A 196,182-nucleotide genomic window follows, 5' to 3' on the forward strand; every position below is an offset into this window, starting at 1 on the left:
GGTGAAACGCTTGCTCATCCTGACGCTCCTCGCCGTGTGGGTGCTGCCCGCGCCGGCGGCGCGTGCGCGCCAGTTCGACCCGATCCGGCCGGTGCACACCTCGGATGTGGGTCGCTACCTGGGGCGCTGGCATGTCCTCGCTGCCATCACGCCCCGTTTCGAGCGCGACAGCTACAACGCGGTGGAAACCTTCCGGCGCAACGAGGACGGCTCGCTCTGCATCTGGCTGCGCCAGCGCCACGGGGGGTTCGACGCGCCGGCAAGGCTGTTCAAGTCGACCGCGAGCGTGGTCGAGGGCAGCGGCCATGGCGAATGGCGCGTACGCTTCTTCGCCTTCCTGAGCGCCCGGTATCTGGTCGGCTGGCTGAAGGCCGACGGCACCCAGGCGATGGTGGTGCGCGATGCGCGCGACTATCTGTGGTTCCTTTCCCGTACGCCCACCGTGTCGGAGGCCGACTACGCCGCCATGCTCGATCGGGCGTCCGCCATGGGGTACGACCCGACCGCGATCCGCCGGGTGCCCCAGCGCTGGCCCGAGCTTGGCGCAGACCGCGATCGCTTTGCTGGAGAATGCCCGTGAAATACCTCGTCGTCTTTCTCGCCTGGGCGATGCCCGTCGTCGCCTGGCTGTCCAACACCGGCGCGTTCGGGCCGACCAACGGCGAGATCTCGGATCGCTATCCCACCTTGATCGTGGCCGCCGGCTACGCGTTCGCCATCTGGGGGCCGATCTTCGTGCTGGACGCGATCTTCGGCACGCGACAGCTGTTCGAGCGGGACGCCACGGCGGCGCTGCGCCGCATCCGGGGGTTGACGGCGGCCGGCTTCGCGCTGACCTCGGCATGGATGATCGTGTTCTCGCAGCAGTGGTTCTGGCTCGCACTGTTCGTCATCTGGGCCAGCCTGGCGTGCCTGCTCGCCGCCGCCTGGCAGGCATCGCACACCGCCGGCCACGCGCGCGGGCCGTGGTGGCAGTGGGTCCCGCTGTCGCTGCACGCCGGCTGGGTGTCGCTGGCGGTGTTCCTCAACCTGGCCCAGGTGATCGTGGCGTTCCGCCTGTTGCCGGTGGCGGACATGCTGGCGTGGACGCTGGTGCTGTTCGCGCTGGCGGCGGCGCTGGTACTGACCATGATCGTGCGCATGCGCGGCAACCCCTGGTATGCGCTCGCGGCGCTGTGGGGCCTGCTGGGGGTTTGCGTGAAACAGCGCAGCGCCGGCCTGGCCGGCGCGGATGCGGCCGCCAGCGTGGCCCTGCTGCTGGCCGTGGCGGTGCTCCTGGTGTCGCTGCTCTCGACGCTGCGCCAGCGCCGGGCGGCGACTTCGCCCACGGCGCGCTGACCCGGACGGCTGCGCACCGTGACCATGCTGCGCCTGCTGCTGGGAGACCAGCTCGACCCCGGACATTCCTGGTTCGCGGCCAGCGATCCCGACGTGCTCTACGTGCTGATGGAAGTCCGCCAGGAAACGGACTACGTCCTCCACCACGCGCAGAAGATCCTGGCGATCTTCGCCGCCATGCGCGACTTCGCCCGCGGGCTGGAGGCGAGCGGCCATCGCGTGCGCTACTTCGCGATCGACGACGTCGCCAACCGTCAGTCGATCACCGCCAACCTCGATCAGCTGATCCGGGAGTACCGCGTGCGCACGTTCGAGTACCAGGCACCGGACGAGTGGCGCCTGGACCGGCAGCTGGCGGAGTACGCGCAGCAGCTGCGCATCCCCGCCCGGCAGGTGGACAGCGAACACTTCCTGACCCGGCGCGACGAGGTGGCGACGTTCTTTGCCGGTCGACGGCGCTGGAAGATGGAGCTGTTCTACCGGCACATGCGCGCGAAGCACCAGGTGTTGCTGGACAGGCAAGGGCGACCGGTGGACGGCCAATGGAACTTCGATGCCGACAACCGCAAGCGCTGGCCGGGTACGCCGAGCGAACCGGCCGATGCCCGACCGTCGCACGACCACCGCGCGCTGTGGCGGCGCATCGTGGCGGCGGGCGTGCAAAGCTTCGGCACGCCCGCGGCCGGGATGTTCCGCTGGCCGCTCAACCGGGACGAGGCGCTGCTCCAGCTCGATGCCTTCCTGCGCCACGGGCTCGCCGGGTTCGGCGACTACCAGGACGCGATGAGCACGCAGGCGACGCGCCTGTTCCATTCGCTGATCTCGTTCGCGCTCAACGTCAAGATGCTTTCGCCAGGCGAGGTGATCGAACGCGCCGAAGCGTGCTGGCGCGAGGGTCGCGCGCCGCTGGCGGCGGTCGAGGGTTTCATCCGCCAGATCCTCGGCTGGCGCGAGTACGTGCGCGGCGTGTACTGGGCGCGCATGCCCGCATACGCCGAGGCCAACTTCTTCGGCCACCGGCGCGATCTGCCGGCCTGGTTCTGGACCGGCGAAACCGGCATGAACTGCCTGCACCAGGCCATCACGCAATCGCTGGAGCATGCCCACGCGCACCACATCCAGCGGTTGATGGTGATCGGCAACTTCGCGCTGCTGGCCGGCCTGGACCCCGGACAGGTGCACCGCTGGTATCTCGGCATCTACGTCGATGCCTTCGAGTGGGTGGAGTTGCCCAACACGCTGGGCATGAGCCAGTTCGCCGACGGCGGCCTGCTGGCCACCAAGCCCTACGTTTCGTCGGCGAACTACATCCACAGGATGAGCGATTACTGCGCCGGCTGCCGCTACCGGCACGATGAGCGCACCGGCGAACGCGCCTGTCCGTTCAACGCGTTGTACTGGGATTTCCTGGCACGCCATCGCCGCGCACTGGCATCCCATCCGCGCCTCGGCATGGCCCTGCGCCAGCTCGAGCGCATGCCGCCCGCACAACGCGCCGAAGTGCAGCGGCGGGCCGAGGTCGTGCTCGGCGATCTCGACGCCTTGTGACCGGCGACGCACCTCGCACCCGCTTCCTGCCTCCACCGGAAAACCATCGATGCCCGACCAAGCCCTGATCCTGGTGAACCTCGGCTCCACGCCCTCCACCGACGTCGCCGACGTGCGGCGCTATCTCGACCAGTTCCTGATGGATCGCCACGTCATCGACGTGCCGTGGCCGCTGCGCCGGCTGATCGTCTCGCTGGTGTTGCGCACGCGCCCGGCGGCATCGGCCGCGGCCTATCGCTCGATCTGGTGGGACGAAGGCTCGCCGCTGCTGGTGATCGGCCGGCGCCTGCAGGCGCGGGTGGCCGAACGCTGGCACGGCGCGCCGGTGGAACTGGCGATGCGCTACGGCGAACCCTCCATCGAGAAGGTGCTGTGCGACCTCGCCCGCCGCGGCATCCGGCGCGCGACCCTGCTGCCGCTGTATCCGCAGTTTGCCGACAGCACCGTCACCACGGTCCTGGAAGAGGCACGGCAAACCCTGCAGCGCCATCGCTTGCGGCTGCAGCTGGATGTGGTTGCGCCGTTCCATGACCGGCCGGAGTACCTGTCCGCGCTGGGCGCCAGCATGCGGCCCTATCTGGCGCAGCCGCACGACCATCTGCTGCTGAGCTATCACGGCTTGCCCGAGCGTCACATCCGCAAGGCGGACCCGACCGGCCGGCACTGCCTGTGCGGTCCGTCGTGTTGCCTAGAGCCTCCGGCAAACGTGCTGGAGCGCTGCTATCGCGCCCAATGCGTGCGCACCAGCGAGCGCCTGACCGCCGCACTCGGCATCCCGCACGAACGCTGGTCGCTGGCGTTCCAGTCGCGGCTGGGCCGCGCGAAGTGGATCGAACCGCATACCGACGTCGTGCTCAAGGAGCTGGCTGCGCAGGGCGTACGCCGATTGCTCGTGGCTTGCCCGGCGTTCGTGGCCGATTGCATCGAGACCCTGGAGGAGATCGGGATCCGCGGACGCGAAACCTTCCTCGCCGCCGGCGGCGAGGAGCTCACCCTGATCCCGTGCCTCAATGACCAGCCACAGTGGGCCGATGCCGTCGCGGCGCTGTGCCGACAGCCTTCGGGCCAGACCCTGGCCGCCTGAATCCGTCGATGGACGGCAAGCATGCATCCGGATGGCCCGGTGCTGCGTATGAGCTGATGGTGCATGCCGGGCATTCGGGTTCGACAGCGCACGACGCCATCCGCCGCTGCCAAAGGCCTGATCATGCAAACAGCACCCTCCGATGTGGCATCCATTCGCCATGCCGATGCCACCGCCATGTCGGACCGCATCCGCCACCGCCTGCGCGAGGCCGGCGCACGGTTCCACGCCAACGACAACCTGGCGGATTTCATCCGGCCCGGCGAGCTGGACGAACTGCAACGGGAGGTAGAGGACAAGGCGGACGCCCTGCTGCGCGCCCTGGTGATCGACGTCGAGCACGACCACAACACCCGCGAGACCGCCAGGCGGCTGGCCAAGATGTTCGTGCGCGAGGTGTTTGCGGGCCGCTATCAGGCCGCGCCCGAGGTCACCGAGTTTCCCAACGTGCAGCATCTGAACGAGCTGATGATCGTCGGGCCGATGCGCGTGCGCAGCGCCTGCTCGCACCACCTGTGCCCGATCATGGGGCGCGCGTGGGTGGGCGTGATGCCCCATGCCGCATCCAACCTGATCGGCTTGTCCAAGTACGCGCGACTGATCGACTGGGTGATGAGCCGGCCGCAGATCCAGGAGGAAGCGGTGGTGCAGATCGCCGACCTGCTCGAATCACGCCTGCGGCCCGACGGCCTCGCCGTGGTGCTGGAAGCCGATCATTACTGCATGCACTGGCGCGGCGTGAAGGACGATGGCGCCAGGATGGTGAACAGCGTGATGCGCGGATCCTTCCTCGCGGACACCTCGTTGCGGAAGGAATTCCTGAGCCTGTTGGCCGAGCGCAGGGCTTGAGCCTCGCCGTCGTGCATGGCCGCTCGGCTGCACGAAACTTGCCGGGCGCTCCGCGCTAACCACCTCGGGCCCGATCAGGGCGCGGCGAATGTGTTGATCTGCCTGTTCTCGACCACGACCATCCCGGTCCCTGAGGTCTCGGCCCTCGCCATGGCCAGCATGCACCTTCCCACGGCCGCGCTCGTGGTGAAGCTGCCGGGCATCAGGCGCACTGCCACGGACAGCACGGGACCGGCCAGCGCATAGAGTGCCCGCCGCGTGCGATGCGGAGACTGCTCGCCCTGCACGGGGCAGATGGCACCGGGCCGCAGTACCGTGGTGGCCAGCGCGAAGCGGCCGGGCACCTGCTCGGCCTCGCCCTTGATCCGCAACGGCATCCAGCGGCTGCGGATGTCGGCGCCGGCGCCGGAGACATAGATCATCCGTCCTCGCGGATTGGCGCGCGCAAAGGCCCGCGACACACACTCGAGGGTGGCCACCGTCGCCTCGCGATACGCCGCTTCCGAGAGAAGCAGGGGCAACGGCCCGGCGCAGTACAGGCAGGCATCGATGTCGCCAAGGTCGAGTCCTTCCAGTGCCTTGTCGCGGAGTTCCGGTACTTGCAGCACGCGCACTCCCTGCGGCACGTCTGGCGACCGGCGGCGGACCAGCAACGTCACCCCGGGCCGCGCGGCGTCCTGCAGCAGCACCTTGAGGACGCCTTGTCCGACCAGTCCGCTCGCTCCGACCAGCAGTATCTTCATGGGTGACCTCCCGGGCAGGCCCGCCATCGACAGCGCCTGGACCAGTATTCCACCCCGGCCGGCCCGCGTGCCCATCTTCCGCACCCGTGGACCCCGCGGCGAGGGTGCACGCCAGGCTTGCCAGGCAACTCGCGATTGCTGCGCATTGCGCTGCCTGCTCCGGTCACTTTCCGGCGATGGCCGCGCGCCCGCCATCCACGCCGATCACTTGCCCGGTCATCCAGCCGGAGCGTGGCCAGAGCAGGTGGGCAGCAAGTTGGGCGATGTCTTCGGGTTCTCCCAGGCGGCCCAGGGGATGGGCTGCGGCGAACGCCTCGCGAAGCTTCGGGTTGGCCACCATGCGTGCGGCCAGCGGCGTCCGGATGAGCGATGGCGCAATCGCGTTGACCCGCACCGCGGGTGCCAGTTCGGCGGCAAGCGACCGGGTCAGACCCTCTACCGCCGCCTTGGCCATGGCGATGGACGCATGCGACGGAAAGCCGCGCGATGCTGCTACGGAGGAAAACAGCACCACGGACGCACCGGTGGTGCTTTTGCGCAGCGACGGCAGGGCCGCCCGGACGGCCAGCGCGGCGCCGATCGCGTTCAGCCGGTAATCGTGGGCCAGGTCAGCTTCGGAGACGCGCGAGATCGGCTTCACCGCGATGTTGCCGACCGCATAGACCAGGCCATCGAGGCTCGCGGGCGCAGCCTCGGTCACCGCGGCAAAGGATGCTTCATCCAGTACGTCGGCCACCGTCCATGTCGCCCCCAGGGATTGCGCCAATGGTCGCAACGTCTCCTCATGGCGCGCTACCAGGTGCAACTGCGATCCCGTATCGGCGAGTAGCCGGGCCAGGCATGCGCCGACGCCGCCCGTGGCGCCGTAGATGAGTATGGATGAGGACATGGCCAGAGCCTGTGGGTGCCTGATTCCAGATACGGAGATCCGGTGCGAATGGATGCAAGGCTTTCGGCAGCGCCGGCGGAGAAGCACAAGGAACGATCAGCGTCGAGGACGTCCTTCATCGCCGGTGAATGCGCATCCGCCGGTGGACGCGCTCCGTATGGATGGATATGCCCTTCTGCGTGGCAACGTCTGCAGGCGAGCGTTGCCTTTCCCATCCGACCGGAGTGCCGACCCATGCTTCCTCCCTTCTTCTGGATCGTTGTTGCCGGGCTGCTCTGCGCGTGCTGCTCGGAGGCCTTCGCCGCCGGGGAGACGGCCTCGCGCCGGGTACAGCGAGGCTGGCAAGCCGGTGCCATCGCGCTGGTCAGCAACGGTGGCTATGCCGGTTCCTCCCGTCGCCAGCTGGTGGTTCCCGCGGCGGCTTACGAAGGCGAGCACGTCTTCCTGCGCGGCCTGCAACTCGGCTGACATGCCTGGCAACGCGACGACTGGCGGCTGGACCTGGTGGCGCAGGCGCGGCTCGACGGATTCGATGCCGACGACATTCCCCTGGATGGCCTACGGGACCGGCGCCGGAGCATGGATGTCGGCGCCGTGTTGACCCGTTCCGGCCGGCTGGGAAACCTGCAGCTGACCGTGCTGACCGATGCCTTGTCGCGAAGCCGCGGGCAGGAGCTCGCCCTGCAGTACGGCTACCCGCTGCAGTTCGGCAAATGGCGCGTCACGCCCGGCCTGGGTGTGCGCTGGTGGTCGCCCCGGCTCGCCGACTACTACTACGGCATCCGCCCCTCCGAGGCAGCCAACGGCGCACCGGGGCCCTATGCCGTTCCCGGCGTGCTGGTGCCGGAAGCCAGCTTCGGCACGGTGGCACCGATGGGCCGCCGCTGGACGTTCTGGAGTGCCCTGAAGTACCAGCGGCTGCCTCGCGCGATCACCGACAGTCCGCTGGTGGAGCGCTCCTCGGCAAGCACCGTGCTGGTGGGTTTCGTCTACGCCTTCTGAGGCCGAACAGATTCCGTTGCCGGCGGATGGCGGCACATGCACGACGGCATGGCGGTCGATGCCCCTCGGGTCGCCCGGCGAACGCCCGCGCTAATCGGCGAGCTCAAGCGCCGCACGTGGACGGATCAGCTCGCGCAACAGCGGATTGGGAAAACGCCGCTTCATGGTGACGGCAAAAAAGGTCTCGCTGAGCTGCGGCAACTGGTGAACCTCCACCAGGCGGCCGCTGCTCAATTCATCCTTGACCACGATCGGCGGAACCACCGCCAGGCCGATGTCCTCCCGGGCGATCAGTCGCAGCATCGCCATGTCGTCGATCTCCGCCGCCACCCGCACTTTCCAGCCCATGCGTTCGACCAGCGCGTCGAATCCGATGCGCACGCTGCTCTCCATCGTCGGCAGCACGAGGGGTTGCCTGGTCAGCAGTGTCTTCAGCGTGCCGCCCTTGCCGATGCGTTTCGGCGTTCCGATCAGGCTGACGGGTTGTTCGGCAATGGCGTGGGAAACCCAGGGAGTGGCCGCATCGCGGGCGGGCGCGACATTGACCAGCGCCACGTCCAGCCGGTGTGCTTCCAGGCTTTGCAGAAGGAAGGCGGTGGTGCCCGAGCGAACGATGACCTCGACATTCCGGCGTCCCAGCAATGGCCGCAGGAAACCGATCTGGAAATTGCGCGACAGCGTGGCCAATGCCCCGACCCTGAGAATCGAACGCCGGCCGCCGGAGCGCTGCTTGAGCGTGGCGAGCAGGTCGCCACCGGTGGCGAAGATCGATTCCGCGTGGTCGAAGGCGATGCGCCCGGCTTCGGTCAGCACGAGTTGCCGGCCGCTGCGTTCGAACAGGTCCTGCCCCAGTTGAGCCTCGAGCTTCTTGATCTGGATCGACAGCGCCGACTGCGAGACCAGCAGCTTCTCCGCGGCGCGGGTGAGGTTTCCCTCGCGGGCAACCGCCCAGAAGTAGCGCAGGTGGTTGTAGTTCAGTGCGGCCATGCAATCATTCTATTTTGTATATCGACAGGTTTCGTTAAATGAATTTTTTAGAATGATGCGCGAAGCGTAGGCTTGCCGCGGCTCACCTGACCGCGGAGTGATTGATGTTGCCTGCCCTTGCGACGCTGTTTCTGCTTGCCCCCGCCAGCCTGTTGCTGGCGACCCTGTTTCCTTCACGGCCGGGACCTCGTCGGCCGCACGCCATGCTTCTCGCAAGCCGCCTGGCGACGTGGTTTTGCCTGGTACTCGCGGTGCTGGCCTGCCTGCTGACCGCGTGGGAAGGCCCGGCCACCAGCGGGTTGCTGGGAGCCAACGGCATCGGCTTGTCGGTCAGGCTGGATGCCATCAGTTGCACCATGTTCCTGCTGGTCGCCTTCGTCGGCGTCATCGTGGTCCAGTACAGCCGCAACTACATGGACGGTGAGCCGCGCCAAGGCGCCTTCATGGCCGGCCTGTGCCGGACGCTGGCCGCCGTGACGCTGCTGGTCTTCGCGGGCAACCTCGTGCAGCTGGTGGTTGCGTGGGTGGCGATGAGCCTCTCCCTGCACCGCTTGCTGGTGTTCTACCCGGAGCGCCGACCCGCAAGGATCGCCGCCCGCAAGAAGTTCCTCGCCGCTCGCCTCGGTGATGCGTGCATGCTCGGTGCCGCCGCCCTGCTGGTGACCACCTTCGGCACCACCGACCTGGCTACCGTGCTGGCCCGGGCGCAGGCCATCGCCGCCGAGGCCGCGCCGCCCGCACTCTCGCTGGCGGCCTTGCTGCTGGGCGTCGCGGCGCTCATGAAGTCGGCGCAGTTCCCCACCCACGGCTGGCTGCCGGAGGTGATGGACACGCCGACGCCGGTGTCGGCCCTGTTGCATGCGGGCATCATCAATGCGGGCGGATTCCTGCTGATCCGCTTTGCCGACGTGATGGTGCTCTCGATGCCGACGCTGCACGGCGTTGCCATCGTGGGCGGCTTCACCGCCTTGTTCGGCGGCGTGGTGATGCTGACCCAGACCAGCGTGAAAGGATCGCTGGCTTTCTCGACCGTGGCGCAGATGGGTTTCATGACACTGCAATGCGGGCTCGGCGCGTTCGCGATCGCGCTGCTTCACCTGGTTGCCCACTCGCTGTACAAGGCCCACGCCTTCCTCTCGGCCGGGGGCGTGGTGGAAACCGAGACGCTGCCGCGTTTCGCCAGGCCCCGCCTGCGCCCCGTCCTGCTGAGCCTGTTGCTGGCGACTGCGATCTACGTGCTGTTTGCCTGGGTATTCGGAACCTTCGTGCGGGCGGAGCCCGCCGTGCTGACCCTGGGCGCGATCCTGGTGATGGGCGTCAGCATGCTGCTGGCATCGTCACTGCAAGGGGCCACCACTTCCCGCCTGGTTGTGCAGACCCTGCTCGGGGCCGCCGGAACCACGCTGGCCTATTTCATCCTGGAAACCGCCTTCACGCGGCTGACCGCCGGCAGCCTGCCGGCGATTCCCCGGCCAAGCGGCACGGGCCTGCTGATCATGGGACTGGCCATCGCATCGTTCACCGCGGTGACCGTGCTGCAAAGCCTGGTCGTGCTGTGGAACCAGCGGCCGCTCTGGCGGGCGGCACGCGTCCACCTGGCCAACGGCCTCTATGTCAACGCCATCTTCAATCGCCTGGTGGGCGCCTTGCGTCGGGAAGACGCGCGCCATCACGCCCGGACCATCGCCTGAGGAGCCGCCCATGAACGCCATCGCATTGAAGATCAGGGAACAAGCCGATCCCATCCCACCTTCCTCCGACATCGGGGCAGGGCGTGCATGCGAAGCCGCGCAGCGCGCGTGTGGACGCATCGCGCCACTGTGGCCGCTGAAGAACTTCGTGGCCGTCAATCCCTTCCTCGGCATGGCCGACCGCCGCTTCGGCGAGGTCGCGCGCGTCATGGCCGAGGTGGCAGGCGCCCGCATGACCATGCCGCGCGCGTTCTACCGCGATGCCATCGCCCAGGGCCGCATCACCGACCGGGATCTTGGCCAGGCCCTGCTGCGCAAGGGAAGTGCAGCCCCTCGCACCCTCGACGTCGCGGCGCTGCGCCGCCAACTGCAAACCGAGGATGTGGCAACGCATGCGCCGCTGCCGACCGTTGCCGACGTCGCGGGCAAGCTGACCGGGCGAGACTGGGCCAGCTTTGCCTGCGAGCGGATCTCGCTGTGGGCGGCCGGCTACTTCGACGCGGGGCAGGCGCTGTGGCCAGCGTCGACACGGCACCTGGGTCCCTATGCGGCCTGGCGTGAGGAGGCCGCCATCGATCGCACGCCCCAGGTCATGGGGCTTGCCGGATTCCACCGCAGCATCGGCGCGCTTCCCGCCACTGCCGAAGCGATGATCGCCCATGGGGCGGCCCGCCTGAAGATGGACGAAGCGGGCCTTGCCGATTATTTCCACCGGCTGCTGATGAGCGTCGGCGGCTGGGCCGGCTACGCCCGCTACCAGGTCTGGCAAAGCGGCCTGGCGGGGCGCCGCGACGACACCTTGCTCGAACTGCTGGCGATACGGCTGGCTTTCGAGGTGGCGCTGCTGGAAACGTGCCAGCCGGTCGCTGCACTGGCGGCCGGATGGGAGCAGGCCCGCGCCTGTTTCGCTGCATTGGCCCGCGAGAACGAGCCGGCCGCGCCGACGCTGGAAGAAATCCTGCAGGACGCCTACGAAATCGCCTGGCAGCGATCCTTCCTCGCCAAGCTCGCCGCACCGCGGCCATCCGTGATCGCCATGCGCCCGGCGGTGCAGGCCGTGTTCTGCATCGACGTGCGCTCCGAAACCTTCCGGCGTGCGCTGGAGAACGTGGCGCCCGGCGTGGAGACGCTGGGCATGGCCGGATTTTTCGGCATGCCGATGGAGTATGTGCCGCTCGCCCGGGGCCAGGGTGGTCCCCGCTGCCCGGTGCTGCTGGCACCCAGCCTGACGGTGCACGAGACCGCCAAGGGCGCGACGGCGCAGCAGCAGGCCGACATCGCCACGCGGCGGCGGCGCCGGCTTCGCGCCATCGGCCAATGGCGCTGGTTCAAGCTGGCCGCGGTGTCGTCGTTCACCTTCGTCGAAGCGATGGGATGGAAATTCGCCGGCAAGCTCATCGCCGACAGCCTGGGCTTCACCCGGCTCGAATCGCACCCGGCGGAGCGCGGTATCGACGACGCGGCACTCGCGCGCCTGGCGCCGGACATCACGCCCTCGACCGCGAACGACCGCGCCACCGGCATGCCACTGGAAACCAGGATCGCGCTGGCAGAGGGCGCCCTGCGCGCCATGTCGCTGCGGCAGCAGTTCGCGCGCGTGGTCCTGTTCGTCGGGCACGGCGCCAGCTCGGTCAACAACCCGCATGCCAGCGGCCTGGATTGCGGGGCCTGCGGTGGGCACGCGGGCGACGCCAATGCGCGGGTGGCGGCTGCGGTGCTGAATGACCGCCAGGTGCGCCAGGCCCTGGCACGACGCGGCACGGTGATTCCCGACGAGACGCATTTCCTCGGCGCGCTGCACGACACCACCACCGACCGGGTGACGATCTTCGACACCGACGGCTTGCCGGCGACGCATGCCGACGACCTGGCCCGACTGCAGGCCTCGCTGGCCGAGGCTGGCCGGGTGACCCGGCGGGAACGCGCTGCCATCCTCACCCTGCACGACCGGCGCCCGGTCGAGCGCCAGCTCCTGGCGCGCAGCAGGGATTGGAGCGAGGTGCGGCCGGAGTGGGGCCTGGCCGGCTGCGCGGCCTACATCATCGCCCCGCGCAGCCGCACCGCGGGCATCGACCTGGCGGGGCGTGCCTTCCTCAATTCCTACGACTGGCAGCGCGATGACGGCTTCAAGACCCTGGAATCCATCATGACCGCGCCGATGATCGTGGGCGCGTGGATCAGCCTGCAGTATTACGGCTCGACGGTGGACAACCGGGTCTTCGGAAGCGGCAACAAGGTGCTCCACAACGTGGTCGGCAAGCTGGGCGTGCTGGAGGGCAATGGCGGCGACCTGCGCACCGGCTTGCCATGGCAGTCGCTGCATGACGGCAAGCGCTACGTCCATGAGCCGCTGCGGCTGTCCGTCGTCATCGCCGCTCCGCTGGACGCCATCAACGCCATCGTCGCCAGGCATGAAGCCGTGCGGCACCTGTTCGACCACGGCTGGGCCCACCTGTTCGCCTTCGGCGACAAGCCGGGCTCCATGCATCGCTACACCGGCCATCTGACCTGGGAGGACGCGGCATGAACATCAAGGATCGGGAAGACATCGGGCTCTCCGGGAGTGCTGGCGTGCGCGACGCGGTGGATGCGCTGCGCCGCGGCGCCCTGATCGCCCTGCCGACCGAGACGGTCTACGGACTGGGCGCGGACGCCGGCAACCCCGCCGCGGTCGCGAAGATCTTCGCGGCCAAGCAGCGCCCGGCAGACCATCCGCTCATCGTGCACCTGCATCAGGCCGCGCAGTTGGCGCAGTGGGCACGGGACATTCCCGCGCTCGCCTGGAAGCTTGCCGAAGCCTTCTGGCCCGGGCCGCTCACGCTGGTGTTGCCCCGCGCCGCCACGGTGAGCGACGCCGTGACGGGTGGCCTGGATACGGTGGCGCTGCGCGTACCCGCGCACCCCCTGGCGCTGGACGTACTGGAAGCCTTCGGCGGGGGAATCGCCGCGCCCTCCGCCAACCGGCACAAGAAGATCAGTCCGACCACGGCCCGGCACGTCCGGGAAGAGCTTGGCGACGCGGTCGAGGTGCTGCTGGATGGCGGCCCTTGCCGTGTGGGCATCGAATCGACCATCGTCGATCTTTCCACCGGTCTGCCGCGGCTGCTCCGACCCGGTGCGATCACCGCGCAGGACCTGGAACGGGTGACCGGCAAACCGGTCGAGTCGCCCATCGACACGTCGATACGCAGCCCCGGCCGCATGAAGCTTCACTACGCCCCCAACGCCCGCGTGGTGCTGGCATCGATGGAACAGGTGCCCGAGCGCATCGCCGAATACGCCGCGCTCAGCGCTCGCGTGGGCGTGCTCTCCGCGCGGCGCGCCGAGAGCTGGCCGGCACAGGTGCCCTGGTTGTCCATGGGTCATTCCCCGGACCAGCAGGCGCAGCAGCTGTACCGGCGGCTGCGCGAAGCAGACGACATGGATCTCGCCGTACTGATCGTGGTGCCGCCGGATGGCCGCGGACTGAACCATGCCCTGCGCGACCGGCTGTGGCGGGCGGCGGGACTCGGCCATGCACTCGCGTGACGAGGATGCCTTCCCGGACACCAGCCATCTCGCGCACCTGGAGAACGAGGCCGTTTTCATCCTGCGCGAGGCCGTGGCGCAGGCACGCAAGCCGGTGCTTCTGTTTTCCGGAGGCAAGGACTCCACCGTGCTCGCCCATCTCGCGCTGCGCGCCTTCCACCCCGCGCCGCCACCCCTGCCGCTGCTCCACGTCGACTCCACCTGGGAGTTTCGCGAGGTGCTCGCATTCCGCGACAGCTTCGCGCGCAAGCATGGGTTCCAACTGCACGTACACGCCAATGAACAGGGCCGCGCCGCCGGCGTGAATCCCTTCGACCATGGCGATGCCTACACCACGGCCATGCGCACGGATGCGCTGAAGCAGGCGCTGGACAGCGGCGGGTACGACGTGGTCTTCGGCGGGGCGCGCCGCGACGAGGAAAAATCCCGGGCAAAGGAACGCGTGTTCTCGCTGCGCGAGCGTGGGCACACGTGGAACCCTCGCCGGCAGCGGCCGGAGTTGTGGAACCTCTACAACACCCGGTTGGCCGAGGGGCAGTCGTTGCGCGTCTATCCGTTGTCCAACTGGACGGAAGCGGACGTCTGGCATTACGCCATGCTGAGGAAGGTCGAGCTGGTGCCTCTGTATTTCGCGGCCTGGCGACCGGTGGTTCAACGCGATGGCGTGCTCATCGTGGTGGACGAACCCGAGCGCATGCGCTTCCTGGCCGGCGAGACGACGAGTCGCCGCCGCGTGCGTTTCCGTACCCTGGGTTGCTGGCCGGTGACCGGCGCCATCGAATCGACTGCGGCGGATCGTGGGGCGGTGTTGGCCGAGACCCTTGCTTCATCTGCATCCGAACGCCAGGGTCGGCTGGCTGGCCAGGATCCGGGTGCAAGCCTGGAAAGGCAGAAGCGCGAGGGTTACTTCTGATGCCGCCGGAACGCGTCGTGATCGCCACCATGCACGGCAAGGAGGCGGTGATTGCCCCTCTGTTGCAGCGGGTCCTGGGGCTGCAGCCACTCTTGCCGGCCGGATTCGATACGGACCGGTTCGGCACCTTCAGCCGAGACATTCCCCGCCTCGATTCCCCGCATGCAACGGCAAGGGCCAAGATCGCGGCAGCCCTGGAGTGCGTGCCCGAGGCGCATGCAGGTGTTGCCAGCGAGGGCAGCTTCGGCCCCCATCCACAAATCCCGTTCGTGCCGATCGACAGCGAGCTGGTGATGCTTGTGGATCGTCGCGATGGCGTCGAAATCGTCGGAACGCATGTCACGCCGCGCACCAATTACGCCCAGCGCGTGGTGGCGGATGCACGCCTGGCCGTCGCCTTCGCCGAAGGCATCGGCTTTCCCCGGCATGGGGTGATCGTGACGGCTGCGGTTGACGGCAAGTCCCACCCGTCGCTCTTGCTGCGCAAGGACAACCTGAGCCGGGCGCAATTGCTGGCCAATGTCGCCGATGCCATTGCCATCAGCGGCGCGGCCTGCGTGGAATCGGACATGCGCGCATGCCGCAACCCGACGCGGATGCGTGCGATCAAACGCGCGACCATCGATCTCGTGCGGCGCTACCGATCCTGTTGCCCGCAATGCGGACGACGCGGATTCGTGCCCACCGAACGCATCGCCGGCCTGCCGTGCGGGGCCTGTCACGCACCCACCGACATGATCCGTGGCGTGGTCGCGATCTGTGCGGTCTGTGGTCATCGCCGCGAGCAATCGTTCGAGGCGGCGTGGGCCGATCCCGGGCGCTGCGATTTCTGCAATCCGTGACCCGCCACCCGGAGGTCGATGATCCGGAACGTGGCCTCTGGTGATGGCTTCTCCCGCATCCGGCCTGCTCGTGCCGTGGCGGGGATCAGCGCAATTCCTTCCTGCATCGCCGCAGGCATCCCTGAGGACTGGGGTGAGTTCAGCCCCCTCACGACCACGCCGGCATGCCCACGCCCGGAGCGATCCGCTTTTCACGAGCATGTCGCGCGATCCACAGCGTGCACATCGGTTCCGCACAAATTCAATCCAAAACTCGCGGCCGACCGTATAGACACTCGCGTCGGGGCATTTCCCAGCGCGAAGCAGGACTCTCTGCTCGAGGGTCTCGAACCGGTTTGTCCCCCTATTGGAGATGCCAACATGAAAGTTTTCCCCCTGATCGTCGCCGCTTGCGCCTTGGCTGTTGCCGGTGCCGGCAGTGCCCGGGCCCAGGATTACAGCGCGCCAGGCTTCTACGGCGCGGTGGGTTACAGCGGTGTCGCACCCAAGAGCAACAACGGCGTGCTGGCGGGCGCCTTCCAGTCCAGCATCGGCGATGACTGGGAGCCGACCCTCACGCTGGGCTATCGCTTCGCGCCGAACTGGGGCGCCGAGCTGTGGCTGCCGCTCGTGAAGTTCGAGCACGACGTGAAGCTCGATGGCGCGAAGTCCGCCACCATCAAGCACATGCCGCTGCTGCTCACCGCCCAGTACCACTTCCTCGCCGACCAGGCGTGGCAGCCCTTCGTCGGCCTGGGCTATGGCTGGGTGAACGTGAGCGACGAGCGCACCACGGGCCCCATCGCGGGCACGAACCTGGACGTGAAGGACGGCAGCGGTGTCGTCGGGCAGCTGGGCCTGGATTTCCACGCCACGTCGAACGTGTTCGTGCGTGCCGATGCGAAGTACCTCGACTGGAGCAGCGACGTGAGGCTCAACGGGGCGGGCATCGGCAAGGCGAAGGTCGATCCCTGGATCTACGGCATAAGCGTCGGCTACAGCTTCTGACGGTTCCGCTGCACGAAACCGCTCGACCCTGCACGCGCGGTGCACGCGAACGCACGTGGGGCATGGCCCGCACGCCGACCATCTCGCCGGCCGACTCCGACGCGCTGGTCGTCCGCGTCGTGCCGGCGGGCCGTTCCGGCGCGTAAATCCGCAAGCTGCCGCCGTCGCGGCCCGACAGCGCACCCGCAACGCCAGGTCGTCGTCGGCGAATCGACGCCGACCTGGTGCGGGCCCGTCTTCACGGGATGCAGAGCCTCGCCGGCCGATGATGCAATTTTGCAACGCAGGAGAACTGTCGATGAACGTGAAATTGAGTCTGCTTGCGGCTGCCTGTGCGCTGGCGCTGGCCGCCTGCAGCGACAACTCGTCCTCGCCGAAGGCACCCGAATCGGCTCCGACGCCGTCCGCCACCACGGCCCCGGGCGAGGCACCGGTGACGATGGCGCCCGCGCCGGCGGCGACCGCCGGCATGGCCGCTGCGCCGGCCGTGTCCGCGATGGACACCAGCAAGGGCGCTGCGGTGGTCACCGATTGCGCCACCGAGATCGAGGGTTCGGATGCGATGCAGTACAACGTGTCGTCCATCGTGGTGCCGTCGTCGTGCAAGGACTTCAAGATCACCCTCAAGCACACTGGCACCATGCCGGTCACTGCGATGGGCCATGACGTGGTGATCGCCAGGCAGTCGGACCTGCAGGCCGTGGACGCCGACGGCGTGGCCGCGGGCGCAGCCGCCGGCTACGTCAAGGAAGGCGACTCGCGCGTGATCGCGCACACCAAGCTGATCGGCGGTGGCGAAACCACCTCGGTGAGTTTCCCGGTCAGCAAGATCCAGAGTGGCGGCCCGTACGTGTTCTTCTGCAGTTTCCCGGGTCACTCGGCGCTGATGAAGGGCACGATCAGCGTGCAGTGACGTGTCTGCGCCGGGTTCCGTGCGAACCCGGCGCGGTCAGCTCGCAGGGACTTGCCGCCCGTTAGCCATGGCGGCGTCCAGCGTCAGCGCGACCTCGCGTTCCGGCACCGCGCCGACGATCTCCGCGCGGCCGATGCCGCGCCACAGGATCAGGCGCAACCGGCCGGCCGTGTTCTTCTTGTCCAGCCGCATCCACTGCAGCAACTGCTCCGTATCCATGTCCGGCGGGATCGCCAGCGGCAGGCCGAGTGCGTGCAGCAGGCGTTGCAGTCGCGCGGTGTCGCGCGGCTCGCTCATGCCGGAACGTTCGGACAATTGCGCGGCCAGCAGCATGCCGATCGCCACCGCCTCGCCGTGCAGCAGGCTGGCGTAGTGGCCCGCGGTTTCCAGCGCGTGGCCGAAGGTGTGGCCGAAATTGAGCAGCGCGCGTTCGCCTTGTTCGGTCTCGTCGCGGGCCACCACGCCGGCCTTGTACTGCACCTTGCGCGCGATGGCCTCCAGCACGGTGTCGACGTCGCGTGCGGCCAGCGCGTCGGCGTGCTGCTCCAGCCACGCGAAGAACGCCTCGTCGCCGATCGCTGCGCCCTTGACCACCTCCGCGAGGCCGGCGCGGTACTCGCGCGCGGGCAGGGTGGCGAGCGTGTCGATGTCGGCGATCACCGCGCGCGGCTGGTGGAAGGCGCCGGCCAGGTTCTTGCCCACCGGCAGGTTCACCCCGGTCTTGCCGCCGACCGAGGAGTCGACCATCGCCAGCAAGGTGGTCGGCATCTGGATGAAGTCGATGCCGCGCATCCAGCAGGCGGCGCTGAAGCCGGCGAGGTCGCCGACCACGCCGCCGCCCAGTGCGATCACGCAGGCGTCGCGGGTGGCGCCGAGCTGGCCCAGCGCGTCCAGCACGCGGCCGACGTTGGCGAAGCTCTTGTGCACCTCGCCGTCGTCCAGCAGGAACGACGACCAGTGCAAACCCTCCAGCCCCGACTCGACCCGCGGCAGGTACAGCGGCGCCACCGTGGTATTGCTGACCACCAGCGCATGGCGCCCGCGCAGCAACGGGCGCCAGCGCGCGGGATCGTCGAGCAGCCCGCTGCCGATCCATACCGGGTAGCTGCGCAGGCCGAGCGAGACGTTGATGCTGTGCAGGGGCGGCTTGTTCATGCGTGGTGCGGGGGACAGGAAAGAGGGGCGCGTTGCCAGTGCGCATCGATCAGGGCAATGCAGCGCTCGCTGGCGGCGCCGACACTGCCATGGTGGCCGGGCACGGCGAGGTCGGCAAGTTCGCGGTAGATCGGCTCGCGCACGCTGGCCATCGCCTGCAGGCGCGCGAGGCGGTCGGGCACGGCCAGCAGCGGGCGACGATGGTCGCGTTCGAGGCGTTCGAGTTGCTGCTCCACGCTGGCCTGCAGCCACACCACGAAACCGCGCTGGCTCAGCCAGCGGCGGTTGTCGCTCGCCAGCACGGCACCCGCGCCGGTCGCGAGCAGCATGCCGCAGCGCTGGCTCAGCGCGTCGAGCTGCGCGCTCTCGCGCTGGCGGAAGCCGGTTTCGCCCTCGACCTCGAACACGGTGCTCACGTCCACGCCGCAATGCTGCTCGACCTCCTGGTCGAGATCGATGAACGAGAGCCCATAATGCACGGCGAGCCGCCTGCCGACCGAGGTCTTGCCGGCACCGGTCGGACCGACGATGAACAGGTTGCACGACGGATTCATGGCTTGATGCTAACAGGCGCCGGAGGAGGGCTGCGGTGAGCGAAAGGGTACTGCTGGCCGGTTGTGGCGATCTCGGTCTGCGCGTGGCGCAGCGGCTGCGCGGGCGCGGTGACGAGGTATGGGCATTGCGCCGGCACCCGCCTGTGGCAGGAGGCCCGGACATCCGCTGGCTGCAGGCGGACCTCACCCGGCCGGACAGCCTCGCCGCCTTGCCGCGCGCATTCACGCAGCTGGTTTACCTGCCCACGCCGGACCACCGCGACGCGGCAGCCTATCGCGCGACTTTCGTCGACGGGCTGCGCCATCTGCTGGCCGCGCTCGACGATGGCAGGTTGCAGCGTGTGCTGCTGGTTTCCTCCAGCGCGGTGTACGGCGCGCACGACGGCGACTGGGTGGACGAGGACACGCCGCCCGCCCCACCCGGTTTCAACGGCGCCACCTTGCTCGAGGCGGAGCGCTGGCTGGCCGCGCAACCGGTGTGCTCGGTGGTGCTGCGCCTGGCCGGGCTGTACGGGCCGGGGCGAACCCAGCTGTTCGAGCGCCTGCGCGCCGGCACGGTGCAGGTGCCGCGGGCCGCGCCGCACTGGGCCAATCGCATCCATGTGGACGATGCGGCCGCGGCGATCGCGCACCTGCTGGCGCTGCCCGATCCGCAGGCGTGCTATCTCGGCGTGGACGACACCCCGCTGCCGCTCGACGTGCTGCACGATCACCTGGCGCGACTGCTCGGCGTACCCCCGCCGGCCGCCGGCGCGCCGCCGCCGGGCATCGGCAGCAAGCGGCTGAGCAATGCGCGGCTGCGCGCCAGCGGCTTCGCGCCGCGCTGGCCGGATGCGCGCCTCGGCTACGCCGCGCTGCTCGACAGCTGATCTTCGTTCCACCCGCCATCCAGGAGAGCGCCATGACTGCATCCATCCCGCATCACCAGGTCAGCACCGGCAACGACATCCCCGGTTGCCGCATCGTGCGCTCGTTCGGCATCGTGCGCGGCATTACCGTGCGTTCGCGCAGCGTGGTCGGCAACCTCGGCGCCGCGTTGCAGACCATCGTCGGCGGCAATATCTCCATCTACACGGAACTGTGCGAGAAGGCGCGCGAGGAAGCCTTCGAACTGATGCTGCAGCATGCCGCCGCGATGGGCGCCAACGCCGTGGTGGCGATGCGCTACGACGCCAACGACGTGGCCCAGGGCGTCACCGAAGTGCTGGCCTATGGCACCGCCGTGCAGGTGCAGCCCGCCTGAGCGCATGACGCGGTGCGGCTTGTGCCGCGTCGTGCGTGCGGGCCAGACTCGGGCTTCGGGACAGGGAGCGCCGCGTGCCGCTTGCACGCCCGGACGGGAGGTTCACGCCATGTCAGTAGCCAAGGTCATCGAGATCAACGCGTCGTCGAAGCAGGGCATCGAGGATGCCGTGCAGCACGGGTTGCGCAAGGCCGGGGAATCGGTGAAGAAGATCAAGGGAGCCTGGATCAACGAGATCAAGGTGGTCACCGCCGACGACGGCAGCGTCACCGAGTGGCGCGTCAACATGAAGGTCAACTTCGTCGTCGACTGAGGGCGCGCGGCGTCAGGGCGGCGCCTCGACGCTGCCCTGTCAGCCGTGCGTGAGTCCGGTCACGTGGCGGTCGTCGTCGTACTCCACCACCGTGTCGGCCAGCGCCGGCAGCGTCGCCAATGCGTGGCGGCTGAGGCGTTCGAAGTGCATCAGGAAGCGGCCCATGCTGGCCGCGTCCATCGCCAGCGGGGCGTGGCGTGCGACCAGTTCCTCCTCCTGCTCGCCGCGCCAGCGGCGCACGATGTCCCAGTTCGGTGCCTGCAGCACGATCAGCGCGTCGAACTTGCGCCATAGCGGCTGGTAGCCGCGCAACTGCTTGTTGACCCAGCGCCGCCAGGCGCCGTCCGGGTCCTCGTCGCGTTCCAGTGCATTGATCGGCCGGGCCAGCGCCGTCAGCGGCTGCGGCCGGATGCCCAGCGCCCAACCCTCCACGATCACCAGCGCGGGTCGCTTGGTGATCCGCGGCCAGCGCGAGGGCGGCAGGCGCGTGTCGCGGCCCTTGTCGAAGCGCGGATGGGTCACCGCCAGCCGCGCGGAGGCGTGCGGCACCGCCGCCAGCACCGACAGCAGCAGCTCGATCTCGTGGGTGCCCGGCACGCCGCGCGAACGCAGCAGCGGGTGCACGTCGCGCGCCAGCGCCTCGCGCTCGCTGCGGGCGTAGTAGAAATCGTCCAGCGAGAGCACCTCGGTGTCCCAGCCGCGCGCCTTGGCCTGCGCCTTCATGACTCGCGCCAGGGTGCTCTTGCCGCTGCCCTGCAGGCCCGACAGGCCAAGGATGTAGGGCCTGCGCGAGCGCGCAATGCGCCCGGCGTACTGGTCCAGAAGGTGTCCGGCCAGCGCCTCGTTCTGCTGCTGCGCCAGCGACATCATCGGCGGCGACTCCCGGCCCGGCCCGGGCCGGCACGACGGCAGGCTGGCGCATGGCCATTGCCGCCATTTTCACCTTGCGTGGAGAAGCATCGCGCCGTTGCCGCCGGGGGCGGGATGCGGGGTGCGGGGATCATTGCACTATCATCGGACAGTTTCATTCGCTCCATGATGGCGCGCTTTGGCCACGACGCAAAAGGGAAGTTTCACACATCATGCTCAAACCTGAAATCCTGGACACTTTCATCCGGCTGCTGGACGAGGCCAAGGCCAGCGGCGACCCCGAACCCACGGCGATGAACCTGGCCACCGCGGAAAGCGCCGGCCGGGTTGCCTCGCGCATCGTGCTCCTGAAGGGCGTCGACGAGCGCGGCTTTCGCTTTTTCAGCAACTACCAGAGCGACAAGGGCGGTCAATTGGAGGCGCACGCGCAGGTCGCGCTGTGCTTCCACTGGAAACACGTGCGCCAGGGCGTGCAGGTGCGCGTCGAGGGAGTCGCGCGGAAACTGCAGGAGGAGGAGTCCGACGCCTACTTCGCCAGCCGCCCGCGCGGCAGCCAGATCGGCGCCTGGGCCTCGCTGCAGTCGCAGACCCTGCCCGACCGCGAGACCTTCGAGCGGCGCGTGCAGCACTACGAGGAGGAGTTCGCCGGGCGCAACGTCAGCCGGCCGCCGCACTGGGGCGGTTACCTGGTGGAGCCGGACATGATCGAGTTCTGGTATGGCGCCGAGTTCCGCCTGCACGAGCGCGTGCGCTGGAGCCGCCACGGGCAGACCTGGACGTCCCGGATGCTGTACCCGTGAGCGCGTCGGCGGTGGTGGTGGCGCAGCGCGAGTTCGTGGTCGACACCCGCGGCCGCGGCTTCCACGACATCACCGCCGAAGTCGCCGATGCGGTCGCGGCCAGCGCGGTGCGCATCGGCACCGCGCTGGTGTTCACGCCGCACACCAGTTGCTCGCTGCTGCTCGGCGAGAATGCCGACCCCGCCGTGCGCGCCGACCTCGAGCGCTGGTTCGCCCGCGCGGTGCCGGATGGCGACCCGCTCTTCCGGCATGACGCCGAAGGCCCCGACGACATGCCCGCGCACGTGCGCTCGATCCTCACCGGGGTCAGCCTCGGCGTGCCGGTGCGCAACGCCGCGCCGACGCTCGGCACCTGGCAGGGCATCTACCTGTGGGAACACCGCCACGCCGCGCACCGGCGCCGGGTGGTGGTGACCGTGACGGGCATGCCGACGGACTGATCTCGCTCAGAGCAGCCGCATCAGTTCCTTCATCAGCGGCAACCGGCGCACGCGCACGGCGCTGGCGCGGAACACGGCATTGGCCAGCGCGGGCGCGACGCTGGGCATCGCCAGGAAGCTCGCGCCACTGGGGTCGCGGTCGCCGGGCACGGTGATCACTTCCACCTCGCGCGGCAGCTCGGTCATGGTGGCCAGCGGGTAATCCTTGTAGCCGTGCTGCTGGACCTGGCCATCCTTGAAGGTGATCGCCGGGTGCAGCGCGAGCGACAAGGCGTCCAGCGTGGCGCCGGCGATCTGTCCTTCCAGGCCCAGCGGATTCACCACGCGACCCACGTCGACGGCGCACGCCACGCGGCGGACCACCAGCGTCTGGCCTTGCAGCGCGACCTCGATGGCGTGCGCCACGTAGGCGCCGTCGACGTGCCAGCAGGCGAGGCCCAGGCCGTTGATGCTGTGCAGCCAGTTCTTCCACACGATGCGGTCGGCGACCAGTTGCAGCACGTTGCGAAGGCGGCCGACGTCGAGCACGGCGTCGCCGCCCAACGGCAGCTGGCGCGGTTCGCCGAGGATGCGCAGCCGCGTCTTCAGCGGATCTTCGCGCAGCTGGTGGGCGATCTCGTCGATGAAGCTTTCCACCGCGAACGCGTTGCTGAGATGCGGCATGCCGCGGAACGGTCCCCGCGGCATCGCCGAGGCCTGCGCGTACCAGTCGCTGCGGTAGTTCGGCACCAGGCCGGCGGGCAACTGGTCGGCGCGCAGCTCGGAGCGCCACAGTCGATCTTCCGGCACGCCGCGCAGGCTCGCCGCCGAGGCGCTGACCATGCGCTGGTTCCAGCCGATCAGCCGGCGCTTGCGGTCGACGACGGCGTTTAGCTGGTGCACGCAGCCGGAGCGGTAGAAGTCGTGGCTGAAATCCTCGTCGCGGGTCCACAGCAGGCGTATCGGCTTGCCGACCGCCTGCGCCAGGATCACCGCCTCGGCGACGAAATCGTGATCCAGCCGGCGACCGTAACCGCCGCCCACGCGCGGCACGCGGATGTCGATCTGCGCCGGCTGCAGCCCGGTCAGGCGCTGCACCACCGCCCAGGCTTTCTGCGGCGCCTGGGTCGGCACCACCAGGCTGGCGCGATCCTTGTCCAGCCGCACCAGGCAGTTCATCGGCTCGGCGGTGGCGTGGGCCAGCCAGGGCTGCACGTAGGTGGCCTGCAGGCGGCGCGCGGCTTTCTTGCCGGCGGCGTCGACGTCGCCGTCGTCGCGCACGCGCGTGGTCGGCGCATCGGTGCCGGCGAGCGTGGCCAGCGCCTGTTGCTCCAGCCCGCTGCTGCTCTCCCCGCCGCCTGCGCCGGGCTTCCATTCGAGCTTGAGCTTGGCGCGGCCCCGCAGCGCCGCCCAGGTGTCGGTGGCCAGCACGGCGACGGCCGGGGCGATCACCGTCATGCCGCGCGGCTGGCCCGGCTCGGGCTTGAGCTGGATCACCTTGACCACGCCGGGCTGCGCCAGCGCGTCGCCGGTGTCGATGCGCGCCAGCGTGCCGTCCGGCCACGGGCAGTGCACCAGCACGGCGACCAGTGCATCGCCGAGATGCTCGTCGATCGCGTAGCGCGCCTGGCCGGTGACGATGGCATGCGCGTCCACGTCGCCGGCGGGCCGGCCGATCAGCTGGTAGCTGCTGGCGGCCTTCACCGGCGGCGCCTGCGTGGGCAGCGTGACCTGGCTGGCGTCGGCGGCGAGACTGCCGTAGGTGGCCCGGCGCCCGTCGGGCGCGATCACGGTGCCCGCATCGCAGCGCAGCCGGCTGGCGGAAACGCCGAGCCGTCGCGCCGCCGCCTGCAACAGCAGCCAGCGCGCCAGCGCGCCGACCTGGCGCAGGTCGCGCCACGCGGCCGGGATGGAATTGCCGGTACCGCCCACCTGGTGGCCGTAGGTCCACTTCGGCCGGCCGTTGTCGTTGCTGACGCCCAGCCCCAACGCAACCACGCGGACCCGCTCCCAGTCGGCGTCGAGTTCGTCGGCGATGATCCGCGGCAAGGCCGTGGCCACGCCGGTGCCGGTATCCGGGTCGCGCGCACCGATCAGCACCAGGCCGTCGGCGTCGATGCGCACATAGGCGCCGAGGTCGTGGAAGTCGTTGCCGAGCAGCGCTGGCGGCAACGGAGCGTCGGCGGCGTCGGCCAGGCGGATGCCGACCACCAGCGCACCGGCGGTGCCGGCCAGCACCTGCAGGAATCGACGGCGATCGAGGCGGATCGTGGAGTTGCCGCGCTCGCTGCTCACGACTGGCCCGCCTTGCCGGCCGCCGCCCGCTTGATCGCGCGGCGCACGCGGGTCTGGCAGCCGCAGCGGCACAGATTGGGCAACTGGTCGATGTCGTCGTCGCTCGGCTTGGGCTTGCGCCGCAGCAGCGCCACGCCGGCGATCAGCCAGCCCGGCGTGCAGTAGCCGCAGCCGATCGCGTCCTCGTCGATGAAGGCCTGCTGCAGCGGATGCAGGCTGTCGCCGCCGCCGGCCAGCCCCTCCACCGTGGTGATCGACTTGCCGGCCAGTGTCTGCATCGGCGCCGTGACCGCGGAAACCGCCGCGTCCGCCACCAGCACGAGGTCGGCGCCGTTCTCGCCGTGCGCGCCGCCGTACTTGGTGCCGGTCAGCCGCAACACGTCGCGCAGGTACCACAGCAGCGGCATCTGCGGGTCGCCGGTGTGCCGGTAATGCTCGCCGTTGATCTGCACATCGATGCCCTCGCGTGCCTTCTCCGGCACGATGGCGCTGGCCGGTTCGGCCGGCAGGATGTGGGATTGGAGCATCGGGACTTCTCCGCGGATCGTCTGCCTATTGTGGCATTGCCGTGTGGCCGCAGCAGCCCCGCAGCCACATGCCGTTCATCGTCGACGGCGGCGAGCGGTGCGCCGGGCCGGCGTCACGCGCCGCGGTGCTGCTTGCCCAGGCGGCGCCAGATGCCGTACACCGGGATGCCCGCGGCCATGATCAGCAGGCCCATGCCCGCGTTGCGCGGGTTGTCGAGCAGGGTGGCCACCACCACCGCGCCAACCGTCGCGATGAACAGCCACGGCAGCCACGGGAAGCCGGGCACGCGGAAGCCGGGGTTGGCCGGATCGTGCCGGCGATACCAGAACAGCGTGGCCACGCCCACCGCGCAGGCCAGCCAGTCGCCGAAGGTGGCGTAGTCCAGCAGCTGGCCGTAGCCGCCCGAAAGGGCCAGCACGATGGCCCAGCCGGTCAGCAGCAGCAGCGCGGTGTTCGGCGTGCGCCAGCGCGGATGCAGCCGCGCCACCGCGCGGAAGAACAGCCCGTCCTCGCCCATCACCTGCAGCACCCGCGCACCGGCGACCAAGGTGATGTTGCAGAAGCCGAGGGTGGAGATCGCCACGCCCAGCGCGATCACCTTCGCGCCGACCGGGCCGGCCACCTGCTGCATCACGTCCGCCGCCGGCGCACTGCTGGCGGCGAGCCCGGCGTGACCGAGCACGGCGAGGTAGGCCACGTTGACCAGCGCGTAGGCGCCGATCACCAGCAGCATGCCCAGGGTCAGCGCGCGCGGCAGCGTGCGCTGCGGGTCGCGCACTTCACCGGCGAGGTTGTTGAGGTAGGTGAAGCCGGAGTACGCGAACAGCACCGGCAGCGCCGCGCCCATGAAGCCGACGCCGCTGCGCGCCGGATCGGCGGCCAGCACCTGGCCGTGGCCGGCGCCGGCGAGGAACAGGCCGCACACCACCAGCACCGCCACCGCCAGCAGCTTGAGCAGGGCGAACAGGTTCTGGATCTGCGCGCCGAGGCGGATGCCGAACAGGTTGATGCCGCCGACGAAGACCAGCGCGCCGACGGTCAGCGGCAGCGCCCAGGCCGGCGGCAGCCCGAACAGCGAAGCGGCGTAGCTGGCGAAGATCGTCGCCACCGCCGCGCTGGAGCCGGAGTAGATCACCAGCAGCATGGTCCAGCCGAACAGGAAGCCGGCCAGCGGCCCGAACGCCTCGCGCAGGTAGACGTAGGTGCCGCCCGCGTGTGGCCGGCGCGCGCCGAGCTCGGCGTAGCACAGCGCGCCGATCAGGGTGAGCACGCCGGCGGCCACCCACATCAGCAGCAGCGCCAGCCCCGACTCGGTGCGCTGCGCCACGATGCCGGGGTTGAGGAAGATCCCGCCGCCGATGATGCCGCCGACCACGATCAGGGCGGCGTCCCATGGGCGCAGGCTGCGCAGGTAGCTGCCGGAGGGATGGGCTGAGGGCATCGGTCGGGTCATGTGGATGGCGGCGCGACAGCATGGCGGCGCGCCGCGCGTTCGGCAAGGCGGCGGTGATCAGTCCGCGGCCGGAAACAACAGCTCGCCGCGCACGCCGATGACGCAGGCTCCGCCGATGGTGACGGCGCCGGTGGCGGCGTCGCGCGCCACATCGACCAGGCCGTCGCGACCCACCTCGCGCCCCTGGCTGGCGCGATAGTTCAGGCCATGGCCGTCACGATCGCCGCGCGCGCCGAGCCACGCCATGATCGCCGCATTGGCGCTGCCGGTGACCGGGTCCTCCGGGATGCCGTCGGCGGGACAGAAGGCGCGCACCGCCATGGCCGCGACACCGGAACGTTCATGCCCGAACACACTGACGCCGACCGCGTCGTGCCGGAGGCACAGCGCCGCCAGCGCCGCCATGTCCGGCAGCAGCGCGCGCACCGGTGCCGCCTCGCCCAGGTTGCACAGGATCCAGTGCGGTCCGTTGTCGACCAGGACGACGTCGTCGCGCGCAAGTTCCACCCGCAATGCAGATGCGAGCTGCGCGCGCAGGGCATCATCGATCTCGCCCAACCGGGCCGGCGGCGCCTGCACGTGGATGATCCGTGTCGGGCCGTCGCCGACCACCTGCACCGGCAGCAGGCCGGCCTCGCACTGCTGGGTCAGTCTGCGCTTGCCGGCATCGACCAGCCCCGCCTCGATCGCTGCATACGCGCTGCCCACACTGGGGTGGCCGGCGAACGGCAACTCCTGGCGCGGCGTGAAGATGCGCACGCGGTAGTCCGCCTGCGGCTCGGTAGGCGGCAGCAGGAAACTGGTTTCGGAGAGGTTGGTCCAGCGCGCGATGCGCTGCATCGCTGCGCCATCCAGCCCCTCGGCGTCCACCACGACGGCCAGCGGGTTGCCGTTTAGCAGACGGTCGGCGAAAACGTCCAGTTGCAGGAAACGGCGTGCTGGCATGGCAGTTCCGGGGGAGGGAGTCGCCGGAAGATCGCATTGATGGCGTTCGCCGACAAGCCGGCGAACCGGCCCGCGCATTCGGCGCGGGCCGGGGCGTTCGCTCAGAAGCCCACGCGCAGGAACGTGTCGAAATTGGCCACGTCCAGGGTGCCGATGCCGGCGCCCGGGTTGTAACGGCCATTGCCGGCGTAGAACCAGTTGTCGCCGGCACTGATGCGGTTGAACGCCGACCACTTGCCGTAGCCGAAGAGGTTCTGCAGCAGGTACATGTGCGGGTTCCACAGGCCGATGCGATGGCCCGTGCTCTGCCGCAACAGCGCGGTGATGCCGTTCAACTGCGGTGCGACGAAGCTGGTGCCGCCGGAGCTGTACAAGCCGCCCTGGAACACCAGCAGGTAGCCGGTTTCCGGATCCGCGTTGAGCGAGATGTCCGGCAGGTTGCGACCCTTGAAGTTGCCGGGCAGCTTCAGGTAGGTGTACGGGCCGGTGGCCGGATCGTTGTAGGTCAGCTCCTGGTTTTTCTCGCTGCGCTCCATGCCGCTGGTGAAGAGCTGGTACATCGGCTGGCGCCAGTAGACGCTGACGCCACCGCCGCCGCCGACCGAGAACACATAGTCACGGCTGGGCACGAACGGCAGCAGGTAATCCCAGCCCCACACGCTCTCCTGGTCGATCGACAGCACCACCTGGCCGGAGGAGTTGACGAACTTCACCGGCACCGTGGTGCCGCCGGCAGCGGTGATGTACGGATCCGACGCCGGGGCATCGACGGTGAGCGGTGCGCTGAACTCGCCCGGTCCGTCGCCGGTGCCGAGGGCGCGTACCGTGTCGTAGGCGCCGGAGTCGCCGCTGGCGGCGAACATCGACTGCCCCTGCGCGGCTGCTTCCAGGAAAATCTGGTGATAGGCACGCAGGTCGCCGACGTCGGTGGTGTCGGTGTTGCGCGCGCCGTCCACGTTCAGCGCCGCGAAGTTGAAGATCTCGCCCAGACCCCAACTGGCCGAGATGCTGTCCGCCCGGTTGTCGGAGACCGCGCGGGCGAACGCGTCGACGAAGCCGGAGCCGGCGTTCGGCGCGTCGTAGACGATGATGTTGGCCTGCGGCGCCAGCCCGCCGGCCTGCTGCACGTCGAGCGTGGTCTCGTCCGCGCCGTTGGTGCCGCCGCCGCCATCGACATGCACCTGGGTGATGCGGTTCGGTTTGGTGTCGAGCCCGATCGCGGTCCAGTAATCCTCCGCGTCAGACGGGTCGAAGGTGGCCAGGGTGACGATGGCCAGGGTCGAACCCTTGCCGGTGATGCCGCGCCGGTACAGCGGGTTGATGTTGTACAGGTTGGCCACGTCGCCCACGGTGTACTGGCCAGGCACCCCGGTGGCGGTGGGATTGCCGGTCGCTGCCGCACGTGCCTGCGCCGACAGCGTGGTCGGCGGGTTGGCCAGCCGCAGGTTGGTCACGGGCAGCTTCGACGTGTGGTGCGGCACGTAATGCCACTCGTTGCTGAGGCCGCTGGCCAGGATCACGTTGTCGCCCAGGCCGACCGGCATCACCAGCGGACGCGCCGGGCGATGGAAGCGCTGGCCCGTCTTGCGCGACACGTAGTTGTGCACCGGCGTGCCGAACAGCTGGCTGAACTGGCCGATCGTGCCGCGCACACTGATTACCAGGTGGCTGTCCAGCAGCTCGCCCTGCAGCCCATGCTGGCTCAGGTAGCCCTGCACTTTGGCGATTTGCGCATCGGTGGCGCCGTAGCGTTCGGCGAACTGCGCCGTGGTGAGGAACGTCTGGAAGTTCGCGCTGCCGGGCGTGGCGGTCTGACGAACGTAGTTTTCAAGCTCGGCCTCGTGGCGCAATCGCAGCACGAGGCTGACGGTGACGCTCTGGTCGGTGGGTGCCAGGCCCTGGTCGGTGACGGCCTGCAAACCCGCGGCGGAGACCGAGGTGGCCACACCGGCCAGCATGGCCGCGAGGCTGATGGCGAGAACTTTCCTGCGCAATTTGAAGTGCATGAGTGCTTCTCCCTGGAGTGGACAGGGCTGGCTGGAAAGCGGATGCACTTTCGGCAGGCAACGAACGGAAGGTGGCGGCGCTTTGAAGCTCAGCCCTGCGTTTCACGTGCGAATTGCAACTTCCCCAGCGACGTCGTCAGTTCCCCCTGACGACCGGCGTTGCGCCGCTCGCGCGAGATTAGTACCAAGTGCCTGCCGAGATAAAGACGCCCGGGTGCCTTCGTCCGCAGGCCGGCCTGCACTGCGCCCGGCCGGGTTTTGCCGCCGGTGGCCGGTGCGGCACAATGGCGGTTTTCCCGGTCTGCCCACAGCGAATCCATGGCCTCCATCAAGCAAGAAGACCTGATCCAGTCCGTCGCCGACGCGCTGCAGTACATCAGCTACTACCACCCGGTCGACTACATCAAGAGCCTGGCCGCCGCGTACGAGCGCGAGGAATCACCCGCCGCCAAGGACGCGATGGCGCAGATCCTGATCAACTCGCGCATGGCCGCCGAGGGCCACCGGCCGCTGTGCCAGGACACCGGCATCGTCACCGTGTTCCTCAAGGTGGGCATGAACGTGCGCTGGGACGACGCCACCATGTCGCTGGAGGACATGGCCAACGAGGGCGTGCGCCGCGCGTACATGGACCCGGACAACAAGCTGCGCGCCAGCGTGCTGGCCGACCCGGCCGGCAAGCGCATCAACACGAAGGACAACACGCCGTCGGTGGTCAACATGTCGATCGTGCCCGGCGACACCGTCGAGGTGATCGTGGCGGCCAAGGGCGGCGGCTCCGAGGCGAAGTCGAAGTTCGCCATGCTCAACCCGTCCGACTCGATCGTCGACTGGGTGCTGAAGACCGTGCCCACGATGGGCGCCGGCTGGTGCCCGCCGGGGATGCTCGGCATCGGCATCGGCGGCACCGCCGAGAAGGCGATGCTGATGGCGAAGGAGGCGCTGATGGAGGAAATCGACATCCAGGAACTGATCGCGCGCGGCCCCGCCAATCGCGCCGAGGAGCTGCGCATCGAGCTGTTCGAGAAGGTCAACGCGCTGGGCATCGGCGCGCAGGGGCTGGGCGGCCTGACCACCGTGCTCGACGTCAAGGTGAAGGATTTCCCGACCCACGCGGCGAACCTGCCGGTGGCGATGATCCCCAACTGCGCCGCCACCCGCCACGCGCACTTCGTGCTGGACGGCAGCGGTCCGGTGATGCTCGATCCGCCGTCGCTGGAAGACTGGCCCAAGCTTACCTACGACGCCTCCAAGGGCCGTCGGGTGAACCTCGACACGGTGACCCGCGACGAGGTCGCCAGCTGGAAGCCGGGCGAGACCCTGCTGCTCAACGGCAAGCTGCTCACCGGCCGCGACGCCGCGCACAAGCGCATGGTCGAGATGCTCAACCGGGGCGAGCCGCTGCCGGTCGACTTCAACGGCCGCTTCATCTACTACGTCGGCCCGGTCGATCCGGTGCGCGAGGAAGTGGTCGGCCCCGCCGGCCCCACCACTGCCACCCGCATGGACAAGTTCACCGAGCAGGTGCTGGCGCAGACCGGCCTGCTCGGCATGGTCGGCAAGGCCGAGCGCGGCCCGGCCGCGATCGAGGCGATCAAGAAGCACCGCTCGGTGTACCTGATGGCGGTGGGCGGCGCGGCCTACCTCGTCTCCAAGGCGATCAAGGCCTCGCGCGTGGTCGGCTTCGCCGACCTCGGCATGGAGGCGATCTACGAATTCACCGTCGAGGACATGCCGGTCACCGTGGCGGTCGACTCGGGCGGCAGCTCGGTGCACCAGACCGGTCCGCGCGAGTGGCAGGCGAGGATCGGCAAGATCCCCGTCTTCATGCAGTAAAAGCAGTGCGCGAGCGCACGCGTTTGCCTCCTCCCCCTCCGGGGGAGGATTGAGGAGAGGGAGTTTCAGGATCACCTCAGCTCTCCATCGAAAACCCGAACACCCCGCAGGGCGGGCACTGCCCGCCGCCCCGCACAAGGCAAAGGAAGGGCCGGAGGGTACTGCCCGCATACGGCAAACAGCAGTCTAGACGTCCAAACGAGTCGTCCTCGAAAAACCATTTGCAATTCCAATGTCGCAGCGCAACACTGACCGAATAACCATCCCCTGACAGCGAACTCCTGTGACCTCGCCAACCTCCGCGCCGCTGCCCGCCGACGCTCCCTGGATCGTGATGAAGTTCGGCGGCACCAGCGTCGCCACGCTGCCGCGCTGGCAGAACATCCGTGAGCTGGTCGCCAGCCGCCGTGCCGAAGGCGCGCGCGTGCTGGTCGTCGTTTCCGCGCTGACCGGCATCACCGATGCGCTGAAACAACTGTGCGGCGAGGGCGGGCAGGACAAGCGCAAGGCGGCGGCCGGCGCGATCGCGCAACGCCACTACGACCTGCTGGAGCACATGCGGCTGGCCTTGCCGGACACGCTCGGCGAGCGGCTGGGCGAGCTGGCGCGGCTGGCCGAGGACGGCCCCGCGGCGCGCGGCGAGCTGGCCTGGCAGGCGCAGGTGCAGGCGCACGGCGAGCTGATGTCCAGCGCGCTCGGCGCGGCGTTCCTCAGCCACAGCGGCCTGCCCACGCAGTGGCTGGACGCGCGCGACTGCCTGGCGGCGGTGGCGCTGCCGAACCAGAACGAGCGCACCCGGCTGCTGTCGGCGATGGTCGAGGCGAAGCCCGACCCGGCGTTGAACGCGCGTCTGGCTGCGCTCGGCGAGGTGTTCATCACCCAGGGCTTCATCGCGCGCGAGACGCATGGCCGCACCGTGCTGCTCGGGCGCGGCGGTTCGGATACCTCGGCGGCGTACTTCGGCGCGCTGCTGAAGGCGGCGCGGGTGGAGATCTGGACCGACGTGGCCGGCATGTTCACCGCCAACCCGCGCCAGGTGCCCGGCGCGCGCCTGCTGCAGCGGCTGGATTACGAGGAGGCGCAGGAAATCGCCTCCACCGGCGCCAAGGTGCTGCACCCGCGCTGCCTGTCGCCGCTGCGCGAGCCGCGCGTGCCGCTGCTGATCAAGGACACCAACCGGCCCGAACTCGACGGCACCGTGATCGGCCCGGAAGTGCGCGCGCATGCACCCAGCGTCAAGGCGATCAGCGCGCGCAAGGGCATCACCCTGGTCTCGATGGAGTCGGTCGGCATGTGGCAACAGGTCGGCTTCCTCGCCGACGTGTTCGCGCATTTCAAGCAGCACGGCCTGTCGGTGGACCTGATCGGTTCGGCCGAGACCAACGTCACCGTGTCGCTCGATCCCACCGAGAACCTGCTCGACTCCGACGCGATCGCCGCGCTGGCCAGCGACCTGGCCAAGGTGTGCCGGGTCAAGGTGATCGCGCCGTGCGCGGCGATCACCCTGGTCGGCCGCGGCATGCGCTCGCTGCTGCACACCTTGTCCGGCGTGCTGGCCGAGTTCGGCCAGCTGCGCGTGCACATGATTTCGCAGTCGTCGAACAACCTGAATCTCACCTTCGTGGTCGATGAGGAAGTGGTCGATGCGTTGCTGCCGCATCTGCACGACTTGCTGATTGGCGCCGGCGCCCTGCGCACAGACGACAGCGCGCTGTTCGGTCCCAGTTGGCAGATGCTGTATGGCGGCGGCGAAGTGGTTCCCGCCGTGCCGGCATGGTGGCGCCAGGCGCAGCGTCCGCGCCTGCTGGAACTGGCCGCCGAAGCCACGCCGCGCTACGTCTACCACCTGCCCACGGTGCGCCAGCAGGCGCGCGAGCTGAAGTCGCTGGCGGCGGTGGACCGGCTGCACTACGCGGTGAAGGCGAACACCCATCCGGCGATCCTGCGCGCGCTGGCGGCGGAGGGCTTCGCGTTCGAGTGCGTGTCGCCGGGTGAATTGGACGCGGTCGCCGCGGTGGTGCCGGAATCGGTGCCGCTGCTGTTCACGCCGAACTTCGCGCCGCGCGAGGATTACGTCCATGCGCTGGGCACCCGCGCCAGCGTCACGCTGGACGCGCTGCATCCGCTGCAGCACTGGGGTGAGCTGTTCCGCGGCCGCGAGATCGTGCTGCGGGTGGATCTGGGCCGCGGCCTGGGCCATCACGAGAAGGTGCGCACCGGCGGCAGCGCCAGCAAGTTCGGCCTGCCGCTGGACCAGTTGCCGACATTCCTGCAGCTGGCCGATGCGCATGGCGTGGCCGTGCGCGGCCTGCACGCGCATCTTGGCTCGGGCGTGCTCGACGCCGCGCATTGGGGCGAGGTGTATGCGCAGTTGGCCAGCCTGGCCGAGCGCATCGCCAGCGTGGTGTTCCTCAACATCGGCGGCGGCCTCGGCGTGCCGGCGCATCCGGGCGAGGCGCCGCTGGACATCGCCGCACTCGACCGCGCGCTGCGCGAGGTCAAGGCGGTCTATCCGCAGTACCAGCTGTGGATGGAGCCGGGCCGCTACCTGGTCGCCGACGCCGGCGTGCTGCTGACCCGGGTGACCCAGCTGAAGGACAAGGGCGGCTTCCGCTACCTCGGCGTGGACACCGGCATGAACAGCCTGATCCGTCCTGCGCTGTACGACGCCTGGCACAAGATCGTCAACCTCAGCCGCCTCGGCGAGCCGGCCACCGCGCTGTACCAGGTGGTCGGCCCGATCTGCGAGTCCGGCGACGTGCTGGGCACCGACCGCCGATTGCAGGAGGCGGCCGAGGGCGACGTGATCCTGATCGCGCAGGCCGGTGCCTACGGCAAGGTGATGTCCTCGCATTACAACCTGCGCGACGAGGCCGACGAGGTGGTGATCGACGACTGATCCGGAGCGCGCCTGTCCCGCTCTTTGGCCGGCGAAAGCCATCGAACGGGCACCGCCTGAAGCTAGAATCAGCCTGTTCGCTCCCGACGATGCGGGCGATGGAGAAAGATGTGAGCAACACCATGCAACCGCGCCTCACCCGGGTATTCCGCTTCGTGCGTGCGAGCTACACCGACGGCGTGGCCGAGCTGGCGTATGCGTTCGACGACGGCGAGGAACTGGTCGAGACGATCCGCTTTCCGCAGGCGCCGGCGGTTCCCGCCGAGCGGCGCGCGGCGTTCGATGCGGCGCTGAAACTGCTGCACCTGGTCGCCGGCGTCAGCTACTACAAGGCCGGCGTGCCGCCGAAGATCGAGCTGGCCGATGGTCCGCTCGACGATGCCACCGCCGAACTGCTGGAACAGCTGTACCTGCACGGGCTGGCCGAGTTCGCCTATCGCAACGGGCTGGACCTGCGCGGGCGGATCAACTTCCCGCGTGGCGGCAGCACGCCCACGGTCGGCGCGCTGGAGTTGCCCAAACGCACCCTTGTGCCCATCGGCGGCGGCAAGGATTCGCTGGTGGCGGTGGAGGCGATCAAGTCCGTCGGCGGCGAGGCGACTGCGGCATGGGTCGGCAGCTCCGCGCTGATCGCCGGCTGCGCCGAGCGGACCGGCCTGCCCACCTTGAACATCCAGCGCGAACTGGCGCCGGGCCTGTTCGAGCTGAACCGGCTCGGCGCGTGGAACGGGCACATCCCGGTGACCGCGGTGAATTCGGCGATCCTCGCCGTCGCCGCGGTCCTGTACGGCTACGATTCGATCGCGTTCGCCAACGAGCGTTCCGCCTCGGCTGCCACCTTGGAATACGACGGCCAGCAGGTGAACCACCAGTGGAGCAAGAGCCTCGCGTTCGAGACGCTGCTGGGCGACTGGCTGCACACGCACGTGGCCAGCGACCTCGACTACTGCTCGCTGCTGCGGCCGTACTCTGAGCTGGCGATCACCCATGCGTTCGCGAAGCTGACGCCGTACTTCGACGTGTTCTCCAGCTGCAACCGCAACTTCAAGCTGCTCGGCCCGAAGCCGGTCGACCGCTGGTGCGGGCAGTGCCCGAAGTGCCACTTCGTGTTCCTCGCGCTGGCGCCGTTCCTGCCCAAGCCGCGGCTGCTGGCGATCTTCGGCCGCAACCTGCTGGATGACGAAAACCAGGCCGCCGGCTTCGACGCGCTGCTGGAATACCGGGACCACAAGCCGTTCGAGTGCGTGGGCGAGGGCGCCGAGGCGCGCGCGGCGATGCATGCGCTGAGCCAGCGGCCGGAGTGGCAGGAAGATGCGCTGGTCGAACGCTTCCGCAGCGAAATCCTGCCGCAGCTCGACGCAACGCAGCTGGCGCTGGAGCCGTGGCTGCAGCCGTCGCCCGAACACCGCGTGCCGGCACGCCTGCAGGCGGCGCTGGCGGCGATCGGTTGATGCGCTTCGACGAGCTTCGCGATCGCCGTGTGGCGATCTGGGGTTTCGGCCGCGAAGGTCACGCGGTGATCAAGGCCTTGCGCGCGCGCCTGCCGGAACAGGCACTGACCTTGTTCTGCAGCGCCGCCGAAGTCGAGGCGGCGCGTGCGTTCGACGCGGCGCTGGATATCGTCGTCGGCGAGCCGGATGCGGTGGCGCTGGCCCGCTTCGAGGTGGTGGTGAAGTCGCCCGGCATCTCCGCCTACAAGCCGGCGTTGCTGGCCGCGCAGGCGCAAGGCACGCGGTTCACTTCCGGTACCGCGCTTTGGTTTGGCGAGCATCCGGATGCGCGCGTGATCGCGGTCACCGGCACCAAGGGCAAGAGCACCACCAGCGCGCTGCTCGCGCACCTGGCGCGCGCACTCGGCGTGCGCACCGCGCTGGCCGGCAACATCGGCCTGCCGTTGCCGGAGCTGCTCGACCAGCACGCGGACCTGTGGGTGATCGAACTGTCCAGCTTCCAGACCGGTGAAGCCGGTCCGCTGGAACTGGGCGTGGTCACCAGCCTGTACGAGGAACACCTGGACTGGCACGGCTCGCGCGAGCGCTACGTGGCCGACAAACTGAAGCTGGCCGACGTGTCGCGCACGCTGCTGGTCAACGGCCTGCAGCCGAATCTGCTGCAGTACACCGCCGCGCATCCGCATCGCCTGGTGTTCGGCACGCCGGAAGGCTGGCACGTGCGCGATGGCATGGTCTGCCGCGGTGCGCAGCCGGTATTCGACAGCGTCGCGCTGGCGGCGCCCGGCCTGCACAACGCGCTCAACGCCTGCGCCGCGCTGGCCGCGCTGGAAACGATCGGCATGGACGCGCTCGCCGCCGCGCCGGCACTGGCCACCTTCCGCCCGCTGCCGCACCGGCTGCAGCCGCTGGGCGAACACGACGGCTGGCACTGGGTCAACGACTCGATCAGCACCACGCCGCTGGCCACGCTGGCTGCACTGGAAAGCCTGCATGGCCGCACAGTGACCGTGCTGGTCGGCGGCCACGACCGCGGCCTGGACTGGACGCCGTTCGTCGAGGCGATGCGCAGCGCGCCCGCGCACGCGATCGTCTGCATGGGCGCCAACGGCGCGCGCATCGAGGCGGCGCTGCGCGAGGCGGAAGTACGTTGTCCGATCCTGCCTGTCGACGACCTCGCCGGCGCCGTCGCCGAGGCGAAGACGCACACACCGCGCGGTGGCGTGATCCTGCTCTCTCCGGGCGCGCCGAGCTTCGACCAGTTCAAGGACTACGCCGAACGCGGCCGTCGCTTCAGCACGCTGGCCGGCTTTGATGCTGCCGGCATCGCCAGCATCGACGGACTTGGCATCGAAGAAGCCCGGCGCGATTGAACTTGCCTGTGCAGGCGTGTCCGTGGCGACGCCCGTGCGCGCGTCCTGACCGGCAAAAGCGGCCCGCCGCTCCCATTGCGCACTGTGTCGCAAGTCGCGCAATGCATCGCCTGCCGAAGGAAGTCGATGCCGGTTCGCGCTTGCAGGGGCATGGGTGTTTTGCTATTCAGATGCGGCGCAAGTTCATGGAAATGGCCGCGGGGGAAGCGATGGCGGTGTCGGGGAAGGGACGGGAGGCGCCGCGCGCGCGCGGGTTCCCGAAAACACGCTCTCGCTGGCGATTCTCCCGGGCCGGGCTGTGGCCCATGCTGCTGGCCTGCGTGCTGTTCTGGACAACTGCTGACGAGGCGAATGCCATGGGCAAGATGTGCCTGTTTTCGGCCGTGAAGGGCGTGGTGCTCGATCATGGCAAACCGGTCGAGGGCGCGACGATCGAGCGCAGCTACAAATGGATGTGGAATGACCGGACCGGCGCGGATGCGGCCACCACCGACGCGCAGGGTGCGTTTTCGCTGCCGGTGATCTGGGGGCATTCGTTTTTCGGCTCGCTCTTGCCGCACGAGCCTTACGTGCGCCAGACGATCCTGATCAGGCACGCCGGCAAGAGCTACGAGGCCTGGTTGCTCAACAAGCGGGGCTACGTGGAAAACGACGAGTTGAACGGGCGCCCAATTTCGCTGGTGTGCCGGCTGGAAGCGGAGCCGGCGCGTCATGGCGAGGTTTTCGGCATCTGCGAACCACAGTGACTTCGAGATCACCAAGGAGAGGTCGATGAGCACACTCACCCCCGAACAGGCCGCGGCAATCGCAAGCGGTGTCTACGCCCTGCGCGACCAGACGGTCACCCAGGCTGCGGAACGCCACGATGTGCTCGGCTGCGAGGGCATGTTCGACGTGGTCGATGACTCGCGCTTCAACGGCGTATCAGGTGGCTTGTATGTCTGCAAGGTGCTTGGCGGATTCGGTTACATCGCCGAGGGGATCGGCCGGCATGTGAGGGAAATTCTCGTCGCTACCCGCGGCACGGCGATCGCGGTGGACTGGTTGACCAACGCCAACATCGGCATCCAGCCCGGCCCCGGCGGCGAGCGGGTGCATGCGGGGTTCCACGAGACCTGGAAATCATTTTCCGCCGAGATCGCGCGGTTCCTGCGCGGACGCAATCCCACGGTGATCCACTGTGTCGGCCACAGCCTGGGCGGTGCGCTTGCCACGCTCAATGCCGATTACTTCTCCAGCATTCGAGCGGGCCAAGTCAAGCTCTATACCTTCGGCTCGCCGCGTGTCGGCGGTTCGGCGTTTGCCGGGAGTCTGGAGGATCGCGTCGGCACGCAGAACATCTTCCGCACTTTCCATTGTGCCGATCCGGTGCCGATGATTCCGCTGTTTCCGTTCTTCCATGTACCGGCAGCCGGCGCAGCGTACCAGTTGGGCAACGGAGCGCGGGGCATCTTCAGTTTCGGCGCGCACGGCATGGCGAAAAGCTATGTTCCCGGTGTTCTCGACCAGAGCTGGACGGCGTTGCGCAACCGTGACCTCGGCAACGATGGAAAGATGAAGGTGCAGCTCTGGCTGGAACAGGTCAGTGCCGGCAGCGGCGGCATCGTGAAGGGCAGCAGCTGGGCGCTGGCGATGATCTGCAAGGCCCTGACCTGGCTGCTGGAGAAGGCGGCCCTGATCGCCTTCACGGGCCTGGGCGCGGGCGTGAGTGCCGGCCTGACGGCGCTCGATTACCTGGCCATGATGCTGGCCAAGGGGGCGGAGCTGTCGGCCGAGATATCGGCCTATCTCAGGACCATCGTCGCGGCGATTTTCCGCTTCCTCGGCCGCACGGTGACGACGGGTGCATCGATGACCTTGAGCTTCATCCGCTGGGTGCTGGGTCTGCTGCACCATTCGCTTGCCATGGTCGCCCGCCGCGCGCTCGGCGTCCCTCGCTAGAAGCGGGATTCGTGAACACGGGGTCGGGGCCGAAGCGCACTGGCGCGGCCCGCACTCGCCGGTGACCTCGCGCTAACGTCCGTGCCATGCTCGGCGCTTCTTGCACCCGTTGGTTCGCGAAGGAGTCCCGTCATGCAATATCGTCGCCTCGGCCGATCCGGCCTGCAGTTGTCCGCGTTGTCGTTCGGCGCCTGGGTCACCTTCGGCAGGCAGGTCGGGCGCAGCGAGGCGCGCGACATGCTGGCGCTGGCGCACGATCGCGGGGTGAACTACTTCGACAACGCCGAGACCTACAACAACGGCGTGGCCGAGCAGGTGATGGGCGACGTGCTGGCCGATCTGCGCTTTCCACGCGACAGCTACTGCGTATCCAGCAAGGTGTTCTTCGGGGCCGTGGACGAGCCGCTGCCGACCCAGCGCGGCTTGTCGCGCAAACACGTGATGGAGGCCTGCCACCAGGCCATGCAGCGCCTGCGCGTGGACTATCTGGACCTGTATTTCTGCCATCGTCCCGATCCGGACACGCCGGTCGACGAAACCGTGGCGGCGATGGATACGCTGATTCGCCAGGGCAAGGTGCTGTACTGGGGCACCAGCGAATGGCCGGCCGAGGCGATCGAAGAGGCCCATCGGGTGGCGCGCGAGAATCATTTCTACGCGCCGGTGATGGAGCAGCCCCAGTACAACCTGCTGCACCGCGAGCGGGTGGAGCGCGAATATGCGCCGCTGTACGAGAAGTACGGCATGGGCACCACGATCTGGTCGCCGCTGGCTTCGGGCCTGCTGAGCGGCAAGTACGACGGGGGCATCCCCGCCGACTCGCGGCTCGCGCAGCCGGGCTACGAATGGTTGCGCAAGAGCGTGCTGGGCGAGGGCGACGAGCGCCTGGTGCAGGTGCGCGCGCTGCAGCCGATAGCCGACGAGCTGGGCACCAGCCTGGCGCAACTGGCGATCGCCTGGTGCCTGCTGAACCCGCACGTATCCACCGTGATGCTGGGTGCGAGCAAGCGCGAGCAGCTGGCGCAGAACCTGGACGCGCTGGAGCTGCTGCCGCGACTGGATGCGGCGCTCGCCGGGCGCATGCGGCAGGCGGTGGGTGGCTGACCCGTCGCGCGTGGAGTCCGCGAGGGTGGTTGACTCTCAAATGAGAATGATTATTATTTGAGTGTCCGCCACCGCAGGAACTCCGATGCCCGTCCTCTCCTTGCGTCCGTCCCCGTTTCCCCCTTCTGCCGTGCACCGCGGCGCGGCGCCGCGGCTCGCCACCACCACGCGCCGGGTCGCCAGCGATCTGCTGCTGGCCGGCGGGCGCGAGCTGGTGATCCAGCATCAGGGCAGCGAGTACCACCTGCGCCTGACCCGCAACGACAAACTGATCCTGACCAAATAGTCATGGGCATGCGGCTGGATCGTGCCGCCCTGTTGCTGCGGATGGCGGCGCAGTTCGCCACAGGCAGGCGAACCGGCATCTGCGGATCGGAGGAGGCCGCCGCCACGTGCAGGTCGTGGTTGTGCCTGTCCACCGCGCGATGGCTGGCTGGACTGCCGGCGCTGGGCAACGTGTTGTATGCGCCGAGTGTGATGCCCTGCATGTTGCGCGGCAGGCCGTTGCCGGGCTTGCTGGTCGAATCCGCCGATCTCGCGCCGTTGCTGCATACGCGCATCCTGGCGTTCGCCAGCGCAGTCACTGCCGATGGCCCGCGCGAGTGGATGGAATGCCGCGATGCGCACGAGTGCCTGCTCGCCCGGCTCTACCTGTTGCCGGATACCGACTATCTGGCCTGGGACGCCTTGTGCGCTGGTGCCGACATCGCGGCGGCCGGCGCTCGCGCGGACGCGTTCGCATCGCCGCCGGCCGCGGTGCGGGTGCTGCGTTTCCGATTGCGCCGCTTTGCCGCCGGCCTGAAATTGCTGGGCGCAGATGCCGTGGCGTCCGCCTCGCCGCTGGGGCGCGACGTGGCAGCGCGCATCGCCCGCGACGCGGCCACGCTCCGCTGAACCCGCCGGTCGTCGCCAGCGGCGGCGTCCGGCTGTCCGTGCACTGTCCGCGGACACTGCGCCACCGCCACGGGTGCGTCACAACACATTGAAAAAACGGTGTTTTCGCGGCATCGCCTCGATGGCATGCGGATTGCTCTGTCTCCTGCGTAGCCGCCCTGCACGCGGCCGGGAACGACACGATGATTCGCGACACATCGGCACAGGACAAACTGGTAGAGGTCAAACCCAATCGCAAGCGGCAGCTGATCCTCGCTGCCGTCGGCGTGCTCGTGATCGGCCTGCTGGCCTGGCTGGCGCCGGGGATCGGCCGGCTGTTCTCCGCCTCCGGTTCGGTGAGCGCCTCGCGGCTGTCGTTCGCGACCGTCGAGCGCGGCCCGTTCGTGCGCGACATCGCCGCCGAAGGCAAGGTGGTGGCCGCGGTCAGCCCCACCTTGTACGCGACCTCCGGCGGCGCGGTGACGCTGCAGGTGCACGCCGGCGACACGGTGAAGAAAGGCCGGGTGCTGGCCACCATCGACAGCCCCGAGCTGACCAACAAGCTGGCGCAGGAACAGAGCAACGCCGACGCGATGCAAGTCGACTACCTGCGTGCGCAGGTCGACGCGCGCAAGCAGCGCTCCGCCCTGCAGAAGGCGTACGACAACGCCAAGATCGACCTGCAGACCGCGCAGCGCGATCTCGCCCGCTACCAGAAGGCGTTCGCCCGCGGTGCCGTGCCCAGCATGGACGTCGACCGCGCCAAGGACACCCTGGACAAGGCCAACATCGCCCTGGAACACGCGCGCAGCGACCTGGGTATGGACAACGCCAGTCTCAACTTCGACATCCAGTCCAAGAAGCTGGCGCATGACCGCCAGCTGCTGCTGGTGGCCGACCTCAAGCGCCAGGTCGACGACCTCCACGTGAAGTCGCCGGTGGATGGCCAGGTCGGCCAGTTGTTCATCGCCGAAAAGGCCACCGTGGCCAAGGATGCGCAGCTGCTCAGCGTGGTCGACCTGTCCGCACTGCAGGTGGAGATGCAGGTGCCGGAGAGTTTCGCCCGCGACCTCGGCATCGGCATGACCGGCGAGATCAGCGGCAACGGCCACACCTGGAAGGGCATCGTCAGCGCGATCTCGCCCGAAGTGGTCAACGGCCAGGTCGCCGCGCGGCTGCGCTTCGACGGCACCACGCCGAACCAGCTGCGCCAGAACCAGCGCCTGTCGGTGCGCGTGCTGCTGGACAAGCGCGACAACGTGCTCACCGTGCAGCGCGGCTCCTTCGTCGACGAATCCGGCGGCAGCTACGCCTACCTGGTGCACGACGGCATCGCCACGAAGACCCCGATCCGCATCGGCGCCTCCAGCATCGACAAGGTGGAGATCCTCGAAGGCCTGAAGGAAGGCGACAAGATCGTGATCTCCGGCACCGACAGCTTCAAGGGCGCAGCCACCGTCGCGATAAGCAACTGACTATTTTCCTTCTCCCCCGGGAGACAAATCGGCAGGAGAGCCGATTTGCACGGCGAAAGCCGCCCGAAGGGTGAGGCACATGGATGTGCCGAATGAAGGTGCCCGAAGGGCGGATGAGGGTACGGGGCCTGCGCAGACTTTCTCGCGATAGCCGAACCCTCTCCCCAACCCCTCTCACCCGCAAGGGGACTCCCAAGGTCGCCGATGGGAGAGGGGCTCAAGATCACCACCACCGAGGAACCAGCATGCTCAAGATGACCCACCTGTCCAAGGTCTACCGCACCGAAGTGGTGGAGACCTATGCGCTGCGCGATTTCAACATCGACGTGAAGGAGGGCGAGTTCGTGGCCGTGACCGGGCCGTCCGGTTCGGGCAAGACCACCTTCCTGACCATCGCCGGCCTGCTGGAGACGTTCACCGGCGGCGAGTACCACCTCGACGGCGTGGAGGTCAGCAACCTCAACGACAACGCCCGCTCGAAGATCCGCAACGAGAAGATCGGCTTCATTTTCCAGGCGTTCAACCTGATCCCCGACCTCAACGTGTTCGACAACATCGAGGTGCCGCTGCGCTATCGCGGCATGAAGTCGGCCGAGCGCAAGCAGCGGATCATGGACTCGCTGGAACGCGTGGGCCTGGCCTCGCGCGCCAAGCACTACCCCGCCGAACTCTCCGGCGGCCAGCAGCAGCGCGTGGCGATCGCCCGCGCGCTGGCCGGCTCGCCGCGTCTGCTGCTGGCGGATGAGCCCACCGGCAACCTCGACACCCAGATGGCCCGCGGCGTGATGGAGCTGCTGGAGGAGATCCACCGCGACGGCGCCACCATCGTGATGGTCACGCATGATCCGGAGCTGGCCGCCCGCGCCCAGCGCAATGTGCACATCATCGACGGCCAGGTGGTGGATCTGGCCGAGGAGCCGCGCTTCCACGCGGTGAAGCAGGGGGCGGGAACCCGGGAATAGGGGAATCGGAAAGGCTCGCGTACCGCGTCGGCCTTGGCGAATCCCGCATCCGGCTCCAGGGAACCACATGTTCAGCTACTACCTCCAACTCGGACTGCGCAGCCTGCGCCGCAACCCCGCCCTCACCGCGCTGATGGTGATGGCGATCGGTTTCGGCGTGGCCGCGTCGATGATCACGTACTCCGTGTTCCGGGCCGTGTCCGGCAACCCGATACCTGGCAAGTCGGCGCAGCTGTTCACGCCGCAGGTGGACGGCTGGGGGCCGCAGCAGAACCTGAAGGGCGAGCCGGCCGAAGCACTGGCTTACATCGACGCGATGGCGCTGATGCGGGCGCACGAGGCGAAGCGCCAGACCCTGTTGTATCCGGTGCAACTCTCGGTGATGCCGGGCGGCAACCGCGACCTTCCCCTGAACGCCAACGGCTATGCCGTCACCGCCGACTTCTTCACCATGTTCGAGGTGCCGTTCCGCTTCGGCAGCGGCTGGAGTGCGCAGGACGACGACGCGCGAGCCAGCGCCGTCGTCATCAGCGGCGAACTCAACCGGAAGCTGTTCGGCGGCGCCAACAGCGTGGGGCGCACGTTCAACCTTGGCGGGCATGACTACCACGTGGTGGGCGTCACCAGCCACTGGAATCCGCGCCCGCGTTTCTACGACCTGTTCAGCACCAGCGGGTTTGCCGACGAGCCGGACATCTACATGGTGTTCAACCGTGCACTGGACTTGCAGATGCGCTCGGGCGGCCGCAACAGTTGCCGCGGTTCGATCACCTACACGAGCTGGCAGGGTTATCTGCAGAGCAACTGCGTGTGGATCACGCCGTGGGTGGAACTGGACAGCGCCGCCGAAGTCGCCGCCTATCGCCGTTTCCTCACCAACTATGCCGCCGACCAGCAGCGCGCCGGTCGCTTCGGCTGGGCCGCCAACGTGCGTCTGCGCGACGTGATGCAGTGGCTCGAATACGAACACGTGGTGCCGCCGGAAAGCCGCATCTCGCTGGCGGTGGCGCTGGGCTTTTTCCTGATCTGCCTGGTCAACACCATCGGCCTGCTGCTGGCGAAGTTCATGCGCCGCGCCGGCGAGATCGGCGTGCGCCGCGCCCTGGGCGCAACGCGGCGCGAGATCTACACCCAGTATCTGGTCGAGGCTGCCACGGTAGGCCTGGCCGGTGGCGTGCTGGGCTTGCTGCTCACGGCCGCGGGCGTGTCCGGCGTGGGCATCCTGTTCCAGCCGGAGATCGCCCGGCTGGCCCGGCTCGATCTCTCACTGGTGGGCCTGACGTTCGTCGTCGCCATCATCGCCACCGTGCTGGCGGCGTTCTACCCGGCGTGGCGCGCGGCACACGTGCAACCCGCCTGGCAACTGAAATCGAGCTGAGGAGAGCGCCATGAATTTTCAGGTCAGGCCCATCCTCACCGCGCTGCGCCAGCACAAGGCAGGCACCTTGCTGATCGCGCTGCAGATCGCGTTGACGCTGGCCATCGTGTGCAACGCGCTGTTCATCATCCACCAGCGACTGGGCAACCTCTCCGCGAGCAGCGGCGTGGACGAGGCCAACGTGTTCGTCATCACCAACATGTGGGCCGACATGGGCCAGTCGACGTCCCAGGTCGATGCGCAGGTGCGCGCGGACCTGATCGCGCTGCGGCAGTTGCCCGCCGTGCGCGACGCCACGCCGGCCAGCGGGTATCCGCTCAGGGGCGGCGGCTGGGACAACTTCGTCACCATGACGCCCGAGCAGGTCAAGCCGACCACGGATGCCGCGGTGTACACCGGCGACGAGCACTTCATCGACACGCTGGGCCTGAATCTCGTCGCGGGCCGCAACTTCCGCCCCGATGAGGTGATGGTGATGGGCACCCAGGAAGCCGTCACCCCGCCGACGGTGATCGTGAGCAAGGTGCTGGCCGATCGCCTGTTTCCCGACGGCGACGCGCTGGGCAAGAGTTTCTATGCGATGGGCGCCACGCCGACCACCATTGTCGGCATCGTCGATCCGCTGCACCGGCAGGGCGTGGACTCGTGGAGCAACGGCTATGCCGGCCAGGCGCTGATCTGGCCGTTGCGGGCGGATGATTCGCGCGGCGTGTTCTACATCGTGCGCGCCAGGCCCGGCCAGCTTGCCGACGCCATGCGCGAGGCGCCCAAGGCGCTGTACGCGCAGAATCGCCTGCGCATCATCGATTCGAAGGACGGCATCCAGGACTACGCCACCATCCGTCACAAGGTCTACGACCGCGACCGCGGCATGGCGATCCTGATGGGCATCATCAGCGTGGTGCTGCTGGCGATCACCGCGGCCGGCATCGTGGGCCTGACCAGCTTCTGGGTCGGCCAGCGCCGCAAGCAGATCGGCGTGCGCCGCGCCCTGGGTGCCCGGCAGCGCGACATCCTCGCCTATTTCCTCACCGAGAACTTCCTGATCAGCGTGTCGGGCACGGTGCTGGGCATCGTGCTGGGCTTCGCCTTCAACTTGTGGACGGTGACCCGCTTCGCGATGGACCGGATGTCGCTGGCCTACGTGGGCGCGGGCGTGCTGGTGCTGGTGCTGCTCGGCCAGGCCGCCACGCTGGCGCCGGCGCTGCGCGCCTCGCGCGTGTCGCCGGTGGAGGCGACGCGGAGCGTGTGATTTTTCCCTTCTCCCTCCGGGAGAGGGGGCCCTGAAGGGGTGGGTGAGAGTACGGGCGGAGCGAAGTGTTCTCGTTCACGCCGAACCTTCACCCCAACCCCTCTCCCGACGGGAGAGGGGCTCAAACGACGGAGAGACAGAATGTTTGCCTACTACCTCGAACTGGCGATGCGCAGCCTGAAACGCAGCCCTGGCCTCACCATACTGATGGTGCTGGCGATCGGCTTCGGCGTGGCTGCGTCGATGACCTCGTGGTCGGTGTTCCGTGCGGTGTCGGGCGACCCGATTCCGTGGAAGTCGTCCAAACTCTTCGTGCCGCAGATCGACATGTGGGGGCCGAACGGCCGCAGTCCCGACGGCGAGCCGCCGAACGCGATGGACTACACCGACGCGGTCGCCCTGATGCGCGATCACCGCGCCAAGCGGCAGTCGGCGATGTACCAGATTTCGCCCTCGATCGTGCCGACCGACGCCAGCAAACATCCGCTCAACGTCAGCGGGCATGCCGTGTATGGCGAGTTCTTTCCGATGCTGGACGTGCCGTTCCGGTATGGCCGCGGCTGGAGCGCCAGCGACGACAGCAACCGCGCGCAGGTCGTGGTGATCAGCAGCAAGCTCAACCAGAAGCTGTTCGGCGGTATCGACAGCGTCGGCCGCATCGTCAATGTCGAAGGCCGCGATTACCGGGTGGTTGGCGTGCTCGACCAGTGGAACCCGCAGCCGCGCTTCTACGACGTGGTCAACAGCGGTGGCTTCTCCACCACCGACGCCGACGTGTTCCTGCCGTTCCAGACCGCGATCCAGACGGGCATCACCAACGACGGCAATACCAACTGCAACGCGGTGCCGGACGAACCGGGCTTCGTCGGCCTGCAGCATTCGCCCTGCGCGTGGATCGCGTTCATGGCCGAACTGGACGATGCCGCGGCGGTGACGGCGTATCGCGCCTATCTCGACGGCTATGCCAAGGATCAGCAGTCCGCCGGGCGCTTCCGCTGGGCGCCGAACAACCGTCTGCGCGACGTGCCGGCGTGGCTGGAAAACCAGCACGTGGTGCCCAGCGACACCAGGGTGTCGTTGCTGGTGGCACTCGGCCTGCTGCTGGTGTGCCTGGTCAATACGGTGGGCCTGCTGCTGGCCAAGTTCCTGCGCCGCAGCAGCGAGATCGGCGTGCGTCGCGCGCTCGGCGCGCCGCGTGCGGCGATCTACACGCAGTTCCTGGTCGAGGCGGGCATCGTCGGTGCGGCCGGCGGCGTGCTCGGCTTGCTGCTGACCGGCGCCGGCGTGGCCAGCGTGGGCTGGGTGTTGCCGCGCGACATCGCCTCGCTGGCGCGGATCGACGTGTCGCTGCTGGTGCTGACCCTGCTGGTGGCGGTGGTCGCCACGATGCTGGCCGGCCTGTATCCCACCTATCGGGCTTCGCGGGTGCAGCCCGCCTGGCAACTGAAGAGCAACTGATGCGCTTTCCCTGCGCGAGAAAGCGGCCATCCATGGCCGCACTCCTCAAGAAAACCCGTTCCATTTGACGGTGCGACAAGGAACTACATCATGAAACTGCATCCCATCCTCGCCGCCCTGCGCAAGCACAAGGCCGGCACCGTGCTCATCTCGCTGCAGATCGCGCTGACCCTGGCGATCGTGTGCAATGCGATCTTCATCATCGGCCAGCGCATCGAGCGGGTGAACCGGCCCACCGGGCTGGATGAGAGCAACCTGTTCCTGGTCACCCAGCAATGGGTGGGCGCGCCCAGCGCCGACACCGCCGACGGCGTGGAGAAGCTCGACGCCATGCAGCGCGAGGATCTCGCCGCGTTGCGCAACCTGCCCGGCGTGACGTCGGTGGCGCCGATCAATTCGCTGCCGCTGCTCAACTCGTCGTGGACGGGCTCGATGTCGCACGATCCGGGCGCCAAGCTCGGCGGCAAGGACAACACCCGCACGGCGTACTACTTCACCGACGACCAGGCGCTGGATACGCTGGGCCTGAAGCTGGTGGCCGGCCGCGCGTTCACCGCCGGCGACGTGCAGCACCAGGGCTTCCGCGACCAGCCGCCGCGTCCCATCGCGATCATTACCAAGGCGCTGGCCGACAAGCTGTTCCCGAACGGCGGCGCGGTGGGCAAGGTGATCTACAGCGACGGCAGCAATGCGCCGACCACCATCATCGGCGTGGTCGAGCGCATGCAGACGCCCGCCAGCGGCAGCTGGGGCAACGATTTCGCGTGGTACTCGACGCTGATCCCGACCCGGCTCGACGCCAACTTTGCCCGCTACGCCGTGCGTACGCGGCCGGGCCAGCTCGACACGGTGATGCGCGCGGTGACGCCGCTGCTGTACAAGGTCAATCCGCTGCGCGTGCTCGATGACGACAGCGTCAGGCCCTTCAGCGAGATCCGCGCCAAGGCGTATCGCGCCGACGTGGGCATGGCGATCCTGATGGGGGTGATCTGCCTGATCCTGGTCGCGGTCACTGCCGCCGGCATCGTGGGTCTGACCAGCTTCTGGGTCGGCCAGCGTCATCGCCAGATCGGCGTGCGCCGCGCGCTGGGCGCACGCAAGATCGACATCCTGCATTACTTCCAGATCGAGAACCTGCTGATTGCCGGCATCGGCGTACTGCTCGGCATCGCGCTGGCGATAGCCCTGAACCTGTGGCTGATGACGCGCTACGAGATGACCCGCCTGCCGGTGTCCTACGTGCTCGTCGGCGTGCTGGCCATGCTGGTGATCGGCCAGGCCGCCGTGTTCGTGCCCGCGCGGCGCGCGTCCAACGTGCCGCCGGTGTCGGCGACGCGGGCGGCGTGATTTGGGCCGGGAATGGGGAACAGGGAACAGGGAATCGGCAAGAGCAACCACCGGGCGCCACGGCTTTTCCCATTCTCGACTCCCCATTTCCTGTTCCCTCCTCCGAAGGAGACACCGAAGGTGCTTGCCTACTACCTCGACCTGGCCCTGCGCAGCCTCAAGCGCAACAAGGCGCTCACCGCGCTGATGGTGCTGGCGATCGCGCTGGGTATCGGAGCGTCGATGACCACGCTCACGGTGCTGCACGTGCTGTCGGGCGACCCGCTGCCGGGGCGCAGCGGCACGCTGTACTACCCGCAGATCGACCCGCGCGACAACAGTGGCCAGCTGCCCGGGGTCGAGCCGCCGGAGCAGGTCACCCTGATCGATGGCCTGAACCTGCTGCACGCCGGGCGCGCCGATCGCCAGGCGCTGATGACCGGCGGCTCCGTGCCGATCCAGCCCGACTCCTCGGCCGTGGACCCGTTCTACGTGGAGTCGCGTTACACCACTGCCGACTTCTTCCCGATGTTCGGCACGCGGTTTCGCTACGGCCGCGGCTGGAACGCCGCCGACGACGAGGCCAAGGCGCGCGAGGTGGTGATCAACGGCGAGCTCAACGAGCGCCTGTTCGGCGGCGCCGACAGCGTGGGCCGCAACCTGCGCATCGCCGACGCCAGCTTCCGCATCGTCGGCGTGCTCGACGACTGGGAGCCCAACCCGCACTTCTACGATCTCAACACCGGCTCCTACGGCCGCGCCGAGCAGGTATTCGTGCCGTTGCAGACGGCGCTGGATCTGAAGATGGAGCACAACGGCTCCAACGACTGCTGGGGCAGGGGCGCCGGTGGCGTGGGCCGGATCTACCCCTCGGAAAGCTGCGTGTGGCTGCAGTTCTGGGTGCAGCTGGACAGCTCGTCCAAGGCGGCCGACTACCAGCAGTTCCTGGTGCATTACTCGCAGGAGCAGAAGGCGCTGGGGCGTTTCGCGAAGGCGCCGAACGTGCGCCTGCGCAACGTGATGCAGTGGCTGGCCCATGAACGGGTGGTGCCCGACGACGTGCGCCTGCAGACCGGTCTGGCGTTCGGCTTCCTGCTGGTGTGCCTGGTCAACACGGTCGGGCTGATGCTGGCCAAGTTCATGCGGCGCGCCGGCGACCTCGGCGTGCGGCGCGCGCTGGGCGCCTCCAAACGCTCGCTGTTCGGACAACTGCTGGTCGAGTCCGGCGTGATCGGCGTGGTGGGCGGCGTGGGCGGCCTGCTGCTGGCGGGACTGGGCCTGTGGGTGGTGCGCCAGCGTCCCTCCAGCTATGCCGCGTTGGCGCACCTGGACGGCACGATGCTGCTGACCACCTTCGCGCTGGCGCTGGGTTCGACCCTGCTGGCCGGCATGCTGCCGGCGTGGCGCGCCTGCCAGGTGCCGCCGGCCCTGCAGCTCAAGAGCAACTGAGGGTTACCGACATGGAACTGCGACCGATCCTCTCCACGCTGCGGCGGCACAAGACCACCGCCTGGCTGCTGATCCTGGAGATCGCGCTGACCTGCGCGATCGTGTGCAACGCGGTGTTCATGATCAACCACCGCCTGCAGCACATGGAGATGCCCACCGGCATCGACGAACATGCGCTGGTGCAGATCCAGCTGGCCGAGGTGACGCCATCGCCGGACATCTACGCGCGGGCAAGGGAGGATCTTGCCGTGATCCGGCAAGTGCCCGGCGTGCTGGACGTGGCGCTGGTCAACCAGTTGCCGCTGGGCGGCTCCTCGTCCAATGCCAGCATCAAGCTGGACCCGGAGCAACGCCAGCCGACCCTCAGCGCCGGCACCTATTTCGGCGGGAACCTGGCGCAGACGATGGGTCTGCGCCTGCTGGCGGGGCGCCACCTGCAGCCCGAAGAGGTGCTCGACGCCGACGTGGTGCTCAAGGCGCTGGCCACCGGCGACACCAAGGTCATCGCACCGGTCACGGTCATCACGCAGGCCATGGCGCAACGGCTGTGGCCGGGCGCCGACGCGCTCGGCAAGACGATCTACGTCGGCCCGGTCGGCGTGCGCGTGGTCGGCGTGGTCGCCGACCTGGCGCGCGCCAATGCCTACGATGACGCGACCGCGCACTACTCGATGATCCTGCCGATGTTCATGGGCGCCGGCAAGGACCAGAGCTACCTGATCCGCACGCGCCCGCAGGATCGCCAGGCCGTGCTGAAAGCCGCCGTGGCGGCGCTGAAGAAAGCCGACCCGCGGCGGGTGGTGACCGAGCAGCGCACCTACGACGAAGTGCGCGACAAGTTCTTCGAGAACGACCGCTCGATGGCCGGCATCCTGGTGGGCGCGATCGCCGCGCTGCTGATCGTCACCGCGCTGGGCATCGTCGGCCTGGCCAGTTTCTGGGTGGCGCAACGCCGGCGCACCATCGGCGTGCGCCGCGCGCTGGGCGCAACGCGCCGCAACATCCTCAACTATTTCCAGACCGAGAACCTGCTGCTGGCCACGATCGGCATCGTGCTCGGCATGGTGCTCGCCTACGCCATCAACCTGTTCCTGATGCTGCACTACGAGCTGCCGCGATTGCCGGCGATCTATTTCCCGGTGGGCGCGATCGCGCTGTGGCTGATCGGCCAGCTCGCCGTGCTCGGTCCGGCGCTGCGCGCCGCGGCGGTGCCGCCTGTCGTGGCAACGAGGTCGGTGTGACGCAGGAGCCCGCTCGCGGGCGATGCCCTTGATTTGATCTGCGTCGCGCATTTGAGCAGGAGCATCGCCCGCGAGCGTGCTCCTGCGAAAGAACGAGTCAACAGGAGTAATTCGGACGTGTTCACCTATTACCTCGATCTCGCCCTGCGCAGCCTCAAGCGCAACAAGGTGCTCACCGCGCTGATGGTCATCGCCATCGCGGTGGGCATCGGCGCCAGCATGACCACGTTGACGGTGATGCATCTGCTCTCCGGCGACCCGGTGCCCACGCGCAGCGGCACGCTGTTCTATCCGCAGGTGGACGGCAACCCGACGCCCGGCGATTTCAAGCAGCCGCTGGACGTGATGGATTACCAGTCGGCAGTGGACCTGTGGGGCGCGCATCGGGCCGATGCCCAGGCGCTGGTGGTGGACAGCCCGGTGCGGCTGAGCGCGCCGGGGGTCAACCTGCCGACCTTGATGCCGAGCATGCTGTCCACCACCAGCGACTTCTTCCCGATGTTCGACGTGCCGTTCCGCTACGGCAGCGGCTGGAGCGCGGATGACGATGCCCGGCACGCGCGGGTGGCGGTGATCTCCGACGATCTCAACCACAAGCTGTTCGGCGGCCGCGACAGTGTCGGCCAGGTGCTGCGCCTGCGCGACACGGACGTGCGCATCGTCGGCGTGCTGCGTCCATGGCGCCCGTCGCCGGTGTTCTACACCGTGGCCGGCGGCCGCTTTGCCAATGGCGACACCGCGGACTTCTACGGCAAGACGCAGGACGTGTTCACGCCGTTCTTCACCGGTCTCGAACTCAACGACGGCAACTTCCAGCAGTTCACCTGCTGGCACATGCCCGAGCGGCCGGGCCATCTGCAGAACTCGCCGTGTGCGTGGGTGCGCCTGTGGGTGCAGCTTGGCGACGCCGGCAAGGTCGCCGCGTACAAGCAGTTCCTGGATGGCTACGCGGCGCAGCAGGCCGCGCTGGGACGCATCGTGCGGCCGCAGAACACGCGCCTGCGCAGCCTGATGCAATGGCTGGACTACAACGGCGTGGTGCCCGGCGACGTGCGGCTGCAGACCTGGCTGGCGTTTGCGTTTCTCGCCATCTGCCTGTTCAACATGATCGGCCTGCTGCTGGCGAAGTTCCTGCGCCGCAGCGGCGAGATCGGCGTGCGCCGCGCGCTCGGCGCCAGCCGCGGCGCGGTGTTCGCGCAATGCCTGGTGGAGGCCGGGCTGGTCGGCCTGATCGGCGGCATCGGTGGCCTGGGCCTGACTCTGCTCGGCCTGTGGCTGGTTCGCCGGCAGCCGGTGGCGTACGCCGATCTGGCGCACCTGGACGTGTCGATGTTCGTCGCCACCTTCGTCACCGCGATCGCCGCCAGTCTGCTGGCCGGGGTCCTGCCGGCGTTCCGCGCCAGCCGGGTGGCGCCGGGCCTTCAGCTAAAGACTTTGTAGTGCGCTGTTCCTGCGCAGGAGCCCGGCCATCCCTGGCCGGACATCTCAGACAGGCACCGTTTTCACCAGGCATCAGGTAACGAGACATGCAGATTCGACCCATCCTCGCCGCGTTGCGCCGCCATCGCATGGCCACCGTGCTGATCGCGCTGGAGATCGCGCTGGCCTGCGCGGTGCTGTGCAACGCCTGTTTCCTGATCGCCGGCCGGATCGACGCGATCCAGGTCGACAGCGGCGTCGACGAGGCCTCGCTGGCGACGGTGCAACTGGCCGGCTACGAGAACGCGCACGCGGTCGACCTCAACGCCCGGGTGCTGGCCGGGCTGGGCAGCATTGCGGGCGTGCAGTCGGTGAGCCTGCTCAACTCCATCCCGTTCGGCGCGCGCCGCGGCACCGCGGGCATCACCACGGACATGGCCGGCAAGCACTTCGGCGGCGTGGTCGAGTTCTACGTCGGTGGCCCGGGCAGCCTTTCGGCGTTGGGCACGCGGCTGGTTGCCGGGCGCAATCCGCAGCCCGACGATTTCCGTCCGTTCACCGCCTTGATGCCGGACGACGCCTCGGTACAGGTGACGCGGGCACTGGCCGAGCACCTGTGGCCGGGCGCCGATCCGCTGGGCAAGGAATTCTGGCTGGACAAGTCGCACTTTCGCGTGGTCGGCGTGATCGACCACCTGGTGCGACCCGACCCGGGCGGCTGGCCCGGCGACAGCCGCGACTGGTCGGTGTTCGTGCCGGCGCAGTCGAGTGTCTATCTCTCCGGCAGCTACCTGCTGCGCGCCGCGCCGACGGACCTGCCGCGGGTGTTGCGCGATGCCCGCGCCGCGATCGCGAAGATCGCCCCGGATGCCGTGCTCGACCAGGACGGCACGCAGACCCTCGGCGACCTGCGCACCCGCAGTTTCCAGAAGGACCGCGCGATGATCGGCATGCTGGTGGGCGTGATCGTGGCGCTGCTGCTGGTCACCGCCTTGGGCATCGTCGGCCTGGCCAGTTTCTGGGTGGCGCAGCGGCGCCGGCAGATCGGCATCCGCCGCGCCATCGGCGCCACCCGCCGCGACATCCTGCACTACTTCCAGACCGAGAACTTCCTGATCGTCAGCTTCGGCATCGTGCTGGGCATGGTGCTGGCCTATGCACTCAATCTGTTGCTGATGACGCACTACGAACTGCCGCGCCTGCCGCTGGCCTACCTGCCGATCGGCGCCGTCGCACTGTGGCTGCTCGGCCAGCTCGCCGTGCTCGGTCCTGCGCTGCGCGCCGCGGCCGTGCCGCCGGTGGTGGCGACGAGGGGGTAGCGGTGCCGGGAATGGAGGGTCGGCAATGGGAAACGGGAAAGACCAGAGCGTGAAGCGTCACGGCCTTGCGATTCCCCGATTCCCCCTTCCCGGCTCCGTGCATTCCGGCACGGGCTGACCGCCCCTCGACGCGATCACAATCCACCGTATCGATTCACCACGACCCAAAGGACGCTGCCGATGAAAACCCTGCCGTTGTTGATCTGTCTGGCCCTCGCGGGCTCGGTGACCCTGGCCGCTCCGCTGCAGGCGGCGCCCGCGGCGCAGTCCGTCGCCAAGGGCGACGTGGCCAGTCGCGTGCAGACGCTCAACGCGCTGCTGGCGGAGCAATGGGAGTACACGCTGAAGAACAGCCCCGAGTTCGCCACCATCCTGGGCGACTTGCGCTACAACGATCATTGGAGCGATGTCTCGCTGGCGCACATGCGCGCGGACCATCAGGCGACGCAGGATTTCCTCAAGCGCTTCGAGGCGATCGACACCAGCGGTTTCCCCGACAGCGACAAGCTCAACCAGCAGTTGATGGTGCGCCAGCTGAAGGATTCGCTGCGTTCCTACGACCTCAAGCTCTACGAGATGCCGTTGGACCAGATGAGCGGCGTGCACATCGCGCTGGCCGGTTTCGTCAGCTCGATCCCGTTCAGCAGCACCAGGGAATACGACGACTACCTGGCGCGCCTGAAGGCAGTGCCGAAGCTGTTCGACCAGGTCACCGCGGTGGCGCGACAGGGCATGGCCGACAAGATGATGCCGCCGAAGTACCTGCTGGAAAAAGTGGTCAAGCAGATCGCCAGCATCGAGCAGCCGGCCGGCATGGACAGCGTGTTCGCCGAGCCGCTGAAGCATTTTCCCAAGTCGGTCTCGGCGGCCGACCAGAAGCGCCTGCATGACGCCATCGTCGCCGCGATCGACCACGACGTGCGCCCGGCCTACGCAAAACTGGGCAAGTTCGTGGCCGACGACTATGCCCCGCACGGGCGCAGCCAGCCCGGCGTGTGGGATCTGCCCAACGGCGAGGCGATCTACCGCTTCCAGGTCGAGCAGATGACCACTACCAGGGAAACCCCGCAGCAGATCCACGAGATCGGCCTGGCCGAGGTCAAGCGCATCGAGGGCGAAATGACGAAGATCGCCCACGCGCAGGGCTTCAAGGACCTGGCCAGTTTCCGCGCCTCGCTGAAGACCAACCCGAAGACGCACGCCACCTCGCGCGAGGACATCCTCAATCGCTATCGCGGCTACATCGCCGGCATGGAGCCGGAGCTGCCCAAACTGTTCGGGCGCCTGCCCAAGACCGAGGTGGTGGTCAAGCCGGTTGAGAAGTTCCGCGAGAAGGAGGCCGCGGCGGCCGAATACCATCAGGGCACGCCGGACGGCTCGCGGCCCGGGCAGATCTTCGTCAACACCGGCGATTTCGCCAACCGCAGCGTGCTGACCATCGAATCCACCGCCTACCACGAGGGCATTCCGGGCCATCACCTGCAGATCTCGATCGCGCAGAGCCTGCCCAAGCTGCCGCCGTTCCGCCAGCAGGCCGGCTACACCGCCTATGTCGAGGGCTGGGCGCTGTACGCCGAGCAGCTGGGCAAGGAGGTGGGCTTCTACAAGGACCCGCTGTCCGACTACGGCCGCCTGTCCGATGAGCTGCTGCGCGCCGATCGCCTGGTGCTCGACACCGGTGTGCACTACAAGCACTGGACGCGCCAGCAGATGGTCGATTTCTTCCACGCCCATTCCAGCGAGGACGAGCCGGACGTGCAGGCCGAGACCGACCGCTACATCACCTGGCCCGGGCAGGCGCTGGCGTACAAGACCGGCGAGCTGAAGATCCTGGCGTTGCGCGCGCGAGCCAAGCAGGCGTTGGGCGACCAGTTCGACATCCGCGCCTTCCACGACGAGATCCTCGGCGGCGGCGCGCTGCCGCTGGACGTGCTGGAGGACCGCGTCAACGACTGGATCGCCGCGGTGAAGGCCGGCAAGGCGCCGGCGCATCCGGCGGCGATCTGATTGGAAGGGCGCTTGTGCAAACCCCGTTTGTCCTGGGCGTAGGCCGAAGGCCGAAGTCGAAGGACGTTCCAGTGATGGCTTGGCTGCGTCGGTGGGCGCTTCGACTCCGCCCGCTGCGCGGGCTACGCTCGGCGGGAACGCAGGGGAGGTCTGAGTGGATTGCCGCCCCGGTTCGCCGGGGCGGCAATCCGGTGCTTGAATAGTTCGTTAGTCATGGCAACCTTGCGGACACGAGCGGCATCCATGTCCGCATGTGCAGAAAACGAATGACCCGAACCGTACTCATCATCGACGACAATCCCGCCGTGGGCGAGGCGCTCTCGCTGGCGCTGTCGCTGCACGAGATCCTCCCGCTGACCGCGCTGACGCCGGAAGACGGCCTGGCCATGCTGGAGCGCGACACCGTCGACGTGGTGATCCAGGACATGAACTTCACCGCCGACACCACCTCGGGCGAGGAGGGCGTGGAGCTGTTCCGCGCCATCCGCGAGCGCCATCCCGACCTGCCGGTGATCCTGCTCACCGCCTGGACGCACCTGGAAACCGCGGTGGAGCTGGTCAAGGCCGGCGCGGCCGATTACCTGGCCAAGCCCTGGGACGACCACAAGCTGCTGGCCACGGTGGAGAACCTGCTGGAGTTGTCCGAATCCAGCCGCGAGCTGACCCGCAGCCGGCGCGAGCGGCGCCAGCGGCGCGAGCACCTGCGCAGCAAGTACGACCTCGACGGGCTGGTATTCGCTTCCGAGGCAATGGGGCGCACGCTCAACCTGGCCTGCCAGGTCGCCCGCTCCGACGTGCCGGTGCTGATCACCGGCCCCAACGGCACCGGCAAGGAGCGCATCGCGGCGATCGTGCACGCGAACTCCGCGGTGAAGCGCGGGCCGTTCGTGGCGGTCAATTGCGGCGCACTGCCGGGCGAGCTGATCGAAGCCGAGCTGTTCGGTGCCGAGGCCGGCGCCTACACCGGCGCCAACAAGGCGCGCGAGGGCCGCTTCGAGCTGGCCGACGGCGGGACCCTGTTCCTCGACGAGATCGGCAACCTGCCGCTGCCCGGCCAGATGAAGCTGCTGCGCGTGCTGGAAACCGGCCAGTTCGAGCGGCTCGGTTCGGGCAAGACGCGCCACGCCAAGGTGCGCGTGCTCAGCGCCACCAACGCCGACCTCAAGGCGATGATCCAGGCCGGTACCTTTCGCGAGGACCTGTACTACCGGCTCAACGTGATCGAGGTGAACCTGCCGCCGCTCACCGAGCGCACCGACGACATCCTGCCGCTGGCGGAATTCTTCCTCGACGGCCGCGCGGAACTGGGCGACGCCGCGCGCGAGGCGATGCAAAGCTATCCGTGGCCGGGCAACGTGCGCGAGCTGAAGAACGCGATCGAGCGCGCCGCCCTGCTGGCGGGCGGCAACCCGATCACGCCGGAGCTGCTCAACCTGCCGCAACATGCGGCAGCGAGCAACCGCAACCTGGACGAACCCAGCCGCGACGCCGTGGAGGACGCCTTGCAGCATGCCGGCGGCGTGGTCAGTCGCGCCGCGCAGCAGCTTGGCCTGTCGCGCCAGGCGCTGTATCGGCGGATGGAGCGCTACGGGCTGGCCACCTCGGGCTGACCGGAGCGGGCTTGCCGCCGCGCGTGCGGCGGACAAAGATGCGCGATCGAGAAGGGAGGTGTGCGATGAAGTTTCGAGGTCTGTTGATCCCTTGCGCGATGTTGCTGGCCGGCGCCGTGGCCGCGCAGTCGGCCGCGCCGCAGAGCGACTCCCGCGACGATCGCTGGGATGCCGCACCGCCGGCGGCCGGCTCGACGAATTACCGCAGCGTACCGGTGCTGCCCGGCAACGACGCCCATGGCGTGTTCCAGTTCAGGCAGGCGAAGCATCAGGGCCCCGCCTATGAGCCGCCGCCGCAGGCCAACGACAAGGCCGCCGTGATGGGCAAGTCGCGGCCGTGGCAGAACGGCCGGCCGCCACTCGATTGCGCGATGCATCCGAGGGCGCCGGGATGCCGCTGATGCGGTGGACGCGCGGGCCGGGGTCGGGGTCGGTGCCTGCCGCCGTGCGCAGCGGCCGGAGCGGCGCCCCATGTGGCAACTGCTGAACTCGCTGCGCGCGCGGCTGAGTCTGCTGCTGGTCGCCGCCGGCGTGGTCGGCGCACTGATCCTTGTCGGCGTCACCCGCTGGCCACTGCCGCAACTGCTCGCGTGGTTGCATGGCGGCGCGGCCGGCGCCGACGAGGCGGCATCGGCCGCGGTTGCCGCGACGCCGCCGCCGCAGGATGTCTACATCGCACTGGCCGTGGGGCTGGTGTTGCTGATGCTGGCCGCGATCTGGCTGGCCGGGCGCGCGCTGGACCCGGTGAGCCGTCTGCTGCGGGCGCTGGAAGGCGCGGTGGCCAGTTATCGCGACGGTGATTTCAGCTTCTCCATCGCGGCCAACCGCCGCGACGAACTAGGCAAGCTGATCCGCATGCACAACGAGCTCGGCCATACCTTGCGCGAACAGCGCCAGCACCTCGCGCAACGCGAGCTGCTGCTGGACACGGTGGTGCAGAACACGCCGGTGGCGCTGGTGCTCACCGACGCCTCCGGCCGCGTGGCCTACGCCAACATCGCCTCGCGGCATCTGTTCAACGAGGGGCGCAGCCTGGCCGGGCTGGATTTCGCCGAGCTGCTGGCCGAGGCGCCGCAGGTTCTGCGGCAGGCGGTGGAGAGCGGCGAGGACGCGCTGCTCACGGTCGACATGGACGGCAGCGACGAAACCTTCCACTTGTCGCAGCGCGCGTTCCGCCTGCAGGGGCGGCCGCATCGCCTGCATTCGTTCCGGCGCATGACGCGCGAGCTCTCGCGGCAGGAGGTGGCGACCTGGAAGCGGGTGATCCGGGTGATCAGCCACGAGCTCAACAACTCGCTGGCGCCGATCTCCTCGCTGGCGCACTCTGGCGCGGAGCTGGCGCGGCGCGGCGACGTCGATCGCCTGCCCAGCGTGTTCGCCACCATCGGCGAACGTGCCCGCCACCTGCACGGCTTCATCGCCGGCTATGCCAGCTTCGCCAAGCTGCCGACACCGCGACCGGTCGCGGTGGAGTGGGCGGCCTTTCTGGAAGGCCTGTCGCTGCACTGCCGCTATCGTCTGGCCTCGGCCGTTCCGGAGCGGCCGGGCTGGTTCGACGCCGCGCAGGTCGAGCAGGTGTTGATCAACCTCATCAAGAACGCGCACGAAGCCGGCGGCCCGGACGACGAGGTCACGCTGTCGATCCACGATGTCGGCGCCGAGATGCGCGTGGAGGTGGCCGACCGTGGCCCGGGCATGAGCGAAACGGTGCTGGCGCAGGCGCTGCTGCCGTTCTATTCGACCAAGCGCTCCGGCACCGGCCTGGGCCTGGCGCTGGCGCGCGAGATCGCCGAGGCGCACGGCGGGCGCGTGTTGCTGGCCAACCGCGAGGGCGGCGGCCTGCGCGTGACCTTGCTGTTGCCGACCGCCAAGGCGCCGCCGCGCGGCTGATCACGGGCGCGCGGGCTTGTCCCCCGATCCGGCCAGGCCGGAGAAGTCCGCGCTGGAGGTTTGGTCGAGTTTCCTGCGCTGCGATTGCAGCGGTTCGCCGGTGACCTGGAACCACACGTTCTCGGCGATGTTGGTGGCGTGGTCGCCGATGCGCTCGATGTTCTTGGCCATGAACAGCAGGTGCGTGCACGGGGTGATGTTGCGCGGGTCTTCCATCATGTAGGTCAGCAGCTGGCGGAAGTAGCCGGTATAGGCCTCGTCCAGCACGGTGTCGTTCTTCCACACCGCGTGCGCGCGCTCGGCATCGCGCTCCTGGTAGGCCGCGAGCACCTCGCGCACGCCGGTGGCCGCCAGCCGCGCCAGGTGTTCCAGGCCCCGGGCCGGCTGCACCGGGGCCACCATCGACAGGGGGATCGAGCGTTTGGCCACGTTGGCGGCGTAATCGCCGATGCGCTCGATGTCGGCCGCCGTGCGCAGCGCCGCGAACACGTTGCGCAGGTCGCCGGCCATCGGCGCGCGCAATGCCAGCAGACGCACCACGTCGTGGCTGATGTCGTGCTCCATCTGGTCGATCGTGTCGTCGTTGTCGACCACGCGCTGGGCGGCGCGCTCGTCGCGCCGCTCGACCACGTCGATCGCCGCCTCCAGCTGTTTCACCGACAACTCGCCCATGCGCACAATCTCGGCGGTGAGCCGGCTCAGTTCGGTGTCGTAGCTCTTGATGATGTGGTCTGTGCCAGTGCTCATGATGTGCCTCTGCTTGTTCCTTCTGCCTTTGGGAGAAGGTGCCCCGAAGGGGCGGATGAAGGTTCGGGCGGAGCCGGGCGCCGAGGCCCCGCCCGTACCCTCACCCCACCCCCTCTCCCGGAGGGAGAGGGGCTTTCAATCGTCTAGCCGAATCGCCCGGTGATGTAATCCTCGGTCTGCTTCTTGTCCGGCTTGGTGAAGATTTTCTCGGTCTTGTCGAACTCGATCAGCTCGCCCAGGTACATGAAGGCGGTGAGGTCGGAGACGCGGGCGGCCTGCTGCATGTTGTGGGTGACGATGACGATGGTGAACTGGCTTTTCAGTTCCTCCACCAATTGCTCGATGCGGCCGGTGGCGATCGGGTCGAGCGCCGAGGTGGGTTCGTCCAGCAACAGCACTTCGGGTTTCAGCGCGATCGCGCGGGCGATGCACAGGCGCTGCTGCTGGCCGCCGGAGAGGCCCAGCGCGTTGTGCTTGAGCTTGTCCTTCACCTCGTCCCACAGCGCCGAGCTGCGCAGTGCCTGCTCGACGCGGCCTTCCATGTCGGACCTGGACAGCTTCTCGTGGTGGCGGATGCCGTAGGCGACGTTCTCGAAGATCGTCATCGGGAACGGCACCGGCTTCTGGAACACCATGCCGATCTTGCTGCGCAGGCGGTTCATCGAATAGCGCGGGTCGAGGATGTTCTCGCCGTCGAGCAGGATCGAGCCGGTGGCCCGCAGCTTGGGGTAGATGGCGTAGATGCGGTTGAAGATGCGCAGCAAGGTGGACTTGCCGCAACCGGACGGCCCGATGATCGCAGTGACCTGCTTCTCTGGGATATCCATGTCGATGCCTTTCAGCGCATGGAAATCGCCGTAGTGGAAGTGCAGGTCGCGCACGGTGAACTTGGGCGACGCCACCGGCAACGGCCGGGCGGCGAGGGCGGGATCAGTCATGGGACACCTTGGTGCGGGAAAGGATCAGGCGCGAGGCCAGGCTAAGCAGCAGCACGAACATGGTGATCACGAACGCGCCGGCCCACGCCAGCGCGTGCATCGATTCGCCCGGGTCGTTGGCGTACTGGTAGATGATCTGCGGCAGGCTGGACATCTTCTCCATTGGGTTGATGGCCATGTAGTTGTTGCCGAACGCGGTGAACAGCAGCGGCGCGGTCTCGCCGCTGATGCGCGCCAGCGCCAGCAGCACGCCGGTGATGATGCCCGAGCGCGCGGCGCGGATCAGGATCTGCACGGTCAGCTTCCACTGCGGCACGCCCAGCGACAGCGCGGCTTCGCGCAAGGTGGAGGGCACCAGCCGCAACATCTCGTCGGTGGTGCGCACGATCACCGGCAACGCGATCAGCGCCAGCGCCACGCCGCCGGCGAAGCCGGAGAAGGTGGTGTTGCCGTGGGTCAGCGCCGTGCTGGGCAGCACGATGATGGTGTAGACGAACAGGCCCATCACGATCGACGGCGCCGACAGCAGGATGTCGTTGAGGAAGCGGATCGACTCCCCCAGCTTCGTGCGGTTGGCGTACTCGGCCAGCCAGGTGCCCGCCAGCACGCCGATCGGCGTGGCGATGCCGATGCCGATGAAGTTGATCACCAGGCTGCCGACCATCGAGTTCAGCAGGCCGCCGTCCTCGCCGTAGGCGGTGATTTTGGTGAACAGCTTCAGGTCCAGCGCGCTGATGCCCTGGCGCAGCGTTTCCCAGAGAATCCAGGCGAGGAAGGCCAGCCCCACCAGCGTGGCCAGCATGCTCATGGTCATGGCCAGCGCATTGGTGATCCGCCGGCGCAGGTAGAGCGCGTTCATCAACGACCCTCCTTGCTCGCCAGGCGGCGTAGCATCAGGCGGGCGATCAGCAGCACGATGAAGGTGACCACGAACAACAGGAAGGCCAGCGCCATCAGCGCGGACTTCTGCAGGCCGGCGGCTTCGCTGAACTGGTTGGCGATGGTCGAGGCAATCGAGGTGCCGGGATCGAGCAGCGAGGCCGACAGCTGCATCGCGTTGCCCAGCACGAAGGTAACCGCCATCGTCTCGCCCAGCGCGCGGCCGAGGCCGAGGAAGATGCCGCCGATCACCGCCGAGCGGGTGTACGGCAGCACGATGTCCCACGACACCTCCCAGGTGCTGGAACCCAGCGCATAGGCCGATTCCTTCAGCCGCGTCGGCACGGTCTGGAACACCTCGCGCATCACCGAGGAGATGAACGGGATGATCATGATCGCCAGCACGATGCCGGCGACCAGGATGCTGGCGCCGAACGGATAGCTGCTGCCGAACAGCTTGCCCACGAAGGGCACGTGCTCGGCCACCCACGACAGCTGGCCGTCGTCGGGCTGGTTGCCGAGGTTGTTGGTCAGCCACGGCTTGACGTGTTCGGCGAAGAACGGGGCGAAGATGAAAAGCCCCCACATGCCGTAGATGATCGAGGGGATGCCGGCCAGCAGTTCGATGGCCGAGGCCACCGGCGTGCGCAGCCAGGCCGGCGCCACTTCGGAGAGATAGACCGCGATGCCGAAACTCACCGGCACGGCGATCAGCAAGGCGATGAAGGAGGTGGCCAGGGTGCCGTACACCGGCACCAGGGCACCGTAGACCTCGTTGCCCGGGTCCCATTCGGAGCTGACCAGGAAGTGCCAGCCGAACGTGGCGAACGCGTCGCGCCCGCCCCACAAGGTGGCCGCGGCGGCGCCGAGCAGGGATGCCAGCACCAGCAGCGCGCAGGCCTTCAACAGCCAGCGGAACAGCCGCTCGTGACGGGCGTCACGGCGGCTGCGCTGTTCCAGGATGTCGGTGGTGATGGCTGTCGTCATGCGGGACTCGGTGACCGGCTTGTGATTGAACAAACCCCATTCGCCCCGAGCGTAGCGCAGCGGAGCCGAAGGGCAGTCTCCTTCGGCTCCGACCCTGCGCCACGCGCTCGGGGCGAACGGGGCGGGCGGCGGCTTCGATCAAGCCATCAATGCTTGAACTCGGACGTCCAGTACGCCTCGATCTGGCTGACCAGCGACGCCGGCAGCGGCACGTAGTCGAGTTCGCTGGCGGCTTGCTGGCCATGCTCCAGCGCGTACTTGAAGAAGTCGAAGGCGACCTTGCTGTTGCCCGCGTTCTTCGGCGACTTGTACATGATGATCCAGGTGGTGGCGGTGATCGGCCACGCCTTGGCGCCCGGCGCGTTGGTCATGATCAGGTTGAAGTCCTTGGCGCTGGCCCAGTCGGCGGTAGCCGCGGCGGCCGCGAAGCTCTCCGCTTCCGGCGCAATCACGTTGCCGGCGGCGTTCTTCAGGTTCACCCAGCTGATCTTGTTCTTCACCGCGTAGGCGTATTCGACGTAGCCGATCGAGCCCTTGATCTGGCGCACGTACTGCGACACGCCCTCATTGCCCTTGCCGCCCACGCCGGTCGGCCATTCCACGGCGGTGCCGAACTTGACCTTGCCGGCCCACTCCGGGCTGACCTTGGACAGGTAGTTGGTGAAGTTGAACGAGGTGCCCGAACCGTCCGAGCGATGCACCACGGTGATCTTGCCGGCCGGCAGGGCCAGGCCCGCGTTCAGCGCGGCGATCTTCGGATCGTTCCAGTTCCTGATCTTGCCCAGGAAGATGTCGGCCAGGGTGGCGCCGTCCAGCTTGATCTGGCCGGCCTGCACGCCGGCGATGTTGACCACCGGCACGATGCCGCCGACCACGATCGGGAACTGGCCCAGGCCGTACTTCTTCAGGTCCTCGGCCTTCATCGGCGCGTCGGAGGCGCCGAAGTCGATGGTGCCTTCCTTGATCTGCGCGATGCCGGCGCCGGAACCGATCGACTGGTAGTTGAGGCGGTTGCCGGTCTTCTCGGCATACGCGGCCGACCACTTGGACATGACCGGGTAGACGAAGCTGGAGCCGGCGCCGGTGATGTCGGTGGCGTGGGCGGCCACGCCGAAGGTCGAGGCCACGGCGAACGTGGCGACGGCGGCGAGCCGGACTGGCAGTTTGCGGAGGGTCAACATGGAAGCTCCTTTCGAGTGGGGTCGGATGCGACCCCGCCATTTCAGGCTTTTCGTGTTGCCATTGAATGAAATGAATGTTGCAGCAAGATGACAGCCCCTGCGACAGTGCCGGCGGGCCGCGCGCGGGAGTGTCTCGAATCTGTCATGTCAGTGGCATCCGGCCGTAAAAGTCCGTCTGCAAACTTTTAACCAATCGCCGGCCAGGCCCCTCCGGTTCGGGCGGCGACCCAGCGATTTCCCACCCACTTGCGGAGAAAGACATGCGTTCCAAACTGATTGCGGTGGCGATTGCCGCCGGCCTCGGGGTTGCCAGCTTCACGGCCGCGGCCGCGCCGCAGAACCGGACGTCGGCGACCACCAGCGCCGAGGTCGAGTCGCTGAAGGCCCAGCTCGCCGCACTGCAGGCCAAGGTGAACGAACTGGAACAGCGCACCGATGCGCAGTCCGACATCAACGTCAGCACCGGCCAGGCGGTGGAGAAGGCGACGGCGGTGACCACCGCCAGCGACAAGAAACTCGAGTCGCTGGAGAAGCTGGTCAACAACACCAAGTTGTCCGGCCGCATGTACTTCGACTTCACCAACATCGACCAGAAGGACAGCGACAGCGGCAAGACCGACAAGTCCGGCATCGGCATGGACGTCAAGCGCTTCTACCTCGGCGTCGACCACAAGTTCAACGACATCTGGTCGATGAACCTGACCACCGATTTCAACTATTCCAGCAGCGACGGCCAGACCAGCCTGTTCGTCAAGAAGGCCTACGTGCAGGGCAAGTTCGACGACGCGGCGGTGCTGCGCATCGGTTCGACCGACATGCCGTGGATTCCGTTCGCCGAGCAGTACTACGGCTTCCGCTACGTCGAGAACACCATCACCGACCGCCTGAAGTACGGCAACTCGGCGGACTGGGGCCTGCACCTGGGTGGCGAGCTGGGCGCCGGCAAGTCGTTCAACTACGCGGTGTCGGTGGTCAACGGCAACGGCTACAAGAATCCGGGCCGCAGCAAGGGCGTGGATGTCGAGGGCCGCCTCGGCTTCGTGCCGTTCGAGAACATGGTGGTGGCGATCGGCGGCTACCGCGGCCATCGCGGCCAGGAGACCGAGAACGTCAACGCCGTGAACACGGCCGAGCGCGGCGACATCATGGTCGCCTATGCCAGCGACGCGTTCCGTCTCGGCGCCGAGTACTTCACGGCGAAGAACTGGAACAACGTGCTCACCACGGCCACCGACAAGGCCGACGGTTACTCGCTGTGGGGCAGCGTGGCGGTGGCCGACGACGTGAGCCTGTTCGCCCGCTACGACAACGCCAAGCTCAGCAAGACGCTGGATGGCGCCAACAAGAACGTCTACTACAACGCCGGCGTCGAGTACCAGGTGACCAAGGGCTTCAAGCTGGCCGGCGTGTGGAAGCACGAGAAGGCCGACAAGTCCGTCAGCACGCCGGTACCGCCGCACGTGCGCAACGTCAAGACCAACGAGATCGGCGTGTTCGGCGAAGTGCGCTTCTGAACCCGTGCCGCCGCGGCAGTCCGCGGCGGCGCGGCGGGGCAAACGGTTATCGTGAGGGAGTTCCACCCAGGGATGGAGAGCGGCGGGCCAGGATGCCCGCCGTTTCTTTTTTTGCGCGGATGATGGCGATGACGCTGCGCGCGCGTCCGCCGAGGCGTCAGGTCCTGTACCGGTCCAGCAGCCAGCCCTGCGCCGCATGCGCCGGTGCGTCGCCCGGCGTGGCGCGGCGATAGTGGCCATCGGCGTCCAGCAGCCAGGCCTGCACGTTGTCGTCCAGGTAGTTCTGCAAGGTTTCGCGGAAGACGCGTGTCGCCAGGCGCGGGTCGCGTATCGGGAAGCACGCCTCCACCCGGCGCAGCAGATTGCGCTCCATCCAGTCGGCCGAGGAGCCGTAGATCTCGGCGTGGCCGTCGTTGGCGAACCAGTACACGCGGCTGTGCTCGAGAAAGCGGCCCAGCACCGAGCGCACGCGGATGCGCTCGGAGACCCCGGGCAGGCCCGGGCGCAGGATGCACGCGCCGCGCACGATCAAGTCGATCTCGACGCCGGCGCAGGAGGCGCGGTAGAGCGCGGCGACCATGGAGGGTTCGTTCAGCGCGTTCATGCGCGCGATGATCCGCGCCGGCTTGCCGGCGCATGCGTGCGTGATCTCGCGCTCGACCAGGGCGAGCAGGCCGCGATGCAGGCTGAAGGGCGACTGCAGCACGTGCTCCAGCTCCACCGCCGGTCCGAGGCTGCACAGCTGCTGGAAGATCCGGCCCACGTCGGCGCAGATGCCCGGGTCGCGGGTCATCAGGCCGATGTCGGTGTAGAGCCGGCTGGTGGCCAGGTGGTAGTTGCCGGTGGACAGGTGCGCGTAGCGGCACAGCACGCCCCGTTCGCGGCGCACTATCAGCAGCATCTTGGCGTGGGTCTTGTAGCCGACGACGCCGTACACGACCTGCACGCCGGCCTCCTGCAGACGGTCGGCCAGGCGGATGTTCGCCTCCTCGTCGAAGCGGGCGCGCAACTCGATGACCGCCGTCACCTCCTTGCCGGAGCGGGCCGCATCGGCAAGGTAGCCGACCAGCGGCGAGTCCTCGCCGACCCGGTACAGCGTCTGCCGGATCGCCAGTACGTCGGCGTCCGTGCTGGCCTGGCGCAGCAGTTCGAGCACGGGCGTGAACGAATCGAACGGGTGATGCAGCAGCAGGTCGCCCTGGCTGATGGTGTCGAACATGCCGGCGTCCGCCGTGAAGGCGCGAGGCACGGCCGGCACGAACGGCGGATATTTCAGATCCGGGCGATCGACCATGTCATAGACCGCCGACGCGCGATGCAGGTTGACCGGGCCGCTGCACAGGTACACGTCGGCATCGGTCAGGCCGAAGTTCACCAGCAGCATCTGCCGCACCTCGGGCGTGCAGCCCTCGCCGAGTTCCAGCCGCACCGCGTCGGCGTAAGCCCGCTCGCGCAGTTCCATGCTCAGCACGCGCGCCAGGTTCTCGGTGTCGCCTTCTTCCAGCTCCAGTTCGGAATCGCGCGTCACGCGGAACTGGCAGGCGCCGCGGATCGTCATGCCGGGGAACATCGCGTCGGCGAAGCGCTCCAGCAGCGTGGAGAGGAACACGAACTGGTGTGGCGCGCCGGCGACCTCCGGCGGCAGGCGGATCACGCGCGGCAGCGAGCGCGGCGCGCGCACGACCGCGACATGGCCCTCGCGACCGAAGGCGTCCTCGCCGTCCAGCACCACCGCGACATTGAGGCTCTTGTTGAGTATCCGCGGGAACGGGTGGGCCGAGTTCAAGCCCAGCGGCGAGAGCACCGGCAGGATCTCGCGCTCGAAGTGCGTGCGCGCCCAGCGCGTCTGTGCGGGCGACCAGGGCGCGCCGTCGATGAACACGATGCCCTCGCGCGCCAGCGCCGGGCGCAGCTCGTCGTGCCACGTTTCGTACTGGGTGTGCATCAGCCGGGTGGCGTTGTCGCGCACCTGCGCGAGCACCTCGGCCAGGGGCATGCCGTCCGGGCCCGGGCGCGCGTCGCCGTAGGCGATCCAGTGCCTGAGGCTGGCCACGCGCACCTCGAAAAACTCGTCGAGGTTGCGCACCGAGATGCACAGGAAGTGCAGCCGTTCCAGCAGCGGTACCGTGGCGTCGCGCGCCTGGGCCAGCACGCGGGCATTGAATTGGAGCGCCGAAAGTTCGTGGTTGAGGCAGAGGTTCGCCGCGCGGAAACCGACGCTGGCCGGCTCCGGCTCGACGTGCTGCGGCGCGCTTGCGATGGTCATGGGCGGAGGGTCGGCGGGTGAGGGCGGTTCAACCCGCCAGGGTGCCGACGAGTGCGGCGTCGAGCCCGCGCGAGGCGAGGCCGAGCACCGCGCCGAGTGCGGCACCGGCGAGCACGTCGCTGGGGTAGTGCAGGCCCAGCACCACGCGCGACATCGCCACCAGCACGGCGAACAGCGCCAGCGGAAGGGCCAGCACGGGAAACCAGCCGGCGGCAACGATGCCGAAGCTCACCGCGTGCAGCGTATGCCCCGACGGGAAGCTGAACTCGTCCAGCGGCGGTGCGCGCGCGATCACTTCGCGGTGCACGCGGAACGGCCGCGGGCGACGCGTGCGGCGCTTCAGCGTGCGGTAGAGCAACCACGCCACGATGCCGGTGCCGGCCATCTGCAGTGCGGCGTGCCGACCGCGGTCACCGCCGCCGATGGCCAACGCGGCGATCAGGCCGTACCAGAGCCAGCCATCGCCGAGGCGGCTGGCAGCGCCGAAGATCCGTTGCACCGCGCGACGCGCGCCCCAGCGGCTGGCCGCGCGGCACAGCAGCGCGTCCAGCGACAGAGTTGCCGGTTCAGGCGACGGCGCGGAGACGGTCATCGGGATGGCCATGCAGCAGCGAGACCAGCAAAGTCTCGAATTCCGCGATCACTATGTCCGGCGGGCACCGCAGCGCGGCGCGCCGCGCATTGGCGCCGAGCCTGCGGCGGGTCGTCGGGTCGACGCCGAGCTGATAGGCCGAGGTGATGAAACTGCGCGCGTCCGAGGGCGGCACAATGCGCCCGGAGATGCCGTCGACGACGTGCTCCTGCGCCGCGGCATGGTCGAACGCGACCAGCGCCAGCCCCGAGGCCATCGCTTCCAGTACCACGTTGCCGAAGGTTTCCGACAGGCTCGGGAACAGGAACACGTCCGCGCTGGCGTAGTGCGCGGCCAGATCCGCGCCGTGCCTGGTGCCGACGAACAAGGCCTCCGGGCAGGCGCTGGCGAGCGCCGCGCGTTGCGGACCGTCGCCGACCATCACCAGGCGCGCGGCGGGCGTGCGTGCCTGCAACGCGCGGAAAGCCTGCACGGCGAGGCCCAGGTTTTTCTCCGCGGCGATCCGGCCGACGCACAGCAGCACTGGCGTCTCGTCATCCACGCCCCAGCTGCGGCGCAGCGCCGGATCGCGCCGCTCCGGCGAGAACAGCCGGACATCGACGCCGCGGCGCAGCTTGCGCACGTGGTCGACACCGGCATCCGTCAGCTCGGCGTGCAGCGCGTTGGTCGGCACCAGGGTCATCTGCGCGCGACGGTGGAAGCCGAGCAGGTGGTTGCGTACCAGCGGCGCCAGCAGGCCGACGCCATAGTGGGCGGCGTAGTCGTGGAAGCGCGTGTGGAACCCGCTCACCACCGGGACCTGCAGCGCGTTGGCCACGCGCAGCGCCGACGCGCCCAGCGGACCTTCCGTGGCGATGTACACCGCATCGGGCCGCTTCGCATGCCAGCGCCGGCGCAGCGCACTGCCGGCGGGCAGGCCGAACTGCATGCCCGGGTAGCGCGGCAGCGCCACGCCGCGTGCGCGTACCAGTTCGACCTTGCCGTCGCGGCCGTCGCCGCCGGGGCGGACCACGTCGACGCCCAGCCCGCGTGCGGCCAGCCCGGCGGCAAGCGTGCGCACGGTGAGGGCGACACCGTTCACCTGGGGCGGCCAGGTTTCCGTGACGAAGCTGACGCGCATCGCTGTTCTCCGATCGGAACTGGCACCGATCGTGGCGCCGCCCTGTTGCACGCGAACGACGGCTGCATGACGCTTGTGTGCTTGCCGACTTGCGCGCGCTGCGGGAAGGCATCGCGAACTGCCGTCGTGACAAAAAAGCGAGCCCCGCATGTCATCGCCTTGTCACGCGGCGTTGCGACAATGCCTGCGCCTGCCAGGCACTCCCCTCCATGGCAGGCATCTTCGAGATGCCGCTCCCCCTCCTGAATCGGCTCCCGGCGTGGATTTTCTCCACGCCGTTTTTTTTGCGACAAGGGGGTTGCGCGCAGGCGCGGCTCAGTTGGCCGGGGTCTCGGCGCGGAAGATGCCGCCGCGGTCCGGCGGCAACACGCGCGAGGCTTCCATCACGCAGGAGAAGGTCGAGCCGCGGCCGGGCTCGCTCTCGATCACCAGGCGCCCCTGGTGCAGGTTCAGCACGTGCTTGACGATGGACAGGCCCAGGCCGGTGCCGCCGGACTCGCGCGAGCGGCTGGACGACACGCGGTAGAAGCGCTCGGTGAGTCGCACCAGGTGTTCGGCGGAGATGCCCAGCCCGCTGTCGCGCACGGAGAAGATCGCGCCGCCATCGGCGGTCTGCCGCCAGCCGATCACGATCTCGCCGCCGCTGGGCGTGTAGCGCACGGCGTTGCTGGTCAGGTTGGAGAACGCGCTGTGCAGGTGATGGATCGAGCCGCGCAGGCGCACCGCAGTGGTCGCCTCCACGCTGATGCGGTGCCGGCCCTGGCTGAGCGCCACCGCCTCGCGGCGCAGCGTCTCCAGCAGCGGAATCATGGCCACTTCCTCGTCCGGCAGGGCCTCGCGCGTTTCCAGCCGCGACAGGGTCAGCAGATCCTCGACGATCTGCTGCATCCGCTGCGACTGCATGCGCATCTCGCCGAGCACCGGCGCCAGCTCGGGCACGTCCACGGGGTCCAGCAGTTCCAGATAGCCGTGGATCACCGTCAACGGAGTGCGCAGCTCATGCGAGACGTTGGCCACGAAATCGCGGCGCACCTGCTCCAGCCGGCTCAGCGTGCTGATGTCACGCGCCAGCAGCACCTTCAGCTGCTGGCCGAAGGGGATGATCGTCGCGGCCAGGCGCAGCGACGCATCCGCCGGCGCCGGCAGGTCGGTGGCCGGCTGCGTGGCATTCGTGCGCAGCCACGTGCCCAGCTCGCTGCCGTCGAGCCATTGCGCGAGCGGCTGTCCGACGTGTTCGCGCCGCACGCCGAGCAGACGGGTAGCGGCCGCGTTGAACCAGCGCACGCGCCCCTGATCGTCGAACAGCACCACGGCATCGGCCAGTGCGCCCACCGCGTCGCGCACGTCGTGCAACTGCGCGCGCAGGCGCGACTGGCGCAAGGCGCGTGCGGCGCGGAGTTGGCCAGGTGTATCGGGTCGCGTCCGGCGTGCACGGCGTGCGCGCAGCCACCACCCCAGCGCGACGGCTTCACCGCCCAGGGCGACGCCGAGCGCCCACCATGGCGACGCCCACAGCGCGGCGACGATCGCGCCGGCCATCGAGCCGATCACGATGACGAGGAAGCCGGTGTCGAAGGAGGTGCGGATGCTGCGCATGCGCCGGCCGGAGCTGCTCAGGGCCGCACGGGTGCGGGCTGGGCGGAGAAGCGGTAACCGGTGCCGCGCACTGTCTGGATCAGGGCATCCAGGCCCCATGCCTCCAGGGTCTTGCGCAGGCGCCGGATGTGCACGTCGACGGTGCGCTCCTCCACGTAGACGCTGCCGCCCCAGACATGATCGAGCAGTTGCGCGCGGGAATACACGCGCTCGCTGTGGCTCATGAAGAAGTGCAACAGGCGGTATTCGGTGGGGCCCAGGTGCACCGGCTCGTCGCCGGCGAACACCCGGTGCGCCTGGCCGTCCAGACGCAGCCCGCCCAGCTCGATCATGCCGGCGCCGTCCTCGCCCTGGCTGCGGCGCAGCACCGCCTTGATCCGCGCCACCAGCTCGCGGGTGGAAAACGGCTTGACCACGTAGTCGTCCACGCCGGCATCCAGACCGGCCACGCGGTCGGTCTCCTCGCCGCGGGCGGTCAGCATGATGATCGGCAGGTCGCGGGTCAGCTCCTCGCGGCGCAGGCGCCGGGCCAGGTCCATGCCGCTGATGCCCGGCAGCATCCAGTCGAGCAGGATCAGGTCGGGCACCGCCTCGGCGATGGCCAGCTGCGCTTCACCGGCATCGGCGGCGCAGACCGGCAGCATCTCTGCGCGGCGCAGCGCGAACGCCACCATGTCGCGGATCGGCGCCTCGTCTTCGATGATCAGGATGCGTTTTTGCATGCATATGCCCAGTGGCAGCCGGCGCCATGGAATCACGGCCATGTTACGCGACGATGACAGCGCCGGGCTGCCCGGCCGCGGTCGTGATGATCGTTCCATGACGCCGTGGTCCGGCCCGCTCGACGGCGCTGCGCTCGCCTATACTGACATCTTCACGGAAAGGGGAGAGCTTCATGGGTATCGCACAACTGCTGGCGCTGGTCATCCTGGTCGTGGTCGTCATCGGCATCGTCAAGCTGGTGCGCATCGTGCCGCAGGGTTACGAATGGACGGTGGAGACGTTCGGCAAGTACACCGGCACGTTGAGCCCGGGGCTGCATTTCCTGATCCCGATCTACCAGGCGATCGGGCACAAGATGAACATGATGGAGCAGGTGCTGGACGTGCCCTCGCAGGACGTCATCACCAAGGACAACGCGGTGGTGCGTGTCGACGGCGTGGTGTTCTACCAGGTGCTGGATGCGGCCAAGGCGGCCTATGAAGTGGCCAATCTGGAGCAGGCCTCGCTGGCGCTGGTGATGACCAACATCCGCACCGTGCTCGGCTCGATGGACCTGGACGAAAGCCTGAGCAAGCGCGACGAGATCAACGCCCGCCTGCTGCGCGTGGTGGACGAGGCGACCCACCCGTGGGGCGTCAAGGTCAACCGCATCGAGATCAAGGACATCTCGCCGCCGCGCGACCTGATCGACGCAATGGCACGGCAGATGAAGGCCGAGCGCGAGAAGCGCGCCAACATCCTCGACGCCGAGGGCTTCCGCCAGGCGGCGATTCTCAAGGCCGAGGGCGAGAAGCAGTCGGCGATCCTCTCTGCCGAGGGTGAGAAGGAGGCCGCGTTCCGCGCCGCCGAGGCGCGTGAGCGCACCGCCGAGGCCGAGGCCAAGGCCACCACGATGGTCTCCGACGCGATCGCCGGCGGCAACATCAATGCGCTGAACTATTTCGTCGCCAACAACTACATCAGCGCGCTGAAGGAAATGGCCAATTCGCCCAACCAGAAGATGCTGCTGCTGCCGATCGAGGCCACCGGCGTGATCGGCGCGATGGCCGGCATCGCCGAACTGGCCAAGGAATCCCTCACCCAGCAGCAGCGCCCGGCGGCCGCGCCGGTGCCGCCGCTGCGCTGAGTGGAGTCCCCGACCATGTGGCAACTTGCCGTGCATTACCTGTGGTGGATCCTGGCGCTGCTGCTGATTGCCGGCGAGCTGCTGCTGCCGGGCTATTTCCTGCTGTGGATCGGCCTGGCCGCGGCGGCGATGGGCGTGCTGCTGTGGGCCGTGCCGACGCTGGGCCTGCTGGCGCAGGCGATCGTGTTCGGCCTGCTCGCATTCGCCTTCTGCGTGGCCTACGCGCGCTGGCTGCGGCCGAAGCTGGAGCGTCGCGTGCCGGGCAGCGAACGCCTCAACCGTCGCGCCGAGCAGATGATCGGCCAGCGTTATGAGCTGATCGAGGCGATCGTCAATGGTCGCGGCAAGGCCCGCGTGGGCGACGGCCAGTGGCTGGTCAACGGGCCGGACCTGCCGCTGGGCGCCACCGTGGAAGTGGTTGCCGTCGATGGTTCCACCCTGCAGGTGCGCGCGGTGGCATGAGCGGCACCATCAGCCAGCAGCAATTCGCCACCACCGCGCTGAACACGCGCATGGCGTTCGTGCTGGAGCTGGCGCGGCGCCTGCACCAGTACGGCACCACCGCGCCGCGACTGGAGATGGCCGTGGCCGGCGTGGCGCAGCGGCTGGGCTTGTCCGCCGACGTGTGGTCCAGCCCTACCGCGGTCATCATTTCCTTCGCCGACCTCGCCCAGGGCGAGGAGCGCGTGGCGACGACCACCCAGGTGGTGCGGCTGCCGCCGGGCGAGGTGAACCTGGAACGGCTGTGCCAGGCCGACGACATCGCCGACCGCGCGATCGCCGGCGAGCTGGGCCTGCGCGAAGGCTTTCGCCTGCTGCGCGAGCTGGGGCGACCGGACAGCCGACGCGAGAAAATCGGCCTGATCGCCAGCTACGGCTTGTCCGCGGCTTCGATTGCGGCGCTGTTCCTGCACAGCTCGTGGGTGGACCTGGTGGTCGCGGCGGTGATCGGCACGATCATCGGCTGCATCACCCTGGCGGCTGCCGTGCGGCCGCAGCTGGCGGCGGCCAGCGATGCAATCAGTGCGCTGGTGGCGACCATGGTGGCGATCCTGGTCAGCGCCTTCATCGTGCCGCTGGCGATCAAGTCGGTGGTGCTGGCCAGCCTGATCATCCTGATCCCCGGCATGTCGCTGACCACCGCCGTGCGCGAGATCTCCAGCCAGCACCTGGTTTCCGGCATGGCGCGCATGGGCGGTGCGATGGCGACCCTGCTCAAGCTCACTTTCGGGGTCATCGCCGCGACCGAGTTGTGCAGCGCACTCGGCATCACTGCGCGCGATTTCGCCTTGCCGCCGCTGCCGTCATGGACCGATTACCCGGTGCTGCTGGTCGCCGCGATCGCCTTCGCGATCCTGTTCCGCGCCGCCCGGCGCGACTGGCCGGCAGTGATCGCGGCGGTGGTGGTGGGTTATCTGGCCACGCGCTGGGGCGGCGAGATCTCCACCTCGTTGCCGGGCGCGCCGGTAGGCGTGTTCCTGGGCGGCTTGCTGCTGGGCGCGCTGGCCAACGTCTACGCGCGCTATGCGCATCGGCCCGGCGCGGTGATCCGCGAACCGGGCATCCTGTTGCTGGTGCCGGGCAGCGTGGGCTTCCGCAGCATGTCGTTCCTGCTCGAACGCGACACCTCGCTCGGCCTGGACGCCGGCTTGCTGCTGGTCACCCTGCTGGTGTCGCTGGTGGCGGGGCTGATGTTCGGCGACTTGCTGATTTCGCCGCGGCGCTCTCTGTAAAACAAAAGCGACCGGGCTAGCCGGACTTCACGCCACCCGGTTCATCACGGGAGACGAACCCGCGGCACCTTCACCTCCTCCCCTTTGAAGCAGGGGAGGATTGAGGAGGGTGCTCCTGGCCCCGGCAAGATCAAGAGCCGCGCCTTCCTGACCTCCCTTTGCGTTGCGTCCGCATGAGCCTTGCGCGGCGAATGGACGTCGCATGGTTCAAGCCAAAAAACAGCGCCGGCGCGAGGCCGGCGCTGTTTCCATGGCGTGGGGACGGCGATCAGATCGTCAGGTCCTTTTCCTTCTTGCCCGCCTTCAGCGCGTCGTTGAACCAGTGCGGACGCTTGCCGCGGCCGGACCAGGTCTGCGCCGGGTTGGCCGGGTTGCGATACTTCGGGGCAACCTTGGCGCCGGCGCGCTTGCTTTTGCGGGCACCGCCGAAAATGTCCTCGAACGAATAACCTTCGGCCTTGATCAGCGCGTGGACCTTCTCGCGCAGCTTGACGACCTTCTCCTTGCGCAATTCGTCCTGACGGATTTGTGCCTTGCTGATGAGATCGTTGAGCTGATTGTGGTTGAGATTCTTGATATCGACGGCCATGGACGGACTCCGGTGAGGGTGACGAATCATGCCCCATTATCGAGGCAATGCGGGCATGGTGAATGCCGGCCAGTCCGGATTCTCCATGATCGGACAAACATTTGTAAAGCGCCAAACTCCCCGACGCGCGTCACAGTTCATATTCGAAACGATTATGAAACAGGGTTGCAAGGGCAAATGTACCGATATTCGAAACCCGCCGGTTTCATTAATCAGGCCAGCAGTGCGAACAACTCATCCTGGCTCAACGTGCGGCTCTCGCTGTCCTCGCGGCCGCGATATTCCAGCGTGCCGGCGGCCAGCCCGCGTTCGCTCACCACCACGCGATGGGGGATGCCGATCAACTCCATGTCGGCGAACATGTTGCCGGGACGCAGGCCGCGATCGTCCAGCACGGTTTCGATGCCGCGCTGGACGAGTGCCTGGTACAGCGCCTCGGCGGCCTCGTTGACCGCGGCGGAGGCGTTCTTCGGGTTGATCACGCACACCGCCACCCGCCACGGCGCCATCGCCTCGGGCCAGATGATGCCCGCGTCGTCATGGCGCTGCTCGATGGCGGCGGCGACGATGCGGCTGATCCCGATGCCGTAGCAACCCATGGCCATCACCTGGGCCTTGCCGCCTTCGTCGATCACGGTGGCGCGCAGGGCGTCGGCATACTTCGTCCCCAGCTGGAACACGTGGCCCACTTCGATGCCGCGGGCCAGGTGCAGTTCGCCGTGGCCGTCGGGCGAGGCATCGCCCTCGACCACGTTGCGCAGGTCGGCGATGCGGCTGATGCGCGCGTCTCGCTCCCAGTTGGCGCCGGTGCAGTGCACGCCGTCGGCATTGCCGCCGCAGACGAAGTCGGCCAGTACGGCAGCGTCGCGATCGACGATCACCGGGATGGAATCGGGCAGGCCGACCGGGCCGATGAACCCCGGGCGCGTGCCGCAGGCGGCGCGGATTTCCTCTTCGCCGGCCAGCACCATCTCGCCCGGCAGCTCGGCCAGCTTGCCGGCCTTGACCTCGTTGAGTTCGTGGTCGCCGCGCAGGCACAGCGCGACCAGCCCTTCGACGCCGCGCACCAGCAGGGTCTTCACGCATTGCCGCGGCTCCACTTTCAGGAAGGCGGCGACGTCGGCGATGGTTTTCTGGGTCGGCGTGTCCGCGCGCTGCAGGCCGGCGGCGGGCGCAGGGCGTTCGACGGACGGGGGCAGCGCTTCGGCTTTCTCGAGGTTGGCGGCATAGTCGGAGCCGTCGGAAAACGCGATCGCGTCCTCGCCCGAATCGGCCAGCACCTGGAATTCATGGCTGGCATTGCCGCCGATGGCGCCGGTGTCGGCCTGCACCGCGCGGAAGCTCAGGCCGAGGCGGGTGAAAATGCGCACATAGGCCTGGTACATCGCGGCGTAGGTTTCCGCCAGCGACTCCTGCCCGAGATGGAATGAATAGGCATCCTTCATAAGGAATTCGCGCGCGCGCATCACGCCGAAACGCGGGCGGATCTCGTCGCGGAACTTGGTCTGGATCTGGTAGAAATTGACCGGCAGCTGCTTGTAGCTTTTCAGCTCGTTGCGGGCGTAATCGGTAATCACTTCCTCGGCGGTCGGCGCATAGCAGAATTCCTGCTCCTTGCGGTCGCGGATCTTCAGCAGCTGCGGGCCGAATTTCGCCCAGCGACCGGTTTCCTCCCAGAGTTCACGCGGCTGGATGGTCGGCATCAGCAATTCGATCGCGCCGGCGCGATCCATTTCCTCGCGCACGATGCGCTCGACCTTGCGCAACACGCGCAGGCCCAGCGGACTCCAGGTGTACAGGCCGGAGGCCAGCCGGCGGATCATGCCGGCGCGCAGCATCAGGCGATGGCTGGCGATCTCGGCGTCGGCAGGGACTTCCTTGACGGTGGCCAGGTGGAATTGGCTGAGGCGCATGCGGGCGATTCCGGCGTGTAAAGCGCCCATTGTAGCGGCGCCACCGCCGCCGGAGTGCGGCCCGGGGGCTTACTTGCCCTGGCAGTACTGGTCGTACTGGGCCTGGGCGGTGGCGATCTGTTGCTGGCGTTGCGAGGCGTCCAGTGCGTTGGGCTTGCCATCCTTCTCCATCACCACTGGACCGCTGCCCTGCAGGGTCGCCAGGTTGGACTGCAGCGAGGCGCACAGCGATTTGCGGTTCTCCGGGGTGTCGGCCATGGTCTTCGGTGCGACGGCGGGCTCGTTGCTGCCGCCCGCGACGTCCTCCGGATTGCTTCGTTCGGCCGGCTTGACCAGCGGCTCCACCGTGCCGGTCGTGGTGACCTTGCTGTACTTGACCCCCTGCGTCGGCGGCGCCTCGGAGTAGTGCACGGTGCCGCTGGCGTCGGTCCACTTGTAGACCTGCGCGGCACACAACGGGGCAAACAGCAGCAGTGCCACGACAATCAGCGAACGGCGCATGGGGGTCTCCGGACAGGGGAAAATCAGTCGTTCCTTGTTATCACTCCGGCGCCCCGGACTCAAGCAGGCAATGGTTTACACTGCGCCTACTCCGTCACGATCCTGCTTCATGAGTCCACCCATGCCCGTTCAACCGCCCCGGCACCGCGGCATTTACCTGTTGCCGAACCTGTTCACCACGGCGGCGATGTTCGCCGGGTTCTACGCGATCATTTCAAGCATCGGCGGCCATTACGTCGAGGCGGCCATCGCGGTGTTCCTGGCGGCGGTGCTCGACGGCATGGATGGGCGCGTGGCGCGCATGACCGGCACGCAGACCGAGTTCGGCGTGCAGTACGACTCCTTGTCGGACCTGGTCAGCTTCGGCCTCGCGCCGGCGCTGGTGATGTACACGTGGTCGCTGTCGGCGCTGCGCGACGTGGGGCCGCTGTGGGGCAAGCTGGGCTGGGCGTGCGCGTTCATCTATGCCGCCTGCGCCGCGCTGCGGCTGGCGCGCTTCAATACCCAGGCAGGGGTGGCCGACAAGCGCTATTTCCAGGGCCTGGCCAGTCCGGCCGCGGCGGCGGTGAACATGTCGTTCGTGTGGACCATGGAGAAGGCCGGCTGGAGCGGCGCCGAGCTGGCCTTCGCCAGCGCGGCGATCGTGGTGGTCACCGGCCTGCTGATGGTCAGCCGCTTCCGCTATTTCAGCTTCAAGTCGCTGCCGATGGGCGAGCGCGGCAACGTGCCGTTCGCCTGGATGGTGGTGGCGGTGCTGCTGCTTGCCTTGCTGTATCTGGCGCCGGCGCGGGTGCTGCTGGCGGGTTTCACCGTGTACCTGTTGTCCGGGCCGGTGTGGACCATCGCGGCGCGGATCGCGCATCGGCGCCGTGCACGGCACTCCGCCAGATGAACGCGCCCATGCCTGCCGCCCACCGCGCCCGCGTCCTGCACGCGCTGGGGCTGACGCCGTGGGTTCGCCGCGTGGCGAAAGTTGTGCCGGCCATGGCCGAGCCGGAGCTGGGCGACGCCGACGTGGCCTGCGTGGTGATCCTGCCGGCGTCGTGCAACGCCCGCGAGCTCGACCTGCTGGGCCGCGCGCTGCATGCCGGCGGTGCGGCGCTGGCGCGCGCGGCGCGCATCAGCGTGCAAGGTGGCCAACTGGCGTCATCGGTGCCGGCGGCGCGCGCCTACCTGGTGTTCGGCGATGCGCAGGCGCATGCACTCGGCCGCGCCTTGCCGGCGGCAGTGATGAGCCAGGCGCTGATTGTGCTTGCCGATGAGCCGAAGCTGGTGTTGGCCGACGCGACGGCCAAGCGTCGGCTGTGGAACGCGCTGCGCAGCGTGCGCCGTGCCCTGGCCAGCGCGGGAGCCTGAACGATGGTCGCCGTGCCGAAGGCGGCGATCCAGGTGCGCGGCATGTACCTGGATGATCTGGCCGCAGTCAGCGCGCTGGAGAACGCCTCGTACGAATTCCCGTGGTCGCCCGGCATCTTCGGCGATTGCGTGCGGGCAGGGCATTCGTGCTGGGTTCTGTGCGTGGATGGCAGCGTGGCCGGCTACGGCATTCTCTCGACCGGCGCCGGCGAGGCGCACTTGCTCAATTTGTGCATCGGCCCGGAGCATCGCGGCCGCGGTCTCGGCCGGCATCTGCTGATGCGCCTGCTCGACGTGGCGCGCTGGAACCGGGCCGAGCGACTCTTCCTCGAAGTGCGCCCGTCCAACCCGGGCGCGAAAGCCTTGTACGAGTCGGTGGGCTTCCACGAAATCGGAAGGCGCCCGCGCTATTACCCGGCACGCGACGGACGCGAGGACGCGATCGTGATGGCGCTCGATATGGCCGCAGGCCATATCGAGAAATAAGCAAGAACCCGATCGCCAAAAAGCCCGGGGCGGCGTGCGGCGGTGCCCGCCCTACAGCTTGCCGGCCTGCTCGCGCAGCGCGCCCAGCGTGGTGTTCCAGTCGGCGATGCGCTGGCGCTCTTGTGCCACGACCTCGGCCGGCGCATTGGCGACGAAGTTCGCGTTGCCGAGCTTGCCTTCGCATTTCCTGATCTCGACCTCGATGCGACCGATTTCCTTGGCCAGGCGCGCTTTCTCGGCGGCCACGTCGATCAGCCCGGCCAGCGGGATCAGCACGCGCAACGTGCCGACCACGGCGGCCGCGGCGGCGAGTTCGTCGGCGCCAGCAGCGATCCACTGCGGAGTCTCGACGCGGGCGAGGAAGGCGATTTGTGCGGCAAACTTTGCCACCCGCGCACGATCGCCGGCGTCGCCGTCTGCGAGCAACAGCGGGATCGTCTTGCCGGGCGGGATATTCATCTCCGAACGGATCCGGCGGATGCCGGAGAGCACGTTCTTGAACCATTCGATCTCGGTCGTGGCCGCATCATCGGCGGTGATGTCTTCGGCGCGTGGCCAGGGTCGCTGCAGCAGGCTGCTTTCGCTGAGGCCGAGCACCGGCGCCACTGACGTCCATATTTCCTCGGTGATGAACGGGATCACCGGATGCAGCGCACGCAGCACGCTTTCCAGCACCACCAGCAAGGTGTGGCGGGTGGACGCGGCAGCCGCCGCGTCGTCGCCGTTGAGCGCCGGCTTGGCCAGTTCCAGGAACCAGTCGCAATACTCGTTCCAGACGAACTCGTACAGCGCTTGCGCCAGATGATCGAAACGATAGCTGACAAAGTGCCGCTCGACCTCGTCCAGCGTCTGCTTGAGCCGCGTCAGAATCCACCGCTCCGCCTCGGTCACCGGCTTTTGGTCTCTCCGATTCCCGATTCCCGATTCCCCGTTCCCCGCGTTCAAAAGAACAAACCGCGCCGCATTCCACAGCTTGTTGCAGAACGCCTTGTAGCCCTCGGCCCGCTTGATGTCGAAGTTGATCGTGCGGCTGTAGCTGGCCAGCGCGGCGAAGGTGAAACGCAGCGCATCGGTGCCGATCGCCGGGATGCCGTCGGGGTAGTCCTTGCGGATGCGCTTCTCGACCTTGGCGCGCACCTGCGGAATCAGCAGTGACTTGGTGGATTTCTCCACCAGCGGTTCCAGCGCGATGCCGTCGATCAGGTCCAGCGGGTCCAGCGTGTTGCCCTTGGACTTGGACATCTTCTGGCCTTCGGCATCGCGCACGATGGCGTTGATGTACACCTCGCGGAACGGTATCTGGCCGGTGAAGTACTTCGTGGTCATCACCATCCGGGCGACCCAGAAGAAGATGATGTCGAAGCCGGTGACCAGCACCGCGCTGGGCAGGAAGATCTTGTCCTGTGCCCAGTTCGCCACGACCTCGCCGCGCTCGTTCTTCACCGGGCCATCGGCCGGCCAGCCCAGCGTGGAGAACGGCCACAGCGCGGAGGAAAACCAGGTGTCCAGCACGTCGTCGTCCTGACGCAGGGCGCCGACCGGCACGGTCGCGGCATGTGCGCGTGCGTCGGCCTCGTCCTCGCCCACGAAGATGTTGCCGGCCTCGTCGTACCACGCCGGGATGCGATGGCCCCACCACAGCTGGCGGCTGATGCACCAGTCCTGGATGTTGTCCAGCCATTGTGTATACGTGTTCGCCCAGTTTTCCGGCACGAACCTGATATCGCCCGAACGCACGGCATCGAGCGCCGGCTCGGTGATCGCCTTGCGGCCGCCCGGGCGGCCATCCGCCTGGACGTCCGAAGTGAGGTCGACGAACCACTGGTCGGTCAGCATCGGCTCGATCACCGCGTCGGAACGCTGGCTCACCGGTACCTGCAGCTTGTGCGCCTTCGTTTCGACCAGCAGGCCGGCGGCTTCGAGATCGGCCAGCACGGCCTTGCGCGCGTCGTAGCGATCGAGTCCGCGATACTTCTCCGGCGCGTTGTCGTTGACCTTCGCGTCCAGCGTGAAGATGGTGATCGGCGGCAGCTTGTGCCGCTGGCCGATGGCGTAGTCGTTGAAGTCATGCGCCGGAGTGATTTTCACGCAGCCGGTGCCGAAATCCTTGTCGACGTAGTCGTCGGCGATCACCGGAATCTGCCGGCCGGTGAGCGGCAAATGCAGCATCTTGCCGATCAGGTGCGCATAACGCTCGTCCTCCGGATGCACGGCCACGGCGACGTCGCCCAGCATGGTCTCCGGACGCGTGGTGGCGACCACCAGCGACGTGGCGCCGTCGGTGGTCATGTAGCGGATCGACCACATGTGGCCGTCGCGCTCGACGTTGTTCACTTCGAGATCCGACACCGCCGTGCCCAGCACCGGGTCCCAGTTCACCAGCCGGTTGCCGCGATAGATCAGGCCCGCGCGATACCAGTCGATGAACACCTTGCGCACCGCGGCCGACAGGCCTTCGTCCATGGTGAAGCGTTCGCGCGACCAGTCGGCCGCGGCGCCGATGCGGCGCATCTGGTGGGTGATGGTGGAGCCGGACTCCTCCTTCCACTGCCAGACCCGCTGGATGAACGCATCGCGGCCCAGGTCATGCCGGGTCTTTTCCTCGACGGCGAGCTGGTTCTCCACGATCTTCTGGGTGGCGATGCCGGCGTGATCGGTGCCGACCTGCCACAGCGTGTTCATGCCGCGCATGCGCTGGTAGCGCACCAGCATGTCCATCACCGTCTGCTGGAACGCATGCCCCATGTGCAGCGTGCCGGTGACGTTCGGCGGCGGCAGCAGGATGCAGTACGGCTCGCCCTGGCCGCTCGGCTTGAACGCGCCGCTGGCTTCCCAGCGCTCGTACCACTTCGACTCGATCCGGGCCGGCTCGAAACTCTTTTCCATCGGGAAACGCTCGCTGGCGCGCAGGCGCGCGCGTGGGTGTCGGGTAAAGATGTGATTGTACGGTGCGGGCCGGGGCCAGCCCAAGGCGGGGCGCGATGATTGCGCCGCGCGAGGTGGGCGGGCAGTCGTCTGCGTGGCGCAGGGCGGGTACTGCCCGCCGCCCGGGACAGGCCGGCCTCAGCCGCCCACGGCCAGCCCGGCGCCAAGATCCAGCAGCGGCGCGGCGATCAGCATGCGGGCGAGAAACAGCACGATGATCACCGCCATCGGCGCGAAGTCGATCTGGCCGAACACCAGCTTGCCGTCCAGCGGACGCAGCAGCGGGGCGACGATCTTCTCCACCAGTCGCAGCATCGGCTGGCGGCGATCGACGGAAAACATGCTCAGCAGCGACCAGCCGAAGATGAGCACGATGTAGAACAGCAGCACGAAGTCGAACAGCTCGGCAAGCGACAGCACCAGCAGGCCGGCAAGGTTGGGCATCGCCCCGACCAGCGCGAACAGCAGCAGGCGCTTGAGCAGCATCGCCAGCCACGCCAGCAGCAGGCCGGCAAGGTTGATCCTGCCCCAGTTCGGCACCACGCGGCGGATCGGCGCCAGCACCGGGTTGGTGGTGCGGTAGATGAACTGGCTCAGCGGGTTGTTGAAATCGGCGCGGCAGGCTTCGGCCGTCACCCGCAGCAGGAACAGGATCACCACGGCGTCGAACGCCAGGCCGATCAGCATCGAGAGTGCGTTGAACAGATAGCTCACGGCTGCGCGTCCAGTTCGGCGGCGAGCTCGGCGCCGCGGCGGGTGGCCGCGGCCACGGCCCTGGCCACGATGCGCGGCAGTCCGTCCGCGCCGAAGCTCTCCAGCGCGGCCTGGGTGGTGCCGTGCGGCGAGGTGACGCGCTGGCGCAGCACGGCCGGGTCGTCGCCGCTCTCGGTGAGCATGCGGCCGGCGCCGAAACAGGTCTGCGCGGCCAGTGCGCGCGCGGTGTCGCGCGGCAGGCCCTGGGCCACGGCGGCTTCCTCCAGCGCTTCCACCAGGGCGAAGAAATAAGCCGGCGCCGAACCGGAGATCGCGGTGACGGTGTCCATCAGGGCTTCGTCGTCGATCCAGCGGGTGAGTCCGGCAGCGTCCAGAATGTGCTGCGCCTGCGCCTTCTGCGCGGGGCTGACGCGCGCGTTGGCGCACAGACCCGTGGCGCCGGCGCCGATCAGCGCAGGCGTGTTCGGCATGCAGCGCACGATCGGCAGGCTCGCGCCGAACCAGCGTTCGAGCTGGTCCAGCCGCACGCCGGCGGCGATCGAGATCAGCAACGGGCGCTGGCGCTGCAGGATGTCCTGCAACTCGCCATGGACGGAGGGCAGCACCTGCGGCTTGACCGCCAGCACGATCACCTCGGCCTCGGCCGCCGCCAGCCGGTTCTCCGCGTAGCAGGCGATGCCGAAATCGCGGCCCAGCTCCTGGCGCCCCTCGGCGCGGGGCTCGGCGACGCTGATCGTGGCGGAGGCGACGCCCGTCTTCAGCAGGCCGCCGATCAGGCTGCGCGCCATGTTGCCGCCGCCGATGAAGGCTAATCGTGTCATGCAGGACTCCTTGATCGTTGCAGCCGCCTACCTTACCGGAAGCCGGCGCGCCGGCGCGCGGACGACGCGCCGCCGCCGCCGCGACGAGGCCGACGGCGGGGCAACCTCGCGTTTTTCGACGGGATGCGCAAATCCCCGTTGCGGTTGCGGCATGATAGGCGGGAAAGGCTGGCCGCACAGCCGCTTGCGCGAGTAGTATCGACGCGGCTACAGGGGGATTCGGGTTGCCGGTCCGCAGGGTTCCAGGGGCAGCGGTTGCGTGCCCGGGCGGCGGCTGGCGGCGACGGTCCGGACCCCTGTGCATCCGCATTCATGCCACCAGACGATCGGTTGAGGGGAAACGACTTCATGGACATTGCCGAACTGCTTGCCTTCTCGGTAAAGAACAAGGCCTCGGATTTGCACCTGTCCGCCGGCCTGCCGCCGATGATCCGCGTCGACGGCGACGTCCGCCGGATCAACATCCCCGCGCTCGAGCACAAGCAGGTGCACTCGCTGATCTACGACATCATGTCGGACAAGCAGCGGCGCGACTACGAGGAGTTCTTCGAGACCGATTTCTCGTTCGAGATCCCCGGCCTGGCGCGCTTCCGCGTCAACGCGTTCACCCAGAACCGCGGCGCCGGCGCAGTGTTCCGCACGATTCCGTCCGAGGTGCTGACGCTGGAAGACCTGGGCGCGCCGCGCGTGTTCAAGGAGCTGATCGAGCAGCCGCAAGGCCTGATCCTGGTGACCGGCCCGACCGGCTCGGGCAAGTCGACCACGCTGGCGGCGATGGTCGACCACATCAACAAGAACGAATACGGGCACATGCTCACGATCGAGGACCCGATCGAGTTCGTGCACACCTCGCAGAAGTGCCTGGTCAACCAGCGCGAGGTGCATCGCGACACGCATGGTTTCAACGAGGCGCTGCGCTCGGCGCTGCGCGAGGACCCGGACTACATCCTGGTCGGCGAGCTGCGCGACCTGGAAACCATCCGCCTGGCGCTGACCGCCGCGGAAACCGGCCATCTGGTGTTCGCCACCGTGCATACAAGTTCGGCGGCCAAGACCATCGACCGCATCATCGACGTGTTCCCCGCCGGCGAGAAGCCGATGGTGCGCTCGATGCTGTCCGAAAGCCTGCGCGCGGTGATTTCGCAGTCACTGCTGAAGAAGGTCGGCGGCGGCCGCATCGCGGCGCACGAGATCATGGTCGGCATCCCGGCCATCCGCAACCTGATCCGCGAGGACAAGGTGGCGCAGATGTACTCGTCGATCCAGACCGGCCAGCAGTTCGGCATGCAGACGCTGGACCAGTGCCTGCTGGACCTGGTCAAGCGTGGCGTCGTGACGCGCCAGCAGGCGCAGGGCTACGCCAAGAACAAGGACAGTTTCAAGTGAGGCAGGGGATCGGCAGCCGGGAGCCGGGGATCGTCGATGAGCGGCAAGCCGTGCGCGGCCGCTCATCGGATGCCCGCGGCCCGGGCGCCGGTCCGCGGCGTGCACCGGTTTTCCGATTCCCCATTCCCTGTTCCCGATCCCCGGGGTTAAAGCCATGAGCGACTTCGATTTCACCTCGTTCCTGAAACTGATGGTGCACAAGAAGGCATCGGATCTTTTCATCACGGCCGGCGTGGCGCCGTCGATGAAGGTGCAGGGGCGCATCGTGCCGATCACGCAGAGCCCGCTCAGCGTGCAGCAGGCGCGCGACATGGTGCTCAACGTGATGACGCCGGGCCAGCGCGAGGAGTTCGAGAAGACCCACGAGTGCCAGTTCGCGATTTCCGCGCAGGGCGTGGGCCGTTTCCGCGTGTCGTGCTTCTACCAGCGCAACTGCGTGGGCATGGTGTTGCGCCGAATCGAGTCGAAGATCCCCACCACCGAGGAGCTGAACCTGCCGCCGGTGATCAAGCAGCTGGCGATGACCAAGCGCGGCATCATCATCTTCGTCGGCGCCACCGGTTCGGGCAAATCGACCTCGCTGGCGGCGATGGTCGGCTACCGCAACCTCAACTCGACAGGGCACATCATCACGATCGAGGACCCGATCGAGTACGTGCACAAGCACGAGGGCTGCATCATCACCCAGCGCGAGGTCGGCATCGACACCGACAGCTGGGACGCTGCCCTGAAGAACACCCTGCGCCAGGCACCCGACGTGATCATGATCGGCGAAATCCGCACCCGCGAGGGCATGGACCACGCCATCGCGTTCGCCGAGACCGGCCACCTGGTGCTGTGCACGCTGCATGCGAACAACGCCAACCAGGCGATGGACCGCATCCTGCATTTCTTCCCGGAGGATCGCCGCCAGCAGTTGCTGATGGACCTGTCGCTGAACCTCAAGGGCATCGTGGCGCAGATGCTGATTCCGACGCCGGACGGCAAGGCGCGTCGGGTCGCGGTGGAAGTGCTGCTGGGCACGCCGCTGGCGCAGGACTACATCCGCCAGGGCGAGATCCACAAGCTGAAGGAGCTGATGAAGGAGTCGACCCTGCTCGGCATGAAGACCTTCGACCAGGCGCTGGTCGAGCTCTACCACGCCGGCGAGATCAGCTACGAGGATGCGCTGCGCTACGCGGACAGCTCCAACGAGGTGCGCCTGCGCATCAAGCTGGCCCAGGGTGGCGACGCGCACACCTTGTCGCAGGGGCTGGACGGCGTCGAACTGGAAGAAGACCCCAACGACAAGAGCTTCGGCGGCAGCAACCTGCTCAACCGCTGAGCAGATCCTGCGGCAAGGAAAAAGGAGCCTCGCGGCTCCTTTTTCCGTTCACGGGTTGTCGCGATCGATCAGTGGCTGCTCATGCTGGACGAGGGCCGGTCGTGGTGTTTCGTGGCGGCGGGGGTGATCGCCAGCGCGGAGGCGTCGACGCTCTTCACGCCCTTGACGCCCTGCGCCACGCGCACCGCGTTCATCTTCTCGCTGGCGCTGCCGACGTTGCCGGTCAGGGTTACCACGCCATCGTTGGTGGTCACGTTGATGTCGGTGGCGCTCACGCCCTTGGTGGTGCCGAATTCGGTCTTCACCTTGGTGGTGATCCATGCGTCGGCGGCCTTGTCCGGCACCGTCTGGTTGTCCGATGCCTGCGCGGCGGCCTCGCTGCTCTGCGCTGCCACGGCCTGGCTGAGTGGCACGGCGGCGAAGGCGAGCGTCAGGGCGGCGGCGATCATGCTGCGGCGAATCACGGGATGGTTGTGCATGGCAATCTCCTTGGAGAAGGGGTTGTCGGTGGTGACAACGGGGTCGCCGGGTTTGCGATCCTTGTGGCCATGACAGCAGCGGCGGAGTGAACGCCATGTGCGCAGGCGCCGCCGCGATTCAGGTGCCGCCACGGTTTGCGAAGGCGAGGTCACGAGCATGTTGGCGGTACGTTGCGTGCGCAAAAAAAGGCCGGGGTGCGCGCGGCGCCCCGGCCTGGAGTGGAACGACCTGCCCTGGCGTCGCTTATGTCACTTCAGCGTCGTCTGGCTGGTGATCACCATGCCGCCGGCCTCGACATGCATCTCGGCGTGGATGTCTTCCACGCGCTGCGCCTGCTGCTTCATCGCCTCGAACTGCGCCTTGGAACGCGCCGCCGCCTCTGCCGCCTGGGCGGCGCTGTCGTCGGGCTTGTCCGCCGATGCATCACCGCTGTTGTTCATCGCGCTGGCCGCGGCGGTGAGCGCGTCGACCTTGTCCTGCATCAGCTGCACCCAGGACAGGTACATCGCGCCGCTCAGGTGCATCCGCGCCATCTGGCCCGCGTTGCCGCCGGCTTCCTTCAGGGTGTCGGCCAGCTTGGCGTCCTCGCCGGCGCCCACGCCCAGCGCCAGCGCCTTGTCGCTGATCGCCACCCAGCCGGGCTGGCCGAGCATGCCGGCCATCTGCTGCGGCAGCGCCACCGGCTTGCCGTCATTGGTCAGCTTCAGCTGCGCCAGTGCGGGCACCATCATCTGACCCATCGCCAGCAGGCCGGTCGGGTTGCTGGTGGCCAGCACCAGCCGGCCGCTGAAGGTGGGCAGGCTGGAGGTGGGGTTGTCAGTGAGCGTATCCAGCGCCAGGCGCACGCCCAGCAGGTCGCCGAACGGCGGGATCGCGGCTTTCTGCGTGGCCGGACCGAGCTTGGCGAAGCCCTCGTTGAGATCGCTCAGCGCCGGGCAGGTGAACGGCTTGGCCGCCACTGCATCGGCCTGGGCCATCCAGAACGTACGCAGGTTCGCGATCGGCAGCGCCAGGCTCACGTCGAATGGCGCGGTACCGGCCTGACCCAGCCCGGGCAGTTCGACCTTGAGCCCGGAGAACGCCTTGCTGATGTCCTCGGCCAGCGCGATGTCGAGGCGGCCGTCCTGATGACCGGCGTCGAGCCGGGTGTAGCCGAAGCTGATCGTCGGCACCCGTGCGGCGATGCGAGCGGCATCGGTGCTGCACGACGGCGGGACCTGCAACTGATTGGCCACCGGCTCGCCGGTCTTGGCCGACTCGGCCACCGCATGCGCCTTGCGCATCGCATTGGCCAGTGCGTCCGTGCCGCCGATTGCCAGCGGCAGCACGCGGGTCAGGTCGAGTTCGCCGACCAGCCACTTCTTGTAACCGTTGGCCTTGGCCAGGTCGGCCAGGCGACCGTCGTCCTGCATGCTCTTCTGCGGCCGATCCAGTCCCAGCGCCTCGCGCAGCATGGTTTTCGGCGCGTCGATCGGCAGCAGCGCTGCCACCGCCTGCTTGTCCACCGTGGCCAGGATCACCTCGGTGCCCGATTCGGTGGACGCATAGCGGCGGTAGCTCTGCTTGCCTTCGCTGGCCACCTCGAACTTCTTGCCGTAGGCGGTCTCCAGGCGGCCCACGAACGCGTCGAAGGCGGCCGCGTCGGCGAGCTGGAAGCGCAGCACGGGCGCCAGGCCCAGGCCATAGAGGGCCGAGTAGCCCTTCAGGTCGAGGCCGGCGGACTGGGCGAAGCCCTCCACCGTCTTGCCGTTGAACTCGGCGCGCAGCGCGCGCAGCAGGCGGGCGCCGTCAGGGTCCTTCTCGGCGAGCCGGTCGGCCGCGGCGTCCATCTGTTCCAGTTGCGACGGCAACTGGGCGTCGGCCTGGGCCAGGAGAGCCTTGCGGGTGTCGTCGTCGAGCACGTCCAGGTTGGCCACGACGTACGGCGTATCGGCCGGCACGAACGCCAGCGGTGCATCCTTGTCCTTGTGCGAACAGGCAGCCAGCAGGACGCTGGTCAGTCCCATCGCGAGATAGCGGGTTGTCGCGCGCATGTTGATCCCCGTGGTGAGCAGCAGCGGCCATTATGCCCGCTGGGAGCGTGGGCGGCAGAAACTTCGGAGACGAAAAAAAGGCTGCGCGAGGACGGGGTATCGACGGTTCGCCGACCCATGGTGGTTCCATGGCTCAAGAAGCGGCGAAGCGCTTTACAACAGCGAAGCTGGTCGAATGCGGACCGCGCAGCCGCTTTTGCAGCCCGGAAGATTTCTGCCGCCCTCGCTCCCGGGTTGCGTCCGTGGCGGGCGCGGCGCCGGCGCTGCAGCGGGCATTCAGCGCGCAAGCACCTCGTTGAGCACGGCCATGCGCACGAACACCCCGTTGCCGACCTGTTCGAGGATGCGTGACTGCGCGCCGTCGGCCACCTCCGAGGCGATCTCGATGCCCCGGTTGATCGGCCCCGGATGCATGACCAGGCAACCCTTGGCCGCGCGCGCCAGGCGGCGACGGTCCAACCCGTAGCGGGTGAAGTAGGCGGCCTCGTCGGGTAGTTCGATGCGCGCCATGCGCTCCTTCTGCAGGCGCAGCATCACCACCGCATCGGCGCCTTCGATGGCCTGGTCGAAGTCGGTGAAGCGCTGGCCTTCGACGACTTCGTCGGTGGCCGGCATCAGCTCGGGCGGGGCGCACAGGCGGATCTCCTTCACGCCCAGCGCGGTGAAGGCATTGATGTCCGAGCGGGCCACCCGCGAGTGGCTGATGTCGCCGCAGATCACCACCGTCAGGTTCTCGAAATCGGGCCGGTGTTGGCGAATGGTGAGCGCATCCAGCAGGCCCTGGGTGGGATGCGCGTGGTTGCCGTCGCCGGCGTTGATCACCGACACGCCGCTCATTGCATGGCGTACCAGTTCGTCCGGCGTGCCGGACTGCTTGTGGCGCACGATGATCGCGTCCAGGTGCATCGCCTCGAGCGTATGCAGGGTGTCGAACAGCTCCTCGCCCTTGCTGGTGGAGGACAGCCCGATGTCGAAGTTGACCACGTCCGCGCCGAGCCGCCGCGCCGCCAGTTCGAACGAGGTGCGGGTGCGCGTGGATGGTTCGAAGAACAGGTTCAGCACGGTGCGCCCGGCCAGCACGTCCAGCTTGCGGGTGCCGTGGGCGCAGGCATCGCGCAGCGCCTCGGCGCGGTCGAGCAGGCGCTCGATGGTCTCGCGCGGCAGGTTTTCCAGGGTGGTCAGGTGGCGCAGGCGAGGGCTCATGGGGGTTCGCGGATTGGGGAGGAAGGTGCTGATCAGTGCGGGGTGGCGTCGTGCGGGATCACGGCGACCTCGAGCAGCCAGCGTTCGAGAATCACTGCCGCCGCCTCGGCGTCGATGGCGGCGCCTTCGCGGCGTCGCCGCATGCCGGCGGCGCGTCCGGCGGCGAAACGTTCGGCAGCTTCGTGCGAGCTGTGGCGTTCGTCGACCAGCACCACCGGCAGGCGGTAGCGCTCGGTCAGCTTGCCGGCGAAGGCGCGTGCGCGCCGACTGGCGGGTTGTTCGGCGCCATCGAGGGTCAACGGCAGGCCGACCACCAGGGTGTCGGGCTGCCACTCGCGCTGCAGGGCGTCGAGCCGGTCCCAGTCGGGCCGATCGTCGCGGACGGCGACCACGGCGAGCGCGCGCGCGGTGGCGGTCAGGCGGTTGCCGATGGCCACGCCGGTGAGGCGACTGCCGACATCGAAGCCGAGCACACAGCTCATGCGTGGCCCGCGTAGCCGGACAACTGGCGCGGGTCCACCCCGACCAGGCCGGCGGCGGCGCTCCAGCGCTCCTCCAGCGGCGTGTCGAAGACGACCCGGCCGTTGGCTTCGGCGGTGAGCCAGGCGTTGGCCATCAGTTCCTGTTCCAGCTGGCCGGCATCCCAGCCGGCGTAGCCGAGCACCATGATGGCCTGGCGCGGGCCTTCGCCGGCGGCCATTGCCACCAGGATGTCACGCGAGGTCGTCACCGACCACTCGGCGTTGATGCGGTAGGTCGATTCCCAGTCGCCCGGTTCGTGATGCAGCACGAAGCCGCGCTCCTGCTGTACCGGGCCGCCGATCAGCACCGGTGCGTCAGCCAGGTCGGCGTCGGCGCATTCGAGTTTCATCTGCGCCAGCACGTCGCCGAAGCGGTATTCGGACAGCTGGTTCACCAGCAAGCCGACCGCGCCGTCCTCGTCGTGCTGGCACAGCAGCGCCACGCCGCGCGAGAACGGCGGCTCGGCCAGGCCCGGCATGGCGATCAGGAAGTGACCGGTGAGGGTCGCGGGTTGCATGGCAGCCATGGCGCCATTGTAGTCGCAGCCGAATCGCGGCGCTCCTAGCGCGTCTGCAGCACGTTGTTGGGCTGGAACTGCCAGGTGCGGGTGATGTTCAGCTCGTCGACGTGCTCGCCGGCCCGCGGTGCCGGCGGAAACGGTGCGGCCAGGCGCACGATGCGTTCGGCCGCGGCGTCGAGCACCGGCTGGCCGGAACTCTGGATCACGTCGATGCTCTTGATGCTGCCGTCGAGGTTGAGCACCACGGTGAGCAGCACGTTGCCGTGCAGGCCGCGGCGACGCGCCTCCTCGGGATAGTTCAGGTTGCCGACCCGCTCCACCCGATCCGACCATCCGCGCATGTAGGCGGCATAGGCGTATTCACGGGTGCTGGCGGTGAGGTATTTCACCTTCGGCCGCTTGGCGTAATCCACCTTCTTGCGGCGCAGTTCGGCGGCGAGCTGGGCGATCGCCTGCTGGCGCTTCAGTTCGGCCGCGGTGGGCGTGGCGTGTTGCGGGTCGACTTCGGTCTGCGCGGTATCGCTGGCGACGCTGAAATCGCTGCGGCCGCTGGTGGTGACCATGCGCGCGGGGGTGGCCGGGTGCGGCAGCGGCGTGGATTCCTGCACCGGTTGCGCCGCGACCCCGGGATCAGGTCGGGGCAACGCGCCGGAGAACAGCTGCGAGGGGCGCGCGGCACGGTCACTCTGGCCGCCGCCGCGGTTGTTGGCCTGGGCCAGGAAATCGGCCTTGTCCGGCGCCTCCTGGTTGGCCACGTTGACCAGCGCGACGTCGAGCGTGGGCAGGCTTGGATCAGGTTTGGCGAAGTGGAAGGTGATGCCCAGCAGCAGCACGCCGTGCAGCAGCAGCGAGAACAGCATGGTGGCGCCGATCGGCTCGGGTCGGGCGGTAACGGTTGCGGTTGCACTCACGCAGGACGATTTCCACTGGCGTGCCGCTCGATGACGTCGAACAGCTGGCCTGCAATGTTAAGCCCGAACTGTGCGTCGAGTTCACGTACGCAGGTCGGGGATGTGACGTTGATCTCGGTCAGGTAGTCGCCGATCACGTCCAGGCCGGTGAACAGCAGTCCGCGGCGACGCAGTTCCGGTGCCACCTGTGCCACGATCCAGCGGTCGCGGTCGGACAGCGGCACGCCCTCGCCGCGACCGCCGGCGGCGAGGTTGCCGCGAAAATCGCTGCCCTGCGGAATGCGCGCGAGCGCGTACGGCACCGGTTCGCCGTCCACGACGAGGATGCGCTTGTCGCCGGCGCTGATCTCCGGCAGGTATTTCTGGGCGATCGCCAGTTGCCGGTGCGCGCCATGGCCGTCGCCACCGAGCAGGGTTTCCAGCATCGAGTTCAGGTTGCTGTCGCCGTGGCGCACGCGGAAGATGCCGCGCCCGCCCATGCCGTCGAGCGGCTTGAGCACCACCTCGCCGTGTTCGGCGGCGAACCGGCGCAGTTCGGCCGGGTCGCGTGCCACCAGGGTGGGCGCGATGCACTGCGGAAACTCGAGCGCGAACAGCTTCTCGTTGCAGTCGCGCAGCGAACGCGGATCGTTCACCACCAGCACGCCGCCGCGCTGGGCCGCTTCCAGCACCATGGTGTCGTAGACGAACTGCGCGTCGACCGGCGGGTCCTTGCGCATCAGCACCATGTCCAGCTCGCGCAGGTCGTGCCAGCGCGGCTGGCCCAGCGTGTACCAGTCGCGCGGATCGTCGCGCACCTCAAGCGGGGCGCTGCGCACCCACGGCGCGCCGTCGCGCAGGGCGAGGTCGCCCTGTTCGAAATAATGCAGGGCGTGGCCGCGTCGGGCGGCCTCCAGCAGCATCGCCAGGGTGGTGTCCTTGGCCACTTTGATGGCGTCGATGGGGTCCATCAGGACGCCGACGGAGAAGGTCATGCGGGGTGCTCCGCGGATTGCCGGGTTTGTGCGGTCGCGCCGGCAGGGGCGCGACGACTGCCGGCTATACTAGCCGCGTCGTTCATGTTGTGCCGGTCGTGGTGCGCGCGGCATGAGGTGCCAATATGCGTCAATTAGTGCGATCGGCGGGCATCGCGTCGCGGCGGTCGCTTGACAGTTTCGACGGGCAGGCAGTAAACAGCAAAGCTTCGGGGATGCCGCCACGGTGCGGGTTTGCAGCAGCCGGATCACCGGGATTTCCACACGCGTACCATTGGGCACAACAGTTGCATGTCCTGATACTTGTCCTGAGCTCGTGGCGAGCCACAGGGGGGAGTGAGTGAATTTGAACGTGAGCGTTACCGATTTGGCGGGCCTCAAGGTCATGGTGATCGATGACTCCAAGACCATCCGCCGCACCGCCGAGACCCTGCTGAAGAAAGAGGGCTGCGAGGTGCTGACCGCGGTCGACGGGTTCGAGGCGCTGGCCAAGATTTCCGACCAGAAGCCGGCGATCATCTTCGTCGACATCATGATGCCCCGCCTCGACGGCTATCAGACCTGCGCCCTGATCAAGAACAACCCCGAGTTCCGCGCCACGCCCGTGATCATGCTCAGCTCCAAGGACGGACTCTTCGACAAGGCGCGCGGCCGCATCGTCGGCGCCGAACAATACCTGACCAAGCCGTTCACCCGTGACGAGCTGCTTGGCGCAATCCATCGACATGTCAGTACTGCAGCAAGTCACTGACTGCAGACCCTGAGGGGGAGCTGTGGCAAACATTCTCATCATCGACGACTCACCCACCGACGTACGCGTGTTCACCACGCTGCTGGAGCGGGCCGGGCACCACGTGGCAGCCGTGAGCACGGCCGAGGAGGGCATCGAGCGCGTGCGCGCCGAACAGCCTGACCTGGTCATCATGGACGTCATCATGCCCGGCATGAACGGCTTCCAGGCCACCCGTACGCTCACCCGCGACCCCAAAACCCAGCACGTGCCGGTGGTGATGATCACCACCAAGTCGATGGAAACCGATCGCGTCTGGGGCATGCGCCAGGGCGCGCGCGCCTTCATCACCAAGCCGGTGAACGAAAAAGACCTGCTGGCCTGCATCAACGATCTGCTGTCGAGCGGCTCATGAACCAGAGCGCCAACCGTACCCCGTTCGAGATTCTGGCGCGCTACGAGCGGCTGTCGCTGGCGCATGCCTCCGATACCCAGGACAAGTTCGAGGCACCGGGCCTGTGGCGCGGCATCGGTTTCCGGGTCGGTTCCAGGCTGCTGGTCAGCGGCATTGACGAGATCAACGAGCTGCTCGCCGTGCCGGTGCTGACTCCGGTGCCGGGCACCCAGCCATGGCTGCTCGGCGTGGCCAACGTGCGCGGCAACCTGGTGCCGGTGGTGGACATCGGGCGCTTCCTGTTCGGCGAACGCACCCAGCATTCCGATCGGAGCCGGTTGCTGGTGGTGCGCCAGGGCGGCGGCAGCGTCGCCTTGCTGGTGGACGAGGTGCTCGGCCAGCGCACGGTGGACGCGGAGCAGCGCCAGCAGGCGCAGGAAGAAGCCGATCCGCGGCTGGCGCGTTTCGTGGACAACCGGGTGGGCGAGCAGCAACTGGCGATTTTCAGCATGAACCGGCTCGTGCGTGCACCGGATTTCCGTCAGGCGGCTGCCTGACGACCGGGTGAAGCCGGCAGGGGATGCCGTGCGGTTGGAGCGGGGAGACCGGAAGGCCGGCACCCGCTTCGGGGCAGCGCGGCAGGGGCCGGTGCGTATGGGCGGCACATATCAGTTAGACCGATGAGGTGAACATGAGTACTACAGGGGGCGTCAGCCGGGAACGCGGATATACCGCACTCATTGTCCTGCTGCTGATCGCGATCGGTTTCGCGGCACTCGACTTCTTCATGCTCAACCAGAAGAACGGCGAGGATCGCCAGGCGGTCGCGCTGACCACGCAAATCCAGGTGCTGTCGCAGCAGACGGCGAAGTTCGCGCTGGAATCCGCCGACGGCAACGTGGACTCCTTCAAGGAACTCGAGTCCACCCGCAATGCCATCGACTCGGCGGTCAAGCGACTGGACAAGGGTGACCCCGACAGCGGCATGCAAGCCTATGCCGACGGCAACAAGTCGCCGGCTGGCCGTGCCGTGACCGCGCTGGACGCGGCCTGGGCGCAGCTCGACGCCGATATCGGCAAGATCCTTTCGAACAAGGCGGTGGTGCTCGACTCGGGCCAGCGCGCGGCGACGATTTCGCAGCAGATGCCGCTGCTCAACTCCAGCATGGAGCAGGTGGTCAACATCCTGCAGCAGCGCAACGGCAGTTCCGAACAGATGCTCGGTACCTCGCGCCAGATGCTGTCCGCCGACCGCATCATCCGCCGCGTGCAGGAGGTGCTGCAGGGCGGCGACAACGCCCAGTCCGCGGCCGACGGTCTGTCGCGCGACGCGCAGTTGTACGGCAGCGTGCTCAAGGGCCTGATCGAGGGCAACCCGGACAGCGGCGTGCGGCCGATCTCCGACGCCAATGCGCGCAAGATCCTTACCGAGATGGACGCCAGCTGGACGAAGCTGGCCGACCCGGTGGCCAAGCTGTCCGCCGCTGCCGCCAACATCGCCGACGTGAAGCGCGCCGGCAACCAGGCCTCGCTGGATTCGCAGACCGTCCTGCTGCGCGCCAACGACCTGTCCGACCAGATCGGCAAGCTGCCGCTGCGCCGGTTGTTCCCGAACGTGTGGTGGGGCCTGTTCGGCGCCATCGCCGCGGTCGCCTTCGCCCTGCTGCTGGTCATCGCCCTGGTCACCGACCAGCGCAAGCGTTTCGCCCAGAGTACCGAGCTGAACCAGCGCAACCAGGAGGCGATCATGCGCCTGCTGGACGAGATGGGTTCGCTGGCCGAAGGCGACCTGACCGTGAAGACCACGGTGTCGGAGGACATCACCGGCGCGATCGCCGACTCGGTGAACTACGCCATCGACGAGCTGCGATCGCTGGTGACCACCATCAACGAGACTTCCGAGCAGGTGTCGTCCTCGGCGCAGGAAACCCAGACCACCGCCCGCCACCTGGCCAACGCGGCCGAGCAGCAGGCGCAGCAGATCACCTCGGCGACCTCGGCGATCAACCAGATCGTGAGCTCGATGGACGTGGTGTCCAAGGATTCCGCCGAATCCGCCGACGTGGCCGAGCGTTCGGTGAAGATCGCCTCGCGCGGCGCCGAGGTGGTGCGCGAGACGATCTCCGGCATGGACTCCATCCGCGACCAGATCCAGGAGACCTCCAAGCGCATCAAGCGCCTGGGCGAATCCTCGCAGGAGATCGGCTCGATCGTGGAACTGATCAATGACATCGCCGAGCAGACCAACATCCTGGCCTTGAACGCGGCCATCCAGGCGGCCTCGGCCGGCGAGGCGGGTCGCGGTTTCGCGGTCGTGGCGGACGAAGTGCAGCGACTGGCCGAACGCTCCACCAGCGCGACCAAGCGCATCGAGACGCTGGTGCAGACGATTCAGTCCGATACCAACGAAGCGGTGAACTCGATGGAGCAGACCACCGCCGAGGTGGTCGCCGGTGCGCGACTGGCCGAGGACGCCGGCAGCGCGCTGGGCGACATCGAGCGCGTCTCGCACGATCTGTCCGCGCTGATTCAGAACATCTCCACCGCGGCGCGCGAGCAGTCCGCGGCGGCAACCGATATCTCGGTGTCGATGAACGCGATCCAGGAAATTACCTCGCAGACCTCGCAGGGCGCGAGCCAGACGGCCGACTCGATCGGTACCCTGGCGCAACTGGCAAGCGACCTGCGGCGTTCCGTGGCCCACTTCAAGCTGCCGGGATGATTTTGCTCGACGTGGGCAGCAGCCGGATGAATACACGCACAGTACGGGGGGCAGTCTCGCTGGTTTCGCAATGCCCGCATGGCGTGACCGCTGAGAGAGGCGCATGAGACTTCAAGACCACATCGATTTCACCACGCTGCAGTGGGTCAAGCCGGAACTCGACGACACCTTGTCGATCGCCCGCGAGGCACTGGAGTCGTACGTCGACAATCCGGGGAAGCGCGATTTCATGCGCACCTGCACGGATCATCTGCATCAGGTGCACGGCACGCTGAAGATGGTCGAGCTGTACGGCGCGGCGGCGGTCACCGCGGAGATGGAGGCCCTGGTCGGCGCGCTGTTGAACGACCAGGTGCTCCAGCGCGAGGAAGCCTACGCCGCCCTGATGCGTGGCCTGATGCAGCTGCCGGACTACCTGGAACGGCTGTCCAGCGGCCATCGCGACGTGCCGGTGGTGCTGCTGCCGCTGCTGAACGATCTGCGTGCCACCCGCGGGCTGGAGCCGCTGCCCGAGTCGTCGATGTTCCATCCGAACCTCGACGCCTTCCTGCCGGAGCAGGCTCCGGCGGCGATGAGCGAGGCTTATGCCGCGGCGCACCGCGTGGAGCTGGCCGGTTTGCGCCTGCGTTTCCAGCAGCAGTTGCTGGCGTGGTTCCGCGGCCAGGATGCGGCCCAGCAACTGGTCGCCATGCGCAAGACCCTGCTGGCGATCACTGCGCGTTGTTATCACGTGCATGGCCGGCGCCTGTGGTGGATCGCCGCCGGGGTGCTGGAAGGTCTCGAACAAGGCATGCTCAAGGGGCACGCCCCCGAAGTGCGCCAGCTGATCGGCAAGGTGGATCGCAACATCCGCCTGCTGATCGAACATGGCGAGAACAGCCTGCGCGCGAGCGATGCCGACGAGGTGGCCTGCAAGCTGCTCTACATCGTGGCCCAGGCCAAGCAGCGCAGCCCGCACATGGAGCTGTTGCGCAGCACCTACGCGCTGGACAGCCTGCTGCCCGATGCCGGTGAACTGGAACACGCCCGCGGCTCGATGGCCGGGCACAACCGCGCCCTGCTCGATTCGGTGTCGCGCGCGCTCAAGGACGACCTGCTGCGCGTCAAGGAAGCGCTGGACCTGTTTCTGCGCGAGCAGGACGGCGATCCGGCCCAGCTTGCCGCCCAGGGCGAAGTGCTCGAACGGGTCGGCGACACGCTGGGCATGCTGGCGCTGGCGGTGCCGCGCCGCGTGGTCGGCGAGCAGCGCCGCGTGCTCGACGAAATCGCCAACCGCCTGCGTCCTGCCGACGAGGAAACGCTGCTGGATGTCGCCGGCGCGCTGCTCTACGTGGAGGCGTCGCTGGACGACCACATCGAGAGCCTCGGCTCCGAAGGCGAACCTGCCGCTGCCGCCGACCCCACGCAGGGGTTGCCGCGCAGCGAAGCGCTCGGCGTGGTCTCCACCCTGATGCAGGAAGCGATCGGCAACACCGGCAAGGTGAAGGACGCGATCGTTGCCTTCGTGGAGTCGGGCTGGCAGCACGATCGCCTGGCCGGTGCGCCGCCGTTGATGGACGAGGTGGCCGGCGCCATGCGCATGCTGTCCTCGCCGCGTCCGGCCGAACTGGCCCAGGGCGTGGGCCGGTTCATCGACTACGAATTGCTGCAGGACCGTCGCGTGCCCAGCGGTGCGCAGATGGATCACCTGGCCGACGCGCTGGCCGCGCTGGAGTACTACCTGGAGGCGGCGCGCGAGCACCGTGGCGGCCTCGAACACATCCTCGACGTGGCCGAGCACAGCCTGGCCCAGCTTGGCTACTGGCCGGTCCCGGCGCAGCGCGCGGCCGTGGAGGAGCCCGCGCCGGTCGCCGAGGCACCGGCTTCCGCGTCGCTCGAAGCCGAGCAGCACCCCGACCTCTCCGAGTCCGTCAGCCTGCTGCCCGGCGCCGATCTCGGCAGCCTGTTCGTCGGCGACGCGCAGGCTTCGCCCGAACCCACGCATGACCTCGACGGGCTGCGACTGGCGGAGACCGGCGCACCGGCGAGCCCGGCCAGCGCCGTCGGCGAGGACTGGGTCGAGATCGAGGAGCAGGTCACCGAACAGGTGCCCGTCGCCGATCCGCTGGCGGCAAACACCCGCTTCAACGCCGATGCCGAAGGCATCGACGACGACATCCGCGACATCTTCCTGGAGGAAATGCAGGAGGAGATCGACAACCTCGCGGTGGCCCAGAAGGATTGGCTGGCCGACCCGGCGCAGACGCCGGCGCTGGTCGGCATCCGCCGCTCGTTCCACACCCTGAAGGGCTCCGGCCGCCTGGTCGGCGCCGGCGTGCTGGGCGAGTTCGCGTGGAAGGTGGAGGACATGCTCAACCGCGTCCTCGACCATACGATCGAGCCGGACCAGAACGTGCAGGACGTGGTCCGCCACGCCATCGACGCGCTGCCGCAACTGCTGGCTGCGCTCAAGGGCGAGGGCGATCCGCAGGTGCCGCTCAGCGCGATCATGCAGGCCGCCGAGCGGCTGGCCGCAGGCCAGCCGGCACGGGTGGAAGACTTCATGCAGCGCGGTACCGAAACGGTCACCCGCACGGTGGTCCGCCGCGTGCCGCGCGCCACCGTCGACGCGGCCGACGTGCCGCGGGCCAGCCTTACCGATGCCGACGTGGCAAGCGCGGCCGCCGCCGAGCCCGTGCCGGCCGAGCCGGAACCGCTGGTGGACATGCCGGCGATGCCGCCGATCGATCCGGTGCTGCTGGAGATCCTGCGCAGCGAAGTTGCCCAGTACCTGCAGACCATCCGCACCGCGATCCAGCGCAGCGAAGGCGCGTTGCCGGTCAGCGAGGAGCTGCTGCGGGCCGTGCACACCTTGCACGGCGCGATCGCGATGGTCGACATCCCGCTGCTGACACAGTTGCTATCGCCGCTGGAAGGCCTGTTCAAGCGCCTGCGCGCATCCGGCCAGCCGCTGCCCGCGTCGGGCGTGCGCCTGCTCGGCCAGGCGGCCGACGTGGTCGACCAGGTAATGGCCCAGTTCGACGCCCCGGCGTTGCCGTTGCCCAACGTCGACGCGCTCACCGCGCAGATCACCGAGATGCGCGACGACTACCCCGAGTCGCAAGTCGCGCATGTGATATTCGAGCCGCAAGCGGGCGATGATGCGGTGGACGAGCCGGCCATCGAGGCCGACACCGCCCGCGAGTCGACTCCGACCCTCGCCGAGCCGTCCGCGCCGGAAGGCGTCGATGCGGAAACCGGTCACGACGAGCACATGGATGCCGCTGCCGAGATGACCGCTGCGCTGCGCGCCTTCGAGCCCGACGCGGCCATCGCCGCGGCCAACGCCGCCGCCGAAGCTGCTCGCCAGGCCGCTGCCGAGCAAGCCGCTGCCGAGCAAGCTGCGCAGGAGGAGGCCGCACGCGAGCGGGCGGCTGCCGAACAAGCTGCCGCGGAACAAGCCGCGGCAGAGCAGGCGGAACAACTGGCGGCGGCGCAGGCCGCCGCGGAACAGGCGGCAGCCGAACAAGCTGCGGCCGAGCAGGCTGCCAAGCAGGCCGCCGCCGAGCAGGCCGCCGCCAGGGCCGCCGCGACTCGGGTGGAACCGGCGCCCGCGTTCGTGCTGCCCGACGGTAGCCGCATCGACGCCGACCTGCTCGAAGTGTTCATCGACGAGGCGCGCGAGATTCTCGACAGCGCCGACGGCGTGCTCGCCAAGTGGCACGCCGATCCCGCCGATACGTCCTGCGTCGGCGAACTGCAGCGCGACCTGCACACGCTCAAGGGCGGTGCGCGCATCGCAGGCCTGGTGTCGGTGGGCGACCTCGCCCACGCGATCGAGACGGTGCTGGAAAAACCCATCCGCGACGCCGACAAGACCGGCACGCTGATCAGTGCGCTCGAGGCGAGCTTCGATCAGCTCAACACGATGGTCCAGCGCGTGTCGCAGGGCCACATGCCGGAGTATCCGCAGGCCGCGATCGACCACCTGCTGCAGCTTGCCGGCGCCACCGCGCTGGTCGGCGAGGCCGAACCCGCGACGGACGCGTCGCACGCGCCGGTGGAGGAGGCGCCGCAACCCGTCGCCCATGAGGACGAGCACAGCCTGCCCGAGCTGCTGCCCGAGACGGCGCGCGAGACGCACTCGCCGCAGGAGCAGATCCGCGTCCGCGCCGACCTGCTGGACAACCTGGTCAACCATGCCGGCGAAGTGGCGATCTACCGCTCGCGACTGGAACAGCAGGTGGCCGGCTACCGCTTCAACCTGGTCGAGCTGGAACAGACCGTGGCACGCCTGCGCAGCCAGCTGCGCATGCTGGAAATCGAGACCGAGGCGCAGATCATCGCGCGCTTCCAGCGCGAGCATCGCGAGGCGGGCCTGACCGCGTTCGATCCGCTCGAGCTCGATCGCTACTCGCAACTGCAGCAGTACTCGCGAGCGCTGGCCGAGTCGGTGTCCGATCTGGTGTCCATCCAGAACATGCTGGATGAGCTGACCCGCCAGGCCGAAACCTTGCTGATCCAGCAGTCGCGGGTCAGCACCGAACTGCAGGACGGCCTGCTGCGCACGCGCATGCTGCCGTTCGACACGATGGTGCCCAATCTGCGCCGCACCCTGCGCCAGGCCGCGCAGGAAGAGCACAAGCAGGCCCAGCTCTACGTCGACGGCGCGCACGGCGAAATGGACCGCAACCTGCTCGACCGCATCAAGGCACCGTTCGAGCACATGCTGCGCAACGCCATCGCGCACGGCATCGAGAGTCCGGCCGAGCGGCGCAAGCTGGGCAAGCCGGCCGAGGGCGCGGTGCGCATCAAGGTGGCCCGCGAGGCGACCGAGGTGGTGGTGCGGGTCAGCGACGACGGTCGCGGCCTCAATCGCGAGGCTATCCGCAAGCGCGGCATCGAGCGCGGCATGCTGCGTCCGGAAACGCGGCCTACCGACAATCAGCTGCTGTCGCTGATCACCCAGCCCGGCTTCTCCACCGCCAGCCAGGTCACCCAGCTGGCCGGTCGCGGCGTCGGCATGGACGTGGTCGCCAACGAGATCAAGCAGCTCGGCGGTTCGCTGTCGATCGAGTCGGAGGAAGGCCAGGGCACCACCTTCGTGCTGCGCCTGCCGTTCACCCTCGCCGTCACCCAGGCCATCCTGGTGCGCATCGGTGAGGCCACGTTCGCCATCCCGATGACCTCGGTACAGGGCGTGGCGCGAGTCAACCCGGAAGACCTGGCTGCACTGCTGGCCACCGACGAGCCCTCGTTCCAGTACGGCAACGAGGACTACGGCGTCCACGACCTGGCCGAGCTGCTCGGCCTGCCGCCCGGCCTCGCCACCGAGGACGAACAGCAGCCGCTGCTGCTGACCCGCGCGGGCGACCTGCGCGCGGCCATCCGCATCGACGCCGTGCTCGGTTCGCGCGAGATCGTGGTCAAGTCGGTCGGCCCGCAGATCAGCTCGGTGCCGGGCCTGCTCGGCGCCACCATCATGGGCGATGGTTCGGTGCTGATCATTCTCGACCTGGCGCCGCTCGTACGTCACGGCATGATCCGCCGCGAGCAGCGCCTGGCCGAAGGCCTCAGCGCGGTCAAGGCGCCGGTCATCGAGGAGGTGCTGGTACGTCCGCTGGTGATGGTGGTCGACGACTCGATCACCATGCGCAAGGTCACGGGTCGCGTGCTGGAACGCCACGAGTACGAGGTCAGCACCGCCAAGGACGGTGTCGACGCGCTGGAGAAACTGCACGAGCGCGTACCCGACCTGATGCTGCTGGACATCGAGATGCCGCGCATGGACGGCTACGAGCTGGCCACTCACATGAAGGCCGACCCGCGGTTGCGCGACGTGCCGATCATCATGATCACCTCGCGCAGCGGCGACAAGCACCGCCAGCGCGCGTTCGACATCGGCGTGGATCGATACCTCGGAAAGCCCTACCAGGAGGCGGAACTGCTGCTGCAGATCGCCGAGGTGCTGGAGCAACGTGCCGCGGAGCCGATTCATGACTGATACGCCACCCGCGGTCGCGCTGCTGTTCGACGACAGCGAACTCGGTGGGCATTTGCGCGATGCGCTGCACGAGCGCGGCGCGCGGATCGTCCACGAGGGCGGCGTGGCCGGGCTGAACCGCGAACTGCTGCAGCAGGTGGGCGCGGACGTACTGGTGATCAACCTGGACGACGACGCCGACGATGCGCTCGACCAGTTGTACGACATCATCGACGGCGACCGGCCGCGGGTGGTGTTCAACGATGCCCAGGCCAGCCGCGCGCTGTCCGGCTGGGATCGTGCGCGCTGGGCGCGCCACCTGGCGGTGAAAGTGCTGGCGATGGGCGACATCGACCCGCCGCGGCCCGAGGATGCGCGCGAGGTGCAGGTCGCGCCTGCGCTGGTCGCAGCGGTTGCGCCGGTGGTGACGGAGACCCTTGGTCGCGACGCGGTCGACGAGTCCGCGATCTTCGCCACGCCGGCAGAAGACGATCTGGCAGCGCCGATCGCGCAGGACGCGGCGACGCCGGTGACGGCAGACGAGCCGCCGCCGGACCTGCCCGCCGACGAGCCGCTGCAGACCGCGGCCAGCGAAGACGACGCTCCCGGCGCTGCGTTCGATGCGCACGCCGGCATTCCGTTCGATGACGAGATCGAGCCGGCGGCCGACCCCGGCATCACCGCCGAATCGGATGACCTGGCTGCCGAACTCGAGGCGCTGCTCGCCTCCGGCGAATTGCCGGACGAAGAGGACGAGCAGACGGTCGGCGCGGGCTTGCGCTTCACCGGCGACGAGGAACTGCCGCCGCTGCACGACGGCGACTTCGGCGTGGTGGAACTGGCCGATTCCGACGACGACGGCATCGCACTGGACGAAAGCGCGCCGTCATCCGCGGTCGATGAGCTGGACTTTTCGGCGCTGGATGCCCCGGACCTGACCGCCGAGGCGATGGATGCCGCTGCGTCGGTCGTGCCCGCCGCACCCGAGACGCCGGTGCGCGCGCCGGACAACTGGGCCTTGCTCGACGAGGAGGCGCCGGTCGAATCAAATGACAAGCCCGACGCCGCCGCGTTCGGCATCGAGAAACTCAGCGCCGCGGAATTCCTGGCGCCCGACGTGGAGCCGGTCGCCGCCGATCTGCAGCCGACCATGAGCCTGGAACTGGTCTCGATGGAGGAGGCGATTGCGCCGCAGGCCTTCGTGCCGGATCACGAGATGGTGCTGGATGAACTCGGCTCGGCGCTGAGCCGGATCGTGTTGCTCGGCGCGGCGGTCGATGGCGTCGACTCGGTGTGCGAGTTCATGCGCAGCTTGCCCGCCAGCACTCGCCTGACGTTCCTGCTGACCCAGCACCTGGGCAGCCACACCGAGCAGGAAATGCTCGCGCGGCTCGCCGAAAAGAGCCCGCTGCCGGTACGCGTGGCCGAAGCCGGCCGTCGCGTCGGCATGGGCGAGGTGCTGATGGTGCCCGCCGGCCAACAGGTTCGCCTGCGTCGCGACGGCAGCGTGGAGCTGCTTGCCGACGCCGCGCCGGAACCGTCGATCGACGCCAGCCTGAGCATGGCCGCGAACGGCTTCGGCCGCGATGCGGTGGCGATCGTCTTTGCCGGGCGCGGCAACGACGCGATCGCCGGCTCGCAGGCGATCCATGATCGAGGCGGCCAGGTCTGGGTCGAATCGTCGTCCGGGGATCATTTCGCCGACATGGTCAGCGGGATCTTCGCCGAGCGACTGGTCAGTTTCTCCGGTACGCCGTCCGAACTGGCGGCGCACCTGATCGAGGTGTTTCCATGAGTGATCCGTTGCCGCGTGAAATCCGCTGCGTGCTGGTGCCGGTCGGCGAAGCGCGCATGCTGCTGCCCAATGCCACGATCGCGGAGGTGGTGACGTACAGCGCGCCCGAGCCGGTCGAGGGCGCGCCGCACTGGCTGCTTGGCCGCATCGCCTGGCGTGGCTGGCGCGTGCCGCTGGTGTCGTTCACGCAGCTCGCCGGCACCGCCGAGGGCGACAGCGAGCTGGTGGTGCGCGTGGCCGTGCTCAAGGCGCTGGGCGGCGATCCGCGCCTGCCGTTCATCGCGGTGCAGACCCAGGGTTTCCCGCGCCTGACCACGCTCAATGCCGAGCTGATCATCCCCACCCACGACGGCAAGGGCTTGCCCGACGGCGTGCGCGCGCACGTGCTGGTACGCGACGACGTGGCGATGATCCCCGATCTGGAGTGGATCGAGGCGCATCTGCTCGACCTGCTCGATGCCGGCCAGGATGACGCTGCCGCCGGCGAGATGCCGCCGGACGCACCCGGCGCGGCCGACATCCTGCACTGAGTCCACGGCATCGGCGCGACTGCGCGTCGGTGGCGGGCCGTGTACATCCTGGTGTGCAACCTCCGGATGGCGAAATTTGACGCGTTGTGCACCTTGTTGGGGTGATCGTTCGCCCCGGCGAACTCGCTCGGGCCACCGGGCAGGGGGCTCGCCTGTGGGGTCCACTTCGAGGAGCCGTTGCCATGCCGAGTTCGTGCCTGTCGTTTCCTGCTGCTTTGCGTCTGGCCCGCCGTCACCCGGCGGGCCTGTTTTTGGCGGCCTTGACCTTCGCGCTGACGCCACTGCCTGCCGGCGCCGCGACGCCGCAGGACAGCGCCGGGCCGGCCAGCGCATCGAGCACGCCGCCACCGGCGGATGCGACGAATCCGCGCCTGCCGGTGAAGAACCTGCAGCGCGTCGTCGTCACCGGCATCCGCGGCAGCATCGAGAAATCGCTGCAGGTCAAGCAGCAGTCCAACGAGATCGTGGAGGTCGTCTCGGCCGAGGACATCGGCAAGCTGCCCGACCCGAGCATCGCCGACAGCCTGTCGCGCCTGTCCGGCCTGGCCACCCAGCGCGGGCTGGACGGGCAGGCCAACCAGATCTCGATTCGCGGCCTGTCGCCGGATTTCACCGCCACGCTGTTGAACGGCCATGAACAGGCCTCGACGGGCGAGAACCGCGGCGTGGAGTTCAACCAGTATCCGGCCGAGCTGATCAACCAGGTGGTGGTCTACAAGACACCCGATGCCAGCCTGCTGGGCCAGGGGCTGGCCGGCACCGTCGACATGCACACCATCAAGCCGCTGGACTTCGATGGCATGAAGCTGGCCGCGAACCTGCGCGGGCAACGCGGCAGCAACGGCTCGCTCAACCCCGGCTCCGGCGTGGGCGACTGGGGGAACCGCTTCAGCCTGTCCTGGATCGACCAGTTCTTCGACCACACGCTGGGCATCGCGCTCGGCGCGGCGCGCGAGGACGCGCCGATCCAGCAGCGGCAGTACCAGGCGTGGTGGTGGAGCGTGGACAACGGCACGGCCGGCATCGACCAGAACTGGGGCGGGCCGCATACGCCGGGCATGCCCGACAACGTGATCTCGCAGGAAGGCATGCAGTTGCGCGCGCTGTCGCAGGACCAGGTGCGCGACGGCGTGATGGGCGTGCTGGAGTGGGCGCCGAACGACACCTACTACTCGACGCTGAATCTGTTCTACTCCCGCTTCGACAAGCGCTCGTACAAGAACGGCCTGCAGTGGTCCAGCAGCCCGTACGACAACGTGTCCTACGCCAACGTCGGCACCGTGCCGCTGCAGCCCTATCCGCTGGTTACCTCGGGCACGCTCATGGGCATCGCGCCGATCCTGCAGAACGGCTACAACCGCGAGCGGGATTACCTGTTCTCCGCGGACTGGAGCAACCAGATCCATTTCGGCGACGACTGGGTCGTCAGCGGCGACGTGGCCTATTCCTCGGCGCGGGTGAAGCTGCTCGATGCCTACACCTTCACCGGCCTGCCCGGCGGTGCGCTCGGCGACGTGCAGTTCACCATGCCGCGCGATTTCGGTTTCCCCGACTTCCGCACCTCGTTCAACCCCGGTGACCCGGCCAGCCTGGTGTTCACCGACCCGGACAACTACAGCTACAACGGCCGCCAGGAATTCGACCGGCAGAAGGACCACCTGAAATCCGCGCGGCTGGCGATCTCCCATCCGCTGGGCTGGATATTCTCCAGCGTCGAGGCCGGCATCGCCTGGTCCGACCGCGAGAAGACCAAGCAGGCCGACGTGTTCTTCGCCTACCTCAACGGCAACGGTTCCGACCCCGGCACCTACGACCACGCCTACGGCGTGCCGATCGACCCGGCGGTGCTGCGCGGCAGCACCTCGCTGGGCTATGGCGGCATCGGCCCGATCGTGGACTACGACGTGCTGGCCGCGCTGGAGCGGCAGTTCTACCTTACCCAGCGCAACGGCGCCGGCGACTACGACCGCAACTACACGGTACGCGAGAAAGTGCCGGTGGCCTACCTGAAGTTCAACCTGGACACCACGCTGGGCAGCATTCCCCTGCGCGGCAACGCGGGCGTGCAGGTGGTGCGCACCGAACAATCCTCGCAGGCATTCCAGACCACCGGTGACGACAAGGTCGGCACGCTCACCGGCGGCGCCACGTACACCAAGGTGCTGCCCAGCCTCAACCTGGTGGCCGAGCTGGGCGACAAGCAGTACCTGCGCTTCGGCTTCGCCAAGACGCTGACCCGCGGGCGCATCGACGACGAAAAGGTGGCTTCGTCCGCCTCGGTCTCCGAAGTCCAGAACGGTCCGGGTGCCGGCCAGGTGCGCTGGTCGGGCAGCGGCGGCAACCCGAAGCTGCGCCCGTACATCGCCGTCGGCACCGACCTGGCGTGGGAGAAGTATTTCGATGACGCCACCTATGTCGGCATCGACGTGTTCAACAAGAACATCCTCAATTACATCTACACCCGCACCGTGGCCGATTACGATTTCAGCGGCTACACCAACAACAACCCGCTGCTGACGCCGAGCAGCAATATCGGTACGTTCTCCACCCCGCAGAACGGCACCGGCGGCCGCATGCAGGGCGTCGAGCTGGAAGGGGCGCTGTCCGGGGCGCGGCTGTCGCCGGCACTGGCCGGGTTCGGCGTGCAGGCCAATTTCGCGCTGACCAACAGCACCATCCCCGACAGCACCATCTCGAACATTCCAGGTGGGCCGAAATCGCTGCCGGGCCTGTCGCGCAAGACCGCCAACCTGCAGATCTACTACGAGGCCCACGGTTTCGCGCTGCGGGTGGCCGAGCGCTACCGCTCCAGTTTCACCGGCGAGGCCGTGGCGCTGTTCGACCAGATCGGCTACACGCGCATCCGCGCCAACAAGGAGACCGACCTGCAGGCCAGCTACGAGTTTCCGGACGGACGGCTGAAGGGTTTGTCGCTGCTGCTGCAGGTGTCCAACCTGACCAACGAACCGTTCGAGTCGGAACAGGTCAGCGGCCTGCCCAACGGCGTGGAAGTCGCCCGCCCGCTGGAGTACGACACCTGGGGTCGCACCGTGCTGCTCGGCGTCAACTACGCCTTGTAGCGCGGCTCACGCGCCGGCGATCGCCAGATCGCCGTGGCAGGCCTGCAAGGCGCTGAGCGCCGCCAGGCCTGCCGTCTCGGTGCGCAGGATGCGTGGGCCCAGGCGCAGGCCGAGGAAGCCGTGCTGCGCCAGTGCGCGGGTGTCGGCTTCACCCAGGCCACCTTCCGGCCCGATCACCAGCACGCCGCCGGCGGCACCGAAGCGCAGCGCGCCGATCGTCTTCTCGGCGCCCGGCAGCAAGGCCAGTCGCAGCGCGCCATCGTCAGCCAACCCGCCCAGCCATGCCGCCAGCGGCTGGATCGGCGCGATGCGCGGAATGCGTGCGCGGCCGCTCTGCTCGCAGGCGCTGATCGCCACCGACTGCCAATGCGCCAGCCGCTTGGCGGCCCGTTCCGCGTCCAGGCGCACTTCCGATCGTTCGGTCAGCAGCGGCACGATGCCGGTCGCGCCCAGCTCGGTGGCCTTCTGCACGATCAGGTCCATCTTGTCGCCGCGCGCGATGCCCTGGGCGAGCAGCAGCGGCAGTGGCGACTCGTTGTGCACGGGGCTGCACGCCGTCACCTGTACCCGCACCGCGCGCTTGTCGATGCTGCCGATGGTGGCCGCGTAGTCGCAGCCGTCGCCGTTGAACAGCACCACCGGCGCGCCTGCGGGCAGCCGCAGCACCCGCGTGGCGTGCTCGGCCGCGTCGGGCGGCAGCACCAGGTCGGCGCCCACGGCAAGCGGCAGGTCGGCGTGGAATCGGATGGTGCGCATGCGTCAGGGTCGCAAAAATCCAAGCATAACGGAGCGCGTGGACGGTGTCGGTCAGCCGGCCACGGCGTGCTCGATGCCCTGGATGGCGGTGTCCACCAGCAGGTCGATCTCCTGCTCCGTGACCACGTACGGCGGCATGAAATAGACGACATTGCCCAGCGGGCGCAGCAGCACGCCGTGCTGCAGGCCGTGCAGGTAGACGCGCAGGCCGCGGCGCTCGTCCGCGGGGTACGGGCGTCGGCTGGCCTTGTCGGCGACAAGTTCGACGGCAGCGATCATGCCGGTCTGGCGCACGTCGGCGACCTGCGGATGCTCGCGCAGCGGCGCCAGCCGGCGCGCCAGGTGCGCGGCCAGCTGCCGATTGCGTTCCAGTACCGGCTCGTCGCGGAAGATCGCCAGCGTCTCCAGCGCCACCCGGCAGCCCAGCGGATTGCCGGTGTAGCTGTGCGAATGCAGGAAGGCCTTGCCGGCACGGTACTCGGCGTAGAACGCGGCATAGACCTCGTCGGTGGTGAGCACCGCCGACAGCGGCATGAAGCCGGCGGTGAGTCCCTTGGACAGGCACATGAAGTCCGGCGACACGTGGCCCTGCTCGCAGGCGAACAGCGTGCCGGTGCGGCCGAAACCCACCGCGATCTCGTCGGCGATGAAGTGCACCGCGAACTCGTCGCACAAGGCGCGCAGTCCGGTCAGGTAATCCGGGTGATACATGCGCATGCCGCCGGCGCACTGCACCAGCGGCTCGACGATCACCGCGCAGGTTTCGCGGGCGTGGCGTTCCAGCAGCGTGCGCAGCTCGGCGAGCCGGCGCGCCGCTATCTGTGCCGGTGTCTCGCCCGGTTCGCCTTCATAGGTGTCCGGCGAGGGCGCCAGCAGCGGGGTCAGCAGCAGCGGTGCGTAGGTCTTGCGATACAGCGCCACGTCGCTGACCGACAGCGCACCCAGGGTTTCGCCGTGATAGCTGCCGCTGAGCGCGATGAAGCGGGTCTTCTCGCCATGACCGCGGTTGAGCCAGTAGTGGAAGCTCATCTTCAGCGCCACTTCGATCGCGGACGAGCCGTTGTCGGCGTAGAACACGCGCTCCAGTCCGGGCGGCGTGATGCGCACCAGTTCCTCGGCCAGCCGGATCGCCGGTTCGTGGGTGAAACCGGCAAAGATCACCTGTTCCAGCGTGCGGGCCTGGTCGGCCAGTGCGGCGGCAATGCGCGCATTGGCGTGGCCGAACAGGTTGACCCACCACGAGCTGACGCCGTCGAGATAGCGCCGGCCCTCGGCATCGACCAGCCAGGCGCCTTCGCCGCGCACGATCGGCAGCATCGGCACCGCGCCTTCGCCGTGGTCGTGCATCTGCGTGCATGGATGCCAGACGTGCCTGAGATCGCGCTCGGCAAGCGCGGCGTTGTTGTTTGCGGGAATGGTCATCCGGCTATGATCGACGCTGCGCCCGGGATGCTCAAGCGGTGCGCGGGACATTCGGAACTGGACGCTTGATTCGACTTCGAAAAATTCTCGTCGCCCTGGCGGTGCTCGCGGCAGTCGTGCTGGTGCTGGCGTGGTTTCTGCCGGCGCGCTGGGTGATGCCGTGGGTCGAGCCGCAGTTGCACGGGCTGCGGCTGCAGCAGGTGCAAGGCACGGTTTGGAACGGTGCTGCCGGTAACGTCCTGGGTGCCGATGGGCGACGGTTGGGACAGGTGCGCTGGCAGTTGTCGCGCCGCGCGCTGCTCGGCCGGCTGCAGATGCAGCTGGCCTTCGACGGACCGCAGGCGGATTTCTCCGGAACCGTGCGGCGCACGGCGCAGGGTCGCGTCGAGGGCGAAGGCTGGCGGCTGCATGCCGATCTCGCCGCGACGGATGTTCCGCTTCCGGTCGACTGGGGCGCGCCGCTGGGCGAGCTGCAACTGACGGTCGATCATGTACTGCTGCAAGGCGGCTGGCCGCTGCAGTTGCAGGCGCAGGGCCGGTGGCAGCGGGCCGCCGTGCGCACGACCGAAGGCGAGCTGGCGCTGGGTGAATTGCAGGGGAGCGCGCAGGCGCAGGGCGGCGTGATCCACGCGCAATGGCACGATCAGGGCGACGGGCCGCTGCAGGTGCGCGGCGAATTGCAGCTGAGCCCGCTGGGCTGGCGTCTGGACAGCACGCTGCGCGCCCGCCATGGCGATCCGGCGTTGCAGCGCTGGCTGGCCCGGCTCGGGCCGGTCGCGCCGGACGGCAGCGTGCACATCCGGCAGGCCGGTGGCCTGGCCGCCAACCCTCCACCGAACCGCCAGGACGCCACGCTGCCATGAACCCCGAGACTACCGCCATCGCGCTGGCCGCGGCACGCGAGGCTGCCGCCGCCGCCGCCGAAATCATCACGCACTACTGGCGTCGCGGCGTCGACGTGGAGCTGAAGGCCGATGCCACGCCGGTGACGGTGGCCGATCGCGAGGCCGAGCAGGCGATTCGCCGCGTACTGCAGGCCGCGCTGCCGCAGGCGGCGATCTACGGCGAGGAGTTTGGCCTGCAGGGCGAACGAGACGCTTTGCTGTGGCTGGTCGATCCGCTCGACGGCACCAAGAGCTTCGTGCGCCGCACGCCGTTCTTTTCCACCCAGATCGCGTTGATGGACCGCCACGAACTGATGCTCGGCGTATCCAGTGCGCCGATCTACGGCGAGACGATGTGGGCCAGCGCCGGCGGCGGCGCCTGGTTCGAGGGCGAACGCGTGCGCGTGGCGGACACCACCGACATGGCGCAGGCGGCGATCTCGACCGGCAACATCAGGACGCTCGCCGGCGACGCCCGCTGGGCGGCGCTTGGCGGGCTGATCCGTGACAGCAACCGCATCCGCGGCTACGGCGATTTCTGCCACTACCACCTGCTGGCGCGCGGCAGCCTGGACCTGGTGATCGAGTCGGACGTGAACATCCTCGACATCGCCGCGCTCGCGGTAATCGTGCGCGAAGCCGGCGGGGTGTTCACCGATCTCGACGGTGCCCCGCCGACGCTGGATACCACCAGTGTGCTGGCCGGCACGCCGGCGCTCCACGCGCAGGCCTTGCAACGCCTGCGGCGCTGAGGCGCAAAGGTTAGAATCGCCGGATGCGCAAACTGCCGATCATCCACGCCATCCGCGACGTCACCGACAGCCGATTCCTGCAGGTCGAGCAGCTGGACCTGGAATTCTCCAACGGCGTGCGGCGCACCTACGAACGACTCAAGGGCAGCGGCCTGGGCGCCGTGATCATCGTGCCGATGCTCGATGACGAGACCGTGCTGCTGGTGCGCGAGTACGGCGGCGGCGTCGGCCGCTACGAGCTGGGCTTGCCCAAGGGCCGGCTCGACCAGGACGAAACCGCCGAGCAGGGCGCCGAGCGCGAGATGAAGGAAGAAATCGGCTACGGTGCACGCAAGCTGAAGATCCTGCACAACCTGTCGCTGTCGCCGTCGTACATGACGCACATGGCGCACGTGGTGCTGGCGCAGGATCTGTATCCGGAGAAACTCGCCGGCGACGAACCGGAGGAACTCGAAGTGGTGCCGTGGAAGATGTCCGAGCTGCACACCCTGCTCGGTCGCGACGACGTCACCGAGGGGCGCTCGATCGCTGCGTTGTTCATGGCCCGCGAATACCTCGCCGGGCGCTTCCAGAGGACCTGAGCTTGCCCCCCGAATTGGCACGGCAGGTGGGCGCGATTGCCCGCACCGCGGCGGCGGCGATCCTGCAGGTGTACCACGGCGACTTCGCCGTGCAGACCAAGGGCGACGACTCGCCGTTGACCGCCGCCGATCTCGCCGCGCAGCGGGTGATCGTGGCCGGCCTGGCCACGCTGCAGGAGCAACTGCCGGTGCTGTCGGAAGAGGCCAAGGCCCTGCCCTGGTCCGAGCGCCGGCACTGGACGCGCTACTGGCTGGTCGACCCGCTCGACGGCACCCGCGAGTTCGTCAAGCGCAATGGCGAGTTCACCGTCAACATCGCGCTCATCGACGACCACCGCAGCGTGCTGGGCGTGGTGCTGGCCCCGGTCACCGGCGAGCTGTACGCCGCAGCTCAGGGCCAGGGTGCGTGGCTGCAGGAGCGCGAGGGTGGCCCGTGGCGGCGCATCCGCACGCGGCCGCTGGGCTCTCCGCCGCGGGTGGTCGGCAGCCGTTCGCATGGCGGCGCGCAGGGTGGGCTGCTCGAACAATTGATCGGCAACGACTACGACCATGTGCCGCTCGGCTCCTCGCTGAAGTTCTGCCTGATCGCGCGCGGCGAGGCGGACATCTACCTGCGCCTTGGCCTCACCAGCGAATGGGACACGGCCGCGGCGCAATGCGTGCTGGACGAAGCCGGGGGCGCGGTGCTCGATCTCGCCGGCCGGCCGTTCCGCTACAACCGCGGCGAGTCCCTGCTGAATCCGGAGTTTGTCGCGGTCGGCGACCTCTCGATCGACTGGACCGCGCGACTGACCAGGAGCGAGGAGTGAGTGAAGAGGAGTGAGAGATGAGAGGGGTTCGTCCTCCGCCCGCTCCACCCTCGCACGCTCCTGCTTTCTCTCACGTCTCACTCCTCTCCACTCACTCCCGTCTTATGACCCGACACAGTCTCGACGACCTCCTCGCCATCATGGCGCGCCTGCGTGACCCGCAGCATGGCTGCCCGTGGGACGTGCAGCAGGATTTTTCCTCGATCGCCGCCTACACGATCGAAGAGGCGTACGAGGTCGCCGATGCGATCGACCGGCGCGACTGGACCGACCTGTGCGACGAACTCGGCGACCTGCTGCTGCAGGTGGTGTTCCACGCGCAGATGGCCGCCGAGCAGGGCCTGTTCGAATTCGCCGACGTCGCCCACGCCATCAGCGCGAAGATGCTGCGCCGCCATCCGCACGTGTTCGGCGACACGCGTTACGCCGACCTGACCGAGCAGATGCAGGCGTGGGAGCAGATCAAGTCCGCCGAGCGCGTGGCGAAGGGTCGGACCGCCGATGACAGCGCGCTGGCCGGCGTCTCCACCGGGCTGCCGGAGTGGAAACGCGCCCACAAGCTGCAGCAGCGCGCTGCCGCCACCGGTTTCGAGTGGCCCGGCCCGCAGCCGGTGCTGGAGAAGCTGGCCGAGGAAGTGGAGGAGGTGCGCGTCGAGTTTACCCACGGGGCCGACCCGGCGCGCCTCGAGGACGAGATCGGCGACGTGCTGTTCGTGATGGTGAACCTCGCACGCCATGCCGGCGTCGATTTCTCGCAGGCGCTGCGGCATGCCAACGCGAAGTTCGAACGGCGCTTCCGCCGCATGGAGCAACTGGCTGCGGCCGATGGCGCGGCGTTTGCCGAGCGCACGCTGGAGGAGCAGGAACAGTTGTGGCGGCGCGCCAAGCAGGACGAGGCCGGCCACTGACAGACGCGGCGGCCGTGGCCGCCGCGTCATCCCGTTTTTGCTGTCGCGACTACTTCGCTGGAGCTGTCGCGTCGCTGGCGGCGCGCGGCTGCCAGGACGCACGCATCTTCTCGCGCTCGGCGCGCATCTTCGCCTCGTTGGCCAAGTTTTCGTCCAGCCCCTTGCGCAGCGTGGCGATCGCCTGGTCGACATTGGTCGGCTGTGCCTGCAGGCGGGCCAGTCGCTGGTAGACGTAGTCGCGCACACGCGGGTCCTGCGACTTGGCCAGCACGTCGTTGTAGACCGCCGCCATGTCCTTGCTGCGGCCGGCCTGCTGGTACAGCCGTTCCAGCGCGCGCAGGTCGCCGATCACGCCACTGCGCTGGTGGTGCATGTGATGGCCGGCCATGCCGTGGTCGCGGTCGCCGGGAAGGATGCGTGCCTGCTTGGTGACGACCATGTGCGGATTGGCGGGCGACGCCGGCGCGTTCTGGGCCATCGCGAACGTGGCCGACCCGGCCAGCAGGGCGACGAGGGCGGAAGCGAGGAGGGTCTTGCGTTGCATGGGCTGTCTCCGTGGGTAGTGGGATGATCAACGCGCCGGCCGCGCAGGAGTTGACTGCGGCGTTCAGACTGCTGTCATCCTTGCAACCCTTTTGCGATCCGCTGCATCCAAGCCTGACCGACTACCGAGGAGAGTCCCATGCGCCGTCTTTTCATCGCCGCCATGCTGTGTGCCCCGTTCGCCGCGTTTGCCGCCGGATCGTGCGAGTTCGAGGCCCCGCGCAACCTGCAACTGGACCTGGCTGGCGTCCGCAGCGTGCAGATCGACGTCAACAGCCACGACCTGCACCTGATCGGCGGCGCCGACACCAGGGGCCTGACCCTGGTCGGACGCGCCTGTGCGTCGAAGAAAGCCGCGCTGGACAAGCTCACGGTCACCCAGCGACGCGACGGCGACCAGCTGTTGATCGACATCGGCGGCGACCACCAGGGTTTCAATTTCAACCTGTTCGGCGGCAACGTCAGCATGAGCCTGGACGTCACCGTGAACCTGCCGGCGAACGTGCCGGTCACCGTGCGCGTGGGCTCCGGCGACGCCGACGTGCGCGGCGTGCAGGAGCTGCGCAGCACGGTCGGTTCCGGCGACCTGCACGTGCGCCAGATCGCCGGCAAGTTCGCCACCAGCGTGGGCTCGGGCGATGTCGACGCCAGCGATGTCGGCAGCCTGCAGCTGGGTTCGGTGGGCTCGGGTGATTTCAAGATCGATGGCGTCAAGGGCGACGCCAGCATCGGCAGCATCGGCTCGGGCGACGTCACGCTGCGCAACGTCGGCGGCAGCGTGCACGCCGACACGCTGGGCTCCGGCGACCTCACCGTGCACGATGTCGGCGGCGATCTCACGCTCGGCGCCAAGGGCAGCGGCGATGTCGACCACTCCGGCATCAAGGGCAAGGTCAGCGTGCCGCACGACGACGATTGATACGCCCCTTGTGTGGGAGCGCACCTTGTGCGCGATGCTTTTCGTTACGCGACCGAGAGCATCGCGCACAAGGTGCGCTCCTACAGGTAATGCGAAACCAGATACACCAACGGCGCGCACACCAGCAGGAACGGGATCGACACCCGGTGCAACTGCCGCAGGGCCTGCGGCTGCCGGGCCAGGCGCAGGGCGATCAGGTTGGCCAGCGAACCGATCGCCACGCCGAAGCCGCCCACATTGACCGCCACCGCCAGCGCGATGGCATCCGGCGCTCGCTCGAGCAGCAGCACGGTCGCCGGCACGTTGCTGATCAGCTGCGCGGCGACAATGCCGCTGGCGAACAGCACCATCGGTTGATCGAGATGGAGCCCGTCGAGCACGCGCTGCATCAGCGGCAGCTCGGCGAAGTGGCCGAGGCCGAGGAAGATCGCGGCGAAGGTGAGCAGCAACAGCCAGTCGATCCGCACCAGCGAGGCGCGGGCCAGCGCCCCGAACAGCACCAGCAGCGCCACGGCGCCCAGCGGCGCCAGATCGTATTCCATCGCCACCACCATGCCGACCAGCGCAATCATCGACCACGCGCCGAGGCGGCCCGAGTGCACCGCGCCGTCGATGTGCCGGGGGCTCAATGCCACCCGATCGCGCGGCAGCCAGTACCAGGTGAACGCCGCCACCAGTGCCAGCATGACGGCCGCGGCCGGCAGCATCGCCAGCGCGAAATCGAGGAACGACAGCCGCGAGTGCTGCCACAACAGCAGGTTCTGCGGGTTGCCGATCGGGCTGAGCGTGGAGCCGGCGTTCACCGCCAGCGCCTCCAGCACCACCATGCGCAGCACCGGCAGGTTGGAGATCGCGCCGATGGACACGGTCAGCGGCACGATCAGGAACAGGCTCACGTCGTTGGTCAGCACCATCGAGAGCAGCGCGCTGGCGGCCACCAGCAACAGCCCCAGGCCGCGCAGCGAGTGCGCCCGCGCCAGCGAAGCGGCCGCTGCGTGCTGCACCAGGCCGCTGTCGCGGATGCCCTGGATCGCGATCAGCAGGCCGGTCAGGCCGGCCAGCGTGGGCAGTTGCAGCCAGTGCCGATAATCGTCGACCGGACGCGGATCGAGCAGCGCCAGCAACAGCACCAGCGCGGCGAACACCAGCAGCAGCCATTCGTGCTGCAGGCGTCTGCGCCAGCCGGTGGCGGGTGACGACGCGGCAGGTTCCACGCGCGCTCAGCCCTCGCGCAGCAGGCGCATCGGTGGCGTGCGGCTGACCCGGCGCGTGCCGGCCAGCCCCAGCAGCATCACCACCAGCGCGGCGGCGGCCGCGCTGGCGACCAGCGGCCACGCCGGCGGCACGAAGCCCTCGATGTGGAATACCGCCCGACCCAGCCACCAGCCGCCGCCGGCGGCACCCAGCGCGGCGGTCAGGCCGGCGACCAGGCCCAGCATGGCGAATTCGCAGGCGGCGGCCACGCGCAGCTGTGCACGGCGCGCGCCCAGCGTGCGCAGCAGCGCGGCCTCGTGGCGCCGCTCGGCCGCGCTGGCGGCCAGCGCCGCGGCCAGCACCAGGATGCCGGCCAGCAGGCTGAAGCCGAGGATCCAGCGCACCGCGCTGCCCACGCGGTCGATGATCTCGCGCACCCGATCGAGCAGCGAGTCGACGTCGACCAGGCTGAGGTTGCCGTATTCGCGCGACAGTTGCGCCAGTTCCGCCGCGTGTCCGGACGACAGGTGGAAGCTGGCCAGCCAGGTGTGCGGCAGCTCGCTGGCGTGGGCCGGGTCGAGCAGCAGGAAGAAGTTGACCCGGAATGAGCTCCAGTCGACCTTGCGGATGCTGCCCACCCGCGCCTCCAGGCTGCCTTCGCCGACGTCGAAGCGCATCGTGTCGCCGAGCTTCAGGCCGAACATGTCGCGCCACATGGTGTCGATCGACACCTCGGGACGATCCGGCGCAGCCCCATGCCAGTGGCCGGCCACCACCTCGTTCGCCGGCGGCAGCGCGGCGGACCACGACAGCCGCAGCTGGCGATCGGTCCACTCCTTGGCGCGCGGGTCCGCGAACTGCAGTCGGTCGATGGCGTGGCCGTTGATCGCGGTGAGCTTGCCTACCGCCAGCGGCAGCATGTTGAGCTGGTCGGCGCCGATCCGCGCCAGCGATTGCGAAAAGCCGGCGCGCTGGTCGCTTTGCAGGTTCAGGGCGAACCAGTTGGGCGTATCCGCCGGCAATTCCTGGCGCCAGCCTTGCAGCAACGCCGGTGCCACCACCGCAAGCAGCAACAACGCGCACAGACCCAGGCTGAGCGCGGTCGCCTGGATCACGCTCAGCGCCGGTCGTCGCGCCAGCGCGGCCAGGCCCAGCCGCAACGCCGGGTGCGCGCCCGGCGCAATGCGCCGGGCCAGCCACAGCAGCGCGCCGGCCAGCAGCGCCGCGAGCACGCTCACGCCGAGCAGGCTGCCGGCGAGGATACCGGCCAGCTGCAGCGAGCCGCTCTGGCCCCAGATCAGGCCCAGCGCCACCAGCGCGGGGATCAGGTACAGCGCGTCGAAGCGCCGCACGCGCCGCGACAAACTCTGCCGGAACACTGCCACCGGCGGCACTTCGGCCAGCCGTGCCAGCGGCGGCAGCGCGAAGCCCACCAGCACCGCGATGCCCATGGCTGCGGCAGCGAATGCCGGCGCCAGCGGCAAGACCGTGGGCACGTTGCCGAACAGCTGACTGGCCAGCAACCACGCCAGCTGCGCCATTCCCAATGCCAGCACGACGCCCAGCGCCGCCGCCGGCACGGCGAGCGCACCCAGGGTGCCAAGCAGCAGGCCGAACACGCGCCGGCGCGAGGTGCCCAGCGCGCGCAGCAAGGCCACTTCGGCGGTCTTGCGCCGCGCGTAGCGCTGGGCGGAAAGGGCGATCGCGATGCCGGCGAGCAGGGCCGACAGCAGCGCAGTCAGCCGCAGGAATGAACCGGCGCGGTCGAACGCACTGCGCATGCGTTCCCGGGTCTGCTCCGGCGTAATCAGTTGCGCACCCGAAGGCAGCGCGGTCGTCTCGGCCCAGTCGCGCCAGGCACGCACCGCATCCGGCGAGCCGGCCAGCAACAGCCGATGGCGCGCGCGGCTGCCGCGCCCGAGCAAGCCGGCCTGCTCGGCATCGGCCAGGCTCATCAGCGCGCGCGGCGCCAGCGCGAGCAATTCGCCGCCGTCGGGCTGGCGCAGCAGTTCGGCGCCGATGGTGAGCGTGCGCCCGCCCAGTTGCAGGCGGTCGCCCACCGCAAGGCCCAGCGCGACCAGCGCGCGATGATCCAGATAGACCTCGCCGGCGGCCGGCGCGCGGCTCGGCGGCAGCGCATGGCCGTTGCGATCGCGCAGCTCCAGCGTGCCGCGCAGCGGATAGTGCGCATCCACTGCCTGCACGTCGAGCAGTTGGGTGCGTTCGTGGGCGAACGCTACGCTGGGAAAGCCGGCGGTGCGCGTCAGCTGCAGGCCGTCCTGGCGTGCCTTGTCGGCGAAGGCGGCAGGCAGGGCCTGCGGCGCGGATACGCCGATGTCCCCGCCGATCAACTCCGCGGCGCTGGCCAGCATGCCACGCTCGATCCGGCTCGCCAGCGTGGCGACCACGCCCAGCGCCACCACCGCCAGCACCAGCGAGGCGGCCAGCGTGCGCAGTTCAGGCAGGTGCCATTCGCGACGCAGGCTGCGCAGCGACAAGCGCAGCAGGCTCATGCCGGCACGCCCGCGTCGGTCGACGCCATGCGCCCTTCCTCCAGCTCGATGCGGCGATCGCAGCGCGCGGCCAGGCCGGCGTCGTGGGTGACCAGCACCAGGGTGGTGCGGTGGTCGCGGTTGAGCGCGAACAGCAGGTCGCAGATGTGGTGGCCGGTGCGCTGGTCCAGGTTGCCGGTGGGCTCGTCGGCGAACAGCACGCGCGGGCCGTGCACGAAGGCGCGGGCGATCGCCACGCGTTGCTGCTCGCCGCCGGAAAGCTGCGCGGGGTAGTGCCGCCGCCGCGCGCTCAGGCCCACCGCCTCGAGCGCCTCCCGCGCACGGCTGCGCGCCGCGCTGCTGCCCTCCAGTTCCAGCGGCAGCATCACGTTCTCCTCGGCAGTGAGCGCCGGCAGCAGGTGGAACGACTGGAACACGAAGCCGACCAGTCGCCGCCGCAGTTCGGCGCGGGCTTCCTCGTCCAGCTGCTCCAGCGCGTGGCCGTCGAGGGAGATGCTGCCGCGGTCGGGCGTGTCCAGCCCGGCCAGCAAGCCGAGCAGGGTGGTCTTGCCCGAGCCGGAAGCGCCCACGATGGCGAAGCTCTCGCCGGGCATCACGCGCAGGTCCACGCCGTCGAGGATGTCGAGCCGCCCCTCGGGGCCGTTGACCGACTTGCTAACATCACGGGCTTCGAGGACGGGACGGGAAGAATCATTCATGCGGCGCTGCCTGTGGTTGCTGGTTCTGCTCTGCGGTTTCGGCGTCGCCCACGCGGCGGCGCCGAAGACCGTCCTGGTGCTGGGCGACTCGCTGTCCGCCGCGCACAACATTCCGGTCGAAGCCGGCTGGGTGCATCTGCTGGATGTCCGTCTGGGCAAGATGGTGCCGAAGTGGCGTGCGGTCAATGCCAGCATCAGCGGCGAAACCTCGCTGAGCGGCCGACACCGCTTGCCCGCCTTGCTGCAGACCTACCAGCCGGCGGTGCTGGTGATCGAACTGGGCGCCAATGACGGCCTGCGCGGGTTGCCGCTGCCGGCCTTGCGCGACAACCTGACGGCGATGATCGAGCTGGCGCAAAAGCACAAGACACGCGTGCTGCTGCTGGGCATCGAGCTGCCGGTGAACTACGGCCCGCAGTACCGCGACGGCTTGCGTGCGATCTACGCCGACCTGGCGCGCCAGCGGAAGGTCGCGCTGCTGCCGTTCCTGCTCGACGGCGTCGCGCTGGACCCCGGCCTCATGCAGGCCGACGGCCTGCACCCGGTGGCCGCCGCCGAGCCGCGCGTGCTGGAAAACGTGTGGAAGGTGCTGCACCCGCTGCTGCAAGCGCCCAACGTCCACTGAACGGCGCCGCGGCCAGTTCACGCCGTCGTCACCGTGGCTCCGGGTATACCTTCACAAATGTGAAACCGGACCACAGCGAGGCAAGACATGACGACTCATGACGAGCAAGCGGGCCTGATCCTGCTGGTTGAAGACAACCGCCAGATCGCCGAGATGGTGGGCGAGTTCCTTGAAATGCGGGGGTATTCCGTCGATTACGCGGCCGACGGCGTGAGCGGGTTGCACCTGGCCGTATCCAACAGTTACGACGTGATCGTGCTGGACCTGATGCTGCCCGGGTTGGACGGCCTGGAGCTGTGCCGCAAGCTGCGCAAGGAGGCGAAGAAGTCCACGCCCGTGCTGATGCTCACCGCGCGCGACACGCTGGAAGACAAGCTGGTCGGCCTGGAGGCCGGCGCCGACGACTACCTGGTCAAGCCGTTCGAGGTGCGCGAACTGGTGGCGCGGCTGCGCGCGCTGATCCGCCGCGACCGCCGCCAGGTATCCACCGAAGTGCTCACCGTGGGCGACATGACGCTGGACACCGCCACGCTGCGGCTGACCCGCGAGGGCCAGGATCTGGTGGTGTCGCCGATCGGCCTGAAACTGCTCGCGATCCTGATGCGCGAATCGCCGCGCGTGGTCAGCCGGCGCGACATCGAGCGCGAGATCTGGGGCGACACGCTGCCCGATTCGGACACGCTGCGCTCGCACCTGTACAACTTGCGTCGCGTCATCGACAAACCCTTCGCACGACCTTTGCTACATACCATCCATTCCGCTGGCTACCGGCTGGCCGACCTGGAATCGGAAATGGCGTCGGCGCAGCAACCTGCGTGATGGCGAGGCGGCGAGGGCAATGAACAGCAGGGTGTCGAACGCGATCACATTCCGCACGGGAGCCTTCAAGCGACGCATCGCCTGGGTGTTCGGCTTGCAGTTCGTGGCCCTGCTGATCATCGGCGCGATGGGCATTTTCAACGTCGCGCCGTGGGAAGCGGTGATCGTGCTGATCCTCATCACCACCGTGCTGGCGTGCCTGGCCGCCCAGCACGAGTGGGTGCAGATCCGCTCGCTGGCGCGATTGATGGCCGGCTGGAACGATGCCCGGCCCGACCCGGAAGCGTTCCACCCGCAACGCCTGTCACGCCGCACGGATGCGGACGTGGCGTCGCTGGCGCGCGGCCTACACGGCTTCGCCACGCGCATCGCCGGTTACGGTCAGCGCGAGCGCAACTTCACCCGCGACGCCAGCCACGAACTGCGCAGTCCGCTGACGGTGATCCGCATGTCGGTCGACATGCTGGTCGACGAGCAGGGCCTGAGCGATTTCGGCTCGCGCTCGGTGCGCCGGATCAAGCGTGCCTCGCGCGAACTGGAAATGCTGGTCGAGGCGCTGCTGGTGCTCGCACGCGATGCCGGCACGCCGGTGGATACCGAGCGCTTCGTGGTGAACGACGTGCTGCAGGGCGAACTTCAGGCCGCGCGCGAAATGCTCTGCGGCCGGCCGATCGAGTTGCGCCTGGAACAGCCGGCGACCTTTGCGCTGGACAGCTCGCCACGGGTGTTCTCGGTGCTGTGCTGGCAGCTTCTGCGCAATGCCTGCCAGCAGGCCGAGCGCGGCAGCGTGGTGGTCAGCGTCGAACCCGGCATGGTAAGCGTGCGCAACCTCGCCCCGGCGAAAGACGCTGGCGCTGGCGATGCCGATGCCGTTGCCGATGTCGATGCGGGCGCGCCCGGTGCCGATCGGCACGGATTCGAGCTGGCGATCGCGCGGCAGATCAGCGACCGCTTCGGCTGGCCGCTGGAGCTGCAGACGCATGCAGGAGGCGAAAGCATCGCGCGCATCCGTTTTCCCGACGCCCTGCCGGCGGGCGGGCAAAGCCCGAACGCGTAGGCGCCCGGCAACGCGCAACGCCCCGTCGTCGCGTGACGGGAGGCATCGCGCGCAAGCGCGCTCCTGCGCGAATCAGCCGGCTTGCAGCGCCGGCGCCACGGCGAACGCGCAGCCGGTCTTCGCCTTCACGTCGCCCAGGCTCACGCCGTCGTTGAGCTCGATCAGGGTCAGGCCCTTGCCCTTCTCCACCGAGAACACGCACAGGTCGGTGATGACGAGGTCCACGCATTCCTTGCCGGTGATCGGCAACTCGCATTGCTGCTTGATCTTCGGCGAGCCGTCCTTCGCGCAGTGCTCCATCAACACCACCACGCGGCGCACGCCGCTGACCAGGTCCATCGCGCCGCCCGGGCCCTTGACCATCTTGCCGGGTACCATCCAGTTGGCGAGATCGCCGGTGGCGGAGACTTCCATGCCGCCGAGGATCGACAGGTCGATGTGGCCGCCGCGGATCATCGCGAAGGAATCGGCGCTGGAGAAGAACGCCGAGCCGGGCAGGGTGGTGATGGTCTGCTTGCCGGCGTTGATCAGGTCGGGGTCGACCTGATCCTCGGTGGGGAACGGGCCGATGCCGAGCAGGCCGTTCTCCGACTGCAGCACCACGTTCACGCCGGCCGGGATGTGGTTGGCCACCAGGGTGGGGATGCCGATGCCGAGGTTCACGTAGTAACCGTCGCGCAATTCCTTCGCGGCGCGCTGTGCCATCGCGGTGCGCGTCGGGTTTTCCTTGCCGGTGTTGGCGCCGGCGAGGGTGCGGATCTCGATGCGCTTCTCGTACTTCTCGCCCTGCACGATGCGGTCGACGTAGATGCCCGGCACGTGGATGTTGTTCGGGTCCAGCTCGCCGACCGGCACCAGGTGCTCCACCTCGGCCACGCAGACCTTGCCGCAGGTGGCGATCATCGGGTTGAAATTGCGCGCCGTCTCGCGGAACACCAGGTTGCCCATCGCGTCGCCCTTCCACGCCTTGACGATGGACAGGTCGGCGGTGATGGATTCCTCCAGCACGTACTCCTTGCCGTTGAATACCTTGGTCTCCTTGCCCTCGGCCAGCTTGGTGCCGAACGCGGTGCGCGTGTAGAAGCCGGGGATGCCGGCGCCGCCGGCGCGCAGCTTCTCGGCCAGCGTGCCCTGCGGCGTCAGGTGCAGCTCCAGTTCGCCGGCCAGCGTCTGCCGCTCGAACTCCTTGTTCTCGCCCACGTACGAGGCGTACACGCGCTTGACCTGGTGGGTCTTGAGCAGCGGGCCCATGCCGAAATCGTCCACGCCGGCGTTGTTGCCCACGATGGTCAGGTCCCTGGTGCCAGCCTGCAGCAGGCCGCCGATCAGGTTCTCGGGGATGCCGCACAGGCCGAAACCGCCGGCGGCGATCGTCATGCCGTCGAACAACACGCCCTCAAGGGCTTTCGTCGCGCTCGGGTAAACCTTGTCCATTGCCGTGCCTTCCTCATGGAGAGTCAGCTGCCAAGGATACGACGGAATCGCGCCGGCCGGCCTTGTACCAAGGTCGCAGACAGGCAGGCAGATGGCTTGACGCGAACAATTACGCATGTAAACATAGATTCACTTACACGCGTAAACGGTGACTCATGGCGATCAGCGAAGCCGAAGCGGTGGTGATGGACGTGCTCTGGCGCGAGGCCCCGCGCACGGCCGAGGAGATCCTGGCCGAGGTCGGGCCTGCGCAGGGCTGGCAGGAGGGCACGGTGAAGTCCCTGCTCAACCGCCTGCTGAAGAAAAAGGCCGTGCAGGCCGAACGCGACGGCCGCCGCTACCTCTACACGCCGCTGCTGGCGCGCGAGCAATACGTGCAGCAGGAGAGCAAGGGCCTGCTCGATCGTCTGTTCGGCGGCCGCGTGGCGCCCTTGGTGGCGCACTTCTCCGAGCAGCGCAAGCTGTCGAAGAAGGACATCGCCGAACTGCGCAAGCTGCTGAAGGAGCTCGACGATGAGCAGCATTGATGCGCTGATGGCGGTGTGGGCCAGCCATGGCTGGTTGGCACTGCTGGCATTCACCGTCGCCGTAATGATCGTCGCCGCCCTGCGCAGGCCGTGTCGCCGCCTGTTCGGCACCGAGCGTGCGTTCCAGTTGTGGTTGTTGCCGCCATTGGCGGTGCTGGCGAGCCAGTTGCCGCATGCGGCGGGAGCCGAGCGTACGACGCTTCCCGCACTGGTCTACGCGATCACGTCGGCGGGCGCCGCATTGCCTGTCCCGGACGCCAACGGAGCGGAGTTCGACTGGCGCGGCGGCCTGGCTCCGGTGTGGTTGGCGGGCGCCGCGTTGATGGTCCTGCTGGGCCTGCTTGCCCAGTGGCGCTATCGGCAGCGCCTTTCGGGCGCCAAGCAACTGCTCGTGCCGTCCTCGCGCTGGCCAGTGTTGCTCGCGGCAAGTGCCAGTGTCGGTCCGGCGGTGGTCGGTGCGTGGCGGTGCCGCATCGTGCTCCCCGCGGATTTCGAACGGCGCTACGACCGCGTCGAGCAGGCGTTGATCCTGGCCCACGAGATGGCGCATGCGCGCCGGCGCGACGGCTGCTGGTGTCTGTTGGCGCAGTGCCTCGCTGCGGCGTTCTGGTTCCATCCGTTCTCATGGTGGGCGCTTGCCGCATTTCGCCAGGACCAGGAGCTGGCCTGCGATGCCAGCGTTCTGCGCCAGCACGGCAGGCAACGGCGCGCGTATGCGCAAGCCATGCTGAAAACCCCATCGGCGATACTTGCCTTGCCCGTGGGCTGTTCCTGGTCACCTCGCCACCCACTCACGGAGCGTATCGCCATGTTGAAATTGCCGCGTCCCGATCCTCGTCGCCGAATGTCCGGCCTGGCGACCATGCTCCTGCTGGCGCTGGCTGTGAGCGGCCTGGCCTTCGCTGCCAGCCAGCCCGGGCCGCCGGCATCGTCGTCCGACTCCGCAGGTCCCGCCCATCGCTATACGCTCAAGCTGGCACTTGGCGTGGATGGGCAGCCTGCACGCCTGCACGCAACGAGCTGCCTGAAACCGGGCGAGTACTACACGGATACCCAGACCGCCATCGGCACGCTGCCGCCATGGCATGGCCGTTACACCGTCGTGCCGGGCGAACACGGCATGCTGGAAGTGCAGGCGCATTTGAGCGGCGGTTCGTTGCCGGCCCCGGTCGATCCCAGGGTCCGCACCCATCCGGGACAGACGGCCACGATCCAGGTGGGTCAGCAGGTGGCCGGCAAGGACGGCAGGACAGTTGAAGATCACACCATCAAGATCGAGTTGACGCCCAGCGTCGGTTGTTGAGTGCCGGGCCAGGCTGGCGCCCTTGGCTATACTCCGCGACATGCGTTCGAGGAGTCTCATGTGAAGCCGCCATACCTGTTCCTTGCCCTTGCTGTCTTCGGAATCACCGCCATGAGTCACGCCGCCGTTTCGCCCGTGCTGGTCATCCACGGCGGCGCCGGCGTGGTCGTGCGTGACATGACGCCGGCGAAGGAGCAGGCCGTGCGTGCGGCGATGACCCGGGCGCTGCAGCAGGGCCATGCCCGGCTCAAGGCCGGCGACAGCGCGCTGGACGCGGTGACTGCGGCGATCACCGTGCTGGAGGACGATCCGAACTTCAACGCGGGCAAGGGCGCGGTGTTCACCCATGACGGGAGAAACGAGCTCGACGCGGCGATCATGGATGGCGACACCCTGCGTGCCGGCGCGGTGGCGGGGGTCGAACACGTGAAGAATCCGATCCTGCTGGCGCGCGCGGTGATGGAGCATTCGCCGCACGTGATGCTGTCCGGCGCCGGTGCGGAAGAGTTCGCCAAGGAGCAGGGCATCACCCTGGTCGATGCCGCGTATTTCCGCACCGATGCGCGCTGGCAGCAATTGCAGCGGGCGCTGAAGGAGGATGCGGCGAAGCAGCCGCATGCGGACGTCGAGACGGCCAAACACTTCGGCACGGTGGGTGCGGTGGCGCTGGACGCGCGCGGCCACCTGGCCGCCGGCACCTCCACCGGCGGCATGACCGACAAGCGCTGGGGCCGCATCGGCGATTCGCCGATCATCGGCGCCGGCACCTATGCCAACGAGGGCTGCGCGGTCTCCGGCACGGGCTGGGGCGAGTTCTACATCCGTGCCGTCGCGGCACATTCGATCTGCATGAAAGTGACCCAGATGCGCGTGCCGCTGAAACGCGCCGCCGCCGAGGTGATCAACCAGCAGATCCCGTCGATGGGCGGCAACGGCGGCGCCATCGCGCTGGACGCGGAGGGCCACATCGCGATCCCGTTCAACACCGACGGCATGTATCGTGGCTGGATCGGCGCCGACGGTGTGCCGCACGTGGCGATCTACGGCGACGAGGATGACGGCACCACGGAAATCCCGGAGCCGGTTCCCGCCGAGAGCGACGCCCAACCCTGACGCGCTGGGCGGACACCGTCCGCCGCTCCCGGCCGCGGTGCACGGAAGAGCCGGCGGGCAGCGCGAGTCCTACCTGATTTTGCGCATCTGCGCGGGAGTGAGTTCGCCGCTGATTCCCAGGCGACTGCCGTCGGCGCGAATCACCAGTACGCGCGGGGTCTCGCCGCCCCAGGTCGGATCGAGCAGGAAGTTGAGGCGCTCGGGCATGGCTTCGGCGTAGGCGCGATTCGGGAGGCCGTCCACTTTCATGTGCTGCAGCCGTGCCTCGATCGCCCGGCGGCGTTCGATGCTGTCGGTGGTGACGATCACCAGTTCGATGTCGCGCGGATGGGTGCGCTGCAGTTTGGCCAGCGCCTCCAGATTGGGTTCGCAATAGGCACAGTCCAGCGCCCACAGCGCGATGATCCGCTCGCCGTGCGTCGGCGGCTTCAGCAGGGCGGCGATGTCGCCGGCGGCCAGCGGTTGCAGCGTGCCGGCCATGGCCAGCACGGGGAACAACAGGGCCACGATCAGCACCAGTCGCTTCATGGCGTCACCCGGATCAGGCGAAAGCCTTGGGCCGTGTTCCATGCGACGAAGGCGTGGCCGTCCTTCTGCAACAACTGCGGCGAGCCGGCGGCGCCGGCGCTGCTCGCGATCTCGCGGGCAGCGTCGAAGTGTGCGCCGTTGTCGGTCGATCGGCGCAGCATCAGGCGATAGCCATCCGCATCGACCTGGTTCCAGGTCACCCAGACAGTGCGGCCATGCACTGCCACATCGGCGTGGCTGGCGCCGGCCCCGGCGAGCTTCAGCAACTGCTGCGGCCGCTGGCCGGGATCGAGCTGGCCGTACCAGATTGCGGGACCGTGGCCGGCCTCGTACCACACCGCGTGACGCACGCCGTCGGCGCCGACGCCCAAGCCCGGACCATGGTGCGGGCAGCCGGCGATGTGCCAGTCGCTGAAGGTCGCACGCTCGACATGGGGTGCACGGCCGTCGGTGTGCAGCACGGCAAACGCGTGGTCGCGGATGTTGTCGCCATAAATGCCGCGGAAGAACGCGGCGACCTCGCCGTCGGGCATGCGCGCCAGCGCGATGCGGCAGCATTCGCAACTGTGGTCGACCAGCTTGCGTTCCGGCACGAAGCTCTTGCCGCCATCGTCGGACCAGCTGTAGTACACCGCGGCACCTTCGTACGGCCGGCCGGCTGCCTTTGCGGCCTCGAGATCACGCTTGTCGATCCAGGCGACCACGATGCGGCCGTGGCCATCCACGGCCAGCGCATCGAAGCGATGGGTGATCTCGGCGCGGTCGTGGTGCACGGTGATCGGCGTGCTGAAGTGTTCGCCGCCGTCCACCGAACGGGCAAACCGCACGAAGCCGGTCCACGGCGCGGCGCGCGGCTGCGACCAGCTCACGTAGAGCTCGTCGTGCGGACCGAAGGCGATCTTCGGCCGGTTCTCGCCTTCGCTGTAGATGCGTTCGGCGACCGCGTTCACCGGCATCGGCGCGCTCAGCGTGCGACCGTCGTCGTCGGAGTGGCGCAGCCGCACGTGGCCATCGGCCGCGTCCACGACGTACAGGCCGCCATGGCTGTCGAACGCCGCGCTGGCGCCCAGCGCGGGGCTTTTCGGCATCTCCATGTGCATGCCGTCGTGGGCGAAGGCGACGGGCGAGAGCAGGCAGAGCAGGGCGATCAGCAGGTGGCGCATGGAGTGTTCCTCGGGTTTTCGGCCTTGCTTCCCCTGCCCGCAAGGGGAGGTCGGTAGGGGATGTCACAACTCCCAGCGCAGCTCGCCGAACCAGGTACGACCGGCGTAGGGATGGTAGACCCAGTAATGTGTATTGCCGATGTTGTCCACGCCCAGCGCGGCAGTCCAGGCCGGCGCGAACTTCCAGCGCAGCTTTGCGTCGGCGACGGTGAAACGGCTCACCGCGCCGTAGCTGTCGACATGGTCGCTGTTGTCCAGGCTGCCGTACTGGCGGCCGGAGTGGCGGATGCCCAGCGAGGCGTCCCACTGTGGTGCGAAGCGGTAATCCGCGAACACGCTGGCGCGCAGCTTCGGGATGCGCGGGAATACCTTGCCCTCGGCCAGCGGGTACTGGCGATCGCGCAGCGTGCGGGCATCGTTGAAGGCGAGGCTGGCGGACAGGTCGAGCCCGTCGAGCCAGACGTCGTGGAAGTCGAACGCGCCTTCTATGCCGCGTCCGCGCATGCGGTCGATGTTCTGCACGCTGGTCACGCTGGGGCTGACGGTGATGTCGGTCTGCGTGTACAGCGAATCGGCGATCAGGTCCTGGTACAGCGAGACGCGCCAGTGGCCGTTGCCCGTGTGGCGGGTCAGGGTGAGGTCGGTGGAGCGGTCGACTTCCGGCGCGAGCGCGGGATTGTTGTTGACGATGGCGCCGGCCGAGATGCTGCCCTGGAACAGTTCGGACACGGTGGGGTAGCGCACCGCCTTGCCCCAGGCCAGTCGCAGCTCCCAGTCCTGTGCGAAGTCCCAGGTCAGCGCAGCCTTGGGCGAGAAATCGGTGCGCTTGCGGTCGGCGTAGCGCAGCGTGTCGACGGCGTTGGCGAGCACGCCGCGGTAGGCGCGCCATTGCTCCAGGCGACCGCCGAGGGTCAGCGTCCAGGTGTCGGTGAAGCTCCACACGTCCTGCAGGTAGGCGGCGCGGGTCTGGGTGCGGCCGGCGTAGACGCTGCGCAATGCTCCGTCGGCGCCGCTGCGCCAGTCGCTGGCATCGCGCACGCGCGTCGTCAGCACGTAGCGGTCGCCGTGCACGCCGGCGTACAACAGGTGGCGCTCGCCGAGCGGGCCGGAGCTGCGCAGGTCGAACGTGTCCCAGCCCGAACCATCCTTGCTCGCCACGGTGCCGGGGCCGCCGCGTGGCGTGCCGGGCTCGGCCAGGCTGGCGCTGTGCAGTCGCGAATGCCGGAAATCGTAGTGGCTGGCGACGGCGGTCCAGCGCCAGTCGTTGTCCAGCGTGCCGTTCAGTTCGAGCCCGTACAGCAGGTGGGTGTCGCGCGCATTCGACGGCGCCAGGCCGCTGGCGGGCAAGGTCCAGGTTTTGCCGGCCGCGTCGATCACGCCGCCGCTGACCAGGGTGCCGTCGGCATCGCGGATCAGGCTGCGGGTGCGATCCTCGGCGCGGTTGTGCCACCAGCCCACGGTGGCCAGCGCCGCGACATGCTCGCCGAGGTCGAAGCCGAGCTTCAGCTTGGCCTGGTCCTGCACGGTGTGCTCGATGCTGTTGGCGCCGTAGACCAGCCGCGGCGAACCGTTCGGGTTGCGGTCGGCGGTGGCACCGGTCACCGGCACCGCGAGCGCCGGATCGCCGCCGGCCCGGGCGGTGGCGTACTGCATCGGTTGGCCGTGGTTGTCGAGGCGGCTGTATTCCAGCAGCCAGCTGAAACGCCCGCGCTTGTCGCCCAGGGTGAACGCGGCCTGGTGGCCGTCGTAGTGGCCTCCGGCGCCGTAATCGTCGGCATAGTCCTGGCTGAAGAACCTCGCGTCGACGCTGGCGGTGAACTGCTGCGGCAGCACGGTGTGGATCAGCACCGTGCTGCCCAGCGAGTTGCCCGGATACAGCGCGGAATACGGTCCGTACAGAATGTCGACCGCGCCGATCTCGCCGGGCGCGACCATGCCCCAGCGCGGTGCGCCATCCCAGCCGTTGGTCATCAGGTTGGAGAGCAGCAGCCCGTCGGCATAGACCAGGCTGCGCGCGCTCTGCAGGGTGCCGGCGTTGCGGCCGCTGATGACGGCGTTCGGATCGCCGATGTAGCGCTTGCGCACCTGCATGTTCGGCACGTACTTCAGTGCATCGGCGCTGTCGGTGCTGTTCTGCCGCTGCAGTTGCAGGCGCGTCACGCGCACCTGCACGGCAGGCGTCTCGGTGACCATGGTGTCGCTGGCGTGTACCGAGACCGGCGACAGCGTCACCGGGTGGGTGGGATCGGAGGCCAGCGCGGGGCTGGCACACAACACGAGCGCAAGTGCGCAAAAGCCGGAGGGGAGGCGTTTCAAAGTGAAACTCTGGATGGGGGTCCAAGGTTCAATCATAGTCCGCTGCACGCGGTGCGACAGACGGCAACTTGTCGCAGCATGGAGCGTGCATGGGATGCGCGCGGCACCAAAAGGTGCCGGCGCCGAACCTCACTCCTCGCCGGGGCGCTCGCGCACCGGGTGCTTGCCGAGCTTGCGCTGCAGCGTGCGGCGGTGCATGCCGAGCCGGCGCGCGGTCTCGGAAATGTTGCCGTCGCATTCGGTGAGCACGCGCTGGATGTGCTCCCACTCGAGCCGGCGCAGGGCCAGCGGCTGTTCGGGGGCGTCCGGCGGCTCGTTGTCTTCGGGCGCGGCGGCATCGCCGTCGAGCAGGGCGCGCACCACCGCGTCGGCGTCCACCGGCTTGGCGAGGTAGTCGTGCGCACCTCGCTTGATCGCCTCCACCGCGGTGGCGATCGAGGCATAGCCGGTCAGCAGCAGCACGCGCAGGTCCGGCACCAGGGTATGCAGCTCGGGGATCAGTCGCAGGCCGTTCTCCTCGCCGAGTTTCAGGTCCAGCACGCAGTAGCGCGGGCGATGGCGGCGGGTCAGCGCGCGTGCCTCGTCGAAATTGCTGGCGGTGATGACCTCGAAGCCGCGCGAGCCGAGCGCGCGGGCCAGCACGCGCAGGAACGTGGCGTCGTCGTCGACCAGCAGCAAGGGGCGCACCGGATCGGCAAGGGGCGACTCGGTCATGGTTCGGTTTCCTTCACTCGGGCAGGCGTCCATTCTTGCCGGAAGCGGCGCCGGTTGCACGCCTGGCGCGTCAGCGCCCGGTATCGACCGGTTCGGCGATCACCGCCAGCGGCAGCCGCAGGCACATCTCGGCGCCCTGTTCGACGTTGCGCGCCACCAGTTCGCCGCTCAGGCGCTCGGCCGTGGCCTCGGCCAGCGCCAGGCCGATGCCGAGCCCGCTCTGCTTGCGCGAATAGCCTAGCCGGGTCAGTTCGTCGGCGGTGTCGAAACCCGGGCCGCGGTCGGACACGCTCAGCTCCAGCCAGCGGTCGTCGCGGGTGATGCGCAGCGACACTGCATTGGAGCCGTTGGCCGCCGAGGCGTCGGCGGCATTGTTGAGCAGGTTGATCAGCGCATGGCGCAGCCCGGCCGGCGTGCGCAGCACCAGCGCCGCCAGCGTCTCGTCGAGGCTCAGGGCAAGCTCCGCTTCGGGCCGCAACAGCTGGAAGCGCTCCAGGCAACCGTGGATGAACTTGTCCACGCGGATGCGCTCGGGGTCCTGCGACAGCTGCGCCTTGCCGAAGGCGATCATCTCGCGCAGGATCGTGCGGCAGCGATCCACCTGGTCCTCCAGCAGCGCCAGATCCTCGTCCAGCAGCGGGTTGCCGGCGTGTTCGCGGCGCAGCTCCGGCAGCAGCGTGCGCATGGTCGACAGCGGCGTGTTCAGCTCATGCGCGGCCCCGGCCGCCTGGGTGGCGATGGCCAGGATGCCCTCGCCGCGCAACGCGCGTTCGCGCACGCGCTGCACCTCTTTCTGCTGCTCGCGCAGCACCCGCGCCAGGCGGCTGATGAAGAAGCTGAGCAGCAGCGCCATGATGACGAAGTTCACGCCCATCCCCGCCACGTGCAGCGAGAACCGCCCGGGCGCGCTGCCATGCGGGGGCAACGGCAACGGAACATGCGCGTAGAGCAGGATCACGTAGGCCACGCCGGCCAGCGCCGACACCGCCAGCACCGAGCGCCCGGGCAACGCCGCCGCGGTGAGCGCGATCGGCACCAGCAGCAGGGTGATGAACGGGTTGCTGGCGCCGCCGGTGAAATACAGCAGGTAACCCAGCACCAGCGTGTCGAACGCGATGTGACAGACCGCTTCCCACTCGCGCAGCGGCCACGGTTGCGCCAGCCGCCAGGCGGCAAACACGGCGAACACCGCCAGCACGCCGATGCCCAGCAGCAGCGGCAGCAGCGGGATCTGCAGATCCATCCACCATGCGCATACCAGCACCGCGGTGCTCTGGCCGGCGATCGCGCACAGCCGCAGCCACGCCAGCGCGCGGGTCAGTGCGTGGGGTCCTACCTGTCGGATGACGATCTGCTGTGGCATGGCAGGCAATGTGTTGCGCGGTGTCGCGACCCGCCGGGTCGGCGGGTCGCCTGATCGCCGCCGGGCTTACTGCTCCGAACCGATCGTCGGCAGCGGCGCCGGGTTGTTGTGCGCGTGATGCTGTGCCGACAGCTTGCGCATCAGCGGCAGCACGGCCAGCGCGATCACGGTGCAGGCGATGCCGGCCCAGCCCAGCTTGCTGAACAGGCTGGTGTAGATCGGCATGGTCTGCAGCGGGTCGGTGATGTTCTCCGGAATGCTGGCGAAGTTGGCCACGATGCCGCCCAGGTACTGCGACACGCCCGAGGCGACGAAGTACGCGCCCATCATGAAGCCGCCCATGCGCTCGGGCACGTAGCGCGCGATCATCGCCAGGCCCAGGCCGCTGACCAGCAGCTCGCCCAGCGACGAGGCGCCGTAGCCCCACACCATCACCCACGAGCTGGTCTTGCCATCCACCGCGAAGTGCGCGGCCCAACTGTAGATGAAGAAGCCCAGCGCCACCGCGGCGAAGCCGAGCGCGAACTTGGTGGCGATGGAGATGTCCTTGCCGCTGCGCCCGGCGGCGTTGTAGAGCAGCGCCAGGATCGGGCTCAGGATGAAGATCCAGATCGGGTTGAACGACTGGAACTGCGCCGGCGCCCAGTTCCACAGGTGGACGCCGAACACGTCGAAGCTCGGGTTCACGTTGCGCAGCGCGAACAGGTTCAGCGAGGTCGACATCTGCTGGTAGAAGATGAAGAAGAACACCGTCTGCACGGTGAGCACCAGCGCGGCGATCAGGCCGGCGCGCTCGGAGCGCTCGCTGGTGCCGATCAGCCAGGCGAAGATGCCCAGCACCACCGCGGCGGCCACATAGACGAAGATGCGCGCCACTTCTTCATGGGCCAGCACGTAGGCCGAGGCGAACACGGTCAGCACGCCGACGCCCAGCACGGCCAGCAGCTTGCCCACGTGCATCGGCTGTTCGTCCGGCGCCGAACCGACGTGGTTCAGCGTGTGGCGCATCACCAGGTAGTTGGCCAGGCCCACCAGCAGGCCGAACGAGCACACCGCAAACGCGGCATGCCAGCCCAGCTCGTTGCCGTAGTGCAGGTTCACGTAATCCTTGATCCACGGCGTGAGCAGCATCGAGAACGTCGAGCCGATGTTCACCGCCATGTAGTAGATGGTGAACGCGCTGTCGATCTTGGAGTCGTCGCCCTCGTAGATCTTGCGCACCAGGTTGCCGGCGTTCGGCTTGAACAGGCCGTTGCCGACCACGATCACGCCCAGCGAGCAATACAGGAACCAGACGCTTTCGGTCGGTACGGCCATCAGCCCGTAGCCGACCGCCAGGATGGTCGCGCCCAGCAGCATGGTGCGCCGCGTGCCGAGGATCTTGTCGCCCACCCAGCCGCCGATCGCCGGTGCCACGTAGATCAGCGCCGCCGCGGCGCTCCACACCAGGTTGGCCTGCTCATCGGGGAAGCCCAGGCGCTGGACCATGTAGTAGACGATGAGCGCCTGCATACCGTAGTAGCCGAAGCGCTCCCACATTTCGATCAGGAAGACGGTGCTGAAGGACTTCGTCTGCGAGACGGCTGGGTTCTGGGTGGCCATGTTTTCCCCGGGCATTGGTTCAAATCCTGGTGGCGTGCGCGCACGCACCGGTGCCGCTGGACCCTGAACGGATCACAACCGGGCAAGGGTAGCGCATCCCCCCAAAGGTCATAGCTGCACCGCCGCATGACAATTCGTGCGCTGCGTGCTTGCGCTGTGTGCGCCCGATGGGGCGGAGGAACGGCTGTGGCATCATGGCGTGCCCGCGTTCCGCGGCGCGACAGGAGCCCGTTCGCCATGCCCCAGGCAAGCTTTCCCCGGACCGCGCGCGTCCGCGTTTCCTCCCGCACCGGCGCCGCGTCGCCGGTGTCGGCCTGAAGCGGAGGCGCAGCATGCCGGCCGAGGGTTTTCGGGGTCCGCGCCAGGTCTGGAACGCGTTTCGCTGGTCGATGAAGGGGCTGCGCGCCGCCTGGCGCCACGAGGCGTCGTTTCGGCTGGAGGCGATGCTGGCGGTGGTGCTGATTCCGCTCGGCCTGTGGCTGGGCGAGGGTGGCGTGGAAAAGCTCCTGCTTGTCCTCGCGCCGCTGCTGGTGCTGTCGGCGGAGCTGCTCAATTCGGCGATCGAGGCAGTGGTGGACAAGGTCAGCCCCGATTTCAACGAGCTGGCCGGCCGCGCCAAGGACATGGGTTCGGCGGCCGTGTTCGTGCTGCTGGTGCTGGTGGCGTTGAGCTGGGGCCTGATCCTGCTGCCGCGCTGGTTTTAGCTCCCGGTCGTGCTCATTGCGCCGGGACAGGCCGGATGCTGCAATGCAGATCCGTCCGCTCAGGAGCGATGCCATGAAAATCTTGCGTACCTTGATGATTCTGCTGCTGGTCGGCTTGATGTCCGGCTGCGGCTACAACGCCATGCAGCGTCAGGACGAGGCGGTCAAGGCAGCCTGGTCCGAAGTGCTGAACCAGTACCAGCGCCGCGCCGACCTGGTGCCGAACCTGGTCAACACGGTCAAGGGCTATGCCCAGCACGAGGAGAAGGTGTTCGTGGAGGTGACCAACGCGCGCGCCAAGGTGGGCAGCCTGCAGGTCAACGCCGACACCATCAACGATCCGCAGAAGCTGCAGCAGTTCCAGGCCGCACAAGGCGAGCTGGGCAGCGCGTTGTCGCGGCTGATGGTGGTCAGCGAAAACTATCCGCAGCTGAAGGCCGACGGCCTGTTCCAGAACCTGCAGGCGCAGCTGGAAGGCACCGAGAACCGCGTCACCGTGGCGCGCAACCGCTACGTGCAGGCGGTGCAGCAGTACAACGCGATGATCCGCACCTTCCCCAACAACATGACCGCCAAGATGTTCGGCTACAAGGTCAAGCCGAACTTCAGCGTGGACAACGAGAAGGCCATCTCCACCGCGCCCAGGGTGGATTTCGGCACCAGTGCGCCAGCGCCCGCGACCTCGGCGCACTGAAGTGATCCGCCGCCTGCTGCCGCTGCTGGCGTTGCTGCTGTGCCTGCCGGCGGCGCTGCAGGCGGCGGCGGTGCCGCAACTGGCGCGGCACGTCACCGATCTCACCGGCACGCTCAACGCGGCCCAGGTCGACCAGCTCGACGCGCAACTGGTGGCGCTGGAAAAGGCCAAGGGTGCGCAACTGGTGGTGCTGATGGTGGGCAGCACCGGCGAGCAGCCGATCGAGGAGTACTCGCTGGCGGTCGCCGAAGCCAACAGGATCGGCCGCAAGGGCACCGATGACGGCGTCCTGCTGCTCGTCGCCAAGAACGACCGGCGCGTGCGCATCGAGGTCGGTTATGGCCTGGAGGGCGCGATCCCCGACGCCGCCAACGCGCGCATCATCCGCGAGTACATCGCGCCGAAGTTCCGCACGGGCGACTATTTCGGCGGCATCCACGACGCCGTCGGCGCGCTGACCCAGCTGATCGACGGCGAGCCATTGCCGCCACCGGTGGAAGGGGCGCCGCGCGAGGATCGCGGCCTCGGGCTGCAAGGCATGTTGATGATTGCGTTGTTCGCCGCGATCTTCCTGCACGGCGTGCTGGGCCGGGCGCATGCGCTGGTACGGGTGCCGCTGGGCGGCGCGCTGATTGGCGGCCTGTTGTGGCTGCTGGTTTCCGTCGGCGCCGGCGTGCTCGGCGCGGTGGTTGGCGGCATCGTGATGCTGCTGCCTTCCGGCGGCGGGCGCTCGATCGGCGGTGGCGGCTGGGGCGGTTTCGGTGGCTTCGGCGGCGGCGGCTTCGGCGGCGGAGGTTTCGGCGGCGGCGGTTTCAGCGGAGGCGGCGGCAGCTTCGGCGGCGGCGGTGCCTCGGGGAGCTGGTGACATGATGCGCATGCGACGAGTGCTGGCAAACACGTTCGAGGGCTGGTTCCAGCTGCGGCGGCGTTTTCCCGCCAGCTTGCTGGACGAGATCACGGCTGCCATCGCTGCCGGCGAACGTGGCCACCACGGCGAAGTGCGCGTGGCCATCGAATCGCGACTCCACCCGCTGGCCGTACTGGGCGGACTTGACGCAGCCATCCGCGCGCGCCAGCTGTTCAGCCAGCTGCGCGTGTGGGACACCGAGCACAACAGCGGCGTGCTGCTGTACGTGCTGCTGGCCGAGCATCGCATCGAGATCGTTGTCGACCGCGGCATTGCCGCACGCGTGTCGCCGGCGGCATGGGCCGGCATCTGCACCACCATGCGCAACCACTACGCAAACGGCGAATGGCGCGAAGGCAGCCTGGGCGGCATCGCCGCCACCCACGCCCTGCTGCTGCAGCACTTTCCCGCCCACGACAAGGCCAATCCCGACGAGCTGCCGGATCGGCCGGTGTTGCTGTGAACGCGCGCGGGCGTGTCTCGGGGCCAGACCGGCACTCGTAGGAGCCCGCTCGCGGGCGATGCTTTTGCAGATCCCTGGTCCGAGACAAGAGCATCGCCCGCGAGCGGGCTCCTGCGTGCCTGCGCCCGCGGCATCTTTCCGAATCCTTGCGTGACGCTACACTTGGCCTTTGCCCGATCGGCCCCTTCCGCATGTCGCAGCCTTTTGTCGCCCAATTCGATCCGGTCGCCTTCCATGTCGGTCCGGTGCAGGTGCACTGGTACGGCCTGATGTATCTGCTGGGCTTCCTCTTCGTCGCCGTGCTGGGCGAATACCGGCGCCGCCGCGGACGCCTGCCGGTGAGCCGCGACGCGCTGGGCGACTTGCTGTTCTACGGCATGCTGGGCGTCATCGTGGGCGGGCGCATCTGGTACATGCTGTTCTATTACGAGGGCGGTATCGGCTGGATCTGGCGCGAGCCGCTGGTGCTTTTCAAGGTGTGGGATGGTGGCATGAGCTTCCACGGCGGTCTGCTCGGCGTGCTCGCCGCAGGCTGGTGGTGGTCGCGGCGCAACGCGCTGCACTTCTTCGACACGGTGGATTTCGTGGCTCCGCTGGTGCCGCTCGGACTGGGCCTGGGACGGCTCGGCAATTTCATCAACGGCGAACTGTGGGGCAAACCCGCGCACCATGCATGGGCGATGATTTTTCCCGGCGCACAGGCCGAGGACATCGCCTGGGCCACGGCGCACCCGGCCTGGCTGCCGCAGCTGCAGCAGTTCGGCGGGCTGACCCGACATCCCTCGCAGCTCTACGAACTGTGCCTGGAAGGCGTGGTGATGTTCGTGGTGCTGTGGCTGGTGTCGCTGAAACCGCGTCCGCGTTATCTGGTGTCGGGTTTGTTCGCGCTGCTGTATGGCGTGTTCCGCTTCGCGGTGGAGTTCGTGCGCGTGCCCGACGCGCAACTGGGCTATCTGTTCGGCACCGACTGGGTGACGATGGGACAGATGCAGTCGCTGCCGCTGATCGCGGTCGGGCTGGTGCTGATCGCCATGTCCCGCCGCGCACCCACGTTGCCGCTGGCCAATCCCTCGTAGGGCGGGCACCGCCCGCCGCTTCTTGACGCGCATGCGGCGGGCATTGCCCGCTAGCTGTTCCCCGGCACGACAATGATGGGCATTGTCCTCCCCGCGAGCGACGTCAGAAGTTGCGGTCGCCGCCCAGGATGTCGCCCAGGCCGCCGAGGATCGAGCCCTCGCCGCGACGTTGCCCGCCGCCCTGCGGCGCGGCTGCCAGCATGCGACCGGCCAGTCGCGAGAACGGCAGTGATTGCAGCCACACCGTGCCCGGGCCGGTCAGCGTGGCCAGGAACACGCCCTCGCCGCCGAACAGCATGCTCTTGATGCCGCCGACCGCTTTCACGTCCATGTCCACGGTGTCGTGGAAAGCCACCACGCAGCCGGTGTCCACGTCCAGCCGTTCGCCGGCGGCCAGCTCGCGTTTGATCATGGTGCCGCCGGCATGCACGAATACCCAGCCGTCGCCTTCGAGCTTCTGCATGATGAAGCCTTCGCCGCCGAACAGGCCGGTGAGGATCTTGCGCTGGAAGAAGATGCCCAGTTGCACGCCGCGCGCGCCGGCCAGGAACGCGTCCTTCTGGCAGATCAGCCGGCCGCCGTGGTCGGAGAGTTTCATCGCCAGCACGGTGCCGGGGTAGGGCGCGGCGAAGGCGACCCTGGCCTTGCCCTGGCCGCGGTGGGTGAACACCGTGGTGAACAGGCTCTCGCCGGTGATCACGCGCTTGCCGGCGGAGAGCAGCTTGTCCATCAGGCCGCCGCCGCTCTGGCCGCCGCTGGAGCCGTCGCCGAACACGGTATCCATCTGCACGCCGGCCTCCTTGTACATCAGCGCGCCGGCCTCGGCGATCGCGCTTTCGCCCGGATCGAGTTCGATCTCGACGAACTGCATGTCCGTGCCCACGATCGTGTAGTCGATCTCGTCGGCGCGTCCGCTGCCCAGCGTCGCCGGCACCGGCGGCGGACCCATCGCCGCGCCCAGTTCGGCCACGCTGCGGATCGCCTTCCACTCGGTGAAACCTTCGCGCCAGCAATAGCCGTCCGGCTGGCGCCGGGCCTGAGCCATCGCGGCGGCGTCATCCAGCGGGCCGACGCGTTCGGTATTCTTGCCGTAGCTGAAAAACCACGCTGCCATGACCGTCTCCGTGCGGAAAAGCCAGAGTCTAGCCGTGGCCCCTGCAGGAGTGCACCTTGTGCGCGATGCTCTTGTGCCGTGCCTCGAAGAGCATCGCGCACAGGGTGCGCTCCTACCTATACTTGGCCGATGCATCCATACCTCGACCTGCTCCGCCACGTCCTCGACCACGGCACCCCCAAGGCCGACCGCACCGGCACCGGCACGCGCAGCGTGTTCGGCTGGCAGATGCGGTTCGACCTTGCGCAGGGTTTTCCGCTGGTCACCACCAAGAAGCTGCACATCAAGTCGATCGTGCACGAGCTGATCTGGTTCCTGCGTGGCGACACCAACATCGCCTACCTCAAGGAACACGGTGTGCGCATCTGGGACGAGTGGGCCGACGCCAACGGCGATCTCGGACCGGTCTATGGTCAGCAGTGGCGCGCGTGGCTGACGATCGACGGCGGCACGATCGACCAGATTTCCTGGGTGGTGGACGAAATCAGGCGCAACCCCGATTCGCGGCGGTTGATCGTCAGTGCCTGGAACGTCGGCGAGTTGCCGAAGATGGCGCTGATGCCGTGCCACACGCTGTTCCAGTTCTACGTGGCCCCTCCGACGGGCCCGGGACAGGCCGCCAGGCTCAGCTGCCAGCTCTACCAGCGTTCGGGCGACATCTTTCTCGGCGTGCCGTTCAACATCGCGAGTTACGCGTTGCTCACGCACATGATTGCGCAGGTCTGCGGCCTGGCCGTGGGCGATTTCGTGCATACCCTGGGTGACGCCCATTTGTACGACAACCATGTCGAGCAGGCACGCTTGCAGCTGAGTCGCGAGCCGCTGCCGCTGCCGCGGCTGGTGCTCAATCCCGAGGTGCGCTCGGTGTTCGATTTCCGTTACGAGGACATCGCGATCGAAGGCTACCAATCGCACCCGGCGATCAAGGCCGCGGTGGCGGTCTGATCCCGTGCGCGGCGCGGCCTGCTAAGATTCCAGACATCCCGCGGCGCCCGAGTGGCCGCCTTTTCGATGATCACGATTGCAAGGATTTCCCATGGCCATCTCGCTCATTGCCGCACTCGATGAAAACTTCGCGATCGGCCGCAAGGGCCAACTGCCATGGCACCTGCCGGACGATCTGCGCTGGTTCAAGCAGCTGACCGTCGGCAAGAATGTGCTGATGGGCTACAACACCGCCGTCTCGATCGGCCGCGCGCTGCCGGACCGGGTCAACATGGTCCTCACCCGCCGCCATGAGGCGCCGTTTCCCGGCCAGATCACCGTGCGCTCGATCGAGGAGGCGCAGGCGCGTTGCAGCAACACCGGCCTGATGGTGATCGGCGGCGGCATGGTGTTCGCCGAGGCCTTGCCCAACGCGCGGCGGATGTACCTGACCTGGGTCAGCGCAGCCATCGACGGTGCCGACACGTTCTTCCCCGGCGTGCACTTCAGCGATTGGACTGAAGTCTTGCGCGTGCATCACAAGGCCGATGCCGAGCACGCCTACGACTTCGACATGGTCGAGTACCTGCGCAACGCGTGATGCCCGCAACGGTCATGCACGTGATGGCTGGCGTCCTGCTGGACGGCAATGGTTGCGTGCTGCTGGCGCAGCGCCCGGCAGGCAAGCATCTGGCGGGATTCTGGGAGTTCCCCGGCGGCAAGCTCGAAGCCGGCGAGACACCGCTGGCGGCACTGGCGCGTGAACTGCTGGAGGAGCTGGGCATCCAAGTGCGCGACGCCGAGCCCTTGGTCTGCTTGCCGTGGCGATACGAGGATCGGGAGCTGCTGCTCGATGCCTGGCGCGTCTCGTCGTGGCGCGGGGAACCCCGTTCGCTCGAAGCGCAGCCGTTGCAGTGGATGCTGCCGGCAAGCGTCGACCCGATGATCCTCGCTCCCGCGGACCGGGTGATTCTGGCGGAGCTGACGGCGCCGTTGTAGGAGCGCACAGGGTACGCTCCTACAGTGCCAGTGCCAGGTACCGCTGGTGCAGTTCGGCCACGGGCTGATCCAGCGCGCTTTCGTCGCCGCTGTTGTCGATCACGTCGTCCGCGAGGGCGAGGCGCTCGGCGCGAGTGGCTTGCTGCTCGATCATGCGCCGTGCCAGGGCCTCGTCGACACCGTCGCGGGCGATCAGGCGGGCCAGTTGCACGGACTCGGGGACGTCGACCACCAGTACGCGGTCGACCCAGCGGTACTGCGCGATGTTCTCCGCCAGCAGCGGGATCGCCAGCAGGCAATACGGCGCGCTCCCGGTCTGCGCGCGTTCGCGCAACCAGGCACGCACGCGCGGGTGGATGATGGCTTCCAGCCTGCGCCGCGCGGCGGGATCGGCGAAGACGCGCCGGCGCATCGAGGGACGATCCAGCTCGCCGCGGTCGCCCAGCACGTCCGCCCCGAATGTGGCAACCACCTCGGCAAGGCCTTCGCTGCCGGGTGCGATCACCTCGCGGGCAGCCACGTCGGCGTCATGCACCGGCACGCCGAGCGCCTCGAAGCGCCGCGTCACCGCGCTCTTGCCGGCGGCCACGCCGCCGGTCAACGCCACCACGAGGCGCGGCCCGCCGCTCATCGCAGGCCGGTGAAGTGCATGTAGCCCTGCAGCAACTGGGGACCGGCCATGAACCACACCCAGCCGGCGGCGGCCAGGAACGGTCCGAACGGCATCGGGATCTCGCGCCCGTGCCTGCGCAACGCGATCAGGCTGCCGCCCACCAGGGCGCCGATCAGCGACGACAGCAGGATCACCGGCAGCAGGGCCACCGGCCCCATCCACGCGCCCAGCGCCGCCAGCAACTTGAAGTCGCCGTGGCCCATGCCTTCCTTGCCGGTGAGCAGCTTGAACGCCCAGTAGACACTCCACAGGCTCAGGTAGCCGATCGCCGCACCGATGATCGCCGAAGGCGCGCTGGCGAACAGCGGGATCAGCGACAGCACCATGCCCAGCCACAGCAGCGGCAGGGTCAACTGGTCCGGCAGCAACTGCGTGCGGAAGTCGATGCCGGCCGCGGCGATCAGCACCCAGGTGAACACCAATCCTGCCAGCGCGGTCCAGGACGGTCCGAATTTCCAGACCACCAGCGCGCTCAGCACGCCGCTGAACAGTTCCACCAGCGGATACTGGATCGAGATCTTCGCCTTGCAATAGCGGCAGCGTCCGCGCAGCAGCAGCCAGCCGAACAGCGGAATGTTGTCGGCCGCCGACAACGGATGCTTGCAATGCGGGCAGTGCGAAGGCTCGCGCACGATACCCGGCGGCAGCGGCGCGTCATCCGCCGGCAACTCCAGCACCTCGCGCGCCTCCCGGCGCCAGCTTGCAGTCATGCGCTCGGGCAGGCGCAGGATCACCACGTTGAGGAAACTGCCCACCAGCAGGCCGAGCACGGCGGCGAGGGCGATCCAGACGGCGAGGGGTAGTTCGGGCATGCGTCGGCCTTGTGCGTTCATGGTCCCCGGGCGGGGCAGGGTTCAAGGGTACGGTGCCGGGGCGCCGCCCACAAACGAAAGCGGCGGGCAGTGCCCGCCCTACGAGATATCACGCCGTAGGGCGGGCACTGCCCGCCGCTTTTTGTTTCGAGCGCTCTAGAACGTGCCGGCCAGCTTGAAGATCGGCAGGTACAGCGCGATCACGATGCCGCCGACCAGGGTGCCCAGCACCACCATGATGAGGGGTTCGAGCAGGGTGGAGAGGGTGTCCACCGCGTTGCTGACCTCTTCCTCGTAGAACTCGGCGACCTTGAACAGCATGCTGTCCAGCGAGCCGGACTCCTCGCCTATGCCGGTCATCTGTACCACCATGTTGGGGAACAGGCCGGTCTGTTTCATGGCCAGCTGCAACTGGTGGCCGACCGAGATGTCGTCGCGCATCTGTCGCACGGCGTCGCCGTAGACGATGCTGCCGGTGGCACCGGCCACGGCATCCAGGGCTTCCACCAGCGGCACGCCGGCGCGGAAGGTGACGCCCAGCGTGCGGGCGAAGCGGGCGATCGCGGAGTTGCGCACGATGTCGCCCATCACGGGCATTTTCAGCGCGAGGCGATCCAGGAAGTGGGCGAACTTCGGCGAGCGCTTCTTGCCGATGACGATGGCGGCGATGCTGCCGACGATGATGCCCACCACGATGTACCAGTAGCCCTGCATGAACTCCGAGGCGTCGACCAGGAACTGGGTCGGCGCGGGCAACTGCGCACCCGCGTCCTGGAAGGTCTTGGCGAACACCGGCACCACGAACAGCAGCATGATCAGGATGACGATGAACACCACCGCCAGCACCATCATCGGGTAGAACAGCGCCTTCTTGATCTTCTTCTTGATCGCCTCGGTGCGTTCCTTGTAGGTGGCCACCGTGTCCAGCACGGTGTCCAGCACGCCCGAGGTTTCGCCGGCATGCACCAGGTTGCAGTACAGCTCGTCGAACTGCACCGGGTAGCGGCCCAGCGCCTCGTGCAGCGAGGCGCCGCCCTCGATGTTCTGCTTGACGTCGAGCAGCACGTTCTTGAAGCGGACGTTCTTCTGGCCGTCGGCGATGATGTCGAAGGACTGCACCATCGGCACGCCGGAAGCCATCATGGTGGCGATCTGGCGGCTGAAGATCGCCACGTCGCCCGGCTTGATCGTGCTGCCGGAGGCGCCGAACAGCGGCTTGGCCCGTTCGCGCACGGTTTGCGGGTTCATGCCCTGGCGGCGCAACTCGGCCTTGACCAGCGAGGCGTTCTTGGCGGGCATGTCGCCCTTCATGCGCTTGCCGCGCTTGTCCAGCGCCACCCATTCGTAAGTGGTCAGTTGACTGACCTCGGCCCGCTGGGCGCCGAGCGCACGCGTCTTGTCTGCCCTTGCTTTTGCGGTTGCGGTAGCCGTGGCCATGCGCATCTTCCCCCGATGGTTCGATCTCGAAGCCGGCGCGCGGGCCGGCTGGCAAGTCATTTTCTACAGCTTAGGTCATTTTCGGCGCTGCAAACCGTGGCGCCTTGCGCAAGTTCCGCAGCGCTGCAGCCCCGCCGGGCGTCATTCCTTGGTCACCCGGTCGATCTCGGTGAGACTGGTCAGCCCCTGCTTCACCTTGAGCAGGGCCGAGGCGCGCAGGTCGTTGACCCCGGCGGCCTTGGCCACTTCGGCGATCTGCATCGCATTGCCGCCCTGCAGGATGATCTTCTGGATATCCTCCAGCATCGGCATCACCTGGTAGATGCCCACGCGGCCCTTGTAGCCCTCGTTGCAGCCCTCGCAACCCACGGCCTGGTAGATGGTCAGGCCGGCGTCGATGTCGGCCTGGCTGAAGCCGGCATCCAGCAGCACCTTCGGCGGCAGCTCGATCGGCTTCTTGCATTCGTGCAGGCGCCGGGCCAGGCGCTGGGCGATGATCAGGGTCACCGACGAGGTGATGTTGTAGGGCGCGATGCCCATGTTCATCAGGCGCGCGATCGTCTGCGCCGCGTCGTTGGTGTGCAGGGTGGACAGCACCATGTGGCCGGTCTGCGCGGCCTTGATCGCGATCTCGGCGGTTTCCAGGTCACGGATTTCGCCGACCATGATCACGTCCGGGTCCTGGCGAAGGAACGAACGCAATGCGCTGGCGAAGGTCATGCCGCGCTTGGCGTTCTGCTGCACCTGGTTGATGCCCTCGACGCGGATTTCGACCGGGTCCTCCACCGTGGAGATGTTGCGCTCGGCGGTGTTGAGCATGTTCAGGCCGGTGTACAGCGACACCGTCTTGCCCGAGCCGGTGGGGCCGGTGACCAGCACCATGCCGTAAGGCTTGTGGATCGCATCGACGTAGAGCTTCTGCTGCTCCGGCTCGTAGCCCAGTTTCTCGATGCCGATCCTGGCCGCCGAACCGTCGAGGATACGCAGCACGATCTTCTCGCCGAACAGCGTCGGCAGCGAGCTGACGCGAAAGTCGATCGCGCGGGTCTTGGAGAGGTTGAGCTTGATGCGGCCGTCCTGCGGCACGCGCTTCTCGGCGATGTCCAGCTGCGCCATCACCTTCAGGCGCGAGGAGATCCGATTGGCCATCTTCATCGGCGGGCTGGCCACGGCCTTCAACATGCCGTCCATGCGCAGGCGCACCCGGTACTGGGTTTCGAACGGTTCGAAATGGATGTCCGAGGCGCCGCGGCGAATCGCGTCGACCAGGATCTTGTTGACGAACTTCACCACCGGGGCGTCGTCCGTGGCATTGGCGTCGATGCCGGTGGATTCGGCCTCGTCGCTGCCCACCTCCAGATCCAGCTCGTCGAACTCGCCGGTATCCATGTCCGGCATGTTGTCGCGCATGGAGTTCAGCAGGTTCTCGATCGTCCGCTGCAGCGAACTGCGCTCGACCAGGATCGGCTCGACCAGGCAATTGGAATGGAACTTGATCTCGTCCAGCGCGTGCGACTGGGTCGGGTCGGCGATGCCAACGAACAGGCGCTTGCCGCGCCGGAACAGCGGCAGCGCCTGATGCTTGGTCATCAGCGCCTCGCTGATCAGGTCCAGCGGCATCGTGGTCGGGTTGAGGGAGGTCACGTCCATCATCGGCATGCCGAACTCGAGCGACAGCACCCGCGTCAGCTGCGCGTTCTCGACCAGGTTGTGATCCAGCAGCCACGCGCCCAGCGACACCTTGCGTTGCGTGCTGTCGACCATCGCCTTGCGAACGTCATCCTCGGGCAGCAGCCCTTCGGACACCAGGCGGCGCGCCATGCCGGTCAGGCCTGCGAGCGACGGTTGCGGTTGCGATGACATAACTTACGTGACCCTTTCCCCGTATGTGGTTGAATCTACCGCAGTCTGGCGCTCAGGTCATCCTTTGCCTGCAGCCGGAGTCCCGGTAGGGTGATGCGGCGCACAAGCTGGATAGTCCGATCGCCGCCGGGGCGCAAAGGCGGCTTTGGTCCAAGCGTAAGCACGGATCGCGCCAGGCTGTCGTGTGGGCATTTGCAGGTTGGCTCCCGGTTCCTTACAGTACGGTAAGGAAAAAGGAGGCAGCCATGTCGACGTCCACCATCACCAGCAAGGGCCAGATCACCATCCCTGCAGCCGTGCGAGAGGCGATGCAGGTGCGTACGGGCGATCGAATCGAGTTTGTGGAGATTGAGCCGGGTCGGTACGAATTTGTTGCCGCAACGCGGCCGATACGGGCGCTCAAGGGCATGTTCGGCAAGCCACGAAAGAGCATGACAATCGAGCAGATGAACGCGGCGATCGCGGCGGCTGCGGCAGGCAAATGATCGGCCTCGATACCAACGTGCTGGTTCGCTACATCATGCAAGATGACGCTGCGCAGGCGAGCAAGGCTTCCGTCTTGCTCGAAAGCCTGACTGTCGATGCGCCGGGCTGGATAGCACTGATATCCATTGTCGAGCTGGGTTGGGTACTGGGCGCAGCCTATGGATTGCAGCGCGCCCAAATGCTTGCGGCGATCGAATCCATACTGACGATCAAGGAGTTGCGGGTGGAGCGCGCCAGTCTGGTCTGGAAAGCGCTGCGTACCTGCCGTGCAACCAAGGCGGATTTGGCCGACTGCCTGATCGCCAGCTCCGCCGCCTCGGCTGGCTGCGAACGCACCATGACCTTTGACCGCGCTGCAGCCAGGTTCGTGGGCATGAGCTTGATTGCCTGACTTCGCACTCGTCGGCAGTCCTCGGCCAACCTTCACGCTATGATCCCCCTTTACCGGGGAGCCCGATCTTGAACCAGCTCAGCATCATTCTGCCTGCCAAGAACGAGGCGCCCGCGCTCGCGGTCTTGCTGCCGCAACTGCGCGCGGCGCATCCGGCGGCCGAGATCATCGTGGTCGACGACGGCTCCACCGACGACACCCGCAGCATCTGCGAAAACAACGGCGTGCAGTGCCTGTCTTCGCCGTACTCGATGGGCAATGGCGCGGCGATCAAGCGTGGCACCCGCGCCGCCACCGGCGACATCCTGGTGTTCATGGACGGCGACGGTCAGCATGATCCGGCCGACGTCGCGCGTTTGCTCGACCAGCTCGACCGCGGCTACGACATGGTGGTGGGCGCCCGCGACTGGAGCAGCCAGGCCGGTGTCGGTCGGGGCATCGCCAACACCGTGTACAACTGGCTCGCCACCAAGATGACCGGCCACCCCGTGCTCGACCTCACCTCCGGCTTCCGCGCCGTGCGCGCCGACAAGTTCCGCGAATTCCTGCACCTGCTGCCCAACGGCTTCAGCTACCCCACCACCAGCACCATGGCGTTCTTCCGCAGCGCCTACGCAGTCGCCTACGTCCCGATCACGGCTGCCCAGCGAGTCGGCAAGAGCCACATCCGGCCGCTCAAGGACGGCATCCGCTTCCTGCTGATCATCTTCAAGATCGCCACGCTGTATTCGCCGTTGAAGTTGTTCCTCCCCGCAAGTGCGGTTTTTTTCCTGCTGGGCTGCGCGAATTACGCGTGGACCTACAGCCATTACGGCCGGCTCACCAACGGCAGCATGTTGATGTGGAGCGCCTGCGTGATCGTGTTTTTGATCGGGCTCATATCCGAACAGATCACGGGGCTGATTTACCGACAAGATCAAAGCTGAGCGTGCGGCTGGCATTGTTCTACTGAGCAAGGGTTATACGTCAATGGCATCTGCAACAAAGCGCGCGTTGATCACAGGCGTCACTGGGCAAGACGGTGCGTATCTGGCCGAGTTTCTGCTCGATCGCGGGTACGAGGTTCATGGGATCAAGCGTCGTGCGTCCTCTTTCAATACAAAGCGCATCGATCACCTTTATCGCGACCCGCATGACCCCGGGGTGCGCTTTTTCCTGCACCACGGGGATGTCACGGACACCTCCAGCCTCATACGGATCATGCAGCAGGTGCAGCCGGACGAGGTCTACAACCTGGCCGCGCAAAGCCACGTAGCCGTCTCGTTCGAGCAGCCTGAATACACCGCCGACACGAATGCGCTTGGCACGCTACGGCTGCTCGAGGCCATTCGCATCCTCGGGATGCAGGGACGAACCCGGTTCTACCAGGCATCGACCTCGGAAATGTACGGGCTGGTCCAGGAGACCCCGCAACGGGAAACCACGCCATTTCACCCGCGATCCCCGTACGCCGTGGCGAAGCTCTACGCGTACTGGATCACGGTCAACTACCGTGTCGCGTACGGCATCCATGCGAGCAACGGCATCCTGTTCAACCACGAGTCTCCGGTTCGTGGCGAGAACTTCGTGACGCGCAAAGTCACTCGCGGTCTGGCGCGCATCAGGCTGGGTCTGCAGTCGTGCCTGTACCTGGGAAACCTGGATGCGAAGCGGGATTGGGGGCACGCGCGCGACTATGTCGTGGCGCAATGGATGATCCTGCAGCGCGACCAACCCGACGATTACGTGATCGCCTCAGGACATCAACGCAGCGTTCGCGAGTTCGTGATCGCGGTCGCGAGGGAAATGGGGATCGGACTCACATGGCGGGGTACCGGGCTGGACGAGCAGGGTATCGATGAAAAAGGGCGGGTTATCGTTGCCGTTGACCCGCGCTATTTCCGCCCCGCCGAGGTCGACACACTGCTGGGTGACGCCAGCAAGGCAAAGCGTGAGCTGGGCTGGGAGCCGAAGATCAGCTTCGATGAGCTTGTGCGCGAAATGGCCCAAGCCGACCTGCGTGACGCGGAGCGCGATGCGTTGATCCGACAGCACGGTTACCACGCCAACGACTTCAACGAGTAACCGCATGCAACTGGCGCGGAACATGGCGGTGGCGATGGCCAACTCGGTCGTCGTGGTGCTGATCAACCTGATCGCGCTGCCGTTCTATCTGCGATTCCTCGGCATGGAGGCGTATGGCCTCATCGGGTTTTACGCGACGCTGCAGACAGTATTTCAAGTGCTCGATCTCGGACTGGCGCCGACTGTCAGTCGCGAAATCGCGCACGGCGCGGAGACGGGGCAGCAGCGTCGTTCGGCTTCACTGCTGCGTACCCTGGGAATCGTGTACACGGGTATGGCGGTCATGATCGCGGTGATCGTCGCGTTTGTCTCGCCATGGATCAGTACACACTGGCTACAAGCGGAGGCGCTGCCGACGACAACCGTCACGCAAGCCGTGACGTTAATGGGGGTCAATCTCGCCTGTCGTTGGCCGATCAGCCTTTACCATGGTGGATTAATAGGTGCGCATCGGCTTGCGCGGTCGGCAGCAACGAGCATGGCCGTCAATATCTGTGCCGCGATCGTTACCATCGCGGTCCTTGCGTGGAGCGTCCGAAGCATCCAGGCATTCTTTGTCGTGCAGGCAATCTTTGGCTTATTGCAGGTGATCGTGCTGCGCGTGCTTGCTCGGCGGGCGGTGGGTGAATGCGATGCGCCGTATGATTTTGGCGACTTCAGACGAGTATGGAACTTCTCGGCGTGGATGGGCGGCGTAGCCATCGCCGGTTTGTTGGTCTCCCAGTTCGACAAGATTGTGTTGAGCCGGTTGGTTTCGCTCGAGTCATTTGCACACTACATGTTGGCTGCGTTGCTCGTAAGTGGCCTGCAGATCCTCACGATGCCGGCGTTCAACACGCTTTACCCGAAGTTTTCTGCGCTCATCGCGCGCGGCGATATGTTGGCGCTTGAATATCTCTACGACTCGGCAGCGAAGCTGTTCGCTACGGCTTTGTTTGCGCTCGCGTTCGGTGTGGTATTTCAGACGGGTCCGCTCGTAACGTTGTGGCTGGGCGATCCCCGCATTGCGGCAGAAATCGCCCCCGTTGCCGCGTGGCTGGCTGTCGGTTCGGCCCTCAATGGCGTTATGTACTTTCCGTACAGCCTCCAGCTCGCTTCAGGTCAACCCAAGCTGGCGTTCGCCATCGCACTCGGTCTGCTGGTCACCATAATCCCTACGGTTCTCTTGTTGGCCACGCGTTTTGGGATTCTTGGTGGAGCGCTAGGTTGGGCCGCGACCAACATGCTCTACGCGGTAGTAGGAACATGGCTTACTGGCCGAAGGGTCGCGGCTTTCGCGGGCGTGTCATGGCTGTTGCGCAACGTGTGCATTCCGGTACTTGCGACGCTCGTTCCGGCATTGCTTGGTGCATGGATATGCCGCATGCTCGCCGTCGGGCCATGGGCAGCCCTTGGGATTGGCGGCATAGCGGCGCTGGCAGGCATCGCAATGAGCGTCGCAGGCAGCTTCTCGCCAAGTGAATTCAAGCGTTTGGTGGCCATGGCATTCGGTCGCGCAGCGCCGGCAAACTAGTAAGTAGCGGGAGAGGGAATGCTGAGCAAGGCCATCGAATACTTGATAGACCACAAGGATCGCCAACGCATTGCGATCGCTCTGGCGAAAGGAGCCGCGTCGCGCGCAGCCCGGCGGGTCGATCTGCAGTACCCAGCGACGTGGGAATTCTCGGGTTTCAGCCAGAACGGCGAAGACGGCATCATTGATGTGCTGCGTACCCAGTTGAAACGAGCGAACCGCTATATCGTCGAGATCGGTGCTGCCGAGGGAACAGAAAACAACAGTAGCTGGCTGCTGACCACGGCAGGCTACGAAGGTCTGATGATCGAAGGCGACCCGCGACAGTCCGCGCGCGCGCGCCGCAATATTGGACGCTACAGCATCGGCAGCCAGTTCGTGTCCATGTTCGTCACGCTGGGGACGGTGGACGCGATCCTGGGCAAGGTTGCGTTCCGCGATCCCGACGTGTTCTCGCTCGATATCGACGGCAACGACTGGCACATAGCGAATGCATTGTTCGCACGCGACTTCCGCCCGAAGATCGTGTCGGTGGAGTACAACTCGGCGTATGGACCGGAGCGCAGTGTCGCTTCGAGGTACCGCGATGACTTCAGGCGCTCGACAGCGCATCCTTCGCAGTTGTACTACGGCGTGTCATTGACCGGCTGGAAGGCGTTCTTCGACAAACGTGGCTATCGCTTTGTCAGCATCGATTCCAACGGCGTCAACGCCTTTTTCGTGGACGCGCAGCAACTGGATGACGCGTTCATGGCGGGCTTGCAGTCGCGGCAGGGGTTCATCGAGAACCGTTACCAGCTGCGGGCCTATGGCCGTGACCATACCGGCCAGTTCGCATTGATGGCGAGCCAGCCGTTTGAGCAGGTGTGATGCATCCGCGGCTATCCATCTGTATCGCGACCCTGAATCGCGCCGCGTTCATCGGCGAAACGCTGGACACGATTGTCGCCCAGTTGCGCGATGACACCGAGTTGCTCGTTGTCGATGGTGCGTCGAGGGACAACACGGCCGAGGTCATGTCCCGATACGTAGCGGCCGACCTCCGCGTGCGTTACATCTGCCTACCGCTGAACTCGGGCGTTGACCGGGACTACGACATCGCCGTGTCGCATGCCCGCGGCGACTATTGCTGGTTGATGACGGACGACGACCTGCTGAAACCTGGCGCCGTTGACCGCGTGATGGCGGCGCTGGAGGGCGACGTCGAACTCGTGGTTGTCAACACGGAAGTACGTACCGTCGACTTTGGGGGCACGTTGCGACGTACGCTGGTTGCCACTGGCGCGAGTTCTGAGTACGCGCCGCAGGATGCCGATCGCCTGCTCGTCGACACGGCACACGCGCTGAGTTTCATCGGCTGCGTGGTCATCAGTCGACGCTTCTGGAACGCACGCGACCGTGTTGCCTATTACGGCTCGCTGTTCATCCACGTCGGAGTGATCTTCCAGTCGCAAACGCCGATCACGCATGTCATTGCGGAGCCGTTGATCACGATCCGCTACGGTAACGCAATGTGGACTCCGCGCGGCTTCGAGATCTGGATGTTTAAGTGGCCATCTCTGGTATGGTCCTTCGACAGCGTATCTGCACAGGCAAAGGCCCGGATATCTGCGCCTGAACCCTGGCGGCAACTGCGCAAGCTCTGGCTCTATCGCAGCATCGGTGGCTATGCGCGGGACGAGTACGACCGCTTCTTGGCCAAACACTCCATGCCCCGGAACAAGCGGCTGCTCTCCCGCGCCATCGCGGTGATACCTCCGGGTTTGGCCAATGCGCTGTCCAGCCTTTATTGCGGGATATTTGCACGCCACGCGCGCATGAACATCTATGACTTGGCGCGCAGTCCCCATGCATCCTTCGTTTCGCGTGCAGTGGCACGCTCGGTCGGTTTTTGATGAGCACGGCTTTCATTACTGGCATTACCGGGCAGGATGGCAGCTATCTGGCGGCAGACTTGCTGGATGGCGGGCATCGCGTCATCGGGCTGCTGCGCACAGGGCGGGCGCCGGGCGTGATGCTCGGCGGTGTCGAATATGCGGAGTGGGATTTCACTGATATCGGCGCACTCACGGCGTTGTTGCACAAATTTCGGCCGGGCGAGTTCTACAACCTTGCGGCGCTCTCGTCCGGTGCCGGCATGTACGACGACCCGGTAGCGATCGGCGAGCTCAACGGCATGGCGGTTGCGCGAATGTTGAGCGCCATTCTCGACGCCGACGCGTCCATCCGGTTCTGTCAGGCTTCGAGTAGCGAGATGTTCGGCGACCCCGTCTCGTCGCCACAGAATGAATCGACGCCCTTTCGGCCATGCAGCCCCTATGGTGCTGCAAAGCTCTTTGCGCATACGGTCGTAGGGGCGTATCGCATGCGGCACGGAGTGTTCGCGTGTTCGGCGATTCTCTACAACCACGAGAGTCCCCTGCGCGGACGGGCCTTCGTGACACGTAAAATCGTGGATGCTGTAGCTCGCATCCGCGCCGGCCTCGTGGACGAACTCAAGTTGGGCGACCTCGAGGCGCAGCGCGACTGGGGGTACGCGCCCGACTATGTCCGTGCACTGCGTTTGATGCTCGCTCACGGCGAGCCTGACGACTATGTGGTGGCCACCGGGCAGCTGCATTCCGTGCGGGAGTTCTGCGAGCTTGCGTTCGCGCATGCTGGCCTCGACTATCGCGACTGGGTAAGAGAGAACGAAGCTGACGTGCGTCCGGATCGCCGTGGCCAGGTCGTGGGCGACGCTACCAAGGCCAAGCAAATTCTGGGGTGGTGTCCATCGACGGATTTCGGCACGCTCGTGCGACTGATGGTCGACGCTTCGATCGCGTCGCTTGCTAACAAGGACTCGGTGTCATGACCCAACCGATTCACCGCTGCCGCGTGTGCGACAGCACTCGCCTTGAGCCGGTACTCGATCTCGGCGAGCAGATGTTGACCGGCGTGTTTCCGCACACGCGGGACGCGCAGGTAACCCGTGGGCCGTTGCAACTGGTCAAGTGCATGGCTGACGACGGTTGCGGCCTGCTGCAACTCGCGCATTCCTATGATCTTGGCGAGATGTACGGCGACAACTACGGATACCGCTCGGGCCTCAACGCGAGCATGGTGCGCCACCTGGGCGCAAAGGTGGCTCGTATCTGCGAACTCGTGTCGCTGCGTCCGGGCGATCTGGTGGTCGATGTGGGTTCCAACGATGGCACCACGCTCGGGGCGTACCCGGAGTCGATCGGCGCCGACCTGCTTGGTATCGACCCCACCGCCGCGAAGTTCCGGCAGTACTACAAGGCGCATGTCGACCTGTGCGCGGATTTTTTCACCGCCGCCAAGCTGCGCGAGGTTCGCCCCGGCAAACAGGTGCGGGTGCTGACCTCGTTCTCGATGTTCTACGACCTCGAATCGCCCATCGCCTTCATGCGCGATGTACATGGCGTGCTGGCCGACGATGGCATATGGGTGTTCGAGCAGAGTTACATGCCTGCGATGCTGGATGCGCTGTCCTACGACACGGTTTGCCACGAGCACCTGGAGTACTACGCGTTGAAGCAGGTGAAATGGATGGCCGATCGTGTCGGCTTCACCATCATCGACGTCGAATTCAACGACGTGAACGGCGGCAGCTTCTCGGTGACCGCGGCCAAATCGACTTCGGGCATGCCCCAAAGCCCCGAGGTGGCGCGCGTGCTCGCCGAGGAACGTGCCCGCGGGCTGGACACGCTTGCGCCGTTCGAGGACTTCGCCCGACGCACGTCACAGTCGCGTTCGGGCCTGCGCGCGTTTCTCGCAGAGGCCAGGGCGCAAGGGAAGACCGTCGCCGCGCTGGGCGCTTCCACCAAGGGCAACGTGCTGCTGCAGTATTGCGGCATCACGACCGACGACGTCGCCGAGGTGGGCGAAGTGAACCCCGACAAGTTCGGCACGTTGACGCCCGGAACCTTCCTGCCGATCCGCCCCGAGACCGACGTGCTCGCCCACGACCACGACTACCACCTGGTGCTGCCGTGGCATTTCCGGTCCCACTTTCTCGCCAATCCCCGCTACGCCGGACGCACCCTGGTGTTCCCGTTGCCGGAGCTGCAGGTCGTGCGTGCCGGGAGCGAGCCCGCCTGATGTTGCGGACGCAGCCCACGGAAAAGCCCGCGCCGCGCGCCCGCGCGATCGCCTTCTACCTTCCGCAGTTCCATCCGACTCCGGAAAACGACGAGTGGTGGGGCAGGGGGTTCACGGAATGGACGAACGTCGTGGCCGGCACACCGCGCTTCAAGGGGCACGGCCAGCCGCACCTGCCGGCTGACCTCGGCTTCTACGACCTGCGCGTCCCCGAAACGCGGCAGCAACAGGCGGACCTGGCCCGTGCGGTCGGTATCGAGGCGTTCTGCTATTACCACTATTGGTTCAAGGGAAAGCGCCTGTTGAACCGGCCGCTCGACGAGGTCCTCGGATCGGGTGCGCCGGACTTTCCGTTCTGCCTGTGCTGGGCGAACCAGACTTGGTCGCGCGCGTGGAGCGGGCGTGAGCACGACGTGCTGGTGCGCCAAGACTACGATGACGCGGACAATGCGGAGCACATTGCCTGGCTCTGCGAGGTGTTTGCCGATCCGCGTTACCTGCGTGTCGAGGGGCGCCCGCTGTTCGCCATCTATCTCCCGGAGGACATCCCCGGCGTGTCGCGCGTGCTGCGGCAGTGGCGCAGCGCGTGCGTGGACAGGATAGGCGTCGAGCCGTGGTTCTGTGGTGTGCACACGGGCTTCTCGTCGCTGGACACCGTCGGTATCCGCGCGATTGGTTTCGACGGCGTCATTGAGTTCGAGCCCAATCGAAGGCATTTCCCCGGGGCGAGGAATGCTACAGGGCATGCGGTTTCGCTGTTGCAGCGCATGCTTCCAGTAGCCTGGTATGACGCATTGCGTCACAACCGCTGGTTGGGCAAGCGCAATTTCAACACGATCGTGGACTATGCCGCGTACGTTGATCGCACGCGCCAGCGTGCACCGCTGGATGGAACGACCTATCCGGTGGTCTTTCCGAGCTGGGACAACAGCGTTCGCCGTACATCGGCGACGATTATCGAGAACCACGATGCGGAGTTGTACAGGCGTTGGCTTGATGATGCGGTGTCGCGCGTCGCGGAACGCGTACCGGAGCACCGCCTCGTATTCCTCAATGCATGGAACGAGTGGGCCGAGGGTTGTCATCTCGAGCCGGACAAACGGCATGGCCTCGCCTTTCTCGATGCGACCGCGGCCGCACTCGGCCTACGCAAGGTGACGCCATGACCGCGGGCAGAGGCGTCGACGTCTACGCGCATGCGAACCCGTTCTTCGTCCGCGCCGTGCGCGGGCACCCGGGGCGGGCCGAAGTGCTGGATATTGGCTGCTGGAATGGCACGCTGGGCCGCGAGATCATGCAGGAATGCGATGCGGTCGTCGATGGCATTGAGCGTGATGCGGTGCAGGCGGAGGGCGCGCGAGTCGCAGGTTACCGACGCGTCGACATCGCCGACCTCGACCTCCGCATACCTGTGGCGGACGGCCGCCTGTACGACTTCTTGCTGTTTGGTGACGTCCTTGAGCACCTCGTGCACCCCGAGCGGGTCCTCGCTGAACTCGTGACGCGCCTGAAGCCTGGCGGTCGGGCCATCCTTTCGCTGCCCAACATCGCGTTCGCCGCCAACCGGGTGACTCACCTGCTGGGCCGCTGGGATTACAAGGACTATGGCATCCTCGACCGCACGCACCTGCGATTTTTCACCAAGCGCTCAATGGTGGCATTGATCGAAGGTGCCGGCCTGCGGGTGATCCGAATCGACGGGTATGTAGGCCTGCACAAGTATCGATGGTTCGTGCGAGAGCCGTTGCGTTGGCTGGGGCGTGCGTGGCCGAGTATGTTCGCGATTCAGATCGTGCTGGAGGCTGAGCCAGCGGCGGCACGCATGTCTTCACCCGGGCAAAACTGAATCGACAGGCTGGTCACTGCCAGCGACGTTACCGGACTTTGGGCACTCCGTAGCGCAACAGCATCACGACCTTGCGTAGCTGGCATCGCGTTGTGGAGAACCATTCCGGAATTGAAATCGTGCGAGCTGCCTGAACCTCGCGACGGCGAGTACGCAGAATCGTCCATTCACGGAAGGGTGTCATCACGGCAGGACCGTAGACATCACGAAGAAGGGTAGCGTCACCACGCACTATGGACAGTGCACTTCCCTCAAGCGCGAGTGCGACTATGTGGAGGAAGAGCAGGGGCCACATCAGCAAACCGGGCGTGAAAATCATCAGCACCCGCGTCTTGTTGCGTTCGCTTAGGTGACGTCGCTTGATTGAAGTGTTGATGCCGGACTCCGCGCGATTTCCACCGAAAGTCGCGCCTTGGCGATGCCGGTAGCCGCTTGCCGCCAAAGCTGTGACAGGCAGTCCGCGCGACCTCGCAAGACCGCATAGGTACATATCCTCGGCGATGGACCCGAACCATTCCGGCAATCCACCCAGATCATTCCAGATCGTGTGCGGCAGGAACATGCACGCACCTATGACGTATGCAACCTGATATTGCTTCGGGTCCAGGTTGGGGATCGGGTTGCAGAATGGATCCAGCAGGCAGCCGCGATCGACCAGCTTGCCGCTTTCCCAGTCGTACTGGGGCAAGGTGAGGATGCCGGGGCGACCGGAAGCGCGCGCCGCACCGACCAGAGTCTCCAGCGCTCCCGGGTACAGCGCGGCGTCATTGTTGAGCAGCAGGATGTATTCGCCGCGGGCGTGGTTGGCCATGCGGTTGTTGCCCGCGCAGAAGCCGACATTCTCCCGGCTGGCCAGCAGCTCGACCTGCGGATAGCGCTCTCGCAACAGGGCTATCGAGCCGTCGGTCGATGCATCGTCGTGCACGATGATTTCGACGTCGCCGTCGATGCGCTGGGCGAGCACGGAAGCGATGCATTCGTCCAGGATCGCCGCCCCGTTGTAGTTTGCGATGCAGACCGAACAGACCGGGGCCGCCGGACGGTTCAGTGCCGGGTACGGTTGAACCAGTCCCATGTCTTTCGCAGGCCTTCTTCAAGTGAGGTCGCAGGCACCCAGCCGTAACGATCTCGCGCCATGGTGGAATCCATCACGATCTGCCGCGCATCCACGGGTCGATCCAGTTCATGGCTACGCAGCAGCGGTGTGCCGGTCACCTTTTCGATGGTGTGGAAGAGTTCGTTCAGGCTGACGCCGGTACCGCTGGAGGCGTTCAATACCTGCGCGCCAGCGGGCATCGGTGAAGAAAGTATCGCCGTGCACAGGGCAACGAAGTCGTCGATGTACAGGTAATCGCGCACGATCGAACCGTCACCCCAGACCGGAAGGGTTTCGCCGCGCATCAGCTTGCCGAAGCAGGCCGGCACGATGCCGAAGCCCGGCCGTTCGAGCTGACCGGGGCCGTAGATGTTGGAAGGCCGCAGCAGGATGGCCTGGCCCTCGTACTGATGGCACCACGCGGTGATGAGGCATTCGGCGGCCACCTTGGCGGCGCCGTGGTAGGAACGCGGCTGCACAGGCGAGGCTTCCGTCGATGGATCGGTCGAGCTTGCCGCGTACAAGCTGCCACCCGAGGACAGGTAAAGCAGTTTCACGCAGGGGTTTGCCTGCAGCGCCTGAAGCAGCGCGGCTAGCGGCAACAGGTTGCCCCGCACTTCGTCGAGAGGCCGCCCGCTCGAGGTGCCGGGTGTGGAGTTGGAAGCCAGGTAGACCACGGTGTGGCATCGATCCAGCAACTCGGCGAACGGCTGCGGGTCGGTCGCCGCGCCAACCACTGACTCAACGCCGGCCACGTCATGACCGAAGGGCCTGCGACTGACGGCGATGACCTTGTTGCCGCGGGAAGACAGCGCCCGGATCAGGTGTTGCCCGACGAACCCTCCGGCGCCTACCACCAACACTTGGTCATCCATCGACGGATCCCTCAAGCAATCTGCGGTAGATCGTGGTGTAGCGTCTGGCACAGTCGTCCCAGGTGCCGAACCTGTTCGCCGCCCGTTGCCTGGCGGCTTCACCGAAGCGGTGGTTGGTGGTGTCCTCTTCCAGTTGCTCCAGGGCCTGGCGATAGGCTTCGGCCGAGCTGCACAGAATGCCGGTTTTTCCCGATTCGACAAGGGCGGCGTGCGCAGGCATGTCGGACGCGATGATAGGCAGGCCGGCAGCCATCGCCTCGAGCATGACCTGCGGGCGACCTTCTGCGTGGCGGCTCAGGGTGACGAGCCCGCATGCCTGCGGAAACCACTGGGATGCCAATTGATGGGGTGACGCGGCACCGTGGTAATGCACCCAGTCGGGGATGGCGATATTTTCCTGCATGGGGCCGAACAGATGCAGCTCACGGTCGCCGTTGGCGAAACACCCCCGCGACCACTCGAACAGCGGGCCCAGCTTGTCGGCGGTGAGACGCGTGACCACCAGCCAGCGCCGGGGTTGCGATCCGGCGGACTGCCGCTGGATGGCGTACCAGCGCTCCTCGATCCCGAACGACACCGGGATAACTTCCGCGATGTCGCCGAATGCCGCCTCAAGCGGCGCCTGCATCCACTCCGCATTCGGACAGAGGGCGACCCGGCGACGGCGCATGGCGCGACGCAAAAAATGGCGCACGAACGGCAACCGGAGCAGCTTGATATCGTTGCCCAACGCGGTGATGAGCGCCGGCTTGCCGTTGTCCGGAAGTGGCAGCGCGCACTGCAGCCAATTCACGTGGTAGACATCGATGTCCGTATTCCGGCGATAGGCGGAAGCAAGCATGCGCAGCAGCTTCAAGGGCGCCAGCAGCGAGTTCAGACCGCCCTGGCGCATGAGGTGCGAAATGCCGCCCGCTGACATGAGTGCGGCGAGCCAGGCGCTTTCCGCTGGCGTCGTGGCACTGGTTACGGGTGTCGGCAGCTCTCCGGGCGGGGCCCAGACACTCAGGTGTATATCGTCCGACCGCGCCAGGGCGTCCACCATCCGACTGACGAACACACCACGCCAGTCTGCGACATCATGCGGATAGGAAGTGCTGAGCAGAAGTACGCGCATGCGATCCACAATATTTTTGAGACCCTGGCTTTCGTTCACTGCAACCCGGGCAAAGCGCGCAGCTGCGTAAGGGAAGCGTCGAGCCGCCCTCCGTAATTCAGCGACTCCAACTGCTTCAATTCGGCGAGTGCGTCGCCTTTGCGACCTGTGGCCATCAACATTCGAATCAGTGTGATGCGATAGGCTGCCTCTTTTGGAGAAGCTCCGACGGCCTCCCGGGTCAGGGACAGCCCCAAGGCGTGATCATCAAGGACATTCCAGGCGTAGTCTCCATAGGTGGCCAGCAGGCGAGCGCTGGGGGCGGGGTGTGACAGGGAAGCCAGGTAAGCTTCGACCATGCGCTGTTTCGACAGATCGCAACGCTGCTCCCGAGCACACTGCGTCAGCGCCCCGAGCGAGCTTTCGTCTTGTACACCGGGTTTGTGGGTCTTGAGCTTTGCGATCAGGCTGTCCCACCATGCATCCTTGATGGGCAGATGCATGCGCGAGTTCATGAAGATCAGCGCTTGCTCGGGGAGGATTGAGGCTTCGGGCAAGGCTGCGGCCCTTTCCAGCGGTCCGTAGGCCAGCTTGGTGAATGGCGAGGCCGGGTCGTAGTGCGAATAGATGATGTAGGTGCGGCCCAGTTCGTACTGGGCACGCGGCGACAGCGGCGCGCGGGACGCAAGGTCTTCGGCCAGCCGCAGGGGGTTGCCCCATGCATGGGCAGTGAGGGCGGTCAGGCCGGCCCAGCACAGCAGGGCGCCGGCCAGCAGTGCATATCGCGGCAGCGCCATGGTCGTTGCGGGAGGAACCGCCAGCAGGGGCACGATGGCCAGCAGCAGGCCGAAGCTGGCGAAGTAGTTGCGGTGCTCGTAGATCAGTTCCAGTGGCAGGATTGTGCCGGTGAGCAATTGGCAGCCGAGAAAAAGCCCGATGCCCAACGCTGCCAGCGGCAGGCGCTTGCGCAACCAGACCATCGTGGCGACCAGCAAGCCAAGTAACACGATGCTGGCCAACGTTGTCCAGGGCGCGAGCAGCCCGGTCGAGATGCGGAAGTCGTCGTGGTAGAACGAAAGCGCATCCGGCGTGGGCAGCAGCGTCCAGCGGATGTAATCGACCACGATGCGCGCCTCGCTGAGCAGGCGGGTGCGCAGCGAAAAATCCCGTGTCGCCCACACGGCGGGGTTGAAGATGCCGGGCATCAGCCAGGCCAGCCCTACCAGCATCGGAATCAGCAACACCACCACGAACAGGCCGGCAAGGCGCAGGTCGCGACGGCCATTTGCCGCGCGGAAACGGAACACCAGCCACTCCACCAGCACGGCATAGAGCGGCAGCATCACCGCGGTTTCCTTGGCCAGCACGCCCACGCCGGTGCACGCCACGATGCTGGTCACGCAAAGCAGGAACCCTCGGATCTCCGGCGACAGCCTGGCCCGGGCCGCTGACGGGGCGAGGCAAGAATCGGAATCTGCCAGCGATCCGCCAAGCATGCGCTGGCGACCCGCGACGTACCCCAGCAGACCGAGCAGCACGAACAGGTTGGCCATGCTCTCCATGCGCTGCACCACGTACAGCACGCCGGTGAGGTTGATCGGCAACAACATCCAGCCGGCGGCGATCAGCGCGGCGACGATGCCTTGGCGTTGCCGCGCGGCTGTCGCGCCCGCAGGTGCCCGCTCGTGGGCTCCTGCGGGGGGAATGTGCAGCAGGCTTCGGGACAGCAGAAAAACCAGCAGGCCGTTGAGCAGATGGATGACCAGGTTGGTCAGCTTCATCCAGTATGGATCGAGGCCGCTGACCAGGTAGTTGGCGGCGAAGCTCAGCGAGGCCAGCGGCCGCTTGAACTCGCTGGACGGGGAAGATAGCGCAGCACCTACCAGCGAGGAGAAGCTGGCGTTGGACGGTTGCACGCCATGGTTGTCGACGATGTTGGGGTAGTCATCGAACAGGAAGCCGCCGGACAAGCCCGGCCAGTAGACCGCGAGCGTCACGACAAACGCGGCAAGCAGCAGCCACCAGCCGGTGCGGTTTTTCAGTGGCGTGCGCAGGCGCTCGGGAGTTTGATTCATTCGGCGGCGTGGGACTGTTGGGCGGCGTCGTCGCGCAGTGTAGCGCGCAGGTGCGCCAACTCCTTCGGCCAATACTGTTGGCGCTTCAGCACCCAGGCATGGACGCGAGGCATGCCGAACCCGGGTTCATCGCTTTTCTCTGGTTTCGTGACAAGGTGGTCGAGATGGGCCAGGCCCAGCTTCGGGAAACCGCTCGCGCCGAGCAGGGCGGCCTGTTTCAGCGCCGCAGCGATGCGCATCTGGCTGTCCAGCGCCTGGTTGAACTCCGCCAGCGCGGTGTTCGCGTCGCGTTGCAGCAAGGCGAGGTGACCCAACAGGTAATGGATGTCTTGCTGACGCCCCTTGCTGTTGGCCAAGTGGGGGTTGGCCAGCGTCGCCTGCAGCAGGCCATCCAGCGTGGCGTAGTTCAACTGCGGGCAGGGCGGCTGCGCCACTTGTTCCATGGTTCGGTCGAACCAGCTCACCAGCAAGGCACCGGGGTCGCGGGTGGTGCGCAACGCATGGCGTAACGCGGCCAGGGTTGTCTCATCCACATGGCCCAGCACGCATTGCGCGCTGAACAGGTTGATCGCCAGTTGAACCTGGTCGGGCGCCTTGGCCAGGGCAGGCAGCAATCGCTGCACGGCACGTTCGGGCAGACCGGCGATTGTCTCGACCTGGGCAGCATTGGCTTGCGCGCGCGGCGATTCCGGATTGAGGCGTGCCCACAGCAACGCCTGGTCATGGCTGTTGCCCCACAGGCTGGCGCGGGCGTAGGTCATCGCACCCAAGCCAAGCAGGATCAACACTGCCAGGGCAAGTTTTGCGCTGCTGGTGGTGAACCACGCTGCAGCGGAGTATCCGGTTGCCGGCAATTTCTCTCCATGCCTGCGCACATCGCACAGCCACAGGGCCAACGGCCAGAACATCAGCAGCGCAGGCAGGTAATTGCGGTGCTCGAAATAGAGCTCCAACGCTATCGTGCTGGACTCCAGTGACTGGCCCACGAAATAGAACAGCACAGCCAGCGCCAGCGCAGGCCAGCGCCGGCGCAACAGCCACGCGCCTGCGATCAAGCCGAAGACAGCGAGGATGGCCGGCAGCGTCGTCGCCGGGGACCACCATGAAGTCGAAGCCTGGATGTGATCGTTGAACAGTCCTGGCGTGAACGGTCGCGGCAGCCACAACAGGTCCAGGTAATCCAGCAGCACGCGCGGCTCGGTCAGCAGGCGCTGGCCCAATGTCCACGGGCGCACTGATGAAATGCCGTGGGTGATGCCGCTCCATCCCTGGTGCAACAGATAGCCGGTCACGATCGCCGTGGGCAACCAGCCAAACAGCCACATGCTGCGGCGGTAGATGCGTCGCCAGTGCTGTTCCAGCGGCTTGGTGGAAGGCTCCTGCGATCGCAGCAGGACATGTTCCACCACCAAGGCCAGCGTGGGCAGGAGGATGCCATTGGCCTTGCTCAGCACGCCGAGTACCGTGCAGCCACCCAGGCCCACGGCAATCCATGCCAGCCCGCGCCAGACAGTGCCATGCGTGAGGGCCGTTCGGCCGTGTAGCCACGCCAGCAGGCCGAGCAGCGTGAAGGTCGCCGGCAGCATCGCTTCGCGCTGCACTATGTAGAGCGTGGTGGAGACGAGCAGCGGATGCAGCAACCAGATGCCGGCGCCGATGACGGCGGCGAGATCAATGCGGCGCTTGTCGGCGGCGCTGAAAACGGAGCGACCCAGTCGACGCAACAGCAGCGCGAGCAGCACGCCGTTGATCAGGTGCAGAATCAGGTTGGTGCGCTTGAATGGAAACGGATCAGCCGGCCAGTCGCGCGCGTCCAGCAGGAAGGTCAGCAGGGTGAGCGGCCGGCCGGTCGGGTCCGCTGTCCCGGAGGTGATGTAGCGCCAGAAGGTGGGCCAAGTGTCGATCGAGCCGGTGGCGCCCAGCGCCGGCAGATTGGCGAAGTCGTCGAATAGAAAGCCTCCGCGGAGACCGGGTGAGTAGATCGCCACGGCAACCATGACGAGCATCAACCCAATCAGCAATGGTGCCCAAACGGAGCGAACGTGCATCGTAATGATCCGAAAAGAAAGGCCGCCATGAGGCGGCCTTCCGGTATAGCGGAGACGTTGAAAATTACGGACGGCAGGAGGTGGGCAGATACTTCGGGTCCACGGTCGACTTGGTGCACGTCCAACCGAGCGAGCCGGCATTGACGATCGGCGAAAGCACGAAAGTCTTGGAGGCAATCTTGGTGTTCGCTTCATTGCCGAAGGTGGCCGTGATGACGCTGGCTGCCACTGCGACTTTGGACACGTACTTGCCGCTGATGGAAGTATCAGTCGCCAGACCGGCGGAGGCATTCGTCGAAGGCATGGTGCCCTTGTTGCTGTAGAACTCCGCAAACGCGGTCTTGGCACCGTCGGTCAACACCGCGCCCTCCGACACCTGCGTACGAATCAGGTAGTCCTGGTAGGCCGGGATCGCGATGGCGGCGAGGATCGCGATGATCGCGACCACGATCATCAGCTCGATCAGGGTAAAGCCTTTCTGCATGCTCTTCATGGTGGTTCCTCTGTGTTGGTTAGCTAACCGGTGATGCCCCCTGAGCCCCAGTCCTGGATCCCCCTAGGCAGGATCGGACCCCTTACTCAATGGTCAGGAACGACCAGGAAGCTCGCGGAAAAGTGAAGCAGGTTGCATGCCACTTGTACCGCTGGTGTATTCCCGCATATTGCGAGCTGTTGGATTGTGCCTCTCGTCACGAATGGCCGCAAGCGTGGGTGCCGCCGGGTTCGTATCATCATTCTCGTGGTTGAAGTATCGGTCCCGCCATTGGCGCTAGAGGGCAGTTAGTGACGCATTTTGTCAGTTTGTGTGCGGACGTGTTGAACGCGCCGGCTTGATCGGAACGTCAGCGAACCTCAGCGGCACGAAGTGGGCAGATATTTCGCGTCGATGGTGCTTGGCGTGCACGCCCAAGTGATGCTGCCGGCTTGAGTGATTGGTGACAACACGAAGTACTGGCTGGCGGGGCGGATTTTTGCGTTCGCCTTGGGACCATTGAACAGCACCTTGATCACGCCATTGGTCACGTCGACACTGGATACATAGCTGCCAGTGATCGAGGTGTTCGTGGCTAAACCTGCGGAGCGATTGCTTGTCGGAAAGCGTCCTGTGTTGGATACAAAGTCCCACTCTGCGGCCTTCGCGCCGCCCGCCAGCACCATCCCCTCGGTGACCTGTGCCCGAATCAGATAGTCCTGGTACGCCGGAATGGCGATGGCAGCAAGAATCGCGATGATCGCCACGACGATCATCAGTTCGATCAAAGTGAAACCCGCGGACAGGCGCTGGCGTGACATTGGTGGATTCCCCCTGGAAGTCGCCAACATGAAGCACGTTTTGTACCGACGGCAAGGGGCTGATGTGTTTCCGGTCACGGTTTCGTGGGGACCCGTCGAGAGGTGCTATGGAGCACGCTTCCAATCCAACCTTTTGCCGGTTCGATCGGCGCTCGTGCGGATTCATCAAGCGGGCAATCCTGAAAGTAGCGTGGGCGGCATTTGCCTTGTGCCCGCCATTTCCTGTGGACTGGCTTGGTTGGCGCGTGCGGTAAAGGCCGGACTATGCCTCGGATTGGCGGACTGCTGAGCCTCGAGTGTGGCGGCGATGGCGTTGCCCAGTTCGGTTGGCAGGGCCATCGCTTCCAGGCACTTGTTGCGGTGGTGGTCGTCGCGCAGAAGCGCGGCTCATCTCGAGTGGTCCAGCGCGCGGTCGGCATTGGCCAACAGCTCTTCAGCATACATGTCGACGCGATCAAACACCCGTACGCCCAACTTGTCGGGATGCGTCCTTCCAGGACAAACTCGACCCGGATCTCATGCGGCGAACAAGAGGGCAAAAGCCGGCGAGCAACGCCCGCCTACGGCCGTGTCGTCCTTTGTAGGAGCACACCTTGTGCGCGTTGCTCTTCGCCAGCGTGACGGAAGGCCTCGCGCACAGGGCGCGGTATCGCTCGCTGGCAGTTCGCGGCACGACTGTTCAAATGGCCGCCCATCCAGCGGACTTGCCTGTTGCGAGGCAGCGCCTTACCGTGGCTGTTTCGCCGCACAACTCAAGGACCCTCCATGAAACCGTTGATTGCCGCGCTGTTGCTTGCGTTGGTGGCCTCGCCCGCGCTGGCGGGCGGTGTCGTCGACACCACTTTTGCCAAGGCCCAGGGCTCGCACGCGTTCAACGTGCGCGATCTGGTGATGATGGATCGGGTCAGCGATCCGCAGTTGTCGCCGGATGGCCGCCATGCGGCGTTCAGCGTGCGCAGCACGGATTACGCGGCGAACAAGGGTGTCAACGCGATCTACGTGCTGGACCTGGAGCGCAAGGGTGCGCAGCCGGTGAAAGTGGTGGACAAGGGTTCGTCGGCGCGCTGGTCGGCTGATGGGAAGAGCTTGTACTTCGTGGCGCCGGCGAAGGATGTGGCGCAGCTGTGGCGCGTCGATCTGGGTGCGAACCCTTCCAGCCATGCGGCGCCGGTGCAGGTCAGCCATGCGCCGCTGGATGTCGTCGATTACAAGCTGTCGCCCGATGGGAAGCAGGTGTTGCTCTCTTATGAGGTGTTCACCGATTGCGCCACGTTGGCCTGCACCGAGCAGCGCATCGAGGCGCGCGCGAAGGACAAGGCCAGCGGCACCTTGTACAACAAACTGTTCGTGCGGCACTGGGATACCTGGGCCGACGGCCGGCGCAACCAGTTGTTCGTGGGAACGTTCGGCGCCGATGGCCAGCTGCAGGCCGAACCGACCCTGCTGAGCCGCGGCATCGATGGCGACGTGCCCAGCAAGCCGTTCGGCGACGCCAGCGAGTTCGCCTTCGCGCCGGACGGCAAGAGCGTGTATTTCGATGTGCGCATCGCCGGCACCACCGAGCCGTGGTCGACCAATTTCGATTTGTACCGCGTGCCGGTGGACGGCTCGACTGCGCCGGCCAACCTCACCGCCGACAACAAGGCCTGGGATGCGTACCCGGTGCCCTCGCCGGACGGCAAGACGCTTTATTACCTGGCGATGAAGACCCCCGGTTTCGAGGCCGATCGCTTCGCCATCATGGCGATGGACCTGGCCACCGGCGCCAGGCACGAAGTCGATCCGCGCTGGGATCGGTCGCCCGGCGGCCTGGCGATTTCCGCCGACGGCAAGACCTTGTACGCGACCGCCGACGACGAAGGCCAGCACCCGTTGTTCGCGATTGACCCGGCCAACGGCGAGGTGCGCAGCCTGTCCGGTGCCGGTGACGTGAACGCGTTTTCGCTGGCCGCCGGCAAGGTCCTGTTTGCGCGCGACGACCTGAAGCGGCCGGCCGACTTGTACCTGGCCAAGGCCGATGGGCGTGGCCTGAAGCAGGTCACGCATTTCAATGCCGAGGATCTGAAGAACGCCAGGGTCGGCGACTTCGAATTCTTCCAGTTCCCGGGCTGGAACAACGAAACCGTGCAGGGCTACGTGGTCAAGCCGGTCGACTACCAGAAGGGCAAGACCTACCCGGTTGCCTTCATCATCCACGGCGGCCCGCAGGGTGCGATGAGCAATGGCTGGAGCTATCGCTGGAACCCGCAGACCTATGCCGGCCAGGGCTTCGCCGTGGTCACGATCAACTTCCACGGTTCCACCGGCTACGGCCAGAAGTTCACCGATTCGATTTCCGGCGACTGGGGCGGCAAGCCGCTGGAGGATCTGAAACTGGGCTGGAAGGCCGCGCTGGACAAGTACAAGTTCCTTGACGGCGAGCGCGCCTGCGCGCTGGGCGCCAGCTACGGTGGCTACATGGTGTACTGGATCGCCGGCGTGTGGAACCAGCCATGGAAATGCCTGGTCGACCACGACGGCGTGTTCGATGCGCGGATGATGTACTACGCCACCGAGGAGCTGTGGTTCGAAGAGCGCGAGAACGGCGGCCCGCAGTACGAGGTGCCGCAGAACTACGAGAAGTTCAACCCGATCGACCACGTCAAGGACTGGCGCGTGCCGATGCTGGTGGTGCATTCGGGCAAGGATTTCCGCATCCCGATCACCCAGGGCCTGGGCGCCTTCACCGCGCTGCAGCGCCGCGGTATCCCCAGCGAACTTCTCACTTTCCCCGACGAGAATCATTGGGTGCTGAAGCCGCACAACAGCGTGCAGTGGCACGACACGGTGAATGCCTGGTTGAAGCAGTGGACGGCGAAGGACGCGGCGGCCAGTAAATGAAGAGTGAGTCTGGAACCGGGAGGCCCCTCTCCCGTCGGCGACTGCAAGGAGTCCCCTTGCGGGTGAGAGGGGTTGGGGTGCGAGGCGAGTACGAGGCCCCACGCTCCGCCCGCACCCTCATCCGCCCTTCGGGCACCTTCTCACCCGCAAGGGGACTCCCGAGGTCGCCGCAGGGAGAAGGTGGAGAGTCTGTCACGTTGCGGCGATCTCAAGCAGCAGTTTGCGTACGGGGGCGGGCAGGCCGAGGGCCGCCAGGTCGCTTGCGCTGCACCAGCGCAACTGCGCATCGTCGGCAATCTTGTGTCGTGCGGCGGCCTGGTCGAACAGCAGGGGTTCGACGTTCAAGCGGTAGTGGCTGAACACGTGGGTGAACGGTGCGAGCGCCTGCGCGTCGTCGATGCGTGCGTGCTGCTGGGCGACGCGCCAGGCGTCGTCCGCATCAGTGGCTTCGGGCAGGCTCCACAAGCCTGACCACACGCCCTGGGGGCCGCGCCGCTCCAGCAGGATGCGCTGCTGTCTGTCGCGCAGCACCAGCATCACGGTGGCGCGGGTGGGAATGGATCTGCCCGCCTTGCGCGTGGGCAGTTCAGTGGTGAGGCCGTCGCGAAGCGCGATGCAGTCGCCCACCAGCGGACAGGCATCGCAACGCGGGTTGCTGCGCACGCAGAGGGTGGCGCCGAGATCCATGATGGCCTGGGTGTAATCGGCCACGCGGCGCACGGGTGTATACGCCTCGGCATGCAACCACAGTTGCCTCTCGACCGCGCCGGTGCCGGGGTCGCCGTGGACGCCGTGGTAGCGCGTCAGCACCCGCTTGACGTTGCCGTCGAGGATGGGAAAGCGCAGCCCGTGCGCCTGCGCCAGGATCGCACCGGCCGTGGAGCGGCCGATGCCGGGCAGGGCGGCGAGGGCGGCGAAGTCGCGCGGCAGTTCGCTGTCGTGTTGCGCCACGCAGATCTGCGCGGCGCGATGCAGGAAGCGCGCGCGACGGTAGTAGCCGAGGCCCGACCACAGCGCGAGCACGGTGTCCTCGTCGGCGTTGGCCAGGTCGCGCAAGGTCGGCAGGGCGGCCACGAAGCGCTCGAAGTAGGCAAGCACGGTGGCGACCTGGGTCTGTTGCAGCATCACTTCGGACAGCCACACGCGGTAGGCGTCGCGCTGGCCCGGCGAAGTCTCCGACTGCCACGGCAGATCCTTGCGGCCGTGCCGGTCGAACCAGCGCAGCAGGCGTGCGGCCACGTCGGTATTCGCCATGGACCCTGATCTACTTCGCGGTCGCGGCGGCAGGCGTCGCGCTGCTGGATACGGTCGCCGGCACGTTGTCGCCGGCCCGCAGGGTCAGCCCTTCCACGTGCACGCCACCGGCGTCGATGCTGTCGAACTCGGCGTGTCCGCTGCCGGGCGGCACACCGAGTTGCGGTGCCTGCGGATCGCCCAGGCGACCCCACCAGCGCGCCAGTCCCAGCGGCGGCAAGCGCAGGTCGGCGTGGTTGCCGGGGCCGTCGAGTTTCAGCGCCAGCAGCAGCGGGTTGTCCTGGTTGGCGGGCGTGAGCGTCAGTGACAGGTCGTACTGGCCCGCGCCGGTGCGGTCGAGCTTGCCGGCCAGGCTGGCCGCGGCATCGGCTGCGCCGTGCCAGTGCGCGCGGCCGTTCAGCGCCAGCGTCACCGCACCTTCCTGCGCCAGGTGCAGGCTGATGTTGTCCAGTTGCAGGGCGTTGCCCTGGATGCGCGGCGTCGCCGACAGGTGCAGCTGCCACGGCTTGCCGGCGACGAAGGCGTTGATGCTGAGCGGAAACGGCTGCCCGGAAACGAGGCTGCCGGCCCTGATCGAGACGTTGTCCAGCAAGACTTCATTGCCGCGCACCACGCTGCCGTGGGTGATTTCCACGCCGGTGTCGATGCGCGGGATGTTGAGCGGCGCCTGCTGTGTCTGCGCCGGCAGCGCGGCCATCCATGCCTGCAGGGCATCGAGGTCGACGCGCGGCGAGTCGATCTCCAGTTGCGAGATCACGGCGGGCCCGCCGAACAGGGTGTGCCACGGCAGCACCAGCCGGCCGCGCGCGGCGAGCAGGATCGGTGCGCTGGCGCCTTGGGCGTTGAGCGTGATGCCACGCAGGTCCAGCGCCGGCCGCGGGAACAGGCTGGGGCTGGCGGGGCTGGCCAGGTTCAACTCCAGCCCGGCGGCGCGCGCCTGGCTCTGCAGCATGGCGGTGAAGCGGTCGGGCTGCAGCAGCAGGTAAACGGCGGCCACCACGACGAGCGTGGCCGCCACGACCACACCGCCGAGCACCGTTGCGATCAGGCGCAGTCGGCGCGACACCGGATCAGCCCCGCCAGCCGGCGTCAGCCATGGTCTCGAACCTGGCCGAGATTGGCGGGCAGCAGGCCGTCGACGAAGGCTTCGGCCTCGAACGCGCGCAGGTCGGTGGCGCTTTCGCCCAGGCCCACGAAACGGATCGGCAGGCCGAACTCGCGCGCCAGCGCAAACACCACGCCGCCCTTCGCGGTGCCGTCGAGCTTGGTCACCACCAGGCCGGTGACGCCCACGATCTGGCGGAACTGGCGCACCTGGTTGACCGCGTTCTGTCCGGTGGTGCCGTCGATCACCATCAGCACTTCATGCGGTGCGTCGGCGTCGAGTTTCTTCAGCACGCGGGCGATCTTGCCCAGTTCGTCCATCAGGCCACCCTGGGTGTGCAGCCGTCCGGCGGTGTCGGCGATCAGCACATCCATGTGGCGCGAACGCGCGGCCTGCAGGGCGTCGAAGATCACGCTGGCCGAATCGGCGTCCTGGCCTTGCGAGATCACCGGCACCGCGTTGCGCTCGCCCCAGGTCTTGAGTTGTTCGACCGCGGCGGCGCGGAAGGTGTCGCCGGCAGCCAGCATCACCGCATGCTTTTCGTCGCGCCACCTGCGGGCCAGCTTGCCGATGGTGGTGGTCTTGCCGGCGCCGTTGATGCCCACGACCAGCACCACGAAGGGTTGTCTGCCGCGTACGTCCAGCGGCTGCTCGACCGGCTTGAGCAGCTCGATCAGCGCCTGGCGCAAGGCCGCCAGCAAGGCCGCGGCGTCGGCGAACTCGCGTTTGTGCATGCGCTTGCGCAGGCCATCGACCAGCGCGCTGCTGGCTTCGACGCCGACATCGGCGGTGATCAGCACGGTTTCCAGCTCGTCGAGCAGGTCGTCGTCGAGCTTCGGGTTGCGCACGAACAGCGAACCGAGGCTGCGCGAAAACACGCTGCCGGACAGGCGTTCGCGCCAACTGCGCTTCGGCGGCGCTTGGGCGGGTTCTTCCGCCGGCGCCACGAAGCGCTCGGTGTCGCGGCGGGTGTCCTCGGCCGAGGGCATTTCCGCCAGCGCCTCGCGCAGGCCCGATGCCACGGCTTCCGGCAGGCCCGCGTCGACCGCCGCATCCGGCGCGGCAGGCGGCACTTCCTTGCCGTGGGCATCCGTCTCGGCGGATTTTTTCTTCCAGAACTTGAGCATGGCCGGGGCGATTCAAAGACAATGGCCGGCATGCTAACACCCCGACCCGTACTCCCAGCTGAGGGCCCGCGCGCGTGAGTGGCGGGCGAAAACCGTCGCCTGGCCAGGTGCGCATCATCGGCGGCAACCTGCGCAATTCGCGCCTGCGGGTGCCGGAACTGCCCGGCTTGCGGCCGACCCCGGCGCGCGTGCGCGAGACCGTGTTCAATTGGCTGGCGCCGATGATCGCCGGTGCGCGCTGCCTGGACCTGTGCGCCGGCACCGGCGCGCTGGGCATCGAGGCGTATTCGCGCGGCGCAGCCAGCGTGCAGTTCGTCGAGCGCGACGCGCAGGCGGCGCAGGCGCTGCGCGCGAACCTGGCGCGGCTCAAGCTGATGTCCGCGGTGGTCACCACCGCGGAGGCGGCGACTTTCCTGCGCGGTCCGGCGCAGCCTTGCGATCTGGTCTTCCTCGACCCGCCGTTCGCGCTCGACCTGTGGGCACCGTTGGCCGCGCAGTTGGAAGCGGGCGGCTGGCTGGCGGCGCAGGCGCTGATCTACGTCGAATCGCCCCGCGCCGGCGTCCCCGGGCTGCCGCCGAACTGGTCGTTGCATCGCGAGGGACAGGCCGGCGAGGTACGTTTTGCGCTCTATCGGCGTTCGCTTCCGTTAAGCTAAGGGTCACACCGTCGTCGGCGACTGCATGCCTTCCGTGAGAAAAAATCTGGGGAATCCCCGCCTGGCCATCTATCCGGGCACCTTCGACCCGATCACCAACGGCCACGCCGATCTGGTGACGCGCGCCGCGTCGCTGTTTGACCGGGTGATCGTGGCAGTGGCGGACAGTTCCACCAAGGGGCCGCACTTCAGCATCGGCGAGCGGGTGGCGCTGGCGCGGCTGGCGCTGGCCGACCTGCCCAACGTGGAGGTGCGCGGCTTCGATTGCCTGCTGGCGACCTTCATCGGGCAGGTGGGTGCCGGGGTGATCATCCGCGGGCTGCGGGCGGTGTCGGATTTCGAGTACGAATTCCAGCTGGCCAGCATGAATCGGCATCTGATCCCGCAGGCGGAGACCTTGTTCCTGACGCCGGCCGAAGAATACAGTTTCATCTCCTCGTCACTGGTGCGCGAAATCGGCCGCCTCGGCGGGGACATCTCCGGCTTCGTGCATCCGGCCGTGCAACAGGCGATGCGCCAGCGCTGGCAGAAGTCGCTTCATCCATCCAACCAGCAACCCGAAGCAGAAGGTGATGACCATGCGTAAATTCGTTCTCATTGCGGTTGTCGCGCTGAGCGCTTGCCTGGGCCTGAGTGCCTGCAACAAGCAGGGCGACGACCAGCAGGCCCAGGAACAGGTGCAGAAGGCGCCCAAGCCCACCGACGTCAATGACGCCAAGGGCTGGAATGCCTATCTCGGCCAGTTGGTGCAGGCCAACCTGCAGGGCATGAAGGCGCCGCAGCCGTATGCCTACATGGTCACCCCCGGCCTGACCGAGGACCAGCAGGCGCAGAACGCGCGGCAGTTGCAGGGCGTGCAGGACACCGTCGCCCGCGGCGTGCTGCCGGGCAACCTGCTTGCCTTCGGCGGCCCCAGTTCCGCGGCGACTTCCGAGTTCGTGATCGACGCGTTCAAGAACGCCAACCCCGGCTCGTTCAAGGACGTGATCGTGGTGTTCATCGGCGACAAGGCCGACGAGCAGAAAGTGACCGACGCGCTGAAGCCCACCGGGGCGACATTCCGTTTCGTCGAAATGTGATGAGGCGGGAGTGAGAAGCGAGGAGTGAGAAATGAGAGAGAGCATGGCGAGGTCCTGCCTTCTCTCGTTTCGCACTCCTCTTCACTCACTCCTGGCTTGCCCTCATGTCGCTCAAGATCCTCGACTCCTGCGTCAATTGCGACGTTTGCGTACCGGCGTGCCCCAATCAGGCAATTTCGCTGGGCGAGGAGTACTACGTGATCGACCCGGCGCTGTGCACCGAGTGCGTGGGCCATCACGACGAGCCGCAGTGCGTGGAGGTGTGCCCGGTGGAGTGCATCATCGGCGACCCCGACCATGTCGAATCTCCGGCCCAGCTTGAGTTGAAGTATCGACACCTGATGAGCAAGGAGTCCGTGGCATGAGCATCTCCTTCGATTGGCGCGCGCTGGCGCTGGGTCTGTTGCTGAGCGGTACCGCCGGCCTTGCGCCGGCGGCTTCGGCGAAGCAGGCGCCGCCGGCCGCGCCCGCCGCGCAGCGGCCGGGCCATGCGGCGATCGCCAGCGCGAATTTCCTGGCCACGCGCGCCGGCCTGGAGGTGTTGCGCAAGGGCGGCAACGCGTTCGATGCGGCGGTGGCGGTGGCTTCCACGTTGTCGGTGGTGGAACCGGAGAGCTCGGGCATCGGCGGCGGTTTCATGGCCGTGCTGCACCGCGCCAGCGATGGCCGCAACGTGTTCATCGACGCCCGCGAGACGGCGCCGGCGGCAGTCGATCCGAAGGATTACCTGAAACCCGACGGCAGTCCCAACCGCGATACCGCATTGACCGGCCCGCTGTCCGCCGGCATCCCCGGCGAGCCGGCCGGGCTGGCGCTGCTCGCGAAGGATTACGGGCGGTTGTCGCTGCAGCAGTCGCTGGCGCCGGCGATCCGCATCGCGCGCGACGGCTTCGTTCCCGATCCGCGCCTGCATGGCGCGATCGTCTCCGAGCAGAAATTGCTCGCGCGCTGGCCCGCCTCGGCCGCGAAGTACCTGGTGAACGGGCAGCCGCCGGCCGAGGGCGCCACCTGGCGCGATCCGGACCAGGCCCGCACGCTGGAGGCGCTCGCGCGCGAGGGCCACGATGGTTTCTATCGCGGCGAGACCGCGCGCAAGCTGGTCGACGCGGTGCGCGCGGCCGGCGGCAACTGGACGCTGGCCGACCTGGCCGCGTACCGGGCGAAAGAGCGCACGCCGATCAGCGTCGACTACCGCGGCTACCAGGTCATCACCGCGCCGCCGCCGTCTTCCGGCGGCGTGGCGATCGCCGAGATCCTCAACATCCTGTCCGGCTACGACCTGACGAAGATGGATGCCGCCACGCGCGTGCATTACGTCGTCGAGGCGATGCGGCGGGCGTTCCGCGACCACAACGATTACCTGGGCGACCCGGATTTCGTGAAGATGCCGCTGGACATGCTGCTGTCGCCGTACTACGCCGACGGCCTGCGCCAGAGCATCCTGCCCGACCGCGCGACGCCCTCCTCGATGCTGCCGCGCGCCGAGCCGGCCGATGCGGGCATGCACACCACGCATTTCTCCATCATCGACGCCGACGGCAACATGGCCGCGGTGACGCTCACCGTCAACACCACGTTGGGCTCTAAGTTCGTCGCCGCCGGCACCGGGGTGCTGCTCAACAACGAGATGGACGACTTCGCGCTGGTGCCGAACAAGCCGAACGTCTACGGTCTGCTCGGGAGCAAGGCAAATGCGCCGGTGGGCGGCAAGCGCATGCTGTCGTCGATGTCGCCCAGCATCGTGATCGGGCCGGAGCGCACCATGGTGATCGGCTCGCCCGGCGGCTCCACCATCATCACCCAGGTGCTCGAAGGCATCCTGCATTTCATCGACGGGCAGGGCGCGCAGCAGATCGTGGCGCACAAGCGCTTCCACCATCAGTACCTGCCCGACGTGGTCATGACCGAGCCGCAGGCATTCGATGCGGGCACCGAGGCGGCCTTGACGAAAATGGGCTACGTCCTGAAACAGCGCGAGCCGTGGGGGTTCATGAACGTGGTCACCTGGGATCGCAAGACCAACCAGCTCGACGCCGCCAGCGACCCGCGCCGACCGTCGGGCCTGGGCCAAGTGCAGTAGGCGCCGGCATGGAGCATTCCGCCTTGCATCCCGCCTGCCCGTCGCCGCCGGTGCGGTGCGCCTGATGGAGCTGGGCAAGGGCATGTCCTGGCGCCTGCTGGCATTGAACGTCATCGGCGCCCTGCTGGTGATCGCCGGCATCGGCCTGGAGGCGCTCAACGCCAGCAGCCTGATCGATTTCCGCCAGGCCTCCGTCCGGCACGGCGGCGAGGCGATCGAACTGGGCGCGGATGCGCTGCCGCAACCCGGCCAGCACGGCTACATGGCACGCCTGGCCGGGACGCCACGCGTGGTCGAGGCGCCGCACGACCCGGAGTTCAACCAGACCGCGAATACACCCGTGCTGGTGCGGCGTGTCGAGATGTTCCAGTGGCGGGAGATCAGCATCGGCGGCAGCGTCCACTACGAACTGGACTGGGTCGACCAGCCGGTGGATTCCAGTCGGTTCCGCGACGTTCGCGGGCACGTCAATCCCGGTCGTTTCCCGATCGAAAGCAAGCAGTTCGACGCCGGACTGGTGCAGATGGGCGGCTTCAGGCTCGGCCGCGTGCTGGTGCACGCCTTGCCCGGTTCGGAACTGATCGAACCCGACCCGGCGGCGCTGCCGCAGAACCTTGCCGTCACCTTCAGCCGTTATCAGGATTACCTGGTGACCAGCGCCCATCCTGGCGATCCGCGCCTGGGCGACCTGCGGGTGAGCTGGAGCGCCGTGCCGCTGCAGCAGGTCACCATCGTGGCACGCCTGGATGGCGCTCGGCTGGAAGCGGCCGCCGATGCTCCCGATGGCAAGGGCTACCAGGTGCAGGTCGGTGACGTGCCCTTGCTGGCGCTGTTTCCCGACCTGCCGGTGCCGCCGCAGTACGTGACGCTGTGGCGGGTTCTCTCCGTGCTGCTGGCGGCGCTGGGCGCACTGGCGCTGCTCGCGGCCCAGGGGCGCCGCCGTGACCCGCTGCTGGCGCTGGGCCTGGGTTCGATCGGCGTGGGCGCCGTCGCCAGCGTGTTGTGGCTGGGGGGCGAGAACGCCCACGTGCTGGGCGGCTGGGTGGTGGTGACCCTGGTCGGCGTGGCGCTGTCGGTCTGGTGTCTGCGCCGGCAAGATCACTGACTTGGACCCGTTCACCCTGGGCGCAGGCCGAAGGCCGCACGCGGAGAATGGCCATGGACAGCCACAGTCCTGAGGAGCGAGGAAGTCGAAAGGCACGCCGGCGACGGGCTTCCCGATAGGCGCCGCTTCGACTCCGCCCGCTGCGCGGGCTACGCTCAGCGCGAGCGGTCGGGCATCACGGACTGCCTTTCCGCACCGTCGTGCTCGATGAACCACAGCCCCGCGAACAGCTTCGGGTCGATCGAGTAGCCCTCGGCCGCGCGCGCGAACAGCCAGGCGCCGGCCTCGCGCCGCGGCACCTCGTGCACCACGATGTTCTCCGTCTCGTCGCCGCCACCAGGGCCGATCTTCTGCAGGTCGCGCGCGCGCACGAAGGCGATCATCTCGGTGCTCATGCCCGACGACGACGGGCCGCGGTGGATGAACTCCACGCTGGCGCAGCGGTAGCCGGTCTCCTCCTCCAGTTCACGTTGCGCCGCCACCAGCGCGCTTTCGTCGGCCTGGTCGGCCAGGTCGCCGACCAGGCCGGCCGGCATCTCGATCGTGTTCTGCAGGATCGACACGCGGTACTGCTCGACGAACAGCACGCGGTCTTCCGGAGTCACCGCCACGATGATCACCGCGCCCGCCGGGTTGTTGCGCTCGGCGTACTCCCAGCGGCCGCGTTTGCGCAGACTCAGCCAGCGACCCTCGTACAGGGTTTCCACCGGTGCGCCGGCGTCGGCGGGAATGGGGTGGGCGGTGTCGTTCATCGGTGCTCGCAGGTCCGGGCTGAAACATCCATGGTGGCCCGTCGGGCGTGCCGCGACAAGCGATCAGCTCAGATCGCCAGCGCGCGCAGGCGGCTGCGGGTCAGCGGGCCGAAGCGCAACTGCTCGCACAACGCATCGAGCTGATCGACCGGGCGAGGCCGGCGCTGCAGGAGGTCGACTTCGCCGGCGCCGGGAGCGTCCAGCGCGATCCGGGTCAGCCGGCGGCACATGCGTGCCTGCTCGGCATGCTGGCGCAGCCGCGCCGCGCAACTGGCCGCGCCACGAAGGCGCAGGAAGGCCACTTCGTCGATGCGTTCGAGCAGGGCATCCAGGCTGCCGAAGTGGGCGAGCAGGGCCGCGGCGGTCTTGGCGCCGATGCCGGGCACGCCGGGGATGTTGTCCACCGCGTCGCCGCACAGCGCTAGATAGTCGGCGACCTGGTGCGGATGCACGCCAAGCTTGTCGTGGACGCCGGCCGGCCCCCAGCGCAGGTTGCGGGCGTAATCCCACTGCTCGTCGTGCTCGCCCAGGAGTTGGCCGAAGTCCTTGTCCGCCGACACGATCACGCTGCGCCAACCCAGCGCGCGCAGGTTCCACACCGTGCTGCCGATCAGGTCGTCGGCCTCGTATTCGTGGTCGATCATCAGGTGCACGCCGAGCGCTTCGGTGAGCGCCCGGCACTGCACGAACTGCCGTTCCAGGTCCGGCGGCGGCAGCTCGCGGTTGGCCTTGTAGGCCGGGTAGATCGTGTTGCGGAACGAGCTGGTCAGCGAGGCGTCGAACGCCACCGCGACATGCTCCGGTCGCGCCCGCTCCAGCAGCTCGCACAGGAAGCGCGCATAGCCGTGCACGGCGTTTACCGGATGACCGTCGACGTCGTGGAACTCGTCCGGCATCGAGTGCCAGGCGCGGAACACGTACAGGCTGCCGTCGACGAGATGGGCAGCGGGAAGATGGACGTCCGGACGTCCGTCTGGCGAGCTGGTCATGGCGTCCATGTGGTGAGCAGGTCGGCCAGCGCCGGTCGGTCGCGGTCGGGAACCTCGACCTGCGGCGTGCCCAGGTGGACGAAGCCGACCACGTGCTCGTCGGCGTCCAGGCCCAGCAGTGCGGCGACTTCGCGGTCGTAGGCGGCCCAGCCGGTCAGCCATTGCGCGCCGTAGCCAAGCGCGAAGGCACCGAGCAGGATGTTGTAGGCCACGTTGCCGGTGCACAGCTTCTGCTCGATTTCCGGCACCTTGCTGTCGGGGTCGATGCGCGCGACCACGGCCACCACCAGCGGCGCGAACGTGTAGCGGTGGCGCTCCTTCTCCAGCTTGGCGCCGATCATCGCCGGGTTGTTGCGGATACCGATCGCGGTCACCTGTTCGCCGAACGCCAGCTTGGCCTCGTCGCGCAGCAGAATCAGCCGGAACGGCACCAGCTTGCCGTGATCGGGCACGCGGATGGCCGCTTCGAGCAGGGTGTGCAGCGTGGCGTCATCCGGCGCCGGCTCGCCGAGCTGGCGTGCGGGCACGGAGTGGCGTTGCTGCAGCAGGGAGAGCGGGTTGGCCATGGATCGGTTCGACGAAGTAGGGACGGCCCATGCTAGCGGGCGGGTCGCCGGCGTGCGAACTCCCGGCGCCGCTCAGTTTGCCTGCGGCAGCTTGAACGAGCCGGGCAGCAGCGCGGCCACGCTGGTTTCGCGGGTGGCGCCGGTGAGGTTGGCCAGCAGCACCGGGGTAGCCTCGTCACACAGTTCGGCCATCACCTGGCGGCAGGCGCCGCAGGGCGTGACCGCCTCCGGGGTATCGGCGACCACCGCGATGGCAGCGAAATCGCCGGGTCGGCAACCGGCGGCGACCGCACTGAACAGGGCCGTGCGTTCGGCGCAGTTGCACAGGCCGTAGGCGGCGTTCTCCACGTTGCACCCGCCGAACGTGCGGCCGTCACGGGTCAGTACCGCGGCACCCACGTGGAAGCGGGAATACGGCGCGTAGGCGTGTTCGCGCGCGGCGCGCGCCAGCGTGAGCAGGTCGTCCAGGGCGAGGGGGCTTGCGGGCATCGTGATCTCCGGCGATGACCCCGGCGCTGCGTGCAGCGCGATCCGGCGGGCCAGCTTACTCTCGTGCGCGCGCCCGGATCAAAGCCAACTGCCGCTAAGATGGCAGGAACATTCCACGGGGATCGCACCATGCCTGTCACCATTGCCGCCTTGCGAGAGACTGCCGCCGGTGAGCGGCGCGTGGCGATCACCCCGGAGATGGCCAAGAAGCTGCGCGGCAAGGGGCTGCGCGTGCTGCTGGAGCACGACGCCGGGCGCGCGGCCGGCTTTCCCGACCAGGCCTATGCCGACGCCGAGTTTGCCGATGCCAGCGACGTGCTGGCGCAGGCCGACGTGCTGGCGTGCGTGTTGCCGCCCGAGGACGCGGTGTTCTCCAGCCTGCGCGAGGGCAGCGTGGTCGTCGGCCAGTTGCGGCCGTACGGCGCCGCCGAGCGCATCGCCGCGCTGGCCGCGCGCAAGCTGACCGCGTTCTCGCTGGAGCTGCTGCCGCGCACCACGCGTGCGCAGGCGATGGACGTGCTCAGTTCGCAGGCGGCGGTGGCCGGTTATCGGGCCATGCTGATCGCGGCCGAGGCGTCGCCGAAGTTCTTTCCGATGCTGACCACCGCGGCCGGCACGATCCGGCCGTCGAAGGTGCTGGTGATCGGCGCCGGCGTGGCTGGGCTGCAGGCGATCGCCACCGCGCGCCGGCTCGGCGCGCAGATCGAGGGTTACGACGTGCGCCCGGAAACGCGCGAGCAGGTGGAATCGCTGGGCGCGAAGTTCCTCGACCTGGGTGTCAGTGCCGCCGGCAGTGGCGGCTATGCACGCGAGCTGTCGGCGGAGGAACGCGCCGCGCAGCAGCAGGCGCTGGCGAATCACCTGAAGTCGTTCGACGTGGTGGTGAGCACCGCGGCGGTGCCGGGTCGGCCGGCACCGAAGATCCTCACCACCGCGATGGTCGAGGGCATGAAGCCCGGCGCCCTGATCGTCGACCTCGCCGCCGAGGGCGGCGGCAACTGCGAGCTGACCCGTCCCGGCGAGCACGTCGAGCATGGCGGCGTGACGATCATCGGGCCGCTGAACCTGCCGGCCGGCGCGCCGCTGCATGCCTCGGAGATGTACGCGCGCAACGTGTACAACTTCGTCGAGCTGCTGCTGCACGACGGCGCGCTGAAACCGGATTTCGACGACGAGCTGCTCGCCAGGAGCTGCCTGGCGCACGCCGGGGAGACCCGCTTCCAGAGCTGATGGCCGCGGTCATCCGCGGCCCGGCGTGAGTTACCGGGGCGGATGCCCGGTGCCGGTGCCGCCGTCGCGGTCGTGCTGCTGGATTCGCTGCTGCCGCTGCTCGGGCGACAGCTGGCGCCATTCGCGTTTCAGCTGTTCGCGCTGCGCGGGGGGCAGGCTCTGGAAGCGCTCGAAGCTGCGGTGCACGCGCTGGCGTTCTGCCGGCGACATCTCGCGGAACCGGTGCTCGTTGGCGCGTGCCTGACGGCGTTGCTCCGGCGTCATCTGCTGCCAGTGGACGATGCGCTGGCGGATCTCCTCGCGGCGCTCGGGTGGCAGCGTGGTCCAGTACCGGGTGCGGTGCAGCAGGTGCGCCTGCTTGCGTGGCGACAGCTGATCCCATTCGTCCTTGAGCGGCGCCAGCATCTCGCGCTGGCTCGGTGCCAGGCCGTTCCACGGGGTGCGTGCAGGCGCGTCCGCGCTCGCCGGTGGCGGCGTGGGCGTTTGCGCGCACAGCGGCGTGGCCGCGACCCCGAGCAGGGCGGCAAGCAACAGCGACAGGAGGGAAGGCAGCGGCTTGTTCATGGGGTCAGCGTGAGGTCGGGTGCCGGTCGTTGGCGGCGAGCCAGGCGTAGAAATCGAGGTTCTGGTACAGGCCCGGATCGACCTGCTCGGCGTCGGGCGGCAGCTCGTTGTCCACGTCCTGCGGGGCGCTGCTGGCCGCCTGGTTCGCCGATGGCGCGCGCGTGTGCGGCAGCGGTTGCCACACCATCATTACCGCCAACGCCATGGCCGCCAGCGCGCCGGTGGGGATCAGCCAGCGCACCGCCTGACGCTGCGGTGCGGTTGACGGCTGCAGCGCTTCGCGACGGGCGGCGCGCAGCCGCGCGGTCGTGCTCGCGTCAAGATGGTGCGCGGCCTCGCGCCACAGCTTGTGCGCGCGCCGTTCGATCGGTTCGTGCTCGTGCTCGTGCTCGGGCGAGTTCATCGCCAATCCTCCAGTTGGTCGCGCAGCTGATGCATGGCGCGCGACAGATGGGTTTTCACGCTGCCTTCGCCGCAGCCCATGGCGCGTGCGGTCTCCGCCACGTCAAGCCCTTCCAGCATGCGCAGGATGAACGCCTCGCGCTGGCGCCTGGGCAAGCGCTGCACCGCCGCGGCCATGTCCGCGTACGACTGCGCGTCGTGCAGCCGGCCCAGCGGGTCCTTGCCCGGGTCGGCCGGCTCCCACACGGGCAGCTCGTCGCCGCCGTCGTCATGCCCGCCGCCGAGCCAGCCGACGACGATCGAGCGCACCTTGCGCCGGCGCTGCAGGTCCACGATGCGCCGACGCAGGATGCCCCAGAACAGCGGCGCCCATTCCGCGGCCGGCTTGTCGCGATAATGCCGTACCAGTCGCAGCATGGCGTCCTGCACCGCGTCCATGGCGTCCTCGCGATGGCGCAACTGCAGCTCGGCCATGCGGAACGCGCGGCGCTCCACGTCGGCCAGGAACGCATCCAGCGTGGCCGGCACCGCGCGCGCATCGCCCGGCTCGCCCGCGGCGAGCAGGTCGGCCTCCAGCATGCCGGCGGTGGCATTCACGGCCGACGCTCCGCTGCCATCGGTGATGTCATCGACGGGCTCCATCGGTGGTTCCTGCCTGTTCAACGCGGCAGGCCCGCCAGGGTTGACCGCCTGCGCGAGTCGCGCGGCGCCGTGCGCCGATCGGCGGCCCGGCCTCGACGCACGCCGGGCTTCCCGTATGATGCAGGTTCGGATGCATCCTGGCGGGCGGCTCTCACGGGGGATGGGCTCATGATCGACGGTTTCCTGGCGCTGTACATCTTCATGCTGGCCGCCTTTACCGGCTATGAAATCATCGCGCGGGTGCCGGTGATCCTGCACACGCCGCTGATGTCCGGCTCCAACTTCGTGCACGGCATTGTGCTGGTCGGGGCGATGATTGCGCTAGGCCACGCGAACACGCCGTTCGAGATCGCGATCGGCTTCATCGGCGTACTGCTTGGTGCGGGCAACGCCGCCGGCGGCTACGTGGTGACCGAGCGGATGCTGGAAATGTTCAAGTCCAGCAAGCCGGACGCCGGCAAGGGGGCCAAGTGATGAGCTGGCTGCCCACCGTCATCAAGGCCTGCTATTTCCTCGCCGCGCTGCTGTTCATCCTGGGCCTGAAACGCATGAGTTCGCCGCGCACCGCGCGCGGCGGCATCGTATGGGCCGGCTACGGCATGGTGCTGGCGGTGCTGGCCACGTTCTTCCTGCCGGACATGCACAACCGCGGGCTGATCCTTGCCGCGGTGCTGATCGGCGTCAGCGCCGCGTGGTGGACCGGCCGCCGCGTGGCAATGACCGCGATGCCGCAGATGGTAGCGCTGTACAACGGCATGGGCGGCGGCGCGGCGGCGGCGATCGGCGCGGTCGAGCTGATCGGCTACGCGCGTTCGTCGGGACTGCTGCACGCGGTGCCGGATACCTCGCCGCTGCGGCCCGAAGCCTGGGCGGTGAACGGCCTGCCGCCGGCGCTGTCGCCGACCGAGCTGGCGCTGGGCGTGCTCGGTGCGCTGATCGGCGCGGTGAGCTTCTCCGGTTCGCTGGTCGCGTTCGCCAAGCTGCAGGGCTGGATGGACAAGCGCTTCGTGTTTCCCGGCCAGCGCGCGGTGAATCTGTTGTTGCTCGCCGCGGCGGTGGTGGTCGGCGTGCTGCTCGCCACCGGTCATGCCAGCCCGGCGCTGATCGCGGCGTTCTTCGCGCTGGCGCTCGCCTTCGGCCTGATGATGACGCTGCCGATCGGCGGCGCCGACATGCCGGTGGTGATCTCGCTGTACAACGCGTTCACCGGCCTGGCGGTGTCCTTCGAGGGTTTCGTGCTGGGCAACGAGGCGATGATCATTGCCGGCATGGTGGTCGGCGCGGCGGGTACCTTGCTGACCCAGTTGATGGCCAAGGCAATGAACCGCTCGATCGGCAACGTGCTGTTCGGCAGCTTCGGCGCGGCCGGCGGCGAGGCGCAGGCGATCGAGGGTGCGCAGAAGCCGATCGACGCCGCCGACGCGGCAGTGATGATGGCCTACGCCGAGCGCGTGGTGATCGTGCCCGGCTACGGCCTGGCGGTGGCGCAGGCGCAGCACAAGGTGTGGGAGTTCGCGCAACTCCTGATGAAGCGTGGCGTGAAGGTGAAGTTCGCGATCCACCCGGTTGCCGGTCGCATGCCCGGCCACATGAACGTGCTGCTGGCCGAGGCCGGCGTGCCATACGACCTGATCGCCGACATGGACGACATCAACCCGGAGTTCGCCACCACCGACGTGGCGCTGGTGATCGGCGCCAACGACGTGGTCAATCCGGTGGCCAAGACCGACCCGGCCTCGCCGATCTACGGCATGCCGATCCTGGACGTGGTGAACGCGAAGCAGGTGATCGTGATCAAGCGCGGCAAGGGCACCGGCTTCGCCGGCATCGAGAACGCGTTGTTCTACGCCGACAACACCCGCATGCTGTACGGCGACGGCCAGGCGGCGGTGGGCGAGCTGGTCAACGAGGTGAAGGCGATCGACGGCTGAGGCCGCCTCCCTGCATGCCGTAGCGGGCACGGCCCGCCGGCTCTTGCTTCGCGGAATGAAAGGCGGCGGGCGGTGCCCGCCCTAGGTGTTCTTCACGGGTGGGGGTGAACGCCGTTGGCGGGAGGCCAGCCACCCGGCCAGCAGCATGGCCAGCAAGGTCCAGATGAAATCGGCGGGGGTCAGGCCCATGCGCGCCAGCTGCCACAGCATGCCGATGCCGGCGGTGCGCATCGCCTCGATCAGGTCCAGGCCCATGCTGCCCGCGACCTTCACGCCGGCGATCAGCAGGTTGACGTAGATCGCCGACAACGCGGTGGCGCCGGCGGCCAGCAGCAGCGCGCCGATGCCGGGGCGATGCACGCCGGCGCGGATGACCCACGCCAGCATGACGCCGATCGGCACCACCAGCCAGGGCAGGGGATGGCGCGAGTACAGCGCCACCACCATCCACGCGGCGCCGGCGGCAAGCCCCAGCATGGCGGCGCTGAACAGCGCAAACAGCAGGGCCGGCACGCTGCGCGCCCTCATTGGTGGCGTCCCGCCAGGTGGGTGCAAGGCATCGCTTGATCCGTCGGCAAAGCGGCCATCATACCGTGCGCTGCGCGCCGGGACGGGCGGGCAAAACGTCGCCTCATCTCCCGCCGGGCTGATCTGGAACAAGCGGTCGCGCGCCGCGGGCGGCATAATGGGCACTTCGGTACGGCATGTGGCCGCGCCTGTGGATACGGGAAAGTCGTTGGCATGAGTGGTTTCAGTCTGAGCAGCGAACCGGTCACCCTGGTGCGCGATTGCAGCGCCGTGATGGTGCCGCAGGGCGAGGTGGTGACGTTGCCCGCGGGCCAGATCGGCTACATAACCCAGGCCCTCGGCGGCAGTTTCACCGTCTACGTCGAGGGCAACCTGTTCCGCGTGGCCGGCGACGATGCCGATGCGCTGGGCAAGGATCGGCCGGTGCCGATCGAAGTGCCGCCGGACGCCACCGATGCCGACGTGGAGAAGCTTGCCTGGGACCAGTTGCGCACGGTGTTCGACCCGGAGATCCCGGTCAACGTGGTCGATCTCGGGCTGGTCTACGACCTGAGCATGGAGCACGGCGAATCCGGCGAACGCAAGGTCTACGTCAAGCTCACCCTCACCGCGCCCGGTTGCGGCATGGGCGACATCCTGGTGGACGACGCGCGCACCAAGCTGGAGATGATCCCCACCATCTCCGAGGCCGACGTGGACCTGGTGTTCGACCCGCCGTGGAACCACTCGATGATGTCCGACGAGGCGAAGCTGGAAACCGGCATGCTCTGAACGGCGCGAGGTCGGCGTCGGAAAATCTTGCGTCGCGCTGACGCGCAGGAACAGTTCGGTACCATCGCGCCCGCAGCGCTCGTCGATGGACTTTCGCGTTCGCGAAAGTGACCACGGACAAGCCATCCGAAAGCTTCCGAAGCATCCGCGACGCTGCGGCGTCGATGTCGTGCGCGCATCCGGCAGGACGTGACCGCGATCACCCGGCGTAGGAAAAAGTCGGATTGTCAGGCGGTATCGCAAGTAATAACGTCGCCGGGTCCACCATCTGGGAGGCTGGGGGATGATCCCGTGGCGACGCCTTTGTCGTCTTGCAGTTACGCGTCCATGTGCTGTCCCTGCAGGGAACCTCAGGGGGAAGGCAGCCACCGGCGGACGTAGTTCGGGATCGCCGGACCGCTGACGAATACCAACGCCGTGTCTCGCACGGAAATTCTTGCATGGGGCTTTGCGGCCGCATCGGGCGCGTTTGTCCCCAATTTTTCCAGGAGCTTATTACATGCCCTATCCATCCCGCCTGAAATTGCTGGTGGCCGCCATCGGCATGGCCACCGCCACGGCTGCCACCGCCGCCAACACGCAATCCCTGCGCGCACAGAACCTGGGCGCCGTACCCGTCGCCTCGCTCGCCACCCAGTTGAACCTGGGCCCGGGCATGACGCTGGCGCCGCACGGTGCCGTGGCGCTCGCCGGCCAGCACCGCGTGGTGCGCCAGCAGCAGATGTACCAGGGCGTGCCGGTGTACGGCCGCAGCATCGCCGTGGTGCAGGACGCCCAGGGCAATGCCTTGCGCGCCACCGGCGAGCTGATGCAGCAGGGCCAGCAGCAGATCTCGGTGCGCCCCCGGCTGAATGCCGCGCGCGCTATCGCGGCGCTGAAGGCGCACGCGCACACCGTGCTGGTCGCCGGTACGGCGATGGAGAACGCCCGCGCCGACCTGTTCGTGTATCCGCAGGAAGGTGCGGCGCCGCGACTGGTCTATCGTGTCTCGTACTTCGTCAACGGTGCCAACCCGACGCGCCCCACCGCCATCGTCGATGCCAACACCGGCGCGGTGATCAAGAGCTGGAACGGTCTCACCGACGCCTCGGCCAACGGCCCGGGCGGCAACCAGAAGACCGGCATGTACACCTACGGCACCGACTACGCGGCGCTCGACGTCACCCAGTCGGGCAGCACTTGCACGCTGCAGAACACCAACGTCAAGACCTACAACCTCAACCACGCCAGCAGCGGCGGTTCGGTGGTCAGCTTCACCTGCCCGACCAGCAACACCGACGCGATCAACGGCGCCTATTCGCCGGTCAACGACGCCCATCACTTCGGCGGCGTGGTGCACGACATGTACCAGTCCTACACCGGTGCGCCGCCGCTGAGCATCCAGCTGCTGATGAAGGTGCACTACCAGTCCAACTACGAGAACGCGTTCTGGGACGGTTCGGCGATGTACTTCGGCGACGGCGCCAGCACGTTCTATCCGCTGGTGTCGCTGGACGTGACCAGCCACGAGATCAGCCACGGCTACACCGAGCAGAACTCCGGCCTGGAATACAGCGGCCAGTCCGGCGGCATGAACGAGGCGTACTCCGACATCGCCGGCGAGGCGGCTGAATACTTCGATCGCGGCTCGGCCGATTTCCTGGTCGGCGCGGACATCGTCAAGGCCAGCGCCGGCATCGGCGACGCGCTGCGCTACATGTGCAACCCACCGCAGGACGGCGGCTCGATCGACAACGCGGCCGACTACACCTCCAGCCTCGACGTGCACTACTCCAGCGGCGTCTACAACAAGTCGTTCTGCCTGCTGGCCAAGACCACGGGCTGGGACGTGAAGAAGGCGTTCCAGGTCTACGCGCTGGCCAACAAGGTGTACTGGACGGCCACGTCCACGTTCAACTCCGGCGCCTGCGGCGTGGAGTCGGCCGCGACCGACCTGGGCTACGACAAGAATGCGGTGATCGCCGCGTTCAACGGCGTGGGCGTGGCTTGCCCGGGTACCGGCGGCGGTGGCGGTGGCAGCACCACCGAGCTGCAGAACAACGTCGGCGTCACCGGCGTGTCGGGTGCCGCCGGTGCCGACAACGACTATTTCATCACCGTGCCGACCGGCGCCAGCAACCTGGTGATGTCGATCTCCGGCGGCACCGGTGACGCCGACCTGTACACCAAGTTCGGCAGCGCGCCGACCACCAGCAGCTACGATTGCCGCCCGTACAAGAGCGGCAACTCGGAAAGCTGCAGCGTGGCCTCGCCCGCCGCCGGCAAGTACTACATCAAGGTGCACGGCTACTCGTCGTACTCGGGCGTCACCGTCAAGGCGTCCTACTCGACTGGCGGCGGCGGTGGCACCGGCGGCCTGCAGAACGGCGTGCCGGTGACCGGCATCGCCGGCGCCCGGAGCTCCAAGACCTACTACACGGTGACCGTGCCGGCGGGCAGTGCGCTGACCATCGCCACCTCCGGCGGCAGCGGCGACGTGGATCTGTACGTCAAGCAGGGCTCCCAGCCCACCACCACCAGCTACGACTGCCGCCCGTACAAGGCCGGCAACAACGAGACCTGCTCGGGCAGCAACGAGTCGGGCACGTACTACATCATGCTCTACGGCTACAGCTCGTACTCGGGCGTGACGTTGAAGGCCAGCTGGTAACAAGCCCCCAGGCGGGCCAGGGATGGTCCGTCGTTGCAACCTCAAGGAGCAGCACCCGCAAGGCAGGCCCGGCCGACTCGCCGGGCCTGCCTTGTCCCGAGCCGGCATGCACGTCCGCACCGGCAATCTGCAGCGGCAAGCTGCATGGGCACGGCTATACTGCCCGCGCCGATGGCATGGTTCGTCCCCGGGACGGATGCTGCTCGGGGGGACTGCCGGATGATGTTCGAACATCTTGATTTCCACGTGTCGCCACTCGCGCCCCTGGCGCCGGATGCGATCGCGTGCGACGAAGCCGCCGCCGGTCGTGGCCGGCGCACGATGGCCTGACGGATCATCGGGCATGAGTCTCGCGCAACGCATCGCATTGACACGCCAGGTTCGCCTGCCGTGGCCGGCGACGACACTGATGCTTGCCGCGTTGGCCGCCACGGGCGTCTCCGGCTGCCGTTCGCTGGGCGGCTATTCCTCGGTGGCGATCACCCCGACGACATCGGCCGCGCGGCCAGCACCCGTCGCGCCCGCGGTGCCGACGCCGACCCCGTCGCTCGCCTCGATCGTCGACCATCAACTGCAGCCCGGCCATTACGCCGAGGGCGAACAGGCACTGCGGCAATACGTGGAGCAGCATCCGCAGGATCGCGCCGCGCGCGGCCTGCTGCACCAGCTCACCGCCGACCCCGAGCGCTGGCTCGGCAGCCGTTCGCGGGCGCACGTGGTGCAGTCGGGCGAGTCGTACAGCACGCTGGCGGCGCGCTATCTGGGCGACGCCAACCTCTTTCTGATCCTCGCGCGCTACAACCACTCGACCAATCCGTCGCTGCTGCGCACCGGCCAGACGCTGCGCATCCCGTTGTCGGCGCGAGGCGCATCTCCGGCGGCGGGAGCGGCGGCGAGCAGCGCGGCGCCTGCCGGCCCGGCCGTCGCCGAATCGTCGGTGGCGAAGGCGCGCCGCTTGCAGGACGAGAGCGTGTCGCTGTTCGACCAGGGCCATGCGCAGCAGGCGCTTGCCCGCATGGACGAGGCGTTGCGCCTCGATCCGCGGCTGCAACCGGCCGGCGCCGAAGCTGCCAGTCTGCGCAGTCGCCTGCTGGACTCGTACCACGAGCAGGCCGTGGTGCTGTACCGCGACCAGCAACTGGACAAGGCCATCGCGCTGTGGAACCGCGTGCTGGCGATCGCCCCGAACTACGAGCCGGCCGTCGCCTACCGCGCGCGTGCGCTCGAGCTCAAGCAGCGGCTGAAACAATACTGATTCACGCCACCGCAGGAGCCCGCCCGCGGGCGATGCTCTTGTGCCGGCATTCGGCAAAAGAAAAGCATCGCCCGCGAGCGGGCTTCTACGGTGGTGCGGGCGGAACGGGCGTGAGGGTGACCTCGGCCGCTACCGTCGACATGATGCGGGTCGGGCGGGTGACGTCCGCCTCGCCGGCTGGCGGCGAGGCTTCGGCGGTGCGGCGCCGGCGGGCCTGCAGGGTGCTGTTCATCAGGTTGAAGGTGGCGAACAGGCGGCCGAATTCGTCGCGCCGCACCAGGCGGATACGGTGGGCAAAGTCGCCGCGGGCCACGCGCAGCAGGGCGTCGCCGAGCAGGCCCAGCATCATCAGCGGGCGGCGGAACAACCAGTATGCCGCGCCGACCACGGCAGCCAGGGTCAGCGCCAGCACCAGCGCGATCACCCACAGCGTGGTCTTCTGTGCCGCGCGCAGTCCCGCATTGCTGATGCCCAGGCGCAGGCTGCCGATGGTCTTGGTCTGGTACTGGATCGGCACCTCGAACAGCAGCATGTCGCCTTGCCGCTCCGCAGCGGGCAGCTTGCCGCCGACCTCGGCCTGCTGCGTGCTGGCGATGACTTCGCCGCTGCGGTCGGCGATCGCCAGGTAGTGGATCTGCCGGTTGCGCGAGACATCGGTAACCAGCGCGCGGGTGGCGGCGTGGTCGCCGAGCAGCAGGTTCTCGGCCGATTCGCCGGCGATCATGCGGCCCATCGAACTGCCGAAATCCAGCGCCAGCCCGGTCACCGCGGCATGCTGCTTGGCGTAGATCGCGGCCAGCCCCAGCACCAGCACCAGGCTCAGGATCGCGCCGAGGCTGCTGGCCCAGCGCAGTCGCAGCGAGATGATGCGCTTGGCCAGCGGCTTTTCGCGTTCGCGCTCGTACTCGCGTGCGGCCAGGCGCAGGTCGTCGATGACTTCCGCGCCGCGCTGGTAGCGCGACTCGGCCGCGCTCGCCAGCAGCGTGCGCGCGATGCTGATCAGCATCGACGGCGTGGCCGGGTCGCGCGGGCGGATCGGCGGCAGCGGCGAGCGCAGCCGCTTGCGCATCAGCTGCTGCACATTGCCCGGCTCCGGCCACGGCAGCTTGCCGGTGAGCAGCCAGTACAGCACCACGCCCAGCGAGAACAGGTCGCTGCGCGCATCGCTGCGTTCGCCGCGCAGGCGCTCCGGCGCCATGTAGGCCGGCGTGCCGCCGACTTCCTTCGCTCGCCGCGGCGTGTCGCGGGGCGAGGCGCGGCGTTCGGCGATGCCGAAATCGCTGATCTTGGCGTAGCTCCAGCCGTCGACCAGCATGATGTTTTCGGGCTTGATGTCGTGGTGCAGCACGCCGCGCGCATGCGCGTAGTCGAGCGCGGCGGCGAGCTGGCCGACCAGGTCGATGATCGCCGGCAGCGGCGGGAATCCCTCGCGGCTGACCTTGCCGGCCAGCGTCTCTCCCGGCAGCCGCTCCATCGCGATGTACGAACGGCCGTCGTCGGTCTCGCCGACGTCGAAGATGGTGACGATGTGCGGGTGGGTCAGGTGGCCGGCGGCGCGGGCCTCGACCAGGAACCGGCGCCGGTACGCGGGGTCGGCAGCGACCTCCTGGTGCAGGCATTTGATCGCGACATTGCGCTGGATCTCCGGGTCGAAACCGGCATAGACCACCGCCATCGCGCCTTCGCCGAGCACGCCCTCGACGCGATAGCGGCCGACCCTGGGCGGCAGTGCGCGCGCGCTCACGGCGAACGCAGCCACCACCAGGCCACGGCGCCGGCAACCAGCAACAGCGCCACGGCAGCGCCGATCCAGCGCCACGGCGAGTGCCTCGGCTGACCGTGCTCGCGGGTGAGGAACACGAACTCCGCCTGACCGAGGCGGATGTGGTCGCCATGGCGCAAGGCCACTTCGTGGATGCGCCGGTCGTTGACGAAGGTGCCGTTGGTGGACAGCGTATTCATGATGATGCAGCGGCCATGCTGCTGGGTGATCCACGCATGGCAGCCGGACACGCTCAGGTCGTCGACGACGATGTCGTTGTCGAGCCGGCGGCCGATCGCCTGCCGGCCGGGGCGGATGACGAAGCGACGCCCTTCGATGCCGGGGCTGCTGCCTTCCAGCACCGGCGCGCGCGTGCTGACTTCGCTGTCCCGCCCGTTCGCGGCATCGCTGGCGTATTGCCGCAAGGCCTCTGTCGAGAAGAAGCGGGTGCCTTGCGGCCCGGAAGATCGCTTGCCGGAATGGCGAGACGGTTCTTGCTTGCTGTCACTCATTGATTCCCCGGATGGCCCCTGCCTGTCGGCACTATAGCCAAGCCGCGGGTGCGGCAAGCGTGATCGCCACCTCAATGGCGTCCGGCCGGCCCGGCTGCCGGGGGATCAGGAGGGCTTCGCTTCCTCGAAGCGGTTCTCCGCGCGGTTCTTGCGCACCTTGGCCGGATCCCACACGCGGCCGTTCATGGCGATGTAGACGCCATCGGGCAGGGTCTGCACCGCGGCCACCGCGCAGCCGATGTTGAACACCGCGTCGGAGCCCTGGAAGCGCGCCGGGTTCAGCGCGCCGGTCAGCACGATCACCTTGCCCTTGATGCTGGCCAGCTCGCGCGCGGTCTCGACCATGGTGTCGGTGCCGTGGGTGACCAGCACGTGGCGGTGCGGCTGCGCCTCGATCGTCGAGCGCACCAGCGCGCGGTCCTCGGCGCCCATGTGCAGGCTGTCCTTGCGCAGGATCGGGATCACGTCGAACTCGAACGCCACGCCGAGGTGGCCCAGGATCTCGCCGATCTGCGGCGCGCCGATCTTGTAATCCGACTTGTCGTCGAAATAGACCTTGTCGATGGTGCCGCCGGTGGTGATGATGGTCAGGTGCTGCATGTCGGTGCGCCAGGGAGGGAATCGGCCCATTTTAGCCCGCGCGCATGTTGAACGCTTGCCGCGGCATCTTGTTGCAGGAGCCCGCTGGCGGGCGATGCTCTTGTTTCGATGTAAGTCCGAAGCAGAAGCATCGCCCGCCAGCGGGTTCCTGCGGGAAAGGCCTGTCAGCTCAGCAGCAAGGCGGTGTTGTCCATGTCTGGCGCGACCAGCCGGTCGAGACCGCGCCCGACGAAGCGGTGCAGTGCCGCGGCGGGTCGCGGGTCGCCGCGTTGGCTCGACCAGCTTGCCTGCCGTGCCAGCAGCGCGGCGGCGGCGCAGCGCGCCAGGGTGAAGGCGAGGCCGCGCGCGCCGGCTTCCAGCGTGTCGCGCGCGGACGCGTGCTGGTCGAGCCAGCGCGCGGCGGCGTCCAGCGTCTGCCGGATCGCGCTGGCCGCGTGCATGTCGTCGTTGCCGTCCAGCCAGCGGCCGGTCGCATGGCGCAGGGCACCGAGGCTGTCGCCGGCCAGCGCGCGCAGGCTGTCCAGCGAAAGGACATTCGTGGTGCCTTCCCAGATTGCGTAGACCTGCGCGTCGCGCAGCAGCTGCGGCAAGCCGGTGTCCTCGATGTAGCCGGCGCCGCCGAAGCATTCCAGCGTTTCGGAGCAGGCCTTCACCGCCAGCTTGCCTGTCCACAGCTTGGCCAGCGGCGTGAGCAGGCGCAGCACCGCGGCTTCCTCCGCGCTGACTGCGCCGTGCTCGACGCGGCCGAGCAGATGGGCGACCTCGAACGCCAGCGCGAACGCGGCCTCGAAATCCGCCTGCATGCCGGCCAGTGTCTGCGCGTGCAGCGGCTGCTCGATCAAGGGGCGGCCAAACGCCTGCCGGCGAGTGGCGAAATCCCGCGCCAGGCTGATCGCCCGCGCCATGCTGGCCACCGCGCAGATCGCGTTCCAGCTGCGCGTGATGTTGAGCATCGGCGCCACCTGGCGCACGCCGTGGGCAAGCTCGCCCAGCGGCCAGGCGGGCAGGCCGTCGAGATGGATTTCCGCGGTGGGCAGTTCCTGCGTGCCGAGCTTGTCCTTCAGCCGGTCGATGATCAGTTCGCTCTTGCGCCGCTCGCCGTCCATCGTCTCCACGTAGAACAGCGCCAGCGCGCCGGTGCCGCCGCCGGCGCCTTCCGGCCGCGCCAACGCCAGTGCTGCCTCGCCGACCACTGCCGAGCTGAACCACTTGCGGCCGTACAAGCGCCATTGGCCGTCTGCGTCCTGGCGCGCGATTGTCTCGGTATTGCCCACGTCGGAGCCGCCGGTGGTCTCGGTCATCCACTGGCCGCTGAGCCAGAACGTGGCCGGGTCGCGACTGAGGAAATGCGGCAGCACGCGCGCGATCAGTTCGCGGTTGCCGGAGGCCTTGATCGCGGTCGCGGCACCGTCGGTCATCGCCAGCGGGCAGGTGTAGAACTCGCTGGCGAGGTGATACAGGTAGACGCGGGCGAACTCTTCCAGCCGCGCATGCTCGCTGTCCGCATGGCCGGCGGCGAGCACCGCGTGTCGCGTCGTCATCGCCGCGCCTTCCTGCCACGCCGGTGTCAACTCGATGCGGTCCACCCGTTGTCCCCACGCATCCCACTTGGTCAGTACCGGCTTGCGCCGCGTCGTGGTACATGCGCGCTGCCACGCCATCTGCGCGTAGTCGCCCAGCGCGTCGAGGTCGGCGTCCAGCGCCGCGCGTCGCTCGGCCGGCAGCGCACGATCGAGCAGGGCCAGCAGAACGCGGTCGCTGCGATACGGGTGCGGCAGTTGCGGCGGATCCTGCAGGAAGGCCATGGCACGCTCCGACCAAGTCGAGGTGTCGAGTATAGGCATGGGGCATTCGGCGCGTGGCGCTGGCATCATCGAAAGCCATTCCCCGGCGCAGGCGCCTTCCATGCGATTTTCCGAAGCGATGCAGACGGTCACGCGCCATGGCGACGGCTGGCAGGCCGCGGTCAGCGAGGACTGGCTGCAGGGGCGCAGCGCCTTCGGCGGCCTGCAGGCGGCGCTGGCCCTGCGTGCGATGCGCGAGTTGGTGCCGGCGGAGATGCCGCTGCGCACCCTGCAGGTGACGTTCATCGCGCCGGTGCCGGCTGGCGTCGTGGCCATCCGCGCGCAATGCCTGCGCACAGGCCGCAGCGCCATCCAGGTCGAGGCCAGCCTGTGCGACGGCGAGCAGGCGCTGTGCCGGCTGCTCGGCGTGTTCGGCAGCGCGCGCCCCTCGGTGCTGGACTTCCAGCCCGAGCAACCGCCCGTCGTGGCGATGGCGCCGCAGGAACTGGGCTACGTCGAAGGCCGCATGCCCGCCTTCACCCAGCACTTCCGCGCCCGCTGGCTGCGCGGCGACCTGCCATTCAGCGGCGGCCACCAGCGTGACAGCGTGCTGCAGCTTTCCCTGCGCGACGACGGTCCGCCCAACGAAACCCACGTACTCGCCTTCGCCGACTTCATCCCGCCCATCGCGCTGTCGATGTTCGCCACGCCCACCCCCGGCAGCTCGCTCACCTGGATGCTCGAACTGCTGCGCGACCGCTACGACGACCTCGGCATGGACGACTGGCGCGTCGATGCCGAACTGATCGCCGCCCGCGACGGGTATACCAACCAGAGCGTGATGCTGTGGGGGTCGAGTGGGGAGGCGGTGGCGTTGAGTCGGCAGAGTATGGTGGTGTTCGGGTGAGGAGCGGGGAGTGTCTCGTGTACGGCGGTGACGCCGCG

At 67.8% G+C, this 196,182-nt stretch carries 178 protein-coding genes and 1 pseudogene; 104 read left to right on the plus strand and 75 right to left on the minus strand.

The window, feature by feature from the left end; genetic code table 11:
* The first annotated feature begins 10 nt into the window (after positions 1 to 10).
* The 5 genes from ACVCMB_RS16395 to folE all read left to right on the plus strand — a co-directional run bounded on the left by ACVCMB_RS16395 (position 11) and on the right by folE (position 4,819).
* On the plus strand, positions 11 to 580 hold the full coding sequence (locus tag ACVCMB_RS16395) for a lipocalin family protein (RefSeq protein ID WP_447105714.1): 570 nt from the start codon (positions 11 to 13) through the stop codon (positions 578 to 580).
* Positions 577 to 1,338: a hypothetical protein gene (locus tag ACVCMB_RS16400; RefSeq protein WP_447105715.1), complete on the plus strand. Its 762-nt coding sequence runs from the start codon at positions 577 to 579 to the stop codon at positions 1,336 to 1,338. Before ACVCMB_RS16395 ends, ACVCMB_RS16400 begins: the two co-directional genes overlap by 4 nt.
* Positions 1,339 to 1,362: 24 nt before the next feature.
* Entirely contained in the window at positions 1,363 to 2,886 is a 1,524-nt protein-coding gene (locus ACVCMB_RS16405; protein WP_447107190.1) for a cryptochrome/photolyase family protein, read from the plus strand.
* A gap of 49 nt (positions 2,887 to 2,935) precedes the next feature.
* On the plus strand, positions 2,936 to 3,970 hold the full coding sequence (gene hemH / locus ACVCMB_RS16410) for a ferrochelatase (protein WP_395116862.1): 1,035 nt from the start codon (positions 2,936 to 2,938) through the stop codon (positions 3,968 to 3,970).
* A 177-nt stretch (positions 3,971 to 4,147) separates the two neighbouring features.
* Positions 4,148 to 4,819: a GTP cyclohydrolase I gene (gene folE / locus ACVCMB_RS16415; protein ID WP_447105716.1), complete on the plus strand. Its 672-nt coding sequence runs from the start codon at positions 4,148 to 4,150 to the stop codon at positions 4,817 to 4,819.
* A 74-nt stretch (positions 4,820 to 4,893) separates the two neighbouring features.
* Here the strand turns inward: folE and ACVCMB_RS16420 are convergent, their stop codons facing one another.
* Both ACVCMB_RS16420 and ACVCMB_RS16425 read right to left on the minus strand, forming a co-directional pair.
* Positions 4,894 to 5,562: an oxidoreductase gene (locus tag ACVCMB_RS16420; RefSeq protein ID WP_447105717.1), complete on the minus strand. Its 669-nt coding sequence runs from the start codon at positions 5,560 to 5,562 to the stop codon at positions 4,894 to 4,896.
* 163 nt (positions 5,563 to 5,725) lie between these two features.
* Positions 5,726 to 6,451, minus strand: a complete 726-nt coding sequence (locus ACVCMB_RS16425; protein WP_395116868.1) for an SDR family NAD(P)-dependent oxidoreductase — start codon at positions 6,449 to 6,451, stop codon at positions 5,726 to 5,728.
* 234 nt (positions 6,452 to 6,685) lie between these two features.
* Here ACVCMB_RS16425 and ACVCMB_RS16430 point away from each other — a divergent pair, with 234 nt between their 5' ends.
* Together ACVCMB_RS16430 and ACVCMB_RS16435 are read left to right on the plus strand one after the other, a co-directional pair.
* On the plus strand, positions 6,686 to 6,919 hold the full coding sequence (locus ACVCMB_RS16430) for a hypothetical protein (RefSeq protein ID WP_447105718.1): 234 nt from the start codon (positions 6,686 to 6,688) through the stop codon (positions 6,917 to 6,919).
* 15 nt (positions 6,920 to 6,934) lie between these two features.
* Positions 6,935 to 7,453: pseudogene (locus ACVCMB_RS16435) on the plus strand (MipA/OmpV family protein); the annotation flags it as partial.
* Between the two features lie 90 nt (positions 7,454 to 7,543).
* On the opposite strand, the gene ACVCMB_RS16440 reads toward ACVCMB_RS16435, so the two are convergent.
* Positions 7,544 to 8,440, minus strand: a complete 897-nt coding sequence (locus tag ACVCMB_RS16440; RefSeq protein WP_395116872.1) for a LysR family transcriptional regulator — start codon at positions 8,438 to 8,440, stop codon at positions 7,544 to 7,546.
* 104 nt (positions 8,441 to 8,544) lie between these two features.
* Between ACVCMB_RS16440 and ACVCMB_RS16445 the strand changes: the two genes are divergently transcribed.
* The 7 genes from ACVCMB_RS16445 (at position 8,545) to azu (ending at position 17,314) form a co-directional block, all read left to right on the plus strand.
* Entirely contained in the window at positions 8,545 to 10,131 is a 1,587-nt protein-coding gene (locus tag ACVCMB_RS16445; RefSeq protein ID WP_395116874.1) for a proton-conducting transporter transmembrane domain-containing protein, read from the plus strand.
* Between the two features lie 10 nt (positions 10,132 to 10,141).
* Positions 10,142 to 12,658: a YbcC family protein gene (locus tag ACVCMB_RS16450; RefSeq protein ID WP_447105720.1), complete on the plus strand. Its 2,517-nt coding sequence runs from the start codon at positions 10,142 to 10,144 to the stop codon at positions 12,656 to 12,658.
* Positions 12,655 to 13,659, plus strand: coding sequence for an L-threonylcarbamoyladenylate synthase (locus tag ACVCMB_RS16455; protein ID WP_447105721.1), 1,005 nt, complete (start codon positions 12,655 to 12,657; stop codon positions 13,657 to 13,659). The genes ACVCMB_RS16450 and ACVCMB_RS16455 overlap by 4 nt, the downstream gene beginning before the upstream one ends.
* Complete coding sequence (cysD, locus tag ACVCMB_RS16460) at positions 13,646 to 14,572, plus strand: sulfate adenylyltransferase subunit CysD (RefSeq protein ID WP_447105722.1); 927 nt, start codon at positions 13,646 to 13,648, stop codon at positions 14,570 to 14,572. The genes ACVCMB_RS16455 and cysD overlap by 14 nt, the downstream gene beginning before the upstream one ends.
* Positions 14,572 to 15,414 carry a DUF6671 family protein gene (locus tag ACVCMB_RS16465; RefSeq protein ID WP_447110578.1) on the plus strand — a complete coding sequence of 281 codons (843 nt, stop codon included), beginning with the start codon at positions 14,572 to 14,574 and terminating at the stop codon, positions 15,412 to 15,414. Before cysD ends, ACVCMB_RS16465 begins: the two co-directional genes overlap by 1 nt.
* 360 nt (positions 15,415 to 15,774) lie before the next feature.
* Positions 15,775 to 16,401: an OmpW/AlkL family protein gene (locus ACVCMB_RS16470; protein WP_447105724.1), complete on the plus strand. Its 627-nt coding sequence runs from the start codon at positions 15,775 to 15,777 to the stop codon at positions 16,399 to 16,401.
* Positions 16,402 to 16,699: 298 nt separating this feature from the next.
* Complete coding sequence (gene azu / locus ACVCMB_RS16475; protein ID WP_447105725.1) at positions 16,700 to 17,314, plus strand: azurin; 615 nt, start codon at positions 16,700 to 16,702, stop codon at positions 17,312 to 17,314.
* Between the two features lie 36 nt (positions 17,315 to 17,350).
* Here the strand turns inward: azu and aroB are convergent, their stop codons facing one another.
* Positions 17,351 to 18,469 (minus strand): 3-dehydroquinate synthase, encoded by a 1,119-nt coding sequence (aroB, locus tag ACVCMB_RS16480; RefSeq protein ID WP_447105726.1) that lies wholly within the window; start codon positions 18,467 to 18,469, stop codon positions 17,351 to 17,353.
* Positions 18,466 to 19,023, minus strand: a complete 558-nt coding sequence (locus ACVCMB_RS16485; RefSeq protein WP_447105727.1) for a shikimate kinase — start codon at positions 19,021 to 19,023, stop codon at positions 18,466 to 18,468. The genes aroB and ACVCMB_RS16485 overlap by 4 nt, the downstream gene beginning before the upstream one ends.
* 35 nt (positions 19,024 to 19,058) lie before the next feature.
* On the opposite strand from ACVCMB_RS16485, the gene ACVCMB_RS16490 reads away from it, so the two are divergent.
* From ACVCMB_RS16490 to ACVCMB_RS16500, 3 genes are all read left to right on the plus strand, one after another.
* Complete coding sequence (locus ACVCMB_RS16490) at positions 19,059 to 19,892, plus strand: NAD-dependent epimerase/dehydratase family protein (protein ID WP_447105728.1); 834 nt, start codon at positions 19,059 to 19,061, stop codon at positions 19,890 to 19,892.
* Between the two features lie 32 nt (positions 19,893 to 19,924).
* On the plus strand, positions 19,925 to 20,266 hold the full coding sequence (locus ACVCMB_RS16495) for a YbjQ family protein (protein WP_395116893.1): 342 nt from the start codon (positions 19,925 to 19,927) through the stop codon (positions 20,264 to 20,266).
* A gap of 109 nt (positions 20,267 to 20,375) precedes the next feature.
* Entirely contained in the window at positions 20,376 to 20,579 is a 204-nt protein-coding gene (locus ACVCMB_RS16500) for a dodecin family protein (RefSeq protein ID WP_395116895.1), read from the plus strand.
* A 39-nt stretch (positions 20,580 to 20,618) separates the two neighbouring features.
* Here ACVCMB_RS16500 and ACVCMB_RS16505 read toward each other — a convergent pair whose 3' ends face one another.
* A complete protein-coding gene (locus ACVCMB_RS16505; RefSeq protein ID WP_395116897.1) occupies positions 20,619 to 21,449 on the minus strand; it encodes a kinase in 831 nt (276 codons plus the stop codon).
* Between the two features lie 212 nt (positions 21,450 to 21,661).
* Here ACVCMB_RS16505 and pdxH point away from each other — a divergent pair, with 212 nt between their 5' ends.
* Entirely contained in the window at positions 21,662 to 22,249 is a 588-nt protein-coding gene (gene pdxH, locus ACVCMB_RS16510) for a pyridoxamine 5'-phosphate oxidase (RefSeq protein WP_395116899.1), read from the plus strand.
* Positions 22,246 to 22,689, plus strand: a complete 444-nt coding sequence (locus ACVCMB_RS16515; RefSeq protein WP_447097050.1) for a secondary thiamine-phosphate synthase enzyme YjbQ — start codon at positions 22,246 to 22,248, stop codon at positions 22,687 to 22,689. Before pdxH ends, ACVCMB_RS16515 begins: the two co-directional genes overlap by 4 nt.
* 6 nt (positions 22,690 to 22,695) lie before the next feature.
* Here the strand turns inward: ACVCMB_RS16515 and ACVCMB_RS16520 are convergent, their stop codons facing one another.
* The 6 genes from ACVCMB_RS16520 to ACVCMB_RS16545 all read right to left on the minus strand — a co-directional run bounded on the left by ACVCMB_RS16520 (position 22,696) and on the right by ACVCMB_RS16545 (position 30,215).
* Positions 22,696 to 24,963 (minus strand): molybdopterin cofactor-binding domain-containing protein, encoded by a 2,268-nt coding sequence (locus ACVCMB_RS16520; RefSeq protein ID WP_447105729.1) that lies wholly within the window; start codon positions 24,961 to 24,963, stop codon positions 22,696 to 22,698.
* Positions 24,960 to 25,490, minus strand: coding sequence for a (2Fe-2S)-binding protein (locus tag ACVCMB_RS16525; RefSeq protein WP_447105730.1), 531 nt, complete (start codon positions 25,488 to 25,490; stop codon positions 24,960 to 24,962). The genes ACVCMB_RS16520 and ACVCMB_RS16525 overlap by 4 nt, the downstream gene beginning before the upstream one ends.
* A gap of 113 nt (positions 25,491 to 25,603) precedes the next feature.
* Entirely contained in the window at positions 25,604 to 26,932 is a 1,329-nt protein-coding gene (locus ACVCMB_RS16530; protein WP_447105731.1) for an APC family permease, read from the minus strand.
* Positions 26,933 to 27,001: 69 nt separating this feature from the next.
* On the minus strand, positions 27,002 to 27,889 hold the full coding sequence (locus ACVCMB_RS16535; protein WP_447105732.1) for a PhzF family phenazine biosynthesis protein: 888 nt from the start codon (positions 27,887 to 27,889) through the stop codon (positions 27,002 to 27,004).
* Between the two features lie 101 nt (positions 27,890 to 27,990).
* The gene (locus ACVCMB_RS16540) at positions 27,991 to 29,895 is read right to left on the minus strand and encodes a S53 family peptidase (RefSeq protein WP_447105733.1); all 1,905 of its coding nucleotides are present in this window, start codon (positions 29,893 to 29,895) and stop codon (positions 27,991 to 27,993) included.
* 89 nt (positions 29,896 to 29,984) lie between these two features.
* Entirely contained in the window at positions 29,985 to 30,215 is a 231-nt protein-coding gene (locus ACVCMB_RS16545) for a hypothetical protein (RefSeq protein WP_447105734.1), read from the minus strand.
* Here ACVCMB_RS16545 and ACVCMB_RS16550 point away from each other — a divergent pair.
* From ACVCMB_RS16550 to ACVCMB_RS16660, 23 genes are all read left to right on the plus strand, one after another.
* Complete coding sequence (locus tag ACVCMB_RS16550; protein ID WP_447105735.1) at positions 30,214 to 31,731, plus strand: fumarate hydratase; 1,518 nt, start codon at positions 30,214 to 30,216, stop codon at positions 31,729 to 31,731. The genes ACVCMB_RS16545 and ACVCMB_RS16550 overlap by 2 nt on opposite strands.
* Positions 31,732 to 32,014: 283 nt before the next feature.
* Positions 32,015 to 34,630: a bifunctional aspartate kinase/diaminopimelate decarboxylase gene (locus ACVCMB_RS16555; protein ID WP_447110579.1), complete on the plus strand. Its 2,616-nt coding sequence runs from the start codon at positions 32,015 to 32,017 to the stop codon at positions 34,628 to 34,630.
* A gap of 122 nt (positions 34,631 to 34,752) precedes the next feature.
* Positions 34,753 to 36,081, plus strand: coding sequence for a UDP-N-acetyl-alpha-D-muramoyl-L-alanyl-L-glutamate epimerase (gene murL / locus ACVCMB_RS16560; RefSeq protein WP_447107192.1), 1,329 nt, complete (start codon positions 34,753 to 34,755; stop codon positions 36,079 to 36,081).
* Positions 36,081 to 37,454, plus strand: a complete 1,374-nt coding sequence (murD, locus tag ACVCMB_RS16565; RefSeq protein WP_447105736.1) for a UDP-N-acetylmuramoyl-L-alanine--D-glutamate ligase — start codon at positions 36,081 to 36,083, stop codon at positions 37,452 to 37,454. Before murL ends, murD begins: the two co-directional genes overlap by 1 nt.
* Before the next feature lie 101 nt (positions 37,455 to 37,555).
* Positions 37,556 to 38,200, plus strand: coding sequence for a DUF6795 domain-containing protein (locus tag ACVCMB_RS16570; RefSeq protein ID WP_447105737.1), 645 nt, complete (start codon positions 37,556 to 37,558; stop codon positions 38,198 to 38,200).
* The gene (locus ACVCMB_RS16575) at positions 38,166 to 39,395 is read left to right on the plus strand and encodes a lipase family protein (RefSeq protein ID WP_447105738.1); all 1,230 of its coding nucleotides are present in this window, start codon (positions 38,166 to 38,168) and stop codon (positions 39,393 to 39,395) included. Before ACVCMB_RS16570 ends, ACVCMB_RS16575 begins: the two co-directional genes overlap by 35 nt.
* Before the next feature lie 132 nt (positions 39,396 to 39,527).
* Positions 39,528 to 40,499 (plus strand): potassium channel beta subunit family protein, encoded by a 972-nt coding sequence (locus tag ACVCMB_RS16580; protein WP_447105739.1) that lies wholly within the window; start codon positions 39,528 to 39,530, stop codon positions 40,497 to 40,499.
* A gap of 85 nt (positions 40,500 to 40,584) precedes the next feature.
* Positions 40,585 to 40,785 carry a hemin uptake protein HemP gene (gene hemP, locus ACVCMB_RS16585; RefSeq protein ID WP_395116925.1) on the plus strand — a complete coding sequence of 67 codons (201 nt, stop codon included), beginning with the start codon at positions 40,585 to 40,587 and terminating at the stop codon, positions 40,783 to 40,785.
* A gap of 200 nt (positions 40,786 to 40,985) precedes the next feature.
* A complete protein-coding gene (locus tag ACVCMB_RS16590; RefSeq protein ID WP_447105740.1) occupies positions 40,986 to 41,393 on the plus strand; it encodes a hypothetical protein in 408 nt (135 codons plus the stop codon).
* Positions 41,394 to 41,575: 182 nt separating this feature from the next.
* Positions 41,576 to 42,847 (plus strand): efflux RND transporter periplasmic adaptor subunit, encoded by a 1,272-nt coding sequence (locus ACVCMB_RS16595; protein ID WP_447105741.1) that lies wholly within the window; start codon positions 41,576 to 41,578, stop codon positions 42,845 to 42,847.
* 245 nt (positions 42,848 to 43,092) lie between these two features.
* On the plus strand, positions 43,093 to 43,809 hold the full coding sequence (locus ACVCMB_RS16600) for an ABC transporter ATP-binding protein (protein WP_395116931.1): 717 nt from the start codon (positions 43,093 to 43,095) through the stop codon (positions 43,807 to 43,809).
* 67 nt (positions 43,810 to 43,876) lie between these two features.
* Positions 43,877 to 45,187 carry an ABC transporter permease gene (locus tag ACVCMB_RS16605; RefSeq protein WP_395116933.1) on the plus strand — a complete coding sequence of 437 codons (1,311 nt, stop codon included), beginning with the start codon at positions 43,877 to 43,879 and terminating at the stop codon, positions 45,185 to 45,187.
* 10 nt (positions 45,188 to 45,197) lie between these two features.
* Positions 45,198 to 46,439 carry an ABC transporter permease gene (locus ACVCMB_RS16610; RefSeq protein ID WP_447100784.1) on the plus strand — a complete coding sequence of 414 codons (1,242 nt, stop codon included), beginning with the start codon at positions 45,198 to 45,200 and terminating at the stop codon, positions 46,437 to 46,439.
* Positions 46,440 to 46,580: 141 nt separating this feature from the next.
* Positions 46,581 to 47,897: an ABC transporter permease gene (locus tag ACVCMB_RS16615; RefSeq protein ID WP_447100783.1), complete on the plus strand. Its 1,317-nt coding sequence runs from the start codon at positions 46,581 to 46,583 to the stop codon at positions 47,895 to 47,897.
* Between the two features lie 90 nt (positions 47,898 to 47,987).
* On the plus strand, positions 47,988 to 49,244 hold the full coding sequence (locus ACVCMB_RS16620) for an ABC transporter permease (RefSeq protein ID WP_395116939.1): 1,257 nt from the start codon (positions 47,988 to 47,990) through the stop codon (positions 49,242 to 49,244).
* A gap of 120 nt (positions 49,245 to 49,364) precedes the next feature.
* Positions 49,365 to 50,672 carry an ABC transporter permease gene (locus ACVCMB_RS16625; protein ID WP_395116941.1) on the plus strand — a complete coding sequence of 436 codons (1,308 nt, stop codon included), beginning with the start codon at positions 49,365 to 49,367 and terminating at the stop codon, positions 50,670 to 50,672.
* Positions 50,673 to 50,683: 11 nt separating this feature from the next.
* Positions 50,684 to 51,913, plus strand: a complete 1,230-nt coding sequence (locus ACVCMB_RS16630) for an ABC transporter permease (RefSeq protein WP_447105742.1) — start codon at positions 50,684 to 50,686, stop codon at positions 51,911 to 51,913.
* Between the two features lie 117 nt (positions 51,914 to 52,030).
* Positions 52,031 to 53,353, plus strand: a complete 1,323-nt coding sequence (locus ACVCMB_RS16635) for an ABC transporter permease (protein WP_447105743.1) — start codon at positions 52,031 to 52,033, stop codon at positions 53,351 to 53,353.
* A gap of 86 nt (positions 53,354 to 53,439) precedes the next feature.
* Positions 53,440 to 54,651 carry an ABC transporter permease gene (locus tag ACVCMB_RS16640; protein WP_447105744.1) on the plus strand — a complete coding sequence of 404 codons (1,212 nt, stop codon included), beginning with the start codon at positions 53,440 to 53,442 and terminating at the stop codon, positions 54,649 to 54,651.
* A 180-nt stretch (positions 54,652 to 54,831) separates the two neighbouring features.
* Positions 54,832 to 56,658 (plus strand): DUF885 domain-containing protein, encoded by a 1,827-nt coding sequence (locus tag ACVCMB_RS16645; protein WP_447105745.1) that lies wholly within the window; start codon positions 54,832 to 54,834, stop codon positions 56,656 to 56,658.
* A 266-nt stretch (positions 56,659 to 56,924) separates the two neighbouring features.
* Positions 56,925 to 58,268: a sigma-54-dependent transcriptional regulator gene (locus ACVCMB_RS16650; RefSeq protein ID WP_395116947.1), complete on the plus strand. Its 1,344-nt coding sequence runs from the start codon at positions 56,925 to 56,927 to the stop codon at positions 58,266 to 58,268.
* 65 nt (positions 58,269 to 58,333) lie between these two features.
* The gene (locus ACVCMB_RS16655; RefSeq protein ID WP_395116949.1) at positions 58,334 to 58,669 is read left to right on the plus strand and encodes a hypothetical protein; all 336 of its coding nucleotides are present in this window, start codon (positions 58,334 to 58,336) and stop codon (positions 58,667 to 58,669) included.
* Positions 58,670 to 58,739: 70 nt separating this feature from the next.
* Entirely contained in the window at positions 58,740 to 60,158 is a 1,419-nt protein-coding gene (locus ACVCMB_RS16660; RefSeq protein ID WP_447105746.1) for a sensor histidine kinase, read from the plus strand.
* Here ACVCMB_RS16660 and phoU read toward each other — a convergent pair whose 3' ends face one another.
* The 5 genes from phoU to pstS form a co-directional block, all read right to left on the minus strand.
* Positions 60,159 to 60,905, minus strand: a complete 747-nt coding sequence (gene phoU / locus ACVCMB_RS16665) for a phosphate signaling complex protein PhoU (RefSeq protein WP_395116953.1) — start codon at positions 60,903 to 60,905, stop codon at positions 60,159 to 60,161.
* 143 nt (positions 60,906 to 61,048) lie between these two features.
* Positions 61,049 to 61,843 (minus strand): phosphate ABC transporter ATP-binding protein PstB, encoded by a 795-nt coding sequence (gene pstB / locus ACVCMB_RS16670; protein ID WP_395116955.1) that lies wholly within the window; start codon positions 61,841 to 61,843, stop codon positions 61,049 to 61,051.
* Positions 61,836 to 62,702 (minus strand): phosphate ABC transporter permease PstA, encoded by an 867-nt coding sequence (gene pstA, locus ACVCMB_RS16675; protein ID WP_136256896.1) that lies wholly within the window; start codon positions 62,700 to 62,702, stop codon positions 61,836 to 61,838. Before pstA ends, pstB begins: the two co-directional genes overlap by 8 nt.
* A complete protein-coding gene (gene pstC, locus ACVCMB_RS16680) occupies positions 62,702 to 63,709 on the minus strand; it encodes a phosphate ABC transporter permease subunit PstC (RefSeq protein WP_395116957.1) in 1,008 nt (335 codons plus the stop codon). Before pstC ends, pstA begins: the two co-directional genes overlap by 1 nt.
* A 146-nt stretch (positions 63,710 to 63,855) precedes the next feature.
* The gene (gene pstS, locus ACVCMB_RS16685) at positions 63,856 to 64,890 is read right to left on the minus strand and encodes a phosphate ABC transporter substrate-binding protein PstS (protein WP_447105747.1); all 1,035 of its coding nucleotides are present in this window, start codon (positions 64,888 to 64,890) and stop codon (positions 63,856 to 63,858) included.
* A 260-nt stretch (positions 64,891 to 65,150) separates the two neighbouring features.
* On the opposite strand from pstS, the gene ACVCMB_RS16690 reads away from it, so the two are divergent.
* On the plus strand, positions 65,151 to 66,404 hold the full coding sequence (locus ACVCMB_RS16690) for a porin (RefSeq protein ID WP_395116961.1): 1,254 nt from the start codon (positions 65,151 to 65,153) through the stop codon (positions 66,402 to 66,404).
* A 157-nt stretch (positions 66,405 to 66,561) separates the two neighbouring features.
* On the opposite strand, the gene ppk1 is transcribed toward ACVCMB_RS16690, so the two are convergent.
* The 5 genes from ppk1 to phoB form a co-directional block, all read right to left on the minus strand.
* Positions 66,562 to 68,670, minus strand: a complete 2,109-nt coding sequence (gene ppk1, locus ACVCMB_RS16695) for a polyphosphate kinase 1 (protein ID WP_447105748.1) — start codon at positions 68,668 to 68,670, stop codon at positions 66,562 to 66,564.
* A 28-nt stretch (positions 68,671 to 68,698) separates the two neighbouring features.
* Complete coding sequence (locus ACVCMB_RS16700) at positions 68,699 to 69,262, minus strand: phosphatase PAP2 family protein (RefSeq protein ID WP_447105749.1); 564 nt, start codon at positions 69,260 to 69,262, stop codon at positions 68,699 to 68,701.
* Positions 69,237 to 70,382 (minus strand): glycosyltransferase family 4 protein, encoded by a 1,146-nt coding sequence (locus tag ACVCMB_RS16705; RefSeq protein ID WP_447105750.1) that lies wholly within the window; start codon positions 70,380 to 70,382, stop codon positions 69,237 to 69,239. Before ACVCMB_RS16705 ends, ACVCMB_RS16700 begins: the two co-directional genes overlap by 26 nt.
* Positions 70,383 to 70,697: 315 nt before the next feature.
* Complete coding sequence (gene phoR / locus ACVCMB_RS16710) at positions 70,698 to 71,978, minus strand: phosphate regulon sensor histidine kinase PhoR (RefSeq protein ID WP_395116968.1); 1,281 nt, start codon at positions 71,976 to 71,978, stop codon at positions 70,698 to 70,700.
* A gap of 17 nt (positions 71,979 to 71,995) precedes the next feature.
* A complete protein-coding gene (gene phoB / locus ACVCMB_RS16715; protein ID WP_395116970.1) occupies positions 71,996 to 72,700 on the minus strand; it encodes a phosphate regulon transcriptional regulator PhoB in 705 nt (234 codons plus the stop codon).
* 173 nt (positions 72,701 to 72,873) lie between these two features.
* On the opposite strand from phoB, the gene ACVCMB_RS16720 reads away from it, so the two are divergent.
* Genes ACVCMB_RS16720 through ACVCMB_RS16730 form a run of 3 tightly spaced genes read left to right on the plus strand, consistent with a single transcriptional unit; the run spans position 72,874 to position 75,560 of the window.
* The gene (locus ACVCMB_RS16720) at positions 72,874 to 73,827 is read left to right on the plus strand and encodes an SPFH domain-containing protein (RefSeq protein WP_447105751.1); all 954 of its coding nucleotides are present in this window, start codon (positions 72,874 to 72,876) and stop codon (positions 73,825 to 73,827) included.
* A gap of 15 nt (positions 73,828 to 73,842) precedes the next feature.
* Positions 73,843 to 74,289 carry an NfeD family protein gene (locus tag ACVCMB_RS16725; RefSeq protein WP_395116972.1) on the plus strand — a complete coding sequence of 149 codons (447 nt, stop codon included), beginning with the start codon at positions 73,843 to 73,845 and terminating at the stop codon, positions 74,287 to 74,289.
* A complete protein-coding gene (locus tag ACVCMB_RS16730; RefSeq protein ID WP_395116974.1) occupies positions 74,286 to 75,560 on the plus strand; it encodes a threonine/serine exporter family protein in 1,275 nt (424 codons plus the stop codon). The genes ACVCMB_RS16725 and ACVCMB_RS16730 overlap by 4 nt, the downstream gene beginning before the upstream one ends.
* A 268-nt stretch (positions 75,561 to 75,828) precedes the next feature.
* On the opposite strand, the gene ACVCMB_RS16735 is transcribed toward ACVCMB_RS16730, so the two are convergent.
* From ACVCMB_RS16735 to ACVCMB_RS16745, 3 genes are all read right to left on the minus strand, one after another.
* A complete protein-coding gene (locus tag ACVCMB_RS16735) occupies positions 75,829 to 76,149 on the minus strand; it encodes an H-NS histone family protein (protein WP_395116976.1) in 321 nt (106 codons plus the stop codon).
* Between the two features lie 212 nt (positions 76,150 to 76,361).
* Positions 76,362 to 78,062, minus strand: coding sequence for a proline--tRNA ligase (locus ACVCMB_RS16740; RefSeq protein WP_395116978.1), 1,701 nt, complete (start codon positions 78,060 to 78,062; stop codon positions 76,362 to 76,364).
* 69 nt (positions 78,063 to 78,131) lie between these two features.
* The gene (locus tag ACVCMB_RS16745; protein WP_395116980.1) at positions 78,132 to 78,563 is read right to left on the minus strand and encodes a DUF4124 domain-containing protein; all 432 of its coding nucleotides are present in this window, start codon (positions 78,561 to 78,563) and stop codon (positions 78,132 to 78,134) included.
* A gap of 109 nt (positions 78,564 to 78,672) precedes the next feature.
* Between ACVCMB_RS16745 and ACVCMB_RS16750 the strand changes: the two genes are divergently transcribed.
* The 3 genes from ACVCMB_RS16750 to rimI are packed head-to-tail and all read left to right on the plus strand — an operon-like array spanning position 78,673 to position 80,405.
* Positions 78,673 to 79,455 carry a CDP-alcohol phosphatidyltransferase family protein gene (locus tag ACVCMB_RS16750; protein WP_395116982.1) on the plus strand — a complete coding sequence of 261 codons (783 nt, stop codon included), beginning with the start codon at positions 78,673 to 78,675 and terminating at the stop codon, positions 79,453 to 79,455.
* An 8-nt stretch (positions 79,456 to 79,463) separates the two neighbouring features.
* On the plus strand, positions 79,464 to 79,919 hold the full coding sequence (locus ACVCMB_RS16755) for a hypothetical protein (RefSeq protein WP_447099431.1): 456 nt from the start codon (positions 79,464 to 79,466) through the stop codon (positions 79,917 to 79,919).
* Between the two features lie 3 nt (positions 79,920 to 79,922).
* Positions 79,923 to 80,405, plus strand: a complete 483-nt coding sequence (gene rimI / locus ACVCMB_RS16760) for a ribosomal protein S18-alanine N-acetyltransferase (protein WP_395116986.1) — start codon at positions 79,923 to 79,925, stop codon at positions 80,403 to 80,405.
* Positions 80,406 to 80,456: 51 nt separating this feature from the next.
* Here rimI and ACVCMB_RS16765 read toward each other — a convergent pair whose 3' ends face one another.
* The 3 genes from ACVCMB_RS16765 to proC form a co-directional block, all read right to left on the minus strand.
* Positions 80,457 to 83,291: a valine--tRNA ligase gene (locus tag ACVCMB_RS16765; protein WP_447105752.1), complete on the minus strand. Its 2,835-nt coding sequence runs from the start codon at positions 83,289 to 83,291 to the stop codon at positions 80,457 to 80,459.
* Between the two features lie 177 nt (positions 83,292 to 83,468).
* A complete protein-coding gene (locus ACVCMB_RS16770) occupies positions 83,469 to 84,044 on the minus strand; it encodes a YggT family protein (RefSeq protein WP_447105753.1) in 576 nt (191 codons plus the stop codon).
* Positions 84,041 to 84,865 (minus strand): pyrroline-5-carboxylate reductase, encoded by an 825-nt coding sequence (gene proC / locus ACVCMB_RS16775; RefSeq protein WP_395116991.1) that lies wholly within the window; start codon positions 84,863 to 84,865, stop codon positions 84,041 to 84,043. The genes ACVCMB_RS16770 and proC overlap by 4 nt, the downstream gene beginning before the upstream one ends.
* Before the next feature lie 348 nt (positions 84,866 to 85,213).
* Between proC and ACVCMB_RS16780 the strand changes: the two genes are divergently transcribed.
* Together ACVCMB_RS16780 and ACVCMB_RS16785 are read left to right on the plus strand one after the other, a co-directional pair.
* Entirely contained in the window at positions 85,214 to 86,251 is a 1,038-nt protein-coding gene (locus ACVCMB_RS16780; RefSeq protein ID WP_395135988.1) for a type IV pilus twitching motility protein PilT, read from the plus strand.
* A gap of 154 nt (positions 86,252 to 86,405) precedes the next feature.
* Entirely contained in the window at positions 86,406 to 87,575 is a 1,170-nt protein-coding gene (locus tag ACVCMB_RS16785) for a PilT/PilU family type 4a pilus ATPase (RefSeq protein ID WP_136256917.1), read from the plus strand.
* 68 nt (positions 87,576 to 87,643) lie between these two features.
* On the opposite strand, the gene ACVCMB_RS16790 is transcribed toward ACVCMB_RS16785, so the two are convergent.
* From ACVCMB_RS16790 to gshB, 7 genes are all read right to left on the minus strand, one after another.
* A complete protein-coding gene (locus ACVCMB_RS16790; protein ID WP_395116995.1) occupies positions 87,644 to 88,054 on the minus strand; it encodes a BON domain-containing protein in 411 nt (136 codons plus the stop codon).
* A gap of 249 nt (positions 88,055 to 88,303) precedes the next feature.
* Complete coding sequence (locus tag ACVCMB_RS16795) at positions 88,304 to 90,088, minus strand: hypothetical protein (RefSeq protein ID WP_447105754.1); 1,785 nt, start codon at positions 90,086 to 90,088, stop codon at positions 88,304 to 88,306.
* Positions 90,089 to 90,364: 276 nt separating this feature from the next.
* Complete coding sequence (locus ACVCMB_RS16800; RefSeq protein ID WP_447105755.1) at positions 90,365 to 91,291, minus strand: aspartate carbamoyltransferase catalytic subunit; 927 nt, start codon at positions 91,289 to 91,291, stop codon at positions 90,365 to 90,367.
* A 32-nt stretch (positions 91,292 to 91,323) separates the two neighbouring features.
* Complete coding sequence (ruvX, locus tag ACVCMB_RS16805) at positions 91,324 to 91,773, minus strand: Holliday junction resolvase RuvX (RefSeq protein WP_447105756.1); 450 nt, start codon at positions 91,771 to 91,773, stop codon at positions 91,324 to 91,326.
* Positions 91,770 to 92,339: a YqgE/AlgH family protein gene (locus tag ACVCMB_RS16810; protein ID WP_395117003.1), complete on the minus strand. Its 570-nt coding sequence runs from the start codon at positions 92,337 to 92,339 to the stop codon at positions 91,770 to 91,772. The genes ruvX and ACVCMB_RS16810 overlap by 4 nt, the downstream gene beginning before the upstream one ends.
* Positions 92,340 to 92,374: 35 nt before the next feature.
* Positions 92,375 to 93,244 (minus strand): TonB family protein, encoded by an 870-nt coding sequence (locus tag ACVCMB_RS16815; protein ID WP_447099425.1) that lies wholly within the window; start codon positions 93,242 to 93,244, stop codon positions 92,375 to 92,377.
* Positions 93,241 to 94,218: a glutathione synthase gene (gshB, locus tag ACVCMB_RS16820; RefSeq protein WP_447105757.1), complete on the minus strand. Its 978-nt coding sequence runs from the start codon at positions 94,216 to 94,218 to the stop codon at positions 93,241 to 93,243. The genes ACVCMB_RS16815 and gshB overlap by 4 nt, the downstream gene beginning before the upstream one ends.
* A gap of 385 nt (positions 94,219 to 94,603) precedes the next feature.
* Here gshB and pilG point away from each other — a divergent pair, with 385 nt between their 5' ends.
* The 8 genes from pilG (at position 94,604) to ACVCMB_RS16860 (ending at position 109,431) form a co-directional block, all read left to right on the plus strand.
* The gene (gene pilG, locus ACVCMB_RS16825) at positions 94,604 to 94,969 is read left to right on the plus strand and encodes a twitching motility response regulator PilG (protein ID WP_395121350.1); all 366 of its coding nucleotides are present in this window, start codon (positions 94,604 to 94,606) and stop codon (positions 94,967 to 94,969) included.
* A gap of 22 nt (positions 94,970 to 94,991) precedes the next feature.
* Positions 94,992 to 95,363, plus strand: coding sequence for a response regulator (locus ACVCMB_RS16830; RefSeq protein ID WP_395117009.1), 372 nt, complete (start codon positions 94,992 to 94,994; stop codon positions 95,361 to 95,363).
* Entirely contained in the window at positions 95,360 to 95,899 is a 540-nt protein-coding gene (locus ACVCMB_RS16835) for a chemotaxis protein CheW (protein ID WP_395117011.1), read from the plus strand. Before ACVCMB_RS16830 ends, ACVCMB_RS16835 begins: the two co-directional genes overlap by 4 nt.
* Positions 95,900 to 96,033: 134 nt before the next feature.
* On the plus strand, positions 96,034 to 98,064 hold the full coding sequence (locus ACVCMB_RS16840; RefSeq protein ID WP_395117013.1) for a methyl-accepting chemotaxis protein: 2,031 nt from the start codon (positions 96,034 to 96,036) through the stop codon (positions 98,062 to 98,064).
* 103 nt (positions 98,065 to 98,167) lie between these two features.
* Complete coding sequence (locus tag ACVCMB_RS16845; protein ID WP_395117015.1) at positions 98,168 to 104,047, plus strand: Hpt domain-containing protein; 5,880 nt, start codon at positions 98,168 to 98,170, stop codon at positions 104,045 to 104,047.
* Positions 104,040 to 105,821: a chemotaxis protein CheB gene (locus tag ACVCMB_RS16850; RefSeq protein ID WP_447105758.1), complete on the plus strand. Its 1,782-nt coding sequence runs from the start codon at positions 104,040 to 104,042 to the stop codon at positions 105,819 to 105,821. Before ACVCMB_RS16845 ends, ACVCMB_RS16850 begins: the two co-directional genes overlap by 8 nt.
* Complete coding sequence (locus ACVCMB_RS16855) at positions 105,818 to 106,351, plus strand: chemotaxis protein CheW (RefSeq protein ID WP_395117019.1); 534 nt, start codon at positions 105,818 to 105,820, stop codon at positions 106,349 to 106,351. The genes ACVCMB_RS16850 and ACVCMB_RS16855 overlap by 4 nt, the downstream gene beginning before the upstream one ends.
* A 182-nt stretch (positions 106,352 to 106,533) precedes the next feature.
* Positions 106,534 to 109,431 carry a TonB-dependent receptor gene (locus ACVCMB_RS16860; RefSeq protein WP_447105759.1) on the plus strand — a complete coding sequence of 966 codons (2,898 nt, stop codon included), beginning with the start codon at positions 106,534 to 106,536 and terminating at the stop codon, positions 109,429 to 109,431.
* 6 nt (positions 109,432 to 109,437) lie between these two features.
* Here ACVCMB_RS16860 and ACVCMB_RS16865 read toward each other — a convergent pair whose 3' ends face one another.
* Together ACVCMB_RS16865 and ACVCMB_RS16870 are read right to left on the minus strand one after the other, a co-directional pair.
* Positions 109,438 to 110,187, minus strand: coding sequence for a 16S rRNA (uracil(1498)-N(3))-methyltransferase (locus tag ACVCMB_RS16865; RefSeq protein ID WP_447105760.1), 750 nt, complete (start codon positions 110,185 to 110,187; stop codon positions 109,438 to 109,440).
* Between the two features lie 51 nt (positions 110,188 to 110,238).
* Complete coding sequence (locus tag ACVCMB_RS16870; RefSeq protein ID WP_447105761.1) at positions 110,239 to 111,609, minus strand: adenosylmethionine--8-amino-7-oxononanoate transaminase; 1,371 nt, start codon at positions 111,607 to 111,609, stop codon at positions 110,239 to 110,241.
* A gap of 65 nt (positions 111,610 to 111,674) precedes the next feature.
* Between ACVCMB_RS16870 and ACVCMB_RS16875 the strand changes: the two genes are divergently transcribed.
* The 5 genes from ACVCMB_RS16875 (at position 111,675) to mazG (ending at position 115,543) form a co-directional block, all read left to right on the plus strand.
* Positions 111,675 to 112,472 (plus strand): type II secretion system protein N, encoded by a 798-nt coding sequence (locus tag ACVCMB_RS16875; RefSeq protein WP_447105762.1) that lies wholly within the window; start codon positions 111,675 to 111,677, stop codon positions 112,470 to 112,472.
* On the plus strand, positions 112,469 to 113,245 hold the full coding sequence (locus ACVCMB_RS16880; protein ID WP_447105763.1) for an inositol monophosphatase family protein: 777 nt from the start codon (positions 112,469 to 112,471) through the stop codon (positions 113,243 to 113,245). The genes ACVCMB_RS16875 and ACVCMB_RS16880 overlap by 4 nt, the downstream gene beginning before the upstream one ends.
* A gap of 23 nt (positions 113,246 to 113,268) precedes the next feature.
* Positions 113,269 to 113,826, plus strand: coding sequence for an ADP compounds hydrolase NudE (gene nudE, locus ACVCMB_RS16885; protein WP_395117031.1), 558 nt, complete (start codon positions 113,269 to 113,271; stop codon positions 113,824 to 113,826).
* A gap of 2 nt (positions 113,827 to 113,828) precedes the next feature.
* Entirely contained in the window at positions 113,829 to 114,635 is an 807-nt protein-coding gene (gene cysQ / locus ACVCMB_RS16890; RefSeq protein ID WP_447105764.1) for a 3'(2'),5'-bisphosphate nucleotidase CysQ, read from the plus strand.
* A gap of 104 nt (positions 114,636 to 114,739) precedes the next feature.
* The gene (gene mazG / locus ACVCMB_RS16895) at positions 114,740 to 115,543 is read left to right on the plus strand and encodes a nucleoside triphosphate pyrophosphohydrolase (RefSeq protein ID WP_447105765.1); all 804 of its coding nucleotides are present in this window, start codon (positions 114,740 to 114,742) and stop codon (positions 115,541 to 115,543) included.
* Between the two features lie 49 nt (positions 115,544 to 115,592).
* Here the strand turns inward: mazG and ACVCMB_RS16900 are convergent, their stop codons facing one another.
* Positions 115,593 to 116,087, minus strand: a complete 495-nt coding sequence (locus ACVCMB_RS16900) for a hypothetical protein (RefSeq protein WP_447105766.1) — start codon at positions 116,085 to 116,087, stop codon at positions 115,593 to 115,595.
* 138 nt (positions 116,088 to 116,225) lie between these two features.
* On the opposite strand from ACVCMB_RS16900, the gene ACVCMB_RS16905 reads away from it, so the two are divergent.
* Positions 116,226 to 117,005 carry a DUF4097 family beta strand repeat-containing protein gene (locus tag ACVCMB_RS16905; RefSeq protein ID WP_395117038.1) on the plus strand — a complete coding sequence of 260 codons (780 nt, stop codon included), beginning with the start codon at positions 116,226 to 116,228 and terminating at the stop codon, positions 117,003 to 117,005.
* An 80-nt stretch (positions 117,006 to 117,085) separates the two neighbouring features.
* Here ACVCMB_RS16905 and ACVCMB_RS16910 read toward each other — a convergent pair whose 3' ends face one another.
* Genes ACVCMB_RS16910 through ACVCMB_RS16920 form a run of 3 tightly spaced genes read right to left on the minus strand, consistent with a single transcriptional unit; the run spans position 117,086 to position 121,410 of the window.
* The gene (locus ACVCMB_RS16910) at positions 117,086 to 118,219 is read right to left on the minus strand and encodes an SLC13 family permease (protein ID WP_447105767.1); all 1,134 of its coding nucleotides are present in this window, start codon (positions 118,217 to 118,219) and stop codon (positions 117,086 to 117,088) included.
* Positions 118,220 to 118,225: 6 nt separating this feature from the next.
* Positions 118,226 to 120,712 carry an ABC transporter permease gene (locus ACVCMB_RS16915; protein WP_447105768.1) on the minus strand — a complete coding sequence of 829 codons (2,487 nt, stop codon included), beginning with the start codon at positions 120,710 to 120,712 and terminating at the stop codon, positions 118,226 to 118,228.
* A complete protein-coding gene (locus ACVCMB_RS16920; protein ID WP_447105769.1) occupies positions 120,709 to 121,410 on the minus strand; it encodes an ABC transporter ATP-binding protein in 702 nt (233 codons plus the stop codon). Before ACVCMB_RS16920 ends, ACVCMB_RS16915 begins: the two co-directional genes overlap by 4 nt.
* On the opposite strand from ACVCMB_RS16920, the gene ACVCMB_RS16925 reads away from it, so the two are divergent.
* The 3 genes from ACVCMB_RS16925 to ACVCMB_RS16935 all read left to right on the plus strand — a co-directional run bounded on the left by ACVCMB_RS16925 (position 121,409) and on the right by ACVCMB_RS16935 (position 123,911).
* Positions 121,409 to 122,035, plus strand: coding sequence for an arylesterase (locus ACVCMB_RS16925; RefSeq protein WP_447105770.1), 627 nt, complete (start codon positions 121,409 to 121,411; stop codon positions 122,033 to 122,035). The genes ACVCMB_RS16920 and ACVCMB_RS16925 overlap by 2 nt on opposite strands.
* 87 nt (positions 122,036 to 122,122) lie before the next feature.
* Entirely contained in the window at positions 122,123 to 122,854 is a 732-nt protein-coding gene (locus tag ACVCMB_RS16930) for a response regulator transcription factor (RefSeq protein ID WP_395117047.1), read from the plus strand.
* A 19-nt stretch (positions 122,855 to 122,873) separates the two neighbouring features.
* Entirely contained in the window at positions 122,874 to 123,911 is a 1,038-nt protein-coding gene (locus ACVCMB_RS16935) for a sensor histidine kinase (protein WP_447105771.1), read from the plus strand.
* A 72-nt stretch (positions 123,912 to 123,983) separates the two neighbouring features.
* Here ACVCMB_RS16935 and ACVCMB_RS16940 read toward each other — a convergent pair whose 3' ends face one another.
* Complete coding sequence (locus ACVCMB_RS16940; protein WP_447099411.1) at positions 123,984 to 125,345, minus strand: 3-oxoacid CoA-transferase subunit B; 1,362 nt, start codon at positions 125,343 to 125,345, stop codon at positions 123,984 to 123,986.
* A gap of 155 nt (positions 125,346 to 125,500) precedes the next feature.
* Between ACVCMB_RS16940 and ACVCMB_RS16945 the strand changes: the two genes are divergently transcribed.
* From ACVCMB_RS16945 to ACVCMB_RS16955, 3 genes are all read left to right on the plus strand, one after another.
* Positions 125,501 to 125,872 (plus strand): BlaI/MecI/CopY family transcriptional regulator, encoded by a 372-nt coding sequence (locus ACVCMB_RS16945; protein WP_447099410.1) that lies wholly within the window; start codon positions 125,501 to 125,503, stop codon positions 125,870 to 125,872.
* A complete protein-coding gene (locus ACVCMB_RS16950; RefSeq protein WP_447105772.1) occupies positions 125,859 to 127,175 on the plus strand; it encodes a M56 family metallopeptidase in 1,317 nt (438 codons plus the stop codon). The genes ACVCMB_RS16945 and ACVCMB_RS16950 overlap by 14 nt, the downstream gene beginning before the upstream one ends.
* 111 nt (positions 127,176 to 127,286) lie before the next feature.
* Positions 127,287 to 128,288: an isoaspartyl peptidase/L-asparaginase family protein gene (locus ACVCMB_RS16955; RefSeq protein ID WP_447105773.1), complete on the plus strand. Its 1,002-nt coding sequence runs from the start codon at positions 127,287 to 127,289 to the stop codon at positions 128,286 to 128,288.
* Positions 128,289 to 128,357: 69 nt separating this feature from the next.
* Here ACVCMB_RS16955 and ACVCMB_RS16960 read toward each other — a convergent pair whose 3' ends face one another.
* The 6 genes from ACVCMB_RS16960 to ACVCMB_RS16985 all read right to left on the minus strand — a co-directional run bounded on the left by ACVCMB_RS16960 (position 128,358) and on the right by ACVCMB_RS16985 (position 135,974).
* On the minus strand, positions 128,358 to 128,816 hold the full coding sequence (locus tag ACVCMB_RS16960; RefSeq protein ID WP_447099407.1) for a hypothetical protein: 459 nt from the start codon (positions 128,814 to 128,816) through the stop codon (positions 128,358 to 128,360).
* Complete coding sequence (locus ACVCMB_RS16965; RefSeq protein ID WP_447105774.1) at positions 128,813 to 129,979, minus strand: sialidase family protein; 1,167 nt, start codon at positions 129,977 to 129,979, stop codon at positions 128,813 to 128,815. The genes ACVCMB_RS16960 and ACVCMB_RS16965 overlap by 4 nt, the downstream gene beginning before the upstream one ends.
* A 63-nt stretch (positions 129,980 to 130,042) precedes the next feature.
* The gene (locus ACVCMB_RS16970; protein ID WP_447105775.1) at positions 130,043 to 132,331 is read right to left on the minus strand and encodes a TonB-dependent receptor; all 2,289 of its coding nucleotides are present in this window, start codon (positions 132,329 to 132,331) and stop codon (positions 130,043 to 130,045) included.
* 93 nt (positions 132,332 to 132,424) lie between these two features.
* Positions 132,425 to 133,009 carry a response regulator transcription factor gene (locus ACVCMB_RS16975; RefSeq protein WP_395117065.1) on the minus strand — a complete coding sequence of 195 codons (585 nt, stop codon included), beginning with the start codon at positions 133,007 to 133,009 and terminating at the stop codon, positions 132,425 to 132,427.
* A gap of 70 nt (positions 133,010 to 133,079) precedes the next feature.
* On the minus strand, positions 133,080 to 134,372 hold the full coding sequence (locus tag ACVCMB_RS16980) for an ATP-binding protein (RefSeq protein WP_395117067.1): 1,293 nt from the start codon (positions 134,370 to 134,372) through the stop codon (positions 133,080 to 133,082).
* A gap of 66 nt (positions 134,373 to 134,438) precedes the next feature.
* A complete protein-coding gene (locus ACVCMB_RS16985; RefSeq protein ID WP_395117069.1) occupies positions 134,439 to 135,974 on the minus strand; it encodes a peptide MFS transporter in 1,536 nt (511 codons plus the stop codon).
* Positions 135,975 to 136,306: 332 nt separating this feature from the next.
* Between ACVCMB_RS16985 and ACVCMB_RS16990 the strand changes: the two genes are divergently transcribed.
* From ACVCMB_RS16990 to lgt, 5 genes are all read left to right on the plus strand, one after another.
* Complete coding sequence (locus ACVCMB_RS16990; RefSeq protein ID WP_395117071.1) at positions 136,307 to 136,678, plus strand: diacylglycerol kinase; 372 nt, start codon at positions 136,307 to 136,309, stop codon at positions 136,676 to 136,678.
* A gap of 73 nt (positions 136,679 to 136,751) precedes the next feature.
* On the plus strand, positions 136,752 to 137,372 hold the full coding sequence (locus ACVCMB_RS16995) for a LemA family protein (RefSeq protein WP_447099404.1): 621 nt from the start codon (positions 136,752 to 136,754) through the stop codon (positions 137,370 to 137,372).
* 1 nt (position 137,373) lies between these two features.
* On the plus strand, positions 137,374 to 138,237 hold the full coding sequence (locus tag ACVCMB_RS17000; protein ID WP_447105776.1) for a TPM domain-containing protein: 864 nt from the start codon (positions 137,374 to 137,376) through the stop codon (positions 138,235 to 138,237).
* A gap of 1 nt (position 138,238) precedes the next feature.
* On the plus strand, positions 138,239 to 138,742 hold the full coding sequence (locus tag ACVCMB_RS17005) for a TPM domain-containing protein (RefSeq protein ID WP_447105777.1): 504 nt from the start codon (positions 138,239 to 138,241) through the stop codon (positions 138,740 to 138,742).
* 191 nt (positions 138,743 to 138,933) lie between these two features.
* The gene (lgt, locus tag ACVCMB_RS17010; RefSeq protein ID WP_447105778.1) at positions 138,934 to 139,818 is read left to right on the plus strand and encodes a prolipoprotein diacylglyceryl transferase; all 885 of its coding nucleotides are present in this window, start codon (positions 138,934 to 138,936) and stop codon (positions 139,816 to 139,818) included.
* Between the two features lie 103 nt (positions 139,819 to 139,921).
* Here the strand turns inward: lgt and ACVCMB_RS17015 are convergent, their stop codons facing one another.
* Entirely contained in the window at positions 139,922 to 140,932 is a 1,011-nt protein-coding gene (locus ACVCMB_RS17015; protein WP_395117079.1) for a TIGR00266 family protein, read from the minus strand.
* Positions 140,933 to 141,061: 129 nt separating this feature from the next.
* Between ACVCMB_RS17015 and ACVCMB_RS17020 the strand changes: the two genes are divergently transcribed.
* The 3 genes from ACVCMB_RS17020 (at position 141,062) to ACVCMB_RS17030 (ending at position 142,855) form a co-directional block, all read left to right on the plus strand.
* Positions 141,062 to 141,877, plus strand: coding sequence for a thymidylate synthase (locus ACVCMB_RS17020; RefSeq protein WP_447105779.1), 816 nt, complete (start codon positions 141,062 to 141,064; stop codon positions 141,875 to 141,877).
* Between the two features lie 91 nt (positions 141,878 to 141,968).
* Positions 141,969 to 142,457: a dihydrofolate reductase gene (locus ACVCMB_RS17025; protein ID WP_447105780.1), complete on the plus strand. Its 489-nt coding sequence runs from the start codon at positions 141,969 to 141,971 to the stop codon at positions 142,455 to 142,457.
* Positions 142,457 to 142,855, plus strand: coding sequence for an NUDIX domain-containing protein (locus tag ACVCMB_RS17030; protein WP_447105781.1), 399 nt, complete (start codon positions 142,457 to 142,459; stop codon positions 142,853 to 142,855). Before ACVCMB_RS17025 ends, ACVCMB_RS17030 begins: the two co-directional genes overlap by 1 nt.
* Positions 142,856 to 142,874: 19 nt before the next feature.
* Here ACVCMB_RS17030 and coaE read toward each other — a convergent pair whose 3' ends face one another.
* The 4 genes from coaE to pilB all read right to left on the minus strand — a co-directional run bounded on the left by coaE (position 142,875) and on the right by pilB (position 147,640).
* Positions 142,875 to 143,486: a dephospho-CoA kinase gene (gene coaE / locus ACVCMB_RS17035; RefSeq protein WP_447105782.1), complete on the minus strand. Its 612-nt coding sequence runs from the start codon at positions 143,484 to 143,486 to the stop codon at positions 142,875 to 142,877.
* Positions 143,483 to 144,340, minus strand: coding sequence for a prepilin peptidase (locus ACVCMB_RS17040; protein ID WP_447099395.1), 858 nt, complete (start codon positions 144,338 to 144,340; stop codon positions 143,483 to 143,485). Before ACVCMB_RS17040 ends, coaE begins: the two co-directional genes overlap by 4 nt.
* Positions 144,341 to 144,496: 156 nt before the next feature.
* Positions 144,497 to 145,777 carry a type II secretion system F family protein gene (locus ACVCMB_RS17045; protein WP_395117093.1) on the minus strand — a complete coding sequence of 427 codons (1,281 nt, stop codon included), beginning with the start codon at positions 145,775 to 145,777 and terminating at the stop codon, positions 144,497 to 144,499.
* Positions 145,778 to 145,918: 141 nt separating this feature from the next.
* Entirely contained in the window at positions 145,919 to 147,640 is a 1,722-nt protein-coding gene (pilB, locus tag ACVCMB_RS17050) for a type IV-A pilus assembly ATPase PilB (protein WP_395117095.1), read from the minus strand.
* Positions 147,641 to 147,885: 245 nt separating this feature from the next.
* On the opposite strand from pilB, the gene ACVCMB_RS17055 reads away from it, so the two are divergent.
* The 11 genes from ACVCMB_RS17055 to ACVCMB_RS17105 all read left to right on the plus strand — a co-directional run bounded on the left by ACVCMB_RS17055 (position 147,886) and on the right by ACVCMB_RS17105 (position 158,044).
* Positions 147,886 to 148,125 (plus strand): AbrB/MazE/SpoVT family DNA-binding domain-containing protein, encoded by a 240-nt coding sequence (locus ACVCMB_RS17055; protein WP_395117097.1) that lies wholly within the window; start codon positions 147,886 to 147,888, stop codon positions 148,123 to 148,125.
* Complete coding sequence (locus tag ACVCMB_RS17060) at positions 148,122 to 148,517, plus strand: PIN domain-containing protein (RefSeq protein ID WP_447105783.1); 396 nt, start codon at positions 148,122 to 148,124, stop codon at positions 148,515 to 148,517. The genes ACVCMB_RS17055 and ACVCMB_RS17060 overlap by 4 nt, the downstream gene beginning before the upstream one ends.
* Positions 148,518 to 148,585: 68 nt before the next feature.
* On the plus strand, positions 148,586 to 149,443 hold the full coding sequence (locus ACVCMB_RS17065) for a glycosyltransferase family 2 protein (RefSeq protein WP_447105784.1): 858 nt from the start codon (positions 148,586 to 148,588) through the stop codon (positions 149,441 to 149,443).
* Between the two features lie 43 nt (positions 149,444 to 149,486).
* The gene (gene gmd, locus ACVCMB_RS17070; protein WP_447105785.1) at positions 149,487 to 150,581 is read left to right on the plus strand and encodes a GDP-mannose 4,6-dehydratase; all 1,095 of its coding nucleotides are present in this window, start codon (positions 149,487 to 149,489) and stop codon (positions 150,579 to 150,581) included.
* Between the two features lie 4 nt (positions 150,582 to 150,585).
* Positions 150,586 to 152,094, plus strand: coding sequence for a lipopolysaccharide biosynthesis protein (locus tag ACVCMB_RS17075; RefSeq protein WP_395117105.1), 1,509 nt, complete (start codon positions 150,586 to 150,588; stop codon positions 152,092 to 152,094).
* Positions 152,095 to 152,112: 18 nt separating this feature from the next.
* On the plus strand, positions 152,113 to 152,964 hold the full coding sequence (locus tag ACVCMB_RS17080; RefSeq protein ID WP_395117107.1) for a hypothetical protein: 852 nt from the start codon (positions 152,113 to 152,115) through the stop codon (positions 152,962 to 152,964).
* The gene (locus tag ACVCMB_RS17085; RefSeq protein WP_447105786.1) at positions 152,964 to 153,989 is read left to right on the plus strand and encodes a glycosyltransferase family 2 protein; all 1,026 of its coding nucleotides are present in this window, start codon (positions 152,964 to 152,966) and stop codon (positions 153,987 to 153,989) included. Before ACVCMB_RS17080 ends, ACVCMB_RS17085 begins: the two co-directional genes overlap by 1 nt.
* Complete coding sequence (locus ACVCMB_RS17090) at positions 153,989 to 154,948, plus strand: GDP-mannose 4,6-dehydratase (protein ID WP_395117110.1); 960 nt, start codon at positions 153,989 to 153,991, stop codon at positions 154,946 to 154,948. The genes ACVCMB_RS17085 and ACVCMB_RS17090 overlap by 1 nt, the downstream gene beginning before the upstream one ends.
* Positions 154,945 to 156,198 carry a class I SAM-dependent methyltransferase gene (locus tag ACVCMB_RS17095; protein ID WP_395117112.1) on the plus strand — a complete coding sequence of 418 codons (1,254 nt, stop codon included), beginning with the start codon at positions 154,945 to 154,947 and terminating at the stop codon, positions 156,196 to 156,198. The genes ACVCMB_RS17090 and ACVCMB_RS17095 overlap by 4 nt, the downstream gene beginning before the upstream one ends.
* Positions 156,198 to 157,364: a glycoside hydrolase family 99-like domain-containing protein gene (locus ACVCMB_RS17100; protein ID WP_447105787.1), complete on the plus strand. Its 1,167-nt coding sequence runs from the start codon at positions 156,198 to 156,200 to the stop codon at positions 157,362 to 157,364. Before ACVCMB_RS17095 ends, ACVCMB_RS17100 begins: the two co-directional genes overlap by 1 nt.
* On the plus strand, positions 157,361 to 158,044 hold the full coding sequence (locus ACVCMB_RS17105) for a class I SAM-dependent methyltransferase (protein WP_447105788.1): 684 nt from the start codon (positions 157,361 to 157,363) through the stop codon (positions 158,042 to 158,044). Before ACVCMB_RS17100 ends, ACVCMB_RS17105 begins: the two co-directional genes overlap by 4 nt.
* 28 nt (positions 158,045 to 158,072) lie before the next feature.
* Here ACVCMB_RS17105 and ACVCMB_RS17110 read toward each other — a convergent pair whose 3' ends face one another.
* The 7 genes from ACVCMB_RS17110 to ACVCMB_RS17140 all read right to left on the minus strand — a co-directional run bounded on the left by ACVCMB_RS17110 (position 158,073) and on the right by ACVCMB_RS17140 (position 166,524).
* Positions 158,073 to 159,119 carry a glycosyltransferase family 2 protein gene (locus ACVCMB_RS17110; RefSeq protein WP_447105789.1) on the minus strand — a complete coding sequence of 349 codons (1,047 nt, stop codon included), beginning with the start codon at positions 159,117 to 159,119 and terminating at the stop codon, positions 158,073 to 158,075.
* On the minus strand, positions 159,089 to 160,015 hold the full coding sequence (locus ACVCMB_RS17115; protein WP_447105790.1) for an NAD-dependent epimerase/dehydratase family protein: 927 nt from the start codon (positions 160,013 to 160,015) through the stop codon (positions 159,089 to 159,091). Before ACVCMB_RS17115 ends, ACVCMB_RS17110 begins: the two co-directional genes overlap by 31 nt.
* The gene (locus tag ACVCMB_RS17120) at positions 160,008 to 161,168 is read right to left on the minus strand and encodes a glycosyltransferase family 4 protein (protein ID WP_447105791.1); all 1,161 of its coding nucleotides are present in this window, start codon (positions 161,166 to 161,168) and stop codon (positions 160,008 to 160,010) included. The genes ACVCMB_RS17115 and ACVCMB_RS17120 overlap by 8 nt, the downstream gene beginning before the upstream one ends.
* Positions 161,165 to 163,183 (minus strand): hypothetical protein, encoded by a 2,019-nt coding sequence (locus tag ACVCMB_RS17125; RefSeq protein ID WP_447107193.1) that lies wholly within the window; start codon positions 163,181 to 163,183, stop codon positions 161,165 to 161,167. Before ACVCMB_RS17125 ends, ACVCMB_RS17120 begins: the two co-directional genes overlap by 4 nt.
* Positions 163,180 to 165,231, minus strand: a complete 2,052-nt coding sequence (locus tag ACVCMB_RS17130; RefSeq protein WP_447105792.1) for a tetratricopeptide repeat protein — start codon at positions 165,229 to 165,231, stop codon at positions 163,180 to 163,182. Before ACVCMB_RS17130 ends, ACVCMB_RS17125 begins: the two co-directional genes overlap by 4 nt.
* 64 nt (positions 165,232 to 165,295) lie before the next feature.
* Complete coding sequence (locus ACVCMB_RS17135; protein ID WP_447105793.1) at positions 165,296 to 165,724, minus strand: pilin; 429 nt, start codon at positions 165,722 to 165,724, stop codon at positions 165,296 to 165,298.
* Positions 165,725 to 166,083: 359 nt separating this feature from the next.
* Complete coding sequence (locus ACVCMB_RS17140) at positions 166,084 to 166,524, minus strand: pilin (protein WP_447105794.1); 441 nt, start codon at positions 166,522 to 166,524, stop codon at positions 166,084 to 166,086.
* Positions 166,525 to 167,289: 765 nt separating this feature from the next.
* Here ACVCMB_RS17140 and ACVCMB_RS17145 point away from each other — a divergent pair.
* Positions 167,290 to 169,404: a prolyl oligopeptidase family serine peptidase gene (locus ACVCMB_RS17145; protein WP_447105795.1), complete on the plus strand. Its 2,115-nt coding sequence runs from the start codon at positions 167,290 to 167,292 to the stop codon at positions 169,402 to 169,404.
* 192 nt (positions 169,405 to 169,596) lie between these two features.
* Here ACVCMB_RS17145 and mutY read toward each other — a convergent pair whose 3' ends face one another.
* The 3 genes from mutY to ftsY are packed head-to-tail and all read right to left on the minus strand — an operon-like array spanning position 169,597 to position 172,890.
* Entirely contained in the window at positions 169,597 to 170,658 is a 1,062-nt protein-coding gene (gene mutY, locus ACVCMB_RS17150) for an A/G-specific adenine glycosylase (RefSeq protein WP_447105796.1), read from the minus strand.
* A 10-nt stretch (positions 170,659 to 170,668) separates the two neighbouring features.
* Positions 170,669 to 171,724 carry an AsmA family protein gene (locus ACVCMB_RS17155; protein WP_447105797.1) on the minus strand — a complete coding sequence of 352 codons (1,056 nt, stop codon included), beginning with the start codon at positions 171,722 to 171,724 and terminating at the stop codon, positions 170,669 to 170,671.
* 23 nt (positions 171,725 to 171,747) lie between these two features.
* Complete coding sequence (gene ftsY, locus ACVCMB_RS17160; protein WP_395117148.1) at positions 171,748 to 172,890, minus strand: signal recognition particle-docking protein FtsY; 1,143 nt, start codon at positions 172,888 to 172,890, stop codon at positions 171,748 to 171,750.
* 74 nt (positions 172,891 to 172,964) lie between these two features.
* On the opposite strand from ftsY, the gene rsmD reads away from it, so the two are divergent.
* From rsmD to ACVCMB_RS17190, 6 genes are all read left to right on the plus strand, one after another.
* Positions 172,965 to 173,546, plus strand: a complete 582-nt coding sequence (gene rsmD / locus ACVCMB_RS17165) for a 16S rRNA (guanine(966)-N(2))-methyltransferase RsmD (RefSeq protein WP_395117150.1) — start codon at positions 172,965 to 172,967, stop codon at positions 173,544 to 173,546.
* A gap of 25 nt (positions 173,547 to 173,571) precedes the next feature.
* On the plus strand, positions 173,572 to 174,132 hold the full coding sequence (gene coaD / locus ACVCMB_RS17170) for a pantetheine-phosphate adenylyltransferase (RefSeq protein ID WP_395117152.1): 561 nt from the start codon (positions 173,572 to 173,574) through the stop codon (positions 174,130 to 174,132).
* Complete coding sequence (locus ACVCMB_RS17175; protein WP_395117154.1) at positions 174,125 to 174,625, plus strand: hypothetical protein; 501 nt, start codon at positions 174,125 to 174,127, stop codon at positions 174,623 to 174,625. Before coaD ends, ACVCMB_RS17175 begins: the two co-directional genes overlap by 8 nt.
* A 104-nt stretch (positions 174,626 to 174,729) precedes the next feature.
* The gene (locus tag ACVCMB_RS17180; RefSeq protein ID WP_395117156.1) at positions 174,730 to 174,990 is read left to right on the plus strand and encodes a YfhL family 4Fe-4S dicluster ferredoxin; all 261 of its coding nucleotides are present in this window, start codon (positions 174,730 to 174,732) and stop codon (positions 174,988 to 174,990) included.
* Positions 174,987 to 176,705 carry a gamma-glutamyltransferase gene (ggt, locus tag ACVCMB_RS17185; RefSeq protein WP_447105798.1) on the plus strand — a complete coding sequence of 573 codons (1,719 nt, stop codon included), beginning with the start codon at positions 174,987 to 174,989 and terminating at the stop codon, positions 176,703 to 176,705. Before ACVCMB_RS17180 ends, ggt begins: the two co-directional genes overlap by 4 nt.
* 64 nt (positions 176,706 to 176,769) lie before the next feature.
* Positions 176,770 to 177,810: a TMEM43 family protein gene (locus tag ACVCMB_RS17190; RefSeq protein WP_447105799.1), complete on the plus strand. Its 1,041-nt coding sequence runs from the start codon at positions 176,770 to 176,772 to the stop codon at positions 177,808 to 177,810.
* Positions 177,811 to 177,965: 155 nt separating this feature from the next.
* On the opposite strand, the gene ACVCMB_RS17195 is transcribed toward ACVCMB_RS17190, so the two are convergent.
* From ACVCMB_RS17195 to cdd, 4 genes are all read right to left on the minus strand, one after another.
* Entirely contained in the window at positions 177,966 to 178,562 is a 597-nt protein-coding gene (locus ACVCMB_RS17195; RefSeq protein WP_447100719.1) for an NUDIX hydrolase, read from the minus strand.
* A gap of 68 nt (positions 178,563 to 178,630) precedes the next feature.
* Complete coding sequence (locus ACVCMB_RS17200) at positions 178,631 to 179,560, minus strand: 5'-3' exonuclease (protein WP_447105800.1); 930 nt, start codon at positions 179,558 to 179,560, stop codon at positions 178,631 to 178,633.
* The gene (locus ACVCMB_RS17205; protein WP_447105801.1) at positions 179,548 to 180,117 is read right to left on the minus strand and encodes a nitroreductase family protein; all 570 of its coding nucleotides are present in this window, start codon (positions 180,115 to 180,117) and stop codon (positions 179,548 to 179,550) included. The genes ACVCMB_RS17200 and ACVCMB_RS17205 overlap by 13 nt, the downstream gene beginning before the upstream one ends.
* 72 nt (positions 180,118 to 180,189) lie before the next feature.
* Positions 180,190 to 180,606 carry a cytidine deaminase gene (gene cdd, locus ACVCMB_RS17210; RefSeq protein ID WP_447105802.1) on the minus strand — a complete coding sequence of 139 codons (417 nt, stop codon included), beginning with the start codon at positions 180,604 to 180,606 and terminating at the stop codon, positions 180,190 to 180,192.
* Between the two features lie 129 nt (positions 180,607 to 180,735).
* On the opposite strand from cdd, the gene ACVCMB_RS17215 reads away from it, so the two are divergent.
* Complete coding sequence (locus tag ACVCMB_RS17215; RefSeq protein ID WP_447105803.1) at positions 180,736 to 181,836, plus strand: NAD(P) transhydrogenase subunit alpha; 1,101 nt, start codon at positions 180,736 to 180,738, stop codon at positions 181,834 to 181,836.
* Positions 181,837 to 181,866: 30 nt separating this feature from the next.
* On the opposite strand, the gene ACVCMB_RS17220 is transcribed toward ACVCMB_RS17215, so the two are convergent.
* The 3 genes from ACVCMB_RS17220 to ACVCMB_RS17230 are packed head-to-tail and all read right to left on the minus strand — an operon-like array spanning position 181,867 to position 183,444.
* Positions 181,867 to 182,400 carry a DUF3106 domain-containing protein gene (locus ACVCMB_RS17220; protein WP_395117172.1) on the minus strand — a complete coding sequence of 178 codons (534 nt, stop codon included), beginning with the start codon at positions 182,398 to 182,400 and terminating at the stop codon, positions 181,867 to 181,869.
* 4 nt (positions 182,401 to 182,404) lie between these two features.
* A complete protein-coding gene (locus ACVCMB_RS17225) occupies positions 182,405 to 182,803 on the minus strand; it encodes a hypothetical protein (RefSeq protein WP_447105804.1) in 399 nt (132 codons plus the stop codon).
* Complete coding sequence (locus ACVCMB_RS17230) at positions 182,800 to 183,444, minus strand: RNA polymerase sigma factor (RefSeq protein WP_395117176.1); 645 nt, start codon at positions 183,442 to 183,444, stop codon at positions 182,800 to 182,802. The genes ACVCMB_RS17225 and ACVCMB_RS17230 overlap by 4 nt, the downstream gene beginning before the upstream one ends.
* A 168-nt stretch (positions 183,445 to 183,612) precedes the next feature.
* Here ACVCMB_RS17230 and ACVCMB_RS17235 point away from each other — a divergent pair, with 168 nt between their 5' ends.
* Positions 183,613 to 183,918, plus strand: a complete 306-nt coding sequence (locus ACVCMB_RS17235) for an NAD(P) transhydrogenase subunit alpha (RefSeq protein ID WP_027493531.1) — start codon at positions 183,613 to 183,615, stop codon at positions 183,916 to 183,918.
* On the plus strand, positions 183,918 to 185,375 hold the full coding sequence (locus ACVCMB_RS17240) for an NAD(P)(+) transhydrogenase (Re/Si-specific) subunit beta (protein ID WP_395117180.1): 1,458 nt from the start codon (positions 183,918 to 183,920) through the stop codon (positions 185,373 to 185,375). Before ACVCMB_RS17235 ends, ACVCMB_RS17240 begins: the two co-directional genes overlap by 1 nt.
* An 81-nt stretch (positions 185,376 to 185,456) precedes the next feature.
* Here the strand turns inward: ACVCMB_RS17240 and ACVCMB_RS17245 are convergent, their stop codons facing one another.
* On the minus strand, positions 185,457 to 185,903 hold the full coding sequence (locus ACVCMB_RS17245) for a hypothetical protein (protein ID WP_447100714.1): 447 nt from the start codon (positions 185,901 to 185,903) through the stop codon (positions 185,457 to 185,459).
* Positions 185,904 to 186,116: 213 nt separating this feature from the next.
* Between ACVCMB_RS17245 and sufT the strand changes: the two genes are divergently transcribed.
* The 3 genes from sufT to ACVCMB_RS17260 all read left to right on the plus strand — a co-directional run bounded on the left by sufT (position 186,117) and on the right by ACVCMB_RS17260 (position 190,579).
* Positions 186,117 to 186,674, plus strand: a complete 558-nt coding sequence (gene sufT / locus ACVCMB_RS17250) for a putative Fe-S cluster assembly protein SufT (protein WP_395117184.1) — start codon at positions 186,117 to 186,119, stop codon at positions 186,672 to 186,674.
* A gap of 499 nt (positions 186,675 to 187,173) precedes the next feature.
* A complete protein-coding gene (locus tag ACVCMB_RS17255) occupies positions 187,174 to 189,324 on the plus strand; it encodes a M4 family metallopeptidase (protein WP_447105805.1) in 2,151 nt (716 codons plus the stop codon).
* A 343-nt stretch (positions 189,325 to 189,667) separates the two neighbouring features.
* Positions 189,668 to 190,579: a LysM peptidoglycan-binding domain-containing protein gene (locus ACVCMB_RS17260; RefSeq protein WP_447105806.1), complete on the plus strand. Its 912-nt coding sequence runs from the start codon at positions 189,668 to 189,670 to the stop codon at positions 190,577 to 190,579.
* An 85-nt stretch (positions 190,580 to 190,664) separates the two neighbouring features.
* Here the strand turns inward: ACVCMB_RS17260 and ACVCMB_RS17265 are convergent, their stop codons facing one another.
* The 4 genes from ACVCMB_RS17265 to ACVCMB_RS17280 all read right to left on the minus strand — a co-directional run bounded on the left by ACVCMB_RS17265 (position 190,665) and on the right by ACVCMB_RS17280 (position 195,258).
* Positions 190,665 to 192,323, minus strand: coding sequence for a protein kinase domain-containing protein (locus ACVCMB_RS17265; RefSeq protein WP_447105807.1), 1,659 nt, complete (start codon positions 192,321 to 192,323; stop codon positions 190,665 to 190,667).
* Complete coding sequence (locus ACVCMB_RS17270) at positions 192,320 to 192,853, minus strand: FHA domain-containing protein (RefSeq protein ID WP_447105808.1); 534 nt, start codon at positions 192,851 to 192,853, stop codon at positions 192,320 to 192,322. Before ACVCMB_RS17270 ends, ACVCMB_RS17265 begins: the two co-directional genes overlap by 4 nt.
* 105 nt (positions 192,854 to 192,958) lie before the next feature.
* On the minus strand, positions 192,959 to 193,453 hold the full coding sequence (locus ACVCMB_RS17275) for an asparaginase domain-containing protein (protein WP_447105809.1): 495 nt from the start codon (positions 193,451 to 193,453) through the stop codon (positions 192,959 to 192,961).
* Between the two features lie 164 nt (positions 193,454 to 193,617).
* Entirely contained in the window at positions 193,618 to 195,258 is a 1,641-nt protein-coding gene (locus tag ACVCMB_RS17280; protein WP_447105810.1) for an acyl-CoA dehydrogenase family protein, read from the minus strand.
* A 100-nt stretch (positions 195,259 to 195,358) separates the two neighbouring features.
* Between ACVCMB_RS17280 and ACVCMB_RS17285 the strand changes: the two genes are divergently transcribed.
* Positions 195,359 to 196,144 carry an acyl-CoA thioesterase gene (locus ACVCMB_RS17285; RefSeq protein WP_447105811.1) on the plus strand — a complete coding sequence of 262 codons (786 nt, stop codon included), beginning with the start codon at positions 195,359 to 195,361 and terminating at the stop codon, positions 196,142 to 196,144.
* The last annotated feature ends 38 nt before the right edge of the window (positions 196,145 to 196,182 follow it).

It is taken from the genome of Rhodanobacter sp. UC4443_H10 (genome assembly GCF_052978325.1).

Excerpts from the sequence above, each read along its gene's own strand:
- ruvX (WP_447105756.1), bottom strand. The coding sequence starts at position 91,773 with ATGAGCTGTGTGCTCGGCTTCGATGTCGGCAGTCGCCTCACCGGCGTG.
- ACVCMB_RS16810 (WP_395117003.1), bottom strand. The coding sequence starts at position 92,339 with ATGGCTGCCATGCAACCCGCGACCCTCACCGGTCACTTCCTGATCGCC.
- ACVCMB_RS16980 (WP_395117067.1), bottom strand. The coding sequence starts at position 134,372 with ATGCCACAGCAGATCGTCATCCGACAGGTAGGACCCCACGCACTGACC.
- ACVCMB_RS16800 (WP_447105755.1), bottom strand. The coding sequence starts at position 91,291 with ATGAGCCCTCGCCTGCGCCACCTGACCACCCTGGAAAACCTGCCGCGC.
- ACVCMB_RS16445 (WP_395116874.1), top strand. The coding sequence starts at position 8,545 with ATGTTGCCTGCCCTTGCGACGCTGTTTCTGCTTGCCCCCGCCAGCCTG.
- murD (WP_447105736.1), top strand. The coding sequence starts at position 36,081 with ATGCGCTTCGACGAGCTTCGCGATCGCCGTGTGGCGATCTGGGGTTTC.
- ACVCMB_RS16495 (WP_395116893.1), top strand. The coding sequence starts at position 19,925 with ATGACTGCATCCATCCCGCATCACCAGGTCAGCACCGGCAACGACATC.
- ACVCMB_RS16620 (WP_395116939.1), top strand. The coding sequence starts at position 47,988 with ATGAAACTGCATCCCATCCTCGCCGCCCTGCGCAAGCACAAGGCCGGC.
- rimI (WP_395116986.1), top strand. The coding sequence starts at position 79,923 with ATGGTCGCCGTGCCGAAGGCGGCGATCCAGGTGCGCGGCATGTACCTG.
- ACVCMB_RS17180 (WP_395117156.1), top strand. The coding sequence starts at position 174,730 with ATGTCGCTCAAGATCCTCGACTCCTGCGTCAATTGCGACGTTTGCGTA.
- azu (WP_447105725.1), top strand. The coding sequence starts at position 16,700 with ATGAACGTGAAATTGAGTCTGCTTGCGGCTGCCTGTGCGCTGGCGCTG.
- ACVCMB_RS17245 (WP_447100714.1), bottom strand. The coding sequence starts at position 185,903 with ATGAGGGCGCGCAGCGTGCCGGCCCTGCTGTTTGCGCTGTTCAGCGCC.
- ACVCMB_RS16995 (WP_447099404.1), top strand. The coding sequence starts at position 136,752 with ATGAAAATCTTGCGTACCTTGATGATTCTGCTGCTGGTCGGCTTGATG.
- ACVCMB_RS16465 (WP_447110578.1), top strand. The coding sequence starts at position 14,572 with ATGCCGCCGGAACGCGTCGTGATCGCCACCATGCACGGCAAGGAGGCG.
- cysD (WP_447105722.1), top strand. The coding sequence starts at position 13,646 with ATGCACTCGCGTGACGAGGATGCCTTCCCGGACACCAGCCATCTCGCG.
- ACVCMB_RS16530 (WP_447105731.1), bottom strand. The coding sequence starts at position 26,932 with ATGCCCTCAGCCCATCCCTCCGGCAGCTACCTGCGCAGCCTGCGCCCA.
- ACVCMB_RS17255 (WP_447105805.1), top strand. The coding sequence starts at position 187,174 with ATGCCCTATCCATCCCGCCTGAAATTGCTGGTGGCCGCCATCGGCATG.
- ACVCMB_RS17085 (WP_447105786.1), top strand. The coding sequence starts at position 152,964 with ATGCATCCGCGGCTATCCATCTGTATCGCGACCCTGAATCGCGCCGCG.
- murL (WP_447107192.1), top strand. The coding sequence starts at position 34,753 with ATGCAACCGCGCCTCACCCGGGTATTCCGCTTCGTGCGTGCGAGCTAC.
- phoU (WP_395116953.1), bottom strand. The coding sequence starts at position 60,905 with ATGAGCACTGGCACAGACCACATCATCAAGAGCTACGACACCGAACTG.
- ACVCMB_RS16570 (WP_447105737.1), top strand. The coding sequence starts at position 37,556 with ATGCATCGCCTGCCGAAGGAAGTCGATGCCGGTTCGCGCTTGCAGGGG.
- phoR (WP_395116968.1), bottom strand. The coding sequence starts at position 71,978 with ATGCGCAGCATCCGCACCTCCTTCGACACCGGCTTCCTCGTCATCGTG.
- ACVCMB_RS17135 (WP_447105793.1), bottom strand. The coding sequence starts at position 165,724 with ATGAAGAGCATGCAGAAAGGCTTTACCCTGATCGAGCTGATGATCGTG.
- ACVCMB_RS17240 (WP_395117180.1), top strand. The coding sequence starts at position 183,918 with ATGAGCTGGCTGCCCACCGTCATCAAGGCCTGCTATTTCCTCGCCGCG.
- lgt (WP_447105778.1), top strand. The coding sequence starts at position 138,934 with ATGTCGCAGCCTTTTGTCGCCCAATTCGATCCGGTCGCCTTCCATGTC.
- ACVCMB_RS16845 (WP_395117015.1), top strand. The coding sequence starts at position 98,168 with ATGAGACTTCAAGACCACATCGATTTCACCACGCTGCAGTGGGTCAAG.
- mutY (WP_447105796.1), bottom strand. The coding sequence starts at position 170,658 with ATGGCGAATACCGACGTGGCCGCACGCCTGCTGCGCTGGTTCGACCGG.
- ACVCMB_RS16860 (WP_447105759.1), top strand. The coding sequence starts at position 106,534 with ATGCCGAGTTCGTGCCTGTCGTTTCCTGCTGCTTTGCGTCTGGCCCGC.
- ACVCMB_RS16840 (WP_395117013.1), top strand. The coding sequence starts at position 96,034 with ATGAGTACTACAGGGGGCGTCAGCCGGGAACGCGGATATACCGCACTC.
- ACVCMB_RS17190 (WP_447105799.1), top strand. The coding sequence starts at position 176,770 with ATGGAGCTGGGCAAGGGCATGTCCTGGCGCCTGCTGGCATTGAACGTC.
- ACVCMB_RS17025 (WP_447105780.1), top strand. The coding sequence starts at position 141,969 with ATGGCCATCTCGCTCATTGCCGCACTCGATGAAAACTTCGCGATCGGC.
- hemP (WP_395116925.1), top strand. The coding sequence starts at position 40,585 with ATGCCCGTCCTCTCCTTGCGTCCGTCCCCGTTTCCCCCTTCTGCCGTG.
- ACVCMB_RS16405 (WP_447107190.1), top strand. The coding sequence starts at position 1,363 with ATGCTGCGCCTGCTGCTGGGAGACCAGCTCGACCCCGGACATTCCTGG.
- ACVCMB_RS16700 (WP_447105749.1), bottom strand. The coding sequence starts at position 69,262 with ATGACCGTCTCCGCGCCGTCGCCTGAACCGGCAACTCTGTCGCTGGAC.
- ACVCMB_RS16965 (WP_447105774.1), bottom strand. The coding sequence starts at position 129,979 with ATGCGCCACCTGCTGATCGCCCTGCTCTGCCTGCTCTCGCCCGTCGCC.
- ACVCMB_RS17285 (WP_447105811.1), top strand. The coding sequence starts at position 195,359 with ATGCGATTTTCCGAAGCGATGCAGACGGTCACGCGCCATGGCGACGGC.
- ACVCMB_RS16645 (WP_447105745.1), top strand. The coding sequence starts at position 54,832 with ATGAAAACCCTGCCGTTGTTGATCTGTCTGGCCCTCGCGGGCTCGGTG.
- ACVCMB_RS16605 (WP_395116933.1), top strand. The coding sequence starts at position 43,877 with ATGTTCAGCTACTACCTCCAACTCGGACTGCGCAGCCTGCGCCGCAAC.
- ACVCMB_RS16975 (WP_395117065.1), bottom strand. The coding sequence starts at position 133,009 with ATGACCGAGTCGCCCCTTGCCGATCCGGTGCGCCCCTTGCTGCTGGTC.
- ACVCMB_RS16930 (WP_395117047.1), top strand. The coding sequence starts at position 122,123 with ATGACGACTCATGACGAGCAAGCGGGCCTGATCCTGCTGGTTGAAGAC.
- ACVCMB_RS17230 (WP_395117176.1), bottom strand. The coding sequence starts at position 183,444 with ATGGAGCCCGTCGATGACATCACCGATGGCAGCGGAGCGTCGGCCGTG.
- ACVCMB_RS17060 (WP_447105783.1), top strand. The coding sequence starts at position 148,122 with ATGATCGGCCTCGATACCAACGTGCTGGTTCGCTACATCATGCAAGAT.
- ftsY (WP_395117148.1), bottom strand. The coding sequence starts at position 172,890 with ATGCTCAAGTTCTGGAAGAAAAAATCCGCCGAGACGGATGCCCACGGC.
- ACVCMB_RS16920 (WP_447105769.1), bottom strand. The coding sequence starts at position 121,410 with ATGAATGATTCTTCCCGTCCCGTCCTCGAAGCCCGTGATGTTAGCAAG.
- ACVCMB_RS16650 (WP_395116947.1), top strand. The coding sequence starts at position 56,925 with ATGACCCGAACCGTACTCATCATCGACGACAATCCCGCCGTGGGCGAG.
- pstC (WP_395116957.1), bottom strand. The coding sequence starts at position 63,709 with ATGACGACAGCCATCACCACCGACATCCTGGAACAGCGCAGCCGCCGT.
- ACVCMB_RS17130 (WP_447105792.1), bottom strand. The coding sequence starts at position 165,231 with ATGCACGTTCGCTCCGTTTGGGCACCATTGCTGATTGGGTTGATGCTC.
- ACVCMB_RS17040 (WP_447099395.1), bottom strand. The coding sequence starts at position 144,340 with ATGCCCGAACTACCCCTCGCCGTCTGGATCGCCCTCGCCGCCGTGCTC.
- ACVCMB_RS16725 (WP_395116972.1), top strand. The coding sequence starts at position 73,843 with ATGTGGCAACTTGCCGTGCATTACCTGTGGTGGATCCTGGCGCTGCTG.
- ACVCMB_RS16630 (WP_447105742.1), top strand. The coding sequence starts at position 50,684 with ATGGAACTGCGACCGATCCTCTCCACGCTGCGGCGGCACAAGACCACC.
- ACVCMB_RS16600 (WP_395116931.1), top strand. The coding sequence starts at position 43,093 with ATGCTCAAGATGACCCACCTGTCCAAGGTCTACCGCACCGAAGTGGTG.
- ACVCMB_RS16985 (WP_395117069.1), bottom strand. The coding sequence starts at position 135,974 with ATGGCCACCCAGAACCCAGCCGTCTCGCAGACGAAGTCCTTCAGCACC.
- ACVCMB_RS16835 (WP_395117011.1), top strand. The coding sequence starts at position 95,360 with ATGAACCAGAGCGCCAACCGTACCCCGTTCGAGATTCTGGCGCGCTAC.
- mazG (WP_447105765.1), top strand. The coding sequence starts at position 114,740 with ATGACCCGACACAGTCTCGACGACCTCCTCGCCATCATGGCGCGCCTG.
- cdd (WP_447105802.1), bottom strand. The coding sequence starts at position 180,606 with ATGCCCGCAAGCCCCCTCGCCCTGGACGACCTGCTCACGCTGGCGCGC.
- ACVCMB_RS16915 (WP_447105768.1), bottom strand. The coding sequence starts at position 120,712 with ATGAGCCTGCTGCGCTTGTCGCTGCGCAGCCTGCGTCGCGAATGGCAC.
- ACVCMB_RS16970 (WP_447105775.1), bottom strand. The coding sequence starts at position 132,331 with ATGATTGAACCTTGGACCCCCATCCAGAGTTTCACTTTGAAACGCCTC.
- ACVCMB_RS16525 (WP_447105730.1), bottom strand. The coding sequence starts at position 25,490 with ATGCTCCAATCCCACATCCTGCCGGCCGAACCGGCCAGCGCCATCGTG.
- ppk1 (WP_447105748.1), bottom strand. The coding sequence starts at position 68,670 with ATGACCATCGCAAGCGCGCCGCAGCACGTCGAGCCGGAGCCGGCCAGC.
- ACVCMB_RS17175 (WP_395117154.1), top strand. The coding sequence starts at position 174,125 with ATGCGTAAATTCGTTCTCATTGCGGTTGTCGCGCTGAGCGCTTGCCTG.
- ACVCMB_RS16615 (WP_447100783.1), top strand. The coding sequence starts at position 46,581 with ATGTTTGCCTACTACCTCGAACTGGCGATGCGCAGCCTGAAACGCAGC.
- ACVCMB_RS17235 (WP_027493531.1), top strand. The coding sequence starts at position 183,613 with ATGATCGACGGTTTCCTGGCGCTGTACATCTTCATGCTGGCCGCCTTT.
- pstS (WP_447105747.1), bottom strand. The coding sequence starts at position 64,890 with ATGTTGACCCTCCGCAAACTGCCAGTCCGGCTCGCCGCCGTCGCCACG.
- ACVCMB_RS16705 (WP_447105750.1), bottom strand. The coding sequence starts at position 70,382 with ATGCGCGTCAGCTTCGTCACGGAAACCTGGCCGCCCCAGGTGAACGGT.
- ACVCMB_RS16575 (WP_447105738.1), top strand. The coding sequence starts at position 38,166 with ATGGCGAGGTTTTCGGCATCTGCGAACCACAGTGACTTCGAGATCACC.
- ACVCMB_RS16735 (WP_395116976.1), bottom strand. The coding sequence starts at position 76,149 with ATGGCCGTCGATATCAAGAATCTCAACCACAATCAGCTCAACGATCTC.
- ACVCMB_RS17055 (WP_395117097.1), top strand. The coding sequence starts at position 147,886 with ATGTCGACGTCCACCATCACCAGCAAGGGCCAGATCACCATCCCTGCA.
- ACVCMB_RS16430 (WP_447105718.1), top strand. The coding sequence starts at position 6,686 with ATGCTTCCTCCCTTCTTCTGGATCGTTGTTGCCGGGCTGCTCTGCGCG.
- ACVCMB_RS17260 (WP_447105806.1), top strand. The coding sequence starts at position 189,668 with ATGAGTCTCGCGCAACGCATCGCATTGACACGCCAGGTTCGCCTGCCG.
- ACVCMB_RS17220 (WP_395117172.1), bottom strand. The coding sequence starts at position 182,400 with ATGAACAAGCCGCTGCCTTCCCTCCTGTCGCTGTTGCTTGCCGCCCTG.
- ACVCMB_RS17095 (WP_395117112.1), top strand. The coding sequence starts at position 154,945 with ATGACCCAACCGATTCACCGCTGCCGCGTGTGCGACAGCACTCGCCTT.
- ACVCMB_RS16925 (WP_447105770.1), top strand. The coding sequence starts at position 121,409 with ATGCGGCGCTGCCTGTGGTTGCTGGTTCTGCTCTGCGGTTTCGGCGTC.
- ACVCMB_RS16640 (WP_447105744.1), top strand. The coding sequence starts at position 53,440 with ATGCAGATTCGACCCATCCTCGCCGCGTTGCGCCGCCATCGCATGGCC.
- ACVCMB_RS16940 (WP_447099411.1), bottom strand. The coding sequence starts at position 125,345 with ATGGACAAGGTTTACCCGAGCGCGACGAAAGCCCTTGAGGGCGTGTTG.
- proC (WP_395116991.1), bottom strand. The coding sequence starts at position 84,865 with ATGACACGATTAGCCTTCATCGGCGGCGGCAACATGGCGCGCAGCCTG.
- ACVCMB_RS16900 (WP_447105766.1), bottom strand. The coding sequence starts at position 116,087 with ATGCAACGCAAGACCCTCCTCGCTTCCGCCCTCGTCGCCCTGCTGGCC.
- ACVCMB_RS17080 (WP_395117107.1), top strand. The coding sequence starts at position 152,113 with ATGCTGAGCAAGGCCATCGAATACTTGATAGACCACAAGGATCGCCAA.
- ACVCMB_RS17215 (WP_447105803.1), top strand. The coding sequence starts at position 180,736 with ATGCCTGTCACCATTGCCGCCTTGCGAGAGACTGCCGCCGGTGAGCGG.
- ACVCMB_RS16590 (WP_447105740.1), top strand. The coding sequence starts at position 40,986 with ATGTTGCGCGGCAGGCCGTTGCCGGGCTTGCTGGTCGAATCCGCCGAT.
- pdxH (WP_395116899.1), top strand. The coding sequence starts at position 21,662 with ATGCTCAAACCTGAAATCCTGGACACTTTCATCCGGCTGCTGGACGAG.
- ACVCMB_RS17090 (WP_395117110.1), top strand. The coding sequence starts at position 153,989 with ATGAGCACGGCTTTCATTACTGGCATTACCGGGCAGGATGGCAGCTAT.
- ACVCMB_RS16750 (WP_395116982.1), top strand. The coding sequence starts at position 78,673 with ATGAGTCCACCCATGCCCGTTCAACCGCCCCGGCACCGCGGCATTTAC.
- ACVCMB_RS16990 (WP_395117071.1), top strand. The coding sequence starts at position 136,307 with ATGCCGGCCGAGGGTTTTCGGGGTCCGCGCCAGGTCTGGAACGCGTTT.
- ACVCMB_RS17110 (WP_447105789.1), bottom strand. The coding sequence starts at position 159,119 with ATGGGACTGGTTCAACCGTACCCGGCACTGAACCGTCCGGCGGCCCCG.
- ACVCMB_RS16945 (WP_447099410.1), top strand. The coding sequence starts at position 125,501 with ATGGCGATCAGCGAAGCCGAAGCGGTGGTGATGGACGTGCTCTGGCGC.
- ACVCMB_RS17045 (WP_395117093.1), bottom strand. The coding sequence starts at position 145,777 with ATGGCCACGGCTACCGCAACCGCAAAAGCAAGGGCAGACAAGACGCGT.
- ACVCMB_RS16595 (WP_447105741.1), top strand. The coding sequence starts at position 41,576 with ATGATTCGCGACACATCGGCACAGGACAAACTGGTAGAGGTCAAACCC.
- ACVCMB_RS16785 (WP_136256917.1), top strand. The coding sequence starts at position 86,406 with ATGAGCGACTTCGATTTCACCTCGTTCCTGAAACTGATGGTGCACAAG.
- pstB (WP_395116955.1), bottom strand. The coding sequence starts at position 61,843 with ATGACTGATCCCGCCCTCGCCGCCCGGCCGTTGCCGGTGGCGTCGCCC.
- gmd (WP_447105785.1), top strand. The coding sequence starts at position 149,487 with ATGGCATCTGCAACAAAGCGCGCGTTGATCACAGGCGTCACTGGGCAA.
- ACVCMB_RS16720 (WP_447105751.1), top strand. The coding sequence starts at position 72,874 with ATGGGTATCGCACAACTGCTGGCGCTGGTCATCCTGGTCGTGGTCGTC.
- ACVCMB_RS17030 (WP_447105781.1), top strand. The coding sequence starts at position 142,457 with ATGCCCGCAACGGTCATGCACGTGATGGCTGGCGTCCTGCTGGACGGC.
- ACVCMB_RS16850 (WP_447105758.1), top strand. The coding sequence starts at position 104,040 with ATGACTGATACGCCACCCGCGGTCGCGCTGCTGTTCGACGACAGCGAA.
- ACVCMB_RS17005 (WP_447105777.1), top strand. The coding sequence starts at position 138,239 with ATGATGCGCATGCGACGAGTGCTGGCAAACACGTTCGAGGGCTGGTTC.
- phoB (WP_395116970.1), bottom strand. The coding sequence starts at position 72,700 with ATGCAAAAACGCATCCTGATCATCGAAGACGAGGCGCCGATCCGCGAC.
- ACVCMB_RS17270 (WP_447105808.1), bottom strand. The coding sequence starts at position 192,853 with ATGAGTGACAGCAAGCAAGAACCGTCTCGCCATTCCGGCAAGCGATCT.
- ACVCMB_RS17015 (WP_395117079.1), bottom strand. The coding sequence starts at position 140,932 with ATGGCAGCGTGGTTTTTCAGCTACGGCAAGAATACCGAACGCGTCGGC.
- ACVCMB_RS16905 (WP_395117038.1), top strand. The coding sequence starts at position 116,226 with ATGCGCCGTCTTTTCATCGCCGCCATGCTGTGTGCCCCGTTCGCCGCG.
- ACVCMB_RS17195 (WP_447100719.1), bottom strand. The coding sequence starts at position 178,562 with ATGAACGACACCGCCCACCCCATTCCCGCCGACGCCGGCGCACCGGTG.
- aroB (WP_447105726.1), bottom strand. The coding sequence starts at position 18,469 with ATGAACAAGCCGCCCCTGCACAGCATCAACGTCTCGCTCGGCCTGCGC.
- ACVCMB_RS16540 (WP_447105733.1), bottom strand. The coding sequence starts at position 29,895 with ATGCACTTCAAATTGCGCAGGAAAGTTCTCGCCATCAGCCTCGCGGCC.
- ACVCMB_RS16580 (WP_447105739.1), top strand. The coding sequence starts at position 39,528 with ATGCAATATCGTCGCCTCGGCCGATCCGGCCTGCAGTTGTCCGCGTTG.
- ACVCMB_RS16470 (WP_447105724.1), top strand. The coding sequence starts at position 15,775 with ATGAAAGTTTTCCCCCTGATCGTCGCCGCTTGCGCCTTGGCTGTTGCC.
- ACVCMB_RS17275 (WP_447105809.1), bottom strand. The coding sequence starts at position 193,453 with ATGCAGCACCTGACCATCATCACCACCGGCGGCACCATCGACAAGGTC.
- ACVCMB_RS16865 (WP_447105760.1), bottom strand. The coding sequence starts at position 110,187 with ATGCGCACCATCCGATTCCACGCCGACCTGCCGCTTGCCGTGGGCGCC.
- pilB (WP_395117095.1), bottom strand. The coding sequence starts at position 147,640 with ATGTCATCGCAACCGCAACCGTCGCTCGCAGGCCTGACCGGCATGGCG.
- ACVCMB_RS16450 (WP_447105720.1), top strand. The coding sequence starts at position 10,142 with ATGAACGCCATCGCATTGAAGATCAGGGAACAAGCCGATCCCATCCCA.
- gshB (WP_447105757.1), bottom strand. The coding sequence starts at position 94,218 with ATGACCTTCTCCGTCGGCGTCCTGATGGACCCCATCGACGCCATCAAA.
- ACVCMB_RS16535 (WP_447105732.1), bottom strand. The coding sequence starts at position 27,889 with ATGCCAGCACGCCGTTTCCTGCAACTGGACGTTTTCGCCGACCGTCTG.
- ACVCMB_RS16660 (WP_447105746.1), top strand. The coding sequence starts at position 58,740 with ATGTGGCAACTGCTGAACTCGCTGCGCGCGCGGCTGAGTCTGCTGCTG.
- ACVCMB_RS17205 (WP_447105801.1), bottom strand. The coding sequence starts at position 180,117 with ATGGCCAACCCGCTCTCCCTGCTGCAGCAACGCCACTCCGTGCCCGCA.
- ACVCMB_RS17125 (WP_447107193.1), bottom strand. The coding sequence starts at position 163,183 with ATGAATCAAACTCCCGAGCGCCTGCGCACGCCACTGAAAAACCGCACC.
- ACVCMB_RS16745 (WP_395116980.1), bottom strand. The coding sequence starts at position 78,563 with ATGCGCCGTTCGCTGATTGTCGTGGCACTGCTGCTGTTTGCCCCGTTG.
- ACVCMB_RS16740 (WP_395116978.1), bottom strand. The coding sequence starts at position 78,062 with ATGCGCCTCAGCCAATTCCACCTGGCCACCGTCAAGGAAGTCCCTGCC.
- ACVCMB_RS16425 (WP_395116868.1), bottom strand. The coding sequence starts at position 6,451 with ATGTCCTCATCCATACTCATCTACGGCGCCACGGGCGGCGTCGGCGCA.
- ACVCMB_RS16500 (WP_395116895.1), top strand. The coding sequence starts at position 20,376 with ATGTCAGTAGCCAAGGTCATCGAGATCAACGCGTCGTCGAAGCAGGGC.
- folE (WP_447105716.1), top strand. The coding sequence starts at position 4,148 with ATGTCGGACCGCATCCGCCACCGCCTGCGCGAGGCCGGCGCACGGTTC.
- ACVCMB_RS17020 (WP_447105779.1), top strand. The coding sequence starts at position 141,062 with ATGCATCCATACCTCGACCTGCTCCGCCACGTCCTCGACCACGGCACC.
- ACVCMB_RS17140 (WP_447105794.1), bottom strand. The coding sequence starts at position 166,524 with ATGTCACGCCAGCGCCTGTCCGCGGGTTTCACTTTGATCGAACTGATG.
- ACVCMB_RS16690 (WP_395116961.1), top strand. The coding sequence starts at position 65,151 with ATGCGTTCCAAACTGATTGCGGTGGCGATTGCCGCCGGCCTCGGGGTT.
- ACVCMB_RS17105 (WP_447105788.1), top strand. The coding sequence starts at position 157,361 with ATGACCGCGGGCAGAGGCGTCGACGTCTACGCGCATGCGAACCCGTTC.
- ACVCMB_RS16655 (WP_395116949.1), top strand. The coding sequence starts at position 58,334 with ATGAAGTTTCGAGGTCTGTTGATCCCTTGCGCGATGTTGCTGGCCGGC.
- pilG (WP_395121350.1), top strand. The coding sequence starts at position 94,604 with ATGGTGATCGATGACTCCAAGACCATCCGCCGCACCGCCGAGACCCTG.
- ACVCMB_RS16440 (WP_395116872.1), bottom strand. The coding sequence starts at position 8,440 with ATGGCCGCACTGAACTACAACCACCTGCGCTACTTCTGGGCGGTTGCC.
- ACVCMB_RS16960 (WP_447099407.1), bottom strand. The coding sequence starts at position 128,816 with ATGAAGCGACTGGTGCTGATCGTGGCCCTGTTGTTCCCCGTGCTGGCC.
- ACVCMB_RS16955 (WP_447105773.1), top strand. The coding sequence starts at position 127,287 with ATGAGTCACGCCGCCGTTTCGCCCGTGCTGGTCATCCACGGCGGCGCC.
- ACVCMB_RS16855 (WP_395117019.1), top strand. The coding sequence starts at position 105,818 with ATGAGTGATCCGTTGCCGCGTGAAATCCGCTGCGTGCTGGTGCCGGTC.
- ACVCMB_RS17225 (WP_447105804.1), bottom strand. The coding sequence starts at position 182,803 with ATGAACTCGCCCGAGCACGAGCACGAGCACGAACCGATCGAACGGCGC.
- ACVCMB_RS16765 (WP_447105752.1), bottom strand. The coding sequence starts at position 83,291 with ATGGAAAAGAGTTTCGAGCCGGCCCGGATCGAGTCGAAGTGGTACGAG.
- ACVCMB_RS16795 (WP_447105754.1), bottom strand. The coding sequence starts at position 90,088 with ATGCGCGCGACAACCCGCTATCTCGCGATGGGACTGACCAGCGTCCTG.
- ACVCMB_RS16755 (WP_447099431.1), top strand. The coding sequence starts at position 79,464 with ATGCCTGCCGCCCACCGCGCCCGCGTCCTGCACGCGCTGGGGCTGACG.
- ACVCMB_RS17115 (WP_447105790.1), bottom strand. The coding sequence starts at position 160,015 with ATGGATGACCAAGTGTTGGTGGTAGGCGCCGGAGGGTTCGTCGGGCAA.
- ACVCMB_RS16730 (WP_395116974.1), top strand. The coding sequence starts at position 74,286 with ATGAGCGGCACCATCAGCCAGCAGCAATTCGCCACCACCGCGCTGAAC.
- hemH (WP_395116862.1), top strand. The coding sequence starts at position 2,936 with ATGCCCGACCAAGCCCTGATCCTGGTGAACCTCGGCTCCACGCCCTCC.
- ACVCMB_RS17100 (WP_447105787.1), top strand. The coding sequence starts at position 156,198 with ATGTTGCGGACGCAGCCCACGGAAAAGCCCGCGCCGCGCGCCCGCGCG.
- sufT (WP_395117184.1), top strand. The coding sequence starts at position 186,117 with ATGAGTGGTTTCAGTCTGAGCAGCGAACCGGTCACCCTGGTGCGCGAT.
- ACVCMB_RS16950 (WP_447105772.1), top strand. The coding sequence starts at position 125,859 with ATGAGCAGCATTGATGCGCTGATGGCGGTGTGGGCCAGCCATGGCTGG.
- ACVCMB_RS16880 (WP_447105763.1), top strand. The coding sequence starts at position 112,469 with ATGAACCCCGAGACTACCGCCATCGCGCTGGCCGCGGCACGCGAGGCT.
- ACVCMB_RS16545 (WP_447105734.1), bottom strand. The coding sequence starts at position 30,215 with ATGGATTCGCTGTGGGCAGACCGGGAAAACCGCCATTGTGCCGCACCG.
- ACVCMB_RS16505 (WP_395116897.1), bottom strand. The coding sequence starts at position 21,449 with ATGATGTCGCTGGCGCAGCAGCAGAACGAGGCGCTGGCCGGACACCTT.
- ACVCMB_RS16550 (WP_447105735.1), top strand. The coding sequence starts at position 30,214 with ATGGCCTCCATCAAGCAAGAAGACCTGATCCAGTCCGTCGCCGACGCG.
- ACVCMB_RS16790 (WP_395116995.1), bottom strand. The coding sequence starts at position 88,054 with ATGCACAACCATCCCGTGATTCGCCGCAGCATGATCGCCGCCGCCCTG.
- ACVCMB_RS16455 (WP_447105721.1), top strand. The coding sequence starts at position 12,655 with ATGAACATCAAGGATCGGGAAGACATCGGGCTCTCCGGGAGTGCTGGC.
- ACVCMB_RS17280 (WP_447105810.1), bottom strand. The coding sequence starts at position 195,258 with ATGGCCTTCCTGCAGGATCCGCCGCAACTGCCGCACCCGTATCGCAGC.
- ACVCMB_RS17200 (WP_447105800.1), bottom strand. The coding sequence starts at position 179,560 with ATGGACGCCATGACCAGCTCGCCAGACGGACGTCCGGACGTCCATCTT.
- ACVCMB_RS16420 (WP_447105717.1), bottom strand. The coding sequence starts at position 5,562 with ATGAAGATACTGCTGGTCGGAGCGAGCGGACTGGTCGGACAAGGCGTC.
- ACVCMB_RS16610 (WP_447100784.1), top strand. The coding sequence starts at position 45,198 with ATGAATTTTCAGGTCAGGCCCATCCTCACCGCGCTGCGCCAGCACAAG.
- coaD (WP_395117152.1), top strand. The coding sequence starts at position 173,572 with ATGCCTTCCGTGAGAAAAAATCTGGGGAATCCCCGCCTGGCCATCTAT.
- ACVCMB_RS16780 (WP_395135988.1), top strand. The coding sequence starts at position 85,214 with ATGGACATTGCCGAACTGCTTGCCTTCTCGGTAAAGAACAAGGCCTCG.
- ggt (WP_447105798.1), top strand. The coding sequence starts at position 174,987 with ATGAGCATCTCCTTCGATTGGCGCGCGCTGGCGCTGGGTCTGTTGCTG.
- ACVCMB_RS17145 (WP_447105795.1), top strand. The coding sequence starts at position 167,290 with ATGAAACCGTTGATTGCCGCGCTGTTGCTTGCGTTGGTGGCCTCGCCC.
- pstA (WP_136256896.1), bottom strand. The coding sequence starts at position 62,702 with ATGAACGCGCTCTACCTGCGCCGGCGGATCACCAATGCGCTGGCCATG.
- ACVCMB_RS16870 (WP_447105761.1), bottom strand. The coding sequence starts at position 111,609 with ATGACCATTCCCGCAAACAACAACGCCGCGCTTGCCGAGCGCGATCTC.
- ACVCMB_RS16935 (WP_447105771.1), top strand. The coding sequence starts at position 122,874 with ATGAACAGCAGGGTGTCGAACGCGATCACATTCCGCACGGGAGCCTTC.
- coaE (WP_447105782.1), bottom strand. The coding sequence starts at position 143,486 with ATGAGCGGCGGGCCGCGCCTCGTGGTGGCGTTGACCGGCGGCGTGGCC.
- nudE (WP_395117031.1), top strand. The coding sequence starts at position 113,269 with ATGCGCAAACTGCCGATCATCCACGCCATCCGCGACGTCACCGACAGC.
- ACVCMB_RS16485 (WP_447105727.1), bottom strand. The coding sequence starts at position 19,023 with ATGAATCCGTCGTGCAACCTGTTCATCGTCGGTCCGACCGGTGCCGGC.
- ACVCMB_RS17075 (WP_395117105.1), top strand. The coding sequence starts at position 150,586 with ATGCAACTGGCGCGGAACATGGCGGTGGCGATGGCCAACTCGGTCGTC.